Annotated in this window: 196 protein-coding genes and 2 pseudogenes (1 of these 198 cut by a window edge); 86 read left to right on the plus strand and 112 right to left on the minus strand. The window is 70.8% G+C overall.

The genetic code is table 11. The features are described 5' to 3' along the window. Positions 1-402 (plus strand): transposase (locus ACH442_RS00005; protein ID WP_396120301.1); only part of this gene is annotated, 402 nt, incomplete at its 5' end. On the opposite strand, the gene ACH442_RS00010 is transcribed toward ACH442_RS00005, so the two are convergent. Then, positions 384-803 carry an SMI1/KNR4 family protein gene (locus tag ACH442_RS00010; RefSeq protein ID WP_396120302.1) on the minus strand — a complete coding sequence of 140 codons (420 nt, stop codon included), beginning with the start codon at positions 801-803 and terminating at the stop codon, positions 384-386. The two genes, ACH442_RS00005 and ACH442_RS00010, sit on opposite strands and share 19 nt — an antisense overlap. A gap of 36 nt (positions 804-839) precedes the next feature. On the opposite strand from ACH442_RS00010, the pseudogene ACH442_RS00015 reads away from it, so the two are divergent. Then, positions 840-1,592 (plus strand): annotated as a pseudogene (locus ACH442_RS00015) (IS256 family transposase); the annotation flags it as partial. Continuing rightward, a pseudogene (locus tag ACH442_RS00020) lies at positions 1,564-1,929 on the plus strand (transposase family protein); the annotation flags it as partial. The pseudogenes ACH442_RS00015 and ACH442_RS00020, both read left to right, overlap by 29 nt. A 38-nt stretch (positions 1,930-1,967) precedes the next feature. Here the strand turns inward: ACH442_RS00020 and ACH442_RS00025 are convergent. The 11 genes from ACH442_RS00025 to ACH442_RS00075 all read right to left on the minus strand — a co-directional run bounded on the left by ACH442_RS00025 (position 1,968) and on the right by ACH442_RS00075 (position 27,943). After that, positions 1,968-3,806, minus strand: coding sequence for a Hint domain-containing protein (locus tag ACH442_RS00025; RefSeq protein WP_396120303.1), 1,839 nt, complete (start codon positions 3,804-3,806; stop codon positions 1,968-1,970). Between the two features lie 123 nt (positions 3,807-3,929). Next, complete coding sequence (locus tag ACH442_RS00030) at positions 3,930-4,382, minus strand: DUF4259 domain-containing protein (RefSeq protein WP_396120304.1); 453 nt, start codon at positions 4,380-4,382, stop codon at positions 3,930-3,932. A gap of 745 nt (positions 4,383-5,127) precedes the next feature. Beyond that, positions 5,128-6,969 carry a hypothetical protein gene (locus ACH442_RS00035; protein WP_396120305.1) on the minus strand — a complete coding sequence of 614 codons (1,842 nt, stop codon included), beginning with the start codon at positions 6,967-6,969 and terminating at the stop codon, positions 5,128-5,130. A gap of 2 nt (positions 6,970-6,971) precedes the next feature. Further along, complete coding sequence (locus tag ACH442_RS00040) at positions 6,972-18,116, minus strand: LamG-like jellyroll fold domain-containing protein (RefSeq protein ID WP_396120306.1); 11,145 nt, start codon at positions 18,114-18,116, stop codon at positions 6,972-6,974. A gap of 158 nt (positions 18,117-18,274) precedes the next feature. Further along, on the minus strand, positions 18,275-18,742 hold the full coding sequence (locus ACH442_RS00045; protein WP_396120307.1) for a hypothetical protein: 468 nt from the start codon (positions 18,740-18,742) through the stop codon (positions 18,275-18,277). 360 nt (positions 18,743-19,102) lie between these two features. After that, on the minus strand, positions 19,103-19,471 hold the full coding sequence (locus ACH442_RS00050; protein WP_396120308.1) for a hypothetical protein: 369 nt from the start codon (positions 19,469-19,471) through the stop codon (positions 19,103-19,105). A gap of 151 nt (positions 19,472-19,622) precedes the next feature. Then, positions 19,623-20,666, minus strand: coding sequence for a nitronate monooxygenase (locus tag ACH442_RS00055; protein ID WP_396120310.1), 1,044 nt, complete (start codon positions 20,664-20,666; stop codon positions 19,623-19,625). 136 nt (positions 20,667-20,802) lie between these two features. Beyond that, positions 20,803-21,471: an RDD family protein gene (locus ACH442_RS00060; protein ID WP_396120311.1), complete on the minus strand. Its 669-nt coding sequence runs from the start codon at positions 21,469-21,471 to the stop codon at positions 20,803-20,805. 15 nt (positions 21,472-21,486) lie between these two features. Then, complete coding sequence (locus ACH442_RS00065) at positions 21,487-21,891, minus strand: DUF2752 domain-containing protein (protein WP_396120312.1); 405 nt, start codon at positions 21,889-21,891, stop codon at positions 21,487-21,489. Between the two features lie 89 nt (positions 21,892-21,980). Continuing rightward, positions 21,981-27,155 carry a diguanylate cyclase gene (locus ACH442_RS00070; protein WP_396120313.1) on the minus strand — a complete coding sequence of 1,725 codons (5,175 nt, stop codon included), beginning with the start codon at positions 27,153-27,155 and terminating at the stop codon, positions 21,981-21,983. Positions 27,156-27,346: 191 nt separating this feature from the next. Next, positions 27,347-27,943, minus strand: a complete 597-nt coding sequence (locus tag ACH442_RS00075; RefSeq protein ID WP_396120314.1) for a DUF998 domain-containing protein — start codon at positions 27,941-27,943, stop codon at positions 27,347-27,349. 65 nt (positions 27,944-28,008) lie between these two features. Here ACH442_RS00075 and ACH442_RS00080 point away from each other — a divergent pair, with 65 nt between their 5' ends. Next, positions 28,009-28,752: an MBL fold metallo-hydrolase gene (locus ACH442_RS00080; protein WP_396120315.1), complete on the plus strand. Its 744-nt coding sequence runs from the start codon at positions 28,009-28,011 to the stop codon at positions 28,750-28,752. A gap of 31 nt (positions 28,753-28,783) precedes the next feature. Here ACH442_RS00080 and ACH442_RS00085 read toward each other — a convergent pair whose 3' ends face one another. Then, a complete protein-coding gene (locus ACH442_RS00085) occupies positions 28,784-29,878 on the minus strand; it encodes a hypothetical protein (RefSeq protein WP_396120316.1) in 1,095 nt (364 codons plus the stop codon). Positions 29,879-30,153: 275 nt separating this feature from the next. Between ACH442_RS00085 and ACH442_RS00090 the strand changes: the two genes are divergently transcribed. The 3 genes from ACH442_RS00090 to ACH442_RS00100 all read left to right on the plus strand — a co-directional run bounded on the left by ACH442_RS00090 (position 30,154) and on the right by ACH442_RS00100 (position 35,539). Next, positions 30,154-32,664 carry an HAD-IC family P-type ATPase gene (locus tag ACH442_RS00090; RefSeq protein WP_396120317.1) on the plus strand — a complete coding sequence of 837 codons (2,511 nt, stop codon included), beginning with the start codon at positions 30,154-30,156 and terminating at the stop codon, positions 32,662-32,664. Positions 32,665-32,805: 141 nt separating this feature from the next. After that, positions 32,806-34,692: a hypothetical protein gene (locus ACH442_RS00095; protein ID WP_396120318.1), complete on the plus strand. Its 1,887-nt coding sequence runs from the start codon at positions 32,806-32,808 to the stop codon at positions 34,690-34,692. Positions 34,693-34,876: 184 nt separating this feature from the next. Next, on the plus strand, positions 34,877-35,539 hold the full coding sequence (locus tag ACH442_RS00100; protein WP_396120319.1) for a hypothetical protein: 663 nt from the start codon (positions 34,877-34,879) through the stop codon (positions 35,537-35,539). Between the two features lie 131 nt (positions 35,540-35,670). Here the strand turns inward: ACH442_RS00100 and ACH442_RS00105 are convergent, their stop codons facing one another. From ACH442_RS00105 to ACH442_RS00125, 5 genes are all read right to left on the minus strand, one after another. Next, positions 35,671-36,711 carry a YbhN family protein gene (locus tag ACH442_RS00105; protein ID WP_396120320.1) on the minus strand — a complete coding sequence of 347 codons (1,041 nt, stop codon included), beginning with the start codon at positions 36,709-36,711 and terminating at the stop codon, positions 35,671-35,673. Between the two features lie 116 nt (positions 36,712-36,827). Continuing rightward, on the minus strand, positions 36,828-38,207 hold the full coding sequence (gene lpdA / locus ACH442_RS00110) for a dihydrolipoyl dehydrogenase (RefSeq protein WP_396120321.1): 1,380 nt from the start codon (positions 38,205-38,207) through the stop codon (positions 36,828-36,830). A 78-nt stretch (positions 38,208-38,285) separates the two neighbouring features. Further along, positions 38,286-38,867: a hypothetical protein gene (locus tag ACH442_RS00115; protein ID WP_396120322.1), complete on the minus strand. Its 582-nt coding sequence runs from the start codon at positions 38,865-38,867 to the stop codon at positions 38,286-38,288. After that, complete coding sequence (locus ACH442_RS00120; RefSeq protein WP_396120323.1) at positions 38,864-39,970, minus strand: glycosyltransferase; 1,107 nt, start codon at positions 39,968-39,970, stop codon at positions 38,864-38,866. Before ACH442_RS00120 ends, ACH442_RS00115 begins: the two co-directional genes overlap by 4 nt. Beyond that, the gene (locus ACH442_RS00125) at positions 39,960-40,916 is read right to left on the minus strand and encodes a glycosyltransferase family 2 protein (RefSeq protein ID WP_396120324.1); all 957 of its coding nucleotides are present in this window, start codon (positions 40,914-40,916) and stop codon (positions 39,960-39,962) included. The genes ACH442_RS00120 and ACH442_RS00125 overlap by 11 nt, the downstream gene beginning before the upstream one ends. A 295-nt stretch (positions 40,917-41,211) precedes the next feature. On the opposite strand from ACH442_RS00125, the gene ACH442_RS00130 reads away from it, so the two are divergent. Together ACH442_RS00130 and ACH442_RS00135 are read left to right on the plus strand one after the other, a co-directional pair. Continuing rightward, entirely contained in the window at positions 41,212-42,369 is a 1,158-nt protein-coding gene (locus ACH442_RS00130; RefSeq protein ID WP_396120325.1) for an LCP family protein, read from the plus strand. 92 nt (positions 42,370-42,461) lie between these two features. Beyond that, positions 42,462-43,391 (plus strand): diacylglycerol/lipid kinase family protein, encoded by a 930-nt coding sequence (locus ACH442_RS00135; protein WP_396120326.1) that lies wholly within the window; start codon positions 42,462-42,464, stop codon positions 43,389-43,391. Between the two features lie 472 nt (positions 43,392-43,863). On the opposite strand, the gene ACH442_RS00140 is transcribed toward ACH442_RS00135, so the two are convergent. From ACH442_RS00140 to ACH442_RS00160, 5 genes are all read right to left on the minus strand, one after another. Further along, complete coding sequence (locus tag ACH442_RS00140) at positions 43,864-44,160, minus strand: SelT/SelW/SelH family protein (RefSeq protein ID WP_396120327.1); 297 nt, start codon at positions 44,158-44,160, stop codon at positions 43,864-43,866. Further along, on the minus strand, positions 44,157-44,402 hold the full coding sequence (locus ACH442_RS00145; RefSeq protein ID WP_396120328.1) for a hypothetical protein: 246 nt from the start codon (positions 44,400-44,402) through the stop codon (positions 44,157-44,159). The genes ACH442_RS00140 and ACH442_RS00145 overlap by 4 nt, the downstream gene beginning before the upstream one ends. A 300-nt stretch (positions 44,403-44,702) precedes the next feature. Further along, the gene (locus ACH442_RS00150; protein ID WP_396120329.1) at positions 44,703-45,230 is read right to left on the minus strand and encodes a pyruvoyl-dependent arginine decarboxylase; all 528 of its coding nucleotides are present in this window, start codon (positions 45,228-45,230) and stop codon (positions 44,703-44,705) included. Between the two features lie 90 nt (positions 45,231-45,320). Next, positions 45,321-45,758, minus strand: a complete 438-nt coding sequence (locus tag ACH442_RS00155) for a MarR family winged helix-turn-helix transcriptional regulator (protein WP_396120330.1) — start codon at positions 45,756-45,758, stop codon at positions 45,321-45,323. Positions 45,759-45,762: 4 nt separating this feature from the next. Beyond that, a complete protein-coding gene (locus ACH442_RS00160) occupies positions 45,763-46,635 on the minus strand; it encodes an alpha/beta fold hydrolase (RefSeq protein ID WP_396120331.1) in 873 nt (290 codons plus the stop codon). A 23-nt stretch (positions 46,636-46,658) separates the two neighbouring features. Here ACH442_RS00160 and ACH442_RS00165 point away from each other — a divergent pair, with 23 nt between their 5' ends. Further along, positions 46,659-47,540 carry an endonuclease/exonuclease/phosphatase family protein gene (locus ACH442_RS00165; RefSeq protein ID WP_396120332.1) on the plus strand — a complete coding sequence of 294 codons (882 nt, stop codon included), beginning with the start codon at positions 46,659-46,661 and terminating at the stop codon, positions 47,538-47,540. A gap of 1 nt (position 47,541) precedes the next feature. Here the strand turns inward: ACH442_RS00165 and ACH442_RS00170 are convergent, their stop codons facing one another. Together ACH442_RS00170 and ACH442_RS00175 are read right to left on the minus strand one after the other, a co-directional pair. Continuing rightward, entirely contained in the window at positions 47,542-48,198 is a 657-nt protein-coding gene (locus tag ACH442_RS00170) for a response regulator (protein WP_396120333.1), read from the minus strand. Beyond that, a complete protein-coding gene (locus ACH442_RS00175) occupies positions 48,195-49,322 on the minus strand; it encodes a sensor histidine kinase (protein WP_396120334.1) in 1,128 nt (375 codons plus the stop codon). The genes ACH442_RS00170 and ACH442_RS00175 overlap by 4 nt, the downstream gene beginning before the upstream one ends. A gap of 125 nt (positions 49,323-49,447) precedes the next feature. Between ACH442_RS00175 and ACH442_RS00180 the strand changes: the two genes are divergently transcribed. The 3 genes from ACH442_RS00180 to ACH442_RS00190 all read left to right on the plus strand — a co-directional run bounded on the left by ACH442_RS00180 (position 49,448) and on the right by ACH442_RS00190 (position 53,453). Further along, complete coding sequence (locus tag ACH442_RS00180) at positions 49,448-50,197, plus strand: ABC transporter ATP-binding protein (protein WP_396120335.1); 750 nt, start codon at positions 49,448-49,450, stop codon at positions 50,195-50,197. Continuing rightward, positions 50,194-52,638 carry an FtsX-like permease family protein gene (locus tag ACH442_RS00185; RefSeq protein ID WP_396120336.1) on the plus strand — a complete coding sequence of 815 codons (2,445 nt, stop codon included), beginning with the start codon at positions 50,194-50,196 and terminating at the stop codon, positions 52,636-52,638. The genes ACH442_RS00180 and ACH442_RS00185 overlap by 4 nt, the downstream gene beginning before the upstream one ends. A gap of 167 nt (positions 52,639-52,805) precedes the next feature. After that, entirely contained in the window at positions 52,806-53,453 is a 648-nt protein-coding gene (locus ACH442_RS00190) for a LuxR C-terminal-related transcriptional regulator (RefSeq protein ID WP_396120337.1), read from the plus strand. A gap of 9 nt (positions 53,454-53,462) precedes the next feature. On the opposite strand, the gene ACH442_RS00195 is transcribed toward ACH442_RS00190, so the two are convergent. The 3 genes from ACH442_RS00195 to ACH442_RS00205 form a co-directional block, all read right to left on the minus strand. Next, positions 53,463-54,476, minus strand: coding sequence for an MsnO8 family LLM class oxidoreductase (locus tag ACH442_RS00195; protein WP_396120338.1), 1,014 nt, complete (start codon positions 54,474-54,476; stop codon positions 53,463-53,465). A gap of 22 nt (positions 54,477-54,498) precedes the next feature. Then, positions 54,499-57,651, minus strand: a complete 3,153-nt coding sequence (locus ACH442_RS00200) for a type 2 lanthipeptide synthetase LanM family protein (protein ID WP_396120339.1) — start codon at positions 57,649-57,651, stop codon at positions 54,499-54,501. Positions 57,652-57,722: 71 nt separating this feature from the next. Next, positions 57,723-57,917: a hypothetical protein gene (locus ACH442_RS00205; RefSeq protein WP_396120341.1), complete on the minus strand. Its 195-nt coding sequence runs from the start codon at positions 57,915-57,917 to the stop codon at positions 57,723-57,725. 400 nt (positions 57,918-58,317) lie between these two features. On the opposite strand from ACH442_RS00205, the gene ACH442_RS00210 reads away from it, so the two are divergent. Then, positions 58,318-59,808, plus strand: coding sequence for a M1 family metallopeptidase (locus ACH442_RS00210; protein ID WP_396120342.1), 1,491 nt, complete (start codon positions 58,318-58,320; stop codon positions 59,806-59,808). On the opposite strand, the gene ACH442_RS00215 is transcribed toward ACH442_RS00210, so the two are convergent. Continuing rightward, complete coding sequence (locus ACH442_RS00215; protein WP_396120343.1) at positions 59,792-60,229, minus strand: hypothetical protein; 438 nt, start codon at positions 60,227-60,229, stop codon at positions 59,792-59,794. The two genes, ACH442_RS00210 and ACH442_RS00215, sit on opposite strands and share 17 nt — an antisense overlap. A 243-nt stretch (positions 60,230-60,472) precedes the next feature. Here ACH442_RS00215 and ACH442_RS00220 point away from each other — a divergent pair, with 243 nt between their 5' ends. From ACH442_RS00220 to ACH442_RS00260, 9 genes are read left to right on the plus strand one after another with little or no spacing between them, the layout of a single operon-like run. Continuing rightward, a complete protein-coding gene (locus ACH442_RS00220) occupies positions 60,473-60,883 on the plus strand; it encodes a response regulator (RefSeq protein WP_396120344.1) in 411 nt (136 codons plus the stop codon). Further along, positions 60,783-61,274 (plus strand): TadE/TadG family type IV pilus assembly protein, encoded by a 492-nt coding sequence (locus tag ACH442_RS00225; RefSeq protein ID WP_396120345.1) that lies wholly within the window; start codon positions 60,783-60,785, stop codon positions 61,272-61,274. The genes ACH442_RS00220 and ACH442_RS00225 overlap by 101 nt, the downstream gene beginning before the upstream one ends. Beyond that, on the plus strand, positions 61,262-62,590 hold the full coding sequence (locus ACH442_RS00230; protein ID WP_396120346.1) for a pilus assembly protein TadG-related protein: 1,329 nt from the start codon (positions 61,262-61,264) through the stop codon (positions 62,588-62,590). Before ACH442_RS00225 ends, ACH442_RS00230 begins: the two co-directional genes overlap by 13 nt. Before the next feature lie 4 nt (positions 62,591-62,594). Beyond that, positions 62,595-63,404 (plus strand): RcpC/CpaB family pilus assembly protein, encoded by an 810-nt coding sequence (locus tag ACH442_RS00235; RefSeq protein WP_396120347.1) that lies wholly within the window; start codon positions 62,595-62,597, stop codon positions 63,402-63,404. After that, the gene (locus ACH442_RS00240; RefSeq protein WP_396120348.1) at positions 63,401-63,610 is read left to right on the plus strand and encodes a hypothetical protein; all 210 of its coding nucleotides are present in this window, start codon (positions 63,401-63,403) and stop codon (positions 63,608-63,610) included. Before ACH442_RS00235 ends, ACH442_RS00240 begins: the two co-directional genes overlap by 4 nt. 4 nt (positions 63,611-63,614) lie before the next feature. Then, on the plus strand, positions 63,615-64,784 hold the full coding sequence (locus ACH442_RS00245; protein ID WP_396120349.1) for a CpaE family protein: 1,170 nt from the start codon (positions 63,615-63,617) through the stop codon (positions 64,782-64,784). Next, the gene (locus tag ACH442_RS00250) at positions 64,781-66,148 is read left to right on the plus strand and encodes a CpaF family protein (RefSeq protein WP_396120350.1); all 1,368 of its coding nucleotides are present in this window, start codon (positions 64,781-64,783) and stop codon (positions 66,146-66,148) included. Before ACH442_RS00245 ends, ACH442_RS00250 begins: the two co-directional genes overlap by 4 nt. A 2-nt stretch (positions 66,149-66,150) precedes the next feature. Beyond that, positions 66,151-67,110 carry a type II secretion system F family protein gene (locus ACH442_RS00255; RefSeq protein WP_396120351.1) on the plus strand — a complete coding sequence of 320 codons (960 nt, stop codon included), beginning with the start codon at positions 66,151-66,153 and terminating at the stop codon, positions 67,108-67,110. A gap of 1 nt (position 67,111) precedes the next feature. Continuing rightward, positions 67,112-68,029: a type II secretion system F family protein gene (locus tag ACH442_RS00260; protein WP_396120353.1), complete on the plus strand. Its 918-nt coding sequence runs from the start codon at positions 67,112-67,114 to the stop codon at positions 68,027-68,029. Positions 68,030-68,059: 30 nt separating this feature from the next. Here ACH442_RS00260 and ACH442_RS00265 read toward each other — a convergent pair whose 3' ends face one another. The 4 genes from ACH442_RS00265 to ACH442_RS00280 form a co-directional block, all read right to left on the minus strand. After that, on the minus strand, positions 68,060-68,464 hold the full coding sequence (locus ACH442_RS00265) for a VOC family protein (protein ID WP_396120354.1): 405 nt from the start codon (positions 68,462-68,464) through the stop codon (positions 68,060-68,062). Between the two features lie 10 nt (positions 68,465-68,474). Beyond that, positions 68,475-68,909, minus strand: coding sequence for a helix-turn-helix transcriptional regulator (locus tag ACH442_RS00270; protein ID WP_396120355.1), 435 nt, complete (start codon positions 68,907-68,909; stop codon positions 68,475-68,477). A gap of 20 nt (positions 68,910-68,929) precedes the next feature. Further along, positions 68,930-69,496, minus strand: coding sequence for a hypothetical protein (locus ACH442_RS00275; RefSeq protein WP_396120356.1), 567 nt, complete (start codon positions 69,494-69,496; stop codon positions 68,930-68,932). 211 nt (positions 69,497-69,707) lie between these two features. Beyond that, the gene (locus ACH442_RS00280; RefSeq protein WP_396121001.1) at positions 69,708-71,162 is read right to left on the minus strand and encodes an alpha-amylase; all 1,455 of its coding nucleotides are present in this window, start codon (positions 71,160-71,162) and stop codon (positions 69,708-69,710) included. Positions 71,163-71,426: 264 nt separating this feature from the next. On the opposite strand from ACH442_RS00280, the gene ACH442_RS00285 reads away from it, so the two are divergent. Beyond that, complete coding sequence (locus ACH442_RS00285) at positions 71,427-72,671, plus strand: pyridoxal phosphate-dependent aminotransferase (RefSeq protein ID WP_396120357.1); 1,245 nt, start codon at positions 71,427-71,429, stop codon at positions 72,669-72,671. A 137-nt stretch (positions 72,672-72,808) separates the two neighbouring features. On the opposite strand, the gene ACH442_RS00290 is transcribed toward ACH442_RS00285, so the two are convergent. Both ACH442_RS00290 and ACH442_RS00295 read right to left on the minus strand, forming a co-directional pair. Further along, the gene (locus ACH442_RS00290; protein ID WP_396120359.1) at positions 72,809-73,795 is read right to left on the minus strand and encodes an aldo/keto reductase; all 987 of its coding nucleotides are present in this window, start codon (positions 73,793-73,795) and stop codon (positions 72,809-72,811) included. A 286-nt stretch (positions 73,796-74,081) separates the two neighbouring features. Further along, entirely contained in the window at positions 74,082-74,762 is a 681-nt protein-coding gene (locus tag ACH442_RS00295) for an SDR family NAD(P)-dependent oxidoreductase (protein WP_396120360.1), read from the minus strand. Positions 74,763-74,865: 103 nt separating this feature from the next. Between ACH442_RS00295 and ACH442_RS00300 the strand changes: the two genes are divergently transcribed. Both ACH442_RS00300 and ACH442_RS00305 read left to right on the plus strand, forming a co-directional pair. Beyond that, positions 74,866-75,258 (plus strand): winged helix-turn-helix transcriptional regulator, encoded by a 393-nt coding sequence (locus ACH442_RS00300; RefSeq protein ID WP_396120361.1) that lies wholly within the window; start codon positions 74,866-74,868, stop codon positions 75,256-75,258. Positions 75,259-75,309: 51 nt separating this feature from the next. Further along, on the plus strand, positions 75,310-75,594 hold the full coding sequence (locus ACH442_RS00305) for an excalibur calcium-binding domain-containing protein (RefSeq protein WP_396120362.1): 285 nt from the start codon (positions 75,310-75,312) through the stop codon (positions 75,592-75,594). A 4-nt stretch (positions 75,595-75,598) separates the two neighbouring features. On the opposite strand, the gene ACH442_RS00310 is transcribed toward ACH442_RS00305, so the two are convergent. The 4 genes from ACH442_RS00310 to ACH442_RS00325 form a co-directional block, all read right to left on the minus strand. Next, on the minus strand, positions 75,599-77,389 hold the full coding sequence (locus ACH442_RS00310; protein WP_396120363.1) for a glycoside hydrolase family 15 protein: 1,791 nt from the start codon (positions 77,387-77,389) through the stop codon (positions 75,599-75,601). A gap of 85 nt (positions 77,390-77,474) precedes the next feature. Next, positions 77,475-78,329 (minus strand): geranyl diphosphate 2-C-methyltransferase, encoded by an 855-nt coding sequence (locus tag ACH442_RS00315; protein ID WP_396120364.1) that lies wholly within the window; start codon positions 78,327-78,329, stop codon positions 77,475-77,477. Then, positions 78,326-79,486 (minus strand): family 2 encapsulin nanocompartment cargo protein terpene cyclase, encoded by a 1,161-nt coding sequence (locus tag ACH442_RS00320; RefSeq protein ID WP_396120365.1) that lies wholly within the window; start codon positions 79,484-79,486, stop codon positions 78,326-78,328. Before ACH442_RS00320 ends, ACH442_RS00315 begins: the two co-directional genes overlap by 4 nt. Positions 79,487-79,488: 2 nt before the next feature. Further along, entirely contained in the window at positions 79,489-80,901 is a 1,413-nt protein-coding gene (locus ACH442_RS00325) for a family 2B encapsulin nanocompartment shell protein (protein WP_396120366.1), read from the minus strand. A gap of 159 nt (positions 80,902-81,060) precedes the next feature. Between ACH442_RS00325 and ACH442_RS00330 the strand changes: the two genes are divergently transcribed. From ACH442_RS00330 to ACH442_RS00340, 3 genes are all read left to right on the plus strand, one after another. Then, on the plus strand, positions 81,061-82,047 hold the full coding sequence (locus ACH442_RS00330; protein ID WP_396120367.1) for a hypothetical protein: 987 nt from the start codon (positions 81,061-81,063) through the stop codon (positions 82,045-82,047). Between the two features lie 126 nt (positions 82,048-82,173). Then, the gene (locus ACH442_RS00335; RefSeq protein ID WP_396120368.1) at positions 82,174-83,367 is read left to right on the plus strand and encodes an ATP-binding protein; all 1,194 of its coding nucleotides are present in this window, start codon (positions 82,174-82,176) and stop codon (positions 83,365-83,367) included. Between the two features lie 20 nt (positions 83,368-83,387). Next, positions 83,388-83,966, plus strand: a complete 579-nt coding sequence (locus tag ACH442_RS00340; protein WP_396120370.1) for a hypothetical protein — start codon at positions 83,388-83,390, stop codon at positions 83,964-83,966. Between the two features lie 65 nt (positions 83,967-84,031). On the opposite strand, the gene ACH442_RS00345 is transcribed toward ACH442_RS00340, so the two are convergent. After that, positions 84,032-84,913, minus strand: a complete 882-nt coding sequence (locus ACH442_RS00345) for a hypothetical protein (protein ID WP_396120371.1) — start codon at positions 84,911-84,913, stop codon at positions 84,032-84,034. A gap of 9 nt (positions 84,914-84,922) precedes the next feature. After that, positions 84,923-85,501 (minus strand): cadmium resistance transporter, encoded by a 579-nt coding sequence (locus ACH442_RS00350; RefSeq protein WP_396120372.1) that lies wholly within the window; start codon positions 85,499-85,501, stop codon positions 84,923-84,925. Positions 85,502-85,641: 140 nt separating this feature from the next. Between ACH442_RS00350 and ACH442_RS00355 the strand changes: the two genes are divergently transcribed. Next, positions 85,642-87,969 carry a PAS domain S-box protein gene (locus tag ACH442_RS00355; RefSeq protein WP_396120373.1) on the plus strand — a complete coding sequence of 776 codons (2,328 nt, stop codon included), beginning with the start codon at positions 85,642-85,644 and terminating at the stop codon, positions 87,967-87,969. Between the two features lie 406 nt (positions 87,970-88,375). Continuing rightward, positions 88,376-89,170: an isocitrate lyase/phosphoenolpyruvate mutase family protein gene (locus ACH442_RS00360; RefSeq protein ID WP_396120374.1), complete on the plus strand. Its 795-nt coding sequence runs from the start codon at positions 88,376-88,378 to the stop codon at positions 89,168-89,170. A 220-nt stretch (positions 89,171-89,390) separates the two neighbouring features. On the opposite strand, the gene ACH442_RS00365 is transcribed toward ACH442_RS00360, so the two are convergent. Together ACH442_RS00365 and ACH442_RS00370 are read right to left on the minus strand one after the other, a co-directional pair. Further along, a complete protein-coding gene (locus tag ACH442_RS00365) occupies positions 89,391-90,620 on the minus strand; it encodes an ATP-binding protein (RefSeq protein ID WP_396120375.1) in 1,230 nt (409 codons plus the stop codon). Positions 90,621-90,687: 67 nt separating this feature from the next. Then, entirely contained in the window at positions 90,688-92,712 is a 2,025-nt protein-coding gene (locus tag ACH442_RS00370) for an ATP-binding protein (protein ID WP_396120377.1), read from the minus strand. Between the two features lie 134 nt (positions 92,713-92,846). Between ACH442_RS00370 and ACH442_RS00375 the strand changes: the two genes are divergently transcribed. The 4 genes from ACH442_RS00375 (at position 92,847) to ACH442_RS00390 (ending at position 97,256) form a co-directional block, all read left to right on the plus strand. Beyond that, on the plus strand, positions 92,847-93,287 hold the full coding sequence (locus ACH442_RS00375; protein WP_396120378.1) for an RrF2 family transcriptional regulator: 441 nt from the start codon (positions 92,847-92,849) through the stop codon (positions 93,285-93,287). After that, a complete protein-coding gene (locus tag ACH442_RS00380; protein ID WP_396120379.1) occupies positions 93,287-94,468 on the plus strand; it encodes a globin domain-containing protein in 1,182 nt (393 codons plus the stop codon). Before ACH442_RS00375 ends, ACH442_RS00380 begins: the two co-directional genes overlap by 1 nt. A 78-nt stretch (positions 94,469-94,546) precedes the next feature. Then, a complete protein-coding gene (locus ACH442_RS00385) occupies positions 94,547-94,966 on the plus strand; it encodes a PleD family two-component system response regulator (RefSeq protein ID WP_396120380.1) in 420 nt (139 codons plus the stop codon). A 31-nt stretch (positions 94,967-94,997) separates the two neighbouring features. After that, positions 94,998-97,256 (plus strand): ATP-binding protein, encoded by a 2,259-nt coding sequence (locus ACH442_RS00390; protein WP_396120381.1) that lies wholly within the window; start codon positions 94,998-95,000, stop codon positions 97,254-97,256. A gap of 538 nt (positions 97,257-97,794) precedes the next feature. On the opposite strand, the gene ACH442_RS00395 is transcribed toward ACH442_RS00390, so the two are convergent. The 10 genes from ACH442_RS00395 to ACH442_RS00440 all read right to left on the minus strand — a co-directional run bounded on the left by ACH442_RS00395 (position 97,795) and on the right by ACH442_RS00440 (position 109,361). Further along, positions 97,795-98,613 carry an SDR family oxidoreductase gene (locus tag ACH442_RS00395; protein ID WP_396120382.1) on the minus strand — a complete coding sequence of 273 codons (819 nt, stop codon included), beginning with the start codon at positions 98,611-98,613 and terminating at the stop codon, positions 97,795-97,797. A 103-nt stretch (positions 98,614-98,716) separates the two neighbouring features. Next, complete coding sequence (locus ACH442_RS00400) at positions 98,717-99,463, minus strand: dephospho-CoA kinase (RefSeq protein ID WP_396120383.1); 747 nt, start codon at positions 99,461-99,463, stop codon at positions 98,717-98,719. Between the two features lie 33 nt (positions 99,464-99,496). Beyond that, a complete protein-coding gene (locus ACH442_RS00405) occupies positions 99,497-100,495 on the minus strand; it encodes a sulfurtransferase (protein ID WP_396120385.1) in 999 nt (332 codons plus the stop codon). Further along, positions 100,492-101,655, minus strand: a complete 1,164-nt coding sequence (locus ACH442_RS00410; RefSeq protein ID WP_396120386.1) for an ABC transporter substrate-binding protein — start codon at positions 101,653-101,655, stop codon at positions 100,492-100,494. The genes ACH442_RS00405 and ACH442_RS00410 overlap by 4 nt, the downstream gene beginning before the upstream one ends. Then, positions 101,652-102,395 carry an ABC transporter ATP-binding protein gene (locus ACH442_RS00415; RefSeq protein WP_396120387.1) on the minus strand — a complete coding sequence of 248 codons (744 nt, stop codon included), beginning with the start codon at positions 102,393-102,395 and terminating at the stop codon, positions 101,652-101,654. The genes ACH442_RS00410 and ACH442_RS00415 overlap by 4 nt, the downstream gene beginning before the upstream one ends. Then, on the minus strand, positions 102,388-103,140 hold the full coding sequence (locus ACH442_RS00420; protein WP_396120388.1) for an ABC transporter permease: 753 nt from the start codon (positions 103,138-103,140) through the stop codon (positions 102,388-102,390). Before ACH442_RS00420 ends, ACH442_RS00415 begins: the two co-directional genes overlap by 8 nt. An 85-nt stretch (positions 103,141-103,225) precedes the next feature. Next, positions 103,226-104,236 (minus strand): ABC transporter substrate-binding protein, encoded by a 1,011-nt coding sequence (locus ACH442_RS00425; protein ID WP_396120389.1) that lies wholly within the window; start codon positions 104,234-104,236, stop codon positions 103,226-103,228. A gap of 72 nt (positions 104,237-104,308) precedes the next feature. Continuing rightward, complete coding sequence (locus ACH442_RS00430) at positions 104,309-107,470, minus strand: FdhF/YdeP family oxidoreductase (RefSeq protein WP_396121002.1); 3,162 nt, start codon at positions 107,468-107,470, stop codon at positions 104,309-104,311. A gap of 86 nt (positions 107,471-107,556) precedes the next feature. Then, the gene (locus ACH442_RS00435; protein ID WP_396120390.1) at positions 107,557-108,756 is read right to left on the minus strand and encodes a hypothetical protein; all 1,200 of its coding nucleotides are present in this window, start codon (positions 108,754-108,756) and stop codon (positions 107,557-107,559) included. A gap of 32 nt (positions 108,757-108,788) precedes the next feature. Further along, positions 108,789-109,361 (minus strand): hypothetical protein, encoded by a 573-nt coding sequence (locus tag ACH442_RS00440; protein WP_396120391.1) that lies wholly within the window; start codon positions 109,359-109,361, stop codon positions 108,789-108,791. A gap of 98 nt (positions 109,362-109,459) precedes the next feature. Here ACH442_RS00440 and ACH442_RS00445 point away from each other — a divergent pair, with 98 nt between their 5' ends. Then, positions 109,460-110,467 (plus strand): SDR family NAD(P)-dependent oxidoreductase, encoded by a 1,008-nt coding sequence (locus ACH442_RS00445; RefSeq protein ID WP_396120392.1) that lies wholly within the window; start codon positions 109,460-109,462, stop codon positions 110,465-110,467. A gap of 48 nt (positions 110,468-110,515) precedes the next feature. Here the strand turns inward: ACH442_RS00445 and ACH442_RS00450 are convergent, their stop codons facing one another. Next, a complete protein-coding gene (locus ACH442_RS00450; RefSeq protein WP_396120393.1) occupies positions 110,516-111,064 on the minus strand; it encodes a TetR family transcriptional regulator in 549 nt (182 codons plus the stop codon). A 278-nt stretch (positions 111,065-111,342) separates the two neighbouring features. Between ACH442_RS00450 and ACH442_RS00455 the strand changes: the two genes are divergently transcribed. Continuing rightward, positions 111,343-111,681: a hypothetical protein gene (locus ACH442_RS00455; protein ID WP_396120394.1), complete on the plus strand. Its 339-nt coding sequence runs from the start codon at positions 111,343-111,345 to the stop codon at positions 111,679-111,681. 132 nt (positions 111,682-111,813) lie between these two features. On the opposite strand, the gene ACH442_RS00460 is transcribed toward ACH442_RS00455, so the two are convergent. The 9 genes from ACH442_RS00460 to ACH442_RS00500 all read right to left on the minus strand — a co-directional run bounded on the left by ACH442_RS00460 (position 111,814) and on the right by ACH442_RS00500 (position 122,880). Continuing rightward, a complete protein-coding gene (locus ACH442_RS00460; RefSeq protein WP_396120395.1) occupies positions 111,814-112,110 on the minus strand; it encodes a MoaD/ThiS family protein in 297 nt (98 codons plus the stop codon). Further along, entirely contained in the window at positions 112,107-113,222 is a 1,116-nt protein-coding gene (locus ACH442_RS00465) for a WD40/YVTN/BNR-like repeat-containing protein (RefSeq protein WP_396120396.1), read from the minus strand. The genes ACH442_RS00460 and ACH442_RS00465 overlap by 4 nt, the downstream gene beginning before the upstream one ends. 49 nt (positions 113,223-113,271) lie before the next feature. After that, a complete protein-coding gene (locus ACH442_RS00470; protein ID WP_396120397.1) occupies positions 113,272-114,810 on the minus strand; it encodes a methyl-accepting chemotaxis protein in 1,539 nt (512 codons plus the stop codon). Between the two features lie 74 nt (positions 114,811-114,884). Further along, on the minus strand, positions 114,885-115,556 hold the full coding sequence (locus ACH442_RS00475; RefSeq protein WP_396120398.1) for a response regulator: 672 nt from the start codon (positions 115,554-115,556) through the stop codon (positions 114,885-114,887). Between the two features lie 227 nt (positions 115,557-115,783). Then, positions 115,784-118,261 carry a DUF4118 domain-containing protein gene (locus ACH442_RS00480; protein WP_396120399.1) on the minus strand — a complete coding sequence of 826 codons (2,478 nt, stop codon included), beginning with the start codon at positions 118,259-118,261 and terminating at the stop codon, positions 115,784-115,786. 2 nt (positions 118,262-118,263) lie between these two features. Next, positions 118,264-119,082, minus strand: coding sequence for a potassium-transporting ATPase subunit C (locus ACH442_RS00485; RefSeq protein WP_396120400.1), 819 nt, complete (start codon positions 119,080-119,082; stop codon positions 118,264-118,266). 5 nt (positions 119,083-119,087) lie between these two features. Further along, positions 119,088-121,148, minus strand: coding sequence for a potassium-transporting ATPase subunit KdpB (kdpB, locus tag ACH442_RS00490; protein WP_396120401.1), 2,061 nt, complete (start codon positions 121,146-121,148; stop codon positions 119,088-119,090). Then, positions 121,145-122,791, minus strand: coding sequence for a potassium-transporting ATPase subunit KdpA (gene kdpA / locus ACH442_RS00495; RefSeq protein ID WP_396120402.1), 1,647 nt, complete (start codon positions 122,789-122,791; stop codon positions 121,145-121,147). The genes kdpB and kdpA overlap by 4 nt, the downstream gene beginning before the upstream one ends. After that, positions 122,791-122,880 (minus strand): potassium-transporting ATPase subunit F, encoded by a 90-nt coding sequence (locus ACH442_RS00500; protein ID WP_396120403.1) that lies wholly within the window; start codon positions 122,878-122,880, stop codon positions 122,791-122,793. Before ACH442_RS00500 ends, kdpA begins: the two co-directional genes overlap by 1 nt. A gap of 347 nt (positions 122,881-123,227) precedes the next feature. On the opposite strand from ACH442_RS00500, the gene ACH442_RS00505 reads away from it, so the two are divergent. Next, entirely contained in the window at positions 123,228-124,517 is a 1,290-nt protein-coding gene (locus ACH442_RS00505) for a hemolysin family protein (RefSeq protein ID WP_396121003.1), read from the plus strand. Between the two features lie 42 nt (positions 124,518-124,559). Further along, the gene (locus ACH442_RS00510; protein WP_396120404.1) at positions 124,560-125,792 is read left to right on the plus strand and encodes an SLC13 family permease; all 1,233 of its coding nucleotides are present in this window, start codon (positions 124,560-124,562) and stop codon (positions 125,790-125,792) included. Between the two features lie 158 nt (positions 125,793-125,950). Here the strand turns inward: ACH442_RS00510 and ACH442_RS00515 are convergent, their stop codons facing one another. After that, on the minus strand, positions 125,951-126,520 hold the full coding sequence (locus ACH442_RS00515; protein WP_396120405.1) for a TetR family transcriptional regulator: 570 nt from the start codon (positions 126,518-126,520) through the stop codon (positions 125,951-125,953). Positions 126,521-126,606: 86 nt separating this feature from the next. Between ACH442_RS00515 and ACH442_RS00520 the strand changes: the two genes are divergently transcribed. Further along, positions 126,607-127,494, plus strand: a complete 888-nt coding sequence (locus tag ACH442_RS00520) for an SDR family oxidoreductase (RefSeq protein ID WP_396120406.1) — start codon at positions 126,607-126,609, stop codon at positions 127,492-127,494. Positions 127,495-127,800: 306 nt separating this feature from the next. Here the strand turns inward: ACH442_RS00520 and ACH442_RS00525 are convergent, their stop codons facing one another. From ACH442_RS00525 to ACH442_RS00545, 5 genes are all read right to left on the minus strand, one after another. Then, on the minus strand, positions 127,801-128,436 hold the full coding sequence (locus tag ACH442_RS00525; protein WP_396120407.1) for a hypothetical protein: 636 nt from the start codon (positions 128,434-128,436) through the stop codon (positions 127,801-127,803). Positions 128,437-128,471: 35 nt separating this feature from the next. Then, a complete protein-coding gene (locus tag ACH442_RS00530) occupies positions 128,472-128,756 on the minus strand; it encodes a hypothetical protein (protein ID WP_396120408.1) in 285 nt (94 codons plus the stop codon). 139 nt (positions 128,757-128,895) lie between these two features. After that, a complete protein-coding gene (locus ACH442_RS00535) occupies positions 128,896-131,295 on the minus strand; it encodes a PAS domain S-box protein (protein WP_396120409.1) in 2,400 nt (799 codons plus the stop codon). A 77-nt stretch (positions 131,296-131,372) separates the two neighbouring features. Beyond that, complete coding sequence (locus ACH442_RS00540; protein ID WP_396120410.1) at positions 131,373-131,945, minus strand: TetR family transcriptional regulator; 573 nt, start codon at positions 131,943-131,945, stop codon at positions 131,373-131,375. Positions 131,946-132,171: 226 nt separating this feature from the next. Beyond that, positions 132,172-132,348 (minus strand): hypothetical protein, encoded by a 177-nt coding sequence (locus tag ACH442_RS00545; protein ID WP_396120411.1) that lies wholly within the window; start codon positions 132,346-132,348, stop codon positions 132,172-132,174. A 157-nt stretch (positions 132,349-132,505) separates the two neighbouring features. Here ACH442_RS00545 and ACH442_RS00550 point away from each other — a divergent pair, with 157 nt between their 5' ends. From ACH442_RS00550 to ACH442_RS00590, 9 genes are all read left to right on the plus strand, one after another. Then, positions 132,506-133,846, plus strand: a complete 1,341-nt coding sequence (locus tag ACH442_RS00550) for a serine/threonine-protein kinase (protein WP_396121004.1) — start codon at positions 132,506-132,508, stop codon at positions 133,844-133,846. Positions 133,847-133,861: 15 nt separating this feature from the next. Beyond that, a complete protein-coding gene (locus ACH442_RS00555) occupies positions 133,862-134,860 on the plus strand; it encodes a 3-oxoacyl-ACP synthase III family protein (RefSeq protein WP_396120413.1) in 999 nt (332 codons plus the stop codon). Then, a complete protein-coding gene (locus ACH442_RS00560; RefSeq protein WP_396120414.1) occupies positions 134,857-135,684 on the plus strand; it encodes a glycosyltransferase family 2 protein in 828 nt (275 codons plus the stop codon). The genes ACH442_RS00555 and ACH442_RS00560 overlap by 4 nt, the downstream gene beginning before the upstream one ends. Positions 135,685-135,690: 6 nt before the next feature. Further along, positions 135,691-137,127, plus strand: coding sequence for a class I adenylate-forming enzyme family protein (locus tag ACH442_RS00565; RefSeq protein ID WP_396120415.1), 1,437 nt, complete (start codon positions 135,691-135,693; stop codon positions 137,125-137,127). After that, entirely contained in the window at positions 137,124-137,876 is a 753-nt protein-coding gene (locus ACH442_RS00570) for a glycosyltransferase family 2 protein (protein WP_396120416.1), read from the plus strand. The genes ACH442_RS00565 and ACH442_RS00570 overlap by 4 nt, the downstream gene beginning before the upstream one ends. Beyond that, on the plus strand, positions 137,873-139,108 hold the full coding sequence (locus ACH442_RS00575) for a cytochrome P450 (protein WP_396120417.1): 1,236 nt from the start codon (positions 137,873-137,875) through the stop codon (positions 139,106-139,108). Before ACH442_RS00570 ends, ACH442_RS00575 begins: the two co-directional genes overlap by 4 nt. Next, positions 139,105-140,127, plus strand: a complete 1,023-nt coding sequence (locus ACH442_RS00580; RefSeq protein WP_396120418.1) for an NAD-dependent epimerase/dehydratase family protein — start codon at positions 139,105-139,107, stop codon at positions 140,125-140,127. Before ACH442_RS00575 ends, ACH442_RS00580 begins: the two co-directional genes overlap by 4 nt. A 318-nt stretch (positions 140,128-140,445) precedes the next feature. Further along, positions 140,446-141,066, plus strand: a complete 621-nt coding sequence (locus tag ACH442_RS00585) for a TetR/AcrR family transcriptional regulator (RefSeq protein ID WP_396120419.1) — start codon at positions 140,446-140,448, stop codon at positions 141,064-141,066. A 331-nt stretch (positions 141,067-141,397) separates the two neighbouring features. Continuing rightward, on the plus strand, positions 141,398-142,318 hold the full coding sequence (locus ACH442_RS00590) for a hypothetical protein (RefSeq protein WP_396120420.1): 921 nt from the start codon (positions 141,398-141,400) through the stop codon (positions 142,316-142,318). 304 nt (positions 142,319-142,622) lie between these two features. Here ACH442_RS00590 and ACH442_RS00595 read toward each other — a convergent pair whose 3' ends face one another. The 4 genes from ACH442_RS00595 to ACH442_RS00610 form a co-directional block, all read right to left on the minus strand. Next, positions 142,623-143,180 carry a TetR family transcriptional regulator gene (locus tag ACH442_RS00595; protein WP_396120421.1) on the minus strand — a complete coding sequence of 186 codons (558 nt, stop codon included), beginning with the start codon at positions 143,178-143,180 and terminating at the stop codon, positions 142,623-142,625. Positions 143,181-143,781: 601 nt separating this feature from the next. Next, the gene (locus tag ACH442_RS00600) at positions 143,782-145,239 is read right to left on the minus strand and encodes a hypothetical protein (RefSeq protein ID WP_396120422.1); all 1,458 of its coding nucleotides are present in this window, start codon (positions 145,237-145,239) and stop codon (positions 143,782-143,784) included. Positions 145,240-145,375: 136 nt separating this feature from the next. Then, positions 145,376-147,103 (minus strand): cytochrome c oxidase subunit I, encoded by a 1,728-nt coding sequence (gene ctaD / locus ACH442_RS00605; protein ID WP_396120423.1) that lies wholly within the window; start codon positions 147,101-147,103, stop codon positions 145,376-145,378. Positions 147,104-147,367: 264 nt separating this feature from the next. After that, positions 147,368-148,756: a DNA polymerase IV gene (locus tag ACH442_RS00610; RefSeq protein ID WP_396120424.1), complete on the minus strand. Its 1,389-nt coding sequence runs from the start codon at positions 148,754-148,756 to the stop codon at positions 147,368-147,370. A gap of 46 nt (positions 148,757-148,802) precedes the next feature. Here ACH442_RS00610 and ACH442_RS00615 point away from each other — a divergent pair, with 46 nt between their 5' ends. Next, positions 148,803-150,071, plus strand: a complete 1,269-nt coding sequence (locus ACH442_RS00615; RefSeq protein ID WP_396120425.1) for an alpha-hydroxy-acid oxidizing protein — start codon at positions 148,803-148,805, stop codon at positions 150,069-150,071. Here ACH442_RS00615 and ACH442_RS00620 read toward each other — a convergent pair. Next, entirely contained in the window at positions 150,068-151,042 is a 975-nt protein-coding gene (locus ACH442_RS00620) for a pectinesterase family protein (protein WP_396120426.1), read from the minus strand. The two genes, ACH442_RS00615 and ACH442_RS00620, sit on opposite strands and share 4 nt — an antisense overlap. A 218-nt stretch (positions 151,043-151,260) precedes the next feature. On the opposite strand from ACH442_RS00620, the gene ACH442_RS00625 reads away from it, so the two are divergent. After that, entirely contained in the window at positions 151,261-153,333 is a 2,073-nt protein-coding gene (locus ACH442_RS00625) for a sigma-70 family RNA polymerase sigma factor (protein ID WP_396120427.1), read from the plus strand. A 156-nt stretch (positions 153,334-153,489) separates the two neighbouring features. Here ACH442_RS00625 and ACH442_RS00630 read toward each other — a convergent pair whose 3' ends face one another. Continuing rightward, entirely contained in the window at positions 153,490-153,993 is a 504-nt protein-coding gene (locus tag ACH442_RS00630) for a hypothetical protein (protein WP_396120428.1), read from the minus strand. A 90-nt stretch (positions 153,994-154,083) separates the two neighbouring features. On the opposite strand from ACH442_RS00630, the gene ACH442_RS00635 reads away from it, so the two are divergent. Genes ACH442_RS00635 through ACH442_RS00645 form a run of 3 tightly spaced genes read left to right on the plus strand, consistent with a single transcriptional unit; the run spans position 154,084 to position 156,001 of the window. Then, positions 154,084-154,473, plus strand: a complete 390-nt coding sequence (locus tag ACH442_RS00635; protein ID WP_396120429.1) for a YccF domain-containing protein — start codon at positions 154,084-154,086, stop codon at positions 154,471-154,473. A 19-nt stretch (positions 154,474-154,492) separates the two neighbouring features. Next, the gene (locus tag ACH442_RS00640; RefSeq protein ID WP_396120430.1) at positions 154,493-154,756 is read left to right on the plus strand and encodes a GlsB/YeaQ/YmgE family stress response membrane protein; all 264 of its coding nucleotides are present in this window, start codon (positions 154,493-154,495) and stop codon (positions 154,754-154,756) included. Between the two features lie 36 nt (positions 154,757-154,792). After that, positions 154,793-156,001, plus strand: a complete 1,209-nt coding sequence (locus tag ACH442_RS00645) for an NYN domain-containing protein (protein ID WP_396120431.1) — start codon at positions 154,793-154,795, stop codon at positions 155,999-156,001. 181 nt (positions 156,002-156,182) lie between these two features. On the opposite strand, the gene ACH442_RS00650 is transcribed toward ACH442_RS00645, so the two are convergent. Next, positions 156,183-156,782, minus strand: coding sequence for a TetR/AcrR family transcriptional regulator (locus ACH442_RS00650; RefSeq protein WP_396120432.1), 600 nt, complete (start codon positions 156,780-156,782; stop codon positions 156,183-156,185). Positions 156,783-156,883: 101 nt separating this feature from the next. Between ACH442_RS00650 and ACH442_RS00655 the strand changes: the two genes are divergently transcribed. The 3 genes from ACH442_RS00655 to ACH442_RS00665 all read left to right on the plus strand — a co-directional run bounded on the left by ACH442_RS00655 (position 156,884) and on the right by ACH442_RS00665 (position 160,475). Next, positions 156,884-159,058 carry a glycoside hydrolase family 3 C-terminal domain-containing protein gene (locus tag ACH442_RS00655; protein WP_396120433.1) on the plus strand — a complete coding sequence of 725 codons (2,175 nt, stop codon included), beginning with the start codon at positions 156,884-156,886 and terminating at the stop codon, positions 159,056-159,058. 98 nt (positions 159,059-159,156) lie between these two features. Then, positions 159,157-159,510 carry a PadR family transcriptional regulator gene (locus ACH442_RS00660; protein WP_396120434.1) on the plus strand — a complete coding sequence of 118 codons (354 nt, stop codon included), beginning with the start codon at positions 159,157-159,159 and terminating at the stop codon, positions 159,508-159,510. After that, the gene (locus tag ACH442_RS00665; RefSeq protein ID WP_396120435.1) at positions 159,507-160,475 is read left to right on the plus strand and encodes a permease prefix domain 1-containing protein; all 969 of its coding nucleotides are present in this window, start codon (positions 159,507-159,509) and stop codon (positions 160,473-160,475) included. The genes ACH442_RS00660 and ACH442_RS00665 overlap by 4 nt, the downstream gene beginning before the upstream one ends. Positions 160,476-160,481: 6 nt before the next feature. Here the strand turns inward: ACH442_RS00665 and ACH442_RS00670 are convergent, their stop codons facing one another. Next, the gene (locus ACH442_RS00670) at positions 160,482-160,856 is read right to left on the minus strand and encodes a response regulator transcription factor (protein ID WP_396120436.1); all 375 of its coding nucleotides are present in this window, start codon (positions 160,854-160,856) and stop codon (positions 160,482-160,484) included. 170 nt (positions 160,857-161,026) lie between these two features. Between ACH442_RS00670 and ACH442_RS00675 the strand changes: the two genes are divergently transcribed. From ACH442_RS00675 to ACH442_RS00705, 7 genes are all read left to right on the plus strand, one after another. Continuing rightward, positions 161,027-161,260, plus strand: a complete 234-nt coding sequence (locus ACH442_RS00675; protein ID WP_396120437.1) for a hypothetical protein — start codon at positions 161,027-161,029, stop codon at positions 161,258-161,260. Positions 161,261-161,484: 224 nt separating this feature from the next. Continuing rightward, positions 161,485-163,344 carry an anthranilate synthase family protein gene (locus tag ACH442_RS00680; RefSeq protein WP_396120438.1) on the plus strand — a complete coding sequence of 620 codons (1,860 nt, stop codon included), beginning with the start codon at positions 161,485-161,487 and terminating at the stop codon, positions 163,342-163,344. Positions 163,345-163,518: 174 nt separating this feature from the next. After that, positions 163,519-164,157 carry a type IV toxin-antitoxin system AbiEi family antitoxin domain-containing protein gene (locus ACH442_RS00685; protein WP_396120439.1) on the plus strand — a complete coding sequence of 213 codons (639 nt, stop codon included), beginning with the start codon at positions 163,519-163,521 and terminating at the stop codon, positions 164,155-164,157. Positions 164,158-164,229: 72 nt separating this feature from the next. Further along, positions 164,230-164,502 carry a hypothetical protein gene (locus ACH442_RS00690; RefSeq protein ID WP_396120440.1) on the plus strand — a complete coding sequence of 91 codons (273 nt, stop codon included), beginning with the start codon at positions 164,230-164,232 and terminating at the stop codon, positions 164,500-164,502. Positions 164,503-164,836: 334 nt separating this feature from the next. Further along, complete coding sequence (locus tag ACH442_RS00695; RefSeq protein ID WP_396120441.1) at positions 164,837-165,775, plus strand: ParA family protein; 939 nt, start codon at positions 164,837-164,839, stop codon at positions 165,773-165,775. After that, positions 165,772-166,260: a hypothetical protein gene (locus ACH442_RS00700; protein WP_396120442.1), complete on the plus strand. Its 489-nt coding sequence runs from the start codon at positions 165,772-165,774 to the stop codon at positions 166,258-166,260. The genes ACH442_RS00695 and ACH442_RS00700 overlap by 4 nt, the downstream gene beginning before the upstream one ends. Continuing rightward, positions 166,254-167,654, plus strand: coding sequence for a CBS domain-containing protein (locus tag ACH442_RS00705; RefSeq protein WP_396120443.1), 1,401 nt, complete (start codon positions 166,254-166,256; stop codon positions 167,652-167,654). The genes ACH442_RS00700 and ACH442_RS00705 overlap by 7 nt, the downstream gene beginning before the upstream one ends. A gap of 10 nt (positions 167,655-167,664) precedes the next feature. Here the strand turns inward: ACH442_RS00705 and ACH442_RS00710 are convergent, their stop codons facing one another. Continuing rightward, complete coding sequence (locus tag ACH442_RS00710; protein ID WP_396120444.1) at positions 167,665-170,298, minus strand: MGH1-like glycoside hydrolase domain-containing protein; 2,634 nt, start codon at positions 170,296-170,298, stop codon at positions 167,665-167,667. A 114-nt stretch (positions 170,299-170,412) separates the two neighbouring features. Here ACH442_RS00710 and ACH442_RS00715 point away from each other — a divergent pair, with 114 nt between their 5' ends. The 3 genes from ACH442_RS00715 to ACH442_RS00725 all read left to right on the plus strand — a co-directional run bounded on the left by ACH442_RS00715 (position 170,413) and on the right by ACH442_RS00725 (position 174,459). Then, a complete protein-coding gene (locus tag ACH442_RS00715; protein WP_396121005.1) occupies positions 170,413-172,233 on the plus strand; it encodes an amylo-alpha-1,6-glucosidase in 1,821 nt (606 codons plus the stop codon). A gap of 50 nt (positions 172,234-172,283) precedes the next feature. Continuing rightward, a complete protein-coding gene (locus ACH442_RS00720; protein ID WP_396120445.1) occupies positions 172,284-173,762 on the plus strand; it encodes a diguanylate cyclase in 1,479 nt (492 codons plus the stop codon). 211 nt (positions 173,763-173,973) lie between these two features. After that, a complete protein-coding gene (locus tag ACH442_RS00725) occupies positions 173,974-174,459 on the plus strand; it encodes an NUDIX hydrolase (RefSeq protein ID WP_396120446.1) in 486 nt (161 codons plus the stop codon). Positions 174,460-174,894: 435 nt separating this feature from the next. Here the strand turns inward: ACH442_RS00725 and ACH442_RS00730 are convergent, their stop codons facing one another. Beyond that, entirely contained in the window at positions 174,895-175,566 is a 672-nt protein-coding gene (locus ACH442_RS00730; RefSeq protein WP_396120447.1) for a response regulator, read from the minus strand. After that, on the minus strand, positions 175,563-176,900 hold the full coding sequence (locus tag ACH442_RS00735; RefSeq protein ID WP_396120448.1) for a sensor histidine kinase: 1,338 nt from the start codon (positions 176,898-176,900) through the stop codon (positions 175,563-175,565). Before ACH442_RS00735 ends, ACH442_RS00730 begins: the two co-directional genes overlap by 4 nt. Positions 176,901-177,108: 208 nt before the next feature. Between ACH442_RS00735 and ACH442_RS00740 the strand changes: the two genes are divergently transcribed. Then, positions 177,109-177,507 (plus strand): DUF1707 domain-containing protein, encoded by a 399-nt coding sequence (locus ACH442_RS00740; protein WP_396120449.1) that lies wholly within the window; start codon positions 177,109-177,111, stop codon positions 177,505-177,507. A 109-nt stretch (positions 177,508-177,616) separates the two neighbouring features. Continuing rightward, the gene (locus ACH442_RS00745) at positions 177,617-178,441 is read left to right on the plus strand and encodes a metal-dependent hydrolase (protein WP_396120450.1); all 825 of its coding nucleotides are present in this window, start codon (positions 177,617-177,619) and stop codon (positions 178,439-178,441) included. A 50-nt stretch (positions 178,442-178,491) separates the two neighbouring features. On the opposite strand, the gene ACH442_RS00750 is transcribed toward ACH442_RS00745, so the two are convergent. From ACH442_RS00750 to murD, 9 genes are all read right to left on the minus strand, one after another. Next, positions 178,492-178,977: a gluconokinase gene (locus ACH442_RS00750; protein WP_396120451.1), complete on the minus strand. Its 486-nt coding sequence runs from the start codon at positions 178,975-178,977 to the stop codon at positions 178,492-178,494. A 17-nt stretch (positions 178,978-178,994) separates the two neighbouring features. Next, positions 178,995-182,633, minus strand: coding sequence for a methionine synthase (gene metH, locus ACH442_RS00755; RefSeq protein ID WP_396120452.1), 3,639 nt, complete (start codon positions 182,631-182,633; stop codon positions 178,995-178,997). Positions 182,634-182,750: 117 nt separating this feature from the next. After that, positions 182,751-184,382 (minus strand): bifunctional 3'-5' exonuclease/DNA polymerase, encoded by a 1,632-nt coding sequence (locus ACH442_RS00760; protein ID WP_396120453.1) that lies wholly within the window; start codon positions 184,380-184,382, stop codon positions 182,751-182,753. Positions 184,383-184,455: 73 nt separating this feature from the next. Then, a complete protein-coding gene (locus ACH442_RS00765; RefSeq protein WP_396120454.1) occupies positions 184,456-185,364 on the minus strand; it encodes a carbohydrate ABC transporter permease in 909 nt (302 codons plus the stop codon). Positions 185,365-185,379: 15 nt separating this feature from the next. Then, the gene (locus ACH442_RS00770) at positions 185,380-186,285 is read right to left on the minus strand and encodes a carbohydrate ABC transporter permease (protein ID WP_396120455.1); all 906 of its coding nucleotides are present in this window, start codon (positions 186,283-186,285) and stop codon (positions 185,380-185,382) included. 31 nt (positions 186,286-186,316) lie between these two features. Continuing rightward, the gene (gene ngcE, locus ACH442_RS00775; RefSeq protein WP_396120456.1) at positions 186,317-187,744 is read right to left on the minus strand and encodes an N-acetylglucosamine/diacetylchitobiose ABC transporter substrate-binding protein; all 1,428 of its coding nucleotides are present in this window, start codon (positions 187,742-187,744) and stop codon (positions 186,317-186,319) included. Positions 187,745-187,776: 32 nt separating this feature from the next. Next, positions 187,777-187,971: a hypothetical protein gene (locus ACH442_RS00780; protein ID WP_396120457.1), complete on the minus strand. Its 195-nt coding sequence runs from the start codon at positions 187,969-187,971 to the stop codon at positions 187,777-187,779. Position 187,972: 1 nt separating this feature from the next. Beyond that, positions 187,973-189,025, minus strand: a complete 1,053-nt coding sequence (locus ACH442_RS00785; RefSeq protein ID WP_396120458.1) for a MurR/RpiR family transcriptional regulator — start codon at positions 189,023-189,025, stop codon at positions 187,973-187,975. A gap of 722 nt (positions 189,026-189,747) precedes the next feature. Continuing rightward, complete coding sequence (gene murD / locus ACH442_RS00790) at positions 189,748-191,097, minus strand: UDP-N-acetylmuramoyl-L-alanine--D-glutamate ligase (RefSeq protein ID WP_396120459.1); 1,350 nt, start codon at positions 191,095-191,097, stop codon at positions 189,748-189,750. A gap of 86 nt (positions 191,098-191,183) precedes the next feature. Between murD and ACH442_RS00795 the strand changes: the two genes are divergently transcribed. Next, positions 191,184-192,467, plus strand: a complete 1,284-nt coding sequence (locus tag ACH442_RS00795; RefSeq protein ID WP_396121006.1) for a hypothetical protein — start codon at positions 191,184-191,186, stop codon at positions 192,465-192,467. 10 nt (positions 192,468-192,477) lie between these two features. Here the strand turns inward: ACH442_RS00795 and ACH442_RS00800 are convergent, their stop codons facing one another. Both ACH442_RS00800 and ACH442_RS00805 read right to left on the minus strand, forming a co-directional pair. Beyond that, positions 192,478-193,320: a YwqG family protein gene (locus ACH442_RS00800; protein ID WP_396120460.1), complete on the minus strand. Its 843-nt coding sequence runs from the start codon at positions 193,318-193,320 to the stop codon at positions 192,478-192,480. A gap of 98 nt (positions 193,321-193,418) precedes the next feature. Next, positions 193,419-195,224, minus strand: coding sequence for a flavohemoprotein (locus tag ACH442_RS00805; RefSeq protein ID WP_396120461.1), 1,806 nt, complete (start codon positions 195,222-195,224; stop codon positions 193,419-193,421). 163 nt (positions 195,225-195,387) lie between these two features. Between ACH442_RS00805 and ACH442_RS00810 the strand changes: the two genes are divergently transcribed. Continuing rightward, positions 195,388-196,194: a TrmH family RNA methyltransferase gene (locus ACH442_RS00810; protein WP_396120462.1), complete on the plus strand. Its 807-nt coding sequence runs from the start codon at positions 195,388-195,390 to the stop codon at positions 196,192-196,194. A 4-nt stretch (positions 196,195-196,198) separates the two neighbouring features. On the opposite strand, the gene ACH442_RS00815 is transcribed toward ACH442_RS00810, so the two are convergent. From ACH442_RS00815 to ACH442_RS00835, 5 genes are all read right to left on the minus strand, one after another. Next, on the minus strand, positions 196,199-197,311 hold the full coding sequence (locus ACH442_RS00815) for a sensor histidine kinase (protein ID WP_396120463.1): 1,113 nt from the start codon (positions 197,309-197,311) through the stop codon (positions 196,199-196,201). Beyond that, positions 197,308-197,952: a response regulator gene (locus ACH442_RS00820; RefSeq protein WP_396120464.1), complete on the minus strand. Its 645-nt coding sequence runs from the start codon at positions 197,950-197,952 to the stop codon at positions 197,308-197,310. Before ACH442_RS00820 ends, ACH442_RS00815 begins: the two co-directional genes overlap by 4 nt. A gap of 27 nt (positions 197,953-197,979) precedes the next feature. Continuing rightward, positions 197,980-198,651: a hypothetical protein gene (locus ACH442_RS00825; RefSeq protein WP_396120465.1), complete on the minus strand. Its 672-nt coding sequence runs from the start codon at positions 198,649-198,651 to the stop codon at positions 197,980-197,982. Between the two features lie 171 nt (positions 198,652-198,822). After that, on the minus strand, positions 198,823-199,941 hold the full coding sequence (locus ACH442_RS00830) for an SPFH domain-containing protein (RefSeq protein WP_396120466.1): 1,119 nt from the start codon (positions 199,939-199,941) through the stop codon (positions 198,823-198,825). Between the two features lie 37 nt (positions 199,942-199,978). Next, positions 199,979-200,428: an NfeD family protein gene (locus tag ACH442_RS00835; RefSeq protein WP_396120467.1), complete on the minus strand. Its 450-nt coding sequence runs from the start codon at positions 200,426-200,428 to the stop codon at positions 199,979-199,981. 109 nt (positions 200,429-200,537) lie between these two features. On the opposite strand from ACH442_RS00835, the gene ACH442_RS00840 reads away from it, so the two are divergent. Next, positions 200,538-201,848 (plus strand): serine hydrolase domain-containing protein, encoded by a 1,311-nt coding sequence (locus ACH442_RS00840; RefSeq protein WP_396120468.1) that lies wholly within the window; start codon positions 200,538-200,540, stop codon positions 201,846-201,848. Between the two features lie 448 nt (positions 201,849-202,296). Here ACH442_RS00840 and ACH442_RS00845 read toward each other — a convergent pair whose 3' ends face one another. Continuing rightward, entirely contained in the window at positions 202,297-203,169 is an 873-nt protein-coding gene (locus tag ACH442_RS00845; protein ID WP_396120469.1) for a DMT family transporter, read from the minus strand. Positions 203,170-203,253: 84 nt separating this feature from the next. On the opposite strand from ACH442_RS00845, the gene ACH442_RS00850 reads away from it, so the two are divergent. After that, positions 203,254-204,684: a PLP-dependent aminotransferase family protein gene (locus tag ACH442_RS00850; RefSeq protein WP_396120470.1), complete on the plus strand. Its 1,431-nt coding sequence runs from the start codon at positions 203,254-203,256 to the stop codon at positions 204,682-204,684. A 10-nt stretch (positions 204,685-204,694) separates the two neighbouring features. Here the strand turns inward: ACH442_RS00850 and ACH442_RS00855 are convergent, their stop codons facing one another. After that, entirely contained in the window at positions 204,695-205,492 is a 798-nt protein-coding gene (locus tag ACH442_RS00855; protein WP_396120471.1) for a DUF3097 domain-containing protein, read from the minus strand. A gap of 89 nt (positions 205,493-205,581) precedes the next feature. Here ACH442_RS00855 and ACH442_RS00860 point away from each other — a divergent pair, with 89 nt between their 5' ends. After that, positions 205,582-206,364, plus strand: coding sequence for a hypothetical protein (locus ACH442_RS00860; RefSeq protein ID WP_396120472.1), 783 nt, complete (start codon positions 205,582-205,584; stop codon positions 206,362-206,364). Between the two features lie 28 nt (positions 206,365-206,392). Further along, complete coding sequence (locus ACH442_RS00865) at positions 206,393-206,899, plus strand: NUDIX domain-containing protein (RefSeq protein ID WP_396120473.1); 507 nt, start codon at positions 206,393-206,395, stop codon at positions 206,897-206,899. On the opposite strand, the gene ACH442_RS00870 is transcribed toward ACH442_RS00865, so the two are convergent. Then, positions 206,900-207,874: a LysR family transcriptional regulator gene (locus ACH442_RS00870; RefSeq protein WP_396120475.1), complete on the minus strand. Its 975-nt coding sequence runs from the start codon at positions 207,872-207,874 to the stop codon at positions 206,900-206,902. It lies immediately after the preceding gene. A 132-nt stretch (positions 207,875-208,006) separates the two neighbouring features. On the opposite strand from ACH442_RS00870, the gene ACH442_RS00875 reads away from it, so the two are divergent. After that, positions 208,007-208,744, plus strand: coding sequence for an SDR family oxidoreductase (locus ACH442_RS00875; RefSeq protein ID WP_396120476.1), 738 nt, complete (start codon positions 208,007-208,009; stop codon positions 208,742-208,744). 6 nt (positions 208,745-208,750) lie between these two features. Here the strand turns inward: ACH442_RS00875 and ACH442_RS00880 are convergent, their stop codons facing one another. Next, a complete protein-coding gene (locus ACH442_RS00880; protein ID WP_396120477.1) occupies positions 208,751-209,191 on the minus strand; it encodes an NUDIX domain-containing protein in 441 nt (146 codons plus the stop codon). A 29-nt stretch (positions 209,192-209,220) separates the two neighbouring features. Further along, complete coding sequence (locus ACH442_RS00885; RefSeq protein ID WP_396121007.1) at positions 209,221-209,643, minus strand: NUDIX domain-containing protein; 423 nt, start codon at positions 209,641-209,643, stop codon at positions 209,221-209,223. Between the two features lie 117 nt (positions 209,644-209,760). Here ACH442_RS00885 and ACH442_RS00890 point away from each other — a divergent pair, with 117 nt between their 5' ends. Continuing rightward, positions 209,761-210,288 carry a signal peptidase I gene (locus ACH442_RS00890; RefSeq protein WP_396120478.1) on the plus strand — a complete coding sequence of 176 codons (528 nt, stop codon included), beginning with the start codon at positions 209,761-209,763 and terminating at the stop codon, positions 210,286-210,288. On the opposite strand, the gene ACH442_RS00895 is transcribed toward ACH442_RS00890, so the two are convergent. The 4 genes from ACH442_RS00895 to ACH442_RS00910 all read right to left on the minus strand — a co-directional run bounded on the left by ACH442_RS00895 (position 210,254) and on the right by ACH442_RS00910 (position 213,725). Beyond that, positions 210,254-211,090, minus strand: a complete 837-nt coding sequence (locus ACH442_RS00895) for an HAD-IIA family hydrolase (RefSeq protein WP_396121008.1) — start codon at positions 211,088-211,090, stop codon at positions 210,254-210,256. The two genes, ACH442_RS00890 and ACH442_RS00895, sit on opposite strands and share 35 nt — an antisense overlap. Next, positions 211,030-212,061: a ferrochelatase gene (locus tag ACH442_RS00900; RefSeq protein ID WP_396120479.1), complete on the minus strand. Its 1,032-nt coding sequence runs from the start codon at positions 212,059-212,061 to the stop codon at positions 211,030-211,032. The genes ACH442_RS00895 and ACH442_RS00900 overlap by 61 nt, the downstream gene beginning before the upstream one ends. A 159-nt stretch (positions 212,062-212,220) precedes the next feature. After that, positions 212,221-212,988, minus strand: coding sequence for an enoyl-ACP reductase FabI (fabI, locus tag ACH442_RS00905; protein ID WP_396121009.1), 768 nt, complete (start codon positions 212,986-212,988; stop codon positions 212,221-212,223). Between the two features lie 32 nt (positions 212,989-213,020). Beyond that, positions 213,021-213,725: a beta-ketoacyl-ACP reductase gene (locus ACH442_RS00910; protein WP_396120480.1), complete on the minus strand. Its 705-nt coding sequence runs from the start codon at positions 213,723-213,725 to the stop codon at positions 213,021-213,023. A 208-nt stretch (positions 213,726-213,933) separates the two neighbouring features. Between ACH442_RS00910 and ACH442_RS00915 the strand changes: the two genes are divergently transcribed. Together ACH442_RS00915 and ACH442_RS00920 are read left to right on the plus strand one after the other, a co-directional pair. Continuing rightward, complete coding sequence (locus ACH442_RS00915) at positions 213,934-215,025, plus strand: sensor histidine kinase (protein ID WP_396120481.1); 1,092 nt, start codon at positions 213,934-213,936, stop codon at positions 215,023-215,025. Next, entirely contained in the window at positions 215,022-215,669 is a 648-nt protein-coding gene (locus ACH442_RS00920; RefSeq protein WP_396120482.1) for a response regulator, read from the plus strand. Before ACH442_RS00915 ends, ACH442_RS00920 begins: the two co-directional genes overlap by 4 nt. A gap of 638 nt (positions 215,670-216,307) precedes the next feature. Here ACH442_RS00920 and ACH442_RS00925 read toward each other — a convergent pair. The 3 genes from ACH442_RS00925 to ACH442_RS00935 are packed head-to-tail and all read right to left on the minus strand — an operon-like array spanning position 216,308 to position 219,416. Then, complete coding sequence (locus ACH442_RS00925; protein ID WP_396120483.1) at positions 216,308-217,258, minus strand: VWA domain-containing protein; 951 nt, start codon at positions 217,256-217,258, stop codon at positions 216,308-216,310. After that, on the minus strand, positions 217,255-218,259 hold the full coding sequence (locus tag ACH442_RS00930) for a DUF58 domain-containing protein (protein ID WP_396120484.1): 1,005 nt from the start codon (positions 218,257-218,259) through the stop codon (positions 217,255-217,257). The genes ACH442_RS00925 and ACH442_RS00930 overlap by 4 nt, the downstream gene beginning before the upstream one ends. Then, complete coding sequence (locus ACH442_RS00935) at positions 218,256-219,416, minus strand: AAA family ATPase (RefSeq protein ID WP_396120485.1); 1,161 nt, start codon at positions 219,414-219,416, stop codon at positions 218,256-218,258. Before ACH442_RS00935 ends, ACH442_RS00930 begins: the two co-directional genes overlap by 4 nt. A gap of 348 nt (positions 219,417-219,764) precedes the next feature. Here ACH442_RS00935 and ACH442_RS00940 point away from each other — a divergent pair, with 348 nt between their 5' ends. Genes ACH442_RS00940 through ACH442_RS00955 form a run of 4 tightly spaced genes read left to right on the plus strand, consistent with a single transcriptional unit; the run spans position 219,765 to position 222,335 of the window. Next, a complete protein-coding gene (locus ACH442_RS00940) occupies positions 219,765-219,986 on the plus strand; it encodes a hypothetical protein (RefSeq protein ID WP_396120486.1) in 222 nt (73 codons plus the stop codon). A gap of 9 nt (positions 219,987-219,995) precedes the next feature. After that, on the plus strand, positions 219,996-220,511 hold the full coding sequence (locus tag ACH442_RS00945) for a PH domain-containing protein (RefSeq protein WP_396120487.1): 516 nt from the start codon (positions 219,996-219,998) through the stop codon (positions 220,509-220,511). Further along, positions 220,508-221,932 (plus strand): PH domain-containing protein, encoded by a 1,425-nt coding sequence (locus ACH442_RS00950; RefSeq protein WP_396120488.1) that lies wholly within the window; start codon positions 220,508-220,510, stop codon positions 221,930-221,932. The genes ACH442_RS00945 and ACH442_RS00950 overlap by 4 nt, the downstream gene beginning before the upstream one ends. 10 nt (positions 221,933-221,942) lie before the next feature. Continuing rightward, positions 221,943-222,335 carry a thioesterase family protein gene (locus ACH442_RS00955; protein ID WP_396120489.1) on the plus strand — a complete coding sequence of 131 codons (393 nt, stop codon included), beginning with the start codon at positions 221,943-221,945 and terminating at the stop codon, positions 222,333-222,335. Positions 222,336-222,465: 130 nt separating this feature from the next. Here the strand turns inward: ACH442_RS00955 and ACH442_RS00960 are convergent, their stop codons facing one another. Further along, positions 222,466-223,401, minus strand: a complete 936-nt coding sequence (locus ACH442_RS00960; RefSeq protein WP_396120490.1) for a carbohydrate kinase — start codon at positions 223,399-223,401, stop codon at positions 222,466-222,468. 107 nt (positions 223,402-223,508) lie between these two features. Here ACH442_RS00960 and ACH442_RS00965 point away from each other — a divergent pair, with 107 nt between their 5' ends. The 3 genes from ACH442_RS00965 (at position 223,509) to ACH442_RS00975 (ending at position 226,565) form a co-directional block, all read left to right on the plus strand. After that, positions 223,509-224,153, plus strand: a complete 645-nt coding sequence (locus ACH442_RS00965) for a superoxide dismutase family protein (RefSeq protein WP_396120491.1) — start codon at positions 223,509-223,511, stop codon at positions 224,151-224,153. A gap of 113 nt (positions 224,154-224,266) precedes the next feature. Then, entirely contained in the window at positions 224,267-225,739 is a 1,473-nt protein-coding gene (locus ACH442_RS00970; RefSeq protein ID WP_396120492.1) for an aminopeptidase P family protein, read from the plus strand. Positions 225,740-226,085: 346 nt separating this feature from the next. Continuing rightward, positions 226,086-226,565, plus strand: a complete 480-nt coding sequence (locus ACH442_RS00975; RefSeq protein ID WP_396120493.1) for a hypothetical protein — start codon at positions 226,086-226,088, stop codon at positions 226,563-226,565. A gap of 70 nt (positions 226,566-226,635) precedes the next feature. Here ACH442_RS00975 and ACH442_RS00980 read toward each other — a convergent pair whose 3' ends face one another. The 3 genes from ACH442_RS00980 to ACH442_RS00990 all read right to left on the minus strand — a co-directional run. Then, positions 226,636-227,151, minus strand: coding sequence for a hypothetical protein (locus ACH442_RS00980; RefSeq protein ID WP_396120494.1), 516 nt, complete (start codon positions 227,149-227,151; stop codon positions 226,636-226,638). 200 nt (positions 227,152-227,351) lie between these two features. Beyond that, on the minus strand, positions 227,352-230,510 hold the full coding sequence (gene pulA / locus ACH442_RS00985; protein WP_396120495.1) for a pullulanase-type alpha-1,6-glucosidase: 3,159 nt from the start codon (positions 230,508-230,510) through the stop codon (positions 227,352-227,354). A gap of 31 nt (positions 230,511-230,541) precedes the next feature. Beyond that, positions 230,542-230,686 carry the end of a hypothetical protein gene (locus ACH442_RS00990; RefSeq protein WP_396120496.1) on the minus strand. The gene runs 245 nt beyond the window's last position, so 145 of the gene's 390 nt are visible here — the last part of the coding sequence; the start codon falls outside the window, past its right edge — the gene reads right to left on this strand; it ends in the stop codon at positions 230,542-230,544.

Consider the following 230,686-nt stretch of genomic DNA (forward strand, 5'->3'; position numbering starts at 1 on the left):
ACCGTCGCCACCCCCGGCGGCATCAGCTTCCCGCACGCCCTGCAGGCCGTCCGGATCACCCGCACCCGCATCGTCGCAGGCCGGACCAGCCGCGAAACGGCATACCTGACCGTCTCACTACCCGCCGGCCACGCCACCGCCCACGATCTACAGATCTGGATCCGGCGGCACTGGCACATCGAAAACAAGCTCCATCACGTCCGCGACGTGACGTTCCGTGAAGACCAACACCAAGCCCGGACAGCCAACGGACCCGCCATCATCGCAACGCTGCGTAACACCGCGATCGGCTGGCATCGCCTTACCGGCGCCACCAACATCGCCCGCGCCATACGCCAAGCCAACCGTCGCTCACACGACCTGATCACCGCCGTGACCAGCAGTTACCCGACAACGCAATGACCCTGGTCGCGGGGGCCGGTAACTACAATCGTCCAGTTGTCAGGATCCCTTCCCCCCGGGGCAGCCCAGTAGATCGAGTCTCCGTTATCAGTGGAAGCCACCTGCAACAACTCGTCCGGGCGGTAAGGAAGCGTCTCGCCCTTGGCCGCAAAGTATTCGAGCCTCTCCCGTCCCTCTTGAACAGCCTTCGACAGGTCGACATGATCCCGGGATTCGTCGGGAACGTGAACAAGGACGTAACGGTCGAACAAGCCGGCTCCGTAAACCTCCGCAAGCTCCTTGTAGTCATCGGGCAGCGTCCTGCCCAACTCATTCTCAACACTGTTCCAATCGAATGCCTGGCGATTCCCAACAGGCGGCGGAACCAACTCCTTCAGACGTGCGACCGCATCGTTCGACATGGTGGCTCCCCAAAAATGCCTTGCACTCTATTCGCCACTCCCACCAGGATTGATGATACAGAGCTCCAAGCCCTTGATTCCGTTTACGCGACCGTGTTCATCGACGCCATCGTCGTCAAGGTTCGCGAGGGGCAGGTCGCCAACCGGCCGATCTACGCGACCATCGGGGTCACCGTGGACGGCCACAAGGACGTCCTGGGGTTGTGGGCCGGCTCCGGCGGCGAGGGCGCCAAGTTCTGGATGAGCGTGCTGATCGATCTGAAGAACCGTGGCGTGCGTGATGTGTTCTTCGTCGTCTGCGACGGCTTGAAGGGCCTGCCGGACACCGTCGAGGCGGTGTGGCCGGAAACGATTGTCCAGACCTGCATCATTCATCTGATCCGGAACACTTTCCGCCTGACCTCCCCGGCGGATTCCGACGCGATCAAACGCGACATCAAACCGATTTACACGGCGGTCAACGCCGACGCAGCGCTCGCCGCACTGGACGATCTCGACGAGAAAGGGGAAAGCAAATACCGGGCGATGATCCGGTTGTGGCGTAACGCGTGGAACGAGTTCATTCCGTTTCTTGACTACGACGTTGAGATCAGGAGGGTGATCTGCTCGACGAATGCGATCGAGTCGTTGAATGCCCGCTATCGGCGGGCCGTCCGCGCTCGCGGGCATTTTCCGAGTGAGCAGGCCGCGCTGAAGTGCCTGTATCTTGTGACGCGCAGCCTGGAACCGACCGGGGCCGGCCGTGCCCGATGGACGATGCACGCTGATCCCGATCGACCGGGTCGCTGAACAGCGGACGTACTACTCCGGCAAGCACCAGCGGCACGGCGTGAACGTGCAGGTCATCGCCGACGCGGCCGGTCAGCTTGTGTGGGTATCGCCGGCGTTGCCGGGCTCGGCCCACGACCTGAGCGCCGCCCGGGTCCACGGCATCAGCGACGTGCTGACCAGTGCAGACGTGATGACGTTTGCCGACAAGGGCTGTCAAGGGGCCCGTGGCAGCGTGCGCACGCAGTTCAAGCGGTGCCGCTTCCGGCCGAAGCTGTCACGCCGGCAGAAGGCGATCAACCCGGCGCACGCGAAGATCCGCGCCTGCGGCGAACGAGCAATCGCCACGCTCAAGACCAAGGCCCATTGACTCGGGCATGCCGGCTCTGATTGAGATCACGGTCGAACAAGATCCTTCATGCCACGATGATACGCCAAACCCTGACCGCCGGCCTGCATGCGAAGTTCATCAATATTTTCCAGTGAGTATCGCCCATTAATGCCAGAAAGGAAGTTCACCACTTCCACCTGACTCGCGAACTCGAATGCAGCCCAACTCGTGTGACCAGCAGGAGGAACAACATGCGATCGATCCATTTCCATGGCAACTTTAAACGCCGATCCTACGACTCCAGAAAGGCGATCCAACTCATCAGATTCATCATCCAATATTCCCGATATAACATCCATCGCCGCAGCCGCAATGAGTGATCCCGTACGACCTGAAGCCATGATCCTTTGCCGCGTGACGGGCAACTCGGTATTCAGCTCCTGCACGAGAGAAGCTACCGCCCCGAAGCCATTAAGTTCCTGCCACTTCATCGAAACAGCTTGCTGGGGGTTGAACGTGTCAGTACTGTACGGCTTCTCCAGCGCCTCGAGGAAGGTCGCCAAACCAGTGGTAACTCGATCCGCAGTGGCCACCGTAAGGGCTAGTTCTGCGCTCGGCGCGGATGTAGGCGCCGGAAACTCACTCATGACTACTTCCCCCCACTTCGCTCGCGTGCGAGTAAGAATACGACCGCCGAGTCGCTCAATAAGCGGAGCGCAGTATTCATCGCAGAACGGACGGCTTGCGATCAGCATCTTGGGCTCGACGCCCATACCGACCGCCTCAGTCAACACCTTACCTTCAGCATGGTCGCGACCCAGCAGATGCGGATCCACCTTGGGGGACGGCAGGCCTGGGTAGATACGCAGTGCTTCGTCTCCGTCGTCAAGGAGGTTGATTCCCTTTTCGGAGATATTCGACCGAGCGCCTACTGCGAAGAGATCGACTCCCTCGACAACATGCAGGCCGCTTGCTGTACGGCGAGATGCTCCTGCGCCCAGCTGCCGTTCCAGCGCGTCGACCCTCTGCCGGAGCGCACTCGGGTTGAGTTCGCCGTCTTTCCCACAGTTGTGGACGAGTGCGGGGGTGTCCCCTACCAGGACGTAATACGTATGGATGTAGTTGACCGTGAGGTCGTCCATCCACTTGAGGCCGGTCCAGACCTTGATCGCGGCGACGGTCTGGGTGGTCTCGCCGTCGGCGTTGCGGAGTTTGTCGCCGGCCTTGAGGTCCTTGGCCTCGGTCCACTCCTGGGTGGTGGCGTTCCAGAACGGATGGTTCGCGGTCGCCTTGACCACACTGGTCTTGCCGGTCTTGTCGTCCTTGACGGTGACGTCGGCGAAGTCGCTGTCCTCGTGATGATGCAGGACGGAAACCTGCTCGCCGTCGGTCTGGCCGGTCTTCGGGTCGGTGGCCAACACCTTGTCACCGAGCTTGACCTCAGCGATCTTCTTCGTCGAACCGTCGGCCATCAACACCTGCGTCGACGGGTCAAAACTGTGACACCTCGTCGCCCCACCGGTGACCGCACCGATGATCGCACCGGTCTTGGTTGCATTGGCGGTCTGCGCCCAGTTCACATGCCCGGTCGTGGCCAGCTGCTCAGCAGCATCCGAGATACCACCCCCGATACCACCACTGATCGCACCCGTGATCATCTTCCCGGCCAGGCCGGCACCGAGCTTGCACGCCGCGTACCCGGCGATCTTCCCGCCGATCGCGCCGCCCAGACCACCGGTGACCAGCCCGATCGTCGCCGACACCGCCGAACTCGCCAACGAGCTACCCAGATCGGACAGGCTGTGGATGTTGCCGGAGGCGGCGTCCTTGACCAGGTTGATCGCAATCCCCGCGACCATCCCACCGACCGGACCCAGCGCCACCGACGCCGCAATCGTGGCCACCGTCGCCGCGATCGCAATGATCTGAGTCTTGTGCTCCTTGACACACTTGGACAGCCCTTAATGAAGAGCCGAGGTTAAGCGGCATTGAGATCGAACCACCCTGTGTCGCATGGGCGAGCCACGTTAGGGTAAGGCAGTACGGAGCACTGCAGAGATCCTGTCAATTCGCCCCACAGCCTCTGATCGCACGCTATCATTCAGCCAATTGGCATACCATTTTGTGGCAGTTCCAGTGACATGACGCAAAGCGCGGTTTGCCAGAGCCACCACCTCATTGCTCGGCTGATGAAGCAGGGCTGGATACCATTCTTCTTCCGCTTCGGCATCCGAGTCCAAGTCCAATTCAGCGTCTTCGACCGACACCACGCTACCTCCTCCGGGAAGCACCAGCGCGATGAGCGCGGCCGCTGCAATTACTTCGTCAGTCCAAACATATTCTCCCGGCTTTGGATTAAGCGCATTTTCGAATATGCTCGTCAGATGCCTGGACTTCTCTTGATCATCCAGTTCAGAAAAAAGGTCGCACAGGTCGAGGGCAGTGTCATTCCCAAACGGATGCGAGCTGAAAGTTCCCACACTTAGTCACCTTTCCGGCCGATAAAATCGAACAACTCGCCGAAAACTCAGGCGACTAACTTTCGTCATTCCAGCGCGTGTTACCCTGCGTGCAGAACGGCACATGCGGACGGACCTTGTCATATCATTCATCCGTGTGCCGAGATGGCCCTTCAAACTCAGGATACTGCGCCGGATCAAAGCATAGGGCGGCCGTCACCTATCATCTGTACGTCCGCGATCAGGAGCCAGAACAAGCGCATCTGCGACAAAGAATCTCGCCACGGCTCGCCTTCCGATAAGCATCGCCACCGACGCGTCAGCATCGAATCTTGCGATAGCCAACAGTCATATCACCGGACACTCTTGCCAATCTATACGTCATGGCACACCGCATTACTTGCCAAAAGTGAGCCCTTTCCAACCGGGCCTTGCAGGTCAGGACCGGTAAGGCGGGACGGTGATCGATGAGGGCGAGGCTCCAGGTAGGACGGCAAATCGACCAAAACACGATGCCCCGACCGGGAGCTTCGCCATGCTGTCTTACCCGTCCACGAGGTCGTTGTACGAGGACCGGTTAGGTGCCGGCGATTACATAGTACGTGTGGATGTCGTTAACCGTGAGGTCGTCCATCCAATTGAGGCCGGTTCGCAGTTTGATCGCGGTGACGGTCCGGGAAGGCTACTGCGTAGCGGCTTTGGCCATGGTTACGGTCGTTTTCCGGCGGTCACGGCGGTAATGACGTCATGGTGGCGTTCAGGATGGTTACCCAGGAATAACAGTGAGCGCCCGGAACAGGGCAGCCAGATATCTCTCGTCGGCCAGCACCAGGCGGTCGTCGACATGCCGGCAATGAACTCGCTTGTCAGCACTCGCGGACGCTGCCAAGATTCCACGATGAGGTGTGGCAAGCTGCCCCATGTCAGCTAACCAGTCGATACAGAGGATTCCTTCCGCACAGGGAGCAATACCGCTGCTTATAATAGCGGCGCATTCGTCACGATAATCGCCACATTGCCACAGCACCCTAGCGACATACATCTGCTTGAAGGGCACCGCGGAGCCGAGCATGGATGCCGCTACCATAGCGATCCGGCGCGCATGGTTGCGCAATTCTTCTGGCCATCCAAGATTTGCCAGGAATTTCAACACCAACGGCGCGACATCGCGATCCCCGAGCATGGACAACAGGACGGCGATTGCCTCATCAAGGTTCTCCTCACCACGAATCAATCCGGCTGCTGCTGTAATTCGCCGTACCGGAGGGATTTCATGACCACGGATCTGGCCGAGCAACACATCGACAGCTTGTGAATCGACCGGGCCGATCGCAGCGGCCACCTCCACGACGGCTGACTCGGCAACACCGGCCGCCAACAACATTCCCAGTTCCGGGATCAGCGGAGCAGCCGCAGCGCCCCAAGCTTTCACCCCTGACAATAGGCTCGCGACGCGGCGGAGGGTATCCGTGTCCGCACCGGGATCGAGGGCTGCACGCAGGCCAAGCTTGACCTGCTCTGCAATATCTGTAGCGGCGTACGACGCTTCGGCGATCACCTCACTCAGGGAGATGCTGCCGTAAGGCGCAGCCAGGTAAGCATTGAGTTCAGGCACAGCTTCGTCGCGGTTCCCAGCAACCAGCGACCCGAGAGCCGTCGCGCGAAGCATGTCCATCAAAGGTGCTGGAGCCGCCCCGCTCAGACCGGCGGCGGGAGCAGCGAGCAAAGCTGCGATGTCGTCGAGAACGCGGAGCCCCGCCTGCCCCGATCGATAGATGGCTCCGACGGCAGCAGCCCGGACAGGTGCAGTGGAATCGTGGAGATGTTCGGCCAACTGAACGACCATCTGACCGGGGGCATCGCGCCACGTCTCCATGATTCGAACGCACTCGCCGATGTTCTGGTACCGGGTGAGTGGATGGCCAGCCCGGGAAGCACGCACGAACATCGGAATCTGTTCAGCGAATCCGTCGGTCACTCTTCGGATCGTCGAACGGGCATCGCCAAGGTCCTCAGACAGTTCATCGCCAGGAAACGTAGGGCTGTCAAGAAGCATTTGAAACACTCGGCTCACCGAGTCCGGAAGCCGATGACCCGTACTCATTCGTGCTACTGCCACCGCAGCGCCCACTTGGACGGAAGAAAACGTATGCTGGGACAAAAGCTCGCCCAACCTGCGCTGAAGACCGGGATCGTTCTCCCGGGAACGCGATACCGGCGCCAGCGCATCCAGCCAGTCGCCGTCCTGGACAAGATCCAACCAGAACAACGCCAGGATCTCCGACCCGCCTTCGCCGTTCACCGAGTCGGCCACTCGGTGCACCAGGAGTGATCGGATCTGGCGGGTCCGCAGATCGAGGGCGTCGATGTGAGATACGACTACCCGGCCAGTCGCAACTGCTCGCAACAGCTCCGACAAAATCCGAAGACTGGTCGATTGGGTTGCGACATCACCAGAGACACCCCACTCAGCAAGCACCTGCATCTGGTCCACGGAGTCATCGTCCACGACATCGTTCGGAAAAAATACCGCCTCGACCGCACGGCGCAGGTCAGCACGAGAAGCACCGTCCAGGTCCGCGACAAGACCTCGAAGCAGTTCAGTCACCCTCATCCTCCGAACAATCGCCGGACCACTCCCGTTGCACGCCCAGCGGGGGCTTCCTCGGATGTGAAGCTCCAGCTGTGTTTCGCGGATGCCCATCTCGAATCAACCATACCTCCGCACACATCACAGAAGTTCTGCTCCGAGTAGACGCGGTGCACCTCGACCTTCTTACCGTTCTGTTCCAGATCCTCAACGATGTCCTTGAACTGCTTCTCTGAATGGAGGTTCTGTCCCTTGCTGACAATGGACTTGAGAGGCTGCCGGACGCCATCGACACTGTAGTCGAATACTCCGATGTTCCTATCGTCGGCAACCTGCCGATTGACCCGATGGTCAAGCGCGGCCTTGCTCAAGTCGGTTGAGTCATAGTCCACCCGGTTCGCATCGCTCTGGCAGAGCTTGTTGTTGTTGTGAACCAGGACCGCTTCGGTGCCGGCGAGCACATAGTAAGTGTGGATGTCGTTGACCGTGAGGTCGTCCATCCACTTGAGGCCGGTCCAAAGCTTGATCGCGGCGACGGTCTGGGTGGTCTCGCCGTCGGCGTTGCGAAGTTTGTCGCCCGCCTTCAAGTCTTTGGATTCGGTCCACTCCTGGGTGGTCGCGTTCCAGAACGGGTGGTTCGCGGTGACGTGGACAACCGCTTTTTTACCGGTCTTGGCATCTTTGATTACGACCTCGGCAAGCTCGGCGTCCTGGTGGTGGTGCAGAACGCTGACCGTCTTCGCTTCGGTCCTCCCAGTCTTCGGGTCAGTAGCGAGCACATGGTCGCCGAGCTTGACGTCAGCGATCTTCTTCGTGTGGCCGTTCGCCAGCAGTACCCGAGTCGACGGATCGAAACTGTGTCTTGTCGGACACCCTCCGCCGCTCTTCTTTCCTCCGCCGCTTCGGGCACCGACAGCAGCGCCGATCAATGCTCCTGTCCCGGCGGCCATCGCGGTCTGCGTCCAGTTGACCTGACCCGTGGTGGCCATCTGCTCAGCAGCATCCGCGATGCCGCCGCCGACCCCACCGGCGATACCACCGGAGATTATCTTGCCGGCCAGGCCAGCACTGAGTTTGCCCGCCGCGTAGCCGGCGACCTTGCCACCGATCGCGCCGCCGATGCCACCGGTGACCAGCCCGATCGTTGCGGAAATGGCCGCGCTGGCCAGCGAACTTCCCAGATCCGACAGGCTGTGGATGTTGCCGGAGGCGGCGTCCTTGACCAGGTTGATCGCAATCCCGGCGACGATCCCGCCGACCGGGCCCAACGCGACCGACGCCGCGATCGTGGCCACCGTCGCGACCACCGCGATGATCTGGTTCTTGTGCTCCTTGACGTACTTGACGGTCTTCTTCGCCGCGTCCTTGACCTTCTTGGCCACCTTCGTGACCGCCCGGACCACCCGCTGTTTGAGCGCGGCACCCTTGCGTTTGGCTTCCTGGTGGGCTTTGACCGCCTTGTGATGCTGCTCGCGTGACTTCTTCGCGTTGCGTTTGCGGCCCTGCTCAGCCCACTTCGCCACCCGCTTGAACCCGGTGCGCTTGGCGACCTTGGCCACCACGTTGTACGCCTTGGCCTTCACCGCGTAATACGTGCTGGCCACCGAGTGATACGCGTACGACACGTAACTACGCGCATAGTCCATCGCCTGCGACGCATACGAGGTCGCCGAGTGGTAGACCGACGACACCGTCGAAGTAACCGACGACACCGCGGACTTGGCCGCACCCCACAGGCTCCAATGCCCGGTCGGGTCGGTGGTCGTCAACGGGTTCGCGCTGCCGTACTGATACCGGTTCGCGTTGATCGAATCCGGAACCGGACTGTTGGCCATCGTGTCCCGGTTGTCGAACTGACCCGTGCCGCTGTTGTACCAGCGCGCCGCCATGTTCACCCGGCCCGTCGAGGCCTCGGTGTACTCCGACTGATAGCCCAGATTGCCGATCATCCCGCTGGTCGACACCACCGAGCCGAGCGGGTCGTAAACCGTCGACCCGGACAAGGTGCTGCCGGTGGCGGTGAACTGGCCGACCACGTCATCGTGCAGGTCCGTCCAGACCAGCCGCGTGTTACCGCCCGAGGCAGCACCGACAAGACCAGAACCCGGATCACGTACGTACGTGGCACCCGAATCATCACCGGCCAGATCGTTACCGGTACCGGTGTAGGAGAACCCGGCCTGCAACGCCCGACCCAACGCGTCGTACCCGTAGGTCTCGATACCGGAGCCGTACGACTGGGTGATGCTCTGATCGAACGCGTCCGACGTCGTGGTGTAGGCGGCGTTCGGGCCGACCACGTTCTTCAGCGTGCCCCGCGGCGTGTACCCGTAGCTGACACCGGCCGAGTCGCTGACCAGACGGTTGCGCTGATCGTAGGTGTAGGTCGTCGACCCGTTACCGGTCCGGTTGCCCGACGCGTCATAGGTGTAGCCGATCGTCGTGTTCCCGTTGTCCCACGAGGTCAGCCGGTCGGCCAGGTCGTACCCGTAAGTGTTTTTGATCGTCTTGCCGCCGAAGCCGGTGGTGGTCTTCGACGTCTCGTTACTGTTCTGATCCCACTCGTAGTCGATCTTCGCGATCGACGATCCGGCCGACGTCTTCAGCTCGTCGGTCTTGAGCCGGTGCAGACCGTCGTAGGTGAAGGACTGCTGATTCCCGGTCCCGCCGAAGGTGATCAGCTTGACCGCGGACGTCTGGTCGTAGGAGTACGTCAGATCGGTGCCCGCGGTGCTGTTCTTCAGCGAGAACAACCGGTCGGCGTTGTCGTAGACGTAGTTGGTGGTGCCCGCCGCGTCGCTGCGCGAGGCCATCAGGCCGTCGTCGGTGTAGGAGAACAAGGAGTTACCGGACGGTCCCTTGACCGACGTCGGCAGGCCACGGTCGTCGTAGTCGACCGTGTTGTCCCCACCCGGCGAGGAGAACGTCGTGACCCGGCCACCCAGGTCATACCCGAACTTACGAGTTGCCGTCGCCGCCTCAGCACCCGAACCCGTCTGGGTCGTCAGGTGACCCATCGAGTCGTACGCGTACGTCTGCTCGATCCCGCCCGGCGAGGTCATTTTCACGGCCTGACCGGCCGCGTCGTACGTGGTGGTGTATTTGCGGTCGGCGAGGGACACGTACTGGCTGGTGACCGGCTCGATGCTGTCCTCGGGCAGGTTCCAGCTGTTGTACGTGGTCCAGAACGCGTTGCCCCGGCCGTCGGTGTACTGCGTCCGGTTGCCCACCAGGTCGTACCCGAACGAGGTGCCGATCTCCGCGGTCGACGACGTCGGCTGGTGCTCGGTGAGCACCATACCGGTCGGGTCGTAGGTGAACGAGGTGACCGTGCCGCGCCCGTCGGTGCTGGTCAGCACGTTGCCGGCGGCGTCGTAGGACTGCTTGCCGCTGGTCAGCGCGGTGCCGCTGCCCTTGGCGGCGTAGGCGGCGGTCGCGGTGGTCCGGCCGAGCAGGTCGTAGCTGGTGGTCCGGTAGGCGCCGTCCGGGGCGATCACGCCGGTGACCCGGCCGAGGCCGTCGTACTCGTTCTGGGTGATCTGCCCGGCGCCGTCCTTGATGGTCAGCTGGTCGCCGGCGTTGTTGTAGGTGAGGCTCTGCGTGACCCCGGCCGGGGTCTTCGCCGACTCCAGCAACCCGGCCGTGTTGTACGTGTTGTGGCTGGTCAGCGACTTGCCGGTTTGCCGGACGGCCTGCGTCTCGTCGACCTTGCGGCCGAGGAAGTCGTAGGTCATCGAGGTGACCGCGCCGGTGGGGCCGGTCACCGTCAGCGGCTCGCCGACCTTGTCGTAGGTGACCGTGGTCTTACCCCCGTTGGGGGTCACGGTCGTGGCGATCCGGCCGAGCTGGTCGTAGGTGTAGGTGGTCTCGTTGCCGAGCTCGTCGATCGTCTTGGTCGGCTGGTCGAGCTTGTCGTATTCGGTCTTCGACACCGGGTTGATCGTCACGCCGCCCGGCGTGGTGTAGGGCGCGCCGTGCGTCTCCAGGACCCGGCCGGCCCGGTCGTAGAACTTGGAGGTCTTGTTGCCGTTGGCGTCCAGGGTTTCGGTCTGGTCACCGAAGGTGTCGTAGCCCGCCTTGCTGACCGGCCGCGCCAGGACCTTGCCACCGCTGGTGAACGTCTCGGCCTCGACGGCCGGTGCGGTGGTGACCGTCGGCCGTTCGGCTTCGTCGTAGTCGACGTCGGTGACGTTGCCCAGCGGGTCCTTGGAGTGCAGGGCCAGGCCGCTCTCGTCGAGGGTGCTGCTGGTGCGCGAGACAGTGGCCGAGGCCAGGGGCGCGGTACCGCCCTTGATCGCGGTGATCTGAGTGGCGTCCAGAGCGCTCTGGTACGCCTGCACGTCGGCGATCGAGCCGGCAAAACTGCTGCTGGATGCCTTGCCGATGTAAATAGTCGAGGCGGCGGTGTTGAACGTCTGAGTGCTGGTGAGCGTGGTCTGGGCGGCGCCGTCGACGTAGAGGACAACCGTCTTGCTCTGCGGATCGACCGTGACCGCGAGATGCGTCCAGGTGTCCAGCGCGGGCGACGTGGTGCTGTCACCACCGGTCGCCACGATGCTGCCGTCGGTCTTCTCGGCGCCCACCGCGACGTGCCACCGGTCGGTGGAGGCCTGGTAGGACAGGCTGAACGGCACCGAGCCGGAGCCGTTCTCCAGGCCGATGACCTGGCTGTCCTTGCTCTTGCCGGTCAGTTTGACCATGGCCGAGACGGTGTACGGGCGGGTGGTGTCGACCGGCGCGTCATCGCCGCTGATCGCGGAGGTCGTGCCGTTGAACACGGCGACCTGGCCGCGGGTGGTGTCGTTGAACCAGGTGATGTCGGTGGCGGTCAGCGGGTTGTTACCGGAGCTGTCGGCGACGGTGTTGCCGCTGGTCTGATTCAGTTTCCAGCGGGCAACCGGGGTGGTGCCGGGATCACCGTTGTACGCGGTCTGCGCGCTGATGCGGCCTTCCCGGTCGTAGCGGTAGCGGGTGGCGTTGAGCGCGCTGCTGCTACCGCCGGCTTTCTGAATGGTGCTGACCACGTTGCCGGTCGCGTCGAATTCGTTGATGGTGACCCGCTTGACCCCGTCAGGGTCGACGATCGTCTGGGTCTGCCGCCCGGCACTGTCGTACTTGAACTCGGTCTTGGTGACCCCGTTGTTGGACCACTGCGTGATCAGGTTGCCGTCGTTGTCGTACTCGTTCTTCTCCTGCAGATACGAGTCGGAGTCCTTGGAGACGGTGACGGTCGCGGTCAGGCCGTTGTCGGTGTACGTGTACGTGGTCTTGCGACCCTCCGCGTCGGTGCGGCTGATCAACCGGCCGGCCGGGTCGTAGATGTTGGTCTCGGTCGTCAGGTCGGTGGCGTCGACCGGCTGGTTGGGGTCGCCGGTCCAGCCCTTCATCGTCTCGGACAGCACGTTGCCCTCAGCGTCGACCTGGAACGCGGTCACTCCGCCGTCCGTGTCGGTCTCCGCGACGACCTGCCCGTACGCGTTGTAGGTGAAGCTGGTCGACTTGCCGGTCGCGTCGGTCTGCGACTGCTTCTGCCCGTGGTCGTTGAACGTCACCGTCTGGGTGCGGGCGACGTCGCCGCCGGTGCTGTCCGCGATCGTCTGCGACGTCATGTTGCCGTCGTCGTCGTAGACGTTGGTGGTGACCGCGGTGTGTTTGGCGCCGGTGACCCGGTTGGTGATCGTGGGGTCGGTCTCGGTGAGAACCCGGCCTTGCGCGTCATAGGTGAAGGTGGTCGTCCGGGTCCCGAACGTGTTCGTGGTGATCGTCTCGGAGAGCTTCCGGCCCAGGTCGTCGTAGGTGTAGGTGCTGACCTCACCGGCCGGGGAGATCGCCCGCGCCACGTCACCGTTGGCGTAGTAGGAGATCTGCTGGACGCCGCCGCCGGCGTTGACGATCCGGTACGGCAGCCCGGGTGGGGCGAAGAGCGTGTCCGAGCCGTACGCCTTGATCGTGGTGCCGTCGGTGAACAGCGTGCTCGTGGTCCCGCCGAGCGGGTCGGTGGTCGTGAGCGGGTTGCCCTTGGCGTCGTAGTCGTAGGTCGTGAGATAGGTCTTGTCCTGGTCACCCGACGATCGCCCGTCACGGCTGGTGATCATCACGTCGTTGCGTGGATCGACCGGGTTCGACGCGTTCAGGTAGTAGCCGAAGTACGTGCTGGCGCACTTGCCGGATTTCTGGTCCTGGCAGGTGACCTGCTGGATCGTGTTGCCGCGGGCGTCCTGGACGGCTTGGGTGCGCACGCCGTTCGGGTCGTAGACCAGGCTCTCGAAACCGCCGGTGTCGTAGCCGTACTTGGTGACGTTGCCCAGCGCGTCGGTCTCGGCGATCTGCCGGTTGTTGATCAGGTCGTACGCGTACGCGATGCTCTTGCCGCCGGGGTCGGTGACAGTCACGTTCTTGACCGGCATGGTGATCGTCTTGACCGTGGTGTCCACGGTGGTCAGAGCGGTCGCGACCGTCTGCTGGCTCGCAGCGAACTGGCCCTCGACCTGCGCCGCGTTCAGCTCGGTCGGGAAGAACGCCGCTTCGGCCAGCTGGCCGGAGTAGTAGGAGGTGGTGTTCGCGGTCAGACCGGACCAGCCGCTGCCGGTGTGCCCGGCGCCGAGGTAGGCGTACGGCCGGTCGCCCGGGGCGAACGCCGCCGCGCCGGCCCCGCCGAGGCTCGCGGTCTCCGCTTCGCCGTCCAGGTACAGGGTCTGGCTGGTGCCCGACGAGGTCAGGACCGCGCTGTGCCACTTGCCGTCGTTGACCGCCGCCTCCGACGACAGCGACATCGTCCACTTCTGCGAGTCGGTGTTGTTGCAGGTGTAGATCTGCAGGGACGTGCCGTTCGGCAGAGCCGGCAGGTCCAGGCACTTGCCGGAGTTCGGGTTGCGGAACCCGCCGCTGTAGGACTGCCAGATCTGGCCCACTCCGGCGTTACACGTGTTGAGCTGCAGCGGGGTGCGGTCGACCTTGCCGGCGCCCTTGACCTCGACGCACATGCCCTGGAAGCGGATCGTGCCGTCGGCGGCCAGGGTGAAGTTCTGCGGCGTGCTGTTGTTGCAGTCCCAGATCTCGATCGCGGTGCCCGCGGTCATGCCGCCGTAGTAGTCGTCCATGCACTTGCCGACGTAGGCCGAACGCAGCGGCCCGGTCGGCGTCGTCGACGGTGAGAGTCCGCGGAGCTTGCCGTCCGCGGAGATCCACAGTGCCGGCATGCCCGCCCCGGTCGTGTCACCGAGGACGCTGCTCTGGGAGCCGAGCAGCACCTTGCCGGTCGCGGTGGTGTTGAACCACAGCCCGACCGAGTACGGAGCGGTCGGTGTGACGGTGTTCGGCAGGGCGACGCTGGAGGTGCTGCCGTTGAAGCCGGCTGCGGTGGACCCGTTGAACGGGCCGGTCGCGCCGAGCGTGACGCCGTTGTAGGTGGCGGTGTCACCGGCCACCTCGTTGACCGCGTCGGTGGTACCGGCGTCGATGTCGTCGAGCCGCCAGTAGTTGGTGGGTTTGCCACCGAGCACGGAGGCCGCGTAGACGTCGCTGCTGCCGGAGACGGTGGGCTTGCCCATCGTCCAGGAGCCGCCGTTCTCGTCGACCACCGAGGTGACCTGGCCGGTGACGTTGCTGACCGCGACCTGCGCCTGCACCCGCCCGGCCGGCGAGGTGATCGTCTGGATCGTCGCGTTCGGTTTGGCCGCGGCGTTGTAGAGCAGGCTCACGTCGGTAGCGGTCAAGGCCTTGGCGAAGAACCCGACGTCGGCGATCGAGCCGTTGAAGTAGGTGGCCTTGGCCGGGGACGCGTTGGTGTTGACGTGGTCGGGCCAACCGCCGCCGATGAAGCCGGCGCCGATGTACTCGTATGCCGCACCGGTCGTTCCGGCGACCGTGATCGTGCCCGACAGCGGAGTTCCCTGAACGTTGTTGTCCAGGTACAACGTCTGGGTGTCACCGGCGCCGGAGAGCACCACATGGTGCCACGCACCGTCGGTCACGGTGGTCTTCGACTTGATCGTGGTGCCCGAGCCCTGCCAGAACTCGCCGCGCAGGTAGCCGTTCTTGTCCACGTACAACGACGGCGTGTACGTCGTGGCGCCGTTGCTGGTGATCGGGTCGTTGTTGTAGCTGAACAGCACCCCGCCGGTCGTGGTCGTCTTGAACCACATGGAGACCGTCTGGTACGAGCCGTCCGTGACCAGTTTGCCGGGCAACTGCACGTACGACGACGTGCCGTTGAAGGACGCGGTCCTGGCGCCCGAGGCCGGCAACGACGGATCGCCGCCGAGGGTCACGTCCTTGTAGGTGCCGTTGTCGACACCCGCGTTGGTCAGCACGCTGCTGACCGCCGACGGACCGGACTCGTCGTTGAGCCGCCAGTACGAATACGGGTTCAGGTTCAGCACCGTGTTGGCGTACTGGTTGTTGCTGTTGCCCCACGCGTAGGTCGTGCAGGCGGTGGTCGTTCCGGGCGGGCAGACCTTGGTCAGCTGATCACCCGCGGCGTACGAGTACGTCCAGGTGTAGCCGGCACTACCCGCGGCGGGCGCGGGCGTGGTGACGGTCGCGACGTGCGGCGCGTCACCGGCAGTGGCCGCGGCACCCCAGGTCAGGGTCAGGGTGCGGCCTGACGCGTTGGTCATCGATGTGACGTGACCGCTCGCGTCGTACACGAAAGTCAGTTGCCGCCCGTTGGCGTCGATGATCTTCGCGATTCCGAACACCTTGCCGCCCGCGGCGCCACTGAACACGTACTGCGTGGCGTCCTTGTCAGTCAGCGTGTAACCGGTCGTCCCGTTCTGGGTCAGGATCGCGTAGCGACCCGAGGGCGCGGTGAACGTTCCGTCCGCGTTGCGGCCGAAGGCAACCTCCGAGCCGTTCGGATACGTGATCACGACGGTCTGCACCGCGCCGTTCGCGTCGGTGCGCTCGGACGCCTTGACGTCCAGGATGCTCGCCCAGCCCAGGCCGAACGCGCCGGCCCGGCGAGTGTCCAGGCTGTTGTAGCTGCGGGAGATCTCCAGCGACGGCCCCACACCCGCGACCTGTGCGTCACTGGCCGAGGTGGTGTAGTTGCCGTTGCTCGGATCGAACCCGGCACCCGGGTTCTGCGCCAGATCAGAAGTCAGCCGTGGCTGCGGCACGGGTGTGGTGAAAGCGAAGGCGTTGGACTCCGCCGACGTTCCGACAAGGTCGCCGATCTTGACCGTGTAGTAGTAGGTGCTGTTCCACGCCAGCTTCCCGGCCGGGACCTGCCAGCTGGAACCCACCGTGCCGGAGCTGACGACCGCGTTACCGGCACTGTCGTACACCGTGAAGGCGTAGTTCACACCCTTGCCCGGATAGCCGTCCGGGTCGTGCCCGCGCGCCACCAACTGCGGAGTCAACGTCTCCACCACGGTGTTGTCCGCCGGGAACCGCGTGTCCACCTGCGGCAACACATTCGGGGTGTAAGTCAACGACAACTGCGGTTTGTACGCGCCGGAGCTGTACTCGGCCGACGTGAACCGCTTCCACGCGTACTTGTCGGTCTCCGACGCCAGCAACGCCAGACCATAGTTGGGGCTGCCCGAGGTCCAGCCGTTGAACGTCGCGGTGTCCAGCGGAACGGTGACCCACTTGCCGACGCTTCGGTTCGCGGCCGTGTTCGTGCAGGCCACACCGGGATCGGTCACCGTCAGCGTGCCCACCGGTGTGTTGTAGACGCTCGGGCCGGGCCAGGTCTGTGTCTTGACCGCGCTGACGTCCCACGCCTGACTGGCCGCATAGACGCCGAACACGCGGTTGACATCACAGGAGAGCTGCCACGTCAGGTACAGCTTCAAAGACGCCGAGGTGATCCGCTGTCCGGCCACCGCGTTCGCACCGGTGAAGTGCAGGAACGAACGGGTCTTGGTCGTGGCGGTGCCGTCCCACGTGCCGACCGGCAGGTTGTCACCGGCCTGATCCGATGGCCCGGTACTCGCGTCGTTGTCGACGTAGACGTCACTGGTAGCACCGGTGGTCAGCGTCGGGTCGACCCGGACCGGGTACACCCGCGCCGGATCGTTCAGCCAGGCCCGGTCAGCGACGACCTTCAGCGCCGGTTCGCCGTCGACCTGGATCAGCGACATGTCCACCGCCGACGAGTGCGCCATGTCGCCACTGTCGGGATTGAACTTCGAGTCCTCCATCGACCCGTGCGGGAACGACGCCTGGACCTTGCCGTCCGAGCCGACCAGCTCCACCGAGCCGTCCGCGGCCATCCGCGCGGTCAGCCCCTCCAGACGCAGCGGGAACACCCACTCGTTGGCGGCCGCCGGCGACGCCAGGACCAGGGTCTCCTTCACCCCGTTGGCGAACGTCTGCAGCTCGAGATCCGTCTGCGGCAGCACCGCCGGATAGGTCGCGACAGCATCCGTCACCGTCGGGGTCACCGCGGCCGCACCATTCAGGTCGTAACCGACCGACGCCCCGGACGCCAGCTCCATCGACACCAGCGGGTCGGCCTCCGCGGTCTCGACAGCCTTGGCCGACGGCGCCACCGAAGCGGAAGGCGAAACCGACGCGGACGGCGCAACCGATGCAGACGGCGAGGTCGAGGCGGACGGCGAGGTCGAGGCGGACGGAGACACGGACTCGGCCGGAACTGCCGCGGCACGCGCGGTAGCGGCGGGCTCCGCGGCGACCGCGGCGAGCGACACGTCCAGCGAATTCGCCTTCATCGTGTAGTGATCACCGGAACGCACCAGCGTCGGATCGATCGGCTGCCACGACCCATCGGCGGCCCGGTAGTTCTTCTGCCCCGCGGTCAGCACCTGAGTGGTCGAACCGTCCGCGTTCGCGAACTGGTCCATGCTCGCCCGCGACTTGTCGGCCTGGCGCTTGCTCGTCTTTCCGACGTAGCCCTGACGGCCCTTGGTGGTGACGGTCTTGCCGTCCCCCGCCTGGTGCGTCCGGTAACCGTCGAGACCGCCCTTGGCCAGCTTCTGCGGCGAGCCGTGACCACCGTTCGCGGTCGAGGCCGAGGCCGGGCCGTAACCACCACGACCCGCGTCCCCGTGCTCCTGCACCGGCAACCCGGTCACCGCGGCAAGCGCCTTACGCAGCGCGAACAGGTCGGTGAACCACGACAACGGGAAGTTTCCCCCGGGCTGCACCACCTGAGCGGGAACCGCTACGGAGAGCCCGAAGACAACGCAAACGAGCACGGCACAACGCCGCCACCAAGACATCGCGATTGAACTCCCCCGTGCGTGATGCGGTGTGCACGGAGAGTCTTCGCTGGACGGATGATCTCGGTCAATAGAGAGATCCCTGAATGTTTTGTAACGAATCGATAACTAGAGTGGACAGTTAGTTGCGCACGTCACTTCTTCGTTGTCAGTACGCTCTCGATCACTGAGGTCAGCTGACCGGGGTCCACCCGTGACACATTCGCGGTGGTGGGCTCGGCACCGCCGACGACCACGAACTTCTGCTGCACCTGCTGACCGGCGACGGCCCGGACAGCATCGTCGGCGATCCCCGGCGCCGCCACGATCACCGCGCAACGACCCAGCACCAGCGTGCCCACGAAGGTCTGCGCGTTCGCCACCGACTGCTCGCCCGACACCGCCAGATACTGCACCTGCCCGAGCGTGCGCTCCGACGCCGCCTGCATCGACGCCCACACCGGAGCAGCCGCCGCCCCGGCGACCCCCTTCTGGTCGGTGAGCAGGCAGGCGGTCACATCCGCATACTCCCGGGGCCGCGGCTCGGCCTCATCGGCCGGCCACGCCGACCAGACCACCCCGGCGACCGCGAGCAGACCAGCCACCCCACCAGCCAGCGCCATCTTGCGGCGCCGCGTCCATCCTCCACCGGTACGCCGATCACCCGATCGCCGAAGCCGCTCATCCACACGTCCACCCAGCACGCGCCGAAGCGTAACGGGCTTGTCCAGACCTACCGATCGAGACGTGCTGAATGCCGGACCCGGTTCCTGCCGCCGGGAAAGGCGGCAGGAACCGGGATTCCCCCCAGCAAAGTCTCGTCAACTAATTGGCGCGCGCGTCATTTCCGCGACGGTCGTCGGCCATATTTTTCACCCGCGAATCCGCCGCCGCCACGGCACGCGTCCGCGGAACCGGCTTCGTTGTGGCATCGTCAGCGTTCTGCGGCCAGATCCAGTCCTGATCCGGCCCCGCGAACGGGATCAACGGACCAGCAGCGTGTAGTTGGGCGCCACCCCGGTCCGGCATCGGTAGGTCACCCAGACGCGCAGCGCCACCCCGTCCGCCCCGACCCGCTCGCACTCGGTCTGCGGCGCCGCCACCTGGTCATATCGAGCGGTGTACACCGCCTGCTCCGCCGCTGCCGGCGCGAGTCGCGGCCGGTAGGTGACGACCAGGTCGTCACCGGCGAACCCGGAGCGGACCGAAGCGCCGGTCCAGACCCCGGCCGCTTCTCCGGCGGCCCCGATCACTGCGGCGCGGCCGAAGTCGTAGGTCCCCAGGACCCCGGTCTGACAGGCGCCGGGCGTGAGAACGGCAGGCAGAATACCCGCCACGATGAAGCTGCGCATTTCCGAGTCCTTTTCACCGATTGCGCCGCGAGGATCTCCCGCGCACGCCATGGGTGACCGCCGGATGGTTTCTCACCCGGCCGTCCGGATTCCCGAAAACGAACCTACACCGAAACCGCAGGCGAATATCGAGCCCGGCAGAGAACAACTATTAACGATCGTTAAGGGCGTCGATCAACGCCGCGACCGGTCCCGGCCGGGCCGCCGCATGACCGACTCCGGCCCACAGGTTCAGAGCCGAGGCGTCATCGCGGGCCGCCGCCGCGGCCCGGATCGGCGCGGTCAGGTGGTGGATCGCCGGGTAACCCACCGGCGCCAGCGGGGAGTACGTGTCCACGAACCGGTTCCGCAACGCCCGCGCCGGCTGCCCGGTGAACGCCCGCGTCACCACCGTCTGCCGCGACCCCGCGGAAAGCGACTTCCCGGAAAGCGAACCCCCGGAAAGCGAACCCCCGGAAAGCGAACCCCCGAGAAGCATCACCGCCCGCTGGGCCGGCCTCGTCCCCGCCTCGTCGGCCAGCAGGAACGCGGTCCCGGACTGCACCGCCACCGCCCCGGCGGCCAGCAGCGCGGGCGTGCTCCCACCGGCGGCGACGACCGGCCGATCGGTGACGGCGCGAACCTCGGCGAGCACGTCCGCGGCGGACCGGTCCCCGCGGTACGCCGCCGGGCTGAACGTGGACGAGTGCCCGCCCGCCCCGCCGCCCTGCGCGATCAGCCCGTCCGGTTCGACGGTCAGCGCCTGCCGGGCTTCGTCGCCGCTCGTCACGGTGATCAGAACCGCCGAGCCGGCCGCGCGCAACGCTCGCACCACGTCGCGCGGCGGCACCCCGAAGGTGAAGCTGACCAGGGGCACCCGGTGCGTGACAGCCAGTTCCACCTTCGCCGCGAAGTGATCGTCGTCGGTCAGCCGGACCGGTGGCAGCTCGACCTCGTAACGGTCCGCCTCGGGACGCAACACCTCGCGGTAGCGCTCGACCGCGCCCGGGTCGGCGAGCGGGGGCATCGGGACGAACAGGTTCAGCCCGTACGGCGATGAGGTTGCCCGGATCTCGGCCTCGACCGCCTCCGGGGTCTTGTATCCCGCGGCGAGGAAGCCGAACGCCCCGGCCCGGTCGGCGGCGTCGACGAGTTCCGGGGTGGACGGCCCGCCGGCCATCGGCGCCACCACGACCGGCCGCAACAGGTCCAGCATGGGCCCAACCTACCGGCAGACCGGGCGTACGCCTGGGACATCGGTCACGTCACAGCTGCCCACATACCGGAACGCGGGCAGCGAAAGGCCCCGCCCGGACGACTGCCGGGCGGGGCCTGCCGAGGGCGGGAACGCCCTACTTGACGACCACCGTGCTGACGATCTTGTCGGCCAGGGTCTGCTTCTTCGCGTCCCAGAGCGGGAACAGGTAACCGATGAGGCAGATCGCGCCGTCGGCGATGTGCGCCAGGTCGCGCAGGAACGCCTTGCCCGCGCCGATCGGCTGGCTGGTGCTCGCGTCCACCAGGCGCAGGCCGAGCGCCTTCTTGCCCCAGCTCTGCCCGGTCTTGCCGGCCTGGAACCACCGGTTGTAACCGCTGACGACCACGGAGAGCAGGACGAAGACCCAGTAGAGCGCGTTGTACGTGGGCAGATTCGTCACCGGGTCGGTGTCGATGCCGACGATGCCGCCGATGATGCCGAACGGCAACACGGCGAGCATGTCGACCAGGTACGCGCCGACGCGCTGCAACCAGCTGGCGTAACCGGCGACGGCCGGCTGGCCGTAACCGGGTGCGCCGTACGGGGGCTGGCCGTAGGGCGCTTCACCGTAGGCCGGCTGACCGTAGGCGGGCTGACCGTACGGCTGCTGCTGCGGCTGCTGCGGCTGCTGACCGTACGGCTGCGGCGGCTGCTGGCCGTAGGGCTGCTGCGGCTGCTGGCCGTAGGGCTGCTGCGGCTGCTGGCCGTAGGGCTGCTGCGGCTGCTGGCCGTACGGGTCGCTGGGAGGGGGGTTGTATGTCATGACGCATGTCCTTCGTCAGGCCCAGCTCACGCCGAGCCGGTGCAGTTGAAAAAACCAGCTAGCCGTGGCCAGCAGGCCGGCCGCCCATCCCATCCGTCGACGCCGGGCGGGCGACCACGGTTTCGGTAGTGCCAGCACACCGGTGGCGCGTGCGACCACCAGAGGTCCGACGGCGACCGCGAGGGCGGCGAGGCCGAAGATCACGGGGTTGGCCTGGAACGCCGCCTCGAAGTCCCCGCGCACCAGCGCCACGGCCGCGGTGGTCAGACCACAGCCGGGACAGGGCACGCCGGTCAGGGTCCGCAGCATGCACGGAACCCCGGCACCGGTACGGGCGGTGAACGTGGGCCAGAGCGTGGCCGCTCCGGCCACGAGCACGCCGAAGCCACCGATCCGCTCGGGGACGGAGAAGCTTCGCACCGGTGCACCTCGTGATCACGGGAAGGGGTCCACGGATTGTAATGGTCGACATCGAGCTATGGCGACCCTGTTCACCAGGACTTTCCTCGTCATTCGGCCACGACGCGGTCGCGTCCGGTCTCTTTGGCCCGGTACAGCGCGTGGTCGGCCCGGGCGAGCAGCTCGTCGAGCGTGCTGTCACCGTCGCCGAGCCGGGTCAATCCGATGCTGATCGTGACCGTCAGCGGGCCGGCCGGTGTCGGGATGGGCTCCCCACCGACGGCGACGCGGACCCGCTCGGCGAGTTCGGTCGCCTCCCCGTCGTGGTCGGGCAGGACGATCGCGAACTCCTCGCCGCCGTAACGTCCGAGCACGTCGGAGTGGCGCAGCACGCCGCGGATGCGCCGGGCCACGGTGCGGATCACCTCGTCGCCGACGCCATGGCCGTACGTATCGTTGACGTTCTTGAATTTGTCGATGTCGAGCATCGCGGCGGCGAGCGGACGTGCACCGCGGGCCGCGGCTTGGACCAGCGCCCCGGCGACGGCGTAGAAGTGCCGCCGGTTGTGCTGCCCGGTCAGCTCGTCGGTGGTGGCCAGCTCCTGCACCCGGCTGAACAGGCGCGCGTTGTCGTAGGCGCTCATGCCCTGCGAGGAGAACGCGGCCGCCAGCTGCCGGCTGGTGTCGTCGAGCGCACCGCCGCCGAGCAGCGCCACCGCGGCCCGGCCGTCGCGGCCGTCGAGTGGCACGGCCAGCGCGAAGGGTTCGCCCGCGAGCAGGCGTTCGCGCAGCTTGCCGGTGCTGGCCGGGTCGAGCAGGGCCGGTTCGGTGAGGGCGCCGAGCAGGGCGGTCTCGTCGGCGGTGAGCCGCTGACCGGCGACCTCCTCGGGTTCGAGGACCTCGCCGTCGGGCGTGATCAGGCAGCCGGCCGCGGCGCCGAGCGAGGTCCGCAGGGTGCCGCTGAGCCGGCGCAGCAGCCGTTCGGGTTCGAGGATGCCGGTCAGTTCGGCCAGGCTGGCGCGCAGCATCTCGGCGAGTGCCTGTTGCTGCTGGGCGGCCTGCACGGCGAGGTGCAGCTGGGCGGCGCGCGCGGTCTCCAGGGAGATCGCGACGTGGCTGCTGACCGCGGTGAGCACCTCGACGTCGTCGTCGGTGAAGATCCCGCGGGCGAGCCGGCTGTCCAGGTAGACGACGCCGACCAGGCGGCCCTTGAACTGGACCGGGGCGGCCAGGATGCTGCGCAGGCCGTGCACGACGGCGCTGCGCGAGCCGAGCGCGGCGCCCTGGTCGGTGCCGGTGACGACGAGCGCCTCGCCGGACTCGGCGACCTTGCGGACCAGGGAGGCGCCGTACTCGGTGGTGTCGTCGAGGTCGCCCTGCGCGTCGCGCCCGGCGAAGCGGACCGGTTCGCCGGCCTCGTCGAGCAGGAAGAACAGCGCCCGTTCGGCGCCCAGGATGCGCAACATCTCGTCGAGGGCGACCTGGGCCAGCTGCCGCGGGTCGAGGACTGTGGCGGCGGCCGTGCTGACCTGCTGCAACGCCTCCAGCCGCCGGTTGCGGCCGGTTCCGCCGCCGCGGCGTTCGGCGACGGTACGCCGGTGCGTGCTCGCCCCCTCGTCCACGCCGAACTCGGTGCGGGTCTGCCGCCGCCGCTGCTCCCAGCCGTAGAACGAGGCCAGCGCGAGTGCTGCCCGGGCCTGCCGGTCGGCCTCGTGGTTGTGCCCGAGCGCCCGCAGCGCGCGGGCCCGGATGCGCAGGATCTCGTACTGGCCGAGCGGCGCGTCCAGATCGCGGGCGGTCCGTTCGAGCTCGTCGGCCAGTTTGATGGCCCGTTCGTGGTCGCCGGCGAGCTGGGCGAGCGATGCCTGGGACATGCCGTAGACGAGCCGGATGAGCGGCGAGCCGCCGGCCTTGCCCAGTTCGGCGATCGCCTCGACGGCCGCGGCCAGTTTCGCCGGGCGCTCGTCGTCACCGGCGTAGCGGAGCTGGATCAGCTTGGCGTGCGCGTGATAGACGAAGATCCACCTGTGCTGCGGCATCAAGTCGCCGGGGCGCAGCCCGATCGCCCGGAACTCGGCCATCACGGCGTCGAACGGTTCGCCGACCTCGCCCTGTTCGAGCAGCGCGCAGGCAGCGGCAGTGAGAGTGTTGGCCCGCTGCACCGGCGTGCCGGCGCCGGCCGGGAACGCCTCGCGCAACTGCCGGGCCGCGGCGGCCGCCTCCCCGAACCGGCCCTGGTAGGCCGGGATCATGACGCCCAGCATGTCCAGCGAGGTGCCCTGCGCCTGGGCCGGGTCGGCCAGGCAGCGCAGCCCCCGTTCATACTCACGCTGCGCCTCGGCCGGGTAACCGCGCAGCAGCAGCCGCAGCCCCTGGGAGGCATGTCCGGGCAGCAGCTGGGCCGGCTCGTACCAGCGGGCGTTGCGGGTGATCGTCTTCTCCCACATGGTGCCGTCGTCGTAGCCGCTGAAGAGCGAGACGAGTCCCCGCATCCACTCGACGTAGGCGATCAGCGCCGGATCGCCCAGCTCGGTGGCGACCCGGGTGGCCCGGCGCAGGCACCGCTCCCCCGTACCGCGCAGCTTGGCCATCGAGGTGATGTAGCCGACGAGGGCGTAGACCCGGGCGTACTCGGGGCACGGGCCGAGGCGGTTCACCGCGTACAGCGACCGCAGTGCGAACACGCCGGCCTCCTTCAGCCGGAGGCCGACCGCCGCGGCATAACCCCCGGCGTCCAGCACCGCCGTCAGCGTGGCCAGGGTTTCCCGTCGACGGCCTTCGGCAGTTCCCGAACCGATTCGCGTACGCCGTACCAGCCCACCCGCGAACGCGTGCGCCAGCGTCGACAGCGTCAGCGTCACCGGGTTGCCCGGCAGCGGACGGCCCAGTTCGCGCAGGGCGTCGCGGGCCGCCTCGACCGCCTCGGTGTCGTTCCAGACGGTGTGGTGCAGTTCGATGCGGGTGGTGAGCAGCCGCGCCCGGGCCGCCCGGTCCGGCTCGGCCGCGAGCGCCCGTTCCAGCACCTCGTCGGCCTCGTCGAAGCGACCGGTCCGCAGGCACGCCTGAGCGAGCGGGTGCAGCAGCGCGGTGCCGGGCGACGGGTTCCCGTCGATCGCCTCGGTCAGGTAGCCGATCGCATCGGCCGGCGCCTGGTCGGCGAACGCGCGCAGCCCGGCGGCCGCCGCGGCGCGACGACCGGCCCCCTCCGGGGCGGCGTTGCCGGCGCCCTCGTAGTAGCGGGCCAGCGTGTACGCGTGCGCCTCGTCCCGCAACTCCTCGGGCAGTTGCTCCAGCGCCGCGGCCAGCCGCGCGTTGCACCGGCACAGTTCGCCGGGGGTGAGCCGGTCGAGCAGGTTCTCCCGCAGTTGCGGGTGGACGAACGCGTACCAGCCGCCCGGCCGTACCTCCAGGACGTGCCGTTCGAGGCCGGCCGCGAGCGCCGCCAGGGTGTCCTCGTCGTCGGCGCCGGGCAGTCCCTCCGGCCGGAACCGGATGCCGGCCACCGCGGCGGTGGTGAGCCGGTCCAGGATCGGCACGGGCAGCCCGTTCAGCCGGGCGGCCAGCAGGTCCCGCACCCCGGCCGCGGCCGGCAGCGCGTCGGCGCCGGCCGTGTCGAGCCGCCACGTGCCCCAGAGCGGGCCGAGCAGCCCGGCGTCGAGCAGCCGCATCAGGTAGCTGACCACGGCCAGCGGGGTGCCGTCGGTGCGGACGGTGACGTGCCGGGCCAGTTCGGCCGGCACCCGGGCGCCGGGCAGCCGGGACGCCACCACCTCGGTCACCGCCGCGGGCGACAGCGGCGTGCAGGTCAGTTCCAGCGTGCCCGGGACGCCCAGGTCCGGGCCGTCCTGCTCACCCCGGTCGGTGAGCACCACCAGCAGCGGCAGCGCGGGCAGGTCCGGGCCGAGCACGGCGAGCAGCCGGCGGGTGGCGGTGTCCAGCAGGTTCGCGTCGTCGATGACCAGCACCAGGCCGTCCGAGCGGCGGGCCAGGTCACCGAGGAACGCCGCGCCGGCCGCGAACACGTGCTCGTCGCCGGCCGCGGCGTGACCGGTGGCGTCGAGCAGGCCGAGGTCGCCGAAGAGCTTGACGACGTTCGCGACCCCGGCGTCGGTGGCGGCCTCGACGATGTCCCGCTCGGCGTTGGCGCGAGCCGCTTCCGGCAGCCGGTGGACCCGGGCCATCGAGGCGCGCACCGCGTCCCGGAGCACGGCCAGCGGCGCCGGCTCGTCCGGGCGGCACGTGCCGGAGAGCACCGGGCAGCCGTTCGCGGCGGCCAGCCCGGCGGCGTGCTCGGCCAGCCGGGTGCGCCCCGACCCGGCCGCTCCGTGGATCATCACGACGCCGCCGAGCCCGGCCCGCGCCCGCTCCCAGCGCCGGGCCAGACGGTCCGCCTCGGCGTCGCGCCCGCACATCGGCCAGCGGCTGGCGGCTGGCTCCTCGGCGGCCGACCCGCCGGGGCAGTGCCGGAGCGCGCTGAGCAGGGCGCCCGCGTCGGGATAGCGGTCGTCCGGGTCCTTCGCCAGCAGCCGATGCACCACGGCCGCGAGCGCAGGATCAAGATCGGGACGCTTTTCCCGTACGTCCGGAACCGGCGCGGCCAGGTGCAGGCGCAGCAGTTCCCCGACGTCGCCGGCCTCGAACGGCAACCGTCCGGTCAGGCACTCGAAGAGCACCACGCCGAGCGAGTAGAGGTCCGATCGTCCGTCGACCGGCCGGCGCAGCATGCCGGACTGCTCCGGCGAGGTGTAGAGGAACGTCCCGACGGCCTGGTCGGAGTCCCCGCCGACGTCCCGGCCGAGCTGGGCCAGACCGAAATCGATCAGCTTGGCCCGGCCGTCTTTGTCGATCATGATGTTGTCCGGCTTGATGTCCCGGTGGACCAGCCCGACCCGGTGCGCGGCGGCCAGCCCCCGAGCCAGTTGCGCGGCCAGCCCGACCACCCGCTCCTCGGCGAACACCCCGTGCAGCAGCTCGGAGAGCGCGCCACCGGACAGGTGTTCCAGCACCAGCGCGGGCACGCCGTCCAGCTCACCGACCGCGTGCACGCCGACCACGCCCGGGTCGTCGATGCAGGCCAGCAGGGCGGCCTCACGCTGGAAGGCGGTGCGGATCTCGGGCAACTCCCCGGCGTCGGCCAGCGGACGCTTCAACGCATAGTCGCGATCACCGTGCCGGACATGGTGCACCATGGTGAACGCACCGCGTCCGAGCTCCTCGATCACGTCGAGACCGGTCAGCTCAGCGGCGGGTGAACCGCTGAGGCGCGCCTGGGGGGTTTCGGTCACCGAAAGCACTCATTTCGTCGCCGTCTGCACCTCTGCTGATCGACCGGTGCCACCGGGATCTGAACATTCCCGCGTGCCGCCCTACCGCCGTACGCCGGAAGGAATGTGATCCTCTCCTGCTGGCCGGCACACAGGCAGCCGGAACCGGCGGTACCCGATCTGCTCTACGCCGCCGGCGCGTGACGCCAGGCTCAGGACGTGCGCAGCGCCAGCCAGAGGGCGACCGAGAAGAACCACAGGTTCGTGCTCAGCAGGTAGACGCGCTCGGCCAGGCCGAACACCGCGCGCAGCGGTGTGGCGAGCAGGGTGACGACCACCGCGACCAGGCCCGCGGCGGCGAGCCAGCGCAACGTGATCAGCCAGACCTCCAGCGCGTTCGGGGCGAGTTGGCCCAGCGGGGACGTCAGGTCGGCGACCACCAGGTAGACGAAGGTGAACGACGCGACCGCCAGCAGCAGGTGGATGCGCCCGTTGACGGTCGGGCGTTCGCCCTCCAGGTCGGTCGGGAAGAGCGCCAGAGCCAGCCGGGTCACCGGGATGAGCAGCAGGAACACGAAGTCGACGGTCGGGATCGGCTGGTCGGCGAGGGCGCCGGTCAGCGCGAGGATCCCCAGGCTGTTGGCGACGACCGCAATCCGGAACAACCCGGCGGCCGGGCCGACGCCGTAGTCACTGACCGCGTTGCGGACCGGGCGGTAACCGGTGGGCCGAACGTGCAGCACGACGAAGACGACGAGATAGACGAGAAGCAGCAGAGCGGCCACGGCGGCCAGCAGCGTTCCGGACAAGGTGACAGCCCCCGTATTGGCCTTACCGATAGCGACGAAGGCCGATCTTAGGGTAGGCATGTGACATGACCGTCTACCGGATCAGTCGCCGCCGTCTGTTCGTGACCGCCGGGGCCGGGGTCGTGAGCCTGGCCGTGGTCAACACCGTCAGTGCGTGCTCGTCGTCGTCCTCCCCACCGTCCCGGCCGGTCGCGACGACGGCCGCGCAGCCGGTCTCCACCGCGCTACCCGACGGCTGGCACCGGGTCGACCGTAGTTACGTGTCGGCATACCTGCTGCTCAGGGGCGAGGAGGTGGCGATCGTCGACACCGGGACACCCGGCTCGGCGGCCGCGATCGAGGACGGGTTGAAGGCGGCCGGCAGTGGGTTCGCCGCGGTCAGGCACGTCATCCTCACCCACTACCACGACGATCACATCGGCGGGCTGGAAGGCATCGAACCGCAGGTCAAGGCCACGATCTACGCGGGTTCCGGGGACGCCGCCAACATCATCACGGACAAGCCGGTGAAACCGTTGAACGGTGGCGACGAGGTCTTCGGGCTGCGGATCGTCGACACGCCCGGGCACACGGCCGGCCACATCTCGATCTTCGAGCCGGCCACCGGGACCCTGGTCGCCGGGGACGCGTTGCGCACCCAGAACGGGCTGGAGAGCTCCGACCCGCAGTTCACCACGGATCAGACGCTGGCGAGCGCGTCGGTGAAGGCGCTCGCCAAGCTCGACGTCAAGGCGATCCTGCCCGGGCACGGCGAGCCGCTCACCACCGGCGCCAACGAGGCCTTGCAAGAACTGGCGGCGTCCCTCTGACCGAGGTCCGCCGCCAGGTCACGGTCCGCTGTTATTTCTGCCGATCGAATTTCTGTACGGCGGCACGCGTGATCGCCTCGAGTTCGCGCTGGTCCGGCTGTTCCAGGTTGGCGAGCAGGACGGTCAGCGCCACGCCCCGCACGGACACCGCGATCATCTTGCCGTGCACGGTGACGCGCGGGCTGTTCAGGTCGACCTCGAAGCGCACGCCCGCGGTGCGGTTCCCGAACTTCGGCACCTGCAGCGGGTACGTCGCCATGTGCAGGGCGTCGGGCGTACCGGGCGTGCCCTCGTCGTAGGCCGGGCAGCGCCGCGGCGCGTCGGCCACCGCGTCGACGACCGCCTGGGCGGCGCGATCGCCGGCCGGGTCGATCGCCTCGATCAGGACCGGTCCGGTCTCGCCCTTCATGAACGCGACCCGCACGGTGCCGCTGTCCTTCTTGTTCCCGGCCTTGACCGGCTCGTGCCCGGCCTTGACCGGCTTGCCGGCCGGTTTGCCCGCCGGCGCCGCGGGCTTGACCGGGTTGCCGCCCGGCTCGGTCGATGCCGGGCCGGGCTGACCGGGCGGCGGTGCGACCGGTGTGGCCCGCCCGGGATCCGGCTTGCCCGGCGGCATGTCCATCGGGTTCGTCGTCGGTTCGTCCGACAGGGGCGCCGGCGGGTTCGCCGACGCTTCGGCCGGCGGGGAGACGGCGACGCGCGGACTCGGGTTCACCGGCAGACCGGGGCCTTCGGGACCACCCGAGACGACGGCCCGGTCCGGAACGGTCGCCTTCTTGTCACAGGCGCCGATCCGGGATCCGGTGTCCGCGAACGCCTTCAGCGCGTCCGGCATCGGAGCGTAACCCTTGGGCAGGTCAGCGACGGTGAGCAGGGCCGCTTCGAGGCGACCGGGCGCGGGCTCGCCGGTCGCCACCAGCAGCCGGGCCGCACCGGGGAACGTCGCCCGCGCGCCGGTCTCCCCGGCGGCCGGCGACGGCGCGACCGCATCGACCATGAGCTGCGCGAGCGTGGTGTTCTTCGTCGGCGTCCAGGTGGATCCGCCCCGATCCACGTCCCGGATGGCCTCCGGCCGAGCTCCGTCTCCGGTGGCGGCCTGCGCGGGGCCGGCTGTCACCGCGAACACGAGCGGCAGCCCAAGTACCGCTTTGACCGTTTTATGCCGAATAATCTGCATTTCCTCACCTTAACCGCGTCTCTCCCCCGGCCAGCCGATTTACCCAAGAACCAGCCCGGCCGCCGGAACAGCTCCCAGCGGCAGCCGGGGGGCGCGGGGCCGGCGGGAAGGGAGCGGAGGCGGCGCGGGTGGACGGGGGACAAGTCCGGAGGTGTGCCGGCGGGCGCCGAGAACACGTACAGGAAAAGGGTTTTTGGAATGGTTTGGGGTGGGACGATCTCGGGATGGAGCAGGACGTGCTGGCGGCCCCGATCGACGGCCTGACCGCGGCGCAGGCGGCCGACCGCAAGCGGCGCGGGGAAGCCAACACGCAGGTCAAAGGCGGTTCGCGGAGCTACGCGGAGATCCTGCGGACGAATGTCTTCTCGTTCTTCAACATCATCCTGTTCGTGATCGGCGTGGCCCTGCTGACCTTGCAGCGCTACAGCGACGCCCTGATCAGTGTCGGACTCGGTCTGATCAACGCGATGATCAGCGCAGCCCAGGAGATCCGGGCGAAGCGGAAGCTGGACCGCCTTCAGCTGCTGGATCGGGGCGCGGTCACGGTCATCCGCGACGGCGTGGAGAAAGCCGTCCAACCCGACGAAGTGGTACGCGGTGACGTCCTCCACGTGCGCGCCGGCGATCAGATCGTGGTCGACGGCCCGCTGCTGGACGGCGGCCAGGTCGAGGCGGACGAGTCGCTGCTGACCGGCGAGTCGGATCCGGTCGCCAAGCAGCCCGGTGATGATTTGCGGTCAGGCAGTCTCTGCGTCTCGGGCGAGGGCCGACAGTTGGCGCGCGATGTCGGGGTGAACAGTTACGCGGGGCGGCTGACCGCGGAGGCGCGTCGGTCGACCACCGACAAGACGCCGTTGCAGCGCCGGATCGAGTTCATCGTGCGGCTGGTCATGGTCTTGACCACGCTGATGAGCGGGGCGATCCTGGCGCAGGCGGCGATCGAGGGGTTCACGCTGCTGCGAGTCGTGCAGATCACCGCGGTGCTGTCCGGGCTGGTGCCGTACGGGCTGTTTTTCCTGATCGCTCTCGCCTACACCGCCGGTGCCGTCCGGATCGGGCGGGCCGGCGCCCTGGTGCAGCAGGTCAACGCGGTGGAGTCGGTGAGCAACGTCGATGTGGTGTGCACCGACAAGACCGGCACGCTGACCACCGGGCACCTGGCCGTCGACGAGATCGTGCCGGTCGGCGAGCGGGAGTACGCCGAGGTCGCGCACGCCCTGGGCGGCGTGGCGCACAACGTGACCACGCCCAACCTGACCGTGCTGGCGCTCGCCGCCGAGCTGGCCGGCCCGGTGTGGGAGGTGCGCGACGAGGTGCCGTTCGCGTCGTCGCTGCGCTGGTCGGGCCTGGTCACCGACGAGGACACGTGGGTGCTGGGCGCCCCGGACGCCCTGGCTCCGCGACTGCGCAAGCCGCTGCCGCCGGAGCTGATCGCCGAGCGGACCCACCGTGGCCTGCGGGTGCTGCTGCTGGCGCGGGCCGAGGTGTCCGGCGCACCGCTGCGGGACGCGGAACAGAAGCCGGAACTGCCCATGCTCGAGCCGTACGGCCTGGTCGCGCTCGGCGACGAGCTGCGTCCCGAGGTCTCCGGCACGGTCCGCAAGTTCCGTAGTGGCGGCGTCGACCTGAAGGTGCTCTCCGGTGACGATCCGCGAACCGTGGCCGCGATCGCGGACCGGGCCGGGCTGGACGCGGGCGAGCCCGTTCCCGGCGCCGACCTGGACGGGCTCGACGACGCGCAACTGGACGCGGTGGTCGCCCGGACGACGGTGTTCGGCCGGGTCGCGCCCGAGCACAAGGAGCGGATCGTCCGGTCACTGCGACGGCAGCGGCGGTACGTCGCGATGATCGGTGACGGCGTGAACGACGCCCGCGCGCTCAAGCAGGCGCACGTCGGCGTGGCGATGCGCAGCGGCAGCCCGGTGACCCGGGACGTGGCCGACATCGTGCTGGTCGACGACTCGTTCGCGGTGCTGCCCCCGGCGCAGGAGGAGGGGCGGCGGATCATCAACGGGATCGGGATGTCGCTCTACGTCTTCATGGCGCGCGTCGCGAGCCAGGGCCTGGTGATCCTGGCGGTGACGATGCTGGGGCTGGGGTTTCCGTACTCGCCGACGCAGGTCGGTCTCACGCTGTTCACGGTCGGGGTGCCGACGTTCTTCCTGACGTTCTGGGCCAAGCCCGTCCCGCCGGACAAGATGCTGTTCAAGAGCATGGCCCGGTTCGTCCTGCCCGCGTCGATCATCACGGCCGGGGTCGGCACCACCGTCTACACCGCGCTCTACGAGGTGATCTCGCTCGGCTTCAGCTCCGGGCGCACGCCGGCCGAGGTCATCCACGAGTTCGAGCGATACACCGGCCTGCACTACGGCACCGATACGGACTTCGCGACCGCCTCGGCCACGATCGCCGCGCAGACCGGCCTGTCGACGTTCTTCTGTTTCGCGTCGTTCATCATGATCCTGTTCCTGGCGCCCCCGAGCCGCCTTTTCGCCGCCTGGACCCCGCCGACCGACGACAAACGGCCCGCGATCCTGGTCGGCGGCCTGATCATGGTCTTCCTGGTGGTGATCAACGTCCCGGCGCTCTGGACCTACTTCGGGCTGATCGGGCCGGCCCGCCCGGTCGCCGCGATCGTGCCACCGGCGCTGCTCCTGTGGTTCCTGTCGCTGACCGCCGCGTTCCGTTTCAAGCTGCTCGATCGCGCGCTCGGCGTCCACAACCTCCGCCGCTGACGTCTTCACCCCCGGCACCGTTTCCCGCGTACGTCGTGAGAACAGCTCTCATCGTGACCCTCCCGTGACCATTCCGGGTGTTCGGGTTTCCTGTGGATCCCCTATGGTGAGCCGTTCTCGAATTCGGTTCACGGGGGAAACATGTACGTCGCACTCGCCTGGTTCGCCGACCGTCGCCTGCCCGAAGGGGCGATCCGCGCAGCCCGGGAACGCTTCGACGCCTCCGTGGCCGGCGTCGTGCCCGACTCGTACGTCCGCCACGACTTCGGCGGTGAGGACTGGGGCATCACGTTCCTGACCACCGCCGGGCCGGGCCACTACAAGTGGCCCCTGGTCGCCACCGAGGGCCCGGTCACCGCGCTGTCGCTGGGCCTGCCGGTCGGCGTGACGACCACCGGGCCGGTCGCCCTGGCCCGCGACCTGCTCGGCGGCGCGGACATCCACCGTGACGTGACCCCGCCGTTCGCCCTGATCGCGCTCGACGGCGACCGGCGTGTCGTGATCCAGCAGGACTGGCTCGGCATGGCCCGGCTGTTCACCGGGACCGCCGACGGCATCACCGCGTTCTGCAGCCGGCCCAGCCTGCTCGCCACCTTCCTCTACGGCAAGGTGGAGCCCGATCTGGAGGGCTGGCGCTCCTACGCGGTGAGCGCGTTCTTCGGCGCCGACCTGTCACCGGTGCGCGGCACCCGGCTGCTGCAGCCCGGCCAGCGGGTCACCGCCCGGCACCGCGACACCGGCGGGTGGGAGCTCGGCAGCGAGACCCGGTACACCGTGGACGACATCGTGATGGCGGGCTTCGCGGGTCAGGGCCGGCCCGTCGAGGAGTCGCTGGACCTGGCCGCGGAGTCGTTCCGCAGCACCGCCGCCAGCATCCGCGGCCTGTACGACGGCCCGATCGGCCTCGGCCTGTCCGGCGGCAAGGACTCGCGCCTCATCGCGTCCTCGCTGATCGCGACCGGGCACATGCCGAAGTTCCACACCAACGACGACACCGCCGTCGAGGGCGAGACCGCCCTGCGCCTGATGCAGATCCTGCGCGACGAGCGCGGCCTGCAACCGGAGCACCGGCTGACCAAGACCGGTCTGCCGGCCAATGTGCTCGCCGCCGGCCTGGTCGAACGCACCGAGAAGCTGCTGCAGCGGTACGACTTCCAGTTCCCGTCGAGTTACACGATCCGGCCGGCCGTCGACACCCGGCTCCCGGAGGAGCTCACCGCGGTCAACTTCAGCGGCGTCGGCGGCGAGCTCGCCACCGGCTACTGGTACCCCAAGGTCGAGGGCCGCTCGCCGGAGGACGAGGTGCTGGGCCGCCTGACCAGCGCCGTGCCGAAGAACGGCGTCGCCCCCGAGGTGATCGACGCGGAACGCGCCCGGGTCACCGCGCTGTTCGACCACGCCCGCGGGCTCGGGCTCAACGACCTGCACCTGGTCGACTACGGCTATCTCGTCGAGCGGGTCCGGCGGTGGTACTCCTCGGCGTACTTCATCGGCAGTGTCACCCCGTTCCTGTCACCCGGCTTCGTCGCCGCCACGTTCGGGGTGACCGCGCGGCAGAAGAGCGAATTCCTGCTGCACACCAGCCTGATCAAGCGGTTCGTCCCGGAGTGGGCCGACGTCCCGTTCGTCACCGCGTTCACCGGCGCGAGCACCGCCACCCGGATCTGGGACGGCGACGGCATCAAGGCGATCTCCGACCTGGTGGACACGGCCCAGGGCCCGATCGCCCAGCTGATCAACCGGGACCAGGTGGTGAAGACGCTGGCCACCGTCGTGCAGACGGACAAGTCGCCGGAGAACATCCTGCGGCAGTTCACCTACCTGGCGGTCGCGTCGACGATGCTGGAACCCGGCACCGTCACGGAGCCGACCGGGACGACGTACGCCCGGGTCACCGCCCCGCCGAAGATCCCGAGGCCCCGCCGGTCGCCGGAGAACTCGACCCCGGTGCCGCGGTACAAGAAGACGTGGCTGTGGAAGGCCGCCCGTCGCGTCCTCAAGCCCGCCCTGCAGCGGGTCCGCTCATAAAGGAGTAGCCCCGACCACGACACCGACCACCGGGTCCACCTCTACGGCGGACGGCGGCGCCCCCGCTCGGTGTCGCGAAGCTGAATGACGGCGGCCGTCCGGCACGGGAACTCCGGTGATCGCGGTCGTCACCATTCCTCAGCGTGATTGACTCGTGTCAAATGCCGCTGGTAGGCACGGAAGGGTGACCTTCCTGTGGTCCTACACCGACGCCCTGGCCGCCGGCGACGACGGCTGGTGGCGGGCCGCGACCCGGCACACCGCCGACCTGCTCGAGGCCGACCACTGGTGGCTGGACCCGCCCGCGCACATCCCGGTCCAGCATCTGCTGGTCGAAACCACAGCCCTTCTCTCGTACGCACTGGCGCGCAGCCGCGACGACGACCCCGGCACGGTGACCGGGGCGCACCTGGCGGCCTGGGCGGCGGCCCGGCCCCTGCCGATGCTCGACGAATCGGTGCCGGACACCGTGGAAGGGTCGATCTCACTGCTGCAGTGGAGCCGGATCTTCGAAGAGCAGCGGCTCCGCCAGCAGAACGACCTGGCCGACCTGCTCCACGCCGCCGGCCACGACCTGCCAGGCGCGCTCGGCCACGAACTGCCGGGGGCCGCCGGGCATGAGATGCCGGGGGCCGCCGGGCATGAGATGCCGGGGGCCGCCGGACACGAACTGCCGGGGGCGGGCGGTCACGAAATGCCGGGGACGGACGATCCGGTGACCGGGCTCTGGCGGGACCTGGTCGATCGGGACAACCCCGGCCGGCGATACGGCCTCGACTCCCGTCTGCCCGGCCCGGCCCTGACACTCGGCCTCGGCGCCGTCCTCCACCAGTTCGACCGCCCCTGACCCCGCCCTCCCCGGAGCACCTCCCACGCCCGCCGACCCGAACCGGCTGGGCACCATCGGTGTCCCCGGTGCTGAAGGATCTCCCGCAGCCGACCGGCGGCGGAAGCTGAGGAGTGGTGGCGCGCCGGCGGTCAGGGGCTCGGGGTGGGGAGAGTGCGGCGCAACGTCAGGTGGGCGGCGAGCCCGCTGGGCAGGATCAGCCAGAACGAGATCAGGCGGTAGATCAGGACGATCGCGGCGGCGGTGCCCTGCGGGGTACCGGCGGCGATCAGCCCCGCCAGCATGCTGGTCTCGATCAGGCCGATCCCGCCCGGGGTGAGCGGGATCTGCCGGACCACCTGGACGGCCAGGTAGATCAGGGCCAGGCGGCTCCAGCCGAGTTCGGCGTGCAGTGCGTCGGCCGCGAAGAGCAGGCAACCCATGTCCAGCAGCCAGTTGACCACGCCGGCCAGGGTGACGGTGAACCAGGTGCGAACCTCGACGGATCGGGCATCCCGCAGGGCCTGGGTAACTGACGGCCACCGCGCCGGCCGGGCCCGCAGGCCTGCGACCAGCCGCTCCACCAGAGCAGCGGCCGGCCGAGAATAACGAGCAGCGGCGGCCGGCTGGGGAGAACGGGTGGCGGGCGGCTGGGGAGAACGGGCCGGGACCGGGCCGCGGATCCTCCGGTAGAGCCAGAACAGCAAGGCGGCGAGAACGGCCCCCGCTGTCGCCGGAAGGGACCACGTCGCGGCGTAGAGCAGCGCCAGCGACACCACCGTCACGACCGTCGAGATCAGCGTCGCGGTCGCGGAGATCGCCGAGGTGGCGCCATGCCGGCGATAGAGCTGGAAGGCGTACGCCGCCGAGGCCGCCGACCCCGCGGGCAGGGCCATGCTCAGCGCCGATCGGACGTACGTCATCGCCACCGCCCGCCGAGGCGGAACCCGCACCCCGAACGCGGCGAGCAGCCGCCGCTGCTGTTCCGCGTACGCGACCTGGGACAACACTCCCGCCGCGAGCGCCGTCACCGCCCACCGCCAGTCGGCGGCCCGCAGCGCCCCGAGGAACTCTGCCGGCCCGGGCAGCCGCCCGCGCAGCGTCACCACCGCCACGATCGCGACCAGCACGAACGCCAGGTAGCCCAGCCAGCGCCGCCGCGCGGGGGCGGCTTGCTCAACGGTCAGGGTCACGCTTCCCAGGGTTCCGGACCGATCGTGGCCCGTCGTCATCCCTGGGAAGGCATTCCGGCGTACCGCGATCGCGGTACGTCCCCGGGGCCCGACGGCCGGACCCCGGGTGACCGGCGTCAGAAGTTGATCATGTGGCCGGCGAGACCGTGGACGGCCTCCTTGACCGCTTCGCCGAGCGTCGGGTGCGCGTGCACGTTGCGGGCCACCTCGTTGACGGTCAGGTCCCACTGCTGGGCCAGGGTCAGCTCGGGCAGCAGCTCGGTCACGTCCGGCCCGATCAGGTGCGCGCCGAGCAGCTCGCCGTACTCGGCGTCGCTGAGGATCTTCACGAAGCCGGTCGCGTCGCCGAGGCCGTGCGCCTTGCCGTTCGCGGTGAACGGGAACTTCGTCACCTTCACGTCGAAGCCCTGCTCGCGGGCCTGCGCCTCGGTCCACCCGAAGCTGGCGACCTGCGGCTGGCAGTAGGTGGCGCGCGGGATCATCCGATAGTCGAGCGCCATCGTCTCCGCGCCGGCGATCGTCTCGGCGGCCACGATGCCCATCGACTCGGCGGCGTGGGCCAGCATCAGCTTCGCGGTGACGTCACCGATGGCGTAGATGCCGGGCACGTTCGTCCGGCAGAACTCGTCGATCTCGACCGCGCCCCGGTCGGAGATGCCGACGCCGGTGCGCTCCAAACCGTACCCCTCGATGTTGGGCTTGAACCCGATCGCCTGCAGCACCTTGTCGGCCTCGATGACCTCGGATCTCCCGCCCTTGGAGACGGTGACGCGGACCGAGTCGGCGCCTTCCTCGATGCTCTCGACCTTGGTGCCGACGCGCACGTCGACGCCGAGCTTGCGGTACTGCCGGAGCAGTTCCTTGGAGACGTCCTCGTCCTCCAGCGGCAGCATCCGATCGAGGAACTCGACGATCGTCACGTCGACGCCGTAGTTGCGCAGCACGTAGGCGAACTCGACGCCGATCGCACCGGCGCCGACGATCACGATGCGGTCCGGAAGATCAGCATCGAGAATCTGTTCCTCGTACGTCACCACGCGCCCCGTGACGCTGGTCCCCGGGATCAGCCGGGTGCCGGCGCCGGTGGCCAGGATGCAGTTGTCGAACGTGATCGTCCGGTCGCCGACCCGCAGGGTGTGCGCGTCGGTGAACTCGCCCCGCCCCTGGATCTCGGTGATCCCGTTCTTCTTCATCAGGAAGTGCACACCCTTGACCCGGCCGTCGGCGACCGCGCGGCTGCGCTGGTGCGCGACGCCGAAATCGAAGGTCACCTTTCCCTCGATGCCGAACGTCTGGGCCTGGTGGTGGAAGATGTGCGCCAGCTCCGCGTTGCGCAGCAGCGCCTTCGACGGGATGCAGCCGACGTTGAGGCAGACGCCGCCCCAGTACTTCTCCTCGACGATCGCGGTGGAGAGGCCGAGCTGCGCGCCGCGGATCGCCGCGACATATCCACCCGGACCGGCGCCCAGCACGACAAGATCGAAATGTTCGCCCATGAGCCCGACAGTACTTACCGTCCGGGTCGGCGGACATCCTTTCGCGTCACAGTCCAGCGCCCGGGGCGCCGGGGCAGATCAGAAGAATCTGACGGTACGGCTCCACGCGCTCACCACCAGGGCGACGATCACCAGCCCGGCGACGACGCGGATCGCGACGCGGGCGTTGCGCTCGTTGCGGCGCTTGGCGAAGTTCGCGAGGACCAGGCCGACGATGGAGATCAGCGGGCTGCCGACCAGGATTCCGAAAGCGCCCAGTGCGTAGGCGAGGATGCTCAGGGTCTGGGTGTTCGCCTGCTTGTACCCCGGGTAGGGCTGCTGCCCCGGGTAGGGCTGCTGACCCGGATACGGCGGCTGACCCGGATACGGCGGCTGACCCGGGTAGGGCCGGCCGGGCGGCGGACTGTACTGCGCCGGCGGCGTGTAGGGCTGCGGAGCCGGCGGGAACGGCTCGGTCGCGGCCGGCGCCGGAGTCTGGAACGGATCACCGGTGGTCGGGCCGGTGAACGGGTCGACCGGCACGCTGTACCCCGACGCGGGGAAGACCGGCTCGGTCAGCGGATCCGGCAGCGGCGCCGCCGGGGCCGAGACCGGCCGCGCGCACCCCGGGCAGGTACCGACCGTCGGCGCGGCCGGCGAGCCGCAGTGCGGGCAGATCATGCCCGGCCCCGGGCTGCGACCTCGTCGTAGATCTCCTCGAGCCGCCGGGTCTGCTCGACCAGGTCGAAATGCGCCGTGACGTGCTTGCGCGCCTGCTCGCCGAGCCGCCGTTGCAACTCCTCGTCGGCCAGCAGCCGGGTCAGCGACGCGGCCAGCGCGGCCGGGTCCGCCTCCGGGCTGAGCAGGCCGGTCTCGCCGTCGACAACCGCTTCCGGGATGCCGCTGTGCCGCGTCGCGACCACCGGCAGACCGAGCGCGCCCGCCTCCAGGATCGTGGTCGGCAGGCCCTCGGTGTCCCCGTCCGGCGCGGTCTTCGACGGGCAGGCCAGCAGGCGGGACTCGAGCAGGTGGCGTCTCACCTGCTCCGGGCTCTGACTACCGGCGAACGTGACGTCCACGCCGAGCTCCTCGGCCCGGGCGCGCATGGCCGGCAGCAGCTCGCCGTCGCCGATCAGCAGCGCGCGGGGCCGCGGCTCGACGCTCGCCAGCGCGGTGAGCAGGTCGTCGACGCCCTTCTTGGCGACGAACCGGCCGATGAAGACCACGTCCCACTGTTTAGGCCGCGGCGGTTCCTCGGGCGGGACGGTGATGCCGGTGTAGTGCACCCGCACCTTCGCCGGGTCGGCACCCCACTTCACCGCCTGGCCGCGGATCACCTCGGAGACCGCGACGACCAGCGACGCCCGCTGGAAGACGGACTGCAGGTTGCGGCGGTAGCGGAGACCTTTCGCGCCGGGGCTGGACGGCTGCCGGGTCACGTCGTGGCCGTGCACGGTGACGATCAGGGGCACGCCGAGCTGCTGGGCGGAGTGACTCACCAGCCATCCGTCACCCCCGAAATGGGCATGAACCAGATTCGGCCGTACGCCGGAAAGCGTCTTCTGAAGTTGCGGAGACGTCCCGGTGAGTCGCAGTCGCAGGAACCCCTTGCCGCCCGGGAAGGCGATCACGTCGTCGGGGCGGGCCAGCACCGACTCGTGCCGGGTGGCGCCGACGTAGACCGGGGACCAGCGGGTCAGCGCGTCGGCCTGATTGCGGACGAACGTCTCGGAACCGGGCAGCATGGCGCTGCGCCAGATCGCGACGCGACGGTCAGCCGGCATTGTCGCTGTTCTTGTTCCCGCGGCTGACCACGGCGTCGCGCAGGCGGTGCCGGACGCTCGGCGGGAGGGCCCAGATCTGCATGTGCGTAAGGTAGTCGACGGCGGCCGGGTCGCCGTGCTCGCGGGCCTCGGCGAGCAGCTCACGGAAGAGTTTCGCGTCCCGTGTCGGCGCGGCCATCGAGCTGAGGACACTGAGCGTGAACGCGGCGTAGGCGCGCGGGGTGAACAGCTCGCGGTTGCCGCGCAGCCACTCCAGCTGCTCGCGCCACGGGTTCTCCAGGCTGATCCGGTCCCGGTTCTCGTCCTGGTGCCAGAGGACCAGCGGCTCGGGGACGTAGAGCAGCGCGGTGCCCGGCTCGCGCATCGCCCGCAGCGTCCAGTCCAGCTCCTGCGCGCGACGCAGGCCGACGGTGAACGGCACCTTGTGCCACAGTGCGGTCGGCGCCATGATGCACGAGGTCTGCACGAACCCGTCGCCATAAAACAGACCACGCCTGACCAGCAGATACTCACTGATGGGCTCGCCCGGCTCGGGCAACCGGCGCGGCATGACGGTGTCGGCGCGCGGCGTCCGGCTGATCATCTGGCAGGCGATCACCGGGGACTCCACGGTCGCGGCCGCGGCCAGCTCCAGCTGCCGCTCGATCTTGGTGGGGAGCCACTCGTCGTCGTCGTCGAGCATCGCCGTCCACCGCCCGCGAGCAGCCCGGGCGCCGGTGTTCCTCGCGTTCGGGGCCTTGCCGCGCTCGGGCAGGACGATCACACTGAGACGTGGATCACCGATCGCTCCCAGTGCCGCCGCGGTCGCCTCGTCGGGGCCGTCGACGACGACGATCACCTCGAGGTTCTGATGGGTCTGCCCGAGCGCGCTGCGCACCGCACGAGCAGCCAGCTCCGGGCGGTTACACGTCGGTATGACGACACTGACATCCGGCTCTGAGGACATGGCGACTCGCTTTGGGCAACTTTGTCGGAACCTCGGGGGCCCGGGGCCGTGTGGACCGTAGGTGGTTCTGGTGGTGCGAAGGTTAACGGAAGGTGTCTCGTGGGGGTGCGCGGGGGAAGCAACAGCCAGCGACGAAGCGCGCACCAGCGCGACGTTCACCTTCTCGTAACCTAAAAGACAGCAAAAATCTAGTTTCCGAAGGCAATCTTTCCGGCTGCGGCGCCCGTCTTCATGGGTGGAACGACCGTCCTAGATTGCCAGGGGCGGATCCACCGCCCCGATGTGAGGAGACCCCTTGCGTAAGACCAGCAAGCGCAGACGCCGTACGCCGCGCTGGGCATTCTGGACCGTGGTCGCCGGCTCGTTGCTGCTGGTCGCCGGGGGCGGCGGTGCGATCGGCCTCAACGCGACGGTCGCCGCCGCCACCTCCAAGGTCGGTCAGGAGTCCCTGCTCGGCTCCACGAAGCCGGAGGAGGAGAAGAAGAACGCGAACCTCGACGGCGCGAAGAATCTCCTGCTCGTCGGCATCGACCAGCGCCCCGACCAGACCAACGGGGAGCCACTGCGGTCGGACTCGATCATTCTGCTGCACATCAACAAGGACCACAGCAGCGGTTACATGATTTCACTCCCCCGTGACAGCTACGTCTACATCCCGGCGTATGACAACGGGAAGCAGAAGTGGGGCGGCGGCAAGACCAAGATCAATGCGGCGTTCGCCTTCGGTACCCGCGGGCTCGAGGGCAACGAGGCGTTGAAGCACGGCTTCGAGCTGCTCACGATGACCGTCAAGGAGCTCACCGGCATCACGCCGGACGCGGGCGCGATCATCGACTTCCAGGGCTTCCGGGACGTGGTGAACGTGCTGGGCCGCGTCTGCATGTACGTGGACACCACGACGAAGTCGATCCACCTCGGCAAGGACAAGAACGGTCAGACCGCCAAGCCGTACGTGATCAACTCGGACGGCACGATCAACCACAAGATCGCGGGCGTCACGCCGAACACGTACAAGAAGGGCAACCAGTGCTTCAACCCGAGCCAGGCCCTGGACTTCGTCCGCCAGCGTGACCTGCTCGAGGACAACTCGCTGGACTACGGTCGCCAGCGGCACCAGCAGCAGTTCTTCAAGGCGATCATCAACCAGGCGCTGAAGGACGGGCTGGACTCCCCGACCAAGCTGCCGAAGCTGCTCACCGCGTTCGGCAAGTCGATGACGGTCGACAACGGCGGCGTCGACCTGGCCGACTGGGCGCTGTCGATGCGCACCCTCAAGCCGGAGAAGCTGATCACCATCAAGACCAACGCCGGCAAGCTGAACTCGCAGAACGTACCCGGTTCGGGCAGCGTCGAGATCCTCAGCGAGGACAGCATGGCCCTGCTGAAGTCGATCAAGAAGGATCAGATCGACAGCTTCCTGCTGACACACCCGGCGTTCATCTCCAACAGCTGACCCTGCACCACCCCCGATGCCCCGCGGCTTCCCGGCCGGCGGGGCATCGTCGTCCCCACGGGCCGGACGGTCACTCCGGATAGGGTCGTCGGGTGCGGACCAAACAGGAGCACAGTGCGGACATCCGGCGCGACCGGCGGGCAGTGCTCGTCGTCAACACGCGGTCGCGGCGGGGGCGGCTGCTCTACGACGAGGCCCGGCAACGGCTGGCCGCGGCGGGATTCGAGCTGCTCGGGGCGTACGCGCTGGAACAGTCCGGCGGGCTCGACGACCTGATCACCGAAGCGCTCGGCCTGCAGCCCGACCTGCTGATCGCCGGCGGCGGCGACGGGACGATCAGCACCGCCGGGCGCATGCTCGCCCACCAGGACGTCGCCCTCGGCCTGCTGCCGCTCGGCACCACCAACAACTTCGCCCGGACGGTACGGATCGAGCCGGACCTCGACGCCGCCATCGCCACCCTCGTCGACGGCAAGGTGATCGACGTGGACCTGGGCATGGCCGGGGACGTGCCGTTCACCAACCACGTCGGCATCGGACTCTCCGCCGAAGTGATGATCAGCGCGCCGCCCCGGTTGAAACGGGTCGCCGGGCGGCTCGCCTACCCGATGACCGCCCTCGGACTGCTCGCCCGCCACCGGCCGGTCCGCGCCACGATCCGGGCCGACGGGCGTGAACTGCGATTCCACACCCACCAGGTGTACGTCGCCAACGGCGGCTTCCACGCCGGCCGGCCGATCACCGCGGACGCGCACGCCGACGACCGGCTGCTGGTCGCCTACCCGGTCGGCGGGGCCACCCGGCGCGAGCTGCTGCGCGAGACGGCCCGGAACGCGGCGACCGGGCATCGGCGAACCCTGCACGAACGCCCGTTCCTCGCCGTCCGCGAACTCTGGCTGGAAACCGACCGTCCCGTGGCCGTCGAAGTCGACGGCGAACCGCGGGGCACCACGCCGATGCGCATCGCCGTCGATCCGAACGCGCTCCGCATCATGGCCCCCGCCGACAGCCCCGACCTGTAGCCCCGCCACCCGCGGCGCCCGCGTTGCCCGGGCCGCCGGAGCCACCCGCTCGGCCAGGTCCCCCGCTCGGCCGAAGCCACCCGCTCGGCCAGGTCCCCCGCTCGGCCGAAGCCACCCGCTCGGCCCGCTGGACGCGAGCTCCGCACAGGGCACGGCAGCAGCGCGACTCAGGGTCCCGGCCGGCTCTCATGGGCGTACTCAAGGCGGAACGACGACCATGAGAACCGGCCGGGAGAGCGGGCCACGCGGCTCGGTCTCCCGGCATCGGCTTCGCGAACTTTCGCGGCGGCGGCGGGCCGAGAGACGGGCACGATCGGGCGGCCGGGAGCGGGCGACCGCGAGCGGGTCAGCGGGAGCGGGCCAGCGGGAACGGGCCAGCGGGAACGGGCCAGCGGGAACGGGCGGCCGGGAGCGGGCGGCCGGGAGCGGGTCAGCGGGAACGGGCGACCGGGAGCGGGCGGCCGGGAGCGGGTCAGCGGGCGTCGGGGGTTTGGTGATCGGAGTGGCCGAGGTCGCGGTCCGGGGCTACGCGGTCGCGGACGAGGCGCTTGAGCTGGGCAAGGTCGGGGAAGCCGTCGGGTTTGCGGTTCCAGAGGATCTCGCCGTCGAGGCGGATCTCGAAGACGCCGCCGATGCCGGGGACCAGGGCCACCTCGCCCAGGTCGCGGGGGAACGTGGTGAGCAGTTCCTGGGCGAGCCACGCGGCGCGGAGCAGCCAGCGGCACTGGGTGCAGTATTCGATCTCGAGGCGGGGTGTCCTGGTCGTCACAACGATCGAGTATGGATCAGTCGCAGGTAGAGCAGTACGGCGGCGGAGGCCACGGCTGCCACCAGCAGGGACGTGACGGCGGGGTCGTCGCCGCGGGCGTGGGCGGCGGCCAGGGGCAGGGCGAAGCCGGCGGTGAGGAGCGGGGCGGTGCGCCAGGCCCGGATGCTGGGTGTGCGCGCCGGGGAGGAGAGCAGCAGGAACGCCGCGGCTGATGCCGCCCAGATGCTCAGAGCAATGACCACCGCACCCATCATCGGAGCATCACATCAGACCACGGGGCGTGGTACGGGCCGGACCGGGATTTCAACCACCATGGGTGACCCCACCGGGTTTTGTGCCTTGACCGCGACCACCCACGGACGTCGCCCTTGCGGGCCTCGCGTTCTGGGCCGGCCACGGCCCTGCGAGGCCCGGAAGGGTCCCCGCGGGAGCGACGGTCGGCGACCACAGCGGAGATGGGACATGAAGATCTTGAAGTTGATCCTCGGAATGGGAAAAGGCCTCGCCCCGAGAGCCAGGGCGAGGCCTTTGATCCTTGTTGATCAGTTCATGCCGGGCGGGTCGGTGGCACGGACGCCCCGCCACGCCGCGGTCTCATAGGGAGCGAGCACCATCGCGCAGACCGGCTCGCCGTCGGAGACGACGCCGTGGACGACGTAGTCCGGGCCGTCGAACTCGTCCTCGTGGCCCTTGACCAGGTCGCGGAGGCTGGCCTTGATCTGCTCGCGGACGAACGCCTCGCTGGTGCCCTCGTGCTCGACGAAGAGGCCGCCCTGGCCGTCGCGGCGCTGGACCCAGCCGATGCCGGCCCACGCCTCCTCGCCGGGCTGGCTGGCGTGCTGCTCGGCGTAGACGCAGTAGAGCTTGTCGCCCCACGCCCCGACGGGGACGGGCGCCTTGCCGCTCGGGTCGACGGCGGTGCCCGGCGGGATGACGCTGGAGAGCCGGACGAGGTTGTAGAAACCGCACTCCATGGTCACCAGTGCGTCGTGGAAAGCGGCCAGCGAGGTGGTGCCGCGGCCGATGGCGCGAACGACGGGGATCTGGTCGAAGACGACGGAGTCAGCCATGGGTCTCCTCAAGGGCGGGTCGGTTGCGGTGGTGCCTTGCGACACCACAGTTCGGCGGTCCGCCCGTGGGGTTTAGCCGATCACCGGACGCTAACCGAGTCGCTCCTCACGCTGCACGGACACCCGCGTCACGTGCTCCAGCCAGCGCTGGACGACGGCTATCTCGGCCTCGTCGAAACCGGCCGTGAGCTGGTCGTTCAGGTCGTCGACGAGTTCCCGGGCGCGGGTCACGGCCTGGTGTCCGCGCGGGGTCAGCGCGAGGCGGACGGCCCGGGCGTCGGCCGGGTCCGGGGAACGGGACACGTAACCGCCACGTTCCAGGCGGTTGACCAGGCCGCTCATACCGGACGGGGACGCGCCGAGGGCCGCGGTCACGTCGCCGATCAGGGCATTCTCGTGCCCGGCGAGGTAGAACAGCACGCCGGCGCCGGACGCGCCGATCCCGGTGTCACCGGAACGGGCGTCGATCCAGCGCCGGACGGCACGGTCGGCGTTGAAGAGCAGAAAGATCAGGCGAGGCAGACGCACGCGGTCATCTTGTCGCCTTCGCCGCGTGGACGTGCAACCAGGCCAGCAGTTCCGGCCAGATCGTGTCGCGCACGGTGCGCCGGAACAGCCCGTGGTGGCCGATCATCGGGACCCCGGCGTCGGCCGGCGTGTAGGTCCGCCGCTCCACGACGGCGCTGGTCAGATGGCTGGTGAGGGCGTCCGTCTGGGCCGGGGTGGACCACGGGTCGTCGGACGTGCCGACGGCCAGGACCGGCCCGGTCAGGGTGGCGGACCGCTCGCGGGCGCGCATCGACGGGTCGTCGAAGAAATAGTTCTCCATGCGCGCCCAGCCGCCCCACTCCAGCATGGCGGCGGCCGGCAGATCCTCGCCCAGGCCCAGGCTCCTGGCCGGCACGTAACCGAGCAGGCGGCCGAGGGCCGGGCCGAGCACGTGCAGCATGACGCGCACCCGGATCCGCTCGAGCCGGCTCGGGATGGTGCGCAGCGCGGCGATGTGCGAGGCGACGATCATGGAGGCGGTCAGGTCCGTACCGGCCGCGCCGAGCGCGATCACGTGCCCGCCGAGGCTGTGACCGGCGGCCAGCCGGGGCAGGCCCGGGAAGCGCTGCGCCGCCCACGCCGCGACGGCCGGGGCGTCGACGCCGATCCAGTCGCGCATGCCGAGGTCACGGTGGTCGCGCGGGGAGCCGGAACGGCCGGTGCCCCGGTAGTCGTAGGTGACGGTGGCGATCCCGTTCTCGGCCAGGTATGTGGCGAACGAGGCGTAGAACCCCTGCGGGGTCGCGGTCGCGGGGTGCACGACCAGCACGGCACTCGCGGACTCGGGGGCGAACAGCGTGGCCGTGACGGCGCCGCCGGTCGCCACCGGGATCCGTACCGTCTCATTATTTCGCATGCGAAATAAGATAACATCCCACGATGCCGATCTTGTGGGTCGCAGTGCTGGCATTCGTGGTCGTCCTCGGTCACCGCTTCGTTCCGCACGGCAGCCTCATCGAGGCGTTCCTGCCCTGGACCGGCCTGGTCGTGCCGATCGTGCTGCTGCTCGCCCTGGCCCGGCGCTCGCTGCTCGGCCTCGCCGCGACGCTGCTGCCGACGCTCGCCTGGCTGATCACTTTCGGCGGTTACCTGCTCCCCCGCGACACCGGCACACCGGACCTGACCGTGGTGCAGCACAACGTCAGCGACGAGAACCCGGACCCGGCCGGGACCGCCCGCGCGCTGCTCGCGGCCCACCCGGACCTGGTCGCACTGGAGGAGTTGCTGCCGGAGGCCGCGCCCGTCTACGACCGCGTGCTCGCCGGGGACCTGCCGTTCCACACCGTGCACGGGACGGTCGGGCTGTGGTCACGCCATCCGCTGACCGGGGCGGAGGCGATCGACATCCGGCCCCACGATCTGGGTACGGACTGGAACCGCGGCCTGCGAGCGGTCGCGCGGACGCCGGCCGGGGACGTCGCGGTCTACGTCGTGCACCTGCCGTCGGTGCGGATCGGGATCACGGGGTTCGCGTCGGCCCGGCGGGACGAGAGCACTCGCAGGCTCGACGAGTTGGTCGCCGCCGATCCGGCCGCGCGGCTGATCGTCGCCGGGGATCTGAACACGACGGTGTACGACCGCGGGCTGCGCACCCTTTCCCCGCCGCCGGAGGACTTCGCGTTCACGTGGCCGGCGGCGGTGCCGGTCGCGCGGATCGATCAGGTGCTGGCGCGGTCGATGACGGTCAGCCGGGTGCGCGCCCTGCCGCGGACCGGAAGTGATCACCTGCCGCTGGCCGCCGAGATCCTTCTGCAGCCGTGACTCAGGCCTGCACGGCGCCGTTCTCATAGGCCCAGATGACCACGTTGACCCGGTCACGGACGCCGATCTTGGCCAGGACCCGGCCGACGTGGGTCTTGACCGTGACCTCGGCGAGGTTCAGCCGGCCGGCGATCTCCGCGTTGCTCGCACCGGCCACGATCAGGTCGAACACCTCCCGTTCACGGGCGGTGAACGTCGCCAGCAGCGCCGACGGGCGCGGCGGATCGGGCCGGCGGGCGGTCACCAGGCGATGGGTGGTCGACGGCGCCAGGACCGAGCCGCCCCGGTGCACCGTACGGATCGCCGCGGTCAACCCCTCGGCGGTGGTGTCCTTCAGCAGATATCCACTGGCACCGGCGGCCAGGATCCGGCTGGCGTACTCGTCGTTGTCGTAGGTGGTCAACGCGACGATCTTCGGCGGCTGCTCGGCACCGTCCAGAATGGCCCGGGCCGCGGTGATGCCGTCCACCCGGGGCATCCGGATGTCCATCAGCACCACGTCGGGGCGGAACTCCGCGGTCAGCCGCACCGCCTCGGCGCCGTCCGAGGCGGTCGCCACCACCCGCATGTCCGGGGCGGAGTCGACGACCAGGGCGAACCCCGTCCGGACCAGGTCCTGATCGTCGGCGATCAGGACGTCGATCTGTGACCCGGTCATGAGACCAGCACGTCCGGGCTGGCGAGCGGCCAGCGGGTGACCACGCTGAAATCCTCGCCGGTCACGATCTCGCAGTCGCCGTTGAACAGGGAGCACCGCTGCCGGATGCCGGACAGCCCACGGCCCTCTTGCGGCGCTCCGGGGACGGCGGCCGGGCTGGTCACGGTGACCTCCAGCCGCGTCGGCGCCCATCTCAGGCTGAGCTGCGCCCGCCGCTGCGGGGCGTGTTTGAGCACGTTGGTCAGCGATTCCTGGATCACCCGGTAGACCGCCAGGTCCATCCCGGAGGCCAGCGGTTGCTCCGGGCCGTCCACCTCCAGCGTCACGTCGAGGCCGGCGGCGGCGACCCCGTTCAGCAGGCCGGGCAGTTCGCGCAGCCCCTGCGCGAAGTCGTTCGGCGGGTCGCAGTCGATCGAGTTCAGCAGTCGCTTCACGTCGTTGAGCGCTTCGCGGCCGATCTGCGCGATCCGGTCGAACAGCGGGCCGGCGACCACCGCGTCCGCGCGCGCGGCGACCCGGCCGCCCTCGGCCTGTGCGATCACCGAGGCCAGCGAGTGGGCGATGATGTCGTGCATCTCCTGGCTGATGCGGGTCCGTTCCTCGATCGTGGCGAGCCGGGCGCGCATCGCGCTGTCCTGCTCGGCGAGGCGGCGGCGATGCTCGGCCTCGAGCACGTCGGCCCGCTGCCGCCGCTGCATCAGACCGGTCGACCACGCGGCCAGGGTGGCCGCGACGATCAGCGCGGCCGGCAGCGTCGCCGACGACGGCAACCCGTCGTGCAGCGCCCGGCCGGTCACCAGCAGGCTGCCGGCCACACCGAGCAGCAGGCCCAGGTGCCGCAGCCGGGCCGGCCCGTAGCCCGCGACGGCGTGGACGGCGAGCAGGTCGACCAGGTCACCGGGGAACGCGAAGCTGCCGGAATAGATCAGGTGGACCCCGGAGAGCGCCGCGACCAGAGCGAGGAACACCACCGGAGCCGCCCGCCGGATCACCAGGACGACGGAGACGAGCACCGACCAGTACCACTCCTCGACACCGGCCAGCCCGAGCAGCAGACACACCACGACCGCGGCCCCGGCGATCACGGCATCGACCGTCAGCGTTCTGGAGTCCCAGCTTCCCACGCTCTCAGAGTAAGGATCGCGGGCGCTCGCGGCACCATCCGCAGACCAGGTCGATACCTTGGTATCGGTTGCCGCGATGCCGCGGAGGGATGTATGCGGCCCGCCTCTTGCCTAACGTCGCAACGGTGACGATGCAGACGAAGAGCAGCTCCATGGTCAGTTGCCGCAACCTGCGCAAGACGTACGGGACCGGGGACGCCGCGGTGGTCGCCGTCGACGGGGTGTCGACCTCCTTCGCGACCGGCGAGTTCACCGCCATCATGGGCCCGTCCGGCTCCGGCAAGACCACGCTGATGCACTTGCTCGCCGGCCTGGACACGCCGACCGAGGGCGAGGTGAGCCTGGCCGGCACGTCACTGGCCGGGCTGGACGACCGCGCGCTCACGGATCTGCGCCGGGATCGGGTCGGCTTCGTCTTCCAGGCGTTCAACCTGCTGCCGACGCTGACCGCCGAGCAGAACATCGCGCTCCCGCTGCGGCTCGCCGGCCGGCCGGTCGACCGCGACCGGTTGCGCCGCATCGCCGCGTCGCTGCAGATCGCCGACCGGCTCGGGCACCGGCCGGCCGAGCTCTCCGGCGGTCAGCAGCAGCGGGTCGCGGTGGCGCGCGCGCTGCTCACCCAGCCGTCGGTGGTGTTCGCCGACGAGCCGACCGGCGCGCTGGACATCGCCACCGGCCGGGCGCTGCTCTCCGGGCTGCAGAACGCCGCCCGGCAGGCCCACCAGACGATCATCATGGTGACCCATGACGCTGCGGCCGCGACGTACGCCGATCGGGTCCTGATCATGGCCGACGGGCGGCTCTGGGACGAGCTGCGAGCGCCCACGCTGGAGTCGATCCTGTCGGTCATGGCCTCGGTGACGGTGGCGTCATGACGTTCGCACTGGCTTGGTCGCAGGTCCGGGCCCATCCCGGCCGACTCCTCGCGATCGTCGCCGCGGTCGTCCTGGCCACCGGTTTCCTGGCCGCCACGGCGACCTTCGCCGGCACCTCGGACGAAGGGTTGCGACTCACCGCGGCCGCCCCGCTGACCACAGCGGACATCGTGCTCGACGCCGGTGATCAGGTGCGCGACCCGCACTGGTACGAGGCGGCGGCCGGGGTGACCGGGGTGCAGAGCGTCGATCCGCAGTACGCGCGGACGGTCAGTGTCTTCGGCGGTGCCCGCCGCGGATCGGCCAACGTCCAGAGCATCCCGGCGACCCCGTCGGTGCGCTGGTTCAGCGTCGGCGAGGGCACCTGGCCGAGCGCCGCCGGGGAGGTCGTCGCCGATCGGCGCACCCTCACCGACCTCGGCGTCGGCGTCGGCGCCCGGCTCGACTTCCGGCAGGGCACGGCCGCGCCGGTGACGGTGACCGTGGTCGGCTCGGCCGATCTCGGCTTCCGGCCGCTGACCGGTTCGGACTACCGGTTCTACGCGCCCGCGGCGTTCTTCGGCGGCGACACCCCGCCGGCCGCGCTGCTGACCGTGACCGACCGGAGCCGCCTGAGCGAGACCGTCGACGCGGTCGGCCGGGCGCTGCCTGCGGGGGCGACCGCGACCGACGCGGCGGAGGCCGCCGACGCGGCGGCCGCCCGGTTCGCCGGCGGCAACACCCAGCTGGTCGTGCTGATGCTGGCGTTCGCCGCGGTGGCACTGCTCTCGTCGATCCTGGTCATCGCGAACACCTTCCAGGTGATCATCTCCCAGCGGATCCGCCAGGTGGCGTTGCTGCGGCTGGTCGGCGGGCATCGCCGGCAGGTGAGCCGGGTGGTGCTGGCCGAGGCGGCGATCGCCGGCAGCATCGGCGCGGTGATCGGCACGGTGGCCGGCGTCGGACTCGGGTACCTCGGGGCCGGCCTGCTCGACATCAACGGCGGCGGCCTGGCGGTCAACCCGGTCGTGCTGGCGCTCTGCGTGCTGACCGGGGTGGGCGCCACGGTCGTCGCGGCCTGGGCGCCGGCCCGGCGCGCGACCCGGGTTCCCCCGGTGCGGGCGCTGCAGGAAGTGCCCGACGCGCTGCCCGTACGGGTTCGTGGCGGCCGTCGCCTGGTCATCGGGCTGATCCTGGTCGTCCTGGCGGTGGGCGTGCTCGGGCTCGCCGCGGCCGGTACGTCGCTGCCGCTCGCCCTGGCCGGCGGGGTGCTGCTCGCCGCCGGGTTGCTGATCGCCTTGCCGCTGGGCATCGCGCTGCTGCTGCCGCCGGCCGCGCGGGGCCTGGAGCGGCTCGGGGTGGCGGCCGGTCTGGCCGGCAGCAACCTCCGGCAGAACGCCCGGCGGACGGCGTCGGCGACGATGGCCGTGGTCGTCGGCGCCGCCCTGGTCACCGGGCTGGCCGTGGCCTCCGCGAGCGGGCGGGCCACGGTCGAGGCCGATCTGGAGGCGCGCTATCCGGTGGCGGCCGGGGTGCACACCGACGGCGCGGCGATCGACGACCGTACGGTCGAGGCGCTGGCCGGGATCACCGGCCTGACCACGGGCACGGTGGCGACGGCGGCGGCGACGTTCCCGGCGGCGGGCAAACCCACGCCGGCCCGGATCGCGGCGCTTCCCGCCGACCTGGCCGGTCGGCTGGCCCCGGAGCTGGCCACCTCGGCCGGTGATCCGGTGCTGCTGGTGCCCGGCGCCTACCTGACCGCCCGCGGCCTGCACGACGGCGCGCCGCTCACGGTCCGGGTGAAGGACCGTGACGTGCGCTTCACCGCCCGCGGCTCGCGACTGGCCGACACCACCGGGCAGTTGCTCGGTGTCGCCGCCGCCGACCGGCTCGCCGCCGCCGGGGTCCGGACCGTGCCGACCGCGGTCTGGGGGATCGCTCCGGCCGGTTTCGACCGGGAGACCCTGGCCGCGGACGTCAACGCGGTGGCCGCCCGGGACGCCGGCGTGGAGGTGGGCGGCGGCATCACCGAGGGCGGCGACATCATGAACGTGCTGTCCATCCTGCTCGGACTCTCCCTGGGGATGCTGGCCGTCACCGTGGTGATCGCGCTGCTCGGCATCGCCAACCTGCTCGGCCTGTCGGTGATCGAACGGGCCCGGGAGATGGCGCTGCTGCGGGCGCTCGGCACCCGCCGGGGCCGGCTGCGCGCGATGGTCGCCGTCGAGGCGGTCACGATCACGCTGGTCGGCACGGTGGCCGGCATCGTCATCGGGGTGCCGGTCGGGCTGGTCGGTGTGATCGCGGCGGTGGGCCGGCAGGCCGAGCCGGTGATCATGCTGGCCTGGCCGCAGCTCGGACTCGTCCTGGTGGCCGCCGCGGTCACCGGGGTGCTGGCCAGCCTGGCACCGGCCCGGCGAGCCACGCGGATCGCCCCCGCGGAAGGGCTCGTGCGATAGGCCGGTGGGGTGGCGCCTCGGCGCCACCGGGGACGATCCGAGACGCCGGCCCGGGCGTCTCGGATCGTCGCCTAATTCACTTATGTAGATGTATGATGGGAAGTAAGGTAATTAGATCGGTTTGATGCACTATCGAGTCGCGTACGGCTACATTGCCCGGGGGAGGCATGGCGGACGTACTGGTGGTGGCCGAGGAAGCCTTGGTATCGATCGGCATCAAGATGATCCTGGAGACGATGGGTGGCTTCGCCGTCGTCGCCGCCGACCGGCACGGCGCGCTCGCCGCGATCGACGAGCACCGGCCGGCGGTCGTCCTCCTGGACGCCCACGTGACCCTGCCGGAAGACGTGCCACTGCTGACCCGGCTGCGCGACCTGGAGTCCGCTCCGGCGCTGGTGGTCCTGGCGACACTGGCCGCACCGAGCATCGTGCTGGAGTCGCTGCGCGGCGGCGCGTGCGGGTTCCTGCTGCGGGACAGTCAGCCGGAGCAACTGGTCGCGGCGGTTCGCGCGCTGGCGTCCGGGGTGACCGTGCTGGCTCCCGAGGCGTCGTCGATCATGCTGGGCGAGGCCTGCCGGGGCACGCCGGCGACCACGGTCGACGAGATCAAACAGCTCTCCGACCGCGAGCAGGCCATCGTGGGCCTGGTCGGGCAGGGGCTGACCAACGCGGAGATCGCCCGGCGGCTGTTCGTCAGCGACTCCACCGTCAAGGAGTACGTCAGCGTCATCCTGCGCAAACTCGGGGTGGCCAACCGGGTGCAGGCCGCCGTGCTGGCGTACGCGGCCGGGCTCTGTACCGGTGACCTGGCCTGACGACCCGCGTCAGACCGGGGCGGTCAGCCCGAACTCGGCGGCCAGCAACTCGTAGGAGCGGTGCCGGGCGGCCACACCGGGACAGTTCGTGGTGAGCATGACCTCGGGCACGTCGTACACCTTGCGCAGCCGCCGGATCTCGTCGCCGACCGTCTCGGCCGTGCCGGAGATCTGCAGACAGGGACGGCTCGCGCGCAGTTTCAGGTCCTCGCCGGTCAGCGTGTACCGCTGGGCGTCGGCCAGGTTCGGCACGCCGCCCCGGTAGTCGTCCTCCGGCCGGACCTGGGCCCGCCATCCGGTGGTGCAGGACATCCAGAAGCCGGTCGCCAGTTCCTCGGCCTCCTCGGCGGTGCCGGCCGCGAGCACCCGCAGCGCCAGCATCGCCTGTGGTTCGTCGAGCCACGGCGAGGGCCGGAAGGCGTCCTGGTAGGCGACGATCGCCTCCGGGCACTCGCCGGTCGCGATGAACTGCGCGAAGCAGAACGGCACGCCCAGCATCCCGGCGAGGCGGGCGCTGCCGGGGCCGGAACCGAGCAGCCACGGCATCGGCGGGTCCGGCACCTCCGGCGTGACCGAGACCCGGCTGACCGTCCGCGCGTCACCGAGGAACGCGAGCAGGCGGCCGACCTGCTCGGCGTACGCCTCCTCGGTGGCGATCGCGTACGGGTTGAGCAGTTCCGCCATCACCGCCGGTCCACCCTTGCCCCGCCCGAAACCGAGGTCGACCCGGCCCGGGTACAGCGCGGCCAGGACCCGGAACGTCTCCGCGACCTTGAGCGGGCTGTAGTACGGCAGCAGCACTCCCCCGGTGCCCACCCGGATCCGTCCGGTGGCTCCGGCGACGGCCGCGACCAGAACCTCCGGTGCCGCACAGGCGTTGGCCGCGCTGCCGTGATGCTCGGCGATCCAGAACCGGTGATAGCCCAGCGACTCGACGGCCCGGGCGAGTCCGACGGTCTCCCGCACCGCCGCGGCGGGGTCGTCGCCGCGGAACACCGGCACCTGGTCCAGGACGCTGAGCATGGCTGACACCTCGGCTTTCAGGTCAGTGTCGAGTCGCGGCGGGACTGTCCCGCGGCGGTTCCAGCCAGGTCACCGCGGGAACGCCGGCGGGCGCGGCCAGCCGGAGCAGGCTCAGGCCGGCACCGGCGGCGCCGAGCATCAGGCCGGGCATCCGGATGCTGCCGCTCAACCCGCAGCGCAGGCCGGTCCCGGCGATGTCGCGCACCACCGTGGCCGCCCGGTCGTCGTGGCCAGCCGACCCGGGCCATCCGCGGTCGGCCAGGTCGAGCAGGGCCAGGGCACCGAAGTCGCCGTGGCAGAGGCTGTGGTTGTGGCCGAACCCGTGCCGCCGGACGAGCGACACCGCGGCGTGCACCTCGGCGGCGAGCGTCTCGTCGGGACGGATCCGGTGGATCAGGGCCCGGGACAGGCCGATGCCGGCGGCGCCGTGACACCAGAGTGCCGGGTACGCCTCGGCGCCGGCCATCTCCGGCCGCAGGTCGCGCCACGCCCCGTCGGCCGGGACGAACAGCCGCCGGTCGAAGTCGACCGCCCGGCCGGCCAGCTCGCGCAGGTCCCGATCGGCGAACTCGGCGGCGAGTTCGTGCAGCGCCCAGGCGACCCCGGCCGAGCCGTGCGAGAACCCGCCCAGCATCACGCCGGTGCGGGTCGCGTACCAGCCCGCGGTGCCCTCGACGTCGACCGCGGTGGCGGACAGCCGTGCACCGCAGATCTCCGCGATCTCCCGGTACCCGGCGATGCCGTGCCGCCGGTACAGCGACAGCGCGACGACGGCACAGCCGGCCAGACCCGCGATCAGATCCGGGCACTCCTCCCGGGTGACGCACTCGCGCAGCCATGGGAGGGCGGCGTCGACGTCCTCCAGCAGCGCCGCGTCACCGGTGGCGTGGGCGACGTGGTCGAGGGTGTAGAGCAGACCGGCCATCCCGCTGTACGCGCCGACGGTCTCCACGATCCGGTGCTCGGCCAGGTAACGCAGGTAGCCGGAGACGAGCCGGACCGTACGCCGGGTCAGGTCGAGGTAGCGCTCGTCGCCGAGCGTGCGGGCGGCGTAGGCGTACGTCAGCGCCATGCCCGCGATGCCGTCGTACAGACCGGTCGCCATCGGTTTGTAGCTGAACGAGTCCTGGTCGAGGCCCTCGATGCTGACGCCGATCCAGCCCGCGTCGTCCGCGCCGAGGATCGCCTCGTCGGCGAGTTCCCGCAGGAGCCGGTCCCCGAGCGTGGCGGCCTCACGGGGGTCGAGGCCGCCACGCCGGTCGGAGGGCCGTTCCGGCGACCCGGCGATCGGTCCGGGCGCCGGCATCGTTCCCATCGACTCGCGGATGATCCGCACCTGTGCGGCCCGGTGCACCGGCCCGAACTGCCGCAGGCGGCCGGCCAGCACCTCGACGCCGGGAGCGTCGAAGAACTCCGCCGCCACCGGCCCGGCCACGGTCCGGATCTCGGTGGAGCCGGCCCGCGCACGGAAGCACGGGATGTCGCCGGCCAGCAGCTGGCGCTTCTCCGACTCGATGATGGGGATCAGGTCGGTACGGGCCCCCGCGGCGGTCCACAGCTTGTCGAGCAACCGGTCGCGATCCCGGGCGTCGCGCAGATGGTCCGGGTGATAGCTCTCGGTCAGGAACATGCTGTATCGGCGGGTCGGGCGGGGCAGATAGCGCACCTCGACGTCACCGAAGCCGGTCAGCAGCGCGGCGAAGTCCTCGCGGTGGGCGACTATCAGGTCGTACACCTCGGTGAAGCCGGCCACCACCGCCTCGGTGTACAGCTCGGGCCGCACCTCGGCACCGGTCAGCACCGGCCGGTTCTGCGCGCCCAGCATGGTCGCCTCGACGGCTTCGATCCGGGCCACGTCGGTGAACGGCTCGATCACCATCGGCACCGGCCGCGGCGCGGTCTGCGCCTCGCCGCCGCCGATCGCGCTCACGTCGACGCTCTTGCGCTGCCGTCCGCCGAACGCCCGGGCCGGCAGGATGCCGATCGCCAGGACGCTCTGGTTGAGCAGGTCGAGAGCCCGCGAGTAGGCGTCCGTCGCGTCACCGGCGGGGACCCCGGGCTGCAGCAGCGTCTCCAGATCGATCGGCATGCAGGACGAACCGGACGCGATGACGTTCTCCATGTGCACGTCGACGGCGCCGAGCAGCAGGGTGGTGGCCAGGACCGCGCCGGTACGCCGGTAGAAGCACTCCACCTCGGCGGGATCGGCGCACGGTTCGTGCCGGACGAACTCGCACCAGCCGTAGTCGCCGCGGTCGAGCACGTCCACCGCGGTCAGCGGCAGGCTCAGCCCGAGACGGTTCAGGGCGGCCGCGGTCTCGGCGTACGCGCGTTCCGGCCCGACCGGCCGCGGCTTGTAGACGATCCGGGCGCCGGAGGAGAAGCCCAGGATCGCGACGGCGCGACCGCTGTTGTGCGGGTCCCCGAGGTCGGGCCGCAGCTCGGTGAGCTCGCCCGCGCCGTCCGGCAGCAGGCCGGCGTCGTGCAGGGCGGCCCGGTCGGTGTCCAGCCGCCGCAGCAGCTCGGTCATCGCCGACGCCCACCGGCGGCCGCATTCCACCATGGCCCGGCCGAGCACCGGGTACTCGCCGAAGAACGAGCGCAGATAATCCGGGTCGGCGAGCAGCACCCGGTCGTAGTGGTCGTAGCGCTCGCCGGGGGTGGCGCCGGTCAGGCGGCCGTGCACCCGGGCGACGTTGAGCTCCAGCAGCAGGGTCCGGGTGGCGACCGCGAGCAGGCGGTTGGCCAGGCTCTCCAGCAGGGACACGCGTACGGCGGCGGGCGTGCGCGGCAACCGCGGCTCGTAGTAGGCCAGGAACCGCTCGATCAACCCGGCGAACGGCAGCCGGTCGAAGCCCTGCGCCCACAGCTTGGTCGAGCGGGCGAATCCGGTGACCGCGCCGGTGCCGGTGGCGAGCACCGCGGCCAGTTCGCCGGCCCAGTCGAGGGCCGCGCTGTCGGCGTCGTACCCGCCGTCGGCCAGCAGCCGGCCGAACTCGGCCCGGGTCACGCCGAGCTCCCGGAGGCGGATGTCGAGCACCGGGTCGTCCAGGTAGGCCGATTCGCGCCACGACTCGATCCGCTCGTGCTCCACGGCGGGGTCACCGCCGGGGCCGGCCGAGCGTTCGTGCAGGTATGCGCTGGCCGGGGACGCGGTGATCGCGAAGGATGACATGCGGGCTCCTGCCGGGAGAGGGTGCCGGGACCGGGGTTGCGCCCCGGTCCCGGCAGGTGTCGGACCGTCGATCAGCAGGCGCAGACCAGCGTGCCGCACTCGATGGTCAGGGTGCAGACCCAGCCGCTGCTGGCCGCGTAGAGGGTGCGGTCCTCACGCAGGTCCTCGAAGCTCAGCTCGCCGAAGCCGAGGCCGGCGGGGTGAGCGGTGAGGTCCGCCCGGAGGTCGGTGTTCTTCCAGGTGGTTTCCACGGTGATCGCCGACATGATGTCTCCTTCTGCGGGGGAACTCCGGACAGGTGGGCCCGGAGTACTTCGGGAAAGATTCCGTGGTCACGGCGCCATGGCCACGGAGGTTTCTGCCGAATGCCGCGGAGGTATCCGCTGCGGTATCGACGAGAGCCATTGGAGCAACCCTGATCGGCGAATGCCTACCCGCACATCGGGCACCAGCCGGATGCGGTCGGCCGCCGGTCGGCCGAAGGACGTCGGGATCTACCCGTAGATCGGCGGGTTGACACGCAAGGAAGGTCAGCACGATTCCGTCAATCCGACCGATTTCGGAGCACGGTAATCACCGAAATACGGGTGCCCGAAATCTGCAAGTTGCATACTGCGCACGATCCACGACATAGCTCGGAATCGATCCCCCTTAGGGTCGGGGGCCATGAAAGTCCTCACCGTCGGCGTCGCCGCCGTCCTCGCCATGGCCGGGCTCACCACGCCGGCCCACGCCGCCGGCTCCGCGCCGTCACCCGGGTCGGCCGGCCTCGGCGACCGCCTCTACCCGCTGCTCGGCAACGGTGGCTACGACGTCCTGGACTACGACCTCCACCTGCGCTACCCGCAGAAGGACCCGGAACAGGTCGTCTCCGGAGACGTGACGATCACCGCGGTCGCCCGGCAGAGCCTGTCCCGGTTCAACCTGGACTTCGGCGGCGGCTCGGCCGGACGGGTCTCGGTCGACGGGCGGCCGGCGGGTTCCTCCCGGGACGGCGACGAGCTGACCGTCACGCCGTCACGGCCTCTTCGGCCGGGGCGAGCGTTCCGGGTCACGGTCACGGGCTTCACGGCCGCGCCGGCCCGGGCCGGATCCGGCTCGCCGGCCGGCCTGGTGCCGACGCCGGACGGTACCGTGCTGGCCGGCCAGCCCGACTCGGCGCACCTGGTGTTCCCGGCCAACGACCATCCCCGCGACAAGGCGACCTTCACGATCACGCTGACCGCGCCGGCCGGCTGGACCGGGACGGCCGGCGGCCGGCTGGTGAGCACCACCGAGCACGACGGCTACGTCACCTCGGTCTACCGGGAGTCCGCACCGATGGCCACCGAGCTGGTCCAGCTGGCCGTCGGTGACTTCGTGGTGGAGCGGCGCGCCCCGGTCGGCGGCACCGCCATCCGTGACGTGGTGCCGCGCCGCCTCGCCGGCACCCTGCTGCCGGCGATCACCGGGGAACGGCGGCAACTCGCCTGGATGGCCGAGCAGGTCGGTCCCTACCCGTTCGACGGCTACGGCTCCCTGGTGATCGACGACGACCTCGGCTACGCCTTGGAGACCCAGACCCTTTCGCTGTACGGCGCCGCCCTGTTCACCGGCCCCGAGGCGACCCGCGGCCCGTCGATGACCCATGAGCTGGCCCATCAGTGGTTCGGTGACAGCGTCTCGCCGTACTCGTGGAGCGACGTCTGGCTGAACGAGGGGCACGCCACCTGGTACGAGATGCTCTGGTCGGAGCAGACCGGCGGCTTCCCGCAGTACACCGGGCTGGCCGACCGGGAGGCGTTCTTCAAGGCGGTCTACGCCGCCGGGGACATCTTCCGCCGCCGGTACGGCCCGGTCGCCGCACCCCTGGACGCGACGACCTCGTGGGACGTCTTCAACCCCAACGTGTACGCCGGCGGGGCGCTGGTCCTCTACGCGCTCCAGCAGAAGCTCGGCGCGGCCAGGTTCCAGCAGGTCGAACGGGCCTGGGTGACGGCGTACCGCGGTCGTTCGGCCTCGACCCGGGACTTCGTGACGCTCGCCTCCCGGGTCGCCCGCCAGGATCTGCGCCCGTTCCTGACCGCCTGGCTCGACGGCGCCACGACCCCGCCGATGCCGAACCACCCGGACTGGACGGTCGCCCCGCCACCGGTCGGCGTCACCGCACGGAGCTGACCACCGCCCGGCGTTCCTCGACGGCCAGACCCGCGGCGGCGAGCGCGCCGACCAGCCCGCCGATCATGCACATCCACAGGCCGGGCCCGATCGTCGTGCCGCTGTCCGAGGCGACCAGCGCGGCGGTCATCGACGTCAGGTGCCGGCTGTCCCACAGCCCCAGCGCGAACAGCACCAGACCGGCGCCGACCGAGAAGAACGTCTCCCGGCCGGGCAGGCGGTCGCCGCGGACAGCCGGCACCGCATACCCGGCCAGGACCACGCCGAAGAACGCGGTGAACAGATCGGAGAGGAAACTTCCGGAGATCTCGCTGCTGCCGGTGACCGGAAAATCCATGTACGCCCAGGGCAGGAACGAGCCGACGACCGTGGCGACGCCGGCGGCCAGCATCAGCCACGCGAGCACCCGCCTGACCGTCATGACCGGAGAACTTACGCCATGGCCCGGCGGCGGTTCCGGCGATGGACCCGGGGCCGCCGGTGAGCGGGGTGCCGCCGATGCTGACGCGGAGCGTGGCGAACGTTGCTGTCGGACAAGTACCCAGGTGGGGGGCATCGACATTTCCGCGAATCCCACCGGCCCGGGCAGAGCGCTGGATAGCGTGAGCAGAGGCAACGACGGGCCGAGTCGTCGTCGGATTCCTCCTGCACCGGGAGAGGAACGATGTGGAAAGCAACCGAGCGGCAGGGCCCGGTCGTCCTTCTGGTGGAGGACGACGAGGACCTGCGTGAGCTCGCAACACAGATGCTGGAGATGCGCGGGTTCGACGTGCTCGTCGCGAAGGACCCGGTCAGCGCCATCATGACCTGCCGGGTGCACAGCGGAGCGATCGACGTGCTGCTCACCGACCTGGGCCTGCCCGGAGTCTCGGGCGGGGAGCTCGCCCGGTCGGCCTCCGAGGTCAGGCCGGGCATGAAGATCGTCTACGTCTCCGGTGTCCCGGAGGAAATCGCCGTCAAGAAGGGGTTGATCCGTGCCGGGTCGCCGTTCGTGGCGAAGCCGTACACGGCGGACCGGCTGGCCGGGATGTTGCGTATGGTTCTCGCCCAGGGCGCGCAGAGTACCGCGCGATAGCCGGGGCGCCGCGGCCCTGGAGACCGCCATCGTGATGCCGGTCATCCTGCTGGTCCTGTTCGGCATCATCGACATGGGCCGCCTGCTGCAGCAGTACATCCAGCTGACCGAGGCGGCCCGGGAAGGCGCGCGCCTGGGCGCCCTGAACGGAACGGTCGCCGGGGTCCAGGCCAAGGTCACCGGCATCGTCGGGACCGGCGGGACGTCACCGGTCACCCAGACCGTCACGGTCTGCACCGCCGGCTCGCAGCCCGGCACCGACGCCAAGGTCGTGCTGACCCGGCAGTACCAGCCGATCACCCCGATGGTGGCGCTGGTCAAGCTGGTCGGCGGCCAGACCATGAGCACGATCACGATGAGCGCGACCGGCGTGATGTCGTGCGTCGGGTGATCCGGGCCCTGCTGCCGCCCCGCGGCGAGCACGGCGTGATCACCTCGCTGGTGGCCGCGTTGCTCGGCACCGGGGTGCTGCTCGGGATGGCGGCGCTGGTGATCGACATCGGTGCGCTCACCGCCGAGCGCGAGCAGCTGCAGACCGGCGCCGACGCGGCCTCGTGGAAGGTGGCTCAGGTCTGCGCCGGGACCGCCGACAAGAACCTGACCTCGGCGGCGTGCACGGTCGCGGCGCAGAAGGACAACGTGCAGCAGTACGCCGACCGCAACGCCAAGGACCAGATCTCGGACGTCCAGTTCTGCATCTACAGCGTCTCCGCGGCCGGCGTCAGCACCCCCGACGCGGGCTGCCCCGCCGCTTGGACCCTTCCGGTCGGATGTCCGGCGCCGCCGAGCACGTCCGGGCCGTACCGCTACGTCGAGGTCCGGACCGCGACCCGCAACCCCGACAACACCCCGGTGGTGCCACCCCTGTTCGGCGGTGGACTGGCCGGCAGCTCGTACGCCGGTGCGCGGATGGGCGCGTGCGGCCGGGTCGCCTGGGGTGTCCCGGCGATCAGCGACGTCTTCGCCCTCGGCATCTCCCGGTGCGACTTCCTGCGCGTGACCAACGGCTACACCAGGTTCTTCACCCCGCCGCTGCCCGGCAACCTGAACCCGCTGCTCTCCGGCACCGGGGTGTACTCACTGCTCGGGCTGGACTCGCCGAAGCAGGACTACATCGCGCTCAGCAACGGCATCCTGTCCACCTCGTGCCCGACCACGATCACCGAGACCGTCGCCGGCTACGCCTGGCTGGGGCAGCCGAACGGATCGACGGCACTGCTGGGCCTGCTCCCGGTCAGCGCACCGAGCACCACGTGCGGGCTCACCGACATCCCGGCGACCGACGGCGCGGTCGACAGCTGGGTCGGCGGGTTCACGCTCGGCCTCAGCACCGCGACGGTCGCCGCCACCTGCATCAACCGGCTGAACGCGCTGGTCGCCTCCGGTCAGCCGGTCCTCGTACCGATCTTCGACAAGCAGGCGGCGCTGATCAACCTGCTGCCGTCGTACTACCGGATCGTAGGTTTCGCGCCGTTCGTCCTCACCGGTTACGAGACGCTGGTCAGCGGGCTCGGCGGCCTGCTCAACGGCAGCCTGGCGCCCTCCTCGTCGATCCCCACGTTCGTCTCGGGCACCCAGAAGCTGCTGTGCGGAGCGCAGTCCTGCATCTACGGCTACTTCACCAGGACGCTGGTCACCGACCACCTGCCCACGAAGTTCGCCACGTCGCAGTACTACGGCGCCATGGTGATCGGCCGCACCGGATGACCGTATGCGTCGCCGCGTCCTGATCCTGCTGGCCGCGCTGGTGCTGGCCGGGATCAGCGGGCTGGCCGTGCTCTCCTACGCCCGCTCGGCCGACCGGCGGGCGCTGAGCGGCAAGGAGGGCACCTGGGTCCTGGTCGCCAAGCGGCACATCCCGGCCGGGACCAGCGGCGCCGAGATCCACCGCCAGGACCTGACCGAGCGGATGCTGGTGCCCACCCGCACCGTGCCGACCGGGGCGCTGACCGGCTGGGACACCGCGCTCGACCGGCTGCGGCTGGGCGGTGAGCTGCAACCCCGGCAACTGGTCATGCGGACGCTGTTCGTCCCCGCGCCGCCGTCACCGTCGCACACCGGGCGCATCCCGGTGCCGGCCCGGTCACTGGCGGTGTCGGTGGCACTCAACGTCGCTCCCCAGGTCGCCGGGAACATCACGCCCGGGGACGAGGTGGCGGTCTATTACACGTACCAAACGAAGATCTTGGCGGGGCAGGACACCGAGACCGTCCCGATGACCGAGCTCCTGCTGCCGAAAGCACAGGTGATCACCATCGGGGAAGCGGAGCCCCCACCGGCCGGCACCGCGGCGTCACCGTCGTCCGCACCGGCCGGCGTCTCCCCCACCCCGGCTCCTTCGGCGTCGGCCGAGATGCCGAAGACGATTCAGCGGTACGTCGTGACCCTCGCCGTCGGTGACACCGACGCGCTACGACTGGTCCACGCCGCGCAGAGCGGGTCCCTCTACCTGGCCCTGCTCGGCCCGAGTGCCACCGCGAACACCGGCCCGGCCGTCGACACCAGCTGGGTGGTGCGATGAGCGAGCTTGCGAGCGAATCAATCAGCACAGTTTCACTCGTCGCGGCGCCGGAGCGCAGCGGAGGCGACGCGATGAGCGAGCTTGCGAGCGAATCAATCAGCACAGTTTCACTCGTCGCGGCGCCGGAGCGCAGCGGAGGTGACGCGACGAGCGAGCTTGCGAGCGAATCAATCAGTACAGTCGTCAACTCGTCGCGGCGGCGGTGACGCGATGAGCTTGTACGTCTACGTGGAGCCGGACGACGAGCGCCGGCAGCACTGGGGGAACGACTTCCGGGCGATCGGCGGCACGATGCTCAAGAGCATGAGCGAGCTGGAGTCCTACCTGCCGCGATACCCGGAGACGCTGCTCGTGGTCCTCGGCGCCGAGGTGGATCTCGATGAGGCGCTGATGTTCACGGCGTACCAGCGGCTGCAACGACCGGTGATCGGCGTGGTGCTGATCCGCCGCGCGATCGAGGCCGGCGTGGTGCTGCGCTGCCTGCAGTCCGGCATCCGGGAACTGGTCGCCGAGGAGGACGAGGAGGGCATCCGCAACGCGACGGTACGGTCCGTCGACCTCTCCAAGGCGTTGAGCACCAGCATGCGCGGGGCCGGCGACCGCGCCCCGTACGCCCGGGTGGTCACGGTCTTCGCCGGCAAGGGCGGTTGCGGACGCAGCGTGATCGCGGTGAACCTGGCCGTCGCGCTGGCCGGTGGCGGGCGCCGGGTGCTGCTGATGGACCTGGACCTGCAGTTCGGCGACGTGGCGATCATGATGAAGCTGGCCCCGGAACGCACCGTCGCCGGGGGCCTGCCGATGGCCGGACGGCTGGACGAATCCGGGCTGCGGTCGATCGTGACGACGTACCGGCAAGGTCTTGATGCTCTTCTGGCTCCGGCCAGTCCGGCCGAGGGTGAGCAGGTGCGCCGCGAGTTCGTGGTCGAGCTGCTGGACGTGGCCCGTCCGCTCTACGACTTCATCGTGGTCGACACCCCGTCGGTGGTCACCGACCAGGTGCTGGCCGCGCTGGACATGTCCGACTGGTTCGTCCCGATCGTCACCCCGGATCTGCCCACGCTCAAGTCCGTCCGGCTCACCTCGGAGATGTTCGACCTGCTCGACTACCCGAAGGACAAGCGGCTGCTGGTCTTCAACCGGGCGAACAGCGAGGTCGGCCTGAGCCCGTCCGAGGTGGAGCTGGCGGTCGGGATGTCGTTCGCGGTGCAGGTGCCGTCCAGCCGGGACGTGCCGGTCTCGGTCAATCAGGGTGAACCGATCGTGGTGACCGATCCGCTGCACCCGGTCAGCCGGGCGATCCGGGAGCTCGGGGACCGGGTGGCCGGGGTCGACACGGCACCGAAGCGGCGCCGTGGTCTTCTCGGGAGGTGGTTCTCGTGAGTCTCTCCAGCCGTCTCGGCGGGGCCGGTACGCCGGGCCCGCCCCCGGTCGAGTCGCGCGGCGGCGAACGCTACCGGGCGGCCGGTCGTCAGCCGGTCGACCAGGTCGGCGAGGTCCGGCTGCGGATCCAGCGGCGGCTCGCCGACGAGCTCGGGCCGACTCTCTACGGCAGCGGGTACGGCGAGGATCTCGACGCGAAGGTCCGCGAGGTGCTCAACGACCTGCTGGCCCGGGAGGAGACCCCGCTCTCCGGCGCGGACCGGGCCCGGATCACCCGCGAGGTCACCGACGAGGTGCTCGGCCACGGCCCGATCGAGTCGCTGCTGCGGGACCCGTCGGTGACCGAGGTGATGGTCAACGGGCCGCACTCGATCTACATCGAACGGTTCGGCCGGCTGGAGAAGGTCACCGCCGAGTTCGACGACGAGCAGCACCTGCGCCGGATCATCGACCGGATCTGCTCCCGGGTCGGCCGGCGCGTGGACGAGGCCAGCCCGACCGTCGACGCCCGCCTGCCCGACGGGAGCCGGGTCAACGCCGTGGTCCCGCCGATCGCGCTGGACGGTTCGACGCTGACCATCCGCAAGTTCGCCGCGGTCCCGCTGACCGTCGGTGACCTGTTGCAGTACGGCACGCTGACCCGGTCGGCGGCGGAGTTCCTCGACGCGTGCGTGCGCGGCCGGCGCAACATCCTGGTCAGCGGCGGCACCGGCTCGGGCAAGACGACGATCCTGAACATCCTCTCCGGGTTCGTCCCGGCCGACGAGCGCATCGTCACCATCGAGGACGCCGCCGAGCTGCAGCTGGTCCAGGACCATGTGGTGCGCCTGGAGTCGCGCCCGCCGAACTCGGAGGGCCGGGGCACGATCACCACCCGCGACCTGGTGCGCAACGCGCTGCGGATGCGCCCGGACCGGATCGTGGTCGGCGAGGTCCGGGACGCGGCGGCGCTGGACATGCTGCAGGCGATGAACACCGGCCACGACGGCTCGCTGACCACGTTGCACGCGAACACGCCGCGAGACGCGGTGTCCCGGTTGGAGACCATGGTGCTGATGGCCGGCATGGACCTGCCGATCCGCGCCATCCGCGATCAGATCAGCTCCGCGGTCGACCTGATCCTGCAGGTCAGCCGGTTCAAGGACGGCGCCCGCAAGGTCACCCACATCACCGAGGTGGTGGGCATGGAGGGTGACGTCGTCACGCTGCAGGACCTGTTCGTCTACGACTCCGCGGCCGGCGCCGAGCTGCCGGGCGGGTCCGGAGTGCTGCGCACGACCGGGATCCGCCCGCATTGCACCGACACCCTGGCGCGGTACGGCGTGACCCTGCCGTCCACGATGTTCGCGGCCCGGCGGCGCTGACCATGAACGCGCTGATCACGGCAGTCGTCGCCGGCGCAGCCGCGGTGTTCGTGATCGCGTTCGTGATCCTGCGGGTCACCGTCGGCCGCACCCCGATCCAGCGTCGTCTCGCCGCACTGCGGCACTTCTCCGTGCACCGCGACACCGCACCCGACCCGCCGCTGCGCCGGGCGCTCGCCGCCCTGGGCCGCCGGGTCGAGCGGCGCCCGTTCCTGGCCCGGCGGGCCGAGCGCAGCGCCCCGCTGCTGGAACGGCTCGGCGGCACCCTGCGACCGCCGGAGTGGCTGGTGGTCCGGGTGCTGGCCGCCGCCGGGGCCGCTCTCGCGCTCGGCGCGCTGACCCCGGTCGCCGGTGCCGTCCTCGGACTGCCGGCCGGCTTCTTCGGCGCCGACAGCGTGCTGCGGGCCCGGGTCCGCCGCCGGGAACAGGTGTTCTCCGACGAGCTGCCGGGCGTCCTCCAGCTGATGATCAGCTCGCTGCGGGCCGGGTTCACGCTGCACCAAGCGGTCGAGGCGTCCGTCCGCGACGACGACGGGCCGGTCGCCGCCGAGCTGCGCCGGGCGCTCTCCGAGACGCGGATCAGCGGCGAGTTCGAGGACGCCCTGCAGCGCGTCGGCGACCGGATGAGCAGTTCCGAGATGCTCTGGCTGGTCATGGCGTTGCGCCTGCAGAAGGAGGTCGGCGGCAGCCTGGTCGAGGTGATGCAGACGACCGCCGACACCATGCGCGAGCGGGCCTACCTGCGACGACATGTGCGATCGTTGTCCGGCGAGGGGCGGATTTCGGCGTACGTCCTGGGAGCCATGCCTTTCCTCGCCGCCGCCGGGATCTGGGCCACTCAGCCGGACTACCTCAAGCCCATGTTCCAGCAGTCGATCGGCATCGTGATGGTGGCCGCCGCGGTCCTCCTCATGGCCATCGGCGCGGTCTGGCTGCGCGCCGTCGTCAAGGTCGAGGTCTGAGGTGAACGCCACCGTCGTCGCGGTCGCGGCCGCCGCCGGGTCCGCCCTCGCCGTGGTGCTCGCCGCCCTCGCCGCGGTCCTGCCCGCGCCCCGCCGCGACCGCATCCTGCGCGCCCTGGCCCATTACGGCTCGGCCGGCCCGGTCCCGGCCGGGACCGCCCGTTCACCGGCGGGGCAGCTCCGCCTGCTCCTGCGCGCCCTGGCCGACCGCTGCGGCGACGTGCTCACCTCGGAGCGCGACCGACGCCGGCTGGTCCAGGGGCTGGACTACGCCGGCAACCCGCCGGCCTGGCCGTTGCCCCGGGTGATCCGCGTCCGTCCGCTCGCAGCCCTGGCCACCGCCCTGCTCGGCGCCGCGGTCGGCCACTCGCTCGACCGCGACTCCGGCGCCCTGCCCGGCACGCTGCTCGGACTCGTCGGCGGTTTCCTGCTGCCCCGGCTGCTGCTGCACAACGCCGGGGTCAAACGCCGGCAGCAGGTGCTGCGCTCGCTGCCGGACGTGATGGACGCGCTGGTCATCGCCGTGGAGGCGGGCCTCGGCCTGGACTCGGCGATGGACCACGTGAGCCGCAGCATGACCGGGCCGATGTCCGACGAGTTGCGCCGCGTGCTGCAGGAGATGCGACTCGGCGTGGCCCGCGCCGCCGCGCTGCGCGCGCTCGCCGACCGCACCACCGTCCGCGACCTCAAACGCTTGGTCACCGCGCTGGTGCAGGCCGGCGAGCTGGGCATCTCGGTGGCCAACATCCTCCGCGAGCACGCCCAGGACCAGCGGGTCCGGCGCCGGCAGCGGGCCGAGGAACTGGCCCAGAAGGTGCCGGTCAAGCTGATCTTCCCGGTGATGTTCTGCATGCTGCCGGCGATCTTCGTGATCCTGATCGGCCCGGCCGTCCTGCAACTCATCGCATCCTTCGAATAGCAGCAGCTGAACAGGCCGGGTCGACGCTGCCTAGAGCTGATTGATCCTGATCAGGTTTCCCGCCGGGTCACGAAAAGCACAGTCGCGGATCCCGTACGGCTGGTCGGCCGGCTCCTGCACCACCTCCGCGCCCGCGGCGACCAACCGCTCGAAGACCCCGTCCAGGTCCTGCGACGCGAGGGTCAGCGCCGCGAAACTGCCCTTGGCCATCAGCTCGGCGATCACCCGCCGCTCGTCCTCGGTGATGCCCGGGTCGGCGGCCGGCGGCTGCAGCACGATCGACACCGGCTGCCCCTTCGGCCCGACCGTGATCCAGCGCATGTCGTTGAAGCCGACGTCGTTGCGCACCTCGAAACCGAGCACGTCACGGTAGAACCGGAGCGCCGCCTCGGCGTCGTCGTGCGGGAGGAAACTCGCGTGAATGTTGATGTCCATGCCGCCCAGCCTAGGAACGCGACGCGGCCCGGGCTTCTCGATTCCTGACCGGTCTGGTCACCTGTTTCGCCACGCATGCCGGGATGCCTTCGACCGCGTCCACCCCCGTCTTCTTGTAGACGCTCGGCGAGATCCCGACCAGCTGGGTGAACCGGGTGCTGAACGTGCCCAGCGACGAACACCCCACCGCGAAACAGACCTCGGTCACGCTCAGATCGCCACGCCGCAACAACGACATGGCCCGCTCGATGCGGCGGGTCATCAGATAGCCGTACGGCGATTCGCCGAAGGCGGTCTTGAACTCGCGACTGAGATGGCCGGCCGACATGTGCGCGCCGCGGGCCAGCGCCTCCACGTCCAACGGCTCGGCGTAGTCGCGATCGATCCGGTCACGGACCTTGCGCAACACCTTGAGGTCGCGCAACCGCTGCTCGTGGCTCGTCACGCCTCATCCTGACACGCTCGTCAACGCCAGCGGGGGTCACGACTCCAGCGCGGACCCACCTCGGCCCACTCCCGCGCCCACGCCCGGTCCCGCCGCCGATCCAGCAGCCCACGCCCGGCCCGGTGCACCACGAACAGCACCATGAGCAGGCACAACACGGCTGCCACGGCGAGCAGGAGGCCCTGCGAGGCGGGACTGTGCCGGCTCGGCGGCAGGTGCAGACTGCCGCCGTCGTCGACCCAGACCGGGATCCGCGCGCCGGCCCGCGCCTCCGTCTCGGTCTGCACGATCCCGTTGCGTACCGAACCGTCCGGGGCGGTCCAGGTCGCCCGCGCGGCCTGCGGCGCCACCGTCCGCGGCCCGGTCCCGCCGAACGTGCCGGCATCCTCCACCAGCACCGCGTCGACCCGGAAGACGTGCGCACGCTCCCAGTCCCGCGCCCGCTCGTCCGACCGGTAGCCGGCCTTCCCGGCCCACCAGGCCAGCAGCGGCGCCCCGGCCAGAAATACCAGCACCAGCAGGAACACCAGCAGGCTCTCGATCCGGTCCTCGCCGCGGCGCAGGACGTTGCGGTCCCAGCCGATCATGTGCTTGCTCCCTCTCGCCCTTTGGGCGAAGCATCACCCGAAAGCAAGCCCCACCGACGCACATCGCCGCACTCCGCGATGAGGTCCCGGCTCGAGCCGGCGGTGCGCCGCCGGTCCCGGCTGCTTGCGGCTGGTCGGCCGGGGCGGAACTGGCGGCGGCGTTGCCGGCGCCGAGCACCGCGAGTGCGGTCGTGGCCAGGGCGAGGCCACGCTAGGAAAGCGTGAGCACGTGGAATCCCCACGGCGGCAGTTCGACATAGAGACCGCCGGTCGCCAATTCACTGCCGGACCGTTCGAACACCCGCCCGTCGAGCCGATCCGTCATCCGCCAGGCCCGCCCGGCCAGCCCCGGCCACGGCAGCTCCACCCGCCCCTGCGACGCGTGCCCGGAGAAGTTGACCACCACCACGGCCGCGTCCCAGGACCAGGCCAGCAGGTCACGGTGGGAGGGGTTGTCCGGCCAGCCGTGGGTCGCCAGCAGCCGCCACTCCCCCCGCCGGACGCTCGCCGCCACCTCGATCAGCCGACGGTGGAAGTCGCGCAGCCCCAGGTCGACCGGCTCCTCCGGGTAACGACCGAGGAAGACCGGCAGATGCGTACGCCGTCCCTCGAACTGCCCGTCGTGCCAGAGCGTCGCCCCGGGCAGGGTCGCCATCGCCACCGCCGCCGCCCGGTTCCGCCCGCCGGGCATGCTGGCCGCCGCCCGTGGCTCGTCATGGTTCTCCAGGAAGCGGATCAGTCCGTCCTGGTACTCCCGGCCGGCCGCCAGGTGCTCCCGGACCGCGGCCGCGTCCTCGTGCGCCAGCCGGTCGTAGAGCCGCTTGTCGTAACAGAAGTCGAACCCCTGCTGTTGCAGCAGCCACTCGGTGTCCCAGTAGACCTCGGCGATCAGCACCACGTCGGGATGCCGCCGGCGCAGCTCCCCGACGATCGCGGGCCAGAACTCGGCTTCCGGCACCGGGCCGGCGTGGCGACCCCACGTACGCGCGAAAATGTCGTTGGTGAGAAGCATGGCCATGTCGCACCGCATGCCGTCGCACTGGCCCGCGATGTCGATCATGCCGGCCAGGGTGGCCTCGCGCATGCCCGGCGCGAACGCGTTGAGCTGGGCGACGTCAGGCCAGGGCGGAAAGTAGGGGTCCCGCCCGTGCGCGATCACCCGCCCGCCGGCGTGGAACCAGCCGGTCGGGTCGTCGACCAGGTCCTGCTCGGTGCCCTGGATGAACCAGTCGGGGTGCCGGGTCACCGCGGGATGGTCCGGCGCGACATGGTTCGGCACGTAGTCCAGGATCAGCTTCAGACCGCGTTCGCGCAGCTCGGAGCGGGCCGCGGCGAGCCCGGCGGGCCCACCGAGCCGATCGTCGGCCCGGTAGCGGCGCACACAGTAGGGCGAGCCCACCACATCGGCCGGTTCCAGGTCGGGCAGCGCGTGCCGGAACGCCCGCTGCAACCCGTCGTCGACCCGCGCGACCGCGAGACCGGCCGGGCTGCGCTCCCAGACACCCATCAGCCAGACCGCGTCCATGCCGCGGGCGGCGACCTCGTCCCACACCCCGGACGGCACGTCGGCCAGGGTGACGGGACGGCCGAACCGCCGGGACAGGCCGGTCAGCCACGGCCAGGTGTCGATCTCATAGATCGCCGGAGCGGCCGGCCAGCCGGTCATCACGATCTCAGCCTAGCCTGAGTGGATGCCAGGGACGGCTGATCGGCACCGCCGGCGGGTGCCGGGTCACGGCTCGCGCGTCGTCCGTGACAGTCACCGAACCCAGCACCACGAGGCTGATCAGACCCGTACGCAGGATCCCCCGCATATCGTTCCTTTCCTCCGGGTTAAACCTCCGCGGGGATCAACGATCTTGTGAACGATCGGGCTGCGACTCCCGTACCCAGCGACGGCAAAGTCACCGAGGGGCATCGGGAGGACACCGTGGCACGGACCGGAATCGACACGTCGATCCTGCACAAGGGATCGCACAGCGCTTCCTACTTCGACCTTGCGAGAGCGGCCGGCGAAGGGGCGGAGATCGTCGACTTCTGCATCCCGTGCAACCCGTACTTCCCCACACCGGAGATGTTCGACGAGCTCACCCGCGAGCTGAAGAGCATCCTCAAGTACTACCCGAGCGACTCGGCGACCATCACGAAGAAGCTGGCCGCCGTGCTCAACCTGCACCCGCAGACGGTCGCGATGGCCAACGGCTCCACCGAGCTGATCACCTGGATCGACCACCTGCTGGTCAAGGAGAGCCTCGCGATCCCGATCCCGACGTTCGGCCGCTGGACCGACCAGCCCCTCGAAACCGGCAAGCGGGTCGACATGTTCCCGCTGCAGGAACGCGACGGCTTCCGGCTCGACCTGGAGGAATACGTCGAGTTCATCCGCGAGCGCCGCTCCCGGGTCGCGGTGGTCTGCAATGTCAACAACCCGGACGGCAACTACCTGCCGCGCCGCGACATCATCCGCTTCATGGACCAGCTCAGCGACCTGGACCTGGTGGTCATCGACGAGTCCTTCATCGACTTCTCCGACGCCGAGCGTTACCCGTCGGTCGGCCCGGACGCGGTGATCCGCACCAACGCGGTCGTCCTCAAGTCGCTCGGCAAGAACTTCGGCCTGCACGGCATCCGCTTCGGATACATGCTGTCCAACCCGGCGATCGCCGGCAAGATCGCGAAGATGCTGCCGAAGTGGAACCTCAACTCCCTCGCGGAGAAGGTCGTCCACATGATCCAGGACCACGAGATGGAATACGAGGAGAGCCTGCGCCTGCTCAGCCGCGACCGCCGCTCCATGGGCCGTGAGCTGCAGCGCATCCCCGGACTCACGGTCTTCCCGTCGCAGGGCAACTTCTACCTCGTCAAACTGCCGACCGAATGGTCCGGCGTCGCGCTGCGTGACTTCCTGGTCGCCAACCACGGCATCATGACCCGCGAATGCGGCAACAAACTCGGCATGACCAGCCAGTTCATGCGCCTCGTGGTCCGTCCCGGCCAGGACGTCGACCGCCTCGTCGACGGCATGCTCGACTACGCCCAGCGATTCCACGGACGCTCGGTCTACGACGCCGACCAGTTGGAGAGCACCAGCCGCCGCTGGGCCGAATCCTACGAGGAGCAGCGGGAACAGCGCAGCGCCGGCGAATACACAGCCCGTCGCGCCGCCGTCGGCTGAAACCTTCGAAGAGATCGATTGCCGGTCTCCGCTGTGGTCCCTCACCGTCGCTCCCGCGGGGGCCCTTCCGGGCCGAGCAGGGCGCAGGGCGCCCAGAACGCTCAGCCCTCCAGGGCGGCCTCCGCGGGTGGGCACGGTCAGAGATTCGTCAGGTTCTCCATCTGCTCGGGATAGCGCTCGCCGACCACCTTGACCCGGGCCGCCGCGGCCTCGATCTCCTCGAGGTCCGCGGCGGTCAGCGTCAGCCCGGCCGCACCGAGGTTCTCGTCCAGCCGCTCCAGCCGCCGGGTACCCGGGATCGGCACGATCCACGGCCGCTGCGCCAGCAGCCAGGACAGCGCCACCTGCGCCGGAGTCGCCCCGCGGGCCGCACCCAGCCGCCCGATCACCTCGACCAGCGCCTGATTCGCCGCCCGCGCCTCGGCCGAGAACCGCGGCAGCCCGTTACGCATGTCGTTCTCGGCGAAGACGGTGTCCGCCCCGATCTTCCCGGTCAGGAACCCCCGGCCGAGCGGGCTGAACGGCACGAACCCGATCCCCAGCTCACCCAGCGTGTCCAGCAGCTCCTCCTCGGGCCGGCGCCACCACAGCGAATACTCGCTCTGCACCGCGGTGACCTCCTGCACGGCGTGCGCCCGCCGGATCGTCCCGGCCGCCGCCTCGGACATCCCGAAGTGCCGCACCTTGCCGGCCTCGATCAGCTCCCGCACCGTCCCGGCGACCTCCTCGATCGGCACGCCCGGATCCACCCGGTGCTGGTAGAAGAGGTCGATCGCGTCCACCCGCAGCCGCCTCAGCGACGCGTCGGCGACCTTCCGGATGTTCTCCGGCCGGCTGTCCGTCCCCGGCTGCTGCTTTCCGTCCCCGTCGATCACGAACCCGAACTTGGTCGCGATCACCACCTGCCCGCGGAACGGCTCGAGCGCCTCCCCGACCAGTTCCTCGTTGACCCACGGCCCGTACACCTCAGCGGTGTCGAACAGCGTGACGCCACGCTCGACCGCCGCCCGGAGCAGCCCGATGTTCGCATCCCGATCCGGGCCCGGCCCGTACCCGTGGCTCATTCCCATGGCCCCGAACCCGATGCCTGAGACCGTCAGCTTCCCCAGTGCTCTCTGCTGCATCCCCTCAAGCTACCCAAACGATCACCCCGAGCCCGCCCCGTCGCTCCGGGTCCGCCACACGAGCCCGGCCGCCCGCACGCTCCGCTCCGCTCCGGCGCCACAGATCCGCCGCGAGAGCCCGGCCGCCCGCGAGACACCTCGCGTCGCCACAGATTCGCGCCGCACGGGTGGCCGTCCGCAAGGTCCGCCGGGCCGCCAGGTGGCAGCGCGCCTCGCGGTTCCGGCTGCGGGACGAAAGCAGCGTGCAAAGCCGGCTGCGGGCCGGGAGCGCCCGGAAATGACGACATCATGCTTCTGTCAACGTCATGGCGGCGAGTTCGGCTCGGAGGTCGTCGAGGTTGCCGATCAGGTGTTCCGGGGTCCGGGAGCGGTACATGTCGACGTAGTGGGCGGCGACCTCGCCGAGGTCGGCCGCCGCGAGGGCCGTGGCGATGGTGACCGTGCCGACGTGGACACCGCGGGGGGCCAACTGGTCGTGGAGGGACAGCGCCCAGTTGCGGAGGGCGGCCATGGCCAGGCCGGCGCTGCCGAGGATGCCGATGGGCAGGACCGACGACGCGCCGGTGGTGAAGATCAGGCTGCCGGTGCCGCGCGCGAGCATCCCCGGCAGTACGGTCTCGGCCGCGGTGATCGCCCCGAGGACGTTGAGTTCGAACTGGGCGGTGGCGGACTCCACGGTGGTGGTGACGGCCGGCGTGATCGGGGCGCCTTGCGGGCCGGGACTGTATTCGAGGACGTCGACCGGCCCCAGTGACTCCAGCGCGGCCCGGAGCGCGGGGCGGTCGCGGATGTCGGCGGGGTGGGCGGTAGCGGTCACACCGTCGGCCGCGAGCGTCGTGACGTCCGCGGCCAGGCGTGCGGCGTCGCGGGCGATCAGGCCCACGTGGAAGCCGTCGCGGCCGAAGGCGCGGGCCACGGCCAGGCCGAGTCCGGGTCCGGCGCCGACCACGGCGATCGTTCGGGACATGGCGTACCTCCGGTTATTTTTAGTGCCTTGCCTGATGCTCGGTGAGTGGCGGAGACGGCACAAGACGGCATGAAAAGGTGCGTTACGCACACGGAGGTAACCGATGTTCGAGACGGCCGACCCGGACGCCTGCAAGCAGGTCCTGAAAGTTCTCGCGCTGGTCGGTGACAAGTGGACGCTGCTGGTCATCGGGCATCTCGGGGACGGGCCGGTGCGGTTCGGGGCGTTGCAGCGGGCGGTCACCGGCATCTCGCACCGGATGCTCACGGTGACCCTGCGCGGGTTGGAGCGGGACGGGCTGGTCGAGCGGACGGTTCACGCCAGCGTCCCGCCCCGGGTGGAGTACGAGCTGACCGGCCTCGGCCGGACGCTGGTGCCGCCGGTGCGGGCGCTCGGCGAGTGGGCGTGGACGCATCAGGACGCGATCGCCGAGAACCAGAAGCGGTTCGCGGCCCGAACGGCGGACCAGGAGTCGGCCGTTCGCCGAGACCGGTGACCACATTCGGTCAGCGACCGGGCGACTGCCTAAAGTGACCAGCAGTCGTCGATGGGGAGAATGATGCAGAAGCTGATGCGTGGGATCGTCGTGCTGGCACTGGTCGCGGGCGGCGGGGCGGTGCTGGCGACGCCGGCCGAGGCCGCGGCCAAGACGTACAAGAACTGCACCGAGCTGAACAAGAAGTACAAGCACGGCGTCGGCCGTAAGGGCGCGAAGGACAAGGTTCGCGGTTCGACCAAGAAGGTCACCAACTTCTACGTCAACAACGCGCTCTACAACGCCAACAAGAAGTCGGATCGGGACAAGGACGGCATCGCCTGCGAGAAGCGCTGAGCGTTCAGCCTGCGGCCCGGGCCTCGGTCGGCGCGAGAGCGCTGCTCAGGGTCCGGGCCGTGTCGATCAGGGGCACGTGACTGAACGCCTGGGGGAAGTTGCCGACGAGGCGGCCGGCCTCGGTGTCGTACTCCTCGGAGAGCAGCCCGACGTCGTTGCGGAGCGCGAGCAGGCGCTGGAACGTCTCCCGCGCCTCCTCGTGCCGGCCCATCAGGGCGTAGTTGTCGGCGAGCCAGAACGTGCAGGCCAGGAATGCGCCCTCGCCGGGCGGCAGGCCGTCCACCTCGGTGCCGGGGTGCTGGGTGTAACGCTGCACGAAACCGTCGGCCATCAGGTGTTTCTCGATCGCCTCGACGGTGCCGCGGACGCGCTCGTCGGTGGCCGGCAGGAAACCGACGAGCGGGACCATGAGCATCGCCGCGTCGAGTTCCTCGGAGCCGTAGTACTGCGTGAACGTCTTGCGGGCCGGGTCGTACCCCTTCTCCAGGATGTCGGCGCGGATCGCGTCCCGCAGCGCGGTCCACCGTTCCCGCGGACCGTCCAGACCGAACTCCTCGATCGCCTTGACCGCGCGGTCGGCCGCGACCCACGCCATCAGCTTCGAGTGGGTGAAGTGCTTCGAACCGCCGCGGACCTCCCAGATGCCCTCGTCCGGGTCCTGCCAGTGCTCCTCGACGAATTCCATCAGTTTGACCTGCAGCCCCCACGACGGGTCGTCGGCTTTCAGCCCGGCCCGCCGGCCCTGGTGCAGCGCGTCCATCACCTCGCCGTAGACGTCGAGCTGGAACTGTTCGGCGGCGGCGTTACCGATCCGGACCGGGTTGCCGTCGTAGCCGGTGAGCCAGCCGGCGAGGTGTTCGTCGAGGCGTCGTTCGCCGGCCACGCCGTACATGATCTGCAGTTCGGTGGGGTTTCCGGCGATCGCCCGCAGGAGCCATTTACGCCAGGCGATGGCCTCGCTCTGGAAGCCGGAGAACAGCAGCGACTGCAGGGTGATGGTGGCGTCGCGCAGCCAGCAGAAACGGTAGTCCCAGTTGCGGACGCCACCCAGTTTCTCGGGCAGGCTGGTGGTGGCCGCGGCGACGATGCCACCGGTGGGCGCGTAGGTCAGCGCTTTCAGCGTGAGCAGCGAACGCACGACGGCGTCCCGCCACTCCCCCTCGTAGGTGCAGGCGGAGACCCAGCCACGCCAGTAGCCTTCGGTGACGCCCAGTTCGTGGGCGGGGTCGAGCGGCTCGGGCGGCGGTTGGTGCGACGGGCGCCAGGTCAGGACGAACGGCACGCGCTCCCCCGCCCGTACGGCGAAATCGGCTTTTGTCGTGAGGTTTCCGCCGAAAAGCTCGATCGGGGTACGGAGCCAGGCCGCATCCGGACCGGCGACCGCGACCAGAGCGTCGCCCTCGCGGTAGACCCACGGCACGACCTGCCCGTAGTCGAAGCGAAGTCGCAGTTCCATGCCGAAATGCACCTCGCCGCGCACGCCCTCGACGATTCGGATGACCGAGGGCGAGTCGGTGCGCGGCGGCATGAAGTCGATCACGCGTGCGACCCCGGTCGGGGTCTCGAACTCGGTCTCCAGGACGAGCGTCTCGTCGCGGTACCGCCGGCGCGTGGTCACGGTGTCCCGCGGGGCGATGGTCCAATGGCCGTTGTCGGCCGTGCCGAGCAGGGCCGCGAAGATCGCGCCGGAGTCGAAGCGCGGCACGCACAGCCAGTCGATCGAGCCGTTGCGGCCGACGAGCGCGCAGGTATGCGTGTCCGCGATGATCGCGTAGTCCTCGATCGGCAGGGGCATGTCGAATCTGTACCCCGGCCCGCCGACGGAAAACCGCCGCCGGGGGCGGTGAGGCCCCCGGCGGCGGCAATTCCGACCGGGGTGGTCAGACCCGGTCGGCGGCGATCAGGAGGTAGTGGAAACTACCTTCCTTGTACGCCGTGAGGAAAGCTTCTTCGATCCCGGTGGCGACCTCCGAGCGGGCGCGCATCTCCCAGTACGGAATGGTCGCCGCGGTCAGGTCGACCACGTTGATCGGGACGAGATCGTGCGCCGCGAGCGCCTTGAAGTAATCGCTGCGCGGGTGGATGTCGCAGGTGTAGTGCTCGTTGATCCGGCTGACGGACTTGGAGCGCCGCCCGGTCACGTCGTTCGCGCAACCGGTGATGCAGACGTAACGGCCGCCGAAGCGAAGCATGCGGGCGAATTCCGCGTAAAGGTCGAACAAATCGACGTACATCGTCGTCTCGTTGGTCCAGATCGCCTGCCGGCTGCCGGCCGCGATGCCGGAGTCCAGCATGTTCCGGAAATGGAATTGGACCTTGTCCGAGACACCGCGCAAGGCGGCCTGCTCATTGGCGAAACCGACCTGGTATTCCGAGATCGACACGCCGTCGACCCGGCAGCCGAAGCGCGCGTTGGCCATGATGCTGGTGCCGCCGCGTCCGGACCCGCCGTCGAGCAGCGCGTCGGTCGGCCTGATCGGTCCGAGATGGTCGATCAGCAGGTCGGCCTGGGCGTTCTCCAGCCGGTGCAGTTCGGCGACGATGCGCTGATCACGGGTCTCGGCCGGTCCGTCGAGGACACCCCAGTCGGGTTCGCCGACGCCGTAGTGGTGGTGGTAGAGCCCGTCGACCTCGCCGAGCCGCAGGTTGACCGGGTCGACCCGGTTGGTGTTCCAGTAGTTCGCCACCGAACGCTCGAAGTCGGTGCGCAACGGGGAGATGGCGGTGGTCGTCATGACCTTTCCTCCTTGGAATCGTGGTAGCGGCCGCTGGTCGCGTGCCACTCCCGGCTGCCGCCCAGATAGGCCCAGGTGTCGGCGAGGAAACGGCGCAGGGTGGGCGATCCGGTCGCGCTCAGGTGCGCGGCCTGACTCACGAACGCCCTCATCAGCTCGTTGTGGATCTGCACCGTGCGCAACACCGCTTCCCGGTGGGTGAGCCGGTCCTCGGCGACGAGCACGTTCGGCAGGTTGTGATCGGTCTCGGACTCGTTCTTGCCGGAGTAGAGGTCGTTGATCAGCACGGCGGCGGTGCCGGCGGTCGTGAACGCCTCGCGGACCCGCGGGTGGAAGAACTCGCCGGGCGGCAGCTCGTAACCGCCCAGCACGTCCATCAGGATCATCGGCGGCAGGTAGCTGTTGAGGTGCCGCTGCACCAGGTACTCCCAGACCGGCGGCGTGCGCCGGTTGTGATGCCAGTCGGCTTCCTCGGTCCAGGCCAGGAAGAGGATCGCCACCTGGTGCCGGAAGCGGGCCAGCTGAGTGATGCTCGCGTACCGCGCCAGGTGTTCCACAGCCGTGCGGAATGCCGTCGAGATCGGCTGGAGTTCGTGGTGCGCGTCCTTCTGAGCTGCGTATTTCCGTGGCAGCGACGCCGGATCGACCACCGCGTACAGGTTGGCCAGCCGTGACCCGACCACCGCCGGGTCAGCACCCAGCGACACCTCGTCCACGTAGTAGTCGTCCGCCGCCCACTCCGCGACCAGGCATTTCGTGGCGGCGAGCAGTCGGTCCGGGTCGCTGGTGTTCGGGTGCGCCAGCATCATGTAACGGCCGAAATCCGCCTGGCGCAGCTTGTCGAGCCGCCCGGCGTAGATCCCGATCTCCTCGGCCCAGCGCACCATCGCCTCGTTGACCTGCGCCCCGAGCGCGCGGTCGTCCCGCACCGGCCCGGGGCAGAAGAGCTGCGGCCCCTCTTCTGCCGACTGCGGCTTGAAGGCCCGCACCGCCGACGTGCCAAGACCCTTCAAATCAAGATCAAATTTCCGCCGTACGTCGTGAGAAGCCTTCATCACCACGCCGAGATCCGCGGGCGGCGCATGGTCGAAGTCGGACAGGATCGTGCGTCCGAGGTCGCGCAGCGACGGCTCGGGCGCCAGCCGGGTCACGATCATGATCAGTGCGACAGTTCGACGTGGTCCAGGATGCCCAGCGCGTCCGGCACCAGCACCGCCGCCGAGTAGTACGCGCTGACCAGGTACGACATGATCGCCTGCTCGTTGATCCCCATGAACCGCACGGAGAGGCTCGGCTGGTACTCGTCCGGGATCCCGGTCTGGTGCAGCCCGACCACGCCCTGCTCCGCCTCGCCGGTCCGCATCGCCAGGATCGACGTCGTGTGCGTCTCGGTCACCGGGATCTTGCCGCAGGGCAGGATCGGCACGCCCCGCCAGGACAGGAACGTGCCGCCGTCCCGCTCCACCATCGGCGGGTAGATGCCACGCTTGGTGCACTCCCGGCCGAACGCCGCGACGGCCTGCGGGTGGGCCACGAACATCTTGGTCGAGCGGCGCATGCTCAGCAGCTCGTCCAGGTCGTCCGGGGTCGGCGGGCCGCTGCGGGTGTGGATGCGCTGCCGCAGGTCGGCGTTGTGCAGCAGGCCGAACTCGCGGTTGTTGATCATCTCGTACTCCTGGCGCTCGCGCAGCGCCTCGACGGTCAGCCGGAGTTGCTGTTCCAGCTGGTTCATCGGCTCGTTGTAGAGGTCGGCGACGCGGGTGTGCACGCGCAGGATGGTCTGGGCGACGCTCAACTCGTACTCGCGGGGCGTCTGCTCGTAGTCGACGTACGTACCGTCGAGCTGCGGCTCCCCCTTGTGCCCGGCGGCCACCGCGATCGCCGCCTCGCCGTGCTTGTTCTGCGGCCGGCGGTTCTTGGCCCGGAACTTGTCGAAGTGCGTACGCAGCTGGTCGCTCTGCCCGAGCAGCTCGGTGAAGGCCGAGCGGGGCATGGTCAGCAGGGTCACCGCGGTCATCGCCTTGGCGGTGTAGTCCCAGATCCCGGCGTCGTCGGTGAGCGACTGCTCGCCGAACGCCTCACCGTCCGCGACCACGCCCAGGTTGACCGGGTCGCCGTACGCACCGACGCCGATCTTGCTGACCTTGCCGTGGGCGATCAGGTAGACCTGGTCGGCGACCGAGCCGAACTCGACGATCACCTGGCCCGGCTGGTACTCCTGCTGGACGAACCGGTCGGCCATCGCGGCGAGCACCTCGGCGTCGTCGAACTCGCTGAGCACGGAGAGTTCCCGCAGCTCAGCCGGGATGACGCGGACCTGGGCCCCGACGTTGGTGAAGCTGAGACGGCCGTCCCCGATCCGGTACGTCATGCGCCGGTTCACCCGGTAGGCACCCCCGGCGACCTGGACCCACGGGAGTTTGCGCAGCAGCCAGCGGGAGGTGATCTCCTGCATCTGCGGAACCGTCTTGGTGGTGGTGGTGAGGTTCCGCGCGGCCGCCGTGCTGAGGCTCTGCCGCCGCTGCTGTTCCTGCTCGTCGTCGCGGATCTCGGACTGCGTAGGAGTCGCCACCGTCGTACCCCGTTCGTCGGTTTTCAGACCTGCTGCCTCTTGGTCGTTTTATCGCACCGTCCGGGGAGTTTGTCGGGTTTCCCGGAATCTGCACACGGGTCCTGACCAGCACTTCTAGGCTCGATCTCGGTTCTTACCCGTACAGAAAGGACACCGCAGGTGTTTCGTGCTCTTCTCGCCACCGCCTCGCTCGCGGCCGGCATCCTCACCGCGCCCGGCGCCGCGCTCGCCGCCGACACCACCACACCCCTGACCGCCGCGGAGATGTCCGCCGCGCTCAAGGGCGTGGCCGGCACGACCGCGCCGGCCGAACTGCCCGGCTACGGCGGTGACCTGCAGGTCAGCTACTCCGAGGGCGGCACCGCGCAGAAGGGGACGGCCAAGTTCGCCAGCGACCCCGCGCACGGGACCGGCTACTTCAGCGTGACCGGGGCCATCGGCACGGCCGGCGTCTTCGCCCAGGCCGGCAAGGGCCAGTGGATACACTTCAACAGCAAGAACGAGCGGGCCGCGGTCGCCATGGCCGGCCACCCGGCCGCCCGCTACGTGTTCGAGACGGACACCAAACTGACCCTGAACGACTGGTCGAACGGCAACCTGCCGGTCCCGTCCCTGCTGGTCGTGCAGGACGCCGCCCACGCCGGCACGAAGACCGTGCACGACGACGGGACGACCGACTACTCGTACACCGACGACGAGCACCTGTCGATCACCTTCATGGTGAACTCGGGCGGGGTGCTGACCGCCGCCAAAGCCGTCGAGGCCGGCACCCTCGACCAGGCGTTCACCTGGAACTACGGCCCGCAGACGATCACCCTGCCGACCAACGCGCAGACGATCAGCGTGAAGAACCTGGTCCTGGCGCTCGCCTACCTGGACATGGCCGGCAAGGTGAAGAAGGCCGCCACCGTCAGCGCCAAGGCCGTCGAGACCAAGTCGAAGAAGAAGACCGTCAAGGTCGCCGACCTGCGCAAGTGGACGCGCTCGGAGGTCACCGCGCTCAACGACACCTTCGACGCGAAGGTCCTGCTGGTCACCGACATCAAGGGCGGCGTCCGGATCAGCGCGAAGAACCCGTTCACCAAGGCCGCCGCGGCCTGGACCGTCACCGCTTCCGGCAAGCACGCCGTCGCCCGCAAGGCCTGAAACCCTTTCCGGGTACGGCCGGACGCGGCTCCGCCCCGCACGAGTGACGGTCCCGGCGACACCGGGCTCCGCTTCGCCGGGGTGTGATGATCCTCAGCAATGCCGGGGCGGAGCCGATGGTCAGGCATGAGCGACGAGGTCGACGACGAGGCTCGGCTGGCCGCCCTGCGGACGTACCAGGTACTGGACCAGCCGCGGCCGCCCGTGCTCGACGAGTTGACCCGGCTCGCCGCCACCATGTTCGACACCCCGATGGCCGCGGTCTCGCTGGTCGACCGGGACCGGCAGTGGTTCGCCGGCAACGTCGGCCTGGCCGACAAGGAGACCCCGCTCGACGTCTCGTTCTGCGCGACGCTCGTCCCGTCCCGCAAGCCGCTGATCGTCCCCGACGCCACGCGGCACCCACGATTCTCGGCCTACCGCAACGTGCTCGAGGCGCCCAACATCCGGTTCTACGCCGGAGCCCCACTCATCGACGAGGACGGTTACGTGCTCGGGGCGATGTGCGTGATCGACGAGGAGCCGCGGGACGTCGCCGACCGGCAGATCGACGCGCTCACCACCTTCGCCGGGCAGGCCTCGCAGCACCTGGCCGCCATCCGCAGCCGGCTGCGGATGGCCGAACTCGGCGACCACCTGGCCCGCGCGGCGCAACGTGAGGACGATCTGGTCGCCACGATCACGCACGAACTGCGGACCCCGGTCGCCAGCATCCAGGGATACCTCGAACTGCTCTCCGAGAACGACGACCTGGAACCGTACCGCCGGCTCGTCGAACCGATCCACCGCAACGGGCAGCGCCTGGTCGCGATGGTCGACCACATCCTGGCCGGCACCCGCCCGGCCGACGTGCCGCTGCCCGCCCCGATCGGCCCGGTCGACCTGAACACCGTCGTCGCCGCGGCGCTCACCTCCTGCCGGGCGCTCGCCGCGCTGCGGGCCGAGCCGATCGACGTCCGGCCCGGGCCGCCGGTGCCGGTCCGCGCCGACCTGGCCCGGCTCGCCCACGCCGTCGAGCAGCTGCTGCGCAACGCGATGCTCTTCACCCCGGCCGACCGGCCGATCATCGTCCGGATCACCGGCACCCCGCAGCCCACGGTCGAGATCGTCGACCGCGGCGTGGGAATCCCCGAGGACGAACTCCCGTACGTCTTCGACCGGTTCTACCGCGGCCGGCACGCCCGTGAACAGGCCGTCCCCGGCGTCGGGCTGGGCCTGACGATCGCCCGCAGCACGCTGGCCGCGCACCTCGGTTCACTCGAGGTGACCGGCGACCGGAATGGCACCACCGCTCGCGTCACCCTGCCCGGCGCGGTCTGAGCCCGGGATACGGTAGATGGATGGAGCCGCCGATGACCCCGGACGACGTCGTCGCGGCGATCATGCGGCGACTCGCCGACCAGGGGCGCGTGGTCCCGCGATACGTGATCCGCGACGCGGTCGACGCCGCCCTGCGCCGCGAGTTCCCCGGCGCCGGCTCGGGCGACCGGCCGATCCCACCCGCGGTCGCGGCCGAGATGATCACCAGCTTCGGCGACAGCGCCGCCGCGGTCGAGGACGACTCGGCGACCATGCCCGCGGTGCTCAGCGGTGACGAAACCGGGCGGTTGATGGCCGGCCTCGGGCTCGCCGTCCACGTCGCCGCCTTCAACCTCGACCGGGACCGGCTGCACGTCGCCCAGATCCTCAACGGCTCGGCCGCGGCGCTGGTCGCGCTCGGCGCCGCGTCCCGGGCCGCGCACGCCGACGGGACGTCGGCGGTGCTGCTCTCCCCGGCCACCCTGCGCACCGTGCGGACCACGATGATCGCCGTCCTGCAGGGGGTGCGCAGCCGCGGGTGGCAGGCCGAGCACCTGAACCCGGTCGCCACCACCACGATGTTCACCGACATCCTCACCATGCTCGGCGCCGTCCCCTGACCCATCCCGCCGCGACCTCCGCGCCCGGGCCGGCAAGCGGCGCGCGTCGCTCCCAGGGCTGGTTGTCAGGGGCGGAGCGGGGCGGCCAACTCGGCGAAGCGGGTGGCGGTGGTGGGCTCGTCCGGGAGGGCGAGGACGGGGGTGAGGGCGGCGGCCCAGCCGTGGCAGAACAGGGACCAGCCGTCGTACGGCACGAGGGTCTTCTGGGTTTGGGCGTGACGCAGAAAGGCCAGGTCACCGCGGTAGTTGAGCTCCCAGACGACGGCGGCGGGCGGGAACGTGACGGCCGGGGTGACGGGGCTGCCGGGGCGGTCCTTGCCGAGGCCGGTGGCGTTGACGACCAGCGTGCCGGGCGGGCCGGAGGCGACCAGCGCGTCCCACGGGCCGGGGCCGGTGACGACGTCGAGGGCGGCGCCGGACCGGGCCGCCCACGGGGCGAGCACCTCGCGCAGGTGGCGGCCGGCCGCGGGGTCCGGGTCGGCGAACGTCAGCCGGCTCGGCGGGACCGGGCGGGACAGCAGGTGACGTCCGACAGCGATCGCTGTCCCGCCGGCGCCCAGGCAGATCAGCTGGTCGCCGGAGGGCCAGATCTCGTCGGCGACGCGGCCGGTCGAGAGCGGGTCACGGGCGTACGCCGCAATGGTCGTCGCCTTTCGCCGCAGCACATTGACCTCGCCGCACTCGGCCGCCAGCGGATCGAGTTCGTCGATCAGGTCCCGGGCGGCCCGCAGCAGCGCCAGCTTGTGGGTGGTGATCACCGCGCCGAGCGCGTTGTCGTCGGCCCGCAGCTCCTCGACCAGCGTCCGATACTGGTCAGCCGACGCCCCGACCGGGAGGTCGCGCCCGACGAGCCGGACGTCACGTCCGAGGTCGGCCATCCAGAGCGGGAACGCCCGGTTGATCAGCGACTGCCCGGTCGACACCCCCACGAACCACACAGTGGACATGCGCCCACGCTAACCGAACAGGATCAGAAGACCGATACCGATCAGGACGACGGGTAGCAGGACGTGGCCCCGGCGGCCCAGGGCACGGGCGATGAGTGGGCGCGTGGCGAAGAAGCGTCCCGCCGCGACCCAGACTCCCACCAAGATCAAGAACACCAGGGCGTACGTCGTCATCCCGCCGGCGCCGGCGGTGGCGAACACCGGGACGTAGACGCCGATGTTGTCCCCGCCGTTGGCGAACGTCACCGCCGCGACCTCCAGCGGGCGCGGCCCGTTGTCCGTCGACTCCTGCTCTTCGTCCTGGTCATGGCGGTGCCGCCAGGCCTGGACGGCCGCTTTGACGCCCAGGGCCAGCGGCAGCAGGCCGAGGAACGGCACCGCCCGCTCCGGCAGGAACGTCGCACCGAACGCGGCGGCGCCCGCCACCACCAGGATCGCGGCGAAACCCAGGTACTGCCCGAGTGCGACATCCCGCACCACGTGCCGACGGCCGGCGCCGCGCCCGAAGAACAGGGCCAGGATCAGCAGGTCGTCGACGTTCGTGACGGCGAACAGCCCGATCGCCTGACCGATGATGCCCAGACTCATGCCGTCCCTTTCGCCGCCGTCCGACCATCCTGCCCGAGCGGTTCACGGGGGTGCGGCGGGGCTACGGCGTACCGGGAAATCGGTTGAAAAATGACAAAGGCGGCACTCAGTTCCCCCTCGCGACTGCCGAAGAACGAAACGTGGCAGTGCGTCGGTTGGACAGGCCGGAGCGGGTGGCGGCCGTGCGCGCGACCGGGCTGCTCGACCGGACCGAGGCGCCCGGGCTGCGACGGCTGACCCGGCTGGCGTCGCGGCTGCTCGAGGCGCCGACCGCGCTGGTGTCGCTCGTGCTCGACGACCGGCAGGTGTTCGCGAGCCAGGTCGGGCTGCCGTCGCCGTGGGCCGAACTCGGGCAGACGCCGCTGTCGCACTCCTTCTGCCAGCACGTGGTGAACGACGATCGGCCGCTCGTGGTGACCGACGCCCGGGAACATCCGCTGGTCAGGGACAATCCGGCGGTCGACGAGATCGGGGTGGTCGCCTACGCCGGAATGCCGATCCGGGTGGACGGGCAGACCCTCGGCTCGTTCTGCGCGATCCACGACACCCCCCGCGAATGGTCCGAGCACGACCTGGAAGTCCTGGAGGACCTCGCCGCGGCGGTCGCGTCGGAGATCGAGTTGGTGCGGGCGGCGCAGCACGCGGAGGAAACCTCCGCCGTCGTACGGCGAATCCTGGAGGTCTCCCAGGACGCTTACGTGTCGATCGACGCCGACGGCCTGGTCCAGGAGTGGAACCCGGCGGCCGAGCGGCTGTTCGGCTGGCTGCGCGACGAGGCCACCGGCACCGACCTGAGCAAGCTGATCGTGCCCGAGGAACTGCGCGACGCGCACCGCCGCGGGCTGGACCGGGTGCGCGAGACCGGCACGTCGGCGCTGGCCGGGCAGCGGCTCGAACTGCCCGCGATCGACCGGGACGGGCGCCGGTTCCCGGTCGAGTTCACCCTCCAGGCCACGAACGTGACCAGCGGACAGCCGGTGTTCCACGCGTTCCTGCACGACATCAGCGCCCGCCGGGCCGCCGAGGAGCAGCTGCGACGCCAAGCCGAACTGATCGACGCGGCGCCGGCCGCGATCATCGTGCGCGACCCGGACGGGACGATCCGCTTCTGGAACCAGGGCGCCGAGCAGATGTACGGCTGGCCGGCCGGCGCCGCGGTCGGACGCAACATCCACCGGCTGCTCTCCACCCGTTTCCCGACCGGGCTGGCCGACGTCCGACAGGCTCTGGAGGAGACCGGCTCGTGGGGCGGTGAGCTGGAACATCGGCGATCCGACGGGCAGATCGTGGTGGCGCTCAGCCGCCACGTGTGCCGACCGGCCACGGACGGCGGGCCGGTCGAGATCGTCGAGACGAACACCGACATCACCGGGCGGCGGCGCGCCGAACAGGCCCGGGAGGAGAGCGAACGACGCTTCCGGGTGCAGTTCCACCAGTCCACGATCGGGCAGGTGATCGTCGGGCTGGACGGGAACATTCTGCACGTCAACGACGCGTACGCACGGATGGTCGGCCGATCCGCGAACGACCTCGCCGGCTACGGCGTGATCCTGCTGACCCACCCCGACGACCGGGACGGCGACACCGACGCGCTCGCCGGGCTCTTCGCCGGGGAGGGCGACTCGTACGAGCAGGTCAAACGTCTGCTGCACGCCGACGGTCACGCCATCGACGTGCAGACCGGGGTACGCCTGATCCGCGACGCCGACGGGCGGCCGCTGCACCTGATCGGCATCGTGCAGGACATCACCGAACAGGTCCGGGCCCAGCGCGAACGCGACGCCGCGCAGACCGTCCTGGCCGAACGCAACGAGCAACTGCTCCGTGCCAACCAGCTGAAACTCGACCTGATGGGGATGCTGTCGCACGACATCGGCACGCCGCTGACCTCGATCATGGGCTACGGCGAGGTGCTCAGCGACTCGGACCTGCCGCCGGCCCTGGCGAACCTCACCGCCCGGATCATCACCGGCGCACACCGCATCGACGAACTGCGGCACAACGTGCTCGCGATGTGCCAGCTCGACGCCGGGGAACTGTCCGCGGTGCGCCAGCCGGTCAAGCTGGTCCCGGCCCTGCGGGACGCGGTGGACGCGGCCGACACCGAGGTGCCGATCACCTGCCCGGAGGACGTGACGGTGCTGGTCAACCCCGCGCACCTGCGCCAGATCATCGTCAATTTCCTGACCAACGCCCGGAAGTACGGCGGTGGGGCCACCGCGCTCACCGTCACCGTCGTCGAGGGTGAGGCCCGGATCGGCGTGCACGACGAAGGCGCGGGCGTGCCCGACGAGCTGCGCTCGCACCTGTTCGAGCGATACACCCGGGCATCCGGGACCGCGGCCGAAGGGCACGGCCTGGGACTGCACATCGTGGCCAGCCTCGCCGAAGCCAACGGCGGGCACGTCGGCTACCGGCCCGGCGAGCCGACCGGCAGCGTGTTCATGCTGCACCTGGAAATCGGGTGACGCCGCGGCCCGGGACCCGGACAGTGTGCTTCTTGCGGTGCTGTTCGACGGTCATGCGTTCAGCGTGGGCAGCCGCCGACCCGTGACAAGTGGGTCACCTCCCGCTGTGGACAACTTGTCCACAGTCGACGGAGCAGGCGTTCGAAGCCGTCCAGCAGCAGGTCCAGCGCGAACTCGAACTCGAACTGGTCGTCGCAGCCCGCTCACGCCGAGCGGCACGCTCGTCCTGTCCGGCGGCGGCGTCTCCACCGGCGGTAACCGCCGCGATCCACTACCTGGAGGCGGAACACGCCCGCGCCAAGGTGATTCTGACCGTCTAGGGTCGGGCCATGAGCGATCTTGCGAGCGCATCATCGGGCTCAGGTGTCCACCCACGTCGGCGCCGGAGCGAAGCGGAGGTGACGGCGTGAGTGCGGTGCGTGAACGTTTCCAGCAACTGCACGAGGCCGGCACGTTCATCATGCCGAACCCGTGGGACGCCGGCTCGGCCCGGCTGCTGGCGAGCCTCGGCTTCGTGGCCCTGGCGACCACGTCGTCCGGGTTCGCGGCCACGCTCGGCAAGCAGGACCAGCACGTCACCCGGGACGAACTGGTCGCGCACGTGGCCGCGCTGACCGCGGCGGTCGAGGTCCCGCTGAACGTGGACGCCGAACGCTGCTTCGCCGAGACCGCGGCCGGCATCCGTGAGACGGTCGGCCTGCTGGCGACGGCCGGTGCGGCGGGCATCTCGATCGAGGACTACGACCCGGCCGGCGACCGGCTGGAGACCCTCACGTCCGGCGCCGAGCGGGTGGCCGCGGCCGCCGAGGCCTGCGAGCGTCACGGGATCGTGCTGACCGCGCGGGCCGAGAACCATCTGTACGGGCACGACGACCTCGACGACACGATCGCGCGCCTCCGGGCGTACCGGGAAGCCGGCGCGGACGTCGTCTACGCCCCCGGCCTGCGCGCCCCGGCCGACATCGCCCGGGTGGTGACGGAGGTCCCCGCCCCGGTGAACGTCCTGGCCGTCGGCGGGGCGCCGGCCGTCCCGGAACTGGCCGAGCTGGGTGTCCGCCGGGTCTCCACGGGTGGCGCCCTGGCGTGGGCCGCCTACGGCGCGGTGCGCGACGCCGCCCAGGAACTCCTCACCGCGGGCACCACGACGTTCCGCACCCGTTCCCTCCGCGACGACGAGATCGAGTCCGCCTTCCCCGCCTGACCACCGAGCCGCACCTCACGGTCCGCGAGCGCCGCTTCGACACCGGGCGGGCGGTGTGGCCGGGTTTGGTGCTCTGAGCGCGACCACCGACGGAGGTCGCCCTTGCGGGCCTTGCGTTCAGGGCCGGCCACGGCCCTGCGAGGCCCGGAAGGGTCCCCGCGGGAGCGACGATCGGGACCACAGCGGAGACAGGCCATGAAGTAGTTGATCTTCGGGCTTGTCAGAGGTCGGGATACGGGCCGGCCAAGGGGACGGCGATGCTGATCGTGCTGCCTTCGCCGGGGCGGCTTTCGATGCGGACCTCGCCGTCGTGTCCTTCGCTGATCGCTTTGACGATGCCCAGGCCCAGGCCGAGGCCTTGGACCTCGTTGCGTTCGGCGTCGGCGGAGCGGCGGAACGGGGCGAGCACGCGCGTCTGGTCGTCCTCGCTGATGCCGATGCCGGTGTCGCGGACCAGCAGCATCGCGTGGCCGTCGCGGGTTTCGGCGCGGACCGTGATCGAGCCGCTGTCGGTGAATTTGACCGCGTTGAGGATGAGGCGTTCCAGGGCCTGGCCCATCCGCAGGACGTCGACGTCGGCGAAGACCGGTCCGCTGGTCTCGGCGGTGATGGTCAGGCCTTTGGCGTCGGCGAGGGGGCGGTTCGCGGCGACCGCGGTGTGGGCGAGCGCGGCCAGGTCGGCCGGCACCCGGCGGAACTCGCGACTGTCGGCGCTCACCTGCGCGGCCAGCAGCATGTCGTTGACCAGGGCGAGCAAGCGGTCGGAGTTGCGCTGGACGCGTTGCACGAAGCCGTCGCGGCTCTCCGAGGGCAGTTCGGGGTCGCCGAGCATCTCCAGGTAGCCGTTGATCGCGGTGAGCGGCGTGCGGAACTCGTGGTTGACGCGGGCGATGAACTCGTCCTTCATCTGCTCGGCGTTGCGCAGACGCTGGTGCAGGGAGTGCATGTCGCGGGCGTATTTGCGCAGTTCGAGCTGGGTGATGACGTGCCGGGCGAGCGCGCGCAGGCCGTGCCGCTGGGGTTCGGTGAGCAGGCCGGGTTCGCGGTCGGCGACGCAGAGGGTGCCGAGCGACCGGCCGTCGGAGGTGATCAGCGGCGCGCCGGCGTAGAAGCGGATGTGCGGGTGGCCGACGACCGTCGGGCTGTTCGCGAAACGCGGGTCGAGCAGCGCGTCCGGGACCTGCATGACGTTCTCGTCGAACATGGCGTGGGTACAGAGCGAGGTGTCGCGCGGGCCTTCGCAGACGTCGGTGCCGAAGCGTGCCTTGAACCACTGGCGGTCCGCGTCGACGAGGCTGATCAGGGCGATCGGCTTGTCGCAGAGCTGCGCGGCCAGTGTCACGATGTCGTCGAAGTCCTGCTCGGCGTCCGTGTCGAGGATCTCGTAGCCCCGGAGGGCGGCAAGACGCTGCTGTTCCAGCGTCGCGCCGGCATACTGCGTGCCCGCCATCCGGAGTCTCCCTTGAGCCGCGTTCCGTTACTGCTATTGGTCGGTCGGCGCACGCCGGTGATGAGGGCTATCCGGGGTGCAGGGTGGTCGCTCCGGTGGCCTGCGGACGGTGCTGCCACTGGTTCTCCAGGGTTCGCGCGTACGCCGAGCGCCCGGCCGGCAGTGTGAACGTCATCCGGGTGCCGCTGCCGTACGGGTTGGAGGTCGCCTCGATCGTTCCCCCGTGCCGTTCCACGATCCGTTTGCAGACGGCCAGTTCGAGCCCGGACCCGGCGGAGCCCTCGCCGCGGTGAAAGTTGGTGAAGACGGCCTGGCGCATCCCGGCCGGGATCCCACGGCCGTTGTCCAGGATGTCGATGCGCAGCATGCCGTTCGGCGCGGGTTGCGCGGCGACGCTGATCTGCGGCGGGACGCCGGGCTGGGTCAGGTCGAGGGCGTTGTCGATCAGGCTCTCGAACAGTTGCCGGACCAGCACCGGGTCGGCCTCGACCGCGTCGAGTGGGCCGAACGCGAACTGCGGGGGCTGCTTGCCCTTGCTCTCGGCTTGGTCGTACCGGCTGTTGGCGACGTCGGTGAGCAGCAGCTGCAGGTTGATCGTGGTCGGCATCAGCTTGCCGTCGCGGGCCGCGGTGTAGGCGAGCAGCCCGTTCAGGAACGTGCGCATGCGCGCGGCGGCCCGCTGGATCCGGCTGACCCGCTCGGCCGGCTTGTACCCGGCGAGTTCGGCTTCCAGCACCTCGGCCCAGCCCTCGATGGTGGTCAGCGGGTTGAGCAGGTCGTGCGCGACGACGCCGGCGAACGACATCAGCTCGTCGCGGTGCCGGCGGTCGGCGGTCACGTCGTGGAAGACGACCACGACGTGCTGGATGCCGCCGGGACTGGCGAGCCGGGCGACGTTGAACCGGACGATCCGGCCCTCGGGCACCGCCGCGTTGCGGATCAGGACGTCCATCGGCTGCACGTCCTCACCGCCGAGGGCCCGCTGGTAGGGCAGTTCGGCGTCGGTGAGCGGGGCGCCGTCGGGGTGGAAGAAGCCGTAGTCGCTGCCGAGCGCGGCGCCGCCGCCGACCTGGTTGGTGGTGCCGAGCAGCCGGCCCGCGGCCGGGTTGCGCAGCACCAGGTGCCCGTGCTGGTCGAGGATGGCCAGGCCCTCGGTCATCGAGTTGATGATCGTGGTCATCAGGCCGGCCTTCTCGGTGGCCTCGTGCTCGGAGGCGCGCAGGCGTGCGATCAGGCCGGTCCGCTCGTCCCGGCTGAACGCCAGCGAGAGCCCGACCAGGGCGAGGACCGCGACGAAGAGCTGGACGATGAGGTTGCTGGAGCCGGTCGCGGCGTACGGGCCGTGGTCGTGCTGGGTGAACACCGCCGCCGTGGTGCCGAAGACCATGACGTGCCCGATCGTCAGCACGGTCGGCAGCCGGCCCGCCGCCACCACCGTGATCGCCAGCAGCACGAATCCGATCGGCAGGCGCTGGTTGACCGAGAACACGTAGAAGTAGGCGGCCGCCGAGAGCGCGTAGATGATCACCGCTTCCAGCCAGACCTGCCGGTCCCGGGTGATGTCGCTCAGACGGCGGGCGGCGGCGCCGAAGATCAGCACGCTGACCACGTCACGGACCAGCCAGACGGCGATCGTGGTGACCGAGTGGTCGCCGGTGACCAGTTCTTCGCCGAGCCCGCCGAGGACCGCTCCGCCGAGCGCCGCGACGGTCGCCACCAGCACCACCCGCTGCAGGTCGTCGAGGGTGGTCAGGGGCCGCCCGCCGGACGTCCAGACGCCGGGCAGCCAGCGGCCGGCCGCGATGGCGAACAGGAGCGCTTCGAGCATCGCGGCGCCGCCGTGGATGAGGGCGACGACCGGCCTGTCACCGATCGCCAGCGCCGCCGCGCTGAGCACGCCGAGCACCGACACGTCGATCCAGCGCCCGAGCGCGTCGTTGCGGTTGACCAGCCAGACCGCGGCGACCGCGGTGGCCGGCCAGATCACCGGCGAGGCGTCCGGCTTGCCGAGGACGGTGAGCTGTCCCGCCCCGATCGCGACGAGGTAGAGCATCGCGTAGCGCACGGTGCTGGGCACCATCGAAAACGTCATCGGGGATCGCCTCGGGGTCGGCCGGTCTGCTCCTACCTCCCACTTCGGCACGGACGGTGAATCGCTGAACATCGGGGACGTGAGACCTCTCTCAAAGAGGCATCTCATATACCTTTTTAAAGTACGGTCGACCCGTGCGACTGAACCGATCCACCGACATCGCTCTGCGCGTGCTGATGCTCAGCGCGGCGCGGGCCGACCGGCTCACCGTCGACGAGCTGGCCGACTCCCTGGCCGTGCCGCGCAACCACCTGGCCAAGGTGGTGCAGACGCTGCAGCGCCGCGGCCTGCTGGAAACGGTCCGCGGTCGTGGTGGCGGCGTGCGGCCGGCCGCCGCGGGGCGGGGCGAGTCGGTCGGCGCCCTGGTCCGGGCCCTGGAAGGGGCGGCCGAGGTGGTCGACTGCGACGGCGACCCGGCCCCGCCCTGCCCGCTGCGCGGCAACTGCCGGCTCCGGGGCGCACTGCGGGTCGCGCAGGAGGCGTTCTACGCCGCACTGGATCCGATCACCATCGGCGATCTCGCCGCGCCTCCCGTGCGCGAGACGCTGCTCAGCATCTCCTCAGGAGGTCAGTAATGCTGTCCGCAACCAGCGTCTCCGTGGTCGAGGCGACCCTGCCCGTCGTCGGCGCGCACCTCGACGCCATCACCGGCGAGTTCTACTCGACCATGCTGGGCGAGAACCCCGAGCTGGCGAACCTGTTCAACCGCAGCGCGCAGGCCACCGGTGAGCAGCGGCAGGCCCTGGCCGGTGCGGTCGCCGCGTTCGCCGCGCACCTGATCGGCGCCGGGCCGGACGCCGTGGTCTTCGACCACATCGTCGAGCGGATCGCCCAGCGGCACTGCGCCCTCGGGATCCGCCCCGAGCAGTACACGACGGTCGGGCGCTACCTGCTCCGCGCGGTCGGCACGGTGCTCGGCGACGCGGTCACACCGCAGATCGCCGCCGCCTGGGACGAGGTGTACTGGCTGTTCGCGGCCCGGCTGATCGGGCGGGAGGCGCGGATCTACGCCGAGGCCGGGGTGGAGGGCACCGACCCGTGGCGCGACTACCTGGTGGTCACCAAGGTCGCCGAGGCCCAGGACACGGTGTCGCTGCTGCTCGCCCCGGTCGACGGTGAGCCCGCGCCGCACTTCGTCCCGGGGCAGTATGTGACGGTGGCGGTGGACCTGCCCGACGGCTCGCGCCAGCTCCGGCAGTACTCGCTGTCCCAGGCCCCGGGCAGCGGGACGCTGCGGATCACGGTGCGCCGGGTGCGTGGCCGCGCGGGCGCCCCGGACGGGCTGATCTCCAGCTTCCTGCACGACCGGGTCGAGGCCGGCGACAAACTGCGGCTGAGCCAGCCGTACGGGGATCTGGTCCTGCAACCCGGAAACACACCGTTGCTGCTGGTCAGCGCGGGCGTCGGGATCACCCCGATGGCGGCGGTCCTGGAACACGTGGCCCGCACCGCCCCGGCTCGCGAGGTGGTCGCCGTGCACGCCGACCGCAGCGCCGATCGGCACCCCCTGCGGGCCGACATGGCGCACCACGCGACGCGTCTGCAAACCTTCAAGAGCCAGATCTGGTACGAGGACAGCACCGGCCGCATCGACGTCGACGAGATCCCGTTGCACCCGGAGGCCGAGGTCTACCTGTGCGGCCCGGTCCCGTTCATGCAGCACGTCCGGGCCGGTCTGCACCGGCGAGGCGTGCCGGACGAGCGGATCCGCTACGAGGTGTTCGGCTCCGAGCAGTGGCAGTCCGCACCCCAGTAGCAACTCTGGTTTACCTGGCCGGGGCGGATCAAGGGCCGATGTCTGCGGGCACTTCAACCGAAGACGTTGGGAGTCAGCATGACCGCCGTCCTGGAATCCGCTCCTGTCCTTCGCCCCGCGCTGGTCGGGCCGACCATCCTGGTCGCCGACGACGACGAGAGCGTTCGTGACCTGGTGAGCTTCAAACTGCAGATGGCCGGCTACCACACGGTGACCGCGGCGGACGGCTGCACCGCGCTGACCGTGGTCGGCGCGACCCACCCCGACCTGGTGATCCTGGACATCGTCATGCCGGGCATGGACGGGCTGAGCGTCTGCTACCGGATGCACGCCGACCCGGCCACCGCCGACATCCCGGTGATCATGCTGAGCGGCACGGCCACCGAGACCGACATCGACCTGGCGTACGTCTCCGGCGCCGAGGAATACCTGGCCAAACCGCTCAACCCGGCGGATCTCGTCCGCCGGGTCGGCTGGCTCCTGCCCCGCGACGCTTAAGGATCTTGCCAAGGGGTCCGAATAGTCGAAGATGAGGCGTGGTCGACCCTGGTGCCGGGCCGCGGCGGTCAGCGCGCTGGTCGCCGCGGTCGGCTGCGCCGTGACACTCGGCGTCGGGGCGGTGCTGCGCGGCGACGAGCGGTCCGCCGCCCACGTGCAGATGGACCGGCGGACCGCGGAAGCGGCGGCGGCCGTCCAGGCCGAGACCCGCCGGTACGTCGACACGCTGCGCACCACCGCGGCCTCCATCGGCGCGCAGCAGACGCTGACCGCCGACGAGTACGCGGCGATCACCGCCCCGTTGCGTTCGATGAAGCTGGCCGGCAGCACCTCGATCGCGCTGGTCGTACCGGCCCGCGACGACGAGATCGAGCAGGTCCAGCAGACGTGGCGGGACCGCGGCGAGCCGGGACTGACCCTGCAGCCGAAAGGCACTGGCGAACACGCGTTCACGGTGCTGGTCAGCAAGCTCGACGGCACCGGTGGTCAGGTCGGGCTGGACGTCACACAGGTGCCCGCCCCGGCCGGAGCGCTGGCCGAGTCGCGCCGGACCCGGCAGGTGGCCGTGTCGGACACCTACGAGCTGCTGGTCGACCAGCGGGTGCCGGCCGGCCAGCGGCAGCTCTCGTTCGTCCTGGCCGCACCGATCTACCGGGAACTCGGCCAGAGCTTGCTCGGCTGGGTCCTGCTCGGGGTGCGCGGCCAGGACTTCATGGGCGCGACCCTGACCGCGGCCGGCCGGGACCTGACCGACCTGCGCCTGGAGGCGGACAACACGAACGGTCAGGCGGTCACCGTCGCCGCCATGCACCAAGCCGGGAAGGGCCGCGCCGATCTGCACCGCGTGATCGACGTGCCGGTCGCCGACTCCACCTGGACCGTGCACCTGGCCGCCGCCCGCGACGACCTGCCCGGGGCCGACACCGGGCTGCCGGACGCCGTCACCGGGGGCGGTCTGCTGCTCACGCTGCTGCTCACCGCTCTGGTCTGGGTGCTGGCCACCGCCCGGGACCGGGCCGAGGCGCGGGTCGCGGCGAAGACCGCCCAGGTGCTCGCCGAGCAGGCCGAGACGACACGGCAGGCGGTGCTGCTACGCGCGGTGCTGGACAGCATCAGCGACGGGGTCGGCGTGGTCGGCCCGGAAGGCAGCTTCGTGCTGCACAACCCGGCGGCCCGGGAGATCCTCGGCCAGGATCAGGACGCCGCCGGGGCCGAGAACTGGCAGGAGCACTACGGGCTGTACCAGCCGGACGGCGTGACACCGCTCCCCGTCGAGCAGATGCCCCTGGTCCGTGCGCTGACCGGGGAGAACGTCGACCACGTGGAAGTGGTGGTCCGCAACGGCGCCCACCCCGAGGGCCGGGTGATCAGCGTGTCGGCGCGACCGATCGGCACCACGCGCGGACGGCGCGGGGCAGTCGCGGTCTTCCACGACATCACCGACCGCAAACGGGTGGAGACCGAACTGCGCGGCTTCGCCGGCGTGGTGGCGCACGACCTCAAGGCGCCGTTGACGCTGGTCAGCGCGTACGCCGAGCTGGTCACCGAAGCCCTCGACGACTTGGCCGCCGGAGCCGGCGTACCCACGCTGGAACAGGCCCGCCACGGCACCGCCAAGGTGCTGCACGGCGCCGCCCGGATGCAGCGGCTGATCAACGAACTGCTGGACTACACCGCGGCCCGGGACGCGACCCTGCGCGTGGAACGGCTGAGCATGCGGGCGCTGGTCGACGACGTGGTCACCACCCGCACGGACGCGCCGGACCAGGAGGCGGACAGACGGCCGGACGTGTTCGTCGGGCCGCTGCCGGACGTCCACGCCGACCCGGTGCTGCTCCGCCAGGTGATCGACAACCTGGTCGGGAACGCGATCAAGTACACGCCGCCGGGGCAGGCGCCGCGGATCGACATCACCGCGCGGACCGACGAGGACGGCGGCGTACGGGTGCGGATCGCCGACCGGGGCATCGGCATCCCGGACGGCGAGCACGCGGCCGTCTTCGACAGCTTCCACCGGGCCAGCAACGGGGCGGCGCACCCGGGCACCGGGCTGGGGCTGGCGATCTGCCGCCGGATCGTGGAGCGGCACGGTGGCCACATCGACGCGAGTCCGAACCCGGGCGGCGGCACGATCTTCGCGTTCACGCTGCCCGGGGCGGTCGCCTACGGCGCGGAGCCCCAGGTTCCGGTACCCGATGCCGTGGCCGCCAACGGAGGTGCCGCGGTGACCGCGTCAAGGATCGTCAGGGCTCGCGACGGTCGAGGAGAGCCTCCGGCTCCTCGACCGTGATCGACGGGGCCGGGACGTGGGCGGCGTCCCGGCGGATCACGGTGCCGGTCTCCGCGCCGTCCCTCACCGCCACCGCGATCTTCCTGTCGACGGCGGAACGCCGGGCGTCACCGGGGACGGCGTGCCGGCCGGTCCGGCGTCACCGGCGACGCTCGTCGGCCCGGCCGCAGTGCAACCGGTCAGGGCGGTCACGGTCAGCGCCACGGCGACCAAGGGCACAGTGGTTCCTCTCAACACAGGTGGTCTGTCTCCGTCCCCCTCTTCGATGCCGATCCCGGGGCCGCCGTTCCAGCGCATCCACAACTATCTTCGTAAGCGACCCGACACACCCCGTCAGCCGGCCGGGTTCGCCGGCTCCGGGCACGGACGCAACCCGTGCGAGCGGAGAATGCCGGCGCCCGTCAGCGTGGTCAGGAACCGCAGGAAACCCGCGGCCAGGGAACGGGCGGCCGGCTCCCCGGCCGTGTACGCGGGCCGGGTCTTGAGAACCAGCCGGAAGGCGACCCGCGCAGTCGGCTCCCGGAGCGCCGGCCGGGGCTCAGCCCAGCAACTGGGAGACCGAGGTGGCGGGGTGGCCGGTGAGGTCGGCGACGTCGGTGGTCACGGCGGCCAACTCCCCCGCGGCGACCGCCGTGTACGTCGACACCCACGCGTCCACCTGCCACTTCGGAGCGCCGTAGGACGCCCGGGACGCGTACGCCTCCTCGATCGTCTCCGGGTGATACGACGCGCCGATCACCGCGGCGATCTCGGTGAACGTCAGCGCTTCCGGCCCGGTCAGCGAATACGTGCGCCCGGCGTGCACATCCGGATCCCGGAGCACCGCCACGGCCGCGTCCGCGATGTCGTCCTGCGCGACCGCCGCGACCCGCCCGTCCCCGGCCGGGCCGCGGATCACCCGGTCCTCCCCGGCCAGCATCGGCAGGAAGTCCGCGTACAGGTTGTCGCGCAGGAACGTCGACGCCAGCCCGGACGCCCGGATGTGCTGCTCGGTGGCCCAGTGATCGCGGGCCAGCGTGAACGTCGCGTCCGGCGCCGCGCCGTAGAACGAGATGTAGACCAGGTGCCGCACGCCGGCGGCGACCGCGGCGTCGACGAACGTGCGGTGCTGCTCGACCCGGTCCGGCGTCTCCGACGCGGAGACCATCAGGACCGTGTCCAGGCCCGCGAGCGCGGCCCGGCAGGCCTCGCCGTCGTGGAAGGGCGCGACGGCCGCTTCGGCACCGGCCAGGCGGGGCGCTCGCGCAACATCCCGCACCAGCAATTTCTGCCGTACGCCGTGAGCCGCCAGCCGCGCCGCCACCCGCCCGCCGAGCTGCCCCGTCGCCCCGCTCACACCGATCCGTTGATCACCCATGCGCCCTATCCTGCACCCGGGAACCGGTGAGCGCGGCGGATGCTCGTCGCGAACCCGGGTCGGCCCGGCGCCGTGGAAGCGTTCGCGCGGCGTGCCGCCCTCGTCAGTGTTCCTCGTTCTCGATGACCAGATCAGCGGTCACGTTCTCGGTCGCGTAGAACCGGTCCTCGTGCTCGGCCCAGCGCTGCCAGTGCGGGGCATAGGTTTCGCCGTCCCGGGCCAGGGCGCGCCGCTTGCGCACCGCCGGGCTGCTCCTCAAGAAGACGATCCCGATCAGGTACGGCCTGAGCACCCGAGCCCCGGCGCCGACGCCCTCGACCACGAGCCAGCCGGCGTCCGGAACCGGATGCTCCTCCGCATACGCGTGGGCCGCCCAGTTCCAGCGACGCCAGGCGGCCGGGCGGCCCGCGGCGAGCGGCTCCAGCACCCAGTCGCGCAGGTTCGTCACCCCCTCGTCGAGGCCGTCCCAACCGGCGTACAGGTCGTCCATGTGAATGAGCGGCGCCGCGAGCCGGTCCGCGACCGCCCGCGCCAGCGTCGTCTTCCCCGCCCCGGAACGGCCCTCGACGGCGAGGATCCGCCGCTCGCCCGCCGACGGCCCCCGCTGCCCGGCCCACTCGACCACGCGCTCGACTGCCTTCGCGAGCCAGCCCTCCGGCCCGCCGGTCTCGCCGACCCCCAGCTCCACACCCGGCTCGGCCGGTTCAGCCGGTTCAGCCGGTTCAGCCAGTTTGGCCGGGTGACCGCGTTCGGCCGGCTCAGCGCGTTCGGCCGGCTCAACCGGCTCGGCAAAACCGGCCGGCTCGGCTGCCCGGCCCGGCAGGGCGATTTTTCTGGATTTACCGCTCATGCGATGTCCCGGACTCCCGCACCGGCGCTAGGGTCATGCCGGCTCCCGGCCCAGCGTCAGCGGCAGCGCCGGATCCGCCGACCACTCCTCCAGCGACCCGTCGTAGAGCGCCACATCGGTACGCCCGACCGCGCTCAGGGCCAGCGCCACCACGGTCGCCGAGATGCCCCCGCCGCAGTACAGCCACACCGGTGCCGGATCGTCGACCAGATCCCCGAGGGCCGCACGGAGTTCCGGCTCCGGCAGGAACCGCCCGTCCGCCCCGGTCAGCGACCGCGCCGGCAGGTTCCCACTGCCCGGAATGTGCCCCCGCCGTGAGTACCGGGTCGGCACCTCCCCCGCGTAAGCCTCCGGGTTCAGCGCGCACAGCACGGTAGCCTCCACGCCCCCGGCCAGCCACTCGTCGAGGTCCCGCTTCCCCACCCAACGCCCGTCCTTGACCCTGACCGTCACCCGGCCCCCAGCCGCCAACTCCCCACCCCGGCCGGCCCCCAGCGGCACCTCGGAGCCACCGAGGGACCCCACAGCACCAGCCGGGGCCGCACGGCCGGCTTCCAGGGTTGTTGCGGCGAAGGGCGCCTCCGTGCCGGCTAGGGACGCCGGGCTGTCAGTGGTGGCTACGGGGAGGTTGGCGGAGCGCCAGGCGGCGAAGCCACCGTCGAGGACGTAGGACTCGATGCCGAGCCAGTCGAGCAGGTACCAGAGGCGGGCGGCCCACAGGCCACCGGAGCGGTCGTAGGTCACCACCGGGACGCCGTCGCGGACGCCCAGTTCGGTGAGGGCGGCGGCCAGGGCATCCGGGGCGGGGACGGCGAAGTGGTACGGGGCGGACTTGTCGCTCAAGGCATGGAGCAGGTCGGCGTGGCGAGAACCGGGGATGTGGGCGGCGTGCCAGCCGGACAGGCCCGAGCCGGAACGGTGGTCGCCGTCGTGCGCGGCCGGGGCGAGGTCGACCGTGGCGTCCAGGATGAGGACTTCGGCGCGCTGACGGCGTACCTCCAAATCGGCCGCGGCCAGAAGCGGACCGGTCATCGCGGCACCTCGGTGAGCGAAGCGACGGCCGCGGACGTGAACGGCACCTCGGCGAGCGAAGCGGCGGCCGCGGACGTGAACGGCACCTCGGCGAGCGAAGCAGCGGCCGCGGACGTGAACGGCACCTCGGCGAGCGAAGCAGCGGCCGCGGACGTGAACGGCACCTCGGCGAGCGAAGCAGCGGCCGCGGACGTGAGCGAGGCGGCGGGAGCGAACGGCGACGCGGCGACGGTGGTGGCCGGCGTCTCGTCCACGGGGGTGCGGGCGGCCGGGTTGACGGCCTGGCGCCAGTCGAAGGTGGGCGGGAGGATCTCGTTGGCCGCGAGCCACTCCGTGTACGGCGTCATCAGCTCCGGGCGGATCGTGCCCCAGTGGTTCTCGTGCCACCAGGTCGGGGCGATCAGTTCGAGGGAGCGGGCGAGGATCGGGCGCGGGAAGTACGGGATGACGCGGTCGAGCACGTCGAGGGTGCCGGCCGGGTCGTCGGTGGCGGCGCGGTATCCGCGGGCGGTCGCCGAGAGGAACGCCGCGAGCAGCGACGGGTCGGTGAGCGCGGGCCCGGTGCCGAGCAGGTAGCTGTGGTACGGCGGGGCGCCGAGCTCGTCGACCGGCCAGACGATCCGTTCCGAGCCGGGGAGCTGGGCGAAGAGGGCGTCCCAGGCCCAGTATCCGCCGAACGTCGCGTCGACCGTGCCGGCCGCGATGTCGTCGACGCTGAGTTCGCGGTATCCGCTGTCGACCAGTGTGACCGCGTCCGGGTTGCCGCCGTCGGCCGCGATCAGGTGGCGGACCATGGCGACGCCACGCGGGGTCGGGTTCAGCGCGAGGCGTTTGCCTTCGAGGTCGCGGGGGCGGGCGATGCCGCGGCCGGCGACGGTCTGGATGGTCTCCATGCCGCGGTGGTTGATCGACGCGACGCCGTGTACGGGCTGGCCGGCGGCGCTGCGGACGAGCAGCCGGTTCGTCGGGAACACGCCCAGGTGCGCCTCGCCGCGGACCAGGTGCTCGAGGGTGTCACCGCGCAGCGGATCGAACACGGTCAGCTCGACGTCCAGGCCGGCGTCGCGGTACCAGCCCTGGTGGCTGGCCATGTAGAGCCCGGCCGCGTTCGTCCACGGGTGGAAGTATTCGAGCATCACGCGTACGTGGGTGAGGGTCATGACGGGTTACCTGTCAGCAGATCGGTGAGGCGGCGGCGCAGTTTGACGAATCCGGGGTCGTCGACGACGTCGGCGCGGCGGGGACGGTCGAACGGCACGGTGATTTTCTCGAGGACCGTGGCGGGACGGTGCGAGAACGCGTAAACGGTGTCGCTGAGCAGCAGCGCCTCCTCGATGTTGTGCGTGACGAAGAGGACCGAGCGGCGGTTCGCCTCCCAGATGTCGAGCAGCCAGCGGTGCATCTCGCTGCGGGTCATCGCGTCGAGCGCGCTGAACGGCTCGTCGAGGCAGAGCAGTTCCTGGTCGGAGATGAGCGCGCGGAGGAAGGCGACGCGCTGTTGCATGCCGCCGGAGAGCTCATGGGGGTACGCGCGGGCGAAGCCTTCCAGGCCGACGCGGCCGAGCCACTCGCGAGCGAGCGATTTGTCGGCGTTGCCGGCGATCTCACGGGCGAGGACGACGTTGGACTCGATGGTCCGCCACGGCATGAGGGCCGGCTGCTGCGGCATGTAGCCGATCAGTCCCCGCTTGCCGATCGCGTCCGCGCCGTTGATCTCGATGCCGCCGCTCGTGGGCCGTAGCAAGCCGCCGACAAGGCGAAACAGGGTACTTTTCCCGCTGCCGGACGGTCCGACGATCGAGACGAACTCACCGGCTTCCACCGAGATGTCCAGATTTTTCAGGACATGCAGCTGTCCGAAGTGGTGATTCAGGTCGGAGATACGCAACGTCTCAGGCATGCCGACGCCCCTTGACCACCAGCTTCTCCAGAAGCGCGACCACCCCGAAGATCAACAGCGCGAGCACCACCACGATGGCGATCGCCACGAACATCCGATCCGCCCGGAACGCGGACTTCTGGACGATCATGTACCGCCCGATCCCTTTGTCGCTCCCGAGCCACTCCGAGATGATCGCTCCGAACACGCTGTACGTCGCGGCGATCTTCAGCCCGGAGAACATCGTCGGCAGCGCGTTCGGCCACTGCAGCTTGGTGAACAGCTGCCGCCGGTTCGCCCCGCTCATCAGCAGGTAGTCGGCGATCAGCGCGTCACTGCGCCCCAGCCCGTCGAGCGTCGCGACCGCCACCGGGAAGAAGCAGACCAGCACGATCACCACGATCTTGGGCGCGATTCCGAAGCCGAGCCAGATCACCAGCAGCGGGGCGAGCGCGATGATCGGCACGTTCTGGCTGATCACCAGCAGTGGGTAGACCGCGGCGCGCAGGATCGGCACGAGGTGCAGCACGATCGCGATGAGCAGGCCGGCGCCCACGCCGGCGAGCAGGCCGTACAGGGTCAGTCCGGTCGTGGCCAGGGTGTGCGTGATCAGCGCTTCCCTCTGGTCGACGGCCGCGTCCCAGATGTCCGCGGGGCTGGGCAGCAGCCACTTGTCGATGCCGGAGACGGTGGTGTAGACCTGCCAGCCGGCGATCAGCAGGACGAGCGTGATCGCCGGTGGCACCCACGATCTGAAACGGCTCATGCCGTGCCACCCACCGGCATGCGCTTCTGGTCCCCGCCTGCGGCGTTGCGCTCCGGCGCAGCCAGGTGCCGCTCGGTGCAGGCGGTCATGCCGTGGGCAGGAAGTCATTGGTGTACGCCTTCGACGCGTCCACCTTCGTGCTCAGCACCTTCTGGTCGTAGAGCCACGCCGAGAAGTCCGTCCAGACGGCGTCCTTCTGCTCACCCCAGCGCGCCGCGTCGTCCTGATACTTCGGGCTCAGCCACTCCTGGCTCTTCTTGACCAGGTCGGCGTCGAGGTCGGGCGCGGCCTTGAGCAGGATGTCCGCGCTTTCCGAGGCATTCTTGCCCGCGTACGTGTACCCCTCCGACACCGCGGCCAGGAAGTCCTTGACGAGCTGCGGGTCACTGCTGATCCGCTTCTCGTTGGTGATCAGGATCGGGGTGTAGAAGTCCAGCGCCTTGTCGTAGTCCTTGACGTACTGGATGTTCACGGGCGCGCCCTTGAGCTCGGCGTTCACGCCGTCCCACCCGTAGAAGATCCACTCGAAGTCGATGCCCTTCTTGGTCGCGGTGAGGAAGTCGGCCTCGCCGACGTTGACCACCTTGACCTTGTCCGGGTCGCCGCCGTCCGCCTTGACCAGGGTCTTGAGCAGCGGTTCCTCGATCGCGCCGCCGAAGCCGCCGTAGGTCTTCCCGGCGTACTGCGAGGGGCGGGTCAGGTTGCGGTCCTTCGGCGAGGCGAAGCCGGACGTGTTGTGCTGGATGATCGCGGCGACCGAGACCAGCGGCGCGCCCTCGGCCCGGGCCTGGGTGAGCGCTTCCTGCGCGCTGATCGCGAACGGGATCTTGTCGGCGGCGACCAGCGAGGCCGGGTCGGCGTCGCCCGGCTGGACGATCTCCACCTCCAGGTTGTGGGCCTTGAAGAAGCCCTTGGCCTGGGCGACGTACAGCCCGGTGTGGTTGGTGTTCGGCGTCCAGTCCAGCGAGACCTGGACCTTGCGAACGCCACCGGTCGTGGCGGTGGCGCTCTTGTCGTCCTTGTCGCCACATGCGGTCAGGGCGACGGTAAGGGTGGTGCCCGCAAATGCGGCAAGAAGGTTACGACGGTTGATCATGCAGGAAAAATACGGACCTGAGCCCGGGTCCACCAGCCAGAAGTGGCCTGCATTACAGACTCTCCCCACATATCAGACTGAATTACTGGGAGTTAGTCGGACGATTACCCACTTCGAGGTGGGTGTGCCGCTCTCCTCGGCCTGCGAGTCGAGCGGGACGAGCGGGTTCGTCTCCGGGTAATAGGCCGCGACACAGCCCTTGGGCGTGTCGTACTCCACCAGGCGGAAACGGTCGGCGCGCCGCTCCTCGCCCTGCCACTCGGAGGTCAGGTCGACCAGGTCACCGTCGGCGAAGCCCAGCTCGGCGAGGTCGGCCGCGCTGATGAACACCACCCGGCGGCCCGAGTAGACCCCGCGATAGCGGTCGTCGAGCCCGTAGATCGTGGTGTTGAACTGGTCGTGGCTGCGCAACGTCTGCAGGACGAGACGCCCCTCCGGCACGGTCATCACCTCGAGCGGGCTGACCGTGAACACGGCCCGGCCCTCCCGCGTGGGGAACGTGCGCGAGTCGCGTGGCGGGTGCGGCATGGTGAACCCGCCGCTGTCGACCTTCCGCGCGTAGTCCTCGCACCCGGGCACGACCCGGCCGATCCGCTCCCGGATCTGCCCGTAGTCGGCGGTGAACGCGGTCCACGGGATCCCGTGCCGGTCGCCGAGGGTGGCCGCCGCGATCCCGCAGATGATCGCCACCTCCGACCGCAGCAGCGGGCCGGCCGGCTCGGAACGGCCGCGCGAGGCGTGCACCGCGGACATCGAGTCCTCCACGGTGATGCGCTGCACCCGGCCGCCGGTGTGATCCTGCTCGGTGCGGCCGAGGGTGGGCAGGATCAGCGCCGTCCGCCCGGCGTCGAGGTGGCTGCGGTTGAGTTTCGTGGAGATCTGCACGGTCAGCTCGGCGGCGCGCATGGCGGCCGCGGTCACCTCGGTGTCCGACATCGCGGCGACGAAGTTGCCGCCCAGCGCGAGGAACACCTTGGCCCGGCCGTCCCGGAAGACCCGGACCGCGTCGGCCGCGTCCACGCCGTGCTCGCGGGGCGGCTCGAAACCGAACTCGTCGCGCAGCCGGTCGAGGAACGCGGCCGGCGGCTTCTCCCAGATGCCCATGCTGCGGTCACCCTGCACGTTCGAGTGCCCGCGGACCGGGCAGAGACCGGCGCCGGGCTTGCCGATCATGCCCTGGAGCAGCGCCACGTTCACGAATTCCTTGATGGTGGCGACCGCGTTGCGGTGCTGGGTGATGCCCATCGCCCAGCAGTGGATGATCCGTCTCGAGGAGGCGAGCATGTCGGCCGCGGCCTCGATCTCGGTCCACTCCAGCCCGGTCGCGGCCAGCACCGCCTCGCGGTCGACGCTCGCGACGTGCTGAGCCCAGGCGTCGAAACCGACCGTGGACGACGCGATGAACTCGCGGTCGGCGACGCCCTTGGCCAGCAGCAGGCTGCCGATCGCCTGCCACAGCGCGAGGTCACCGTTGGACCGGATGCGCAGCAACCGATCGGCCAGGCCGGTGCCGCCGCCGACCAGCCCGCGCACCTTCTGCGGATTGTCGAAGCGGAGCAGGCCGGCCTCGGGCAGCGGGTTGATCGCCAGGATCTGCGCGCCGTCCCGCTTCGCGATCTCCAGCGCCGTCAGCATGCGCGGGTGGTTGGTGCCCGGGTTCTGCCCCGAGACCACGATCAGGTCGGCCTGGTGCAGATCCGCCAGGGTCACCGAGCCCTTGCCGACGCCGATCGTGCGCATCAGCGCGGTGCCGGTGGACTCGTGGCACATGTTGGAACAGTCGGGCAGATTGTTGGTGCCGAGCGCGCGGGCGAAGAGCTGATAGACGAACGCGGCCTCGTTGCCGGCCCGCCCCGAGGTGTAGAAGACCGCCTGGTTCGGATCGTCGAGACCCCGCAGCCGCGACCCGATCAGCGCGAACGCCTCGGCCCAGCTGATCGGCTCGTAGTGCGTGCCGCCGTCGCGCCGGACCATCGGGTGCGTGAGCCGGCCCTGTTTCTCCAGCCAGTGGTCGGTCTGCCCGGCCAGCTCGGCGATCGAGTGCTCGGCGAAGAACGCCGGGCCGACCGTGTCCCGCGTGCCCTCCCAGGAGACCGCCTTCGCCCCGTTCTCACAGAACTCGACGGGGTGCCGGTGACCCTGCGGGTCGGGCCAGGCGCAGCTCATGCAGTCGAACCCGTCGTGCTGGTTGAGGGCGCGCAGGTTGCGCACGGTCTTGCGGACGCCCATCTGCTGCACGGCGTTGGCCAGGCTCAGCCGCACGGCCTTGAGCCCGGCCGCGTGGTCGGCCGGTGCCCCGACCCGCAGACGGGCCTCTTCCTCATCGATCGGCGCCATGCCGGCAAGTCTGCCGTCTGCCCCAGGGGCAGAGTCCAGGGGGATCGGCAGACTCAAACTTCGAGTTCTGTGCCGGCCGTCACCGGACCTCGGCGTACGAGAGCTCGACAGCGTTGTTGCCGTAGCCGAGCCGATTCCACGGCGGCACCTCGGGCTGGACGTTGCCGGCCGCGTGGTGGCACGGGCCCGCAGGCTGTGCCGCCCGGGCGTCGCCTCCCACTCATAGCTCCAGTCCTGCCACCGGTACGGGCTCCGCGCGGGCTCGACCACCGCGGGACTCCACTCGCTGTCCCCGGCGAAGCTCAGCTCGACGCCGGTGATCGGCCCGGCACCGGACCAGGCCTTGCCACGGATCGTGTACCGGCCGGCCGGGATCGGGACGCCCGGCAGCGGGTCGGTGATCCGGGCCCGTACCCGCATGTGCGTGACCGGCTCGGACGGCCGGTCCGGCCACTCGTAGACGTAGTGGCCGGTCTGGAACTCGCCCGCGAACGGCTCGGTCAGCACGTCGAGCCGGGCCAGCCACTTCACCGAGGCGACCGCGTACCAGCGCGGCACGACCAGGCGGAACGGCGCGCCGTGGTCGGGGCGCAGCGGTTCGCCGTTCATCTCGTACGCGATGAGGATGCCGGCGCCCGGATCGGCCGCGACCGGCAACGGCAGCGAACGTACGAAGGTCAGGTCCCCGGTCTCGGCGAGAACCGCGCTGAGGTGGTATCTGCCGTGGTCGGCGCCGGTGCAGCGCAGTTCGACGCCGTCGGCACCGGGACGCGCCCGGGCCAGCACGTCGGCGAGCCGGGCGCCTTTCCAGGAGGCCGTGGAGACGGCGTAACCACCCCACGGCTCGCCGGTCGGCAACGGCCGGGTGTCGAGGCGGCCGTTGCCGGCGCATTCCAGGGTGACGGCGTACCGGCCGGCTCAGTCTCGGGCCGGGCCGGGCACCACACCTCACCCGCGACGGGTGAGCCGGGGGAGGAAGACGGTCAGGCGATCTCCTGGCGCAGCTCGGCGAGCACCGCCGGCGACGGCCAGTCGTCCACCCGGTAGCGGGCCGGCGCGAGCAGTGGCTCCGCCTCCAGCCCGACCCGCTCGGACACCGCCTCCCAGGACGCCTGGAACTGCGGCCCGGCCTCCGGGTGCACGAACGCGATGGTGTCCGCCTTCGGCAGCAGCGTGCTGACCCCCGCGGTCCACACCGCGATGGTCTCCGGCGCGCCGCCGATCGGCTCGGCCGCGAGCAGGCCGCCGACGTGCACCTCGACGCCGGCCTGCGCGTACTGCTCGGACAGCCAGTTGGTCTGCCCGTGATATTCGGTCAGGGCGAGCAGCGTCTCGGCGCGGCGGGCGGAAAGGTGGTGCGGGTGCCCCGGTGGCGGGGTGTAAGCGGCCGTCCGCCCCTGCGGGCCGGCCACGTAACCGACCGGCGACAGGCTGCGCGGCGCTTCCTTGAAGTGCTGGTCGACCAGGGCGTAGAAGGGCTCGGCGGTGGTCTCCGGCAGCGGGCAGAGCAGGAGCGTGTTGTTGTCCGGCGCGAAGGCCAGGACCGGGCCGCCGAGCCGCTCACCCACCTCGGCCAGCCAGCCCTGGGCGAGCAGCAGGGAGGTGAAGTACGCGTCGCCGTCGTCGAGCATGCTGATCAGCGGCTGACCGCTGGGCCACGGCTGGTCGAGCGAGGCCCGGGCCATCTCGGCGAGGTTCGCCCGGGCGGCGGCGAACACCTCCTCGGCCGAGACGCCCCACTCGTCGACCCGGTCGGGCACGACGTAGGCCATCGCCTCGGGTTGATCGACGACGACCAGTTCCTTCAGGTACGGCAGAGCCGCGCGGGAGATCGGTGGGCGCATGCCGGGCGGACCGGCGGACCCGAACGTGACCGGGCGCAGCACGGGGCGCAACTTGGGCCGTACCGAATCCCAATTGTCCTGTGGCGGCGGAGCCGCCATGATCCGGACCAGCCGGGCGAGCCGTTCCCGGCGCTCGGCCGGGGTCGCCCCCTCGGTCTCGCGGAAGATGTTCGCCAGGTAGAGGTGCGCCGGCCCACTCGACCCGGTGCGGTAGATCGCGATGGCGAACTCCTCCGGCCGCTCGATCGCGCGCTCCACCCCGGGCGTGCGCCGGGCGACGCGCAGCGCCAGCGCCGCGAATCGGCGCTGGGGCGAGACGAACCGGTCCAGCAATCCCACGGCGGAACCCTAGCCGACCCGGAGCACCGGAATCAGGCTCGGCCGGAGGAACCGGCCGGGGCCGGCTCGTCGACCAGCCGCGTGGCGATGGTGGTGAGCGCCTCGTCGAGCAGGGCGCGATCGCCGGGGTCGGTCATCGTGAAGTCCTCCAGCCGCGCGTCCAGCCACTCCCGCCAGGCGTGCCGCACCCGGTCGAACTGTTCCTGCCCGGCCTCGGTGAGACGCACCGTCTCCCCGTCGAGTCTGGCGCATCCAACCTGGCAGAGGTCGGTGAACGCGGGTTGCAGCACCTCCGGTGGCATCCGGAGGGTGCGCGCGATGGCGTCGACGTCGGCGTGCCCCCGCGCCCGCGCGTGCAGGTGTGTCTGACCCATCGCCCAGGCCTGCGACCGGGTCAGCCGGCCACCGGCATCGGCCGGGATCTCGTCCATCAGCGTCCGGTCATGTCCGGCTTTGCGCATGGTGTCACTGATCGCCCGCTCGAGTCGGGTGACCCGATCGGTCGGCGCCGGCGCCGGCACCTGGAAGCCCTCGCCCACGTCGGTGGCGTGCGAGCGGGCGCCGTCGCGCAGCGGCAGCTCCTTGCGGAAGAGCGCGCTGGTCATGCCCTCGGTCTTCCGGTTTCGGCGACGAGCCTTCCACTCCTCGCACGAAGTAAACTAAGTTTACTTCCCACCGGAACTCAGCCCTCGAGGAACGAACCATGGCGAACACCCTCACCGCCGCGAGCACCATCGGCGACTGGCTGACCCACCCCGAAGGCGGCCCCGCGCTGCGCACCCTGCTCGGCCAGGGCGGCGCGTTCGACGAGACCCAGCTCGCCCCGGTCCGCGGGCTCCCGCTGCAGCAACTCGTCGCGCTCAGCCCGGGCCGGGTCCCGCAGGCCGCCGTCGACGCCCTGGTACTGCAGGTCAACGACGGTGTCGCCCCGGCCGAGGAGACCGACTCCGGCGCCTGGCGCGAACAGATCACCGCGGGCCGCTTCGACGGCAAGACCGTGATCGTCACCGGCGCCGCCTCCGGCATCGGCCGCGCCACCGCCTCCCGCATCGTCCGCGAAGGCGGCCGCGTCGTCGCCGTCGACATCACCGCCGACGGCCTCACCACCCTCGCCGACGAACTCGGCGACGCGGTCGTCCCCGTCACCGCCGACATCACCCGCGACACCGGGATCGCCGACATCGTCACCGCGGCCGGCGACCGGATCGACGGACTCGCCAACGTCGCCGGCGTCATGGACGACTTCACCCCCGTCCACGAGACCACCGACCAGATCTGGCAGCGGGTCTTCGCGGTCAACGTCGACGGCGTCTTCAAACTGACCCGCGCCGTCGTCCCCGTGATGCTCAACGCCCGCCGCGGCGCCATCGTCAACGTCGCCTCCGAAGCGGCACTGCGCGGCAACGCGGCCGGGGTCGCCTACACCGCCTCCAAACACGCTGTTCTGGGAATCACGAAGAACACCGCTTTCATGTACGGCGGTGAAGGCATCCGGGTGAACGCCGTCGCCCCCGGTGGAGTCGCCACGGGTATGCGGCCGACGAACCAGTCCCCCTACGGCCTGGGCAAGACCGGCCCGTTCCTGCAGCTCATCCCGGGTGTGGCGGCGGCCGAGCACCTGGCCGCGTCGATCACGTTCCTGCTCAGCGACGACGGCGTCAACCTCAACGGCGTCATCCTTCCCTCCGACGGCGGCTGGTCCGTCCAGTGACCACTCCCTGGTTGGCAGCCATCGGCCCGGGCGGGGGCTGCGGGCGGGTTACGAGGTCGGGGTGATCAGCTGCTGGAGGAGGGCGCCGTAGCGGGTCACCAGGTCGGCGGGGTCGGCGGCGACCAGCTGCGAGTCGCCGACGACCCACAGGGCGTAGAGCAGGCCGCCCACCACCGCGGCGGCCAGGCGGGCGCGGAGATCCGCGTCCGGCCCGGTCAGGCGGGAGCGGAGCGGGCCGACGAACGTGTGCTCGTGAATGGCCTGGAGACGTTCCTTGATCTGCGGTTCGCCGGAGCCGCGGACCAGCGCCAGGTAGACGCCGCGGATGTCGTCGTCGGCGAGCAGCCGGGCGACGAAACGTTCGCCGAACTCGGCCGGAGGCACGTCGAGCAGCGGTTCGTCGTCGATGGTGAGCTGCATGGTGTCCAGGAAGAGCAGTTCCTTGCTGCCGAAGTGCCGGATCACCAGGGCCGGGTTGATCTCGGCCAGGGCTGCGATGTCACGGACCGAGGTGCGCGAGTAACCCCGCTCGCGGAACAGCCGGGTCGCCGCCGAGCGGATCTCCTCACGGGTCGCCGCGCCCGTACGCCTCACCATGCCCCGATCGTATGCCGCCGAAAGACAGGCCGGATTCCTGCTCATAGCGCACAGGAGGCCTGCAGATCGAGACCTCCTCGGCTCTCTCGGCGTTCAGGCATTCCACGGGGGGTCGCCGGATATTCGTGCTGATCGTCGATTCCGACGAGCAGAAGAAACCGGCGCTGCGCTGAACACCCTCGCGGCCGCTTTCCCCAATCCCGGGAGGCGGCCACGTTTCTCGTGGTCAGCTGGGTGCAAAAGACGTACGGGAGAAGGGGGTTCGAAAAATGCGAACCGTGACCAGACTCGCGGCCGTGAGCGGCGGAATCCTTGCCGCTCTCGCGATGGCCGCCGGGCCGGCGCAGGCCGCCCCGAAGGACGACCCGGATGTCCGGGCCGCATGCGACGCGTTCAACCGGATCGGCGCGCAGACCGGGCTCTGGACGCATCAGAACTGCGCGAACTGGCGCGTGAACCGCGACAGCTCGGTGCTGATCGTCAACAACGGCCGGGTCCGTGCCGGTACGTGGACCCACGGGGTCTGGCCGTTCGACTTCGGCAACCTGCCACAGGTGATCAACGTCAACGGCGTGAACGGCCCGCGCACGATCCCGGTCAAGCCACCGAAGAAGTAGCCCCGACCACCGCATTTCGCCCGTCGACGACGAGAGTGCGGACAACGGCAAGCGAAGCATGGCCGTTCTCGCGCTCTCGTCATCGACGTGACGGGGCGAAATGCCGCCGGAGCGGAGCGGAGGCAATCGGACTCAGCCCCCGGCCATGGCACCTACCACCATGAAGGGCTCCTCGCCGCGCACCACCCGGTCCGGCAGCGGAGTGTCCGGCGGATCGTTGGACAGGTCCTCCTCGCAGGCGAAGAACCGCACGAGCGGCCGCCGCTGCCCGGTCTGCCGGTCCCGGATGGTCCCGGTCAGCATCGGGTAGTCACGCTCGACCGCGTCGAGGACGGTCCGCTGGGTGACCGGCCCGGAGACGTCGACGTGCACCTCCTTGCCGCTGCGGGCGAGCGTCCGCAGGTGGACCGGGAGGACGACCCGGATCACGGCAGCACCTGGACTTCCACCGACAGCACGGCCGGCAGGTCGCGGGCGATCGCGGTCCAGCTGTCGCCGCTGTCGGCCGACGCGTAGACCTGGCCGCCGCTGGTGCCGAAGTAGAGGCCGCACTCGTCGAGGGTGTCGACGGCCATGGCGTCCCGGAGCACGTTGACGTAGCAGTGCGACTGCGGCAGACCGGCGGTGAGCGGTTCCCACTCCTCGCCGCCGCTGCGGGAGCGGTAGACGCGCAGTTTGCCGTCCATCACGTAGTGCAGGGAGTCGCTGGTGATCGGGACGACGTAGATGGTCTCCGGTTCGTGCGCGTGCACCGCGATCGGGAAGCCGAAGTCGGTCGGCAGGTTGCCGCTGACCTCGCGCCAGCGCCCGCCGGCGTCGTCGGTCCGCATCACATCCCAGTGTTTCTGCATGAACAGCGTGTCCGGCCGGGACGGGTGCATGGCGAGCCGGTGCACGCAGTGCCCCACTTCGGCGTCCTCGTCGGGCAGGCCGTCGGAGCGCAGGCCGGCGTTGATCGGCAGCCAGGTGGCGCCCCCGTCGTCGGTGCGGAACGCGCCGGCCGCGGAGATCGCCACGTACATGCGTTCCGGGTCGGTGGGGTGCAGCAGGATCGTGTGCAGGCACATCCCGCCCGCGCCGGGCTGCCACCCGGGGCCGGTCGGGTGCTGCCGCAACGCGGTCAGTTCCGCCCATTTCTGGCCACCGTCGGTGGATTTGTAGAGCGCCGCGTCCTCGGCGCCGGCCCAGATCGTGTCCGGGTCGGTGCGCGACGGTTCGAGGTGCCAGATGCGCTTGAACTCCCAGGGGCGGGGGGTTCCGTCGTACCAGAGGTGGTCGCCGACCGGGGCGGTGTAGGTGAAGTCGTTGCCGACCGCCTGCCAGTTCTTCCCGCCGTCGTCGGAGCGTTGCATGATCTGGCCGAACCAGCCGGACGTCTGGGACGCCCAGAGCCGATCCGGTTCGACCGGGGAACCGTTGAGGTGGTAGATCTCCCAGCCGGCGAAGTGCGGCCCGTCGATCGTCCAGTCCTTGCGCGTCCCGTCCGAGGTGATGATGAACGCGCCCTTGCGTGTGCCTACCAGTACTCGAACACCAGTCATACACCTCAGACTGCCGGACCGCCGGAAACTATGCGGTCCCCCGACGGCATCAACCCTCCAGGGCGCGCGCCATTTCCGCCTGTTCAGCGAGGACCTCGTTCATCCGGACCTGGACGGCGTCCATCTTGCCGATCGTCTCGCTGGTGGTGTGGATGCCGGACGCGACGGTCTCGGCGCTGGCCTGGATCCCGGCGATCTGCTGGGCCACCTTCTGGGTTGCCTCGGCGGTCTCCCGGGCCAGGTCCTTGACCTCGCCGGCGACCACCGCGAAACCCTTGCCGGCCTCCCCGGCCCGGGCCGCCTCGATGGTGGCGTTGAGCGCGAGCAGGTTGGTCTGCTCGGCGATCGACTCGATGATCTTGATGACGTCGCCGATCGCGGTGGACGCCTGACCGAGCGCGGCCACCTCGGCGGTCATCGCGGACGCGCGCGTGACGGCCTGCTCGGCGACCGCGGTGGCATCGCCGCTGGCGTTGCGCAGCCGTTCGACGGTGTCCAGCAGCGCCCGCGCGTTGGCGGCCGAGCGCTCCCCGGCCCGCAACACGTCGAGCCGCTGGCTGACCAGCTGTTGCACGTTACGCAGCGCGGCCGCGCGCGACTCGGAGAGATCGATGTACTCGGTGGTGAAGAAGTCCATCGTGCCGACGATCTGATCGTGACTCATGATCGGGAAGCAGACACCGGAGCGCACCCCGGCCCGGCCGGCCGCGGGCGCCCGGACACAGTCGGTCAGCTCGGACAGGTCGCGGACGAACACGAGGTCACGGGCTCGCCAGGCACGCCCGGAGAGGCCGACCCCCTCGGCGAAGGTGGCGGCCAGCGTGACCTTGCGGAACTCGTCGCCGGCCGAGCCGGACTCCACCTGGAACTTCAGCACGTTCTCGACCGGGTCGACCTCCCAGTACGACCCGTAGGCCCAGTGGAACGACGACCGCACCGCGTCCAAGGCCGCGCGGAGCGCTCCCTGCGAGTCCTGGGCTGCGCCCACCTTGGAGACGACGGTGGTGACCGCCATCCGGTCGTCGGCCACCTGCCGCAGTTCGGCCGCGGCGACCGCCCCGCTGCGAGCCCGCTCGGCGATCCGGGCGATCGTGGCGAACTTCTCCTTGCGGGCGGCATCCAGGTAGAGCGGCGTCGGCGAGTAGTACTCCAGCACACCCACCACGTCGTTGCCCTTGGTCACCGGAAGCACGAGACCGGCGACCATGCCGGCGCTCAGCGCCGCCTGGCATCGCCGGCAGTCGGTGCACTCGGCCATCGACTCGGCGTGGGTCAGCTGCCGGTTCCGGTACGCCTTGCCGATCAGCCCCGCGTCGGCCGGCAGGGCCGGACCGGGCGTCACCGCCTTGATCTGCGGAATCAGCCGCCCGGTCTCGTGCACCAGCTTCAGCTCACGTCCGTACGGCACCCAGACCGCGCCGTAACCGAAGCCGTACGACTCCACCGTGCTGGCCACCGTGATACGCCAGGCGTTGGACTCGTCCACCGCCGTGTCGAGCGCCAGCACCAACTCCTCCAGCGCCTCCACGTCACGCGGAATAGGCCGGATCGCGACCGCGCCGGCCTCCCGGGAACCGAACAACCGCACGCTGCCACCCCTCTGCCGGACCGGACCCGTCACCTGAACAATCGGCCCGTCCGCGAAGAGATGTAGCGGAAAGTTCAGGGCCGGAAGCGATATCCCATTCCGGGCTCGGTGAGCAGATGGCGCGGCCGGGCCGGATCCTCCTCCAGCTTGCGGCGCAACCGGGCCATGTACTGCCTCAGGTAGTTCGTCTCGGTCTGGTACTGCGGGCCCCACACGTCGTGCAGCAGCTCACGCTGGGTGATCAGCTTGCCGGGGTGCCGGACCAGGTGCTCCAACAACTGCCACTCGGTCGGGGTGAGCTTCATGTCGCCGCTGATCGAGCGGGTGGCCAGGTCAACGGCGTGATCACCGATCTTGACCACCGGTGATTCGGACTCGGGCGGCTGCACCCGCCGGGTCACCGCGCGGATCCGGGCCAGCAGTTCGTCGAGGCCGAACGGCTTGGTCACGTAGTCGTCGGCGCCGGCGTCGAGCGCCTCGACCTTGTCGGCGCTGCCGGCCCGCCCGGAGAGCACGATGATCGGCACGGTGGTCCAGCCGCGCAGGCCGGCGATCACCTCGGCGCCCTCCATGTCGGGCAGGCCCAGATCGAGCACGACCAGGTCGGGGTGGAGGTGCGCGGCGACGTGCAGGGCGGAGGCGCCGTCACGGGCGGTCTCCACCTCGTACCCCCGGGCCTTGAGGTTGATCCGGAGCGCCCGGACGATCTGCGGTTCGTCATCGACAACGAGGATCTTCGCGTTCATGCCGCCACCTCCGCTGCGCTCCGGCGTCGCCATGAAGTCCCCACTGAGCCCGACGATTCGCTCGCAAGCTCACTCATGCCGCCACCTCCGCTGCGCTCCGGCGTCGCCACGAAGTCCCCACTGAGCCCGACGATTCGCTCGCAAGCTCACTCATGCCGCCACCTCCGCTGCGCTCCGGCGTCGCCACGAGTTCCCGACTGAGCCCGACGATTCGCTCGCAAGCTCACTCATGAGGCAGCGGGCAGCGCGAGGATCATGGTAAGTCCGCCTCCGGGGGTCTCTTCGGGGGTGAGCGTGCCGCCCATCGCCTCGGCCAGCCCGCGGGAGAGGGCCAGGCCCAGGCCGACGCCGTTGTGGGTGTCCCGGTCGCCGAGGCGCTGGAACGGCAGGAACACATCGTCCCACCGGTCCTCGGGGATCCCGGGGCCGTGGTCGATGATCCGCAGCTCGATCGTGTCGCCGTGGCTGCTGCCGGTGACCATCGGCGGCCGGTCCGGCGGACTGTAGCGCAGCGCGTTCGCGATCACGTTCACCAGGACACGTTCCAGCAGCCCGGGGTCGGTGTCCAGGAGCGGGAGATCGTCCGGAACACGCATCGCGATCACACGGCCCTCCGGGCCGAGATCATCCAGCGCCCGCGGTACGACCTCCTCCGCCCCCACCGCGATCCGCGTCACGCCCAGCGCCCCGGACTGCAGCCGGCTCATGTCGAGCAGGTTCGCCACGAGCCGGTCGAGCCGGTCCAGTGACTCGTCGACGGTCGCGAGGAGCTCTTCCCGGTCCTCCTCGTCGAACTCCACCTCGGTGCTGCGGAGCCCGGCGACGGACGCTTTGGCGCTGGCGAGCGGCGTACGCAGGTCGTGGCTGACGGCGGCGAGCAGAGCGGTCCGCAGCTTGTTCGCCTCGGCGAGCGGCTTGGCCGTGGCCGCCTCGGCGGCGAGCCGTTCCTGGCGCAGCGCGACCGCGGCCTGCGCGGCGAACGCCTCGACGATCCGCCGGTCGGACGCCTCCAGGGTGTGGCCCTTGAGCAGCATCAGCAGGCTGTCGTCGGCGGTGACCGCCACGTCGGCCGCGGACCGGTCCGCGCAGACCGGCGCCCCGACTCCGGCCACCACGGTCCCGTTCTCGAGCAGCGCCACGGACTGCAGGGCGAACGTCTCGCGCAGCCGGTCGAGAAGCGCGACCAGCGGCCGCTGCCCGCGCAGCACTCCCCCGGCGACCGCGGCCAGGGTCTGCGCCTCGGCGGCGGCCTGCGCGGCCTGCCGGGTCTTGCGGGCCGCGGTGTCGACCACCCAGCTCACCGCGACCGCGACCACCACGAAGATCGACAAGGCCAGCAGGTTCTGCCCCTCGGCGATGGTGAAGCGGTGGTAGGGCGGCGTGAAGTACCAGTTGAGCAGCAGCGATCCGGCGACCGCGGCGAGCAGCGCCGGCCACAGGCCGCCGACCAGGGCGACGCCGACCACCCCGGCCAGGAACAGCAGGATGTCGTTGACCAGCGGCGGGTCCGGCACGGCGGCGAGCACCGCGGTGAGCAGCGGCAGGCCGAGCAGCGCGGTCAGGAAACCGGCGATCCGGCGGCCCCGGGACAGCGCGGCCGGCATCCGTTCCCGGCGGCGGCCCCGGCCGGCCCGCTCGTGGGTGACCAGGTGCACGTCGATCGAGCCGGAGAGCGCGGTGGTCGTCATGCCCACCCCGGCGGTGAGCAACTGCGCGAACCGCCCGCGGCTGGACGCGCCGAGCACGATCTGGGTCGCGTTGACGCCGCGGGCGAAGGCCAGCAGCGCCCGGGACACGTCCGCGCCGGTGGCCTGGTGATACGTCCCGCCGAGGCTCTCCACGAGCACCCGCTGCCGGGCCAGCACGGCCGGGTCGGCCCCGGCCAGCCCGTCGTTGCGGGTCACGTGCACGGCCATCAGGTCGGCGCCCTTGGTCCGGGCGGCGATCCGGGCCGCGCGCCGGATCAGCGTGTCGCCCTCCGGCCCGCCGGCCACCGCCACCACGACCCGTTCCCGGGTCTCCCAGGTGGCGTCGATGTCGTGGTCGGCGCGGTAGCGGTCGAGCTGGTCCTCGACCTTGTCGGCGAGCCAGAGCAGGGCCAGTTCCCGCAGGGCGGTGAGATTGCCGGTACGGAAGTAGTTGCCCAGCGCCGCGTCGATCTTCTCGGGCTGGTAGATGTTGCCGTGCGCCATCCGCCGGCGCAGCGCCTCGGGGGTCATGTCGACGAGCTCGACCTGCTCGGCCGCGCGGACCACGGCGTCGGGCACGGTCTCCCGCTGCTCGACCCCGGTGATCCGGGCGACCACGTCGTTAAGCGACTCCAGGTGCTGCACGTTCACCGTGGTCAGCACGCTGATCCCGGCGTCGAGCAGCTCCTGGACGTCCTGCCAGCGTTTGGCGTGCGCGGTGCCGGGCACGTTGGTGTGAGCCAGTTCGTCGACCACCGCGATCTCGGGACGACGGGCGAGGACGGACGCGAGGTCCATCTCGGTGAAGGCCACGCCGCGATACACCAGGTCGCGGCGTGGCAACACCTCCAGGTCGCCGATCATCGCGGCGGTGTGCTTGCGGCTGTGCGTCTCGACCAGGGCGACGACGACGTCCGCGCCGCGGCCGGCCCGGCGGTGCGCTTCCTCCAGCATCGCGTAGGTCTTGCCGACGCCGGGCGCCGCGCCCAGGTAGATCCGCAGTTCACCGCGCGCCATGATCAGTTCCCGTTGTCCAGCGCGATGTTCAGCCTCAGCACGTTGACCACGCCGTGCTCGGTGTTCCCCTTGATCAGCTCCCGCACGTGGTCCAGTGTGACGCCGCGCTCGCGCGCGACCCGGGCCGCCTGCAACTCCGCGTATCGTCCGGAGATCTCGGGATCGAGCCCGGACCCACTGGCCGTGACCGCGTCCGCCGGCACCACCGGATGTGCCGGCGCGTCACCCCGGATCGGCGTGATCACCCCGCCGAGCGCCCGGTAGTCCTCCCCGATCTCGGCCGATTCCACTGCTACACCCTCATAGGAGCTGATGAACGGCGCCCCGGCCTGGTTGACCGAGACGACCCGGGTGACCGGTCCGGTGAACCCGTCCCGGTAGAACACCGCGAGCACCGCACCGACGCCGTCACCCGTGCAGTAGGGGCGGCGGCCGTCCACGCCCTCCGCCTTCCCGATCGCCAGGCTGCGCGCACAGACCTGGGTCAGCAGACTCGGCCGGTCCGGGGTGTCGACCACGTCCTCCGGCCCGAGGTTGCCGGCACCGGTCGCGGTCGGATCGTGGGAGCCGGCGGAGGGCCGGCTCTGGAAGTACTCCGGGACGGGGTTCCCGTCGGCGTCGGTGAAGGACTGGCCGATCAGGCCGCTGCCGACGGTCTGGTTGCCGACGGTGACCAGCGAGCCGCCGGCCCGGCCGGACATTCCGGGAAGCTTGCCGACGCCGACGAAGAGCAGCGGATAGGCCAGCCCCAGGATGACGGTCAGGACGAGCAGCGCACGCAGCGCCGCGACATGGTGTGCGAGCCAGGCAGGTAGACGCATCTGGATCAGATCCCGGGGATGAGCTGGACGAGCAGGTCGATGAGCTTGATGCCGAGGAACGGCGCGACGACCCCGCCGACGCCGTAGATCAGCAGGTTGCGCCGCAGCAGCGCCCCGGCTGAGGACGGCCGGTAGCGGACGCCGCGCAGGGCGAGCGGGATCAGGAGGACGATCACGATCGCGTTGAAGACCACCGCGGAGAGGATCGCCGAGCCGGGCGAGTGCAGCCGCATGACGTTGAGCGTGTCCAGGCCCGGGTAGACCCCGGCGAACATGGCCGGGATGATCGCGAAGTACTTGGCGATGTCATTGGCGATGGAGAACGTCGTCAGCGCGCCGCGGGTGATCAGGAGCTGCTTGCCGATCTCCACGATCTCGATCAGCTTGGTCGGGTCGGAGTCGAGGTCGACCATGTTGCCGGCCTCCTTCGCGGCCGACGTGCCGGTGTTCATCGCCACGCCGACGTCGGCCTGTGCGAGCGCCGGGGCGTCGTTGGTGCCGTCGCCGGTCATCGCGACCAGGCGTCCGCCCTGCTGTTCCTTCCTGATCAGCGCGAGTTTGTCCTCGGGCGTGGCCTCGGCCAGGAAGTCGTCGACCCCGGCCTCGGCGGCGATGGCGGCCGCGGTGCGCGGGTTGTCACCGGTGATCATCACGGTCCGGATGCCCATCCGGCGCATCTCGTCGAAGCGCGCCCGCATCCCGGACTTCACCACGTCCTTGAGGTGGATGACGCCCAGGATCCGATCGTTCTCGGCCACGACCAGGGGCGTGCCGCCCTCGGAGCTGATCCGGTCGACGATCGCGTCGACCTCGGCGCTCCGCTGCCGGGCCCACTTGATCACCGAGGCGGCCGCACCCTTGCGGATGCTGCGGCCGGGCAGATCGACCCCGCTCATCCGGGTCTGCGCGGTGAACGGCACCCAGGTGGCGCCGGACACCAGACCGGGCTCGCGCTCACGCAGCCCGTACTCGTTCTTGGCCAGCACCACGATCGAGCGCCCCTCCGGAGTCTCGTCGGCCAGGCTGCTGAGCTGCGCGGCATCGGCCAGGACCGGAGGATCAACCCCATTGACGGGTACGAACTCGGCCGCCTGCCGGTTGCCGAGCGTGATCGTGCCGGTCTTGTCGAGCAGCAGCGTGGTCACGTCACCGGCCGCCTCCACGGCCCGTCCACTCATCGCGAGCACATTGCGCTGCACCAGCCGGTCCATGCCGGCGATGCCGATCGCGGAGAGCAGCGCCCCGATCGTCGTCGGGATCAGGCAGACCAGCAGCGACACGAGCACGATTCCGGTCACGCCGTGCGCGTTGATCGCCGCGCTGTCCGGGGCCGCGGCCTGGTACGCCGTGCTGAAGATCGCGAGAGGCTGCAACGTGACCACGGCCAGCAGAAAGATGATCGTGAGCGCGGCGAGCAGGATGTTCAGCGCGATCTCGTTCGGGGTCTTCTGCCGGTCGGCACCCTCGACCAGGGCGATCATCCGGTCGACGAAGCTCTCGCCGGGCCGCTGGGTGATCCGCACGACGATCCGGTCGCTGAGCACCTTCGTCCCGCCGGTGACCGCCGACCGGTCGCCGCCGGACTCGCGGATCACCGGGGCGGACTCGCCGGTGATCGCCGACTCGTCGACGCTGGCGATGCCCTCGACGACGTCACCGTCGCCGGGGATGATCTCGCCCGCCTCGACCACCACGACGTCGCCGAGCTGCAGGTCGGGCGCGGGCACGACCCGGCCGTCCGGCAGGCGCGCCATGGTGTCCTGCTTGGCCGAGCGCAGCGCGGCGGCCTGGGCCTTGCCCCGTCCCTCGGCGACCGCCTCGGCCAGGTTCGCGAAGAGCACGGTCAGCCACAGCCAGCCGGTGATCAGCCAGGCGAAGAGGCTGGGCTCGGCGATCGACAGGACGGTGGTGAAGACAGCGCCGATCTCGACGATGAACATGACGGGGTTACGCCACATGACCCGGGGGTCGAGTTTCCGGAACGCGCCGGGGAGGGCGTCACGCCGTACGGAAGGAATCGTCTTCTCGGTTTTTTTGATCTTGGGGTTGTCGAGAACGGCGGTCATGAGAGGCCTTCCGCGATGGGTCCGAGGGCGAGAGCGGGAAGGAAGGTGAGCGCGACGAGGACGACGGTCACACCGACGACCATGCCGACGAAGAGCGGCTGATGGGTCGGGAGCGTGCCCTCCGACTCGGGCACCGGCTGCTGCCCGGCCAGCGCGCCGGCGAGGGCGAGCACCAGGATCAGCGGCAGGAACCGGCCGAGCAGCATGCACAGCCCCAGCGCGGTGTCCCACCAGCCGGTGCTGACGGTGATCCCGGCGAACGCCGAGCCGTTGTTGTTGGCCGCGCTGGTGAAGGCGTAGAGCACCTCGGAGAGGCCGTGCGGCCCGGCGTTCAGCGCCGTCGCGTTGTTGCCGGTGGCGAACGCGGCCGCGGTCCCGGCCAGCACCAGCGCCGGCGTGACGAGGAAGTAGAGCGACGCCAGTTTGATCTCCCGCGCGCCGATCTTCTTCCCGAGATATTCCGGGGTACGGCCGACCATCAGGCCCGCCACGAACACCGTGATCACCGCGAGCACGAGCAGGCCGTAGAGGCCGGAGCCGACGCCACCGGGAGCGACCTCGCCGAGCATCATGTCGATCATCGGCATCATGCCGCCCAGGGACGTGTACGAGTCGTGGGAGGAGTTGACCGCGCCCGTCGACGTGAGCGTGGTGACGGCCGCGTAGACCGCCGAACCGCTCACCCCGAAGCGGGACTCCTTGCCCTCCATCGCCGCGCCGGCCGCCTGCGGCACCGTGCCCGCCCCGTGCATCTCGAAGCCCACGGTCAGCGCGACGCTCGCGATGGCCAGCACCGCCATGACGGCGACGATCGCGTACCCCTGCCGGGTCTGCCCGATCATCCGGCCGAACACCCGCGGCAGGCTGAACGGGATCACCAGGATCAGGAACAGCTCCAGCCAGTTCGTCCAGACGTTCGGGTTCTCGAACGGGTGCGCCGAGTTCGCGTTGTAGAAGCCGCCGCCGTTCGTGCCCAGCTCCTTGATCGCCTCCTGCGAGGCGACCGGGCCACCGGTCAGGTGCTGGGTGCCGCCGGTCAGCGTGGTCACGTCGGTGCCGCCGGAGAGGTTCTGCACCATTCCGGCGATCATGAAGAGCAGCGTGGCCACCACACAGATCGGCAGCAGGACCCGCAGCGTGATCCGGGTCAGGTCGACCCAGAAGTTGCCCAGCGTGGTCGCCTTGCGCGCGGCGAAGCCCCGCAGCAGCGCGACCGCCACCGCGATGCCGACGCTCGCCGAGACGAAGTTCTGCACCGACAGGCCGGCCATCTGCACGAGGTGACCCATCGTGGACTCGCCCGCATAGGCCTGCCAGTTGGTGTTGGTGACGAAACTGACCGCGGTGTTCCAGGCGATGTGGTCCTTCACCGGGTCCATGCCCAGCGACAGCCAGAGCCTGTCCTGCAAGCGCAGCAGCAGGTAGAGGAAGAGGACCGAGACGGCCGAGAACGCCAGCACCGACCGGGCGTAGACGCCCCAGGTCTGCTCGGCCGCGGGGTCCACACCGACCGCGCGGTAGATGCCGCGCTCCACCACGCTGTGCCGCTCGTGGACGACGACGCGGTACAGGTAGTCACCGAACGGGCGGTGGACGGCGGTCAGCGCGACCACCAGCGACAGGACCAGGATCCAGCCGGACATCAGAACTTCTCCGGGAAGAGCAGGGCGGCCACCAGGAAGGCGGCCAGCAGGACAGCCGTGATCAGGCCGGCGAGGTTGACGGCGCTCATCAGCGTTCGACCGCCCGGACCAGCACGGTCAGCGCGGCGAACAGCGCCACCGTCAGCACGACGAAGCCGAGATCGGCCACGGGACCACTCCTCAGTCGAGGTCTTTTCGGGTACGCCGGAACTCAATCTCGGCGTGGTCGCCGGCGACAGGGCTGTTCACACCGCGCAGACAGCGCCGCCGCCGTTTTTGACGCGCTGTTCACGCCGCGGAGACGCCAGTCACTCCGGTGGCCGGAAAAAGAACGGTTCCTGAGAGTGGCGTTCAGCTTCGCTGGGTACCTTGACCTGATTCGGCCACCGGGCTTCGGCGGCCGGCGATGACACGTGCGAGGGAGTTGATGTCCGCCGTGGGCGGATACGGGTGGCAAGTTGTCCTGGTCGTGGTGCTCGTGCTGCTCAACGCGGCTTTCTCCGGCAGTGAGATGGCGCTGATCTCGCTGCGGGAGAGCCAGCTGCAGCGCCTGGAACGGCAGTCCCGGGCCGGTCAGACCCTGGCCCGGCTCGCGCGGGATCCGAATCGGTTCCTCGCCACCATTCAGATCGGCATCACGCTGGCCGGCTTCCTGGCGTCGGCCGCCGCGGCCGTCTCCCTCGCGCAGCCGCTGATCGGCCCGCTCGGGTTCCTCGGCACCGCCGCCGAGCCGGCCGCGATCGTGGTCGTCACGTTCATCCTGACCTTCTTCACCCTGGTCGTCGGCGAGCTCGCCCCGAAACGGGTGGCGATGCAGCGCGCCGAGGGCTGGGCGCTGATGGTGGCCCGCCCGCTGGACGTGCTGTCCACGCTCTCCCGGCCGGTGATCTGGCTGCTCGGCAAGGCCACCGACCTGGTGGTGCGGATGGCCGGCGGCGACCCGGACGCGGCCCGCGAGGAGGTCAGCACCGAGGAGATCCGCGACATGGTCGCCCAGCAGCAGGAGTTCACGCCCGAGCAGCGCACGATCATCAGCGGCGCGTTCGAGATCGCCGACCGGACCCTGCGGGAGATCCTGGTCCCGCGGCGGGACGTGCTGATCCTGCCGGCCGTGATGAAGTCGGCCGAGGGCCTGCAACGGCTGGTCGACGGCGGTCAGTCCCGGGCGCCGGTGACCGGGCCGCTCGGCCTCGACGACGTGCTCGGCGTGGTGCACCTGCGGGACCTGATCGGCTCCGACGGGCACGTCATCGACCACATGTTCACGCCGCTCTTCCTGCCCGAGACGCTGAAGATCACCGACGCGCTGCGCCAGTTGCGCAGCCAGCGTCAGCAGCTCGCCCTGGTGGTCGACGAGCGCGGCGCGATCGACGGCATCGTCACGATGGAGGACCTCGTCGAGGAAGTCGTCGGCGAGATCTACGACGAGACCGACCGCGACGTGCAGTCGGTGATCCACGAGGACGACGGCACGATGCTGCTGCCCGGCACGTTCCCGATCCACGACCTGCCGGACATCGGCGTCGAGATCGAGGAGGAGGACGAGGGCGACTACACCACCGTGGCCGGCCTGGTCCTGGCCCGGCTCGGGCACGTCCCGACCGCGCCGGGCGAGACCGTGGCGATCGACGGGCACACGGCCGAGGTCGTCGAGGTCACCGGGCGGGCGATCACCCGGCTGCGGCTGCGGCCGGTCGAGAGTGAGAAGCCCGCCACAGTCGCGTAACCGCAGCGTTTGGCCGATCTCCGGATCGGGCAGGGTGCCGCGGTGCTCACGATCATCGCGCTCGTGCTGCTGGGCGCGGTGCTCGCTTTCGCCGTCGCCCGGCCGCGCGGCCTTCCCGAAGCCGTCGCCGCTGTCCCGGCCGCACTGATCTGCGTCGGCTTCGGCCTGGTCACCCCGGAAGGTGCCCTGCACGAGGTGCGGGAACTGCTGCCGACCGTGCTGTTCCTGGCTGCGGTGCTGGTCCTCGCGCACCTCGCTGAGGAGCACGGCGTCTTCGCCTGGGCCGGCACGGCCGTCGCCCGGTTCGGCCGGGGACGCCCGAAGCGGCTGCTCACCGCGGTCTTCGCGGCGGCCGCGGTGACCACTGCTGTACTCAGCCTGGACGCCACGGTCGTGCTGCTGACCCCGGTGGTGCTGACCGTCGCCGCCCGGGCCCGGGTGCGCGCGCGACCACACGTCTACGCCTGCACGCACCTGGCCAACTCGGCCTCCCTGCTGCTGCCGGTCTCCAACCTGACGAACCTGCTGGCGTTCGCGGCGAGCGGCCTGAGCTTCGCCGGATTCGCGGCGCTGATGGCCGTGCCGTGGATCGCGGTCGTCGCCGTCGAATACGTGGTCTTCCGCTTCTTCTTCGCCCGTGACCTGGACGGCTCGGCCTCACTCCCCGAGCCGAACGGGCCCGCCCCGAAATACGCCCTGACCGTCCTGGCCCTGACCCTCGCCGGGTTCGCGGCCCTGCAGCCGCTCGGCGTCGAGCCGGCCTGGGTGGCCGCGGCCGGCGCCGCAGCCCTGGCCGTCCCGCTCTTCCGCCGCCTGCGGGTGCGTACCCTGGTCGCCGAGGCGAACCCGATGTTCTGCACGTTCGTCCTCGGGCTCGGCGTCGTGGTGCTCGCCGTCCGCTCCCACGGGCTCGGCGACCGGATCGACGCGCTCGTCCCCCGGCACGCCGGCCTGCTGGCCCTGCTGTTCGTCGCCGGGCTGGCCGCGGTGCTCGCTAACGTGCTGAACAACCTGCCGGCGACCCTCGTGCTGCTGCCGGCCGCCGCGCACTCGCCGGGGCTGCTGCTGGCCGTGCTGATCGGGGTGAACGTGGGGCCGAACCTGACCTACGTCGGCTCACTCGCCACGCTGCTCTGGCGGCGGATCCTGCACGCTCGGGACGCGGCGCCGCGTACCGCCGAATTTCTGTTGCTGGGGCTGGTGACCGTGCCGTTGTGCCTGGTCGCGGCGGTGGTGACGCTCTGGGCCGGCCTGCGGCTCTCCGGGGTTTCCTGACACCGGCGTTCCGGCGGCGCCGTCGGCCTGTTCGGCGGTGACCTCGGCCCGGCGGTTGCTCTCACTCGGCAGTCACCTGGGCCCGGGCGGTCACTTCTGTTCGGCGGTCACCTGGATCCGGCGGTCATTTCTGTTCGGCGGTCACCTGGGTCCGGCGGTCATTTCTGTTCGGCGGTCACCTTTCCCAGGGCGGTCAGCACCTCGCGCATGATCGCGCGCAGGTCGCCCGGATCGGTTTCGGTCAGCCAGCGCTCGAACGCCACCCGCAGCACCACGATCCCGGCCTCCGCCGCGAGCGCCGCCTCCTGCGGCGCGACCCCGCGCGCCCGCAGCCCCTCGGCCAGCCGCTCCCCCAGCCGGGCCAGCTTGATCAGCTCACGTTCCTGCAGCTCGGGGTTGGCCGCGATGATCAGCTGCCGGTGCCGGGTCCGCTCGCGGTCCGGCCCGAGGAACCTGCCGCCGACGTCCAGCGCGGCCGCGACCACGGCCATCGGGGCGGCGCCGGCCGGTGCCTCGGCGACCGCCCGCTGAAGCGCCCCGGCCAGGTCTTCCGAGCCGGCGAAGAGCACCTCGCGCTTGTCGGCGAAGTGCCGGAAGAACGTGCGCGCGGTGACCCCGGCCCGCTGGGCGATCTCGGCCACGGTCGTCTGCTCGAAGCCGCGCTCGACATACAGCTGCATCGCCGCCTCACGCAGCCGTTCGGCGGCCCCGGGTTCCCATCGCACCATGCGGTGATCCTAGTCATGTCACACGATGACATCACGTGCGCTATGGTTCATGTCATCAAGTGACATCACTCTTCGTGGAGGCAGTCATGCACGTCTTCGTCACCGGCGCCAGCGGCTGGATCGGCTCCGCCACCGTCACCGAGCTGATCAATGCCGGTCACCGGGTCACCGGCCTGGCTCGCTCCGACACCGCCGCCGACCGGGTCGCCGCCCTCGGCGCCACGGTGCTGCGCGGCACCATCGACGACCCGGAGCTGCTGCGCTCCGCCGCCGCGGCCGCCGACGGCGTCGTCCACCTCGGCTACAACCACGACTTCACCCGGATGGCGGCGGCCGCGGCGACCGACCGCGCGGCGATCGAGGCGCTCGGCGCCGGGCTCGACGGCACCGGCCGCCCGCTGCTCATCGCCTCCGGCGTCTTCGGCGTCGCGCCCGGAAAGGTGCTGACCGAGCAGGACGCCCCGGCCGGCCAAGGCCACCCGCGCCAGGAGAACGCGCAGGTCGCGCTGACTTTCGCCGACCGGGGCGGGCGGCCGCTGATCGCCCGCTTCGCGCCGACCGTGCACGGCACCGGCGACTACGGTTTCACCCGGATGCTGGCTCAGACCGCCAAGACCAAAGGCGTTTCGGCGTACGTCGGTGACGGCGCCACCCGCTGGCCGGCCGTGCACGTGAAGGACGCCGCGGCGCTGGTCCGCCTCGCCGTCGAGGAGGCGCCCGCCGGCACGATCCTGCACGCGATCGCCGAGGAGGGCATCCGCAGCCGTGACATCGCCGAGGCGATCGGCCGCGGCCTGGCCGTGCCGGTGCGATCGATCCCGGCCGGTGAGGCCGACGAGCACTTCGGCTGGCTCGGGCGCGTCTTCGCCACCGACGCCCCGGCGTCGAGCGAGGCCACTCGGCGTCTCCTGGGCTGGAAGCCGACCCACCCGACGCTGTTGGAGGACCTGGCCGCCGATCACTACTACGCGTGACCGGCACCGGGGTGCGCGTCCGACCGGCGTGCCCCGGTCACCACCGTCTCCCCGCCACTGTCGCCGGGGTGCTCATTCCGCCGCGCTGACCAGCATCCCGCGTCACCGTCACCGGGACGCGTGTTCGGCCGTGTCCTCGCCGCCGCCGTCCGAGCCACCGCACCCCCGCTGGTCGAACCGGTGCACCCGGGTCACCGGCTCCGAGTAGTCCCACAAGCCCGACACCGCCGTGCAGCAGCACGACGGGCGGGAGGTCGCCGACGGTCCCGGCGCTCCACGTCCGTGACCGGACACCGTCGCCGACGGTCAGTTGGGGTTCTCCTGCAGGACTTTTTCCCAGGTGACGGTCTTGCCGAAGACGTACGCCGTACTCGCGATGATCGTCGTGCCGCCCAGCAGCAGCACCGGGCCCCACGCGGTGGCGTCGTACCCGCAGAAGTCCTTCAACGGCGTGGTCGGCAGGGAGAGCGCCCACACCAGGAACGCCGAGGTCGCCGCGGCCGGCTCGACGATCGGCAGCCTGAAGCGCGTGTCCGGGGCGATCTGCTTCTGGCTGCGATACGCCAACCCGATCGTGAACAGCACGGTCGCGACCGCGAGCACGCCCAGCCAGATCCAGCGGGCGGTGAAACCCGCGTCGCACTCGGCGCGGCCGGCCGGGGCGGAGACCGTGCCGAGCGCGGCCTGCACCGCCAGGTAGAACGAGATGGTCTCGGTCGGCACGTACTTCACCAGCTGGGTCAGGACCGACCCGGCGACGCTGGTGCCCGACGCCGTGCGCGCCGCGTTCTCCCCCGCGCTCTTGGCCGCCTCCGGCTGCGCGCCCTTGGCCATCTCCTCGGCGGTGACCGCGGCCGCGGTGGCGGCGGCCTGCTTCGGGGACGCGCCGGGGGTGCCCTGCAACCTCAGCGCGGCGTCCTCCGCCATCGACGACAGACTCATGACACCCTCCGGGCTGGTCGGAAATCGAGGCGAGATTAGGCCCGGAGCAGATGCCAGTCAATGAATACGACGTGTCCGGCAACCGCCGCTTGCCGCGGGGCGGCCTCGGCGCGGGCGCCGCGCCGCAGGTGCCGCCGGACGTTGTCGATGACCGTCGTGGCCGGCGCGGTGCAGCAGGCGTGGGAGTTGCCGGCGCCGAGCCGGATCACGTCCAGGCGGAACTGGACGGCGGAGTAGCTGTTCGCCGTGCGCGGCAGGCGGCCCGACTCGGGGACGCCCTCGCACGAGGCCGTCGCCGTCGCCCGGTAACAGGTGGTCACCGGCACGCACGTCCCCGATCCCCGTTCGTCGGTGTGATCACTCGGTTCGGTATGCCAACCGCACGATCGGCGCGCGACGGGGGTGCGGCGCCATGCTCCGGCCGGCGCCCGTGAGCGCCGGCCGGGAAGAGTGAGCGGGTCAGGCGCCGGCGTCGGCCTCCACGACGAAGACGGAACCGCCGCCCGGGTTGGGTTCGTAGCGGACCTCCCCGCCGTTGGCCCGCGCCAGGCTCCGGACGATGTAGAGCCCCAGCCCGGTCCCCCGGACCGTCTCGGCGGTCTGGTCGGCGCGCGCCATCCGGTCGAAGAGCCGCGGCTGGAATGCCGCCGGCACCCCCGGACCGGTGTCCTCGACGCGCAGCCGGACCCGGCCGCCGTGGCGTTCGAGGTGCAGCGCGCTGGCCCCACCGGCGTACTTGGTCGCGTTCGACAGCAGGTTCACCAGCACCTGCTGCAGGTGCGAGGCGTGGAACAGGACGTCGGCGTCGGCCCCGTGGACCGGCAGGTGCCGGTTGTCGGTGGCGTCCAGGGCGCGTTCCACCTCGGCGCGCAGGGACAGGGTGTCCCGGATCGCGTTGATGTTGCCGGCGTCCAGGGTGACCATGGCCAGGACCTCGCGGACGATCTCGTCGAGCCGTTCCGCCTGGCGGTTGATCATCTGCACGTACCGGGCGAACGGGTCCTCCGGGTTCATGGCGTCGACCAGCAGGTCGCTGTAGCCGAGGATCGACGACAGCGGGTTGCCGATCTCGTGCCCGAGCATCCCGATCATGTCGAGTTTCAGCTGGTCGGCGGCTTCCAGTTCGAGGTTGCGCTCGGAGAGGGCGGCGGCGGCCTGGTCGCGGGCGCGTTCGGCGGCGCGGCGGGCGGAGATGTCGGTGGCGACCACGATCAGGTGCCGGGGGCGCTGGTCGGACCCCCGTACCACCGAGATCGTCGCCTCGACGTCGATCCAGTGACCGTCGGCCTGGCGCAGGCGCACCTCGTGGGTGTACGACTCGGCCTCCCCGGTGAACAGCCGCGCGATGTGGCGATGCGCCGCGGCCACGTCGTCGGGGTGCATCAGCTCCTCGATCGTGTGCCCGGTCAGCTCCTCCGCCCGGTGGCCGAGCATCCCGGCGAACGCCTCGTTGACCGCGATCAGCGTGCCGTCGAGCCCGCGCACCACCTGCCCGACCGCGGACTGGGTGAACTGGGCGCGGAACCGCTGCTCGTTGAGGGCGACCGCCTGCTGGGCGGCGCGGGCCGCGCTGACGTCGGTGTTGATCTCCAGGACCTGGGCGTCGTCGCCGTCGGCGGGCCGGTGCACCACCTGGCAGCTGAGCACGGTGACGGTCCGCCCGGTGGCGGTGAGGTGCTGCAGCTCGCCGTCCCAGTGCCCGTCGCGCTCCAGCGCCTCGGTCTGCTCGGCGACGATCGTGGCGCCGCCGACGATCGCGGTGCCGAACAGCCGGTGGGTGCTGCGGCCCAGGGCGGCGTCGGCCGACCAGCCGTAGAGGCGCTGCGCGCCGGTGTTCCACCAGAGGATCTCGCCGGCCGGGTCGCGCACGATCACCGCGGCCGGGATGAGTTCGAGCAGCCGGGCCTGGCGCTGCAGGGCGACGTTGGCGGCCCGGCTGGCCTCGTAGTCCCCGGCGTGCCGCAGGGCCGCGCCGACCGTGCCGGCGACAAGTTCCAGGTGGTACGCGTCGTCGGCGTCGAACGCGTCGGGACGGTCGCTGGCCAGCTTCAGCACGCCGATCGCGCGCTCGCCGTGGTACAGCGGCGTCACGCACATCGACCGCACCCCGGTGTCCCGGCAGATCCCGACGCTGGCCCGCTCGTCGGTCTCCACGTCGGTGCAGTGCGTCGGCCGTCCGTCGGCGAGCGCCGCCCCGCTGACCGAGTCGGCGATCGTCTGGTGCTTGCCGACGTGCTCGGCGAGCGTGCCGGAGCCGGCCACGTAGCGCAGCAGGTCGTCCTCGATCAGTTCGACCATCGCGCCGCTGGCCGACGGGAACGCGGCGACGGCCCGCTCGGTCACGACCCGCAGGACCTGCTCGCGGTCCTGCGCGACGGAGGTGACCGCGCGCTGCGTCTCGACCGCCGCCAGCAGCGCCCGGGTCTGCCGGGCAGCCCGCTCGGCGGCGGCCTGCCGGGGCGTGGTGTCGCGCAGGAACGCGTGGAAGTGCCGGTCGCCGGGGTTGCCGGAGGGCCAGATGGTGATCTCGACGGCCACCCGGTGACCGTCGCGGTGCACGACGGGCAGGTCGATCGGGCGGCCGGCCACCACCGGGCCGCCGCCGTCCAGGTAGCGGTGCATCCCGGCGAGGTGCGCGGCGCGCATCTCCGCCGGGATCAGCGTCTCGTGCAGGGTCCGGCCGAGGATGTCCGCGCTCTCCCAGCCGAGCAGCCGGGTGGCGGCCGCGTTCCAGGTGGTGATCACGCCGGCCTCGTCGATGCCGACGAACCCGTCCGGGGCGTGCGCGATCGCCTGGCGCAGTCGCTCCAGTTCCATCCGCTCCAGCGCGTCCAGCCCGTTGACCTCGGTCACCTGCACTGTCCCCCACCCACCTCACGTCCCGTTCCGAGGTCAGGTATCGGCGGTCGGGCGGTGAAGTTGAGTGCCGGGCGGCGTCAATCGGCTGACATCAGACAGATCCCGTCGAGCATCAGGTCGATTGACCGGTCGGCGGCGGCGCGGGCGCCGGCCGCGTCGCCGGTGGCCTCGGCGACGCCCTGGACCATCGTGAACAGCAGGGCCAGGTCCTCCGGGACCAGGTCGGCGCGGACGTACCCGTGCTCGCGGGCGCGCCGCAGCGGCCCGCCGAGCGCGGCCAGGGCCCGCTGGCGGTACCGGTTCTGGGTGGCCACGTCGAGTCGCCGGATCAGCACGACCAGCCCGCGCATCGCGATCTGGGTGTGCAGCACCGAGCGCAGCAGCTGACGGAAGTGTTCCGGGTGGCCGGCCAGCCCGGCGGCGGCTTCCTCGATGCGGTCGAGCTGGTGGTCCATGACCGCGGCGGTGAGCGCATGCCGGTCCGGGAAGTGGCGGTAGAGCGTGGCCTGGGCGACGCCGGCCCGACGGGCGATCTCGGGCATCAGGGCGACCGGGTCGCCCTCGGTGAGCACTTCACCGGCGGCCAGCACGATGGCCGCGCGGTTGCGCTGAGCGTCTCGCCGACGCGCAGTCGGGGTTCCGTAGAGCACCGTTCCACCCCCTTACCGACCAGTCACGTTACCGGCCGGTAACGAGAATGTCATCACCTTCACTTTCTCGGTACGCCGTCTCCGGGGATCGCCGAGCGGCCCGGGCCTCGGGACGCGTCCGGCCCGATCGGTGCGAGGCGGGCGGCGGCTCGTCCGGCGACAGCGCCCGCGGGACGGGCAGCCCGCCGAGCGGGACGGCGGCGACGCGCCGGCGCGCGGTCGGCGATCACCACGCCCGGGTGCGGGCCGGCGCGGCGAGGCTGAAGCGGGCGCCGGCGCCGAGCCGGCCCGGCAGCGAGGCGGCCCCGGCGGCCGACGCGTCGACCACGATGGACACCGCCCGGACGAAACCGCCCGAGCAGGAGCAGGAAGGGAGCACGAGCAGGGCCAGAACACGGCGCATCCGCCTCATCGCCCGGAAGTGTCCACGAAGGAAACGCCCTCGACAGTACGCCGCGTGGCGTTCGTCGCACCGCCCGATATCCGACAGGAAATCGTCGCCTACGCAAGGTAGCGTCTTGGTTACTGTTTGCCAATCTCGGGGGTGCGGCTTGGTCACGGTGCAAACGGTCATCGCCGGGCGCTACCGGATCATCCGTCCTCTCGGCTCGGGCGGCATGAGCCACGTCTGGCTGGCCCACGACGACGTCCGCCACCTCGACGTCGCGATCAAGCAGTGCACGGTTCCGGACGGGTTGCACCCCGACCAGCAGGACGTGGTGCGCACCTGGGCGCTCAGCGAGGCGCAGGCCGTGGCCCGCGTCCGTCACCCGCACGTGATCCGCACGTTCGACGTGCTGCCCGACCCCGAGGGCCCCTGGCTGATCATGGAATATGTCGAGGGCCGCTCGCTGCAGCAGCTCATCCAGGAGCAGGGCCCGATGCCTCCGGCCCGCGTCGCCCGCATCGGGCTGGCCGTCCTGGACGCGCTCACCGCGGCGCTGCGGGCCGGGCTGCTGCACCTGGACGTGAAGCCGGGCAACGTGCTGATCGGCGACGACGGCCGGGTTGTGCTGATCGATTTCGGCCCGGCCGTGACCGCGGGCGGCGTCGCCGCGCTGACCGACGCGCGAGTGGTGCTCGGCTCGCCGAAGTACATCGCGCCGGAACGGCTCTTCGACCGGGTCTCCAGCGCCGACTCCGACATGTGGTCGCTGGGGGCCACGCTCTACCACGCGGTCGAGGGCCGGCCGCCGTACGCGCGCAGTTCCATCCCCGCCACGCTGCGCGCCCTCGCCGCCGGCCCGCCGGACGCGCCACGCCGGGCCGGGCCGCTCACGCCGGTGCTGGCCGGGCTGCTGCGCCAGCACCCGGCGGCCCGGATCAGCCCAGCCGAGACCGCCGAGCTGCTGCAACGCGTCCTCACCCCGCCCCGGTCGCGGATGCGGCGACGGGTGCCGGCGCTGGCCGCCGCGGCCACCCTGATCGGCGCGCTGGCCGTCGGCGGGAGCGCCCAGGGCGGCGAACGGCCGGTGGTCGCGGTCGCCCCGGACGGGTTCGCCACCTGGTCCGACCCGACCGGCTTCCAGGTCGCCGTCCCGTCCGGCTGGACGTCGAGCCGGATGTTCGGCGCGGTCACCTTCAGCGACCCGGCCGAGCGGGCCAGCCTGCGGATCAGCCGCTGGCCGCACCCACCGGACGACGTGGTCGCCGCACTGGTCGCCGAGGAACGCTCGATCCGGCTGCCCGGCTACCGGCGGCTGCGGATCCAGGCGCTGCTCGAACCACCGGACACGGTCTGGGAGTACACGTACACCGACCCGGAGAACGGCCCGATGCGCGCCCTGCGGCGGGTGCTGCCGGTCGACGGCACCACGTACGTCGTCGAGTGGCGCGCGCCACGTTCCGAATGGCCGAGTGACCTGCCCAAACTCTCGATGGTCCTGGAGTCGCTGCGGTAGGGCACAATCTCCGCCATGTATGTCGGGATCACCGGGGTGGGCGCGTACCTTCCGGAGCGCGAGGTCACCACGGGCGAGTTGCAGGACGGCGTGGCCCGGGCCGGCGGGGTCCGCCTGCCGCGCGGGCTGTTCGCCCGGCTCACCGGCATCGACCGCCGCCGGATCGCCGGCCCCGAGGAGTACGCGTCGACCCTCGGCGTCCGCGCCGCGCGACGCGCCCTCGCGCAGGCCGAGCTCGACCCGCTCGACATCGACCTGCTGCTGTTCGCCTCGGCCAGCCGCGACATGGTCGAACCGGCCACCGCGCACATCGTGCAGACCGAGCTCGGCAGCCGCGCGCACGCCCTCGACGTCACCAACGCCTGCAACAGCTTCGTCAACGGCATCGACGTCGCCCGCTCGATGATCCTCGCCGGCCGGGCCCGCCGCGCCCTGGTCGTCACCGGCGAGACCCCGACCCGGGTGATGCGCGGCCGCGTCGACAGCCTGGAGCAGGCGCGACGCTCGTTCGCCGGGTTCACCTTCGGCGACGCCGGGGCGGCCGTGATCGTCGAACCGGTCGCGCGCGGCGGCATCCTCGACATCGACACCGAGACGCACTCGCAGCACTGGACGGTCGGCGGCATCCCCGGCGGCGGCTCCCGGCACCCGCGCGGCGACGAACACTCCTACTTCGCCGGCGACGGGCACCGGCTGCGCGGCGTGTTCGAGAAGGTCGGCGCCAGCATCCTCGACCGGGTCCGCGCCCGCACCGGGCTCGAGCACACCGACTACGCGAAAATCCTGGTGCACCAGGTGACGCTGCCCTACCTGGACCGGTTCGTCGAGGTCACCGGCGTGCCGCGGGACCGGCTCGAGGTCACCGTCAGCGAGCTCGGGAACGTGGCCAGCGCGACCCTCGGCGTACAACTCGATCGGGTTCTTCCTGATCTGAAGCCCGGCGACAAGGTGCTGTTCATGGGGCTCGGCGGCGGCGTCAGCATCATGACCATGGTGTGGGAGATGTCGTCGTGAGCGACCGCACCGAGCGGCCGCAACCCGCACCGGACGACGGCCTCGCAGGCGAGGGCCAGGCCGGCACGACAGGGCAAGCTCCGCCCAGAACCGATCTGTGGGTCGTGGTTCCGGCGTTCAACGAGGCGGCCCGGATCAGCACGACCCTCTCCGCGCTCGCCGCGCAGACCGACCAGGACTTCACCCTGCTCGTCGTCGACAACGGATCGGCCGACACCACGGTCGAGGCAGTCCGCGCGTTCGCCGGGTGCGCGCCGTTCCCGGTCCACGTCATCGACGAGCCCGAGAAGGGCGTGGGCTGCGCCGTCGACACCGGCTTCCGGCACGCCGTCGCGGCCGGCGCACGACTGATCGCCCGCACCGACGCCGACTGCCTGCCGAGGCCCGGCTGGGTCGCCGCCGCCCGCGCGTCACTGGAGGCCGGCGCCGGGATGGTCTGCGGCAGGATCACCGCACGGCACGACGAGCACGGGCCGGCCGGGCGCGCGTTCTTCGCCGCCGTGGTCGCGCTGGCCGGCGCGTTCGGCCGGATCCGCCCGGCCCACCGCGGCGACGGCTCGCTCGCGCCGTACCGGATGCACGCCGGCAACAACATGGCGATCACCGCTGAGCTCTACCTGGCCTGCGGCGGCATGCCGCGCCGCCCGTCACCGACCGACCGGCTCTTCCTCAACCGGGTCCGCGCCACCACCGCCGCGATCGTGCACGACCGCGACATGATCGTGGAGAACTCGACCCGGCGGATCCGCGCCTACGGTGTCGTCCGGACCGCGAAGTGGTACCTCGACCGGGGCAGCGGCCCCCTCACCCCCGACCCCCGGTGACCGCGAATGCTCACTGAACTCGACGCCGGCCTGCGGCCCGGCGACGACACCCCCGCCCTGCTGGGAAAGCGCCGGGTCACCCGGGGAGATCTCGCCGAACTGCGCAGCCGGTACGCCGGCGCCCTGCACGCCCGCGGCCTGCGTCCCGGGGACACCCTGGGCGTCGCCGTCCGCCCGGGACCACGCTCGCTCGCGGTGCTGCTCGCGGCGTACCGGATGGGCCTGCGCATCGCCGTGCTCGACCCCTCGGCCGGCCCGGACGTGCTGCTCGCCCGCCTCGCCCTGGCCCAGCCGGCGCTGATCGTCGCCGACGCCGCCGCGCAAGCCGTCGCGAGCTGGGCCGCACCGCTCGCCCGCCGCGCCGGGCTGGCCCTGCCCGACCTGTCCCGCCTCGCGCCGGCCGTCACCGTCGGCCGCCGCCTGCCCGGATCCGCCCCCGCGCTGCAAGCCGGCGGACCACCCCCACCGGCCTACGACGGCGACGGCGACGCGGTGATCATCTTCACCTCGGGGACCACCGCGAGCCCGCGCGCCGTCGTGCACACGCGGGCCGGGCTGAGCGCCGGGATGCGGGCCGTCGCGGAACTCGTCCGCCCGCAGCCCGGGGTGCCGATCCTCGGCGGAATGTTCTTCGTGCTGGTCCCGTCCCTGGCCTCGGGCGCCCCGGTCGCGGTCCCGGCACGCCGCCCGCGGGCCCTGGCCCGGCAGATCACCTCCCTGCGACCGCAGGCCACCTACCTCACCCCGCCGCAACTGCGGGCCGCGCTCGACGCCGGGACACCGATGCGCGGGCGCGTCTACAGCGGATCCGCGCCGGTGTCGTCGTCCCTGCTCAGCCGGGTACGGGCGGCCGGCGCGGACGAGGCGTGGTGCGTCTACGCCCTCACCGAGGTGTTCCCCGCCGCCGCGGCCGAAGCCACCACCAAGGCGGCCCACCGCGGCGACGGCGACCTCGTCGGCGAACTGCTGCCCGGCGTGCGCGCCCGCCTCAGCCCCGACGCGGAGTTGCAGCTGGCCGGGGACGGGGTCTGCGACCGCTACCTCGGCGCCGAGCCGCACGAGTGGGTCTCCACCGGCGATCTCGCCCGGCTCGACGGACGCCGCGTGATCCTCGGCGGGCGGGTCAAGGACATGATCCTGCGGCGCGCCGAGAACATCTACCCCGGCCTCTACGAGCCGTCGCTGCACGTCCCCGGCGTCTCCCTGGCCGTGCTCGTCGGCATCCCGGCCGGCGACGGCGACGAGGCCGTGGTGGCGATCATCGAGACCGCCCCCGGCGCGAACCGGGCCGACGTCGAAGCCGCACTGCGCGAACCGCTCCACCGGATGGGCGGCGCGCGGCCCGACCACGTGCTGTTCGCGCCGGTGCCGCTCGCCGGGCGCTCCCGGAAGCCGGATCGGGCCGCTGCCGCGTCCCTCGCCATCGCGACGGTACGGCCGTGACCCCGCTCGCCGTGATCGTGCCCGCCTACAACGAGGGCCGGTCCATCGGGGCGACCCTGGCCGCGCTGGCCGCCCAGACCGACACCGGCTTCACCCTGATCGTGGTCGACAACGCGTCCACCGACGACACCGCCGACGTGGTGCGGGCCTTCCCGGCGCCGTTCCCGGTCGAGATCGTCCGTGAGGACGAACGCGGAGCGGGAACCGCCGCCGACACCGGCTTCCGGCACGCCATCAGCCGCGGCGCCGTGCTCCTGGCCCGCACCGACGCCGACTGCCGGCCCGCGCCCGACTGGGTGGCGACCGCACGACACCACCTGGAGTCCGGGGCGGAACTGGTCTGCGGGCGCAGTGTGCCCCGGCACGACGAACAGCCGTCCTTCGCCGAGCGGCACGTGTTCCCGGCAGCGGTGCGACTCGCGGCGCTGTACGGACGCTATCGGCGGGCGCATCGGGAGGCTTCGTTCCGTACCCCCTATGTCCTGATCCATGGTCACAACCTGGCCCTGACCGCGGACCTGTACCAGCGCTGCGGCGGCACCGCCCGCGAACGCCTCGAGGACGGCTCGGAGGACGTGACACTGCTCAACCGCGCGCGGCGGCACACCGACCGCATCGTGCGCGCCGAGGACCTGATCGTGGAGAACAGTTTGCGGCGACTGCGGGCGTGGGGTGCGCGGCGGACACTGCTCTGGTACTGGGACCGGCGGTGGCGGCCACCCACGTCCCCGGAGGTGCACGTCCGATGAACGCGCTGGCCGGCGAATCCCACGGGCGCCGCGGACACGACGCCAGGAGCCGGGCCCGCTCCCGCGACCGGCGGGTCTATCTGCTCAGTCATCCGGTGCTGTTCACGCTGCTCGCCGTCACCCGGCGGTGGCCGGCGCGGCGCCTCGGCCGGACCGTCCTCGCGCACTCCGGAACGGCCGTCCGGGACGGGCTGACGCGGGTGCCGCTGGACCGGACCGCGGCCGGGACCACCGGAGGTGCCGCCGGGGACCTGACCGGGGGCGACCTGCTGTTCAACCAGGACGGTGACGGGCATCGCGGGGCGCGTCGCGGGCTGGGGCTCGACGCGGACGGGGTGGAACGCCTACGGCCGGTGTGGATGTCCGTTCTCGACCGTCGGCTGGAGCCGCTCGCCAACGGTGGGCGGATCGAACTCGTCGACGTCACCGCCGAGATGGCAGGCGCGACGGCGGCGGCGCTGCTCGGCGTCGACGTCGACCCGCTCGCGCTGGCGGCGGCCGCTCGGGAAGCCGCGGCGGCCGGGGCGCGCGAGCATCTGCCGGGGATCCGCCGGCCCGGCGCGCACCGGGCGGCGTCGGCCGCGACGGCCCGGTTGACCGCGCTGCTGGCCGGCTCAGCCGCGGCGGCCGTCTCTTCACCGGGCGAGTCCGGTTCGGCCGCCGGCGTTGCCTCTTCCCCGGGCGCGGCTGGTTCGGCCGCCGGGGATGCCTCTTCCCCGGGCGCGGCTGGTTCGGCGGCCGGGGATGCCGCGCTGGCGACGATGCTGGCAGTGGCCGCCATCAACACGACCGTGGCGGCGCTGCCGCGGGCCGCGGCGTGGTGCGCCGACGATGACCTGTGGTCATTCGCGGACACCGACCCGGAAGCGCTGACCTCGGAAATTCTGCGGGTGACCGCGCCTACCCCACTGCTCCCCCGGGTCGCCGCCGGCTCCGGCACGATCGACGGCTGCCCGGTCCACCCCGGCGACCGGCTGATCCTGGTGGCCCGCCACGCCGTCGACGCGCACCGGGCCGGCCCGTGCCCCGCCGACCCGGCCCCCGCACACGTGGCGCAACTCGTCTTCGGGGCCGGGCCACACGCCTGCCCCGGCGCCCGGCTCGCTCGCCACCAGCTCAGCGACGCCCTGCGCGCCCTGGCCGTACACCGGCCGCGCGTCGTCTCCGCCCGGGTGGACCGGCGGGCGGCGCTGCCCGGCTGGTCCCGGCTGATCCTGGAACCCACCCGGTGACGGCACCCCGCGTCGCCGTCACCGGGGCCAGCGGCTTCTGCGGCTCGGCCGTAGCCCGCGCCGCCGCCACGGCCGGCGCCGACGTGATCTGTCTCGGACGCCGGCCCGGCCCGGTCGGCGAACACCGGTTCTGGGACGCCACCCGCGCCGCACCCGACCTCACCGGAGTCGACGTGGTCCTGCACCTGGCCGCCGCCGTCGGTGACCCGCCACCGGGACAATCCGCCGTGTTCCACGCGGTCAACGTCGACGGAACCGCTCGCCTGCTCACGGCCGCCGGTGACCGCCCGCTCGTCTGGGTGAGCAGCGCCAGCGTCTACACGCCCGGCGCCGGTCCCCTCCGGGAGGACCAGCCTTTGGGCGGGCTCACGGCGTACGGGAAGACCAAAGCCGCCGGGGAAGAACTCGCTCGCGAGGCGGGCGCCGTGATCCTCCGGCCACGCGCGGTCTACGGCGACGGCGATCCGCACCTGCTGCCCCGGCTGCGGCGGGCCGTGCGCGGCGGGCGGGTCCTGCTCCCCGGCCCGGACGTCCAGCTCAGCCTCACCGCCGTCGAGAACCTGGCCGACGCCTGTCTCGCCGCAGCCGGGCTGCCCGTCGAAGAACCGACCGGTGAAGGGCCGACCGGCGCGCAGCTGACGGATGAGAAACCGACCAGTGCGAGGTCGACCAGTGCGGGGTCGACCAGTGCGCGACCGGCCGGTGGGTGGCCGGCCGGTGGGTGGCCGGCCGGTGCGTACAACATTGCGGACGCCGCGCCCTACAGCCGGGACGCGGTTGTCGCGGCCGTGTGCGGCGTGCCGGTCCGGCACGTCCCGATTCCGGCGGCTCGCGCGGTCGCCGCGGTGGGCACGGCCGTCTCGCGGCTCACCCGCCGATCACCGGCCCTTTCCCGGTACGCCCTGGAGCAGCTCACCGTTCCCGTCGTCCTGGACATCACGCGGGCGCGGGCGCAGGATTGGGTTCCACAGCGGACATTCGCCGACTATCTCGCCGGCCGTTCCGGCTCGATCCGCTGACGAACCTCGCGATCCGCTGCGTCCCGCATCCGCAGTCTCCTGTGCTCGGTTCGGTGCTCCCGGTCCCGTGCCGGCATCTCTTTCAGAGCCGGTCTCCTTCCGACAGTGCTCGGTGTACGCGGCCTCACGGCCTGGGGCATCCTAGGAAGATAGGAACCTTTGCCCAGGCCCCGGGGCCTCTTTCAGAAACGGTCGGTTTCGAAAATCTCGAGGGTTTTCCAAGGCTTGGGACGCCACGCGGAAACACGTTGTTCCCTTATTGACAGGGGCGAACACACCGGGATGATGTTCACCGGCCCATTCATCCGAAGGAGTTTCATGATCCCGACGAGCGCCGCGCCCGCCGTGCCGGCCGCCCGCCGCAGAGGCCGCCCGCCGGACCCGCACTCCCGTTCGCGCATCCTCGCCGCCGCCGAAGCCCTGCTCGACGAGGCCGGCTATCTCAACGTCACCATCGACGAGGTGGCCGCCCGGGCCGGCGTCTCGAAGAAAACGGTGTACCGCTTCTGGCCGCACAAACCCGCCCTGATCAGTGACCTGATCGTGGAACGGTCCGCGGTCCTGCCGGTGCCCGACGTCGGTGACACGCGCGCCGAACTGGCCACCCTGTTCAGCCTGATCATCGAGTACCTGACCGCCGGCCCGGGCAGCACGATGACCCTGCTCGTCGCCGCGACCAGCGACGACCCGGGCACCCTGGCCAAACTGCGCGAGCAGGTGGTGGCACCACGACGCGACATTGCCCGCAACGTGCTGCAGCGTGGGATAGCGCGCGGGGACCTGCCGGCCGATGTGGACATCGACGCGGTTCTCGACCTCTGGCACGGACTGGTGGCGTACCGGGTGACCGGACGACCGGCGGCTCTCCCCCGGCACACCGTCGAGCAGCTGGTCGACCTGGCCATGGGTGGGCACGTCCCGCGACTGCCCCGGACCTGACCCGGCCCCGTGTCGCCGGTGGGTTCGGGCGGGGGCGCGGGGTTGCCCGTGGGCACGGCCGCTGTTCGAACGGCGTCGCCGATCGGAAACGGGCTGATAACGGCGAGGTTGCATTCTCCGGGAGTGCCCGCGTGGCGTACCGAGGAAATCGTCCCGTCAAAAAGGGACCTTCTACCCTGAAACGGTCCGCTAAACCGGACAGAAGCCACCTCACACCGCCACCGAACGATGGCGCAGGGTAACCCGCATCACGCTGTCAACGTCGTTGACAGGGGGCGTCAACGGTGTTGACACTTTGGCGGTACCCATCGCTGTCCGAAAGCGTTCAGTCATGTCCAGACCCCCCGCGTGGAACGCGACCGTGCCCCGCCAGCTCCTCTGGTTCATGCTGGTCGGCGCCCTCAGTACGGTGCTGCAGACGATCGTCTACGTCTCCGTGCGCGAGGTCCTCGCCGCGACCTGGGCGAGCTGGCTCGCACTGCTCGTGGTCACCCCGGCGAACACCGAGGCGCACCGGCGCATCACGTTCAACGTGACGACCACCGCGATCGGCCGCCTGCACTGGGAGGCAGGCCTCACGTCGGTCGTCGTCTACCTGGCCAACCTGGCCGCCGGCCCGTGGTTCGCCGGCTTCGCCGGGCCGCACCCGTCGGCGCTGACCGAGTCCATGACCCTGGCCCTGACCGGCAGCATCATCGGCGGCCTGCGCTACGTCATCCTGCGCGGCTGGGTCTTCGCCGCCCGCCGTCACACCCTCCCGGACTCACCCGAGCCGGCCGTGGTCGCACCCGTGAGCAGCGCCGTCCCGGCCGGCGACAGCTCTTCCGCCGAAGGCGCGGCCCTCGGCCGTCGGACCCGCCGCAACGCGCTGCGCGGCCGGGCCCTCCGGGCACGCCCGAACGCCGCCCCGGCCTCCGCGAGCGCCACGCCCGCCGCCCCGATCTTCACGAGCGCCACGCCCGCCGCCCCGATCCTCGCGAGCGCCACGCCCGCCGCCACCGGTCTCGCGCCGGCCCTTCTCGAGGAGCCGGCCGCCGCCACGGAGGCATCCATCCTGGCGAGCGCGTTCCCGGTCTACCCGTCGACCGGCAACATCACCGCCGCGCTCGCCTGCCTGGGCACGCTCGCCCCGATCCCGACGGCCCGCCTGTGCACCGGCCAGTCGAACAGCGGCGTACTCAACCAGCGCCCGGCCGGTCGGCTCCGCACCTGGCACCGCAACCGCCGCCAGCACCTCACTGCCCGCAGCTGACCACAAGCGGCTGACCTCTCCGGGCTGCCCGACCGCGAGCTGCCGCTGTGCAGTGACGACCGGGTGGGTGGTCGCGGTCCGCGCCCGTCAGCCACAGCAACGCTGAGCACCAACCGGCACTGCTCGGCTGATCCTGGCCGTGGTCGTGGAGCGGTTCGACAAGGCTGAGCCCAACGCGACCACTCGGCTGGACCCGGCCGTGGTCATGGGTCGGTTCAGCGGCGGGGAGCGGCGGCCGGAGTCGGATCATGCGGGGGTGACGCCCACCGCGGCCTGGACCGGGATGCTCGGCGGCGGATCCGGGTCAGGCGGGGTCGGCGCAGGTCAGGAGGCGCTGGATGGCGTCGCCGTAGAGGGTGATGATGGCGTCGCGTTCGGCGCAGGCCAGGACCGGGTCGCCGACCAGCCAGAACGCGTTGATCAGCCCGGCGAACTGGGCCGCGGCCAGGCGGGCCCGCAACTCGGGGTAGGCGCCGCCGATGCGCTCGGCGAGCGGGCTCACGAAGACGTCATGCATCGAGGCGCGGAGGCGGTCCTTGATCTCGGGGCGGTCGGAGGCGCTGAGCATCGCGCGGTAGACCCCCGCGACCGGGCTCTCGGCACCCTCCAACACGTAGCGCACCAGCTCACGGCCGAGGGTGTCGAGCGGGCCGGCCAGAATCGTGGTCAGGTCGCCGGAGACGGAGACAGTGGCGAGGAACAAGCCTTCCTTCGACCCGAAGTGCCGGATCACCAGCGCCGGGTCGCAGCCGGCCGCCGCCGCGATGGCCCGCACCGTGGTGGCGCCGTAACCGTCCCGGACGAACAGCTCCCCGGCCGCGTGACGGATCGCGTCCCGGGGTGGGAGATTCGGCGATGGCACCTGATCATCTTATTGCGGTTTCCCAGGTCGCTCACCGGCCCCATCGGCACTCTCCGAGGGTCGTGGGGCCCGTTCGTCCCGGCCCCGACCCAAATGATCTTGCGAGGGAGAACAGAACCCACCCACCCCACTGGGGGAGCGCCCACTGACCATTGTCGCCGGAAGATCCAAGATCACGGTGGTGGCCTGTGGACGGCGCGCTGGTGTGGATAGCCCCGAATGAATACCGGCGGCCGGCCACCGGAGCGAATCCCCAGCGTGTGGGGCGGTGACCGACCGCCGGAGCGGGTTGCCGGGCGGGTTCGCGGGCCGACCCCCATCGGTCCGCGAGGACCCGCCCGGCTCGACGAGCAACTTTCTCGGTAGACGCGGACCCAACCATGTCGAAGGCCGGAAGGCAACGACTTCCGGTTTCGGAACCGTTCGCGTCGCGGCTCGGCGGGCAGAAAAGGCGGCCTTGCGAGCAGGAAGGCGGCCCGACGAGCGGAGCGGCCCAGCGAGTGAAGCGGCCCAGCGAGTGAAGCGGCCCGACGAGCGGAGCGGCCCAGTGAGCGGAGCGGTCCGGCGAGCAAAGAGGCAGATCAGTGAGGCGAGAGCTGGCTCAGCGGCCTGCGGCGTGGGCTCCGACACGGCGGCGACGGGTCAGGAACAGCGCGACCAGCCCACCCACCACCAGCGCGATGCCGGCGATCCCGACACCCGCGGCGTTCGAGCCGGTCAGTGCGAGCGCACCGGATCCGGGCGTACCGCCGCCAGGGTTGCCCGCCGCCACGGTCGGGCCGGACGACGACGGGGCGGATACGTGGCGGGTGGGGACGGGCTGGTCGACCGGTTGGTCCGCGCCGGGGGCTCCGTCGCCGGGCGCTCCGTCGCCGGGGGTGTCGTCCGACGGTTCGTCCCCGGCCGGTGCCTCGTCGCGCGGAACCGTGGCGCCGATGCGGCACGGCGCGGTCGCTGCCGCGGTCAGGTGGCCGAGCGCCACGTCGAGCAGCCGCGCCGTTCCCAGTGTCACTTCGACGCGGAGGGCGGCGGCGTCCGCCCGTACGCCGGAATCGGTGATTCTCTGATTGTGCCCGCCGACCGAGAGACGGACCGTGAGCAGCGAGGCCGGACGGTCGTCGGCGAGTTTGCCCAGCAGGTTGAGCGTGACGTTGCTGTGGGAGTCGTCCACGCCGGTCACGGGTTTGCCGGCCGAGGTCACCGAGAGGGCGGCCGGGCGGTAGGTCACCGACGAGTGTTTCCGGTCGCCGCCGGCCATGACTTCGAGCGTCGGCTGGCTGACCACCTTGGCGGTGATCTCCTGCGGGGTGCCGCCGAACAGTGTCAGGTCGCCGAGGGAGACGCCGGACCCTGCGCGTACGCCGATCCGCCCGCCCCCGAGGGCGATCACATCGGTTGCGCTCCGGGTCGAGCCGGTCGGGCCGACTTTGAGCAGGCTGGTGCGACGGGCGGTGTGGGTGAGGTTGCTGACCGCCTGCATCGCCGGGCCGCTGCCGGTGCCGCCGAGCACGCTCAGTCCTTCGATCATGGTGGTGGCGCGGGTGAGCGGGCCGGTCTTGCCGCAGTGGTACTCGTCGGTCCAGGTGGCCGCGGCGGTGGCTTTGCCGAGTCGGGCGGCGGCGAGGCCGCCGGCGTCGAGGGCGGTGAGGGCGACGGTGACCGGGCCGGGCGGTCCGCCGGGGGCGGCGTGGTTGGCGACCGTGTTCCGCGGCGGCAGACCGGGGAGTTCCAGGCCGAGCAGTTTCGCGTCGGCGTCGCTCGCGGTGGCGACGGAGCGGCCGCTGCGGTCGCTCGCGAGGACGTCGCCGCGGGCGGGGGCGAGGCGGACGTCGGCGAGCGCGGGCAGGCCGGGGGCGAGCGGGCTGGGGTCGAGGACGGTGATCTTCGCGAGGTCGGCCTGGGACGTGGCGGTGAATCGCCCGGAGGTGCAGGCAGTCCCGGTGGCTGACGCGGGGGTCGCCGGTACGGCCAGCGCCACGGCGGCAAGGGCTGCGGCGGCGGCCGGCGCGGCACCGCGGGTGCGGCGCGGCGGGGGGACGTGGCGGCGGGCGAGCGACATGAAACGTCCTTCCGGACATAGGAGGAAGTGTCCGACGTTTCATCGGACTAGCCCCAAATCCGGCTACGGTCGCCTCAGCAGTCACTCACCATCCGTGCAGACCGTCAAATACGCCTATCTCCTGTTTTTGCCTGAATTATCCGTTGGGTGAACGTTCCGCGGAGAGGTCCTCCCCGCGTACCAGGGACCCCTCCTCCGGCGTCCCGCCCGGCCCCTCCACCGAGAGGTGCGGGAACTTCGCGTCGAACGCCGGCCGCTCGGACCTGATCCGCGGCATCCGGTCGAAGTTGCGCAGCGGGGGCGGGCACGAGGTGGCCCACTCCAGCGAGTTCCCGTACCCCCACGGGTCGTCCACGGTCACCGGCTCCCCCGCCCGGTACGACTTCCACACGTTGTAGAGGAACGGCAGGGTCGACGCCCCGAGGATGAACGAGCCGATCGTCGAGACGGTGTTGAGCGTGGTGAAGCCGTCGCCGGGCAGATAATCCGCGTACCGCCGGGCCATGCCCTCGGCACCGAGCCAGTGCTGCACCAGGAACGTGGTGTGGAAGCCGATGAAGGTCAGCCAGAAGTGGATTTTGCCGAGCCGGTCGTCGAGCATCCGCCCGAACATCTTCGGGAACCAGAAGTAGATGCCGGAGAAGACCGCGAACACGATCGTGCCGAACAGCACGTAGTGGAAGTGCGCCACCACGAAGTACGAGTCGTGCACGTGGAAGTCGACCGGCGGCGACGCCAGCAGCACCCCGGTCAGCCCGCCGAGCAGGAACGTGACGAGGAACCCGATGGCGAACAGCATCGGCGACTCGAACGAGAGCTGCCCGCGCCACATGGTGCCGATCCAGACGAAGAACTTCATCCCGGTCGGCACCGCGATCAGGTAGCTGAGCAGGCTGAAGAACGGCAGCAGCACCTGACCGGTGGCGAACATGTGGTGCGCCCACACGCTCATCGACAGGCCGGAGATCAGCAGCGTCGCCGCGACCAGCGGCTTGTAGCCGAACACGGGCTTGCGGCTGAACACCGGGATCACCTCGGTGATGATCCCGAAGAACGGGAGGGCCACCACGTACACCTCGGGGTGGCCGAAGAACCAGAACAGGTGCTGCCAGAGCATCGGGCCGCCGGTGTCGGCGTTGAACACCTGGGCGCCGAGGATCCGGTCGGCGGCCAGCGCGAACAGCGTGGCGGCCAGGAACGGGAAGACCAGGGCCACCAGCAGGCTGGTGAGCAGGATGTTCCACGTCATGATCGGCATCCGGAACATGGTCATCCCGGGCGCGCGCAGGCACAGGATCGTGGTGATCATGTTGACCGCGCCGAGGATCGTGCCCAGCCCGGAGATCGCCAGGCCGACGACCCACATGTTGCCGCCGGTCCCGGGCGAGTGCATGCCCCCGCTGAGCGGCACGTAGGCCGTCCAGCCGAAGTCGGCGGCACCGCCGGGCAGCGCGAACCCGCCGACCGCGATCGCCCCGCCGAACAGATAGAGCCAGTAGGCGAACGCGTTCAGCCGCGGGAACGCCACGTCGGGCGCGCCGATCTGCAGCGGGACCACGAAGTTGGCGAAGGCGAACAGGATCGGCGTCGCGAACAGCAGCAGCATGATCGTGCCGTGCATGGTGAACAGCTGGTTGTACTGCTCGGGCGAGAGGAACTGCATCCCCGGGCGGGCCAGCTCGGCGCGCATGAGCAGCGCCATCAGGCCGCCGACCATGAAGAAGCCGAAAGCCGTGACCATGTACATGATGCCGATCTGCTTGGCATCGGTCGTGCGAATGGTGCGGGCCAGCCATGACCCGCGCACCTGCCGGCGAACCGGGTAGGGGCGGATCCGGACCGGGCGCGGCGCGACGCTGGTCATTCAGGCCTCCTGCGGGATGCGCTCGATCCGTTCGTACTCCCCGCGAATCGCCTTGCCAACCGCGTCACACGGACCGTTCTCGGTCAACCCCACGGAGTTACGCCATCCGCACATCCCGACGCCCGGGCACCCGGGCACCCGGGCACCCGGACTCAACGGCGGCGGACCAGGCCCGCGATCAGGAGCACTTGCAGCACCGCCAGAGCGATGGCGGCGAAGTGATGAATGCTGGTGCACGCCCGGACAACATAGAAGCAATGAAAGCTAGGAAGTCGCCCAGGACGGCGGGTCGGCCGGGTGCAGGCGAGGGTCGTCGACGGCGAACGTGCGAACCGGACCGCGCTCGGTCAGCGGGCCCTCGAAGCGGACCGTCACCCGGCCGAGCCCGCTCCCCTGGACCCAGCCGGCGCCGAGCTCGTCGTGGAGCACGTCCTGCCCCGGACGCCAAACCGCCGGCCCCTCGTCGGCGGCCGGCTCGGGCACGTCGGACGGGGCCGCCGCTTCCGGGAGAGGGAGCACGGGTGCCACCATGGCCGGCTCGTCGGGCAGGTCGGCGCCGGCCGGAACAGCGGAGAGCAGGTCGTCGCTGAACAGGTCGTCCTGGGCGAAATCGGCCAGCGTCGACACCCCGACGCCGAGCAGCCGGATGCCGCCGGACGTGTCCACCTCGGTGAGCAGCCGACGGGCCAGCGCCGCGACCAGCCGGCCGTCGTCAGTCGGGTGGTCACGGGTGAACGCCCTGGTCACCGTCGTGAAGTCGCCGTGCCGGACCTTGATGTTGACGGTGCGGCCGGCCAGCCCGTTCGCCCGCAGCCGGCCGGCGACCCGGGCGGCGAGCAGGTCGAGCTCGCGCTTGAGCCGGACCGGGTCGGTGACGTCGACGTCGAACGTCTCCTCCGCGGAGACCGACTTCGCCTCGCGCTCGCTGATCACGGCGCGGTCGTCCTGCGCGCGGGCGAGGCGGAACAGCCCGGCGCCGTGGGACTGGCCGAACCAGTCGATCAGGTGCTCCAGCGACACCGCGGCCAGGTCACCGACGGTCCGGACGCCGGAGCGGTGCAGCCGCTGCTCGGTCGCCGGGCCGACGCCGCCGAGCTTGCTCACCGGCAGCGGGTGCAGGAACGCCAGCTCGTCGCCGGGCGCGACGACGGTCAGCCCGTCCGGCTTGTTCAGGTCCGACCCGATCTTGGCGAGCAGCTTGGACGAGGCCGCGCCGATCGAGCCGGTGACCCCGCCGGTCGCGGTGGCGATCCGCGTCTTCAGCTCGGTGGCCAGGCCGGTCACGCCGGGGACGCTGAGGTCGGTGCCGATCGGCGCCAGATCGACGTAGGCCTCGTCGATGCTGACCTGCTCGACCAGCGGGGAGACCTCGCCGAGCAGGCGCATCACCACCTCGCTGGTGCGCTTGTAGGCGGTGAAGCGGGGGGAGAGATAAGCCGTGGTCCACGGGGCGAGACGACGGGCCTGGGCCATCGGCATGGCCGAGCGGACACCGAAGACCCGCGCCTCGTACGACGCGGTGGAGACGACGCCGCGGCCGGCGACCCCGCCGACGACCACCGGCTTGCCGCGCAGGGAGGGCTTGTCACGCTGCTCGACAGCGGCGAACATCGCGTCCAGGTCGACGTGCAGAATGCTCGGATCCCCCCTCACGATCCGCAGCCTACGCACGCGGTACGACAATTCGAGGAGCCTCGTGATGCCGGACGCCGGACTGTCCCGTCAGTCGACGATCTACCGCGCCGGCGTACTGGGCCGCCGCCCCCTGGTGCCGGCCGACTTCGCCGAGCTGGAACGCCGCGCGCAGCGGGCCAGCACCCCCGAGGCCTGGGCGTACGTGGCCGGCGGGGCGGGCGAGGGCCGGACCATGCACCGCAACCGGGCCGCGTTCGGCCGCTGGGCGATCGTCCCGCGGATGGCGGCCGGCGCGGTCGGCCGGGACCTGTCGGTCGAGCTGCTCGGCACCCGGCTGCCCAGCCCGCTGCTGCTCGCCCCGGTCGGCGCCGCCGCGCTGATGGGCAAGGACAGCGACGTGGCGATCGCCACCGGGGCGGCCGGGACCGGGACGCCGTACATCTTCTCCAACCAGGGCTGCAATCCGATGGAGGAGTCCGCGGCGGCGATGGGTGACACCCCGCGCTGGTTCCAGCTCTACTGGAGCTCCGACGAGCGGCTGGTCGACAGCCTGATCGCGCGGGCCGAGGCGATCGGCGCGGGCGCGCTGGTGGTGACCCTGGACACGACCGTGCTGGGCTGGCGGCCGCAGGACCTGAACCTGGGGTCACTGCCGTTCGCGAAGGGGCTGGGGATCGCTCAGTACACGTCCGACCCGGTGTTCCGGGAGATCGCCGCCGAGCGGGCGAAACAGCCGGGGGAACGGCCGAGGGTGACGCTCGGCGCGATCCGGGCGCTGATCGCGATGGCCCGCAATCACCCCGGCCCGTTCTGGGCCAACCTGCTCTCGCCGGCCCCCCGGGCCAGCGTGGAGACGTTCCTCGACGTCTACTCCAACCCCGGATTGAGCTGGGACCATCTGGCCACGCTGCGGGATCGGACGCGGCTCCCGGTCGTACTCAAGGGGATTCTTGATCCTGAGGATGCGCGGCGGGCGTTCGCGCTCGGGGTGGACGCGATCGTGGTGTCGAACCACGGCGGGCGGCAGGTGGACAACGCGGTGGCCTCGCTGGACGCGCTCGTGGCGATCCGGGAGGCGCTCGGGCCGGAGCCGGCGCTGCTGTTCGACAGCGGCGTCCGCACCGGCGCCGACGTGTTCACCGCCCTCGCCCTCGGCGCCGACGCCGTGCTGCTCGGCCGCCCGCACCTGTACGGGTTCGCGCTGGCCGGCGCGCACGGCGTCGCCGAGGTGATCCGCAACGTGGTGGCCGAGCTGGACCTGACCATGGCCCTGACCGGCGCCCGCACGATCGCGGACATCACCCGGGAAACGGTCACCCGGGTCCCGGGCTAGCCGATCGGGTTCCAGCCGTCCGAGCCGGCCAGGTACTTCTGCGGGGTGTAGTTCGCGGCCTGCGCGGCGGTGAGCTGCGGGCGCTTGCTGTTGGTGGTCGCGCCCGCCCCCGTGTTCGCGTACTCCTTGAAACGCGCGTTCTGCCACAGGTTGCCGGACATGTCGATCCACGGCTGGGCGGTGGCGATCGTCGCGCTCAGGCTGGTCTCGCGGAAGACGACCTGGCCGGCCGGGCGCCACGGCCGGCCGAGCTGCGTGGTGTTGCCGGTCTTGCCGGTCACCGTCGATTTGTAGAACAGGAAGCCGTACGTCTGGGTCGCCGGCGTGCTGGCCGCGGTGATCGGCCCGCCCGTGGTCCGCTTCTCGTAGATCTTGCAGGCGTTGAAGACCGCGGTCCCGCCGCCGAAGATGAAGTCGACCGTGCCCTCGATGTACGCGCCCGCGAAGTACGCCCGGGCGCCCTCGTTGACCAGCAGCGTGTCCTGGTCGCCGAGCAGCTTGACCGAGTTGAACTGGGCCCGCTGGCCGTCGACGCGCAGGGCCACGGCCTGCGTTCCGCTGGTCAGGCCGGTCTCGTCGAAGTCGTTGGCGACGGTCAGGTTCCGGGCCAGGAAGTCACTGCCGTAGACGTACATCGTCGGGGTGGAGAACGTGCCGTAGGTGGCGGCGCCGCGGTTGTTGACGATCACCACGTCGTTCGCGGACGTGCCGCCGCCGACCAGCGAGAGGTGCGACTTCGTGGCCGGGATGGTCACGATCTCCCGGTAGGTGCCCGGCTTGATGGTGATGGTTCCGCTGGTGGTGGCGTCGACCGCGGCCTGGACGGTCCGGTACTTGCCGGTGCCGTCGGCGGCCACGGTGTACGTGGTCGTGGTGGCCGCTTCGGAGGGGAGCACGGCGTACGCGATCACGGCCGCGGGGACGGCCGCGAGCAGGGTCGCCACGGCGACCTTGCGGGATGTTCTGGACAAGACGACGTTCCTTTCGGGGAGCAGCCGCCCTGGGGGGAGGACGGCTGTTCGGTAGATGCGGGCACGCTCCCACGGACAACAGAAATCTCGGAAAGTTTTTTTGACGGCTTTCCCGGGCGCGTGCCACGATACGGCCCGGCCGCGGGACTGTTCACGTTGTCGCAGCCAGCAGCCCCAAGTCAATGACCTACATCAATACAACCTGGCGGGGCGGGACGGTGGCGAAGCTTCAGACGGCGGTCACGTGGGACACCATGCGCCTGGTCCGCGACGCGCAATCCGGCGATCTCGGCGCCCTCGATCAGCTCGTCACGGCGTACCTGCCGCTGGTCTACAACGTGGTCGGACGGGCCCTCGACGGGCACCCGGACGTCGACGACATCGTCCAGGAGACGATGCTCAAGGCCATCCGCGGTCTGGGTGCCCTGCGCCAGCCCGACCGATTTCGATCATGGTTGATCGCCATTGCGTACCGCCAGGTCCAGATGCATCTGCGGTCGCGCAAGATGACCCTGCTGCGCCGCCATCCCGAGCCCGTCGACGTGCCCGACCCGGCCGGCGACTTCGCCGAGTCGACCACCGCCGCGCTGGTCGTCGACGAGCAGCGCCGGGAACTGGCCGAGGCCGGCCGCTGGCTCGAGGACACCGACCGCGAGCTGCTCGCACTCTGGTGGCAGGAGGCGTCCGGGGAGCTCACCCGGGCCGAGCTCGCCGCCACGCTGGGCGTCAAGCCCAAGCACGCCGCGGTCCGGGTGCAGCGGATGAAAGCGCAGGTGGACCTGGCCCGCGGGGTGGTCCGCGCACTGCGGGCCAGGCCGCTCTGCCCGGACCTGTCGCAGCTGGTGCGGTTCTGGGACGGCACCACCGACTCGGTGTGGCGCAAGCGCCTGGCCCGGCACGTGCGGGCCTGCGCGCAGTGCCGGGCCCGCCGGGGCGGGCTCGTCCCGCCGGAGCAGCTGCTGCTCGGCGCGGTGGCGCTGCCGGTGCCGATCGCGCTGACCGCGGCCCTGCAGGCGGCGATCCACAGCGGGTCGGCCGCGCCGGCGGTGGTGACCGCGGCCAAGGGGACCGCGCTGGTCGCGGCGCTGCAGAACAAGGTGCTGGTAGCCGCGACGGCGACGGCCGTGGTGGGTGGCGGGTTCGCATATGCGGTCTACCACTCCCCCGCGGACCCGGACGCACCGTTGTCCGCCGCGCCACCCGTGGCGACCGCGACCACCACTGCTCCCACCCCCCGCGCATCCGTCACCACCGCAGCGCGGAAACCAGCAGCGGCGACCAAGGCGGAGATCTACGTCTCGCCCTCCGGGGCGGACAGTGGCGACGGCAGCGCGGCACACCCCTACGCCTCGCTCGGCAAGGCGGTCACCGTCGTGAAACCCGGCCAGACGATCGCGCTGCGCGGCGGCACGTACAAGGCCGCAAGTCCGATTCAGATCGCCACGAACGGGACCGCCGCCAAGCGGATCACGCTGCTCAACTACGACGGTGAGCGCCCGGTCCTCGACATGTCCGGGATCCCGGCGGACAAGTGGGCGATCACGCAGACGGCCGCCTACTGGACCGTCCGCGGACTGGAGATCACCGGCGCGCCCGGCCAGGCGTACGTCTGCAGTGGTTGCCGGAACGTCGTCTTCGAACGCCTCTCGATCCACGGCAGCGGCAGTGCCGGCCTGATGCTGCGCGACCCCGGCACGGTGGGCAACCAGGTGCTGAACAGCGATTTCGCCGACAACAAAGGGTCCGGGCTGGCCGTGCAGTTCGGCGACGGCGGCGGGAACCAGCTGCGCGGCAACCGGGCGTTCCGCAACGGCGGCGACGGGATCAACCTCGGTGACTTCAAGGACGCGGTGACCGTGCAGTACAACTGGTCGTTCCGCAACGGCGCGAACGGCTTCGCGGTCGGCGGCGGCACACCCTCGGTGACGGCCACGCACACGATCCGGCACAACGCGGCGTGGAACAACAGCGGGCACGGTTTCGTCGACGAGGGCAACACGGCGGCGCTCACGCTGGGCAACAACACGGCGTACCGGAACACGGGTCTGGGTTTCGCCGTCACGACCGCCCCGGCGACGCTGCGCTACGACGTGGCGGTCGAGAACACCCAGGGTGATCAAGGACTGTCCGCCGGAGCCAAACAGACCCACAACTCGTGGCAGGGCGAGGCGGTCACGTTCCGGTCCGCCGATCCCGAGGTCGCCGAGGGTTCCCGTACGGCCGGCGGCGCGCTGCCCAGCACCACGTTCCTGGCGACGACGAACGGCGCCGGCGCGTCGATGACCGGCTGATGATCGACTGCCCGACCGCCGGCGCGGGCACACCGGTCGCCCTGCACTCCGCGATCACGGTGATCCCGGCCCAGGCTGCCCGGCCTGCTCCTGCACGTCGCGGTGGCCCGGCCCGGGTTCGTGCGGGGTGCGCCCGGCGCGGCGCCCGCTTCCCGTTCACCCCGCGCGGTCCGGTGCTCCCGCTCCGCTGACCGGGATGCGGTACGACGGATGGGGCTCGGTGTCCGGCTCCCGCGTCGGTCCGCCGGCCGCGGTGGCTCGGAGCAGGAACGACGTACCCTCGGCGCTGTTGATCCGCAAGCCCAGGGGGGCCTTGCCGCGCGCGGCGGCCGGCCCCAGATCGCGCAGCGCGCACAGCTCCCAGGTGCGGAAGGCGTCCGGCCGGGCGACGTCGAGGAGTTGCGCGGCGAAGACCACGGCCCGCGACGCGCGGTGCGAGGGCGGGGGAAGGTCTTCCGGTACGGCCATGGCCGTCTCCCCGGCCCAGACCGCACCCCAGAGGTACGCGAACGAACCGGTCCCGTAGCGCAGCCGCAGCCCCGCCGGCGACGGCCCGCCGGGCGTGGCGTCGGTGCCGAACCGCTCCACCGCGGCCAGTTCCGGGTGACCGCTCGCGACATGGAGTTCCTGCAGGACGTCGAGCACGTGGGCGAGTTGCACGGCAGTACTCAACGGCGCCCGCCGACGGGCCGGACGCCCGTTCTGTGCGACACGGTGGGGGCGTACCCCTAGGGGTGGCCACCCGGGTTCATGCTGTGGCTTGTGCGCTTCCTCCTCAACGTTCTCTGGTTCATCTTCGGCAGCGGCTTCCTCATGGGCCTGCTGTACGGGTTCGCCGCCCTCGTCTGCTTCGCCCTGGTCGTCACCATCCCGTTCGGGATCGCGGCGGGGCGCATCGCGCTCTACTCGCTGGCGCCGTTCGGCCGGACGGTCGTCGACCGCCCCGGCGCCGGGGTCGCCTCCGGCCTGGGGAACGTCCTCTGGGCGGTCCTGTTCGGCTGGTGGATCGCACTGCACCACATCGTGATCGGCATCGCGCAGTGCGTGACGGTCATCGGCATCCCGTTCGGGATCGCGAACTTCAAGCTGGTGCCGGTGGCGTTCTGGCCGCTCGGCCGCGAGATCGTCGACGTACCCTGACCAGAAGCGGGGTTTGACAATGGAGATCAACGGCATCTTCAGCGCCATCATCTTCGGGCTGATCATCGGCGCGCTGGGGCGCCTGGTCCTGCCCGGCAAACAGAACCTGCCGATCTGGCAGACCATGCTCGTCGGCGTCGTCGCCGGGCTGGCCGGCACGCTCGTGGCGTGGGCCCTCGGCGTCGACGACACCGACGGCATCGACTGGATCGAGCTGGCCCTCCAGATCGGCCTCGCGGCGATCGGCGTGTCACTGGTCGCCGGGCGGCGTCGACGCCTTTGAGGGACGCTGCGGCACGGGCACGGTAGGTTTTCGGTCATGGCCCGCGTACGCGCCGCACTGTATCTGGACTTCGACAACGTGTTCAGCGGACTGATCAAGCAGGACCCGGACGTGGCGATCCAGTTCGCCAAGGACCCGGCCGCGTGGTTGGTCCGCCTGACCACGTCGCTGACCGTCGACGGCCCGCGCCGCTGGCTGATCCTGCGCTGCTACATGAACCCGGGCGGCTGGGTGCCGAACCCGGACACCGAGGCCGCCCAGCCGCGGCTCTACTACTCGCAGTTCCGGCCGTTCTTCGTCAACGCGGGGTTCGAGGTGATCGACTGCCCGCGCCTGACCCACACCAAGAACGCCGCCGACATCCGGATGGTCGTCGACGCCGTGGACGCGCTCGCCGACCCGGTCACGTTCGAGGAATTCGTGATCGGCTCCGGGGACTCCGACATGACACCGCTGCTTCTGCGCCTGCGGCGGGCCGACCGGCGTACGACCATCGTCTCGCCCTCCGACGCGGCGGAAGCGTTCACCGCCGTCGCCGACCGGCTGATCACCAGCCAGGAGCTGCTCGAACTCGTCCAGGGCGAACCGGTGGAGAGCGACGAGGCGCCGGTCGGCCCCGGCCCGGTCTCCTACGACCAGTTCCGTGACCTGGTCACCTGGCGGTTCGACTCGGCCGCCGGCCCGCTCAACCTGGCGTCGCTCGCCCACGACCTGCGCCGCCAGCTCGGCCCCAGCGTCGACGAGACCAGCTGGTTCGGCAACGGCGGCTTCGTGCGCGCGCTGGAAAGCCTGAACCTGCCCGACGCGAAGTACTCCAACCACTTCCTGTGGGACTCGTCGCGCCACGACCCGCCGGAGTCCGGCGTCAGCACCGGCCCCGCGCCGGAACCGGTCGGCCGCCTGTCCGCCCTGCTCAGCCTTCCCCGGCTGGCCAAGGAGATGTGGCCGCCGATCTACCAGTCCCTGGCCGAGTACGCGGCCGCGCACCACTTCAACCTGACCGAGGCGACCCGCTGGGCCCGCGACCAGCTCGCGGCGCAAGGGGTCGACGTGAGCCGCAGCGCGATCGCGTTCGTCACCCGGGGCACGGCGTTCGGCGGGGCGCCGCTCTACCGGCAGCCGCCGCCGCAGGCCGCGGAGATCGCGTCGGCGTTCGCGGACAACGTGCTGAACCGGGCCGAGGCGGCGGCGATCGCCCTGTCCGAGGACGAGATCGCCGAGGTCCGCGCCTGGCTCGGCGCCTGACCCGTCGTCCCGTTCGACGCCGGCGGGTTGTCCACACTGAGCGGTTGTCCACAGGCGGCCGGCATGATCTTGGCGTTTCGCACGACAATGTCCGTGGGTTCGCCCCCCGGTGGTGGGTGGGGGCTGGTTGGTGGGTGCGGGCCGGCTGGTGGGTGCGGGCCGGCTGGTGGGCGGCTTCCGGTCAGAACAGAGCCTTCGCCGCCGCGGTCCAGGTGGCGACCAGGTCGATCCCCGCGGGATCTCGCAACCACTGGATCTGCAGGCCGTCCATCAGTGCCATCACCTGCCGGGCCAGGATCTCCGGATCCGGTACGCCTTGAGCCCGCGCCAGCAGCGTCATCGCGGTGATCGTGCTCTTCTGCCGGGCGTGGAAGTACTCGTGGGCCGGATGGTCCGGTGCCAGCGACTCCGCCTCCAGCACCGCGAAGAGCCGGACGATCTCCGGCTGGGCGGCGTTGCGGCGCACCAGCGCGAGACAGATCTCCGGCAGCGGGACGACACCGGGCAACTCGGCGACCGGCCGCCCCAGTTGCTCGGCCAGCGCCCGGTGGTCCTCTTCGTCGCGCAATTCCAGGACGGCGACGAGCAGGTTGTCCTTCGAGCCGACGTGGTGCAGCAGGCCGGGCACGGTCAGGCCACAGCCGTCCGCGACGTCCTGCATCGACAGGCCCCAGAAGCCGCGCTCGGCGATCAGCCGGGTCGTCACGTCGAGGATCTGCCGGCGGCGCTCGGCGGCCGGCAGCCGGGTCCGGTCCCGGCGTCGCGGCGGTGCGGTGTTCACAGATTGTTCCCATCGAACGGTCTCTTGCCCACGGCCCGGGACGAAGTTACGTTACCAAGTAGTTAATACCTACTAGGTACTCAGTAAGGGCGGCCGAACCCATGACATCCGAGCTCAGCGTTGCTGATCAGGCGGCGCTCACCAGCGGCAGCGACTTCTGGCACACCACCGGGGTGGAGTCGGCCGGGCTTCCGGTGATCACCGTGACCGACGGGCCGCACGGGGTGCGGATGCAGGCGACCGAGGGTGATCTGCTGGCCGGGGTGCCGGCGACCTGTTTCCCACCGGCCGTGGCCAGTGCCTCGGCGTGGGACCCGGAGCTGCTGCGCCGGATGGGTGAGGCGCTCGGCGACGAGTGCCGGGCGATGGACGTGGCCGTGCTGCTCGGCCCGGGCGTCAACCTGAAGCGCAGCCCGCTCGGCGGTCGCAACTTCGAGTACTTCTCGGAGGATCCGATCCTGACCGGGGTGCTGGCCACCGAGTGGGTGCGCGGCCTGCAGAGCAAGGGGGTCGGCGCGTCGCTGAAGCACTTCGCGGTGAACAGCCAGGAGACCGACCGGATGCGGGTCAGCGCCGACGTGGACGAGCGCACGCTGCGGGAGATGTATCTGCGGGCGTTCCACCGGGTGGTGACGAAGGCGCAGCCGTGGACCGTGATGTGCGCCTACAACAAGATCAACGGGGTGTACGCGAGCGAGCACCACTGGCTGCTCACCGAGGTCCTGCGCGACGAGTGGGGGTTCGAGGGGCTGGTCGTCTCCGACTGGGGCGCGGTGGTGGACCGGGTCGCGGCCGTGCGCGCGGGGCTGGACCTGACGATGCCCGGGCCGGACGCGGCCGGCGACCGGGCCCTGGTCGACGCGGTCGAGGCGGGGACGCTCGACGGGGGCGCCCTGCGGAAGTCGGCCGAACTCGTACGGGAAATGATCGTGAAGGCCGGGAAGCGCGAAGCCGGAACCTACGACGCGGCCGCGCACCACGCCCTGGCCCGGGAGATCGCCGGGCGGGCGATCGTGCTGCTGAAGAACGACGGCGGGCTCCTGCCGCTGCGCGCCGAGGGGCAGTCGATCGCGGTGCTCGGCGAGTTCGCGCGCACGCCGCGCTACCAGGGTGGCGGCAGCTCGCAGATCACGCCGACCCAGTTGGACGACGCGCTGACCCAGATCCAGGCGTCGACCAGCGCCGCGGTGACGTTCGCGGCCGGCTACGACGACCCGGCCGAGGCCGTCGAGCTGGCCCGCGCCAGTGACGTGGCTCTGGTCTTCGTCGGCACCGTGCACGAGACCGAGGGCGCCGACCGGGACTCGCTGGACCTGCCGGCGCAGCACCTGGCGCTGATCGAGCGGGTCGCCGCGGTCAACCCGAACACGGTCGTGGTGCTCTCCAACGGCGCGGTGCTGCTGACCAGCCCGTGGGAGTCGCGGGTGCCGGCGATCGTGGAGGGGTGGCTGCTCGGGCAGGCCGGCGGCAGCGCCGTCGCCGACGTGCTGTTCGGGCGGGTCAACCCGTCCGGGCGGCTCGCCGAGACGATCCCGGTCAAGCTGGTCGACCACCCGTCCTACCTGGACTTTCCCGGGGAGCACGGGCACGTCCGGTACGGCGAGGGGCTGCACGTGGGTTACCGCGGGTTCGACGCGCGCCAGACCCCGGTGGCGTACCCGTTCGGGTTCGGGCTCTCCTACACGACGTTCTCGTACGGTGCCGTCTCCGGTGCCGGTCTCGAGATCCGGGTTCCGGTGACGAACACCGGGGCGGTCGACGGGCGGGAGGTCGTCCAGGTCTACGTCAGCCTGCCCGGGTCGACGGTGCAGCGGGCGCCGCGCGAGCTGAAGGCGTTCGCGAACGTGCCGATCGCGGCCGGCGCGACGGTCGAGGTCGTGCTGCGGGTCGAGCGCGAGGACCTGGCCTACTGGGACACCCGGCTCCAGCGGTGGATCGTCGAGGACGGGGAGTACGTGTTCGAGGTCGGCGCCTCGTCGCGGGATCTCCGCGCCTCGGTGACCCGGCACGTCGACGGGGACGAGGCGCGGGTGCCGCTGACCGCGGACTCCAGCGTCGGTGAGTGGTTCGCCGACCCGCGTGGCGCCTCGCTGCTGGGCGAGCTGTTCGCCGCGGCGGCGGCCGGGGCGGGCGACTCGACGATGGCGGCGATGGCCTCCGACCCGGGCATGCTGCTGATGCTGAACAGCTTGCCGCTGTCCCGGATGGCGATGTTCCCGGGGAGCCCGTTCACGGCAGACGCCTTGACCAATCTGATCAAGGCTGCCAACGAATAAGGCCTTGAGCTGCTCAAAGTAGCCGTCCACCTTATGGTGGGCGGCCACTTTGCTGTAACGGGTTGCCATAGTGTGCGTCGCACACTATAGTTCGTGACATGACAATGGATGCGACGCTGGCGGGGCATCTGCAGGAGTTGCGGCGCGGCACCGTGGTCGTCGCGAGCCTCACCGTTCTGCGCACGCCCGGCTACGGCTACTCACTGCTGGAGACCCTGAGCCGCGCCGGCTTCGAGGTCGAGGCGAACACGCTCTATCCGCTGCTGCGCCGCCTCGAGGCGCAGGGGCTGCTGACCAGCGAGTGGAACACCGAAGAGGCCCGCCCGCGCAAGTTCTACCGGACCACTGAGCAGGGCGACGCCCTGGCCGCGACGCTGCGTGGCGAGTGGGCCCGGCTCGACACCGCAATCGGGGATCTTTCGACCGAGACCATCATGGGGAGCGAGAAATGACCGACCTCGTCGATCGTTACGTGTTCACGGCACTGCGCCGGATTCCCGAGCAGCAGCGCGACGACATCGACCGTGAGCTGCGCGCCTCCATCGAGGATGCGGTCGAGGCGCGCATCGAGGCCGGGGCCAGCCGGGAGGCCGCGGTCGAGACCACGCTCACCGAGCTGGGCGATCCGGAGCGGCTGGCCGATCGGTATGCGGGCCGCCCGCAGTATCTGATCGGCCCGGAGCTGTTCCCGGCCTGGCGGCGACTGCTGAAGATCCTGCTCTGGACCGTGCTGCCGCTCGTCGTCACGGTCGGGGTGGTCGTCCAGATCTTCGACGACCCGGACCTCGGCAAGATCATCGGTGGGGCGGTGTCGGGGCTGCTCACCGTCGGAGCGCACCTCTGCTTCTGGGTGACGCTGGTCTTCGCGATCGCCGAGCGGACGAATAAGCGGATCAAGGTCGGCTGGTCGCTCAAGGACCTTCCGCGGTACGAGGCTCAGCGCGCCGGCGTCGGTCAGATGCTCACCGGGGTGGTGTGGGTGGTGCTGCTGATCGCGGCGCTGGTCCTGCAGCAGTTCGCCTTCACCGACGTGCCGCTGCTCGACCCGGCGAACTGGGCGTTCTGGTGGCCGGTGCTGATCGCGCTGTTCGTGCTGCGGGCGTTCTACTACGTCTGGGTCTACCGGGTGGGCGCGACGACGCGAACGGTCGCCGTCGTCAACGCGGTGCTCACCGTGGCGTGGGCGGCGCCGCTGGTCTGGCTGCTCGCCGGCGATCAGTTCTTCAACCCGGCGTTCCACGGCTTCCTCGATCTCGAGGGTGGGGACTTCCGCGGCTGGTTCAACAAGGGCATCCTCGCCCTGGTGGTGATCAGCGCGGCATGGGACGTCGTCGACACGGCGCTGCGGGCCGGGCGGGCGCGGCGCGGGTTGCCGGGCAAGGTTCCCGGCACCGGCGGGAGCTACGACTTCAGCTGATCCCGCCTACGTCCGAGCCCGCGTGAGCAGTGCCTGAATCCGGGACACCAGCTCGCGCGGGCTGAACGGCTTGGTCACGTAGTCGTCGGCGCCGGCGCTGAACCCGCCCTCGACGTCCTGCTCCTGGACCCGGGCGGTGAGCATGATGATCAGCATGCCGGCGGTGGCCGGGTCGGCGCGCAGCATGCGGCACACGTCGATCCCGGAGAGCAGCGGCATCGAGACGTCCAGCACGGCGAGCGTCGGGCGGTGGGCGCGGGCCTGCTCCACGGCGGCCTGGCCGTCCCCGACCGTGATCACCTCGAGGCCGGCCTGCTCCAGCTTGAACGCCACCAGATCCCGGATGTCGGCGTCGTCGTCGGCCACCAGGACCGTGGTCACGGCAGCTCCCCTCGATCGGCATTCAGCCTCATGAGCATATCGGCTTATCCACTCCTATATCGGGTTTTCACTGCAACCTGCCGGCAACCCGGGTGCGCCCGGTCTGCCACCCGGCGGGCGTGTGCTGATCCGCGTACCGCCACCGGCCATGGATCGAACGGGAGAGACCGATGACCGCGATGATCGATGACGTCCGTACCGAGGCGCTCTTCGTCTCCGACCTGCAGCGCTCCCAGGCCCCGACGGTCGAGGTGATCCGCGAGGCGGTCACCGCGACGGTCAGCCGGCTCGGCGAGAACGGCTGCGCCGAGCTGGTCGCCCAGGAGTTCGGCGAGCACCCGGACTGCGCGATCGGCCGCATGCGGTGGGCACGGTCCGCGGTCCGGCTCGCCTTCGCCGCCTGATTTCCGCAGTACGCCGTGCGGACGCGCCCATGACACGGCTGCACGGCGTACTGCGGAAGGGTCTCTCATTGCGGGAAACACGGGCGTGGGGATGGCGGCGGGCGTGGTGACGCGGTTAGGCTGCCGGACATGAACACGCGCTTGAGCATGTGGTGGCCCGCCTGACGGCGGCCACAACTCGCGCGTAAATCACCGCGGCCGCCTCGTCGAGGCGGCCGTTTCGCATGGGCCGGACCTCGGCGGCGCGGGCGCCCGGCCCGGAACGAGGAACCATGCCGCACCAGCCTTTCGCTCTCCTGCACCGCGACGGCGCCGACCACGTCGAAGTGCTCACCGGTGACGTGATCACCGTGGACACGCTCGCCGGCATTCCGCTCGAACCGGGGCGGCCCGTGCTCGCCGTGGTGCCGTACCGGCAGATCGCCGAGCGCGGCTTCGACTGCGTCGACGACGGGGCGCCACTCGAATGTCTGCTGGTGGCGAGCCGCGAGACCCGGCCGCTGAGCGATTTCCCCGCCGGTGAGCTGCGGGTCTCCGGTGGGCGGTTCGATCTCGGGGACGACGAGTACGGGACGATCGTCGAGGACGTGCTGCGCGACGAGATCGGGCACGGCGAGGGCGCGAACTTCGTGATCCACCGCGTGTTCGAGGCGACCGTCGACGGCGATCCGGTGGAGGCGGCGCGGGCCGCGTTCGGGCGGTTGCTGGCGAGCGAGCAGGGCACGTACTGGACGTTCCTGGTCCACACCGGCGCCCGGACGCTGGTCGGGGCGACACCGGAACGGCACGTCAGCGTGACCGACGGCATCGTGATGATGAATCCGATCAGCGGCACGTTCCGGCACGGCTCCGGCGAGCTGGCCGGTTTCCTGCGCGACCCGAAGGAGATCGAGGAGCTCTACATGGTCCTCGACGAGGAACTGAAGATGATGGCGACCGTGGCCGAGCACGGCGGGCAGGTCGCCGGGCCGTACCTCAAGCAGATGTCGCACCTCACGCACACCGAGTATCTGCTGGCCGGGCGGGGCTCGCTGGACGTGCGGGAGGTCCTGCGGGAGACCATGTTCGCGCCGACCGTGACCGGCAGCCCGATCGAGAACGCGTGCCGGGTGATCGCACGGCACGAGCGGCGCGGACGCGGGTACTACGCGGGCGTGCTGGCGCTCCTGGAGGTCGCCGAGGACGGCACGCAGTCCCTGGACGCGCCGATTCTGATCAGGACCGCGGAGATCACGCCCGGCGGGACGCTGCGGGTGCCGGTCGGGGCGACGCTGGTCAGGCACTCGACGGCTGCGGGCGAGGTGGCCGAGACCCACACCAAAGCGGCGGGCGTGTTGTCCGCTCTGGGGGCGGCGACCATTCCCGTACGGACCTCGCCCCCGCCCGTGGCCGGCGAGGAGGAACAGCGCCTGCTGGCCGGACGCAACGTGGACCTCGCCCGGTTCTGGCTCGACTCCCGCGAGGAGGGTGCGCTGGCCGTTCCGGCGTTGCGCGGGCGCACCGCGGTGATCGTGGACGGCGAGGACACGTTCACCGCGATGCTGGCGCACCAGTTCAAGGCGCTCGGGCTGGCCGTCACCGTGGTGCCGTGGTCCGCGCCGGTGCCCGACGCCGACCTGCTCGTGGCCGGGCCCGGCCCCGGGGACCCGTCGTCGGCCGACGACCCCAAGATGGTCGCGCTGCGCGGGATCGTGGCGTCCCGGCTGACGTCCGGTCGTCCCCTGTTCGCGGTCTGCCTGGGGCAGGAGTTACTAGCGTTGCACCTGGGGCTGTCGCTGTTCCGGCGCGAGCAGACGTACCAGGGGCTGGCCCGCGAGGTGGACCTCTTCGGCAGCGTGCGGCGGGTCGGCTTCTACTCCAGCTTCGCGGCGCGCGCCGCGGTGGCCGCGATCTCGTCGCCGTACGGGCCGGTGGAGATCGCCCGGGACCCCGCCGACGGCGCGGTGCACGCGCTGCGCGGGCCGGCCTTCGCGGGCGTGCAGTTCCACCCGGAGTCGGTGCTGAGCCGCGACGGGATCGACGTTCTTCGTGAACTTCTTCCGCCTTTGCTGGCCGACGTGGTTAGCCCGCTCGCGAACGGGTAGCGAATAGGCGTCGGTGGTCCAAGGTGATCGAGAGCCTCACCTTGGACCACCGACCCTTGTCGTGTACGGCCGGCGCCCCTTTACCCGCAGATCGTCGCTGGTGAGCGCGGCGGGCCGCCCCGGCGTTGTCCACAGGGGCTGGAAACCGCAGGTCAGAGCGCGAATGCTGGACGCATGACGACGTACCGGCTCACCCCGCGCAACGACCGGGCGCTGACCACGCTCCTCGACCGGCAGGACGGTCTGATCACCTGGCAGCAGGCCCGGCGGCAACTCAGCGACAAGGCCGTCCGCCATCGGGTCCGGACCGGGCGGTGGAGACGGGTGCACCACGGGCTCTACCTGACCCGGGCCGACGACACCGACCGGCAGCGCCTGTGGACGGCCAGCCTCGCCGCCGGCCACGGGCACCCGGCGCCGCTGGCCGGGGTGACCGCGCTGCGGCAATTCGGCCTCGACGGCGGCCTCCTGCCCGGTGACGCCCCGGTCCACGTGCTGGTGCCCGCCGGCCGGCCCGCCCGGCACACGCCACCCGACGTCCTCGTGCACCGCACCCGGCGACTCAGCAGCGTGGACGTGTGCCCGACAGCCGCGCCCCCGTGCACGACGGCGGCTCGCGCCCTGGTCGACGCGGTAGAGTGGGCAGCCGACGGGCTGGAGGCGATGATCGTGCTCGGCGCGGTCCACCACCAGCAACTGGTCAGCTCGGCCCAGGTCCGGCCGGTGCTGGCCCGCCTGCCCCGCCTGGCCCGGCGCGCCCTGATCGAGGAGACGGTCTTCGACGGCGACTGGGATCTCCCCCGGGTCACCTGACTCGTTGACCGGTTTACCGAACACTTGTCGGCGGGTAAGTCCGCACGGCGTCGTTGACCTCCGGAGGAAACCTTGGCCGAGCCGCACGTCACCCTCGATCCGCAGTCACTCAACCCGGTGGAGCAGAAACTGCAGGGCCCGCTGGAGGATCAGCTCAGCTCCGCCCTGCAGGCCGCCACGGTCAAGATCCAGCAGCAGTACGCCGGGGAGAGCGTCGAGCAGGTCACCGGCATGCTCCTGGAGCAGGCCAAGGCCGGCCTGCACCCGGACATCGCCGCCGGCTTCCACCCCGACCACGAACAACTGCGCCACGTGGCCGAAGAAATCGTCAGCCGCTCACACTGAGGAGAGCGCCCCGGATACTCGGGGCGCCTCCACCCACGTTCGTACGCGCCGGTGCGCTCGGCGCACTTTCCAACATCAGCGGTCCGCCACGGAGCGCGAACCCATCGGCTGAGCCGATTCAGCCAGGCCCGCGTCCGTTTTTCATCACTCGCCGATGAGCAAGCCGGGCGAATTTCTGCACCTTGTCGATTCCGGCAAATCATCGAGATGACGCTCGCCTGGACAGCGGATTGATCTCTTGTGGCACCTTCTGTCGGATTGCCGACGGTCACAGCACGTTTCGATGGTCCTTATAGTTGCCGCGGGGTCAACACCGCGAGACAAGGGGCCGCCGATGCATGTCGTTTCGGTGATGAATTACAAGGGTGGCGTCGGCAAAACCACCCTGACCGCGAACATCGCCGCCGAGATCGCCAACACGGGATATCGGGTCTTGATGATCGACCTGGATCCGCAGGCAAATCTCACTTTCTCCTTTTATTCCGTCGAGGAATGGACCAGCGAACTCCGCGAGACGCGCACTATCAAACGCTGGTACGACGGAGAGGTACCCGGGCGTGACGTTCCGCTCGAAGATTTGATCCTTACACCCGAGCGAGTCAACGAGCGGATCAAGGAGAACGCCGGGCAGCTGGACCTGATCGCGTCCCATCTCGGCCTGATTGACATTGACCTCCATCTGGCGAATCGGCTGGGCGGAACCACTCTCGCCGAGTCCAAGCGGCGGTTCCTCCAAGTCCATGCCTGTCTGGCCGAGGCGCTGCGGGCGGACCGCTTCCGCAGCTACGACGTGGTCCTCATCGACTGCGCGCCCAACTTCGGCCTGGTAACGAAGACAGCGATCGTGGCCAGCGATCACATCCTTGTGCCGGCCAAACCGGACTACCTGTCGACACTAGGCATCGCTTACCTGGAAGGCAGCGTGCAGCGTCTTGTGGAGGAGTTCAACGCCTACGTCGCCCACGAGTCCAGCAGCAGTCACGTCCGCCCGATTTCTCCGCGGTTCGCGGGCGTAGCCTTCACGATGACCCAAATTCAGGCGGGTAAGCCCATTCTGTTGCAACGAACGCAGATGGAGGAACTCCAGGAGGCCGGTGTCATGCCGGTTTTCGTGCCTTCGGTGCGCAACAGCCCACGCTACTTCGCGGAAGCTGGACCTTCCGGGATACCGGCCATCCTTCTTGGCGCCATAAATGACCCTGTGAGCATCGAGGTGCGCGCATTGACCTCGGCATTCGTCGCTACTCTGGCCGCTCAGGACGAGCGTGCATGAACATTGATCTGATAACCACGCTGAAGCTCCTGCACAAAGTTCTCGGCTTCCTCGTTCAACAAGCTCCCGAACATCTCCGCGACATAGCTGAGGGTCAGAAAACACTATCCCTTGCACAGCCGGAAACCATCTCACATCGCGAACCGGAAGTACCCGCAACACTCCCGGAAAATGTGCCTTCGAACGGCAGTTCGAACCAGCCGGAGCCACGAAAGAGCCGCACGCGAACAGCCGAGGATCATGAAACCGATTTCACCGCGGTCGCCGCCCGGCTCCGGAATTTTTCGTCCATTGAGCAAGGCGCCGAATATCTCGCCGGACTAAAGGCTAACGGCAGGAGGATCACCAAATCGAGCCTGGTGCGGATCGGCGCCGAAATGGGATTGACACTACGGGAGGGCGAGGGCTGGGGGCAGCTTCAACAGAGACTGGTGAATCACGCGATCGGGGCGAAGAAGAAATATGCGGGGTTGACCAAATGGTGACCACTGAGGAGGACCAGCCGGTCACCCGTTCGATGCACCTGATGGACGGTCGCCGAGTCACTTTGAGCGACCTGATCGAGGCAGGCCTGCTTAAAGTAGGTGAACAGGTCCGCTTCACCCGGCCTCGCATGAAGGCTTCGTACATCGCCGAGATCACCGAGACCGGTCGTCTCCGCCTCCACGACGGGCTGGAGTACCGGTCTCCGTCCCGAGCGGCGATGGTAGCGGCCAACATGCGGGCTGTGGACGGCTGGCACGCCTGGCTCCTGGAGTCGACAGGGAACTCACTCGACGCCCTGCGCCAGGAGTTGCTCGACCAGGCCGTCGCGACATCAGCGATGCACGACCGTCCTCATGATTCTGACGAATCGGCGACACGGCTCCACGAATGGCTGCGTTCCGCCCGGATCCGGGCCGAGGGCGATGTGCCTGATCGTGTTTCAGTGCGCGAGCTCCTCTCTCAGTGGGGCGCCAGAGACCGCGGGGATCACATCGCGCGAATCGAAGCCGATCTCGCGAACCATGGCCTCGCCACACGACCGAACTTTCGCGGTGTCACCCTGGACTCCGAGATCGCGATCATCACTGCTGCTCAGGAAGCCGAGAAGGAAGAGGTCAGTGAGGAGGCCGCCGACACCGCCCGTGTGCTCTCGGACGACCTCGACGACTCGGCGGAGCGTTACATCGGCCTCATGATCGGCAATCTTCCGTCGGCCCTGAACGGCGTCGCCTCGGTCGCACCCACCGCCTCGATGCAGGAGGCGATGACGAAGATGCTGCTGAACGATTATTCGCAACTGGCGATCCTGAGCGGCAAACACACGCTGCGCGGGGCGGTCACCTGGCAGTCGATCGCTCGGGCCCGTCACATCAACGCGGATGCCACGCTCGCCGACGCGACCGAGGAGGCCCGCGACGTCGATTACCGGACCGATCTCCTGGAGGTGCTGACCGACCTGCAGAAGCGGGGCTTCCTGTTCGTACGGAATGAGAGCAATGCGGTCGCGGGCATCGTCACTGCGGCAGACGTAGCCGGTCGATACGGAACGATGGCGAACCCGTTCATCCTTATCGGTGACCTGGACCGTCTGTTACGGCGAGCCATCGCCCGTGTGATCCCGCTCCTGGACGTGACGGCGCTGTGTGATCCGCAGGGCCGCAGGATCACCGGATACCACGACATGGCCATGGGCGATTACCAGCGCGTGCTGGAGAACCCGGCGCTCTGGGCTCGCATGGGGTGGGACCTGGACCAGAAAGCCTTCGTCTCCCGGCTGGCTGAGATACGCAAAATCCGTAATGACGTCATGCACTTCAATCCGGACCCGATACCGGTGAATGCCGTGGAACAGCTCCGAACCATCAACGGGGTCCTGCGCCAGTACACCGGCTGACTCGGTGAACTCAATCGGGCTTGTCGTGGAGGGTGAGGATGAGGTCGACGACCAGGGCGCTCCAGCCCGTCTGGTGCCACGCTCCGAGGCCGGCGCCGTTGTCGCCGTGGAAGTACTCGGGGAAGGCGATCAGGTCCTTCCAGTCCGGGTGGGTCTGGAACAGGGTGGTCGCGCCGTAGATCGGGCGGTGGCCGGTCTCGTCCGGGACGAACAGGCCGATCAGGCGACGGGACAGGTCGTCGGCGACCTCGGCCAGCGACACCTTCGTCTGTGACCCCGTCGGGTATTCGACGCGCAGGTCCTCGCCGTAGAACTCGGCGAACTCGCGCAACGCCTCGACCAGCAGGTAGTTGACCGGCATCCACACCGGACCGCGCCAGTTGGAGTTGCCGCCGAACAGGCCGCTGGTGCTCTCGGCCGGCTCGTAACCGACCGTGAAGTCGGAGCCGCCCAGCGACACCGTGAACGGTTTCTCCAGGTGGGCGCGGGAGAGCGTGCGCAGGCCGTACGGGGAGAGGAACTCCTCGGGATCCAGGAGACGCGCGAGGATCCGGAGCAGTTGTTCCTGCCCGACCATGCTGAGCAGTCGCTGGCGGCGGCGGTCGGCCCCGCCCAGGCGCCGGGCACTGATCACGTCGCCGTAGTCGGTCTGGCTGTGCAGCATCCACCGCACGCGCGCGTTCACCTCGGGCAGCCGGTTCAGCGTGTCGGAGGTGAGCCGGGTGGTGGCGGCGAGCGGGAGCAGCCCGACGATCGAGCGCGCCTTGAGCGGCACCTTGTGCCCGTCGGGCAGGCGCAGCACGTCGTAGAAGAAGCTGTCCTCGTCGTCCCAGAGCCCCTGCCGGTACGCCGCCTCGGCGATGTACGTGAAGTGCTCGAAGAACTTCGTCGCCATGTCCTCGTAGGCCCGGTCGTGCAGCGCCAGGATGATCGCCATGTCGAGCAGGTTCAGCGCGTACATCGCCATCCAGCCCGTGCCGTCGGACTGTTCGAGCACCCCGGCCACCGGCAGCGCCGCCGACCGGTCGAACGGGCCGACGTTGTCCAGCCCGAGGAAGCCGCCCTCGAAGACGTTGTTGCCGCCGACGTCCTTGCGGTTCACCCACCAGGTGAAGTTGAGCAGCAGCTTGTGCATCACCTTGGACAGGAAGTCGTAGTCACGGCCGCCGTCGATCTCGAAGACCCGCAGGGCGGCCCAGGCGTGGACCGGGGGGTTCACGTCGCCGAACGACCACTCGTACGCGGGAATCTGGCCGTTGGGGTGCATGTACCACTCGCGGAGCAGCAGCAGGAGCTGGGACTTCGCGAAGCCCGGATCGACGCGACTGATGCTGACGCAGTGGAAGGCCAGGTCCCACGCGGCGTACCACGGGTACTCCCACGGGTCGGGCATGCTGATCACGTCGAAGCTGTTCATGTGCCACCAGCCGTTGTTGCGGCCGAAGCGCCGGCCCGGCGGTGGCGGCGAGTTGGCCGGGTCGCCGACCAGCCACTGCTTGACGTCGAAGTGGTAGAACTGCTTGCCCCACATCAGCCCGGCGATGCCCTGGCGGGCCACCGCGGTCTCGTCGGGGGTGGCCGCGGCCGGGATGATCTCGCCGAAGAACGTGTCGGCCTCGGCGAGCCGGTCCCGCATCACCGCGGTCCACTCGTCGCCGAGGTCGAGCGGCGGCGCCGGCGCGTCGGTCTGCGCGAGGCGCAGCCGGATCGTGCGGCTCTCCCCCGGCCCGCAGGTGATCTCGTAGTGCAGCGAGCCCTTCGTCCCGACGCCACCCGGGTTCACCGTCGGCATGTCGGAGATCAGGAAATCATTGATCCCGTCCTTGGGGTACGGGCTACGACCCGGCAGTCCCCACAGGCGCTGCGCGTTGGTCTCGTTGTCGCAGACCAGGGCCGGCGGCGCCCCCTCGGCGTCGAGGGTGATGTGGCCGATCGAGCGGTGCCGCCCGGCGATCCGGCCCGGGGTGCCGCTCAGCGACGGCATCGGCCGGTTCGGCAGGCCCCACGCCCAGGTGTTGCGGAACCACAGCGTCGGCAGCACGTGCAGGGTCGCCTTCTCCGGGCCGCGGTTGGACACGGTGATCGCGATGCACATGTCCTGCGGGCCGGCCTTGGCGTAGTCGACGGTCACCGCCCAGAACTTGTCGGCGTCGAAGATGCCGGTGTCGACCAGCTCGTACTCGCTCTCGGTGCGCGTGCGCTGCCCGTTGACGCGGACCAGCTGGTCGTACGGGAACTCGGCCTGCGGATAGTGGTAGCGCCAGCGCATCCACGAGTGGGTGGGCGTGGAGTCCTCGTACCACCAGTAGTCCTTGGCGTCCTCGCCGTGGTTGCCGCCGTCACCGCCGAGGCCGAACATCCGTTCCTTGAGGATCGGGTCCTTGCCGTTCCAGAGCGCGAGCGCGAAGCAGAACGTCTGCCGGTCGTCGCAGATCCCGGCCATGCCGTCGTCGTTCCACCGGTACGCCCGGGAGCGCGCGTGGTCGTGCGGGAAGTAGTCCCACGCAGTCCCGTGCTCGCTGTAGTCCTCGCGGACCGTCCCCCACGCCCGCTCGGAGAGATAGGGACCCCAGGCGCGCCACGGTTGCTCGCCGGAGTCGGCCTGGGCCAGCCGATCCCGCTCCGACACGTCCGTTCTCACCATCCCCCACGATTTACTGTCAGGAGTCGATCACACTGAGACTGTCACGGTCTGGTGTCAAGTGTGTCGGCCTCGCCGATTCTTCCCCATGGGCGGAGGTTCCCTTCCATGTCCACCGTGCGACCGATCGCGTTCGGACCACAGGTATGTACTGATCTGGCCGGCGGTTCGACTCGGGAATGGCTCCTACCCGACGGTTTGGGTGGGTATGCCATGGGGACCGTCACAGGGCTGCGAACTCGCCGTTACCACGGGTTGCTGGTAGTGGCCGGAACAACACCGGCGTCCCGCATGCTGGGCCTCGCCTCGCTCGACGCCGTCGTGACGCTGCCCTCCGGCGCGCGGGTGCGGCTCGGCGGCCACGAGTGGGCCGGCGGGGTGATCGAGCCGCGCGGGCACGAACTGCTGACGTCGTTCGAGCTGATCGACGGCGTACCGCGATGGCGCTGGCGGATCGGGGACGTGGTCGTCGAGCGGGAGATCGCCGCGGTCCACGGCCGGGCGGCGGTCACGGTCGTGCACCGGCAGATCACCGGCGGACCGGTCCGGATCACCCTCGAGGCCCTCTGCGCGTGGCGCAACGCCCACGGCGAGCAGGGGCCGTCGCTCTCCGTGGCGCCGACGGCGGACGGCTGCATCGTCGAGAACGCCTACCGGATCGCCGGGCCGGGCTTCGCCTCGGCCGGCGAGTGGTTCCAGGGCGTCCGGTACCGCGAGGAGCGGGCGCGAGGCCTTCAAGATCAAGAAAATTTGTGGTACGCCGGGAGCTTCCACGCCGAGTTGGAAAGTCCCGTGGAGGTCGTCGCCTGGGCCGGAGACCTGGCCTCGCCACCCGCCCCGGGCGCGGTCGGCGCGGCCCGGCGCCGCCATCGGGAAGTGGTCGCCGCCGCGGCCCCGGCCGACTCGACCGAGGCCGCCCTCGCGCTCGCCGCCGACGCGTTCGTGATCAAGGGACCGGACGTCGTCGCCGGCTATCCGTGGTTCGGGGCGTGGTCGCGGGACACGATGATCAGTTACGAGGGGTTGTTCCTCTCCTGCAATCGAGCTGCCGAGGGCCGCGAGCTGCTTCGCTCCTACGCCGCGACGCTGTCCGAGGGGATGCTCGCGAACACCGCGGACACGGGCGACGTGGAGTACAACACCGCGGACGGGACGCTCTGGTTCCTGCACGCGGTCGACCGGCACGTGACGGTCACCGGGGACGACGACCTCTTCCACGAGCTCTATCCGGACCTGAGAGGTGTGATCGAGCACCACCTGGCCGGCACCCGCTACGGGATCCAGGCCGACCCGGCCGACGGGCTGCTCACCCAGGGAGTGCCCGGGGAGGCGCTGACCTGGATGGACGCGCGCGTGGACGGGGTGGCGGTCACCCCCCGTACGGGGAAAGCGGTTGACATCAACGCGTTGTGGATCAACGCTCTCGCACCGCTCGGCTTCGAGTCGCTGCACGCCCAGGCGCGGGACAGCTTCGAGCGCTCCTTCCCCACCCTGACCGGGCAGCTGCAGGACGTGCTCGGCGATCACACGCTGCGACCGAACCAACTGCTCGCCTGGTCGCTGCCGCACGCGCCGCTGCGGCCGGACCCGGCGGTGCTCGGGCGGATCGGGGCGGCGCTGCTCACGCCGATGGGGTTGCGCAGCCAGGCGCCGGGGACGCCCGGCTACCACGGGCGGCACGCGGGCGGGCCAGGCGAACGGGACAGGGCGTACCACACCGGGACGGTCTGGCCGTGGCTCACCGGGCCGTACGCCGACGCCTGGCACCGGCTCGGCACCGGCATCCCCGACGTGCTCGCCGACGCCGAACGGCACCTGACCGAGTACGGCCTCGGGTCGATCTCGGAGACCGCCGGCGGGGACGCACCGCACCCCGGCACCGGCTGCCCGTTCCAGGCCTGGTCGGTCGCCGAACAACTCCGGGCGCGGAAACTCTGAGGTTCCGGCGTCGCACCCGTTCTGCAACCGTCGGACGGAACGCTGGAATCATGGATCGCAACCGGGCATGGCGGCTCTGGCTCGTCGTGGTCGCCGTCTGCGCGCTGCTCCGCGCCGCAGGACAGATGCTCGGATGGCCGTTCCTGGCCTACGAGACCGTCTACATGACGATCACGTGCGGCACCCCGCTGATCATCGTGGCCGGGATCCTGCTCCACCGGCCGGCCCGCCCGGCCGGGTGGATCACCCTCGCCGCCGGGCAGGTCTGCTACGCCGCCGCCGACGTGAACTACAGCTTCGACGTCTGGACCACCGGCGGGACGACCGAGCCGACCCCCAGCGACGTGCTCTACCTGAGCAGCTCCCTGCTGGCCGGCGTCGCGGTGATCATCTTCATCCGCCGCCGCACCCCCGGCTGGGACCTCGCCACCGGACTCGACGCCCTCGTCATGGCGATCAGCGCCAGCATCCTGAGCTGGGAATTCTTCATCGAACCGGTGGCCGGCGACTCGGACCTGTCGATGTCCGCGAAACTGACCGAGGCGGCGTACCCGATCCTCGACCTGATGCTGCTGATCCTGGCGATCCGGCTGGTGCTGCGCTCCGGCGGGCGCAGCCCCGCGGTCCGGCTGCTGCTCGGATACCTGCTGCTGATGTTCGCGGCCGACACCGCGTACGCCATCGTCGGTCTTCTCGGTGGATCCAACACGACCGAACCGTTCACCGGCGCAACCTGGGTCGTCTCGCTCGGCCTGCTCGCCGCGGGCGCCCTGCACCCGGCCATGCGCGACTTCGACTCGCGCAGCCAGGTCGCCGCGCCCGACGCCACCCCCGCCCGGCTCACCCTGATCACGTGCTCGGTGCTGATGGTGCCCGGCCTGCAGTTCGGCGAACACCTGGCCGGGCGCGCCGTGAACATCCCGCTCACCAGCGCCGCCTGCGCGGTGATGTTCCTGCTGGTCGTCGCCCGGATGGCCGGGCTCGTCGCCGCCCAGCGGCGAGCCGCCGACACCGACGGCCTGACCGGGGTGCGCAACCGCCGGTTCTTCGAGGAGACACTCGCCACCGAATGCCGGCGGGCCGCCCGCGCCGGTTACAGCCTCGGCCTGCTCATGATCGACATTGACCACTTCAAGAAAATCAACGACACGTACGGGCATCCGGGCGGCGACCGGGTCCTCCGCGAACTCGCCCGGCGACTCGCCACCGGCGCCCGGGCCGGAGTCACCCTCGCCCGGTACGGCGGCGAGGAGTTCATCGCCGTGATCCCGCACCTCACCGCGGCCGAACTGCTCCCCCTCGCCGAACGCACCCGCAAGGCGATAGCCGACCTGCCCGTCGAGGTCACCGACCAGACCCTGATCACCGTCACCGCCTCGGTCGGCGCCGCCACCGTCCCCGGGCCGGTCGCCGACCCGGCCGAACTGCTCCGGGCAGCGGACGAGGCCCTGTACGCCGCCAAGTCGGCCGGCCGGAACCGGGCGGTGATCGCCCCGGAGGTCCACACCCCGGCCCCTACCAGAAGCTGAGCCGCCGCGCGGCTTGTCCACACCAGCCGGTCGTCCACAGGAAGACGCCGCGCTCACCCGTCTCGCCCCGCTCTTCCGCGATAATGGTGCGTGGGCGGTCTGCCCCCTTGGTAAGGGTGGGGCCTACGCCGGCCGAACTCATGATCACGTGCCGGCGGGTGTCGCACGGCATGTTCACACCTCGGCAACCGGGCGTGGATAGGTTCGAGGCATGCCAGCCTCCGAATACGTCCGGAACCTGCGTGACCGGGTCGGCCAGGAACTGATCATGTTCCCGACCGTGTCGGCGATCGTGCTGAACGACCGCGGCGAACTGTTGCTGCACCAGCGCAGCGACAACGCGAAGTGGAACCTGATCGCCGGCCTGATGGACCCGGGCGAGCAGCCGGCCGACGCCGTGGTCCGCGAGGTGCAGGAGGAGACCGCGGTCCAGATCAAGATCGAACGGCTGGCGGGGGTGGTGTCGCATCCGGTCACGTACCTGAACGGGGACCGTTGCCAGATGGTCAACACGTTCTTCCGCTGTCGCGCGGTCGGCGGGGAGGCCCGGGTCAACGACAGCGAGTCGCTGGCCGTCTCATGGTTCCCGCTCGACGGCCTTCCCGAGCTCGACGAGTTCACGCGCCGCATGCTGGCCGTCGCGCTGGACGACGATGCCCCGCCGTATTTCGCCCCTCCCGGGGAGGGCGGTTTCTAGCGGACCCGAACCCCGCCGCGGCGGGGCGGCCGGCGCTACGGGGCAGCCGGCCCTGCGGGCAGCCGGCGCTACGGGGCAGCCGGCCCTGCGGGCAGCCGGCGCTGCGGGGTGTCACCGGCGATCGGCACACCCCTGAGCATCAGCCGCGCGGGCCCGGCTCGCTCCCGGCGGTCGTACCGGCCCGCCGAGACAACGCTGAGCATCAGCCGCGGGCCCGGCTGGCCCCCACAGGTCATACCGGCCCGCTGAAACACTGCTCAGCGCCGGCTGAGCCGGCCCGGCCGGCAAGCCGGCCGGGGCCTGTGCCACGCCCGCTGGCGGCCTCAGGCTGGGACGCGGCGCCGGCTGGAGCGGCGCGCCCAGACCGGGCGCGGCTGAAGCGGAAACGGCTGGCTCAAGGGGCGGCTGGGGCGGGGGCGGCGGGAACGGTGGGGGTCAGGCGAGCCAGCCGGGGCGGATCAGGCCGGCCTCGTAGGCGTAGACGACCAACTGGGCCCGATCACGCGCCCCCAGCTTGATCATCGTGCGGCTGACGTGGGTCTTGGCGGTGGCCGGGCTGATCACCAGCCGCGCCGCGATCTCGTCGTTGGAGAGGCCCTCGGCGACCAGTGCCATCACTTCACGTTCGCGGTCGGTGAGCTGGTCGAGTTCGCGGGGCGGGTCGGGGCGGCGGGCCGCGCCGGCGCCGGCGAACTCGCCGATCACCCGGCGGGTCACGCTCGGGGAGAGCAGCCCGTCGCCGGCGGCCACGGCGCGGACGCCGCGGATCAGTTCGACCGGCTCGGTGTCCTTGACGAGGAATCCGGAGGCGCCGGTCCGGAGGGCTTCGAACACGTACTCGTCGAGTTCGAACGTGGTCAGGATGACGACCCGGGTGTCGGCGCATGCCGGGTCGGCCGCGATCCGCCTGGTCGCCTCGAGGCCGTCGACGCCGGGCATGCGGATGTCCATCAGCACCACGTCGGGCCGGGTGGCCCGGACCAGGGTCACCGCCTGGACGCCGTCGGCGGCCTCCCCGACGACCTGGATGTCCGGTTCGGCGTCGAGCAGGGCGCGAAAACCGGCCCGGACGAGCGCCTGGTCGTCCGCCAGCACCACCGAGATCATTGTTCCCCCTCTGAAGAAGTGGCGGTCGGCAGGATGACGGTGACCAGGAAGCCGCCGGTCGGTGGGCGTCCCGCCTCGAGCCGCCCGCCGAGGCTTTCCGCCCGTGCCCGCATCCCGGCGATGCCACTGCCCGTGTCACCGTCGGCGGCGAGCGGCGGCGCCGGCCCGCCGTTGCGGACGGACAGGTAGAGCGCGCCCGGCAGGTATCCGACGGCGACGTCCGCCTCGGGCTGGGGCCCGGCGTGCCGGCGCACGTTGGTGAGGGCTTCCTGCACGATCCGGTACGCCGCCCGGTCGACCTCGGCCGGCAGGTCCCGCGGTTCGCCGGTGACGATCGTGCGGACCGGGATGCCGGCGGTCGTGGTCAGTTGGTCCAGCATGACCAGCCCGAGGGCCGGCTGCCGGGGCGCGGCCTCCCCTTCGGTGCGCAGGACGCCGAGCACCGACCGGACCTCCCGCAGCGCCTCGGCGCTGGCGCTCTTGATCGCGGTCAGCGCCTCGCGGGCCTGTTCCGGCCGCTGGTCCATGAGGTGCAGCCCGACCCCGGCCTGCACGTTGATCAGTGACAGGTGGTGGCCGAGCACGTCGTGCAGTTCCTGCGCGATCCGCAGCCGTTCCTCGGAGGCCTGACGTTTCTCCTGCTCCTCGCGGCGGCGGGTCTGCTCGGCGCGGGTCCGGGCCTGCTCGGCGTAGTTCTCCGCGCGGATCCGGGCGGCGCCGCCGAGCAGGATCACCACACCCAGCACGGTGGCGGCGAGGCAGGCCTGCCCGGTCTTGGGTTGTGCCCACGAGGCGATGCCGAGCAGCCCGGCCAGACCCATGGTGACACCCAGCCAGACGCCCCACACGAGGGTGGCGCAGAGCAGGGCGGTCTGGCGACGGCGGGTGCGGGCCAGCGAGAAGAGCGCGACGACCGGGGCCACCCCGTAGACCTCGTGGAGCACCAACTGGGTGAGCAGGACGATCGAGACGGCCGAGGTGAGCAGGAAGACGGTGACCGGCGCGCGGTGCCGCCAGAACAGCAGGAGCGGGCCGGCCAGCAACAGCAGCGTGGTGGTGTTGTCCCACGGGCGGTGCAGGAGGCCGTGCGTGGAGAGGATGTTCGTGGCGACCATCTGGATGACCGTCGCGATGATCACCGCGTTGGGCGGCCACCCGCCGTGCACCTGCCACACCCGCTGCCGCCACCGCACGCCGGGCCGCTCCGGGTCACTCCCGGGCGTGCTGTCGAATCGGCCGATGCGGAGCGGACCAGGGATGTCAGGGGCACCGCAGCCGTCGAGGCCGGGGTGCCCGTGCGACCCCCGGCGCCGGTTGCGGCCGCGCTTGCCCATGCCGCCGAAACTACGTCACCCCGGCGGCGCCGGCATCGGCCCTGGGTCCGGATCCGCGCGTACGCCCGTGGGCGTATCCCCGGCCCACGGCTACGCCCACGGGCGTACGGGAAATGCTGGTGATCGTGAAGAGAATGCGTCGCCGAGCCGACGCCGCGGCCTTGCCCGGAGCGGACCCTGGGGTGAGGAAAACGTCGAGGAGGACAACGTGTATCCCGAACGAGTGACCCGGCTGCGGACCTCCGACACCGAGCGTGAGCAGACCGCCGAGATCCTGCGGGCCGCGATGGGCGAGGGCCGGCTGACCCTGGACGAGGGTGCGGAGCGGATGACGGCCGCCTATGCGGCGAAGTTCCGTGACGAGCTGGCCGCGCTGACCGGGGATCTGCCGCCGCTGCGCCGGCCCGCGACACGCCGGTCCGTGCAGCGGCAGGTCAGTTTCACCATGATCCTGGCGGGTGTCCTGATCGGCCTCTGGGTGCTCTCCGGGGCGCACTTCTTCTGGCCCGCGCTGCCCCTGTTCTTCCTGTTCATGAGCGTTCTCCGGCACGCCCGTCACGGCCGGGGCGACCTCGGCCGGCCGCACCGGGTGCACCTCGGGCATTGACCGTGATTGTCGGGTGGCCGACTCCACTCCGCTGTGGACGCCCCGGTCGTTGATCTTCGTCCCCGCCTCTGCGACAGTGTCGCAGTTTGTTCGGGGAGGGACGACGCACATGATGGGACCGTCGCACGCACTGTCGGGGGCGGCCGCCTGGCTGGCCGGCAGCTGGGCGCTTGACCAGTTCGCTGACTATCACCAGACACCGCTGATGATCGGCGTGGGCACGGCGATGGCCGCCGGTGGCGCGTTGCTGCCCGATTTTGATCTGTCGGGCAAGGTGACCACCAACCAGGGTGGCGCCACCGTGGCCCGGACGTTCGGCGTGATCTCGCTGTTCGTGGCCGAGGTGATCGAGAAGATCTCGCTGGGCATCTACACCGCGACCCGGCAGAGCCGTGACCCGAGGCGGGACCACGGGCACCGGACGTTCACGCACACGCTGCCGTTCGCCGCGCTGGTCGGCTGGGGCACCACCGCGCTGGCCGCGCACTACGGCAAGTGGGCGGTGGTCGGCATCATCTTCTTCATGGCCGGCCTGGCGCTGCGCGGCCTGTTCGAGAAGTGGGCGGAGAAGGCCGGCTGGCTGATCGTCACGCTCGCCTCGGCCGGCATCGCCTGGTTCACCGCGGCGAACCTGGCGGGTGACCGCGGCTACCCGCTGCTCGGCTTCGCGGTCGGCGCGGGCTGCGTGGTGCACCTGCTCGGCGACATGATCACGAAGAACGGTGTGCCGATCTTCTGGCCGATTCCGACCGGCCGGGGCCGGATGTGGCGCATGATCGGCATCCCGAACCAGTTCGCGGTGAAGGTCGGCGGCAAGACCGAGACGGTCGTCCTGACCACCGCGTTCACGATCATCTCGTGTGTGTCGCTGGTCGGGCTCTTCGCCCCGGTCCTGCTGGAACGCCTGCACCTGGACGTCTGGGCCGCCAAGTAGGAAAGGCCGCTCCCGGGGAGCGGCCTTCGGCAAACCGGAAGATTCCCGATTCAGTACGACGTGAGCCGGCCGGCCGCCTTCTCGACGATCCGGTCCAGGGGCAGCGTGGCATCCACGCCCATCCCGTTCTCGTCCGGTGCCAGCGGCTCCAGGACGGCGAACTGTGACGCCACCAGCGTGCTCGGCATGAAGTGCCCGGCCCGCCCGCTGACCCTGGCCGTCGCCACTTCCGGGGTCAGCACGAGGTGGACGAAGAACGCCTCCGGATTCCCGCCCCGCAGCACGTCCCGGTACGCCCGCTTGAGCGCCGAGCAGGACACCACGAGGTCACCGTCCTTCATGGTGTCCGCGATGGCGGCCAGCCAGGGCGCCCGGTCCCCGTCGGTCAGGGGCGTCCCGGCGTGCATCTTCGCCACGTTGGCCGGCGGGTGGAAGTCGTCGGCCTCGGCGTAGGGCAGGCCGAGACGTGCCGCGAGCGCCTTGCCGACCGTGCTCTTGCCGCAGCCCGCGACACCCATCACCACGATCGGCATCATTGCGCTCCCCCGTCGTCTCAGTCGATCGAGTAGGCCAGGTTCGGCCGCAGCCAGCGTTCCACCTCGGCGACCGGCATGCCCCGCCGGGCAGCGTAGTCGTCGATCTGATCCTTACCCAGCCGGCCGACCGTGAAGTACTTGGCGTCGGGGTGGGCGAAGATCAGGCCGCTGACCGCCGCGGCCGGGGTCATCGCGAACGACTCGGTCAGGCCGACCCCGATCCGGCCGGTGTCGAGGAGCTGGAACAGGTCCTTCTTCTCGCTGTGGTCGGGGCAGGCCGGGTAGCCCAGGGCCGGGCGGATGCCGCGGAAGCGCTCGGCGTGCAGGTCGGCCAGGTCCGGCTTCGAACCCGGCTCGAACCAGTCGCGGCGGGCCTTGAGGTGCAGGTATTCCGCGAACGCCTCGGCCAGCCGGTCGGCCAGCGCCTTGACCATGATGGCCTTGTAGTCGTCGTGCTCGGCCTCGTACTTCGCGGCGAGCTTGTCGGCGCCGTGGATCGCCACCGCGAAGCCGCCGAGGTGGTCACCTTCCCACGGGGTGCCCTTCCGGTTTCCGTCACGGGCAGGCGCCGGGGCGATGTAGTCGGCGAGGCAGCGGTTGGCGCGACCGGCCGGCTTCTCGGTCTGCTGGCGCAGCATCGGGAAGCCGCGCCCCCCGTCCAGGATGATGTCGTCGCCCTCGGCGTGCGCCGGCCAGAAACCGTACAGCCCGCGGGCCTGGAACGAACCCTCGGCGATGATCTGGTCGAGCATCGCGTTGGCGTCGTCGAAGAGCTCCTTGGCGACCGGCTCCTTGAGGATCGCCGGATACTTCCCCTTCAGCTCCCAGGCCAGGAAGAGGAACTGCCAGTCGATCATCTCGCGCAGCTCGGCGATGGTCGGCTGCACCTCGCGGACACCCGTGAAGGCCGGCGTCGGCAGCTCGGCGAAGTCCACGACCTCCCGGTTGGCCCGGGCCTGGGCGAGCGTGAGCAGCGGCTGCGCGTGCCGCTTCTCGTGCTGCTCGCGCAGCCGCTCCTGCTCGGCCCGGTTCGCCTCGTCGAGCTTGACCGCGCGGTCGGCGTCGAGCAGGTCGCCGACGACGCCGACGACGCGGGACGCGTCCAGGACGTGGACGGTGGAGCCGTCGTACGCCGGGGCGATGCGCACCGCGGTGTGCTGCTTCGACGTGGTCGCTCCGCCGATCAGCAGCGGCAGCTTGAGCCCGCGGCGCTGCATCTCGGCGCCGACCGCGACCATCTCGTCCAGGGACGGCGTGATCAGGCCGGAGAGCCCGATCGCGTCGGCGCCCTCGGCGATCGCGGTGTCGAGGATCTTCGCGGCCGGGACCATCACGCCGAGGTCGATCACCTCGTAGTTGTTGCAGCCCAGGACCACGCCGACGATGTTCTTGCCGATGTCGTGGACGTCGCCCTTGACCGTGGCGAGCACGACCTTGCCCTGACCGCGGGAGCCCTCCGTCTTCTCCTTCTCCATGTACGGCAGGAGGTAGGCGACCGAGCGCTTCATCACGCGGGCGCTCTTGACGACCTGGGGCAGGAACATCTTGCCGGAGCCGAACAGGTCGCCGACGATGCTCATCCCGTCCATCAGCGGGCCTTCGATCACGTCGAGCGACCGCGGCAGCTTCAGCCGGGCCTCCTCGGTGTCCGCCTCGATGAAGTCGACGATGCCGTGCACCAGGGCGTGGCTGAGGCGTTCCTCGACGGTCGTCTCGCGCCAGGAGAGGTCGACCTCACGCTTGGCGCCGCTGCCGGTGACCGTGGAGGCGAAGGTGACCAGGCGGTCGGTGGCGTCCTCGCGGCGGTCGAAGAGCACGTCCTCGACGAGCTCCAGCAGATCAGCCGGGATGTCCTGGTAGACGGCGAGCTGACCGGCGTTGACGATGCCCATGTCGAGCCCGGCCTGGACCGCGTAGAACAGGAAGGCCGAGTGCATGGCCTCACGCACCACGTCGTTGCCACGGAACGCGAACGACAGGTTGGAGATGCCGCCACTGGTGCGGGCGCCGGGGCAGCGCGCCTTGATCCGCGGGAGGGCGTCGAGGAACGCCTTCGCGTACCCGTTGTGCTCGGCGATGCCGGTGGCGACGGCGAGCACGTTCGGGTCGAAGATGATGTCGGTCGGGTCGAAACCGTCGGCGACCAGCAGGTCGTAGGCGCGGCCACAGATCTCGACCTTGCGGTCGGCCGTGTCGGCCTGGCCCTGCTCGTCGAAGGCCATCACGACCACGCCGGCGCCGAAGTCCCGGATGCGGCGGGCGTGCTCGAGGAAGACCGCCTCGCCCTCCTTGAGGCTGATCGAGTTGACCACGCCCTTGCCCTGCACGCACTTGAGGCCGGCCTCGAGCACGCCCCACTTCGAGCTGTCGATCATGATCGGGATCCGGGCCACCTCGGGCTCGGTCGCGATCAGGTTGAGGAACGTGGTCATCGCCCGCTCGCTGTCGAGCAGGTCGGCGTCCATGTTCACGTCGAGCAGGTTGGCACCGCCGCGGACCTGGTCCAGCGCGACGTCGACGGCGGCCTGGTAGTCCTCGCCCTCGATGAGCCGGCGGAACTTGGCCGAACCGGTCACGTTGGTCCGCTCGCCGATCATGACGAAGCCGGTGTCCGGCCCGATCGCGAACGGCTCCAGGCCGCTGAACCGGGTGGTCGGCGCGGGCGGGGCGATGACCCGCGGGGCGGTGCCGGCCACGGCCTGCGCGACCTGCGCGATGTGCGCCGGGGTGGTGCCGCAGCAGCCGCCGACGATGTTGACCAGGCCCGACACGGCGAACTCGCCGATCAGGGCGCCGGTCTCCTCCGGCGTCTGGTCGTAGCCACCGAACGCGTTCGGCAGCCCGGCGTTCGGGTGGGCGGCGACGAACGTGTCCGACAGGCGGGCCAGCTCGGCCACGTGCGGGCGGGCCTCGGTCGCGCCGAGCGCGCAGTTCAGCCCGACGACCATCGGGTGGGCCCGCTCGATCGAGCGCCAGAACGCCTCCACGGTCTGCCCGGAGAGTGTGCGGCCGGAGAGGTCGACGATGGTGACCGACACCCAGAGCGGCAGCTCGGGGGCGACCTCGTGGGCCGCCGCGATCGCCGCCTTGGCGTTGAGCGTGTCGAAAATGGTCTCGATCATGATGAGGTCGACGCCGCCTTCGGCGAGCGCCGAGATCTGCTGCGCGTACGCCGTCTTGACCTGATCGAACGTGACGGCGCGATAGGCCGGGTCGTCGACCTTGGGCGACAACGACAGCGTCACGTTCAGCGGGCCGACGTCGCCGGCCACGAACCGGCGCCGCCCGTCGCTCGCCTCGGCCTCGTCGGCGGCCTGCCGGGCCAGCGCCGCGGACCGCCGGTTCATCTCGGGGACCAGGTGCTCCAGCCCGTAGTCGGCCTGGGCGATGCTGGTCGCGGTGAACGTGTTCGTCGTGACGATGTCCGCGCCGGCCGCGAGGTACTGCCGGTGCATGTCGAGGATCACGTCGGGACGGGTCAGACTCAGCAGGTCGGGGTCGCCGGTGACGTCCTGCTCGTGGTCGGCCGGGATGAGGTCGGCACGGTAGTCGGCCGGGGTGAGGCGGGCGCCCTGCAGCAGCGTGCCGGCAGCACCGTCCAGCACCAGGACCCGCTCGGCGAGCAGCTCGCGCAGCGTGGTGACGGACTGAGTCACGGGTACACCTCCGAGAGAAGTCGGAGGCGCCCTTGTTTCGGGAGGATCACCGGTCGAGCGTGACGGGTTGTCCCGCTGCAGCGCCTCTCGGCCGGACCAACAACTTTACCCACTTCCTCACTTCGCATCGGCATAGCAACCAACTTCTGAGACGTCGAGCGGGAACCGCACCGCACTGTCGCCGAAGAGCATCCGGCCGGCCCGGGCGGCGCACTCGCGGACCGTGCCGGCGACCTGTCCGGCCTGGTCGGCGGGGCAGTGCACGACCACCTCGTCGTGCACGAACAGGACCAGCTCGGCGCGGGTGCCGGCCAGCGCGGTACGCAGTGTGGCCAGCAGGACCAGCGCCCACTCGGCGGCGGTGGCCTGGATCACGAAGTTCCGGGTGAATCGTCCCCTCGCCCGGCCGGGTGGCGGCGCCGCCTCGTCCGGGGGATCCAGCCCGGCGTCGCGCGGGGCGGACGCCGGTGGGCAGGTGCGGCCCAGCCAGGAGCGGACCAGCCCGCCGTTCTCCCCCACCCGGGCGGCCTGCTCGACGTAGTCGAAGGCGGTCGGATAGTGCCGGCGGAGCACGGCCAGGGCCGGGATCGCGTCGCCGCCGGTCTGCCCGTACATCGCGCCGATCAGGGCGACCTTGGCCTTGGCGCGGTCGCCGTCGAACGAGTCGCGGGCCAGCTCGGCGTAAAGATCCCCACCGGCCGCGGCGCGGGCCAGCCCCTCGTCGCCGGAGACCGCGGCCATCACCCGGGGCTCCAGCTGGCCGGCGTCGGCGACCACGAACCGCCAGCCCGGGTCGGCGATCACCGCGCGACGCACGACCTTGGGCACCTGCAGGGCGCCGCCACCGCGCGCGCCCCAGCGACCGGAGACGACGCCGCCCGGCACGTACTCCGGGTGGAAGCGGCCGTCGCGGACCCAGGAGTCGAGCCAGGTCCAGCCGTTGGCGGTCCAGATCCGGTAGAGCTCCTTGAACTCCAGCAGCGGGCGGACCGCCGGATGGTCGATCTCGCGCAGCACCCAGCGGCGCGTGTTCGGGATCTGGATGCCGGCCCGGGCGAACGCGCGGACCACCTCGGCCGGCAGGTCGGGATGCAGCCCCTGGGTGCCGAACGCCTGGTTGATCTCGGCGGTCAGCTCGGCGAGACGGCGCGGCGGGCCCATCGGCTGGGGCGGGCCGAGCAGCTCGCGCAACAACTCGTCGTGCACGTCGGCGCGCCAGGGCAGCCCGGTGTGGCCCATCTCGGCGGCGATCAGGGCGCCGGCCGACTCGGCGGCCACGAGCATCCGGAACCGGCCCGGGTGCTCGGTCAGCGCGAGGCGGCGCTGCTGATCGGCGTACGCCTCGATGAGGTCCTCGATCTTGATCTTGGGTGCCGCGGCCTCGAAGAGCACACCCTGGCTGAAGCCCGGCGGCTCGGCGTCGGGACGCGCCTGATCAGGGGGAACCGGGAGGCCGTGCAGCCGGGCCGTCACCGCGGCGAGCCCCCGTGGCTCACCCCAGCGACCGGCATGCCCGAGCAGCAGGGCCTCGGTCAGCTCGAGATCGTGACAGCGCGCGACCCGGACCCCGGCGCGCAGCAGCGCGGGATAGATGTCGGCGGTGGCCGGCCACACCCAGCGCGGCTGCTCGGCGGCCTCGCGCGCAGCGATCGCCGCCGGCAGGTCGGGCGCCTGATGAGGCGCTCCGACCGGCCGCCCGCCGGCATCCAGATCCTGGAGCCGGCCGTCGGGGAGAACCGCTACGAGCACATGGTCATTCTGCTCGGCCCGTACGACAGGTCAGGTCCGGTCTCGTGGGCCACGCGGGGCTGCGAGACCGCACCTACTTGACCGCTCCGGCCGTCAGACCGGCCTGGATCTGCCGCTGGAAGATCGCGTAGACGATGATCATCGGGATGATCGACAGGGTCAGGGCGGCGAACAGCGTCGACCACTCGGCGTGGTAACCGGCCTGGACGCTGATGTTCGCGATGCCCTGGGTCAGCACCCAGTTCGAGTCCGAGCCCGCGCCCTGCATGATCACCACGGGCAGCAGGTACTGGTTCCACTGGCCGACGATGTTGAAGATCGTGATGCTGATCAGGCCGGACTTCGCCATCGGCATCATCACCTGGAAGAACCGCCGCAGGTGCCCGGCCCCGTCGACCAGCGCCGCCTCGTCGATCTCGTGCGGCAGCGTGCGGAAGAACGCGGTCAGGAAGAAGACCGTGAACGACAGCGAGTACGCGATGTACACCAGGATCAGGCCGGTGAACGTGTTCAGCAGGCCCAGGCTCTTGACGATGCCGAAGATCGGCGCGAGCGCCATGAACGTCGGGAACGCAAGGCCGGAGACGAACAGGTAGTAGATCGCCCGGTTGCCGGGGAAGCGGTAACGGGCCAGCACGTACGCGGCCATCGAGCCGAGCAGCATGGTGCCGGCCGTGCTGATCGCGACCACGATGATGCTGTTGATGAAGTACTGCCCGATGTGCGCCTCGGTCCAGGCGTCGGTGTACGTCTTGAACGAGAAGTGCTCCGGCAGCGCGAACGGCTTGCCCAGGAAGATCTCGGTGTTGCTCTTGAACGAGGCGAGCAGCACCCAGATCAGCGGGCCGGCGGTGGCCAGCGCCCACAGGAAGAGCGCGATGTGCGCGACCCCGTTGAGCGGGTTGACCTTGCGGCTCTTCCGCTCCACGGCGGGAGCGGGCCGGCTGGCGACCGCGGGGGCGTTGGTAACGAGGTTCGTCATGACAATCTCCGCGGGTCAGGCGTTCACGGCGTCGCGACGGGTGACCCGCAGGGTCAGGGCGGCGAACGTCAGGGTCAGGAAGAACAGCACCACACCGATCGCGGAGGCGTAACCGGCCTGCGAGTTCTGGAAGGCGTTCAGGTAGATCTGGTAGCTCAGCACCTGGGTCGCGTTGTTCGGGCCACCCTTGTTCACCGACATGATGTTGACCAGGGCGAACAGGTCGAAGGCGGCGATGCCCAGGTAGACCCAGGCGACCTGCAGGGTGTCCCAGAGCAGCGGGAGCGTGATCCGGAAGAAGAGCGTCACCTTGGTCGCGCCGTCCAGGGCCGCGGCCTCGTAGATCTCCTGCCCGATCGAGCCCATGCCGGCCGAGAAGAGCACCACGTAGAAGCCGATCTGCTGCCAGATCAGCACCACCGCGATGCAGACCAGGGCCCAGCGCTCGTCGGCCAGGAACAGCCACGGCGACCACGAGTCCGGGAAGAGGCCGTTGAGCATGCCGCTGCGGTCCGAGCCGAAGACCCGGCCGAAGATCACCGCGACGATGGCCAGCGCCAGCAGCTGCGGGAAGAAGAAGACGACCCGGTAGACCTTGGAGCCCCAGACGCCCTGGGTCACGCCGCCTTTGCTCTTGCCGCCGACGTTCAGCAGGAACGCGAAGAACAGGGCGATCGCGATGGTCACGATCGGCATCGCGATCAGGATGTAGACGTTGTGCCGCAGGGCGATCCAGAAGACCGGGTCGTCCCAGAGCTTGGCGAAGTTGTCGAAGCCCACGTAGTTGAAGCTGCCGAAGCCCGACCAGTCCGTGAAGGACAGCTGGAACATCTGCAGGTAGGCGCCGACCACGAACACCAGATAGAGCGCCAGCGGCACGACAAGGAAACCGATGATGAAGGGATACTTGCCGTGCCGCATGACGCCTACCTCGGGTTAGTTATGTGCCGGATCAGGAACGGGTGAACTTGGTGATCGAGGAGTCCTTCGCGACGGCCTGCGAAGCGGCCTCCATGGTGTCGCAGAACTTCTGCGCGTCGCCGCCCTTGAACATCAGCTGGTTGACGGCCTCGCGGGAGGCGTCGTCCAGCTTCTTGTACCAGGTGTCGAAGAGGTAACCCATGAAGACGTCCTGACCGGCCTTGCTCAGGGCGTCGTTCGCGCTGGTCAGACCGGGGCTGATGGTGACACCGTCAGCCGCCCCCGCCACCACGGTCAGCGACTTGGTGAGCTTGGTGAACTCCAGCGCCGCCTCCTTGGAGAGCATCGTCCGCAGGTACTCCTTGCCACCCTGCGGGTTCTTGCTCTTGGCCGCCGCGAAGTAGATCTCGCCGGCCGCGGCGTTGATCGCGGTCGCCGGGAGCTTGTCCGAGGTGGTGACGCTCGGGAACGCCGCCATCGCGTACTCGAAGCCGGCCGGGGTGCTGGCCGCCTGCTCGTTCTCCAGCCACGAACCGCACGGGTAGAACGCGACCTTGTCCTGGTCCTGCTGCAGCTGGACCTCGGTGTGCTTGAGGCCGAGGAAGGACTTGTCGATGTACTTGTTGCCGACCTCGCCCCAGGCCTTCGCGGCCTGCAGGATCGCGTCGGCCTTCCACGCGCCCGGCTTCAGGTTGTCGATGTCCTTCAGCACCTGCTCGGTGCCGATCTTCGCGGCGCTGGTCAGGAGCGCACGAACCATGTAGTACGACGCGTTGGCGCCCGCGTAGCCGAACGGCGTGATGCCGGCGGCCTTGATCTTCTCGAGCAGCGCGGTGAACTCGGCCCAGGTGGTCGGGACCGTCCAGCTGTTCTTGTCGAAGAGCTTCTTGTTGTACCAGAGGCCGAAGACGGTGAAGGAGTAGTTCACCGCGAACGGCTTGCCGTCGTAGGTGCCCTGCTGCACCGCGCCCGGGACCAGGGTCTCGGCCACGGTCTTGCCCGCGATGTCCAGCGACGGGGCGGCGAACAGGTCGGTCAGGTCGGCAGCCTGGCCGGCCTTCACGATGGCACCGAAGTCCATGATGTCGGACCCGGAGTTGTTGATCATGTCGGGCGCCGAGCCGGCGTTGAGCCGCGGCTTGATCGTCGTCGCGACCTGCTGGGTGGCCGAGTACGTGATCTTGGCGTCCGGCCACTTCTTGTTGAACAGCGGGGTGTCGACGTCGGTGGCGTACTTGGTGCCGAGACCACCGTCGAAGATGACGATCTCGACGCCGGCCTTCGGGTCGATACCCAGCGGGTTGTCGGCCGACTTGGTGCCGGTCGCCTGCTTGGTGCTGTCGCCACTGTCGTCGGAGCCGGCGCAGGCGCTCAGGAAGCTCACGCCCGGAGCGGCCACCAGGCCCACCGCGGCGGCGCGGCGGAGCAGGGTACGACGGGAAGTCGTTATCTCAGACATCGATGTCCTTTCAGGGTGTGACAGGAGTTGGTTCAGCCCTTGACTGCGCCGGCGGTCAGCCCGGTGGCGATGTTCCGCTGGATCGACAGGAAGAAGATCACCACAGGCAGGGACGTGATGATCGCACCGGCCATGAGGGGCCCCCAGGCGGTACCGCGTGCCGTTCGGATCTGCAACTGCCTGGCCGGGTGCTGCTCAGCCGGGCTGTCGAGCATGGGTTCGGTCATGTCAGACGTCCTTCACCGCTTTGTGCCCGTGAACCGCCTGAGCGGTCCGCTGGAAGGCGGCGTGCGAGCGTTCGTGGGTCCGCTGCGCGACGGCGACGTACAGGAGGTCGAGGACCACGAGCTGCGGGTGCCGCGCGGAGAGCGCGTCCGGCCGGAAGGTGGTCGCCTGGGTGGCGGTGAGCAGGACGATGTCGGCGAGCTCGGCCAGCGGGGAACGAGGAAAGCTGGTGAGCGCGATCGTGGTCGCGCCCCGGCTGCTCGCCTCCGCCAGCAGCTCGATCGTCTCGCCGGTCTCGCCGCTGTGCGAGATCCCGAGCGCGACGTCACCGGGCCGGGACAGCGCGGCGCTGGCCAGGCCGTTGTGCACGTCCGTCCAGGCCCACACCGGGATGCCGATGCGGTGCAGGCTGAACTGCATCTCCTCGCCGACCAGCGCGCTTCCGCTGGCGCCGAAGATGTTCACCCGCGCCGCTCCGGCGATCGCCACCGCGGCCCGCTCCACCTCGGCCAGGTCGAGCAGTGCGGCGGTGTCGTGCATGGCCCGGGTGTCGGCGGCCATGATCTGGCCGAGAACCCGTTCCAGGGGGTCGCTGGGCTGGATCTCGCGGCCGATGTCCACGGTCCAGCCGGCCAACCGGGCCCGGCCGGTCTCGGCGGCGATGCCGAGCCTCAGGTCCGCGTAGCCGTCGAAGCCGAGCGCCCGGCAGAACCGGGTCACCGTCGCCGGCGAGGTCCCGGACCGCTCGGCGAGCTCGACGATGGTCGCCCGGGAGGCCGCCGCCGGGTCCGCGAGGACCTGCTCGGCGACGCGCTGCAGGGCGCCGGTGAACTCCGGCAGCTGCGTGCGGACCCGGACCAGAACCCCTTGGTCGCTTTTTTCATTCGAGGTCCGGCCGTGGTCCGGCACCTCGGCGCGCCCGCTACTCCGGGACCAGAGTCCCTGTTCAAGCCGGTCCCGCATGGTCTGGTCACTCCCACTGGGGACAGCCAGGTCGCGGGCCGGCGAGAACGCGACCGCGGTCTGCGCGGCGCCGTCCATCTCCGGCTCAGCCATCGGACACCCCTTCAGGAAGGACTGTTTACTGTCGCGGTAAAAGTTCTTACTAACGGCCCCCCTGTGTCAAGACTGTGGGTGAAGTTTTCAAACCGTTACCTGAGCTGGGCTGATGAACGCGTGTTTCGGCGGGACCGGATGACGGTCATCGATCCTGAAATAACCTTTACGGCGTGACCGCCATCACATGTACGCTTTGCGCCCGTTTTGTGATAGTCCTTTCGGTCCACGACAGTCCCTCGATCGGCTACCCGGACATGGGCTGATCGGCCGGTTCCCGTGACTCCGTGAAACCTCGCCGTTACTCAAGAAACAAGATCAAAATTATTTCCGCGTACGCCCGTGAGCCGCCCGCCCAGCGCCCCGCCCCATGTCAGCGGGCACGCGAGCTTCGTCCCGGGTCGAGGTCGCGGCCGCACTTCCGGCCCCGGGCCGGTCTCCCGGGCCGGCATGCGGGACCACCGCACACCTGACTCCGAGGCGCGGGCCGGGCGGGCTCGTCACCCAGCCGACTCCGACGGTTCGGTGAGCCGGCGGCTTCGAGCCGACCGTTCGGAGCCGACGGCTTCAAGCCGACCGTTCGGAGCCGACGGCTTCAAGCCGACCGTTCGGAGCCGGCCCCTTGGAGCCGGCCGTTCGGAGCCGACCGTTCGGAGCCGGCCGCTTCGAGCCGGCAGGCGGCTTCAGCGGTCGCCGAGCATTCAGGAATCCGGCGGCGGCGGTCAGGAGGGGGTGGCGGTGGCCCGGATGGCTTCGACGAAGGCTTCGGAGCGGTGCTCGAAGTTGCGGAAGCGGCCATAGCTGGGCGCGGCCGGGGACAGCAGGACCACGCCGCCGGGCGGGGTCACCTCCCGGGCGATGCGGACGGCGTCGGCGAGGTCCTTCGAGGAGAGCGTGGTGATCTTGGGGAGGCCGGACAACTCGGCCAGGATGCGGGGCCCGCTGTCCGGCATGCCGATCACCGTCAGTTCCCGGGAGGCGAGGAAATCCCGCAACGGAGAGTAGTCGAGGCCGCGGTCAGTGCCGCCGAGCAACACGGTGAGTGGCCGGCCGTCGTAGGCCTCGACGGCGTGCATCGTGGCGTAGGGCGCGGTGGAGAGCGTGTCGTCGACGAACGTGACGCCGGACGGGTCCTCGATCTCGCTGAGCCGGTGCGGCAGGCCCTCGAACGAGCGCAGCGCCTGCTCCAGCGCGGCCCGTGACCCGACGACGTCGACGCCCATGCCGTCCAGCACGGCCAGCGCCACGCACAGGTTGCGCTCGTTGTGCCTGCCCTTGAGCCGCAGCGCCGAGCGCTCGAAGAGAACCTCGTCGCCGCAGCGGACGGTGCCGTCCTCGACCCGGAACCGGGAGTCGCCGGCGGCCGCGGCGACGGGCGGCAAGTCGTTCCGGCCGGTCACCCCGCGGATCTCGTCGCGCAGGCGCTCGTCGGCGCCGTTGACCACGATCAGTTCCGGACCGTGGGCGAGGATGTTGAGCTTGTCCCGGTAGTACTCCCGCTCGCCGCCGTGCGCGTCCAGGTGCTCCGGGAACAACGACGTGACCACGGCGACCCGCGGCGAATCGGTCAGGTCCGCGCACTGGTAGCTGGACAGCTCGAGAACGTACAGCTCGGCCGGGGGAAGGTCGAGCAGGGGGACGCCGATGTTCCCGCCGTACGCGTTGGGCCGCCCGACCGCCGCCAGCAGATGGCTGATCAGGCTGGACGTGGTGCTCTTGCCCTTGCTGCCGGTGACGCCCACGGTCTGCGCCGCGTGGTCGGCCATCCACAGCGCGCTGCCGCCGGTGACCGGGATGCCCCGGGCGCGCAGGTCGGCCATGAACGGGTGGGTGGACGGCACCCCGGGTGAGCGGACGATGACATCCGCGCTGGCCAGGGCGGCGAAGGCGTGCTCACCGCCGGCCAGCGGGGCGCGCGGGTCGTCCCACGGGTCGTCCAGGTAGCCGGCACCGTCGTTGACCACGATCAACCGGGCCGGCTCGTGCTGCGCGACGGCGTTCACCGCGGCGCGGCCCTCCCGGCCGGTTCCCCAGACCGCCACCGATCGGCCACGCAGATCTGCCAGGCGCACGTCGTCTCCCCCAGTCGGTTGTCGCGGGACGCACTAATATTGCCGGTCGGCCGTCAGACAGGAGTTTCCGGGTGCAGTTCGACGTCATGCGCTTCCCCTCGTACGCGTTCGACCCCTCGACCGGGGTCGCCACGTTCGACTACGTGCTCGACGGTCCCGATCCGCTGGAGTTCACCGAGACGATCACGCTCCCGGTGCCGGCCGAGCCGACGAACACGGCGACCCTGCATCAGGTGCTGGAGTTGCTGCACGTGGTCGCCGGGGTCAGCTACTACAAGGTCGGCGCCCCGCCGCGGGTCGTCGCGCCGCGGCCGGTCGCGCCCGAGGTGGCCGCGTGGTTCACGCGCGTCTACACCGACGGCCTGGCCGAGTATGCGTACCGCAACCAGCTCCCGCACGTGCTGGAGCTCACCGTGGAGACGCCGGGCACACTCCCGGCCGCGGCCCCGGTCCCGGTCACCGGGCGGCCGCTCTCCGCGGTCGGCGGCGGCAAGGACTCGATCGTCACGCTGGAGATGCTGCGCGCGGCCGGGCTCGACCCGGTCCCGTTCTCGGTCAACCCGAACCCGGTGATCGAGAACGTGAACGCCGCCTCCGGCCTGCCCGCGCTGGCCGCCCGGCGCAAGCTCGACCCGCGGCTGTTCGAGCTGAACAAGGCCGGCGCGCTGAACGGGCACATCCCGGTCACCGCGATCAACTCGCTGATCGCGATCGCCACCGCGGTCTGGCACGGCCTCGGCCCGGTGGTGATGTCGAACGAGCGCTCCGCCTCCGACCCGAACCTGATCTGGAACGGTCACGAGGTGAACCATCAGTGGTCCAAGGGCGTGCTCGCCGAGGGGCTGCTGCGGGACGCGGTGACCGCGCACACCGGGCTGGTCGACCCGTACTTCTCGCTGCTGCGGACGCTCTCCGAGCTGCACATCGCGCAGCTCTTCGCCGGTTACACAGCGTACGATGATGTTGTTACATCCTGTAACAAGGCTTTCAAGCTGCACGACCCGACCGCGCGGTGGTGCGGTGACTGTCCGAAGTGCCGGTTCGTGTTCCTGGCCATGGCGCCGCACATGCCGCGGGAACGGCTCGCGCACATCTTCGGGCACGACCTGTTCGCCGACGAGGCTCAGGTGCCCGGCTTCCTGGAGCTGCTCGGGGTCGACGCCCACAAGCCGTTCGAGTGCGTCGGCGAGGCCGAGGAGTGCCTGGTGGCGCTCTCGATGCTGACCGACGACGCGCCGGTGCTGGTGGCGCTGCGCGCGGCGGTACCGGCCTCGGCCTGGGACGACGCCTCGCACAGCAACGTCTTCACGCCGGGCGGTGAGCACCACATCCCGGCCGCCTACCTCAAGCTCCTGACCGACTCCCGGTAGCCGGCACGGGTCAGGGGCACTGCAGGACGAGCCAGGTGCGGTCGAAGGCGCCGGCGGCGAGGTCCTGGCGACGGATCCAGTAGTAGAGGCGGCCCGCGTCGCCCCAGATCCAGTCCAGCTCGTCGTCGGTGTCGATCTGCCACAGCAGCAGCCAGTCGGCCGCGCCAGGCGTCAGCTCCGCGACCCGGTCGCCCTCGACCCCGGCCGGGTTGCCGTGGTGGATGCCGTTCGCGGCGAGCTGGCACTCCAGCTGCATCGGCCCTTGCCGAAGGTCCGGCCAGCCGAGGACCCGGTGCACCGGGATCCCCTCGTCGTTCTCCAGCGAGGCGTAGAAGTCCTCGACCTGGTCACGGCGCTGCCACCAGTGTTTTTCGGCACGCACAGCCACTACCGGCGGCTCGTCGATCGCGGGAACGGTACAGACCGTCGTGGCGTTCACGGCGTGCGCGGTGAACCACTCGACCTCGTCCGGCGTCGACACGGGCAGAGCCGAGGCCGCCGGGGTCACCGTCACCCGCCACGACCCGGCGTCCGCGGGGTCGAAGCCCCAGCGTTGTTCCACCCAGTCGTAGAAGAAGCCGAGCAGGGTCCGCGGCGGCAGCACCGGGACGCCGAGGCGGGCGTTGACGTCGTCGGTGTCGAGCTGGCCGAGGAACGACTGCGGGTTGCCGGACGGCGACTCCGGCCAGGTCGCGCCGGGCGCGAGCAGGGGCACTCCGCCGAGCCGGGTCGCCGCGGTGTCCGGGGCGCAGACCGCGGCCGCGGTCAGGCGCAGGGACGGCCGGGCCGCCTCGGCCAGCACGGTCCGCAGGGGCGGGGCGGCCGCCCCGAGGAGGTGGTCGTCGATCTCCACCCGGACGCCCCTTCCCGGCACGGCCCGCGGACGGCCGTCTCCCGGTGACGAGTGTGCCCTTCACGACGTACGGGAAAAGCGGTTTTTGACCGAAAAAGTCACTCGGGGGCGTCGTGGTGGATGCGGCTCGGGGAGACGCCCAGCTGCCGCAGCGCCATGCTCGTGGCGGCCAGCATCAACGGCGGCCCGGCCAGGTAGACCTCGTGCCGGGACCACTCGCCGTAGGCCGCGACCGCGTCGGTGACCAGCCCGAACGGGTACGGCCCGGGGTCGCCCTCGGAGACGACCGGGACGACGGTGGCGCGAGGCGCCTGGCGGGAGAGGGCGATCAGCGCGTCGATGTCGTAGAGCTCGCCGAGGTTCCGCACACCCCAGAAGAGCACGGCCGGTCGCGGATCCTGTACCGCGGCCAGATGCGCGAGCAGCGCTTTCATCGGGGCCACGCCGGTGTCCCCGGCGATCATCAGCACGCCGCGGCCGGGTTCGGCGGGCAGGCGCATCTCCCCCTCGGCGCGGCTGATCCGGATCCGGTCGCCGACCCGGGTGCCGTGCACGAGCGTGCCGCTCACCCCGGTCACCGTCTTGGCCCGCACGTGCAGCTCGACCACGTCGTCCAGCGCCGGGGCGCCGGCCAGCGAGTACGGCCGCCAGATGCCGGGCACGTCGGCGACCTCGACCCTCGCGTACTGCCCGGGGCGCCACGGCATCGGCAGGAACGGGCGCAGCCGCACCACGGCCAGATCGGGGCGGCGCAGCTCGTGGCTGATCACCTCGGCGTCCCAGACGGTCGGCTGGTAGGCGACGAGCGTGCCGCCGTGCACCAGCCACTCGTAGACGTGCTGCCACGTCCACCGCCAGGCCTGGTCGAAATCCTGCCGCCAGACGCCCGGCGCCATCCCGGCCCGGGTCGCCTCGGCCAGGGCCGCGCCGACCAGCTGCAGCTGGTTCCACTGCAGGCCGCACTCGGCCAGCGCCGCGCCGAGCTGCCCGCACCCGGCGACCACGGCCGGCGGGTCGTCGAGCCGGTGCACCAGCCAGGTCAGCGCGCGGGCCAGCTGATCGCGCTGGGAGTCCGGCGTGCCGGGCAGCGAGGCGAGCAGGGCCGGTTGGGCCTGCAGCAGCGCGTGCCAGAGCCGGCCGGCCACCTCGTCGGCGCCGCCGGCGAAGGTCAGGCTCGTGCTGAGCAGGCGCTGCGTGTCGCGCAGGGCCATCGTGTCGCCCGGGTTCATGCCGTCGGACGGCAGGTGGCGCCGGGCCGTCCTCTGGGCGAAGTGCGCCGCGTACTCGGCCGGGGTGACCGACGGGAACTCGGTGCCGGTCGGGCCGATCGGGCGCGGCGCCGCGACCCCGGGGACGGCCGGGACCGGGCCGACCGGACCGGAGGGGTTCACTCCGGTGATCGGATTGACCCGATCGCGGGGTACGCCGTAAGCCGCGCTCGCCCCGGCCCGATCCGGCCCGTGCGAATGCCCGCCCAGCCCGGAGCGCCCGAGCACCGCACCCTGCCCGCCGCGCCAGAGCAGCTCGGAGCCGGCGCCGCGCGGCGACTCGGGCCCGGACGGGGTGCGTGGGGGCTGAGCCGAGCCCTGCGGGGACGCCCCGGTCCGGCCGACCCCGCCGACGCGCCCCGAGGAGGGCGACTCCTGGTCGTCTGCGGCCACGGCCTCGGCGCCCGGCGACACCACGGCGGAACCGTCGCCCGACCGGAATTCGGGCCGGCCCGGCAGCCCGGACTTCGACACGGGGGGCGTTCCCTCCTCGGCGGCCTTGACCTTGGCGATCTCGGAGAGCGCGGCAGCCGTGTCCGCGGCCCCGGCGGCGGCCGCGTCGGGCGCGCTCTGCCGCAGGCGGATCGCCCGGAGCAGGCCGAGCAGATGGGGGTCCGATCCCTGACCAGACGACATCCGACACCCCCGATGACCGATACGGACAACCAGCACCTGTCCCCATCTTCCCGCACGGTTCGCTCGTCGACACCCCGTCGGCGACCATCGGGCCGGCCGCCCGCCGGTTCCGTCCGTTCAGCCGCCGCGACATGCCGGAACGGCATGTCGGCAGAATGCTGGTGTGCCAGCCACCGTCATCACCGACCCCGACGACCCCCGGATCGGCGACTACCGCGCCCTGACCGACCTCGAACTGCGTACCCGCTGGGAGCCGCCGAACGGGCTGTTCATCGCCGAGGGTGAGCTGGTCATCCAGCGGGCCCTGCGCGCCGGGTACCGGATGCGCTCGGCGCTGGTCGACGAGAAACGCGCCGATCAGCTGACCGGGCTGCCGGCCGGCGCGCCGCTCTACACCGCCGCGCCGCCGGTCCTGGAGTCGATCACCGGCTTCCACGTGCACCGCGGGATCCTCGCGTCGTTCCACCGCCGGGAACAGCCCACGCTCGGCGAACTTCTCGCCACCGCGCGGAACCTGGCCGTGCTGGAAGGCCTGAACACGCACACGAACCTCGGCGCGCTGTTCCGCAGCGCCGCGGCGCTCGGCATCGACGCGATCGTGCTCTCGCCGAACTGCGCGGACCCCCTCTACCGCCGGGCGGTACGGGTCAGCATGGGCGAGGTGTTCGCGATCCCCTACACCCGGACCGACACCTGGCCGGATCCGCTCGCGGCCATCCGTGACGCCGGATTCACCCTGCTCGCGATGACACCCGCGCCCGACGCCGTCGCCCTTCAAGATCTCACTGCAGATCAGCGCGTACGGCCTGCTCTGCTCCTCGGCGCGGAAGGCCCCGGCCTCACCCCGGAGGCGTTGAAGGCCAGTGACGTGCGGGTCGCCATCCCGATGCACAACGGCGTCGACTCCCTGAACGTGGCCACCGCCGCCGCGATCACGTTCTACGAGCTGACGCGGGACGCGCCGCGCTGAACGGTCAGCCGGCGTACGCGGGAAGCCTCATCCGGACCCGGAAACCGCCGTCCGGCCGGGGCCCCGACTCCAGGCTGCCGTGCAGCAGCTCGGCCCGTTCGTGCAGGCCGACCAGCCCCAGCCGGCCGCCGGGCAGCGGGAGTGCGGGCTCGGCCGGCCGCGAGTTGGTGACGGTGACCCCGACGTCCGGCCCGTCCTCGAACAGCTCGACGGTCACGCACGCGCCCGGTGCGTGCTTGCGGACGTTGGTGAGCGCCTCCTGCACGGTGCGGTAGACGGCCCGCTGCACCGGGCTGGCCACCGCGACGGTGATCTCCCCGGTCAGCTTCACGTCCAGCCCGCTCGCGCCGACCAGCGCGGGCAAGTCGGCGAGGGTGGGCTGCGGCGCGAGCGCGGCGCCGTCGTCACCGTCGCCGCGCAGCACGGAGACCATGGTGCGCAGCTCGTCGAGGGTCCCGGCGCTCAGCTCACGGATCGTCCGGGCCGCTTCCCGGGTGCCCGGCTCCCCCGCCGTGACCTGCAGGACCCCGGCCTGGACGGCGATCAGGCTCACCTGGTGCGACACCACGTCGTGCATCTCGCGGGCCAGCCGCGCGCGTTCCTGGGCGAGGACGGTCCTCGCGTGCAGCAGCCGTTCGTGCTCGCGGGCCTCGTGGATCTCGACGATCCGCCGGGACAGCTCGTGGCGGGTCCGGACGAGCTGGCCGAGCAGCACCGGGGCGCCGGCCAGGGCCAGCCGGTAGGCGAACGCCACCACCATCCCGGCGTCCCAGGACGGCTCGTCGGACAGCGGCGACGGCACGACCGCGGCCACCGCGGAGAGCGTCGCGCAGGCGGCCAGCAGGCGACGGTCCCGGGCCGTGACGGCGAGCGTGTAGAGCGCCACGAACGGAGCCACCACCGCGTCCTGGGTGACCCCGGCCGGGACCGTGAGCAGGAACGCGACCAGGGGGAAGCGGCGGCGCAGACCGAGCGCGGCGCAAGCCACCACACCGACGAGCAGGCCGGTCAGCCCGTCGTCGTAGAGCCCGATCCAGATGTCGGCGGCGGCGACCGCGATGATCCCGGCGTCCACCACCGGCGCGGGCAGCCGCCGGAGCCGTTCCCAGCGGCTCACCGCTGCTCGTCCAGCAGCCCGGCCCGCTCGGCGACCAGCGCCGCCTGGATCCGGCTGGACACCCGCAACCCGGCCAGCAGCGCGCTGACGTGCCCGGCGACCGTGCCGTCGGCCAGGCCCAGCCGCTCGGCGATCCCGGCGTTGGACAGTCCCCCGGCCAGCAGCACCAGCACCGCACGCTCCGGGCCGGTCAGGTGCGCGACGCGGCCCGGGTCCGAGCCGGGCGGCAGCCTGCCGTGCAGCGCCCGGGAGACCGTCCGGGACATCACCACGCCACCCGCGGCGAGCGTCCGCACCAGCTGCGCGACGTCGACCGGGTCGGTGTCCTTCAGCAGGAAACCGGCCGCGCCGGAATGCAGGGCGGTCAGCACGTACTCGTCGGCGGCGAAGGTGGTGAGCATCGCCACGACCGGCGGCTCGGGCAGCTCCCGCAGGCGGGCCAGGACGGTCAGCCCGTCGACGTCCGGCATCCGGATGTCGAGCAGGACCACGTGCGGCTCGTGCGCCCGGACCACGCCGAGCGCCTCGCCCCCGGTAGCGGTCGCGACCACCTCGATGCCGGGCGCCGCGTTGAGGATCGCCGCGAAGCCGGAGCGCACCAGCGCCTCGTCGTCGACGACCACTACCCGGATGACCTGCACCGACGCAGACTAGAGCACCGCAGAGCGTCAGGAGCGGGGCACCAGGCGGCCACCGGTCCAGGCCAGGCCCATGCCGGCCGCGAGCAGCAGCAGGGCGCCGACCGTGGGCAGGGGCTTCACCGCGTACGATCCGGCGCCGAGCGCGACCGCGGCCAGCATCAGCAGCACCCCGTCGGCCGGGTTGACCAGCTTGGACCGGAACACCGCCCAGCCGAGCAGCAACACCCCGGCCCCGGTGACCGCGCACGCCGACTCGACCAGGATCGGCACCTGCTCCGGCGTCATCTTGACCACCTGCGCGGCGGTCTTCGCCGGCAACGCGGCCAGCGGCAGCAGCAGGGTGGCGCCGGCCAGCGACATCAGCAGGCCGGTCATCGCGACCCGCCGCGTCCGCGACCCGGCGAGCAGCCCGGCCAGCGCGATCAGCGCGATGGTGGCGAGCCAGGCGGCGAGCAGGCCGACCGGCAGCGGGCCGGGCGGGACGTGCACACCCAGGGTGAACCAGCCGTAGAGGACCGCGGCGGCGGGCAACGCCCAGAGGGCCAGCCGGGCGAACCTCCGCACCGACCAGATCCAGACGGCGTCGCGCACCGGCAGGAGGTAGTGGTCCGCGGAGGACCCGGCCGGCGCGGCGCCGACCCAGGCCGGGGCGACCCGCAGGGGCCGGCCGCTCGCGGTTTGACGATGGCTGATGCTCATGGCTCCGCCTCGCTCGCAGGGGCAACAGGCCGAGCGGCCGGGGGCACCGGTCGGAATCCGAGTCGAAGCATGACAAATTCGCAGGAAGCTGTGAGGCGTATCTCAGGAAATCTCTGTGGAAATGCCGGACGGCCCGCCCCGAACAGGGCAGGCCGTCCGGTAAAGCGGTGATCAGGCGCGGTCGGGCTGGTTCGCGCCGTTGTAGTCGGCCCCGCCGATCGCCGACGACGGCGGCACCGGCTGCGGGGCCTCCAGCGCCGCGGTCGCGTCCGGGTCCGCGGAGACCTGCGCCTCGGCCGCCCGCACCTCGGCGTCGACCCGCTGCGCCTCGGCCGCCGCGGCCTCCGCCGCCGCGACCGCCTCCCGCTCGACAGCGCCCGAGTCGACGCCCGACTTCGGGACGTCCCCGACCATGTTGGCCAGGCCGCCCAGCGCCCCACCCAGGCCTTCCAAGGCCTTGGTCAGCTCGGTCGGCACGATCCACACCTTGTTGGCCGAGCCGTTCGCGATCTGCGGCAGCGCCTGCAGGTACTGGTAGGCCAGCACCTTCTGGGACGGGTTGGCGTTGTGGATCGCGTCGAACACCGTCCGGATCGCCTTGGCCTGGCCCTCGGCCTGCAGGATCCGCGACTGGCGGTCACCGTCGGCCCGCAGCACCGCGGCCTGCTTCTCACCCTCGGCGGTGAGGATCTGCGCCTGCTTGTGACCCTCGGCGTTCAGGATCGTGGCGCGGCGCTCCCGCTCGGCGCGCATCTGCTTCTCCATCGAGTCACGGATGCTCGGCGGCGGCTCGATCGCCTTGATCTCCACCCGGGTGACCTTGATGCCCCACCGGCCGGTGGTCTCGTCGAGCACCGTCGACAGGTGGCGGTTGATCTCCTCCCGGCTGGTCAGCGCCCGCTCCAGGTCCAGCGAACCGATGACGTTGCGCAGCGTGGTGACCGTGAGCTGCTCGATCGCCTGCAGGAAGTTGGCGATCTCGTAGGTCGCCCGCACCGGGTCGACCACCTTGAAGTAGAGCACCGTGTCGATCGAGACGACCAGGTTGTCCGAGGTGATCACGGGCTGCGGCGGGAACGACACCACCTGCTCCCGCATGTCCACCTTGCTGCGCACCGCGTCCACGAACGGGACCAGCAGGTTGAGGCCGGGGCTGAGGGTCCGCTTGTACTTGCCGAGCCGTTCGACGACATCCATCCGCTGCTGCGGGACGATCCGGATGGACCGGACGATGGTGGTCACCGCGAACAGCACGATGACTATGACCAGGACTGCGATGACAGCTCCCATGGCGCCTCTCTATATGTCTCGGTGGGGGGTGAGTGAGTCAGTGATCGGGCAGGTCATCGTGCCAGACCAGGGCGGTGGCGCCGCGCACCTTCACCACGCGGACCCGCTGGCCGGCGGCGAACCGCTCGCGACCGTCGAAGGAGCGGGCCTGCCAGATCTCCCCGTCGATCCGGATCTGCCCATGATCGGCGTCGACGTCCTCCAGCACCAGGCCGTGGTGGCCCTCCATCGCCTCGATGCCGAACGGGGTGTCCCCGGTCTCCAGCGCCGAGCGGGCATGCCGCATCACCAGCGGACGGATCGCCGCCACCGACAGGCCGGAGACCACGGCGAACACGATGACCTGCAACAACAGGTTCGCACCGAGAGCGGCAGCCGCGGCCGCCGCGCCGGCGCCGGCCGCGAAAAATATGATCAAGAAGGTCGCGGTGAAAGCCTCACCGATCACCAGGGCGATGGCGAGGACGATCCAGAGTACGGCTGCCACATCTCCGATCGTGTCACGCCCACGCACCTTCGGCGATGTTCGATTTCGCGTAGCCGAATGCTGCTCGGACAGTTAGACCCGTCAGTCGCACCACAGGAGGACCCCCACCGTGACACTGCTTCCGGAGACCACCCGGCGGATCGGCGACATCGCCGCCCGGGCCCAGGCGCACGGCCGCGTGCCGTCCCTGGCCCTGGCCGTGGTGCGGGACCGTGCGGTGCTGCACTTCGCGGGCGCCGGGGAGAACCCTCGTCCGGACCCGAAGACGCAGTACCGGCTCGGCTCGATCACCAAGACGATCACCGCGACCCTGGTCATGCAGTTGCGCGACGAAGGTTTCTTCGCCCTCGACGACCTGCTCTACCGCCACCTGCCGGGCACCCCGATCGGCGGCGTCACCCTGCGGCAGCTGCTCGGGCACGTCTCCGGGCTGCAGCGCGAACCGGACGGGCCGTGGTGGGAACGCACCGCCGGGGGCGACGTGGACCAGCTGCTCGCCGGGCTGACCTACGAGAAGCTGACCGGGCCCCCGTTCCGCCGCTACCGTTACTCCAACCTCGCCTACGGCCTGCTCGGGGCCGTGCTGTCCCGGGTCACCGGGCAGAGCTGGGCCGAACTCGTCACCAAACGCGTCCTCGACCCGCTCGGCATGAAACGCACCAGCTGTCTGCCCGTGGAGCCGTACGCCCGCGGTCATGTCGTGCATGCCCTCGACGGCACCCTGCACGAGGAACCGCGCGCGGACACCGGCGCGATGGCCCCGGCCGGACAACTCTGGTCCACCGTCACCGACATGGCCAAATGGGCCGGCTTCCTCGCCGACCCCGCCCCGGCCGTCCTGGCCCGCGAGACCGTCGACGAGATGTGCAGCCCGGTCACCATCGCCGACCTGGAATCCTGGACCCTCGGGCACGGGCTCGGCCCGCAACTGTTCCGGGTCGGCGAACGCGTCCTCGTGGGGCACGGCGGCTCGATGCCCGGCTACGTCTCGCACCTCGCCGTGCACCGCCGCAGCCGGATGGGCGTCGTCGTGTTCGCCAACGCGTACGGCCTCGGCGGCAGCGAACACATCAAGGACCTCAGCTTGCGCACCCTCACCACCGTCCTGGACAGCGAACCGGAACCGCCCGTCCCCGCGTGGCAGCCACCCGCGCCGCCGCAGGGCGAAGCGGCCGAGATCTGCGGGCGGTGGTGGTGGATGGGCCGCGAGTACGACCTCGTGCCCGACGGCGACGGCCTGGTGATGACCGGGCCGCACCACCGCACCCGGTTCCGCCGGGAGGCGCCGGACCGCTGGCGCGGCACCGCGGGCGACAACGAGGGCGAGATCCTGGCGGTGCTGCGCTCCGCCGACGGCGCGGTCACCGGGATCGACATCGCCACGTTCGTCTTCAGCCGCGACCCGCGCCACCTCGCCTAGCGGCGGCTCGACCGGCCTCGCGACCCGGTCGCCGGCAGGGCGAACCCCAACCCCGTTCCCTGGTACGCCGTGACAGACGCGCCCGCCGCCGGATGCACGCGAGCCGGCGCCCACCACGGAGTCCCCACCCACCACGCAGTCCCCACCCACCACTGGGGGGCGAACCCACGGCCATTGTCGCGGGCAGGCCCAAGATCACGCTGACTGCCTGTGGACAAAGCACTGGTGTGGACGAGCTTGACAGCCGGGTCGGCCTGGGATCGGAGTGCGGGCCGGATGGGCAGGCCGGTCACGCCGGGGCCAGAGCGGGTTCCGGAGTGCTGGCCGGGGTGGGCAGACCGGTCACGCCGGCGTCACAGCCGGTTCCGGAGTGCTGGCCGGGGTGGGCAGACCGGTCACGCCGGCGCCACAGCCGGTTCCGGAGTGCTGGCCGGGATGAGCAGACCGGTCACGCCGGCGCCAGAGCCGGTTCCGGAGTGCGGGCCGGGGCGGTCAGGCCGAGGGCGAGGCCGGCGCCGACCGTGGCGATGCCGAGCCAGACCAGCGGGTCGGGGGCCGGGCCGCCGAGGGCCATGCCGGTCAGCGCCGCCGAGATCGGGGCGACGCCGGTGAGCAGGCCGGCGCGGCCGGGGCCGAGGCGGGTCACGCAGGTGTACCAGAGGAGGAACGCGACGGCCGTCACCGCCACCGCCAGGTAGGCGCCGGCCAGGACGTCGTCGGCGTGCACGCGCAGGACGGCGGTGGGACCTTCCACCACCGCGCCGGTGACTCCGAACAGGACGGCGGCCATCCACGTGGCGTGGACGGAGACGCCGAGCGGGCCGTGACGGCCCAGGACCGGGACGGCGAGCAGCGTGAACAGCGCCTCGCAGACGAATGTCACCACCGCCCAGAGGACGCCGATGCGGTCGGCGCGGCCCAGGCCTTCGACGAGGATCGCACCGAGGGTGACGACGGCCGCGGCGAGCAGGATCCGGCGTTTGGGGCCGCGGCCGCCGAGGGCGAGCAGGATCGGGACGCAGGCGACGGCGACGCCGAGGACGGCCGGTTCGGCGTGGCGGGCGCCGTGGACCAGGGCGATGTTGAAGATCAGGAGGCCGGCCACGGTGACGCCGAGCAGCCAGAGCCCGTCGGCGCCGCGGGGGCGGTGCAGCGGCGTGCGGGTGCGGGACGCCCAGAGCAGCAGCAGGGCGCAGGCCACGGCGTACCGGAAAGCCTGGATCGTGAGGTTGGGCGCGTCGGCGAGGTGACCGGAGACCGCGACGCTGCCGCCGACGAAGACCATGCCGGTCGCGCCGGCGAGGATGGGTAACGCTTTCATGCACTCCATGCTCGGGGCGAGTATGGTCCGGTTCGAGGACCAATTCTGGCGGGATGGAGAGGACCAATTCCGGGTTCCGACTTTTTGCAGCTGCGGCCCGAGGAGGCGCCCGCGAAGGGGCTGACCGGGTGGCTGACCGACGGGCTGCGGCGCGCGATCGGGGCAGGGCGGCTCGCGCCGGGGACGCGGCTCCCGGCGACCCGGCTGCTCGCGGCCGAGCTCGGCGTCTCCCGGGGCGTCGTGGTGCAGGCCTATCAGCGGCTGGTCGACGAGGGACTCGCGGGCGCGCGGACCGGCTCGGGGACGGTGGTGACCCGGGACGCCGCGGTCGCGCCGAGACCGGCCGCGGACCGGCGCCGGACGTTGCACGAGCTGCGCCTGCCGCTGTCCACGCCGGACGGCATCGACCTGAACCTGTCCCCCGGGGTCCCCGATCTGGCCGCTTTCCCGCGCGCCGCGTGGCTGCGGGCGGAACGTGCGGTGCTGGAGCGGGTGACCGCTTCTGATCTGGGTTACGGCGACCCTGGCGGGAGCCCGCGACTGCGGGGTGAGCTTGTCGGCTGGCTCGCCCGTACGCGCGGGATCCGGGCCGACGCGGACGACGTCCTGGTGTGCGGCGGCGTAGCGCAAGGTCAAGCGCTCCTTGCGCAGGTCTTGGTGGCCCGCGGCGCAGCCGCGATGGCGGTCGAGGATCCAGGATCGCGCGGCACCCGCGATCAGTTGACTCATTGGGGGGTACGAGCCCAGCCCGTCCCCATCGACCGGAACGGAATACTCGTCGACCCGTTGCGGGAGACCGGCGCGCCTACCGTCGTGCTGACCCCGGCGCACCAGTTCCCGACCGGTGTCGTGCTCGCCCCGGACCGTCGTCGCGAGCTGCTGGCCTGGGCGAACGAGGGCAATCGGCTGATCGTCGAGGACGACTACGACGCCGAGCACCGCTACGATCGCGCGCCCGTCGCCGCGTTGCAGGGTTCCGCGCCGGAGCAGGTGGCGTATCTGGGGAGCATCTCGAAGTCGATGGCGCCGGGGATGCGGCTGGGCTGGCTGATCGCGCCGCGGCACCTGCAGGCCGATCTGCTCGCCGCCAAGCACGCCAGCGACCTCGGCAGTTCGTCGTTGCCGCAGCTGGTGCTGGCCGAGTTGCTGGCCGGCGGCGACTACGAGCGGCACCTGCGGACCGTGCGTGCCCGGCAGCGGGCCCGGCGTGACGCGCTGCTGGCCGGGTTGCGCGCGCACCTGCCGCAGGCTCGCGTCCGGGGTGTGGCGGCCGGGTTGCACCTGCTCGTCGAGCTGCCGTCCGGGGACGACGTCGCGATCGCCGAGCTGGTGCGGGCCGAGGGCGTGCTGGTGCATCCGCTGTCGTGGCATCGGCAGCTGCCCGGGCCGCCCGGCCTGGTCCTGGGGTATGCCGCGCAGACCCCGGACCGTCTGATCGAGGCAGCGGCTCGCATCGGCCAAGCGCTGAAAGCCCCGTCACCTCGCCATGCCGCGGCGCCGCAGGTGACGCCATGAACACGGCCATCTACTCGGTCACGTGGTCGATCAATCGCTCCATCGAGTTGATCAAGGGTGTCTCGACGTCCTTGTAACTGTGGACCGAGGCGAGGATCTTGCGCCACATGTCCTGGGGGCTGCGGACGCCGACGGCCTCGCAGACGCCCTCCTTCCACGGGCGGCCCGGTGGGATGACCGGCCACTTGCTCAGGCCGACGCGCTCGGGCCTGACCGCCTGCCAGACGTCCACGTACGGATGGCCGGTGATCAACACGTCCGGGTGGGTGACGGACGCCACGATCCGGCTCTCCTTCGACCCCGGGACCAGGTGGTCGACGAGCACCCCGAGCCGCCGCTGCGGGCCCGGCCGGAAGTCACGCACGGCCGCGGCGAGGTCGTCGATGCCGTCCAGCGGCTCCACCACCACGCCTTCGATGCGCAGGTCGTCGCCCCAGATCCGCTCGACCAGGGCGGCGTCGTGGATGCCCTCGACCCAGATCCGGCTGGCCTTGGCGACCTGCGCGGTCACGTTCGCCACCGCGATCGAGCCGGACGCGGTGATCCGGCGCTGCGCCGGAGTGGCCGACGCGGCCGGTTTCCGCAGCGTGACCGGCTGACCGTCGAGCAGGAAGGCAGCCGGCGCGAGCGGGAAGTTCCGCCGTTTGCCGAACCGGTCCTCCAGGACGACGGCGCCGAGCTCGAAGCCGACGACCGCACCGCAGAAACCGGAGTCCGCGTCCTCGACCACCAGGTCGGGCTCGGCGTCCACCTCCGGAATGGTCTTGCGCCGGCGCCAGTTGCCGGACAGCACGTCCTCCCCATACATGAGTCGCACGGTAGCCGGTACTTTCGGACACGCCGGGGTGACGCTCCGAGTCGAGACAAGGTTCCGGGGTGGCACGTACCCTTGCTCGCATGCATTCCGCAGCAGATGCGGCCACCCGCACCGCCCGCCGGTCAACCCGATTCGTGGCCTGGGTGCGGGCCTGGCGCGCCGGACTGGTTCCGTTCGACGACCTGGCCGACGAGATCGCCTCCGGCGAGGAGCACCTCGTCGCCGATGCCCCGGGCACCTGGACCGATGTGCCGCTCGGCCAGGGCCTGCCGATCTTCGCGAAGCTGCATCCGGACGACATCCGTTTGGTCCTCCCGGTTCCCGGCGACCCCCGCGGCCTGCCCGGCCCGGGGCCGCTGACCGGCGCCGCGCTGCTGGCCGGTGAGGCGGTGATCACACCGGAGTTCGGTCTGGTGCCCGAGGTGCGCCGGCACACGTCCGGCTCCGGTGTGGAGTTCGAGACCGTCGTCTGGCAGGTGCTGCCCGCCCCGGAGCACCGGCCGGTGTTCCAGATGGGCGCGGCCGAGGCCGAGGCGCAGCTGACCGCGGCACTCGGCGAGGCCACCACCCGGCTCACCGCACTGGACATCGCGCAGTGGAAACCGGAACTCGCCGGCGCCCTGCAGACGCTGCGACGGCCGGAGAGCACGGCCACGCTGCCGCCCGGGTTCGACCCGCGGTCGCGGCGGCTGTTCGCCCGGGCCGGCGTGCTCGACCAGGTGCTGGCGCTCGCCGGGACGAACGCGCCGGGCGGCGCCGTCAACGGCTACGAGGCGCAGCAGCGGGACGAGGCGTTGCGGCCGCTGACCGCGGCGTGCCGGCAGGCGCTGGTCGCCGCCTGCAACGCGCCCCTGCACGCATGAGCGGGGCCGGCGCGGCGGAAGCGGCGGCATGACCGCCGATCGGCACGCGCACTGCACTTTCTGCGGCGCGCGGTTCGTGCCCGATCAGCCGTGGCCGCGGCGGTGCGCGGCGTGCGGGGAGACGATGTACCGGAACCCGACACCGGTCGCGGTCGCCCTGCAGCCGATCGGTTCCGGTCTGCTGGTGATCCGGCGCGGCATTCCACCGGCGGCCGGCACGCTGGCGTTGCCCGGCGGCTTCATCGAGTTCGGCGAGACCTGGCAGGCCGGCGCCACACGTGAGCTGGCCGAGGAGACAGGTCTGAAGGCCGACCCCGCGGAGGTACGTCTTTTCGACGCCCTCAGCGCCCCGGACGGAACCCTGCTCATCTTCGGACTGCTCCCGCGCCTGGCCGGGCCCGGTGAACTCCCCGGCACGCCACCCACGGTGGAGTCGCTCGGCCTGGAGGTGCTCGACGGGCCGGCCGAGCTCGGCTTCAGCCTCCACACGCAGGTGGCGAACCGATGGTTCACCGAGACCCGCGGGGCCGGTTGATCAGCCGGGTGCCGTCCGCAGCGTCCGGCGCCGCGGAGACGGGCGGGCCCGCCGGTACGTGGCGGCGCCCGGGGCCGCCCCGGCGGCGGTGAGCGTCGCCCCGGCCACCGCCAGGAATTCCGCCACCAGCGGATTCGGGTCAGCGGCGCGGGACACGACGACGACCCGGGCGGGCTCGGCGTCCGTGACCGGGACGGTCACCAGGTGCGGATGCGCCGCCGGACGGCGGTCACCGGCCGGGACGACCAGGACCGCGTCGCCGGCCGCGACCAGCTCCAGGGTGTCCTCGAACGACTCGTAGACCGCGGGCGCGTCCCGCACCACGGCCCCGTCCGGCCGCGGCTCCAGGCGCGCGAAGACGTTCCACTCAGGGTTGGCGGCCCCGCACGTCGGGAACGGCTCACCGGCCAGATCGCCGACGGAGATCGACTCCCGGCCCGCCAGGCGATGCCCGACCGGCAGGACGGCGACGCGAGGCTCCGGGTAGAGCTCGGTGATGCGCAGATGGTCGGTGGCGAACGGCACCGGCGTGTGGAGCACCATCAGGTCGACCCGGCGTTCCAGCAGCGCCCGGGCGTCGTTGCAGCGCAGGCTCCGGGTCCGGATGCGGGCGTCCGGGTGGCGCTGCCGCAGTGCCTGCACGGCCGGGGTGACCACCAGGGTCGGCAGGTAGCCGACGGTCAGCTCGCGCGGGGCGGCGGCGGCCCGCGCGGCGACGGTCGCCCGGTGGGCGGCGGCGAGCAGCTCCCGCGCCTGCGGCAGGAACGCGCGGCCGGCGTCGGTGAGCGAGCTGCCGGACGGGGTGCGGTCCAGCAGGCGGACGCCCAGGAACTCCTCCAGGCGCTGGATCTGCCGGCTCAGCGACGGCTGGGCCACACGCAGTACGACGGCGGCGCGGCCGAAATTGCCCTGCTCGGCGACGACCGTGAAGTAACCGACCAGACGCAGATCGAGCTCGGAACCGGGGACTCGCACCAGGCCAGCGTACCCATGCCGGAACGGCATGACGACGTACGGAACAGGTCTTGGACGCGGACACCGGGGCCGCCGTTGGATGGATCTGTTCGCGAGAACGCGGACACGATCGGCACGAGGAGCACAGGAATCATGAACACGTACGCCGGGAAGAGCGCCGTCGTCGCGGGCGGCACCAGCGGCATCGGGCTGGCCATCGCCGAGCTGCTCCGGGCAGGTGGCGCCCGGGTGCTGGTCACCGGGCGATCCGGCACCGGGCTGGCCGAGGTGCGCGACAAGTACGACCTGCTGACCCTGCGCAGTGACGCGACGGTGGCCGCCGATCGGGCCGAGCTGGCCGACCGGGTACGGGCGGAGTTCGGGACGATCGACGCGCTGTTCGTCAACGCCGGAGTCGCCGGGGCCGGCCCGTTCGAGCAGGTCACCGAGGACGACTACGACCGGGTGTTCGACGCCAACACGAAGGCCCCGTTCTTCACCGTGCAGAGTCTCGTCCCGGTGCTGGCCGCGGGCGCGGGCGTGGTGCTGACCACGTCGATCGTGAACGAGAACGGGCTGCCCGACCTGAGCGTCTACTCGGCGAGCAAGGCGGCGCTACGGTCGATGGCCCGGACGCTCGGTCGTGAGCTGCTGCCCCGCCGGATCCGGGTGAACGCGGTCAGCCCCGGCCCGATCGACACCGGCATCCTGCAGCGGAGCCTGCCGATCGAGGTGGCGGAGCAGATGATCGCCGGGTACACCGAGTCCAACCCGATGGGGCGGATGGGCCAGTCGGTGGAGGTCGCGCGAGCCGCGGCGTTCCTGGCCTTCGACGCCACCTTCACCACCGGCGCGGAGCTGGCCGTCGACGGCGGAGCATCGCAGCTCTAGCGACGGCTAGTCGATCAGATCCGCGGTGACCAGCTCGTCCACCAGCAGGCGGATCGCGGGGGCGCAGCGCGGGGCGTCGGCCGAGGTGAACCACGCCAGCTCGGCGATCTCGTTGGCCGCCGCGGGGACGGCGTTCGCCTCGGACGGCTCGCCGCGGAAGGTCACGAGGCGGACGCGGGTACCCGGTGGGCGATTGTGGGCGGGGGCTTGGATCGTACGGAAGAATTGCAGTTGATCTGCTCTGAGGACGATCCCGACCTCCTCCAGCGTCTCGCGCGCGGCGGCCTCGGCGTGGGTCTCCCCCGGCTCGGGCTTGCCGCCGGGCAGGTAGAAGGCGTCGGAGTTGGTCGCGCGGACGACCAGGACGCGACGCTCCCGCACACACACCCACGCCGCGGCGATGACCTCGCTCATGCCGCCGGCTCCGCTGCGCTGCGGCGTCGCCATGAGTTTCGATGATTCGCTCGCAGGCTCGCTCATGCCAGCGTGAACGCTTCGCCGGCTTCGAAACGAGCAAGATCTTCGAGGGTACGGCGGGTGTTCGGCCCGGCCGAGCCGGGCAACGCGTCCACCGGGTAGAACCCGGCGCCGATCGTCTCGTCGGTCTCGCGCAGCAGCTCGCCGGACCACGAGTCGGCCCGGCAGGCGAGCGTCACGTGCTGGTACGGCTGCCCGTACGCGCTGGTCGTCAGCCCCTCCCCGGAGTAGAGGGCGAACGGCGTGACCTCGTGCACGACCAGCCCGGTCTCCTCCCGCACCTCGCGGATCGCGCAGTCGCGCAACGTCTGCCGCAGCTCCATCGTGCCGGCCGGCAGCGCCCACCGCCCGTTGTCGCTGCGCCGGATCAGCAGCACCCGGCCCTCGTCGTCGCGCAGCACGGCCCGCGCCCCGACGGTCATCAGCACCCGATCCGGGCCGACCGATTCCCGCAACTGACCCAGATAGGACTCTTCCCACGACGGCACGGATCCGACGTTATCCCACCGGCCGCGCGGCGCTGCGCCAGCATGGGGGCTGTGACCGGAACCGCCCACCGCCGCCGGGTCGTGCCGCTCGTCGCCGCCGGCACGCTGGCCGTCGCCGGCCTGACCCCGCCGCTGCTCGGCTGGACGTCGTCGGTGGTGGTGAGCGGGTCGATGCGGCCCGCGGTCGAGCCCGGTGACGTGGTGCTGACCGCGCCGCCGGCCGCGCGCCGGCTACGAGCCGGATGCGTGATCCGGTTCCGCAGTCCGGGGCGGCCGGGCCGGTCGACGCTGCACCGGATCGTCCGGGTCGACACGCACGGCGACCTGATCACCAAGGGTGACGCGAACCGGGTGGAGGACGCGATGCCGGTGCCGGTGAGCGCGGTGACCGGGACGCAGCGGCTGCGGGTGCCGTACGCCGGTCTGCCGGTCCTCTGGTGGCTGCGCGGCGATCACCTGCGCGTGGTGCTGACCGGGGTGGTGCTGCTGGCACTCGGCCTGCTCGTGCCGGCCGGACGGGCACGGCACGAGCGGGCCGCGCGGGTCAGATCTCGTCGATCAGGTCCGCGACCGAGTTGACGATGCGGGACGGCCGGTACGGATACGTCTCCGACTCCATCCGGGTGCTGATGCCGGTCATCACCAGGATCGTCTCCAGGCCCGCCTCCAGGCCGCAGAGCACGTCGGTGTCCATCCGGTCGCCGATCATCGCGGTCGTCTCGCTGTGCGCGCCGATCGCGTTCAGCGCCGAGCGCATCATCATCGGGTTCGGCTTGCCGACGAAGTACGGCTTCACGCCGGTCGCCTTGGAGATCATCGCGGCCACCGAGCCGGCCGCCGGGAGCAGCCCCTCGGTCGACGGGCCGGTCGCGTCCGGGTTGGTGCAGATGAACTTGGACCCACCGTTGATCAGCCGGATCGCCTTGGTGATCGCCTCGAAGCTGTACGTCCGGGTCTCGCCGAGGACCACGTAGTCCGGCTCGAACTCGGTCAGCACGTAGCCCGACGCGTGCATGGCGGTGGTCAGGCCGGCCTCGCCGATCACATACGCCGTGCCCCCCGGCCGCTGGTCGGCGAGGAACTGGGCGGTCGCCAGCGCGGCCGTCCAGATCGACTGCTCGTCCACCTCGAAGCCCATCCGGGTGAGGCGGGCCTGCAGGTCACGCGGGGTGTAGATGGAGTTGTTGGTGAGAATCAGGAACGGCTTGCCGGACGCCTTCATCCGGTTGACGAACTCGGGGGCGCCGGGCACCGGCTCGCCCTCGTGGACGAGCACGCCGTCCATGTCGGTGAGCCAGCTCTCGATGGCCTTGCGTTCCTTCATGCCGGTGCTCCAGGTCGCTTCGCAGGGGGGCAGCAGTTCGTCGGGCAGACGTCCCAGGTCGGCAGCGTACCCAGCTTGTTGTGCGGTTGATCACTCAGCCGCTCCTGGACCAGCTCACGAACCATCGACACGAACTTCGGGTGGACGCCCGGGGAGGCCGCGCGCGCGAAGCCCAGGCCGAGCCGGTCGGCGGTCTCCTTCGCCTCGTTGTCCAGGTCCCAGACGACCTCGAGGTGGTCGGAGACGAACCCGATCGGGCTGACCACCACGTCGGTCACGCCCTTCTCGGCGAGCGCCTCCAGGTGGTCGTTGATGTCCGGCTCCAGCCACGGGACCTGCGGCGGGCCGGAGCGGCTCTGCCAGACCAGGTCATAACCCAGGTCCTCGGCGGCCCGGGCCTGGACCAGCCGGGCAGTCTCCTCCAGCTGGGCGTTGTAGCGGCCACCGGTCGGCCCGGCGTTGCGAGCCATGCTCATCGGGATCGAATGCGCGGTGTAGACGACCCGGGTGGTGGCGCGGCGGGCCGGATCCAGGGTGCCGAGCGCGGTCCGGACCGCCTCGGCGTGCGGCTCGACGAAACCGGGATGGTCGTGGAACTGCCGCACCTTGCTGATCACCGGCGCTTTCGGGCCGACGGCCTTGCGGGCGGCGGCGATGTCCTCCCAGTACTGCTTGCAGGAGGAATAACCGCCGTAGGCGCTGGTGGCGAAGCCCAGTGCGTGCTCGACACCGTCGTCCCGCATCTGCGCCACGGTGTCCGCCAGCATCGGATGCCAATTGCGATTTCCCCAGTACGCCGGCAGGCCGATGCCGTGCGCGGCGAACTCGCCCTCGACCGCGGCCAGCAGGTCACGGCACTGCTGGTTGATCGGGGACACCCCGCCGAAGTGCATGTAGTGCTCACGCACCTCGGCGAGGCGCTCGTCCGGGACGCCGCGCCCGCGCACCACATTGCGCAGGAACGGCATCACGTCATCGGGCTTCTCGGGGCCGCCGAAGGAGAGCAGGACGAACGCGTCGTAAACCACCCGACCATCCTGCCACCGGACCGGTCACCCGGTGCAGCGGAACCCCATCCCTGTCAGCGGTGTCACTCGGCTCACGCCGTGCCGGCGCGGGCCCGCCCTGCCGGCCCTCGCCTGCGAGATGCGTCTCGACCTGCAGGTGGGCGCCGCTCGGTGCGGTCGTCAGGCCGCGATGGCGTGATAACCCCCGTCGACGTGGACCATTTCCCCCGTGGTGGCCGGGAACCAGTCGGAGAGCAACGCGCAGACGGCCTTCGCGGTCGGCTCCGGGTTGGTCAGCTCCCACCCCAGCGGCGCGCGCTGGGTCCAGGCGTCCTCGAAGTCGCTGAAGCCCGGGATCGACTTGGCCGCCATCGTGCGCAGCGGACCGGCCGACACGATGTTGCTGCGGATGCCGTGCTTGCCCAGGTACATCGCGAGGTAGCGGGACGCCGACTCGAGACCGGCCTTGGCCACGCCCATCCAGTCGTAGAGCGGGTACGCCTTCGTCGCGTCGAAGGTCATGCCGACGATCGAACCGCCCTGGTCCATCAGCGGCAGGCACGCGGTCGCCAGCGACTTGTAGGAGAACGTGGAGACGTGCAGCGCCTGCGCGACGTCCTCCCACGGCGTCTCCAGGAACGTACCGCCGAGGGCGCTCTGCGGGGCGAAGCCGATGGAGTGGACAACGCCGTCCAGCCCGTCGACGTGCTCGCGAACGCGGGAACCGAGCGAGTCCAGGTGCTCCTGGTTGGTCACGTCCAATTCGATGACCGGCGCCGGCTCGGGAAGCCGCTTGGCGATCCGCTCCACCAGCGAGAGCCGGCCGAAGCCGGTGAGCACGACGGTGGCGCCGTTCTCCTGCGCGAGCTTCGCCACCGAGAAGGCGATCGAGGCGTCGGTGATGACGCCGGTGACGAGCAGCCGTTTGCCGGCCAGCAGTCCAGACAACATTCTCTCCTGAAAAAGGTTCTCGGAAAAACTCAGTGCCCCATCCCCAGACCCCCGTCGACGGGGAGCACGGCGCCCGAGATGTACGCCGCACTGTCGCTCGCCAGGAAGGTCACCGCCGCGGCGACCTCGTCCGGGCTGGCGAGCCGACCGGCCGGGACGGCCTTGATGATCTCGGCCTTGCGCGACTCCGGCAAGACGTCGGTCATCTCGGTCTGGATGAAACCGGGCGCCACCACGTTCGCGGTGATGTTCCGCGTGCCCAGTTCCCGCGTGATGCTACGGGCCATGCCGACGAGACCCGCCTTCGACGCGGCGTAGTTCACCTGGCCGGGGCCGCCGTACAGGCCGACCACCGAGGAAATGAAGATCAATCGGCCCCACTTGGCGCGGAGCATCTTGCCGCTGGCCCGCTTCGCGACCCGGAACGCGCCGGTCAGGTTCGTGTCCAGCACCCGCTCGAACTGCTCCTCCGACATGCGCAGCAGCAGCGTGTCGTCGGTGATGCCGGCGTTCGCCACCACGACCTCGATCGGCCCGATCTCGGCCTCCACGAAGCTGAACGCGGCGTCCACCGACTCGGAGTCGGTGATGTCGCACTGCACGCCGAACAGGCCTTCCGGCACGGCCGACCCACGGTGGGTGATGACGACCCGGTCGCCCTGCTTGGCGAACGCCTGGGCGATGGCCAGGCCGATGCCACGGTTTCCGCCGGTCACCAACACGGTGCGAGGCACAGCGCACTCCTTCGAGAGGTCGGGGTCATACCCAGGTATGTGATACCGCGGGGCGACGACACGCCAGCTCCATCGTCCTACCCTGCTGGGGATGGAGACTACCGACCGCAGGCCTCGAAACGGCGTAATGGGGCCGTTGGTTCGGCTCACGTTCGGACGCGAGACACCGCGTCCAACGGCCAGCGGCCGCGCTCGGTACGCCCTTCCCTTGATCCTCTTCTTCCTGGTCGGCATGGTGGCGGTCGCCTGGCAGGATCTGCTGGCGCACCGCGAGCTCCCCGCGGTGGTGATCGGGATCATCGCGATCGGGTCGCTGCTCCCGGTGGTGATCGCCTACCGCCACCCGCTGTACGCGTGGCGGCTCACCTTCGTGATGCTCCTCGTCGGCGTGATCAACCACGCGGCGAACGAGGCCTGGCCGTGGAACACGGTGCAGATCATCGCCACGCTGTTCGTGATCGCCCGCCTCGCCGCGGTCAGCCCGTCCCTGATCACCCTCTGGGCGGTCACGCTCACGGTGATCCCGGTCCTGCTGCTCGGCGGGCCCAACTCCGGGGGTGCCGCGATCACGGTCGCCGCGGCCGCGGTGCTCGGCGACATCTTCTACCGCCGCCGGCGCACCCGCGAACTCCTCGCCGAGCAGGAAGAGATCAACGAACTGGAACGGGCCCGGCGCTCGGTGCTGGAGGAACGCGCCCGGATCGCCCGGGAGATGCACGACGTGGTCGCGCACCACATGTCGATGATCGCGGTGCAGGCCGAGACCGCACCGTACCGGTTGCAGGGGCTGCCCGACGAGGCGAAGGAGGAACTCGCCTCGATCGCCGGAGCGGCCCGGGAAGCGCTCACCGACATGCGCCGGCTGCTCGGGGTGCTCCGGGCGGAGAACCAGGCGGCCGAGCGCGCTCCCCAGCCGGGGTACGAGGAGATCACCGCCCTCGTCGACACCGCCGGGAAAGCCGGGCTGGCGGTCACCGGTGACCTGCCCGCCCTGACCGGGATCGATCCGACGGCCGGGCTCACGGCGTACCGGATCGTGCAGGAAGCCCTGGCCAACGCGGCCCGGCACGCGCCCGGCGGCCCGGTGTCGCTGACCGCTCGCGCCGACGGCCCCGACCTGGAGCTGAGCGTCCGCAACGAGCTGACCGCGTCCCCGGAGCCCGGGCACAAACCGGGTCACGGATTGATCGGGATGCGTGAGAGGGTGGCGTTGCTCGGCGGCGAGCTGACCGCCGGGCCGGACGGCGCCGGGGGTTACCGGGTGCTGGCCCGCATCCCGCGGCAGCCGGAGGCACGATGATCAGGGTGTTGATCGCGGACGACCAGGCGATGGTCCGGCAGGGGTTCGGCGCGCTGCTCGCCGCCCAGCCCGACCTGCTGGTCGTCGGCGACGCGGCGGACGGCGCAGCCGCGGTCACCGCCGCCCGGGATCTGAACCCCGACGTGATCCTGATGGACGTCCGGATGCCGGTGATGGACGGGCTGGAGGCCACGCGCCGGCTGGCCGGCGGCCCGAAGATCCTCATCCTCACCACCTTCGACCTGGACGACTACGTCTATGAGGCGCTGCGCGCCGGCGCCAGCGGCTTCCTGCTCAAGGACGCCCCGGCCGCCGACCTGGTGCAGGCGGTCCGCGTGGTGGCGGCCGGCGAGGCGCTGCTCGCGCCGTCGGTGACCCGGCGGCTGATCGCCGAGTTCACCGCCCGCCCGCAGAAGGGCCGGGCCCGCCCGGTCGCGCTGAACGCGCTCACCCCGCGCGAGACCGAGGTGTTGCGGCTGATCGCACGCGGTCGATCGAATCAGGAGATCGCCGCCGACCTCGTCGTCGCGGAACAGACCGTCAAGACGCATGTCGGGCGAATCCTGACGAAACTGTCGCTGCGGGACCGGGCGCAGGCGGTGGTCTTCGCCTACGAGACCGGGCTGGTCGCGGCGGGCGAATGACCCGGACGGGTGTTCCGCGACACCTGCGGGGAGCCTGAGTTTCTTAAGTTGTCTTTAAGGGGTACAGTTCCCGGCGTTCCCTGGCCCGACGATTCGCGGAGGTGATCGCTGTGCGAGATAGCGATCCTCCTAGTCGTGGCCGGGACGCTCGTCAGCGTTTCTGACCGCTGACCAGACTCCCACCCGTTCCCACCGGCTTCACCCTGCCTTCGCGGGGAGCCGGTCGTGCCGTGTGCGCCGCGGCATTCAGGGTCCGGGCATGGCCGCGACGTGAGCTGTGCGCTTCTTCACCCGCCAGTCACGAAGCGGAAGTAGGTGGCTACCACCATGAAGAACCTGATCGCTCCCCTCGGCTTCACCGTGATGACCGCCTGGGTCGTCATGCTGTTCGTGCTCGCCTCGCACACGCCCTGATCCGCCCGCTCCGGTCCCGCCCGCTGTCGTTTCCCGGCACCCATGACCGCGCCAGGAGCCGGCCGAATCCGGCCGGCTCGCCATGAACGTCGCTGTTCAGCGCGCATGACCACGCTGGACGCCAGCCGGGTGCGGGAGTGGCGGCCGCGACCTCGACCGGAGCGGCCGGCGGCCGGACCGCAACCAGCGATCTTCAGCCCGGCGCCGATCGCCCGGGTGACCGGTCACGGCAGGCGGGACGTCCACAGCAGGCTCGTGGCCGCCCCGACCAGGGCCAGCAGCAGCGCGGTCGCCGCATACCACTGCGTCACCTCGCGCGGCTGGGTCCGGTGCCCGATCGAGCTGCCCATGTCCTCGTAGACCTTCTTGAGCTCGCTCACCGAGGCCGCCTCGTAGAAGTAGCCCTTCGTCCGTTCCGCCAGCTCCTGCAGCGAGAGCCGGTCCACCGGCACCCGCTGCAGCTGGCCGCGGATGTCGACGACGCCGGTGTCGGTGCCGAACGCGATCGTGCTGACCGGCACGTTGGCCCCGGCGGCGGCGGTCGCGGCATCTTCGATCGAGCGGCCGGACGTGCGGTAACCGTCGGAGAGCAGCACGATCCGGGCCGGGGGCGCGCCGTCCGCCCCGTCGGCCGGGATCGTGCGGATCGCGTCCAGCGAGGTGAAGACCGCCTCACCGGTGGCGGTCGCCTCGGCCAGCGTCAGACTGTCGATGCCGGCGAGCACCTCGGAGCGGTCCTTGGTCGGTGCGACCAGCACGTTCGCCGCTTTCGCGAACGACACCAGCCCCAGGTTGTACGTCGGGGGCAGCTCGTTGACGAACGCCTTCGCCGCTTCCTGCGCGGCCTCGATGCGGGTCGGCGCCACGTCGTCGGCCTGCATCGACAGCGACACGTCGATGGCCAGCATCACGGTCGCGCGCTCCAGCGGCTGCTCCTCGTCGACCGACGGGCGTGCGGTGGAGAACGCCAGCGCGGCCAGCATCAGCAGGAACGCGGCCGCCGACACGTGCCGGCGCCAGCCCAGCCCCTTCGGCGCGAGGGTGCGCAGCAGGTCGACGTTGGTGAAGCGCATCGCGTACGACCGCTTGTGGATCTGCCGCCACACGTAGGCGCCGGCGACGACGAGAACGGGCAGCAGCGTGAGCAGCCACCACGGAGCCAGGAAGCGGATCATCGAGTGGTCCCCCGGGTGCGTGCGTGTCGTTGGGCGGCCACGAAGCGGACCATGTCCAGCAGCCAGTCGGTGTCGGTGCGCAGCCGCAGGTGGGCGGCGCCGGCCGCGCGCAGCGCCCGGGCGATCGCGGCCCGCTGCTCCCCCGCCGCCGCCGCGTAGCGCTCGCGCAGCGCGGGGTCGGCCGTCTGCACCTCGTGCAGGTCGCCGGTCTCCGGGTCGGCCAGCGTGAGCACGCCCACGTCGGGCAGCTCCAGCTCACGCGGGTCGACCACTTCGATCGCCAGCACGTCGTGCCGGACGCCGAGCTTGCGCATCGGCCGCGACCAGCTCTCCACCGGCGCCAGGAAGTCGGAGATCACCACGGCGACGCCGCGCCGCCGGGGTGGCCGGTTCAGCAGGTCGATCAACTCGCCGAGATCGGCGCGGCCGGGCCGGACCTGCGTGCGCGCGATGGCCCTGAGCAGGCCCTGCGCCTCCTTGCGACCGGGCCGGGCCGGCATCCGGACCACCGACGGGCCCGGCGCCTCCGACTCCGCCGTCCGTTTCTTGAAAAACCCGGAAACCCCTTTTCCCCGTACGGCGGATCCGGTGCCCACGACGGCTCCGATCCGGTTCCCGCCGCGGGCGGTGAGGTGGGTGATCGCGGTCGCGGCGGCGATCACCAGGTCTTTCTTGAGCCATTTGGCCGTGCCGAAGTCGAGACTGGCCGACAGGTCGATCGCCATCCACGTCTCCAGCTCGCGGTCGGCGACCGTGCGCCGCACGTGCGGGAGCGTGGTGCGGGCGGTGACCGGCCAGTCCATCCGGCGCACGTCGTCGCCCGGCCGGTACTCCCGGGACTCGCCGGCCTCGGTCCCCGGGCCCGGGAGCAGCCCGACGTAGTCGCCCTGGAGCAGGCCGTCCAGTTTCCGGGTGACGAGCAGCTGCAGCCGGGCGAGGACGGCCTCGGCCCGCGCCGCCTCCTCCGGCGGCGCCGGCGTCGTGCCGACGGGTTGACTCATGGGTGCGGCCAGGGGCCGTTCTGCGGGAACGCCGGGGCGCCGGCCGGGATGCCGCTGACCGGCTGGGTCCCGTTCGGCTGCCCGCCGTTCGGCGCGGGCGGGTGGGCGCTGCCGTTCGGCGAGGTGCCCTGACGGGAGGCGACCGAGGGCATCGGCACCATCTGCATGATGCGGGCGACGATGTGGTCGGCCGGGATGTCGTCGGCGAGCGCGTCGTAGCTGAGCACCAGGCGGTGGCGCAGGATGTCCGGTGCGACGTCCTGCAGGTCCTGCGGGAGCGCGTAGTCCCGGCCGCGGAGCAGGGCCAGGGCGCGGGTGGCGCGGACGATGCCGAGCGAGGCGCGGGGACTCGCCCCGTACTGAATGAGCTGGGCGACGTCCGGCATGCCGTGCTGGGCCGGGGCGCGCGTCGCGAGGACCAGCCGGACCGTGTAGTCGACCAGCGCGTTGTGCACGAAGACCTGATCCGCCCGGCGCTGCAGGGCGAGCAGGTCGGCCGGGGTGAAGACCTGCTTCGGCTCCGGCGCGCTCACGCCCATCCGGTAGACGATCTCGCGTTCCTCGGCGTCGGTCGGATAGCCCACGATGATCTTCATGAGGAACCGGTCGCGCTGGGCCTCGGGCAGCGGGTAGACGCCCTCCTGCTCGATCGGGTTCTGCGTGGCCATCACCAGGAACGGGTCGGGCACGTCGTAGCTCTTGCCGCCGATCGACACCTGGTGCTCGGCCATCACCTCGAGCAGCGCCGACTGCACCTTGGCCGGCGCGCGGTTGATCTCGTCGGCGAGCAGGAAGTTGACGAAGACCGGGCCGAGCTCGACGTCGAACTGCTCGTTGCTCTGCCGGTAGATCCGGGTGCCGACGATGTCGGCCGGGACCAGGTCGGGCGTGAACTGCACCCGGGAGAACGTGCCGCCGACCACCTTGGCCAGGGTCTCCACCGCGAGGGTCTTGGCCACGCCGGGCACACCCTCCAGCAGGCAGTGACCGCGGGCCAGCAGCGCCACGAACATCCGCTCGACCATCCGGTCCTGACCGACGATGACCCGCTTGACCTCGAACATCGCCCGCTCGAGCTGCGACGCGTCATGCGCCGGCGGGACCGGCACGGCCCCCTCGGGGCTGGTCTCGGTCTCGGGCGTGCCTGGCTGCGCCACCGGTCCTCCAGAACGGTCATGATCCGCCGGCTCGGATTGCCGACGCTCAAGACTTACACGACAGACAACTACACACGGCTGAGAGGTTCCTAGGAGCATAGAAACCACCGCCGTCATCCGACCGTCACCATCTTCCCGGTCGGTGAAGATCTCCGCAGCCCAGGGCACTATCGGCCGAACATGTTGATCTTTCTGCGCGATCCGCCGGAACGGGCACGCTCACCGGGTGGATACGTAAGTCTTCGAACCGTGTAGCATTTGCCCTGTCGCCGGGCGGCTTCCCCCGTGGCCGCCCGGCGCATAACTCCCTTTTATTTCTCCCTTGTCGTTTCCTTTAAGTTGGTCGACATGGTCGAGGAACTTTCCCCGCAGTGCTCCGCCAAGGGTTGCCGTGCGGCCGCAGCCTGGCAATTGCTCTGGAACAATCCCAAGTTGCATGCCCCGGAATATCGCAAGACATGGCTGGCCTGCGACGAACACCGGGTTTCCCTGGGTGCGTTCCTGGAGGCCCGCTCCTTCCTCCGGGAAGTGACGCCTTTCGTGTCGTCGGACGATGCTTCCGTCTCTTAGGCTGCAGATGTGAGCGAGCCTTCCGTGCCCATCGCCGTCGATGCCCTCAAGCCGTGGCCGGACACGGTGCAATGGCGTCCCGTGTCACCCAAGCTGATCACCGTGGAACTGATCGGGCTGGCCGTCTGGCAGGTGATCCTCGTCGCCGGTCTCGCCGTCGGATGGTTCCTCGCCGGCGGCTGGGGCTGGCTCGCCGGGATCGGGGCGGTGCTGCTGCTCGGCGTCTGGCGGGCCACCGTCGCCGTCCGCGGCGTGCGCGCCTGGGGCTACGCGGAACGCGACAACGACCTGATGGTCCGGCACGGGTTGCTGATCCGGCGGCTGACCATCGTGCCGTACGCGCGGATGCAGTACGTGGATGTCACCGCCGGGCCCGTCGAGCGCGCGTTCGGGCTGGCCACCGTGCAGTTGCACACTGCCGCGGCGGCCAGCGACGCCCGGGTGCCCGGCCTGCCGCCCGAGGAGGCGGCCCGCCTGCGGGACCGGCTCACCGCCCTCGGCGAGGACCGGGCCGAGGGCCTGTGACCGCCACGCAGACCCCCGAGCAGCAGGTCCCGCGGCAGCGGCTGCACCCGCTCAGCCCACTGCTGCACGGCGCCAAGACGCTCTTCGTAATCATCGCGGCGCTCTCCTGGCAGACGCTGAACCGGCTCGGCTTCCTCCATTTCGCGATCGTGGTGGGCGTCGTCGCGGTCGGCGCGCTGATCTTCTCCGCGGTCGGGTGGTGGAACACCGGGTATCAGCTCGTCGCGCGCGAGCTGCGGATCTCCGACGGGCTGCTGTTCCGGCGCAACCGGGCGATCCCGCTCGACCGGCTGCAGTCGGTCGAGCTGCGCCGGCCGCTGCTCGCCCAGCTCACCGGGCTGGCCGAGCTGCGCCTGGAGGTCGTCGGCGGGAACAAGGCCGAGGCACCCCTGGCCTACCTGACCGTGCGCGAGGCCTCGGCACTGCGCGAACGGCTTCTCGCGCTCTCCGGCCGTACTGTCGCGGCAGCCGGCCCGGTCACGGCGGACCTGGCGGCCGGAACGCCCGCCTCGACCCCGCTCCTCTCGGTCCGCAACCGCGACCTGCTGCTCAGCCAGCTGCTCACCCCGCAGGCGTTCCTGCTGCCGATCGGGGTGGCCTGGGTGATCACCCAGTTCGTGATGGAAGGGTCGTGGACCTTCATCGGCATCGCCAGCACCGTCACCGCGATGGCCGGCGTGCTGCTCCAGCCGATCCGGCGGGTGCTGCGCGACTGGGACTTCCGGCTCGCGCGCGACCCCGGCGGGCGGCTGATGCTGCACTACGGGCTGACCGAGACGCGCAGCCAGGTGGTGCCGCTGCACCGGGTGCAGGCGGTCCGGATCACCTGGCCGTTCCTGTGGCGGCTGAACCACTGGCTCTACCTGCAGCTCGACGTGGCCGGGTACGAAGCGCCCGACCGGGGCAACGACACCGGGTCGGACCGGTTGCTGCCGGTCGGCGACCAGCACGCGGCCCGGTTCCTGGTCGGGACCGTGCTGCCCGGCGTCGACCTCGCGGCCCTCGCCACCACGCCGCCGCCGGCCCGGGTGCGGTGGCTGCACCCGATCGGGCTGCGGTTCATGGGCGTGGGCCTGCACCCCGACGTGCTGGTGACCCGGCAGGGGCGCCTGTCGCGGGAGATGACGCTGGTGCCGTACGCGCGGTTGCAGAGCGTGCGGGTCGTCCAGGGGCCGCTGCAGCGGAGGCTCGGGGTGGCGACCGTGTACGCGGACGCGGCCGGGGCCCGCTCCGGGGCGGCGCGCGACCGGGACCTGGCGGAGGCGTGGGCGCTGGCGGAGGAGCTGGCGCGGCGGGCCCGGGAGGCACGCCGGCTCCCCCAGCCCGGCCCTGCGCTGCCGCCGGTCTCCCCGCCACCCCCGGGGGCCTCGACCGGTCAATCCACTGACGACGCGTTCTGGCAGCGGCCCCCGCAGGCATAGGCTCTCAGGCATGGAGCTTCCGGAGTTCGCTCCCGGCCTCACCGCCCGGGTCGAGTTGACGGTCACCGACGCCGACACGGCGCAGTCCCTTGGCTCCGGCGACGTGCCGGTGCTGGCCACGCCGCGGGTGCTCGCGCTCGCCGAGGCCGCCACGGTGGCCGCGACCGCGCGCCAGATGCCCGGCGGTGTCACCACCGTCGGGACCAGGGCCGAAGTGGAGCACCGGGCGCCGACCCCGGTCGGGCGGACGGTGATCGCGCAGGCGACGCTGGCCGGGGTGGAGGGGCGGGTGCTCTTCTTCGACGTGACCGTGCGGGACGGGGAGGCCGTGGTCGCGGAGGTGCGGGTCGAGCGGACGCTGCTGGATCGGCAACGGTTCATCGCCCGCGCGCTCGGCGACTGAGCCCGCTCTTCCGGCTGGTTCTCCGGGGCGTTGTCCGAGCCGGACAACGCCCCGGAGAACCAGCCGGGACCGCGAGCCGCGGCCGGGCCGGACTCGAAACGCGCCTCGCGCCCGTCGGCTGCGAGCCGGGTCAGAGACTGGGCCAGCGAGCGGCCAGCTCGGTGGGGGTGGGCATGGCGGTGGCGCCGCCCTGACGTTCGCAGACCAGGCCGGCGACCGCGAGGGCGTAACGGACGTGGCCCTCCCAGGCGGCCAGGCCGGACGGGCGGCCGTCGGCGAGCAGGCGGCGGACCAGCGCGCCCATCACCGAGTCGCCGGCGCCGGTGGCGTCGATCGCGGCGACCGCGGGGGCCGGGAGCATCACCGCGCCGTCCGCGGCGGCGACGTGGGCGCCCTGCGCGCCGCAGGTCACCACGACCGTGCCGGCGCCCAGCGCGCGGATCCGGTCGGCGGCGGCGGCCGGGTCGCTGTCCCCGTAGAGCAGCTGGGCGTCGGCCGAGCTGAGCTTGACCAGGTCGGCGGTGGCGAAGAACTCTTCGACCAGGTCGCGCAGGGCGGTCAGGGCGGCCTCGTCGGGGAGCAGTTTGGGACGGACGTTCGGGTCGAAGACGCGGATGCCGCCGAAACCGGCCCAGGCCTGCCGGGCGGTGGCCCGGAACGGCTCCCGGAGCAGGCAGATCGAGCCGGTGTAGAGCACCTCCGCCCCGGCCAGCGTCGCCTGGTCGAGGTCGCCGGGGGCGAGCAACGCGTACGACGGGGGCTCGCCGTAGAACGTGAACCCCGGTTCGGCGCCCTCGAACGTCGTGACCGCGAGCGTGGTCGGCACGTCGACGCGCCGCACGCCCCTCTCCCCGACGCCGGTCTCGGTGAGGAACGCGGCGATGCGGTCGCCGAGGACGTCGGTGCTCAGCGTCCCCGCGTACTCCACCCGGCCGCCGAGCCGGGCGACCCCGACGGCGACGTTGAGTGGCGCGCCGCCGATCGCCTGACGGTAGATCTGCTCGCCGCCCAGGTCGGCCTCGAGCAGATCGATCAGCGCCTCGCCCAGCACCACCGCGTAACCCATGCCAGTCCTTCCGTTGCTTCGCCGGGTCTCAGCCTCGCGCCCCGCGGCCGGGAAATCCAGCCTGAGGTTGCTGCACCGGATAAATCCTCTTTTGAGAGAATTAAGGCATGTTTGCCAACCGGATACTCAAGACTCTGCCTCTGGCGGCCACCGCGGCCTGCCTCGCCACCTCGCCCGCGGTCGCCGCGGCCGGGAACGGGCCGGCGGTCTTCCAGACCTGGCGGCCAGGGGCTCAGGCGATCACGTACGACGTCAAGGCCGTCCCGCCCGGCGCCACCGCGCAGGTCGAGTTCAGCTCGACCGGGCACAACCTGTGGGTCCGGCTGGACGTGACCGGGCTGGTGCCGGGGCGGGCCTACGGCGCGCACATGCACGTGGCCGACTGCGGCGAGGACCCGAAGGCGGCCGGGCCGCACTACCAGCATCAGCACGACCCGGCGGCGTCGAAGGAGAAACCCTCGGCCGACCCGCGGTACGCGAATCCGGCCAACGAGATCTGGCTGGACTTCACCGCGGACGCGCGCGGGGCCGCGGTCGTGAGCCGGGAACAGCGCTGGATGTTCGCCGACGAGCAGATGCCGCGCTCGCTGGTCCTGCACGCGGAGACCACGAGGACCGGGCCGGGGGTCGCCGGAACGGCCGGCGCACGTGTCGGTTGCCTCAAACTTCCTTTCGGGTACGGCCATGCGGGGTCTTCGCGGCCGCAACCTCCCACGGACACGGAGAGGGACCACGGCGGAGACAGGACCTGAAGAGTTCGACGTTGCACTTGATCTTCAAAAGTCGCCCGGGTCACCGGGCGCTGCGTTTCGTCGGTGGCAGGCGGTAACGTCGGGTCACAGCTCGCGAACGGAGGCACCCCACGATGGCGCAGAAGGACGGCGGCGCGCAGCCCGCACCGAAGACGGAGTCGCACGACCCCGCTTTTCCGGAGGCGTTCCTGCAGTTCATGCGCACCGGCTGGCGAGAGGACGCGATCTCGGTCGCGCCGGTGCCCGAGGCGCCGAACTATGCGAAGCGCCGCGCCGCGCTCTCCGAGGCGTTCCCCGGTGAGACACTGATCATCCCAAGCGGGAACGAGAAGGTCCGGGCGAACGACACGGATCACCCGTTCCGCCCCGGCAGCGACTTCTTCTACCTGACCGGCGACCGCGATCCGGACAGCGTGCTGATCCTGCACCCGACCGCGTCCGGGCACGAGGCGGTGCTCTTCACCCGCGAGCGCAACTCCAAGGACACCGACCGGTTCTTCCGTGACCGCAACGGCGAGCTCTGGATCGGCCGCACCCACACCCTGGCCGAGAAATCGACGGAGCTGGGCCTGGAGACCGCTTCGCTGGGCCACCTGGGCTCCGCCCTGGCCCAGTCGGCGCCGGGCCGCACCCGCGTGCTGCGCGGCCTCGACGCGAACGTCGACCGGGCCATCCTGGCCTACGAGCCGAACCGGGACCGGCCCCGCGACCGCGAGCTGGCCTGGACGATCTCCGAGCTCAAGCTGGTCAAGGACGAGTGGGAGATCGCCCAGCTGCAGGCCGCGATCGACGCCACCGTGCGCGGCTTCGAGGACGTGGCCCGCGTCCTGCCGGCCGACCGCGGGGTCAAGGAGCGCCTGCTGGAGGGCGTTTTCGGGCTGCGGGCGCGGCACGACGGCAACGACATCGGCTACGGGTCGATCGTCGGCGCCGGCGCGCACGCGACGATCCTGCACTGGGTGCGCAACACCGGCGTGACGACGCCGGGCGAGCTGCTGCTGATGGACATGGGCGTGGAGGGGCACAACCTCTACACCGCCGACGTAACCCGCACGGTGCCGGTCTCCGGGACGTTCACGCCGCTGCAGCGCCAGGTCTACGACATCGTGTATGCCTCGCAGCAGGCCGGCATCGAGGCGGTCCGTCCCGGCGTGCTCTTCAAGGACGTGCACCAGGTCTGCATGCGCGTCCTGACCGAGGGGCTGCACGACCTGGGCCTGCTCCCGGTCAGCGTCGACGAGGCGATGGCCGAGGACAGCACGATCTACCGGCGGTGGACGCTGCACGGCTTCGGGCACATGCTCGGCATCGACGTGCACGACTGCGCGCACGCGCGTAATGAGACATATCGGGAGGGTGCGCTCGGGGAGGGCTACGTGCTGACGGTGGAGCCGGGGCTCTACTTCCAGCCGGAGGACGACCTGGTGCCCGAGGAACTGCGCGGCATCGGCATCCGGATCGAGGACGACGTGCTGGTCACCGCGGACGGCTGCCGGAACCTGTCCGACGGGCTGCCGCGGACCTCGGGTGAGGTCGAGACGTGGCTCGCGGCTCAGCGGGAAGCGGGGCCGCGCCTGCCGGGCTGAGCCCGCACGGTGCGACCGACCGTCGCGGCGCCGCCCGGTGGACGGTCACAGGCCGACGGTCGCCGCCGACGGTCACCGGCCGGCGGTCGCCGGTGGGCGGTCACCGGCCGGCGGTCGCCGGTGGGCGGTCACAGGCCGGCGGTCGCCGGTGGGCGGTCACAGGCCGGCGGTCGCCGGCCGGCGGTCACAGGCCGGCGGTCGCCGGTGGGCGGTCGCCCACCGGCCGGGCGTCGGCCGGTGTGCGGTCGTGGAACGGCCGATGGGTGGTCGGCGGCCTCGGGTGAGGTTTGCGGGGTGCTGCGAGGATTGACGGCTCGCACCCCGCCGATCTTGAACGGGAGCCGCCGTGACCGACGCCCGCGCCTACCTCGTCGACGTCGAGCGGACCGACGGCCGGGTGGCCGTCGAGGTCCGGGCCGAGGGCCGCCGGCACACCGCCACGGTCGAACGGCTCCACCAGCCGGAACTCCAGGCGCACATCCCGATCGGCACCCGCGACCGGCAGCACCTGTGGATGACCGTCGACGACCTCCCGGCCATCCTCCGACCGGGGGCCGGGCGATGGTCACGGTTCTCGTACCGGGTGGTGGTCGAGCACGACGGCCGGCAGTACGTGTACCGGCCGCGAACCGCGGAGAGCAGCCGGCTGCAGCGGGACGGCTTCGCGGTCGGTGACTTCACGATCGCGGAGTCCGGCAAGGTGAAGGCCACGCTGGTGGAATCGGCCGGGCCGCTCGACGCCGCGATCGGGTACGCGCTGGCCGCGGCGTTCGGGGCGGGCGCCGAGTTCTTCCTCGTCGCCCTGCTCGAACATCCGGCGCTCTAGCCGGTCGCGCTCCTCGATGACGCCGGGGTCCGGTCGGCACCGAGGTCGCGCTTCTGGGCAGCGCCGCGCTCTAGCCGGCCTTGTAGTCGGACACGATCCAGCACTCGGCGCCGCCGGCTTCGCCGGTCACGTTGATGGTGACCTTGACCGGGTGGCCGTCGGTCCCGTCGTACTCCGTGGCGACCTCGCCCCCGTCGTCCGCCGTGGTCTGCGCCATCCCGGCCAGCTCCTTCAGCGTCGGAACCTCGATCTCCTCGCCGCCGTCGCCGGTGACCGGGCCCAGGTCCACGTCGGACGACGGCCCCGGGGACGCGCTCGTGCCGCCGACCCGCGCCGACGTGGTGACCACGCCGCCCTGCACGGTCGCCTGATACTTCCCGACGGGTTTGGCCGGGTCACAGCCGCGGGTCAGCGTGAACGAGTAGGAGGCGGGTTCCGTCCAGGCCGGCGCCGACGCGGCCGCGACCGGGGCGGGCGCGGACGCCGAGCCACCCGGATCGGTGATCTTCGGCTCGTCCGACGACGAGCTGCATCCGGCGATCAGACCGGCGAACGCCAACGCGCACAGGGCACGCTCGAACCGCACCACAACCTCCGCTTCACCCGGCCGCCGACGCTCGGCGAGCCACGCCCACCGACAGGCGCGAACCCCCGGCGACCGGCAGGCGCGCGGCTTCCGGCAGCCGGCAGACCAGGACCGCCGACCACCGGCGTGCCACGCGGCGCAATCTAGCGCAGCCGCGCTCACGTTCGGGTGCGGGGCTCACGAGTGTCCGCGATCGTCGCTCACCCCGAGAGCCCGGCGACGAAGACGGCGACCTGCCGCGCCGGCACGGTCAACTCCACCCCGTCCAGCTTGGTCACCGCCGATGCCCCGCGCAGCACCGGGTCGATCGACGCGGTCAGCTCCGGGTGGAGTCGCAGCGCCCCTTCGTCCGGCACGAACTGGCAGGTCAGTTCGTCGGTGGCGTTGAACACGACCACGATCCGCCGCCAGCGTTCGTCGAGCCCGGTTCCGTCGAGGCCCATCACGATCACGCCGGGGGTCTCGCCGGGCCCGCCGAGCGGGAACGTCACCCGCCGCTGCACCTCGTCCGCGGTGGGCAGCCCGAACGCCGGTGACGAGCGCCGGATCCGCAGCAGTTCCCGGTACCGCTCGGCGGCCAGGTCGATCACTTCGGGGCTGGGCACGAGCGCCGGGTCGGCCAGCAACGGCCGCGCGAAGTCCCATTTGTCGCCGTTGTCGGCGAAGGGTGGCAGTCCGACGCCGAATCCGTTGCCCTGTCCGGGGTCCCACCGGATCTGGTTGAACCAGTCCCCCGAGTTGAACGAGTTGCGGTCGAGGGACTTCGACCGCAACCGCTCGCTGCCGAGCGCCACGAAGCCGGCTCCCTGCCCGAGCACCACCAGCGCGAGTGCGAGCACCTGCATCCTGGCCCGGTCGACCGAGCGCGTTCCGGCGGGGAGTTTGAACGCCATCGCGTCGTACAGGATCTCGTTGTCGTGCGCGTCGACGTAGTTGACCGTCTCGCCGGGCGCGGCCGCGTACCCGCACGGCGAGCCGTTGTAGTCGACCTGCGCCCCGCTGCGTTCCAGCCCGTCGTGATTGACGAAGCGGTACGTCGCCAGCCCGCCCGCAAGTCCGACTTTGATCAGATCGTGGACCGCGCCGGGCGTGCGCGAGCCGAGCCCGGTCGCGAAGCCCGGCACCCCCGGGTCGTCCCCGAACGCGCCCCCGCCGCGTGCCGCGTCCCGCATCCGGTCGTTGAACGAGCCGATCCCGGTCCCGGCCATGTTGACCTGCGTCGCCTGCGCGAACCGCGCGTCGTAGGCGACCTCCCCGAAGTTCCACCCCTCGCCGTACAGGCAGATGTCCTGACCGTGCTCGACCCGGTGGTCGAGGGCGAGCCGCGCCTCCAGGATGTTCGAGCGCGGATGGTGGCCCATCAGATCGAAGCGGAAACCGTCGACTTTGTACGCCTTGGCCAGCGTCACCAGCGAGTCGATGACCAGCTTGCCCATCATCATGTGTTCGGGCGCGGTGTTCGGGCAGCAGGTCGACTCCGCGGTGCTGCCGTCGGGCAGCAGCCGGTGGTAGTAGCCGGGCACGATCCGGTCGAGCACGCTGAACCGGTCGAGCCCGTCGCCCATCGTGTGGTTGTAGACGACGTCGAGCACCACGCGCAGCCCGGCCGTGTTGAGCCCGGCCACCGCGGCCCGCAGTTCCCGGATCCGCGCCGTCCCGGCCGGGTCGGTGGCGTAGCTGCCCTCCGGCGTCGTCCAGTGCCACGGGTCGTAGCCCCAGTTGTAGCCGTCCCGGTCGGCCACCGCCGCCACCGCGCGCTGCTGCTCGGGCGAGTCCGGCGGGAAGGAGGCCAGGTCGCAGGCGGGCTGGGCCTGGTCGGCGCGGCGGTCGGGGACGGTGGCGAAGTCGTTGACCGGCAGCAGGTGCACGTGGGTCAGCCCGGCCTCGGCGAGCGAGCGCAGGTGGCGCATCCCGTCCGCCCCGGGGCGGGCGAACGCCAGGAACGTGCCCCGTTCCCCGGCCGGCACCGTGCTGTCGAAAATGGAGAAGTCCCGGACGGACACCTCGGCGATCTGCATCCGCGCCGGGGCCACGGCGGCCGGTTTCACCAGGCCGGCCCAGCCGGGCGGGGCGAGTTCCGGGTCCTCGAAGAGGTCGACGAGCTGACTGTGGGTGGAGTCGGGGGCCAGCGACACCGAGTACGGATCGGTCACGCTCGTCGTCACGACCCGTTGCGCGGCCGGGTGCCACACCTCCACCCGGTAGCGGTAGTAACGCCCGAGCCACTTGCGCTTGACCGGAATCGACCACACGCCGTTCAGCTCGTCGCGGTCCATCGGCAGCAGCCGCGGCTCGGCCTGCGGGTCACGGTAGAGCTCCAGCTGCACGTCCCGCGCGGTCGGCGCCCACACCGCGAGCCGCGGCTGGTCGACGTCCAGGGTCAGCCCCAGGTCGGCGTCGGCGGCCTCGAGGTAGAGGTCGTCGAGCACGCCGGCGATCTGCACCCCGGTCCGCGCGGTCACCTCACCGCCGCCGGCCCGCCCCTCGACCAGCAGCCGGTCGCGCAGCAGCTCACCCAGCTCACGGTCGCCCAGCTCGCGGACCGCGTAGGCGCGGTAGGCCCGCAGGTGCGGGAAGCGGCGGCTCTGCGCCTGGAAGAGGCCACCGGGGCGGGGCGTGAGGGGGAACGCGGTCTTGCCGCTGAAGAGCTCGAACGTGGCGGCCCGGCTCGCGAACCACTCGGGCAGGGCGATCGTGGTGCGGTCGAGGAACACGGCGTGGGCCCGGGCCGGGTCCAGCTCGGGGCCGAGCGTGCCCAGGTCGGGGCGGATCGGCTCGACCGTGCCGGCGAGCACCCAGAGCTCCCGGGCGACGGTCAGGTCGAGCCGCTGATCGTCGGGAAGGTCCTTCTCCTCGGCGCGGTGCAGCACGTAGCGCAGACCGGCCGCGTCCGGCTTGAGCGGAACCCGGAACACCGCGCCGAACTCGTCGAACGCGGCGGGCATCAACGGCGTACGCCAAAAGGTCTTGATCTTGTCGGGAACGCCCTCCCAGCAGTGCAGACCCCACCCCTCGTAGTCCCCGCCGGGACGCCGGTAGTGGATCACCGCCTCACCGGCCGGGGGCTCGGGGACCGGCTCGGCGAAGGAGACGCGCTCGTCGCCGGAGCGCAGCCAGATCTCGGCGGCGGCGTGGACGACGACGAACCGGTCGGCCTCGACGTCCTTGCGCCCGTCGGCGTGCTCCACCAGGAAGCCCACCGACGCGGCCCCGGCCGGGATGCGCACCCAGGCGAAACGGCCGAAGTCGTCGGCGCCGGTGAAGGGCGCCTCCTGCACGGCGACGTCACCCCACGCGCGCAGTGACCACCCGGAGTAGTCGTCGTCGGAACGGTGGTAGTGAACGATCAGCCACGACACCGCCACATCGTCGCACCGGGATACGACGATTTCAGCGGGAAGCGATCACCGTCGTGATCAGCGGCCCGTCGGCGCCGGTGCGAATCAGGTAGCGGTAGCGCTCTCCGGGCACCGCGCCACCCCCGCTGTCCAGGTATTCCCACTCCACCTCGACCAGGGACAGGGCGGTGGAGACG

This window comes from Actinoplanes sp. NPDC020271, from assembly GCF_044388125.1.
Lineage (GTDB): Bacteria > Actinomycetota > Actinomycetes > Mycobacteriales > Micromonosporaceae > Actinoplanes.

Excerpts from the sequence above, each read along its gene's own strand:
- ACH442_RS00480 (WP_396120399.1), bottom strand. The coding sequence starts at position 118,261 with ATGGCGCGCGGTGAACTGCGGATCTACCTGGGCGCGGCGCCCGGCGTC.
- ACH442_RS00160 (WP_396120331.1), bottom strand. The coding sequence starts at position 46,635 with ATGCGAAATAATGAGACGGTACGGATCCCGGTGGCGACCGGCGGCGCC.
- ACH442_RS00855 (WP_396120471.1), bottom strand. The coding sequence starts at position 205,492 with ATGTATGGGGAGGACGTGCTGTCCGGCAACTGGCGCCGGCGCAAGACC.
- ACH442_RS00395 (WP_396120382.1), bottom strand. The coding sequence starts at position 98,613 with ATGGGTGATCAACGGATCGGTGTGAGCGGGGCGACGGGGCAGCTCGGC.
- ACH442_RS00955 (WP_396120489.1), top strand. The coding sequence starts at position 221,943 with ATGGAGCTTCCGGAGTTCGCTCCCGGCCTCACCGCCCGGGTCGAGTTG.
- ACH442_RS00245 (WP_396120349.1), top strand. The coding sequence starts at position 63,615 with ATGAGCTTGTACGTCTACGTGGAGCCGGACGACGAGCGCCGGCAGCAC.
- ACH442_RS00350 (WP_396120372.1), bottom strand. The coding sequence starts at position 85,501 with ATGAGTCTGGGCATCATCGGTCAGGCGATCGGGCTGTTCGCCGTCACG.
- ACH442_RS00345 (WP_396120371.1), bottom strand. The coding sequence starts at position 84,913 with ATGTCCACTGTGTGGTTCGTGGGGGTGTCGACCGGGCAGTCGCTGATC.
- ACH442_RS00090 (WP_396120317.1), top strand. The coding sequence starts at position 30,154 with ATGGAGCAGGACGTGCTGGCGGCCCCGATCGACGGCCTGACCGCGGCG.
- ACH442_RS00675 (WP_396120437.1), top strand. The coding sequence starts at position 161,027 with ATGACCGCGATGATCGATGACGTCCGTACCGAGGCGCTCTTCGTCTCC.
- ACH442_RS00525 (WP_396120407.1), bottom strand. The coding sequence starts at position 128,436 with ATGAGTCTGTCGTCGATGGCGGAGGACGCCGCGCTGAGGTTGCAGGGC.
- ACH442_RS00680 (WP_396120438.1), top strand. The coding sequence starts at position 161,485 with ATGGGCCGGACCTCGGCGGCGCGGGCGCCCGGCCCGGAACGAGGAACC.
- ACH442_RS00770 (WP_396120455.1), bottom strand. The coding sequence starts at position 186,285 with ATGCGGCACGGCAAGTATCCCTTCATCATCGGTTTCCTTGTCGTGCCG.
- ACH442_RS00385 (WP_396120380.1), top strand. The coding sequence starts at position 94,547 with ATGACCGCCGTCCTGGAATCCGCTCCTGTCCTTCGCCCCGCGCTGGTC.
- ACH442_RS00310 (WP_396120363.1), bottom strand. The coding sequence starts at position 77,389 with ATGCCCCTGCCGATCGAGGACTACGCGATCATCGCGGACACGCATACC.
- ACH442_RS00940 (WP_396120486.1), top strand. The coding sequence starts at position 219,765 with ATGGTCGAGGAACTTTCCCCGCAGTGCTCCGCCAAGGGTTGCCGTGCG.
- ACH442_RS00390 (WP_396120381.1), top strand. The coding sequence starts at position 94,998 with ATGAGGCGTGGTCGACCCTGGTGCCGGGCCGCGGCGGTCAGCGCGCTG.
- ACH442_RS00150 (WP_396120329.1), bottom strand. The coding sequence starts at position 45,230 with ATGGCTGACTCCGTCGTCTTCGACCAGATCCCCGTCGTTCGCGCCATC.
- ACH442_RS00220 (WP_396120344.1), top strand. The coding sequence starts at position 60,473 with ATGTGGAAAGCAACCGAGCGGCAGGGCCCGGTCGTCCTTCTGGTGGAG.
- ACH442_RS00745 (WP_396120450.1), top strand. The coding sequence starts at position 177,617 with ATGATGGGACCGTCGCACGCACTGTCGGGGGCGGCCGCCTGGCTGGCC.
- ACH442_RS00930 (WP_396120484.1), bottom strand. The coding sequence starts at position 218,259 with ATGAGTCAACCCGTCGGCACGACGCCGGCGCCGCCGGAGGAGGCGGCG.
- ACH442_RS00425 (WP_396120389.1), bottom strand. The coding sequence starts at position 104,236 with ATGATCAACCGTCGTAACCTTCTTGCCGCATTTGCGGGCACCACCCTT.
- ACH442_RS00585 (WP_396120419.1), top strand. The coding sequence starts at position 140,446 with ATGATCCCGACGAGCGCCGCGCCCGCCGTGCCGGCCGCCCGCCGCAGA.
- ACH442_RS00725 (WP_396120446.1), top strand. The coding sequence starts at position 173,974 with ATGCCAGCCTCCGAATACGTCCGGAACCTGCGTGACCGGGTCGGCCAG.
- ACH442_RS00965 (WP_396120491.1), top strand. The coding sequence starts at position 223,509 with ATGTTTGCCAACCGGATACTCAAGACTCTGCCTCTGGCGGCCACCGCG.
- ACH442_RS00125 (WP_396120324.1), bottom strand. The coding sequence starts at position 40,916 with ATGTCCTCAGAGCCGGATGTCAGTGTCGTCATACCGACGTGTAACCGC.
- ACH442_RS00845 (WP_396120469.1), bottom strand. The coding sequence starts at position 203,169 with ATGAAAGCGTTACCCATCCTCGCCGGCGCGACCGGCATGGTCTTCGTC.
- ACH442_RS00010 (WP_396120302.1), bottom strand. The coding sequence starts at position 803 with ATGTCGAACGATGCGGTCGCACGTCTGAAGGAGTTGGTTCCGCCGCCT.
- ACH442_RS00685 (WP_396120439.1), top strand. The coding sequence starts at position 163,519 with ATGACGACGTACCGGCTCACCCCGCGCAACGACCGGGCGCTGACCACG.
- ACH442_RS00705 (WP_396120443.1), top strand. The coding sequence starts at position 166,254 with ATGGTGACCACTGAGGAGGACCAGCCGGTCACCCGTTCGATGCACCTG.
- ACH442_RS00925 (WP_396120483.1), bottom strand. The coding sequence starts at position 217,258 with ATGATCCGCTTCCTGGCTCCGTGGTGGCTGCTCACGCTGCTGCCCGTT.
- ACH442_RS00695 (WP_396120441.1), top strand. The coding sequence starts at position 164,837 with ATGCATGTCGTTTCGGTGATGAATTACAAGGGTGGCGTCGGCAAAACC.
- ACH442_RS00120 (WP_396120323.1), bottom strand. The coding sequence starts at position 39,970 with ATGCCGGCTGACCGTCGCGTCGCGATCTGGCGCAGCGCCATGCTGCCC.
- ACH442_RS00565 (WP_396120415.1), top strand. The coding sequence starts at position 135,691 with ATGCTCACTGAACTCGACGCCGGCCTGCGGCCCGGCGACGACACCCCC.
- ACH442_RS00450 (WP_396120393.1), bottom strand. The coding sequence starts at position 111,064 with ATGGTGAGGCGTACGGGCGCGGCGACCCGTGAGGAGATCCGCTCGGCG.
- ACH442_RS00080 (WP_396120315.1), top strand. The coding sequence starts at position 28,009 with ATGACCGTCTACCGGATCAGTCGCCGCCGTCTGTTCGTGACCGCCGGG.
- ACH442_RS00290 (WP_396120359.1), bottom strand. The coding sequence starts at position 73,795 with ATGCAGCAGAGAGCACTGGGGAAGCTGACGGTCTCAGGCATCGGGTTC.
- ACH442_RS00400 (WP_396120383.1), bottom strand. The coding sequence starts at position 99,463 with ATGAGCGGTAAATCCAGAAAAATCGCCCTGCCGGGCCGGGCAGCCGAG.
- ACH442_RS00055 (WP_396120310.1), bottom strand. The coding sequence starts at position 20,666 with ATGCTGGACCTGTTGCGGCCGGTCGTGGTGGCGCCGATGGCCGGCGGG.
- ACH442_RS00115 (WP_396120322.1), bottom strand. The coding sequence starts at position 38,867 with ATGATCTGCCCGCACTGCGGCTCGCCGGCCGCGCCGACGGTCGGTACC.
- ACH442_RS00640 (WP_396120430.1), top strand. The coding sequence starts at position 154,493 with ATGGAGATCAACGGCATCTTCAGCGCCATCATCTTCGGGCTGATCATC.
- ACH442_RS00555 (WP_396120413.1), top strand. The coding sequence starts at position 133,862 with ATGTATGTCGGGATCACCGGGGTGGGCGCGTACCTTCCGGAGCGCGAG.
- ACH442_RS00370 (WP_396120377.1), bottom strand. The coding sequence starts at position 92,712 with ATGACGTTTTCGATGGTGCCCAGCACCGTGCGCTACGCGATGCTCTAC.
- ACH442_RS00410 (WP_396120386.1), bottom strand. The coding sequence starts at position 101,655 with ATGACCCTCACCCACGTACGCGTGATGCTCGAATACTTCCACCCGTGG.
- ACH442_RS00830 (WP_396120466.1), bottom strand. The coding sequence starts at position 199,941 with ATGGGAGCTGTCATCGCAGTCCTGGTCATAGTCATCGTGCTGTTCGCG.
- ACH442_RS00465 (WP_396120396.1), bottom strand. The coding sequence starts at position 113,222 with ATGACTGGTGTTCGAGTACTGGTAGGCACACGCAAGGGCGCGTTCATC.
- ACH442_RS00185 (WP_396120336.1), top strand. The coding sequence starts at position 50,194 with ATGACGTTCGCACTGGCTTGGTCGCAGGTCCGGGCCCATCCCGGCCGA.
- ACH442_RS00765 (WP_396120454.1), bottom strand. The coding sequence starts at position 185,364 with ATGACGAACCTCGTTACCAACGCCCCCGCGGTCGCCAGCCGGCCCGCT.
- ACH442_RS00880 (WP_396120477.1), bottom strand. The coding sequence starts at position 209,191 with ATGGCGACGCCGCAGCGCAGCGGAGCCGGCGGCATGAGCGAGGTCATC.
- ACH442_RS00920 (WP_396120482.1), top strand. The coding sequence starts at position 215,022 with ATGATCAGGGTGTTGATCGCGGACGACCAGGCGATGGTCCGGCAGGGG.
- ACH442_RS00335 (WP_396120368.1), top strand. The coding sequence starts at position 82,174 with ATGAGCGACGAGGTCGACGACGAGGCTCGGCTGGCCGCCCTGCGGACG.
- ACH442_RS00170 (WP_396120333.1), bottom strand. The coding sequence starts at position 48,198 with ATGACCGGGTCACAGATCGACGTCCTGATCGCCGACGATCAGGACCTG.
- ACH442_RS00515 (WP_396120405.1), bottom strand. The coding sequence starts at position 126,520 with ATGGTGCGATGGGAACCCGGGGCCGCCGAACGGCTGCGTGAGGCGGCG.
- ACH442_RS00240 (WP_396120348.1), top strand. The coding sequence starts at position 63,401 with ATGAGCGAGCTTGCGAGCGAATCAATCAGCACAGTTTCACTCGTCGCG.
- ACH442_RS00860 (WP_396120472.1), top strand. The coding sequence starts at position 205,582 with ATGCATTCCGCAGCAGATGCGGCCACCCGCACCGCCCGCCGGTCAACC.
- ACH442_RS00060 (WP_396120311.1), bottom strand. The coding sequence starts at position 21,471 with ATGACATACAACCCCCCTCCCAGCGACCCGTACGGCCAGCAGCCGCAG.
- ACH442_RS00265 (WP_396120354.1), bottom strand. The coding sequence starts at position 68,464 with ATGGACATCAACATTCACGCGAGTTTCCTCCCGCACGACGACGCCGAG.
- ACH442_RS00475 (WP_396120398.1), bottom strand. The coding sequence starts at position 115,556 with ATGAACGCGAAGATCCTCGTTGTCGATGACGAACCGCAGATCGTCCGG.
- ACH442_RS00320 (WP_396120365.1), bottom strand. The coding sequence starts at position 79,486 with ATGATCGTGACCCGGCTGGCGCCCGAGCCGTCGCTGCGCGACCTCGGA.
- ACH442_RS00275 (WP_396120356.1), bottom strand. The coding sequence starts at position 69,496 with ATGATCGGCTGGGACCGCAACGTCCTGCGCCGCGGCGAGGACCGGATC.
- ACH442_RS00215 (WP_396120343.1), bottom strand. The coding sequence starts at position 60,229 with ATGACGGTCAGGCGGGTGCTCGCGTGGCTGATGCTGGCCGCCGGCGTC.
- ACH442_RS00365 (WP_396120375.1), bottom strand. The coding sequence starts at position 90,620 with ATGGCGGGCACGCAGTATGCCGGCGCGACGCTGGAACAGCAGCGTCTT.
- ACH442_RS00420 (WP_396120388.1), bottom strand. The coding sequence starts at position 103,140 with ATGAGCCGTTTCAGATCGTGGGTGCCACCGGCGATCACGCTCGTCCTG.
- ACH442_RS00700 (WP_396120442.1), top strand. The coding sequence starts at position 165,772 with ATGAACATTGATCTGATAACCACGCTGAAGCTCCTGCACAAAGTTCTC.
- ctaD (WP_396120423.1), bottom strand. The coding sequence starts at position 147,103 with ATGACCAGCGTCGCGCCGCGCCCGGTCCGGATCCGCCCCTACCCGGTT.
- kdpB (WP_396120401.1), bottom strand. The coding sequence starts at position 121,148 with ATGACCGCCGTTCTCGACAACCCCAAGATCAAAAAAACCGAGAAGACG.
- ACH442_RS00210 (WP_396120342.1), top strand. The coding sequence starts at position 58,318 with ATGAAAGTCCTCACCGTCGGCGTCGCCGCCGTCCTCGCCATGGCCGGG.
- ngcE (WP_396120456.1), bottom strand. The coding sequence starts at position 187,744 with ATGTCTGAGATAACGACTTCCCGTCGTACCCTGCTCCGCCGCGCCGCC.
- ACH442_RS00600 (WP_396120422.1), bottom strand. The coding sequence starts at position 145,239 with ATGTCGCTCGCCCGCCGCCACGTCCCCCCGCCGCGCCGCACCCGCGGT.
- ACH442_RS00190 (WP_396120337.1), top strand. The coding sequence starts at position 52,806 with ATGGCGGACGTACTGGTGGTGGCCGAGGAAGCCTTGGTATCGATCGGC.
- ACH442_RS00415 (WP_396120387.1), bottom strand. The coding sequence starts at position 102,395 with ATGCCTGAGACGTTGCGTATCTCCGACCTGAATCACCACTTCGGACAG.
- ACH442_RS00095 (WP_396120318.1), top strand. The coding sequence starts at position 32,806 with ATGTACGTCGCACTCGCCTGGTTCGCCGACCGTCGCCTGCCCGAAGGG.
- ACH442_RS00205 (WP_396120341.1), bottom strand. The coding sequence starts at position 57,917 with ATGTCGGCGATCACCGTGGAAACCACCTGGAAGAACACCGACCTCCGG.
- ACH442_RS00875 (WP_396120476.1), top strand. The coding sequence starts at position 208,007 with ATGAACACGTACGCCGGGAAGAGCGCCGTCGTCGCGGGCGGCACCAGC.
- ACH442_RS00405 (WP_396120385.1), bottom strand. The coding sequence starts at position 100,495 with ATGACCGGTCCGCTTCTGGCCGCGGCCGATTTGGAGGTACGCCGTCAG.
- ACH442_RS00665 (WP_396120435.1), top strand. The coding sequence starts at position 159,507 with ATGACCGACCTCGTCGATCGTTACGTGTTCACGGCACTGCGCCGGATT.
- ACH442_RS00735 (WP_396120448.1), bottom strand. The coding sequence starts at position 176,900 with ATGGGCAAGCGCGGCCGCAACCGGCGCCGGGGGTCGCACGGGCACCCC.
- ACH442_RS00045 (WP_396120307.1), bottom strand. The coding sequence starts at position 18,742 with ATGGCGCTGGCTGGTGGGGTGGCTGGTCTGCTCGCGGTCGCCGGGGTG.
- ACH442_RS00785 (WP_396120458.1), bottom strand. The coding sequence starts at position 189,025 with ATGGCTGAGCCGGAGATGGACGGCGCCGCGCAGACCGCGGTCGCGTTC.
- ACH442_RS00805 (WP_396120461.1), bottom strand. The coding sequence starts at position 195,224 with ATGTCGTCTGGTCAGGGATCGGACCCCCATCTGCTCGGCCTGCTCCGG.
- ACH442_RS00500 (WP_396120403.1), bottom strand. The coding sequence starts at position 122,880 with ATGAGCGCCGTCAACCTCGCCGGCCTGATCACGGCTGTCCTGCTGGCC.
- ACH442_RS00545 (WP_396120411.1), bottom strand. The coding sequence starts at position 132,348 with ATGCGCCGTGTTCTGGCCCTGCTCGTGCTCCCTTCCTGCTCCTGCTCG.
- ACH442_RS00960 (WP_396120490.1), bottom strand. The coding sequence starts at position 223,401 with ATGGGTTACGCGGTGGTGCTGGGCGAGGCGCTGATCGATCTGCTCGAG.
- ACH442_RS00485 (WP_396120400.1), bottom strand. The coding sequence starts at position 119,082 with ATGCGTCTACCTGCCTGGCTCGCACACCATGTCGCGGCGCTGCGTGCG.
- ACH442_RS00305 (WP_396120362.1), top strand. The coding sequence starts at position 75,310 with ATGGGGAGAATGATGCAGAAGCTGATGCGTGGGATCGTCGTGCTGGCA.
- ACH442_RS00615 (WP_396120425.1), top strand. The coding sequence starts at position 148,803 with ATGCCGGACGCCGGACTGTCCCGTCAGTCGACGATCTACCGCGCCGGC.
- ACH442_RS00645 (WP_396120431.1), top strand. The coding sequence starts at position 154,793 with ATGGCCCGCGTACGCGCCGCACTGTATCTGGACTTCGACAACGTGTTC.
- ACH442_RS00295 (WP_396120360.1), bottom strand. The coding sequence starts at position 74,762 with ATGTCCCGAACGATCGCCGTGGTCGGCGCCGGACCCGGACTCGGCCTG.
- ACH442_RS00750 (WP_396120451.1), bottom strand. The coding sequence starts at position 178,977 with ATGATGCCGATCGTGGTGATGGGTGTCGCGGGCTGCGGCAAGAGCACG.
- ACH442_RS00590 (WP_396120420.1), top strand. The coding sequence starts at position 141,398 with ATGTCCAGACCCCCCGCGTGGAACGCGACCGTGCCCCGCCAGCTCCTC.
- lpdA (WP_396120321.1), bottom strand. The coding sequence starts at position 38,207 with ATGGGCGAACATTTCGATCTTGTCGTGCTGGGCGCCGGTCCGGGTGGA.
- kdpA (WP_396120402.1), bottom strand. The coding sequence starts at position 122,791 with ATGTCCGGCTGGATCCTGGTCCTGTCGCTGGTGGTCGCGCTGACCGCC.
- ACH442_RS00825 (WP_396120465.1), bottom strand. The coding sequence starts at position 198,651 with ATGAGCATCAGCCATCGTCAAACCGCGAGCGGCCGGCCCCTGCGGGTC.
- ACH442_RS00780 (WP_396120457.1), bottom strand. The coding sequence starts at position 187,971 with ATGACCGAACCCATGCTCGACAGCCCGGCTGAGCAGCACCCGGCCAGG.
- ACH442_RS00315 (WP_396120364.1), bottom strand. The coding sequence starts at position 78,329 with ATGACGACCACCGCCATCTCCCCGTTGCGCACCGACTTCGAGCGTTCG.
- ACH442_RS00730 (WP_396120447.1), bottom strand. The coding sequence starts at position 175,566 with ATGATCTCGGTGGTGCTGGCGGACGACCAGGCGCTCGTCCGGGCCGGT.
- ACH442_RS00165 (WP_396120332.1), top strand. The coding sequence starts at position 46,659 with ATGCCGATCTTGTGGGTCGCAGTGCTGGCATTCGTGGTCGTCCTCGGT.
- ACH442_RS00655 (WP_396120433.1), top strand. The coding sequence starts at position 156,884 with ATGACATCCGAGCTCAGCGTTGCTGATCAGGCGGCGCTCACCAGCGGC.
- ACH442_RS00200 (WP_396120339.1), bottom strand. The coding sequence starts at position 57,651 with ATGTCATCCTTCGCGATCACCGCGTCCCCGGCCAGCGCATACCTGCAC.
- ACH442_RS00635 (WP_396120429.1), top strand. The coding sequence starts at position 154,084 with ATGCTGTGGCTTGTGCGCTTCCTCCTCAACGTTCTCTGGTTCATCTTC.
- ACH442_RS00235 (WP_396120347.1), top strand. The coding sequence starts at position 62,595 with ATGCGTCGCCGCGTCCTGATCCTGCTGGCCGCGCTGGTGCTGGCCGGG.
- ACH442_RS00380 (WP_396120379.1), top strand. The coding sequence starts at position 93,287 with ATGCTGTCCGCAACCAGCGTCTCCGTGGTCGAGGCGACCCTGCCCGTC.
- ACH442_RS00970 (WP_396120492.1), top strand. The coding sequence starts at position 224,267 with ATGGCGCAGAAGGACGGCGGCGCGCAGCCCGCACCGAAGACGGAGTCG.
- ACH442_RS00710 (WP_396120444.1), bottom strand. The coding sequence starts at position 170,298 with ATGGTGAGAACGGACGTGTCGGAGCGGGATCGGCTGGCCCAGGCCGAC.
- ACH442_RS00720 (WP_396120445.1), top strand. The coding sequence starts at position 172,284 with ATGGATCGCAACCGGGCATGGCGGCTCTGGCTCGTCGTGGTCGCCGTC.
- ACH442_RS00520 (WP_396120406.1), top strand. The coding sequence starts at position 126,607 with ATGCACGTCTTCGTCACCGGCGCCAGCGGCTGGATCGGCTCCGCCACC.
- ACH442_RS00440 (WP_396120391.1), bottom strand. The coding sequence starts at position 109,361 with ATGACCAGCGCGCTCTTCCGCAAGGAGCTGCCGCTGCGCGACGGCGCC.
- ACH442_RS00255 (WP_396120351.1), top strand. The coding sequence starts at position 66,151 with ATGAACGCGCTGATCACGGCAGTCGTCGCCGGCGCAGCCGCGGTGTTC.
- ACH442_RS00575 (WP_396120417.1), top strand. The coding sequence starts at position 137,873 with ATGAACGCGCTGGCCGGCGAATCCCACGGGCGCCGCGGACACGACGCC.
- ACH442_RS00445 (WP_396120392.1), top strand. The coding sequence starts at position 109,460 with ATGGCGAACACCCTCACCGCCGCGAGCACCATCGGCGACTGGCTGACC.
- ACH442_RS00865 (WP_396120473.1), top strand. The coding sequence starts at position 206,393 with ATGACCGCCGATCGGCACGCGCACTGCACTTTCTGCGGCGCGCGGTTC.
- ACH442_RS00050 (WP_396120308.1), bottom strand. The coding sequence starts at position 19,471 with ATGCGCAGCTTCATCGTGGCGGGTATTCTGCCTGCCGTTCTCACGCCC.
- ACH442_RS00795 (WP_396121006.1), top strand. The coding sequence starts at position 191,184 with ATGCGCTTCCCCTCGTACGCGTTCGACCCCTCGACCGGGGTCGCCACG.
- ACH442_RS00340 (WP_396120370.1), top strand. The coding sequence starts at position 83,388 with ATGGAGCCGCCGATGACCCCGGACGACGTCGTCGCGGCGATCATGCGG.
- ACH442_RS00660 (WP_396120434.1), top strand. The coding sequence starts at position 159,157 with ATGACAATGGATGCGACGCTGGCGGGGCATCTGCAGGAGTTGCGGCGC.
- ACH442_RS00280 (WP_396121001.1), bottom strand. The coding sequence starts at position 71,162 with ATGACCGGCTGGCCGGCCGCTCCGGCGATCTATGAGATCGACACCTGG.
- ACH442_RS00885 (WP_396121007.1), bottom strand. The coding sequence starts at position 209,643 with ATGACCGTCGGGGCGCGGGCCGTGCTGCGCGACGACGAGGGCCGGGTG.
- ACH442_RS00300 (WP_396120361.1), top strand. The coding sequence starts at position 74,866 with ATGTTCGAGACGGCCGACCCGGACGCCTGCAAGCAGGTCCTGAAAGTT.
- ACH442_RS00195 (WP_396120338.1), bottom strand. The coding sequence starts at position 54,476 with ATGCTCAGCGTCCTGGACCAGGTGCCGGTGTTCCGCGGCGACGACCCC.